At 70.4% G+C, this 221,754-nt stretch carries 201 protein-coding genes and 44 pseudogenes (2 of these 245 cut by a window edge); 120 read left to right on the top strand and 125 right to left on the bottom strand.

Annotation, left to right across the window (positions count from 1 at the left end; translation table 11 throughout):
• Window positions 1-413 carry the final stretch of an SDR family oxidoreductase gene (locus ACIOC0_RS16345; RefSeq protein WP_402155662.1) on the top strand. The gene continues 526 nt to the left of window position 1, outside the view, so 413 of the gene's 939 nt are visible here — the last part of the coding sequence; the start codon falls outside the window, past its left edge; the stop codon is at window positions 411-413.
• 51 nt (window positions 414-464) lie between these two features.
• Here the strand turns inward: ACIOC0_RS16345 and ACIOC0_RS16350 are convergent, their stop codons facing one another.
• Window positions 465-914: a hypothetical protein gene (locus ACIOC0_RS16350; protein ID WP_402155663.1), complete on the bottom strand. Its 450-nt coding sequence runs from the start codon at window positions 912-914 to the stop codon at window positions 465-467.
• A 233-nt stretch (window positions 915-1,147) separates the two neighbouring features.
• Here ACIOC0_RS16350 and ACIOC0_RS16355 point away from each other — a divergent pair, with 233 nt between their 5' ends.
• Together ACIOC0_RS16355 and ACIOC0_RS16360 are read left to right on the top strand one after the other, a co-directional pair.
• Window positions 1,148-1,906 (top strand): hypothetical protein, encoded by a 759-nt coding sequence (locus tag ACIOC0_RS16355; RefSeq protein WP_402155664.1) that lies wholly within the window; start codon window positions 1,148-1,150, stop codon window positions 1,904-1,906.
• Window positions 1,899-2,282: a GntR family transcriptional regulator gene (locus tag ACIOC0_RS16360; RefSeq protein ID WP_402155665.1), complete on the top strand. Its 384-nt coding sequence runs from the start codon at window positions 1,899-1,901 to the stop codon at window positions 2,280-2,282. Before ACIOC0_RS16355 ends, ACIOC0_RS16360 begins: the two co-directional genes overlap by 8 nt.
• 70 nt (window positions 2,283-2,352) lie before the next feature.
• Here the strand turns inward: ACIOC0_RS16360 and ACIOC0_RS16365 are convergent, their stop codons facing one another.
• Together ACIOC0_RS16365 and ACIOC0_RS16370 are read right to left on the bottom strand one after the other, a co-directional pair.
• Window positions 2,353-3,339 carry an aldo/keto reductase gene (locus tag ACIOC0_RS16365; protein WP_402155666.1) on the bottom strand — a complete coding sequence of 329 codons (987 nt, stop codon included), beginning with the start codon at window positions 3,337-3,339 and terminating at the stop codon, window positions 2,353-2,355.
• Between the two features lie 138 nt (window positions 3,340-3,477).
• The gene (locus tag ACIOC0_RS16370; RefSeq protein WP_402155667.1) at window positions 3,478-3,933 is read right to left on the bottom strand and encodes a MarR family winged helix-turn-helix transcriptional regulator; all 456 of its coding nucleotides are present in this window, start codon (window positions 3,931-3,933) and stop codon (window positions 3,478-3,480) included.
• 71 nt (window positions 3,934-4,004) lie between these two features.
• On the opposite strand from ACIOC0_RS16370, the gene ACIOC0_RS16375 reads away from it, so the two are divergent.
• Window positions 4,005-4,832 (top strand): alpha/beta fold hydrolase, encoded by an 828-nt coding sequence (locus ACIOC0_RS16375; RefSeq protein ID WP_402155668.1) that lies wholly within the window; start codon window positions 4,005-4,007, stop codon window positions 4,830-4,832.
• Window positions 4,833-4,856: 24 nt separating this feature from the next.
• On the opposite strand, the gene ACIOC0_RS16380 is transcribed toward ACIOC0_RS16375, so the two are convergent.
• The 3 genes from ACIOC0_RS16380 to ACIOC0_RS16390 form a co-directional block, all read right to left on the bottom strand.
• On the bottom strand, window positions 4,857-5,474 hold the full coding sequence (locus ACIOC0_RS16380) for a TOPRIM nucleotidyl transferase/hydrolase domain-containing protein (protein ID WP_402155669.1): 618 nt from the start codon (window positions 5,472-5,474) through the stop codon (window positions 4,857-4,859).
• 70 nt (window positions 5,475-5,544) lie between these two features.
• A complete protein-coding gene (locus tag ACIOC0_RS16385) occupies window positions 5,545-6,102 on the bottom strand; it encodes an HdeD family acid-resistance protein (RefSeq protein ID WP_402155670.1) in 558 nt (185 codons plus the stop codon).
• 207 nt (window positions 6,103-6,309) lie between these two features.
• Window positions 6,310-6,891, bottom strand: a complete 582-nt coding sequence (locus tag ACIOC0_RS16390) for a DUF3618 domain-containing protein (RefSeq protein WP_402155671.1) — start codon at window positions 6,889-6,891, stop codon at window positions 6,310-6,312.
• A gap of 212 nt (window positions 6,892-7,103) precedes the next feature.
• On the opposite strand from ACIOC0_RS16390, the pseudogene ACIOC0_RS16395 reads away from it, so the two are divergent.
• Window positions 7,104-7,691: pseudogene (locus ACIOC0_RS16395) on the top strand (CorA family divalent cation transporter); the annotation flags it as partial.
• Window positions 7,692-7,776: 85 nt separating this feature from the next.
• Window positions 7,777-8,094, top strand: a complete 318-nt coding sequence (locus ACIOC0_RS16400; RefSeq protein ID WP_402155672.1) for a CorA family divalent cation transporter — start codon at window positions 7,777-7,779, stop codon at window positions 8,092-8,094.
• Between the two features lie 24 nt (window positions 8,095-8,118).
• On the opposite strand, the pseudogene ACIOC0_RS16405 reads toward ACIOC0_RS16400, so the two are convergent.
• Both ACIOC0_RS16405 and ACIOC0_RS16410 read right to left on the bottom strand, forming a co-directional pair.
• Window positions 8,119-8,214, bottom strand: a pseudogene (locus tag ACIOC0_RS16405) (DNA-binding response regulator); the annotation flags it as partial.
• A gap of 64 nt (window positions 8,215-8,278) precedes the next feature.
• The gene (locus tag ACIOC0_RS16410) at window positions 8,279-8,608 is read right to left on the bottom strand and encodes a helix-turn-helix transcriptional regulator (protein ID WP_402155673.1); all 330 of its coding nucleotides are present in this window, start codon (window positions 8,606-8,608) and stop codon (window positions 8,279-8,281) included.
• Window positions 8,609-8,714: 106 nt separating this feature from the next.
• Here ACIOC0_RS16410 and ACIOC0_RS16415 point away from each other — a divergent pair, with 106 nt between their 5' ends.
• A complete protein-coding gene (locus ACIOC0_RS16415; RefSeq protein ID WP_402155674.1) occupies window positions 8,715-9,119 on the top strand; it encodes an STAS domain-containing protein in 405 nt (134 codons plus the stop codon).
• 15 nt (window positions 9,120-9,134) lie between these two features.
• On the opposite strand, the pseudogene ACIOC0_RS16420 reads toward ACIOC0_RS16415, so the two are convergent.
• Together ACIOC0_RS16420 and ACIOC0_RS16425 are read right to left on the bottom strand one after the other, a co-directional pair.
• Window positions 9,135-9,563 (bottom strand): annotated as a pseudogene (locus ACIOC0_RS16420) (nuclear transport factor 2 family protein); the annotation flags it as partial.
• A gap of 76 nt (window positions 9,564-9,639) precedes the next feature.
• Entirely contained in the window at window positions 9,640-10,020 is a 381-nt protein-coding gene (locus tag ACIOC0_RS16425; protein ID WP_351093907.1) for a hypothetical protein, read from the bottom strand.
• A gap of 217 nt (window positions 10,021-10,237) precedes the next feature.
• On the opposite strand from ACIOC0_RS16425, the gene ACIOC0_RS16430 reads away from it, so the two are divergent.
• On the top strand, window positions 10,238-11,128 hold the full coding sequence (locus ACIOC0_RS16430) for a N,N-dimethylformamidase beta subunit family domain-containing protein (protein ID WP_402155675.1): 891 nt from the start codon (window positions 10,238-10,240) through the stop codon (window positions 11,126-11,128).
• On the opposite strand, the gene ACIOC0_RS16435 is transcribed toward ACIOC0_RS16430, so the two are convergent.
• From ACIOC0_RS16435 to ACIOC0_RS16445, 3 genes are all read right to left on the bottom strand, one after another.
• Window positions 11,109-12,293 (bottom strand): hypothetical protein, encoded by a 1,185-nt coding sequence (locus tag ACIOC0_RS16435; RefSeq protein ID WP_402155676.1) that lies wholly within the window; start codon window positions 12,291-12,293, stop codon window positions 11,109-11,111. The genes ACIOC0_RS16430 and ACIOC0_RS16435 overlap by 20 nt on opposite strands.
• Before the next feature lie 135 nt (window positions 12,294-12,428).
• Window positions 12,429-14,738, bottom strand: a complete 2,310-nt coding sequence (locus ACIOC0_RS16440; RefSeq protein ID WP_402155677.1) for an FdhF/YdeP family oxidoreductase — start codon at window positions 14,736-14,738, stop codon at window positions 12,429-12,431.
• Window positions 14,739-14,782: 44 nt separating this feature from the next.
• The gene (locus ACIOC0_RS16445) at window positions 14,783-15,301 is read right to left on the bottom strand and encodes an SRPBCC family protein (protein ID WP_402155678.1); all 519 of its coding nucleotides are present in this window, start codon (window positions 15,299-15,301) and stop codon (window positions 14,783-14,785) included.
• 231 nt (window positions 15,302-15,532) lie between these two features.
• Between ACIOC0_RS16445 and ACIOC0_RS16450 the strand changes: the two genes are divergently transcribed.
• Together ACIOC0_RS16450 and ACIOC0_RS16455 are read left to right on the top strand one after the other, a co-directional pair.
• Window positions 15,533-15,718, top strand: coding sequence for a hypothetical protein (locus ACIOC0_RS16450; protein ID WP_402155679.1), 186 nt, complete (start codon window positions 15,533-15,535; stop codon window positions 15,716-15,718).
• Between the two features lie 601 nt (window positions 15,719-16,319).
• On the top strand, window positions 16,320-16,466 hold the full coding sequence (locus tag ACIOC0_RS16455; protein ID WP_402155680.1) for a hypothetical protein: 147 nt from the start codon (window positions 16,320-16,322) through the stop codon (window positions 16,464-16,466).
• Here ACIOC0_RS16455 and ACIOC0_RS16460 read toward each other — a convergent pair whose 3' ends face one another.
• The 3 genes from ACIOC0_RS16460 to ACIOC0_RS16470 are packed head-to-tail and all read right to left on the bottom strand — an operon-like array spanning window position 16,467 to window position 20,419.
• Window positions 16,467-16,814 (bottom strand): MerR family transcriptional regulator, encoded by a 348-nt coding sequence (locus ACIOC0_RS16460; RefSeq protein ID WP_402155681.1) that lies wholly within the window; start codon window positions 16,812-16,814, stop codon window positions 16,467-16,469. It abuts the gene before it with no gap.
• Window positions 16,815-16,833: 19 nt separating this feature from the next.
• Window positions 16,834-17,772: an aldo/keto reductase gene (locus tag ACIOC0_RS16465; RefSeq protein ID WP_402155682.1), complete on the bottom strand. Its 939-nt coding sequence runs from the start codon at window positions 17,770-17,772 to the stop codon at window positions 16,834-16,836.
• A 49-nt stretch (window positions 17,773-17,821) separates the two neighbouring features.
• Window positions 17,822-20,419, bottom strand: a complete 2,598-nt coding sequence (locus ACIOC0_RS16470) for a SpoIIE family protein phosphatase (protein ID WP_402155683.1) — start codon at window positions 20,417-20,419, stop codon at window positions 17,822-17,824.
• Between the two features lie 273 nt (window positions 20,420-20,692).
• Between ACIOC0_RS16470 and ppk2 the strand changes: the two genes are divergently transcribed.
• Complete coding sequence (ppk2, locus tag ACIOC0_RS16475; protein WP_402155684.1) at window positions 20,693-21,688, top strand: polyphosphate kinase 2; 996 nt, start codon at window positions 20,693-20,695, stop codon at window positions 21,686-21,688.
• Window positions 21,689-21,744: 56 nt separating this feature from the next.
• Here the strand turns inward: ppk2 and ACIOC0_RS16480 are convergent, their stop codons facing one another.
• Window positions 21,745-22,830 (bottom strand): right-handed parallel beta-helix repeat-containing protein, encoded by a 1,086-nt coding sequence (locus ACIOC0_RS16480; RefSeq protein WP_402155685.1) that lies wholly within the window; start codon window positions 22,828-22,830, stop codon window positions 21,745-21,747.
• A gap of 304 nt (window positions 22,831-23,134) precedes the next feature.
• Between ACIOC0_RS16480 and ACIOC0_RS16485 the strand changes: the two genes are divergently transcribed.
• A complete protein-coding gene (locus tag ACIOC0_RS16485) occupies window positions 23,135-24,562 on the top strand; it encodes a helix-turn-helix domain-containing protein (protein WP_402155686.1) in 1,428 nt (475 codons plus the stop codon).
• A 158-nt stretch (window positions 24,563-24,720) separates the two neighbouring features.
• Here ACIOC0_RS16485 and ACIOC0_RS16490 read toward each other — a convergent pair whose 3' ends face one another.
• Both ACIOC0_RS16490 and ACIOC0_RS16495 read right to left on the bottom strand, forming a co-directional pair.
• Window positions 24,721-25,197 (bottom strand): 4-oxalocrotonate tautomerase family protein, encoded by a 477-nt coding sequence (locus tag ACIOC0_RS16490; protein ID WP_402155687.1) that lies wholly within the window; start codon window positions 25,195-25,197, stop codon window positions 24,721-24,723.
• Between the two features lie 78 nt (window positions 25,198-25,275).
• The gene (locus ACIOC0_RS16495) at window positions 25,276-25,902 is read right to left on the bottom strand and encodes an NAD(P)-dependent oxidoreductase (RefSeq protein ID WP_402155688.1); all 627 of its coding nucleotides are present in this window, start codon (window positions 25,900-25,902) and stop codon (window positions 25,276-25,278) included.
• Window positions 25,903-26,164: 262 nt separating this feature from the next.
• On the opposite strand from ACIOC0_RS16495, the gene ACIOC0_RS16500 reads away from it, so the two are divergent.
• Both ACIOC0_RS16500 and ACIOC0_RS16505 read left to right on the top strand, forming a co-directional pair.
• Complete coding sequence (locus ACIOC0_RS16500; protein WP_402155689.1) at window positions 26,165-26,770, top strand: lytic transglycosylase domain-containing protein; 606 nt, start codon at window positions 26,165-26,167, stop codon at window positions 26,768-26,770.
• Window positions 26,771-27,003: 233 nt separating this feature from the next.
• A complete protein-coding gene (locus ACIOC0_RS16505; protein WP_402155690.1) occupies window positions 27,004-27,993 on the top strand; it encodes an aldo/keto reductase in 990 nt (329 codons plus the stop codon).
• Between the two features lie 29 nt (window positions 27,994-28,022).
• Here the strand turns inward: ACIOC0_RS16505 and ACIOC0_RS16510 are convergent, their stop codons facing one another.
• Window positions 28,023-28,685, bottom strand: coding sequence for a hypothetical protein (locus ACIOC0_RS16510; protein WP_402155691.1), 663 nt, complete (start codon window positions 28,683-28,685; stop codon window positions 28,023-28,025).
• Window positions 28,686-28,931: 246 nt separating this feature from the next.
• On the opposite strand from ACIOC0_RS16510, the gene ACIOC0_RS16515 reads away from it, so the two are divergent.
• The gene (locus ACIOC0_RS16515; RefSeq protein ID WP_402155692.1) at window positions 28,932-29,315 is read left to right on the top strand and encodes a hypothetical protein; all 384 of its coding nucleotides are present in this window, start codon (window positions 28,932-28,934) and stop codon (window positions 29,313-29,315) included.
• A gap of 67 nt (window positions 29,316-29,382) precedes the next feature.
• Here ACIOC0_RS16515 and ACIOC0_RS16520 read toward each other — a convergent pair whose 3' ends face one another.
• From ACIOC0_RS16520 to ACIOC0_RS16535, 4 genes are all read right to left on the bottom strand, one after another.
• Window positions 29,383-30,654, bottom strand: a complete 1,272-nt coding sequence (locus ACIOC0_RS16520) for a hypothetical protein (RefSeq protein WP_402155693.1) — start codon at window positions 30,652-30,654, stop codon at window positions 29,383-29,385.
• On the bottom strand, window positions 30,651-31,883 hold the full coding sequence (locus tag ACIOC0_RS16525; RefSeq protein ID WP_402155694.1) for a glycosyltransferase: 1,233 nt from the start codon (window positions 31,881-31,883) through the stop codon (window positions 30,651-30,653). The genes ACIOC0_RS16520 and ACIOC0_RS16525 overlap by 4 nt, the downstream gene beginning before the upstream one ends.
• A gap of 111 nt (window positions 31,884-31,994) precedes the next feature.
• Entirely contained in the window at window positions 31,995-32,507 is a 513-nt protein-coding gene (locus ACIOC0_RS16530; RefSeq protein WP_402155695.1) for a hypothetical protein, read from the bottom strand.
• Between the two features lie 10 nt (window positions 32,508-32,517).
• Window positions 32,518-33,024, bottom strand: a complete 507-nt coding sequence (locus tag ACIOC0_RS16535) for a SigE family RNA polymerase sigma factor (RefSeq protein WP_402155696.1) — start codon at window positions 33,022-33,024, stop codon at window positions 32,518-32,520.
• Window positions 33,025-33,279: 255 nt separating this feature from the next.
• Here ACIOC0_RS16535 and ACIOC0_RS16540 point away from each other — a divergent pair.
• Window positions 33,280-33,859: pseudogene (locus tag ACIOC0_RS16540) on the top strand (glycerophosphodiester phosphodiesterase).
• A gap of 17 nt (window positions 33,860-33,876) precedes the next feature.
• Here the strand turns inward: ACIOC0_RS16540 and ACIOC0_RS16545 are convergent.
• Window positions 33,877-34,404 (bottom strand): hypothetical protein, encoded by a 528-nt coding sequence (locus ACIOC0_RS16545; RefSeq protein ID WP_402155697.1) that lies wholly within the window; start codon window positions 34,402-34,404, stop codon window positions 33,877-33,879.
• Window positions 34,405-34,611: 207 nt separating this feature from the next.
• Entirely contained in the window at window positions 34,612-35,541 is a 930-nt protein-coding gene (locus ACIOC0_RS16550; protein ID WP_402155698.1) for a LysR family transcriptional regulator, read from the bottom strand.
• 95 nt (window positions 35,542-35,636) lie between these two features.
• Here ACIOC0_RS16550 and ACIOC0_RS16555 point away from each other — a divergent pair, with 95 nt between their 5' ends.
• Together ACIOC0_RS16555 and ACIOC0_RS16560 are read left to right on the top strand one after the other, a co-directional pair.
• Window positions 35,637-36,797 carry a nuclear transport factor 2 family protein gene (locus tag ACIOC0_RS16555; protein WP_402155699.1) on the top strand — a complete coding sequence of 387 codons (1,161 nt, stop codon included), beginning with the start codon at window positions 35,637-35,639 and terminating at the stop codon, window positions 36,795-36,797.
• Between the two features lie 128 nt (window positions 36,798-36,925).
• Window positions 36,926-37,096 (top strand): hydrophobic protein, encoded by a 171-nt coding sequence (locus ACIOC0_RS16560; RefSeq protein WP_402155700.1) that lies wholly within the window; start codon window positions 36,926-36,928, stop codon window positions 37,094-37,096.
• 221 nt (window positions 37,097-37,317) lie between these two features.
• On the opposite strand, the gene ACIOC0_RS16565 is transcribed toward ACIOC0_RS16560, so the two are convergent.
• Window positions 37,318-38,769, bottom strand: coding sequence for a hypothetical protein (locus ACIOC0_RS16565; protein ID WP_402155701.1), 1,452 nt, complete (start codon window positions 38,767-38,769; stop codon window positions 37,318-37,320).
• A gap of 850 nt (window positions 38,770-39,619) precedes the next feature.
• Between ACIOC0_RS16565 and ACIOC0_RS16570 the strand changes: the two genes are divergently transcribed.
• A complete protein-coding gene (locus tag ACIOC0_RS16570) occupies window positions 39,620-40,360 on the top strand; it encodes a VOC family protein (protein WP_402155702.1) in 741 nt (246 codons plus the stop codon).
• Window positions 40,361-40,487: 127 nt separating this feature from the next.
• Entirely contained in the window at window positions 40,488-40,853 is a 366-nt protein-coding gene (locus ACIOC0_RS16575) for a gas vesicle structural protein GvpA (protein WP_402155703.1), read from the top strand.
• Between the two features lie 183 nt (window positions 40,854-41,036).
• Here ACIOC0_RS16575 and ACIOC0_RS16580 read toward each other — a convergent pair.
• Window positions 41,037-41,684, bottom strand: a pseudogene (locus ACIOC0_RS16580) (hypothetical protein); the annotation flags it as partial.
• A 178-nt stretch (window positions 41,685-41,862) separates the two neighbouring features.
• Here ACIOC0_RS16580 and ACIOC0_RS16585 point away from each other — a divergent pair.
• Window positions 41,863-42,429 carry a dihydrofolate reductase family protein gene (locus ACIOC0_RS16585; protein ID WP_402155704.1) on the top strand — a complete coding sequence of 189 codons (567 nt, stop codon included), beginning with the start codon at window positions 41,863-41,865 and terminating at the stop codon, window positions 42,427-42,429.
• Between the two features lie 35 nt (window positions 42,430-42,464).
• On the opposite strand, the gene ACIOC0_RS16590 is transcribed toward ACIOC0_RS16585, so the two are convergent.
• From ACIOC0_RS16590 to ACIOC0_RS16620, 7 genes are all read right to left on the bottom strand, one after another.
• On the bottom strand, window positions 42,465-42,956 hold the full coding sequence (locus tag ACIOC0_RS16590) for a hemerythrin domain-containing protein (protein ID WP_402155705.1): 492 nt from the start codon (window positions 42,954-42,956) through the stop codon (window positions 42,465-42,467).
• Window positions 42,957-43,165: 209 nt separating this feature from the next.
• Window positions 43,166-43,888 carry a dienelactone hydrolase family protein gene (locus ACIOC0_RS16595; RefSeq protein ID WP_402155706.1) on the bottom strand — a complete coding sequence of 241 codons (723 nt, stop codon included), beginning with the start codon at window positions 43,886-43,888 and terminating at the stop codon, window positions 43,166-43,168.
• Between the two features lie 231 nt (window positions 43,889-44,119).
• The gene (locus ACIOC0_RS16600; RefSeq protein ID WP_402155707.1) at window positions 44,120-44,647 is read right to left on the bottom strand and encodes a hypothetical protein; all 528 of its coding nucleotides are present in this window, start codon (window positions 44,645-44,647) and stop codon (window positions 44,120-44,122) included.
• 564 nt (window positions 44,648-45,211) lie between these two features.
• The gene (locus ACIOC0_RS16605) at window positions 45,212-45,541 is read right to left on the bottom strand and encodes a hypothetical protein (protein WP_402155708.1); all 330 of its coding nucleotides are present in this window, start codon (window positions 45,539-45,541) and stop codon (window positions 45,212-45,214) included.
• Window positions 45,538-45,801 (bottom strand): hypothetical protein, encoded by a 264-nt coding sequence (locus ACIOC0_RS16610; protein WP_402155709.1) that lies wholly within the window; start codon window positions 45,799-45,801, stop codon window positions 45,538-45,540. The genes ACIOC0_RS16605 and ACIOC0_RS16610 overlap by 4 nt, the downstream gene beginning before the upstream one ends.
• Window positions 45,798-46,175: a PadR family transcriptional regulator gene (locus ACIOC0_RS16615; protein WP_402155710.1), complete on the bottom strand. Its 378-nt coding sequence runs from the start codon at window positions 46,173-46,175 to the stop codon at window positions 45,798-45,800. Before ACIOC0_RS16615 ends, ACIOC0_RS16610 begins: the two co-directional genes overlap by 4 nt.
• Before the next feature lie 77 nt (window positions 46,176-46,252).
• Window positions 46,253-46,528, bottom strand: a complete 276-nt coding sequence (locus tag ACIOC0_RS16620) for a hypothetical protein (RefSeq protein WP_402155711.1) — start codon at window positions 46,526-46,528, stop codon at window positions 46,253-46,255.
• 281 nt (window positions 46,529-46,809) lie between these two features.
• On the opposite strand from ACIOC0_RS16620, the gene ACIOC0_RS16625 reads away from it, so the two are divergent.
• Window positions 46,810-47,211 carry a hypothetical protein gene (locus ACIOC0_RS16625; protein ID WP_402155712.1) on the top strand — a complete coding sequence of 134 codons (402 nt, stop codon included), beginning with the start codon at window positions 46,810-46,812 and terminating at the stop codon, window positions 47,209-47,211.
• 159 nt (window positions 47,212-47,370) lie between these two features.
• On the opposite strand, the gene ACIOC0_RS16630 is transcribed toward ACIOC0_RS16625, so the two are convergent.
• Window positions 47,371-47,859: an Ig-like domain-containing protein gene (locus tag ACIOC0_RS16630; RefSeq protein WP_402155713.1), complete on the bottom strand. Its 489-nt coding sequence runs from the start codon at window positions 47,857-47,859 to the stop codon at window positions 47,371-47,373.
• A gap of 270 nt (window positions 47,860-48,129) precedes the next feature.
• Here ACIOC0_RS16630 and ACIOC0_RS16635 point away from each other — a divergent pair, with 270 nt between their 5' ends.
• The 4 genes from ACIOC0_RS16635 (at window position 48,130) to ACIOC0_RS16650 (ending at window position 52,829) form a co-directional block, all read left to right on the top strand.
• Entirely contained in the window at window positions 48,130-48,759 is a 630-nt protein-coding gene (locus tag ACIOC0_RS16635) for a GNAT family N-acetyltransferase (protein ID WP_402155714.1), read from the top strand.
• A 149-nt stretch (window positions 48,760-48,908) separates the two neighbouring features.
• Window positions 48,909-50,330 (top strand): serine/threonine-protein kinase, encoded by a 1,422-nt coding sequence (locus ACIOC0_RS16640; protein ID WP_402155715.1) that lies wholly within the window; start codon window positions 48,909-48,911, stop codon window positions 50,328-50,330.
• 101 nt (window positions 50,331-50,431) lie between these two features.
• Window positions 50,432-50,989: a PadR family transcriptional regulator gene (locus tag ACIOC0_RS16645; RefSeq protein ID WP_402155716.1), complete on the top strand. Its 558-nt coding sequence runs from the start codon at window positions 50,432-50,434 to the stop codon at window positions 50,987-50,989.
• Window positions 50,990-51,104: 115 nt separating this feature from the next.
• On the top strand, window positions 51,105-52,829 hold the full coding sequence (locus ACIOC0_RS16650) for an acyl-CoA dehydrogenase family protein (RefSeq protein ID WP_402155717.1): 1,725 nt from the start codon (window positions 51,105-51,107) through the stop codon (window positions 52,827-52,829).
• 34 nt (window positions 52,830-52,863) lie between these two features.
• Here ACIOC0_RS16650 and ACIOC0_RS16655 read toward each other — a convergent pair whose 3' ends face one another.
• A complete protein-coding gene (locus ACIOC0_RS16655; protein WP_402155718.1) occupies window positions 52,864-54,048 on the bottom strand; it encodes a serine hydrolase domain-containing protein in 1,185 nt (394 codons plus the stop codon).
• 244 nt (window positions 54,049-54,292) lie between these two features.
• Here ACIOC0_RS16655 and ACIOC0_RS16660 point away from each other — a divergent pair, with 244 nt between their 5' ends.
• Together ACIOC0_RS16660 and ACIOC0_RS16665 are read left to right on the top strand one after the other, a co-directional pair.
• The gene (locus ACIOC0_RS16660) at window positions 54,293-54,487 is read left to right on the top strand and encodes a hypothetical protein (RefSeq protein ID WP_402155719.1); all 195 of its coding nucleotides are present in this window, start codon (window positions 54,293-54,295) and stop codon (window positions 54,485-54,487) included.
• Between the two features lie 63 nt (window positions 54,488-54,550).
• Window positions 54,551-54,847 carry a hypothetical protein gene (locus ACIOC0_RS16665; protein ID WP_402155720.1) on the top strand — a complete coding sequence of 99 codons (297 nt, stop codon included), beginning with the start codon at window positions 54,551-54,553 and terminating at the stop codon, window positions 54,845-54,847.
• 101 nt (window positions 54,848-54,948) lie between these two features.
• On the opposite strand, the gene ACIOC0_RS16670 is transcribed toward ACIOC0_RS16665, so the two are convergent.
• The gene (locus ACIOC0_RS16670; RefSeq protein ID WP_402155721.1) at window positions 54,949-56,256 is read right to left on the bottom strand and encodes a hypothetical protein; all 1,308 of its coding nucleotides are present in this window, start codon (window positions 56,254-56,256) and stop codon (window positions 54,949-54,951) included.
• A 219-nt stretch (window positions 56,257-56,475) separates the two neighbouring features.
• On the opposite strand from ACIOC0_RS16670, the gene ACIOC0_RS16675 reads away from it, so the two are divergent.
• Window positions 56,476-56,796 (top strand): DMT family transporter, encoded by a 321-nt coding sequence (locus ACIOC0_RS16675; RefSeq protein ID WP_402155722.1) that lies wholly within the window; start codon window positions 56,476-56,478, stop codon window positions 56,794-56,796.
• On the top strand, window positions 56,796-57,365 hold the full coding sequence (locus ACIOC0_RS16680; protein WP_402155723.1) for a TetR/AcrR family transcriptional regulator: 570 nt from the start codon (window positions 56,796-56,798) through the stop codon (window positions 57,363-57,365). The genes ACIOC0_RS16675 and ACIOC0_RS16680 overlap by 1 nt, the downstream gene beginning before the upstream one ends.
• 338 nt (window positions 57,366-57,703) lie before the next feature.
• Here the strand turns inward: ACIOC0_RS16680 and ACIOC0_RS16685 are convergent, their stop codons facing one another.
• Window positions 57,704-58,669, bottom strand: coding sequence for a hypothetical protein (locus ACIOC0_RS16685; protein WP_402155724.1), 966 nt, complete (start codon window positions 58,667-58,669; stop codon window positions 57,704-57,706).
• A gap of 238 nt (window positions 58,670-58,907) precedes the next feature.
• Window positions 58,908-60,365: an amidase gene (locus ACIOC0_RS16690; RefSeq protein ID WP_402155725.1), complete on the bottom strand. Its 1,458-nt coding sequence runs from the start codon at window positions 60,363-60,365 to the stop codon at window positions 58,908-58,910.
• Window positions 60,366-60,438: 73 nt separating this feature from the next.
• On the opposite strand from ACIOC0_RS16690, the gene ACIOC0_RS16695 reads away from it, so the two are divergent.
• A complete protein-coding gene (locus ACIOC0_RS16695; protein ID WP_402155726.1) occupies window positions 60,439-61,101 on the top strand; it encodes a TetR/AcrR family transcriptional regulator in 663 nt (220 codons plus the stop codon).
• A 216-nt stretch (window positions 61,102-61,317) separates the two neighbouring features.
• Window positions 61,318-61,878, top strand: coding sequence for a DM13 domain-containing protein (locus tag ACIOC0_RS16700; protein ID WP_402155727.1), 561 nt, complete (start codon window positions 61,318-61,320; stop codon window positions 61,876-61,878).
• A gap of 70 nt (window positions 61,879-61,948) precedes the next feature.
• Here the strand turns inward: ACIOC0_RS16700 and ACIOC0_RS16705 are convergent.
• Window positions 61,949-62,185, bottom strand: a pseudogene (locus ACIOC0_RS16705) (helix-turn-helix domain-containing protein); the annotation flags it as partial.
• 29 nt (window positions 62,186-62,214) lie between these two features.
• Between ACIOC0_RS16705 and ACIOC0_RS16710 the strand changes: the two are divergent.
• The 6 genes and pseudogenes from ACIOC0_RS16710 (at window position 62,215) to ACIOC0_RS16735 (ending at window position 67,616) form a co-directional block, all read left to right on the top strand.
• Window positions 62,215-62,978, top strand: a pseudogene (locus tag ACIOC0_RS16710) (aldehyde dehydrogenase family protein).
• A 436-nt stretch (window positions 62,979-63,414) separates the two neighbouring features.
• Window positions 63,415-64,749: a serine hydrolase domain-containing protein gene (locus ACIOC0_RS16715; RefSeq protein WP_402155728.1), complete on the top strand. Its 1,335-nt coding sequence runs from the start codon at window positions 63,415-63,417 to the stop codon at window positions 64,747-64,749.
• Window positions 64,750-64,841: 92 nt separating this feature from the next.
• A complete protein-coding gene (locus ACIOC0_RS16720) occupies window positions 64,842-65,192 on the top strand; it encodes a nitrilase-related carbon-nitrogen hydrolase (RefSeq protein ID WP_402155729.1) in 351 nt (116 codons plus the stop codon).
• A gap of 61 nt (window positions 65,193-65,253) precedes the next feature.
• A complete protein-coding gene (locus ACIOC0_RS16725; RefSeq protein WP_402155730.1) occupies window positions 65,254-65,451 on the top strand; it encodes a hypothetical protein in 198 nt (65 codons plus the stop codon).
• 135 nt (window positions 65,452-65,586) lie between these two features.
• A pseudogene (locus tag ACIOC0_RS16730) lies at window positions 65,587-66,397 on the top strand (lyase family protein).
• A 103-nt stretch (window positions 66,398-66,500) separates the two neighbouring features.
• Window positions 66,501-67,616, top strand: a complete 1,116-nt coding sequence (locus ACIOC0_RS16735; RefSeq protein ID WP_402155731.1) for a hypothetical protein — start codon at window positions 66,501-66,503, stop codon at window positions 67,614-67,616.
• A 56-nt stretch (window positions 67,617-67,672) separates the two neighbouring features.
• Here ACIOC0_RS16735 and ACIOC0_RS16740 read toward each other — a convergent pair whose 3' ends face one another.
• Together ACIOC0_RS16740 and ACIOC0_RS16745 are read right to left on the bottom strand one after the other, a co-directional pair.
• The gene (locus ACIOC0_RS16740; protein WP_402155732.1) at window positions 67,673-68,284 is read right to left on the bottom strand and encodes a GNAT family N-acetyltransferase; all 612 of its coding nucleotides are present in this window, start codon (window positions 68,282-68,284) and stop codon (window positions 67,673-67,675) included.
• 206 nt (window positions 68,285-68,490) lie between these two features.
• A complete protein-coding gene (locus tag ACIOC0_RS16745; protein ID WP_402155733.1) occupies window positions 68,491-70,863 on the bottom strand; it encodes a SpoIIE family protein phosphatase in 2,373 nt (790 codons plus the stop codon).
• A 428-nt stretch (window positions 70,864-71,291) separates the two neighbouring features.
• Here ACIOC0_RS16745 and ACIOC0_RS16750 point away from each other — a divergent pair, with 428 nt between their 5' ends.
• Entirely contained in the window at window positions 71,292-71,486 is a 195-nt protein-coding gene (locus ACIOC0_RS16750) for an antitoxin (protein ID WP_402155734.1), read from the top strand.
• A 407-nt stretch (window positions 71,487-71,893) separates the two neighbouring features.
• On the opposite strand, the gene ACIOC0_RS16755 is transcribed toward ACIOC0_RS16750, so the two are convergent.
• The 3 genes from ACIOC0_RS16755 to ACIOC0_RS16765 form a co-directional block, all read right to left on the bottom strand.
• Window positions 71,894-72,892, bottom strand: coding sequence for an endonuclease/exonuclease/phosphatase family protein (locus ACIOC0_RS16755; protein ID WP_402155735.1), 999 nt, complete (start codon window positions 72,890-72,892; stop codon window positions 71,894-71,896).
• A gap of 114 nt (window positions 72,893-73,006) precedes the next feature.
• Complete coding sequence (locus ACIOC0_RS16760) at window positions 73,007-73,294, bottom strand: hypothetical protein (RefSeq protein WP_402155736.1); 288 nt, start codon at window positions 73,292-73,294, stop codon at window positions 73,007-73,009.
• Window positions 73,295-73,380: 86 nt separating this feature from the next.
• Entirely contained in the window at window positions 73,381-74,850 is a 1,470-nt protein-coding gene (locus tag ACIOC0_RS16765) for a S8 family serine peptidase (RefSeq protein ID WP_402155737.1), read from the bottom strand.
• 633 nt (window positions 74,851-75,483) lie between these two features.
• On the opposite strand from ACIOC0_RS16765, the pseudogene ACIOC0_RS16770 reads away from it, so the two are divergent.
• Window positions 75,484-75,673: pseudogene (locus ACIOC0_RS16770) on the top strand (IS630 family transposase); the annotation flags it as partial.
• A 164-nt stretch (window positions 75,674-75,837) separates the two neighbouring features.
• Window positions 75,838-76,809 (top strand): alpha/beta hydrolase, encoded by a 972-nt coding sequence (locus tag ACIOC0_RS16775; protein ID WP_402155738.1) that lies wholly within the window; start codon window positions 75,838-75,840, stop codon window positions 76,807-76,809.
• A gap of 249 nt (window positions 76,810-77,058) precedes the next feature.
• Here ACIOC0_RS16775 and ACIOC0_RS16780 read toward each other — a convergent pair.
• Window positions 77,059-77,169, bottom strand: a pseudogene (locus ACIOC0_RS16780) (transposase family protein); the annotation flags it as partial.
• 592 nt (window positions 77,170-77,761) lie between these two features.
• On the opposite strand from ACIOC0_RS16780, the gene ACIOC0_RS16785 reads away from it, so the two are divergent.
• The 3 genes from ACIOC0_RS16785 to ACIOC0_RS16795 all read left to right on the top strand — a co-directional run bounded on the left by ACIOC0_RS16785 (window position 77,762) and on the right by ACIOC0_RS16795 (window position 79,205).
• On the top strand, window positions 77,762-78,166 hold the full coding sequence (locus ACIOC0_RS16785) for a hypothetical protein (RefSeq protein WP_402155739.1): 405 nt from the start codon (window positions 77,762-77,764) through the stop codon (window positions 78,164-78,166).
• A gap of 301 nt (window positions 78,167-78,467) precedes the next feature.
• Window positions 78,468-78,776, top strand: a complete 309-nt coding sequence (locus ACIOC0_RS16790) for a hypothetical protein (RefSeq protein WP_402155740.1) — start codon at window positions 78,468-78,470, stop codon at window positions 78,774-78,776.
• Window positions 78,777-78,917: 141 nt separating this feature from the next.
• Window positions 78,918-79,205 carry a hypothetical protein gene (locus ACIOC0_RS16795; RefSeq protein ID WP_402155741.1) on the top strand — a complete coding sequence of 96 codons (288 nt, stop codon included), beginning with the start codon at window positions 78,918-78,920 and terminating at the stop codon, window positions 79,203-79,205.
• Window positions 79,206-79,232: 27 nt separating this feature from the next.
• Here the strand turns inward: ACIOC0_RS16795 and ACIOC0_RS16800 are convergent.
• The 3 genes and pseudogenes from ACIOC0_RS16800 to ACIOC0_RS16810 all read right to left on the bottom strand — a co-directional run.
• Window positions 79,233-80,428 (bottom strand): annotated as a pseudogene (locus ACIOC0_RS16800) (IS110 family transposase).
• A 630-nt stretch (window positions 80,429-81,058) separates the two neighbouring features.
• Window positions 81,059-81,409 (bottom strand): hypothetical protein, encoded by a 351-nt coding sequence (locus ACIOC0_RS16805; RefSeq protein WP_402155742.1) that lies wholly within the window; start codon window positions 81,407-81,409, stop codon window positions 81,059-81,061.
• 70 nt (window positions 81,410-81,479) lie between these two features.
• Window positions 81,480-81,693, bottom strand: a pseudogene (locus tag ACIOC0_RS16810) (ribonuclease BN); the annotation flags it as partial.
• Window positions 81,694-81,917: 224 nt separating this feature from the next.
• On the opposite strand from ACIOC0_RS16810, the gene mscL reads away from it, so the two are divergent.
• A complete protein-coding gene (gene mscL / locus ACIOC0_RS16815) occupies window positions 81,918-82,361 on the top strand; it encodes a large conductance mechanosensitive channel protein MscL (RefSeq protein WP_402155743.1) in 444 nt (147 codons plus the stop codon).
• Between the two features lie 217 nt (window positions 82,362-82,578).
• Window positions 82,579-83,196: an SMI1/KNR4 family protein gene (locus ACIOC0_RS16820; protein ID WP_402155961.1), complete on the top strand. Its 618-nt coding sequence runs from the start codon at window positions 82,579-82,581 to the stop codon at window positions 83,194-83,196.
• Window positions 83,197-83,263: 67 nt separating this feature from the next.
• Here ACIOC0_RS16820 and ACIOC0_RS16825 read toward each other — a convergent pair whose 3' ends face one another.
• The 4 genes and pseudogenes from ACIOC0_RS16825 to ACIOC0_RS16840 form a co-directional block, all read right to left on the bottom strand.
• Window positions 83,264-83,485, bottom strand: coding sequence for a hypothetical protein (locus ACIOC0_RS16825; protein WP_402155744.1), 222 nt, complete (start codon window positions 83,483-83,485; stop codon window positions 83,264-83,266).
• Between the two features lie 143 nt (window positions 83,486-83,628).
• Window positions 83,629-84,291: a hypothetical protein gene (locus ACIOC0_RS16830; RefSeq protein ID WP_402155745.1), complete on the bottom strand. Its 663-nt coding sequence runs from the start codon at window positions 84,289-84,291 to the stop codon at window positions 83,629-83,631.
• Window positions 84,292-84,422: 131 nt separating this feature from the next.
• Window positions 84,423-87,818, bottom strand: coding sequence for a hypothetical protein (locus ACIOC0_RS16835; protein ID WP_402155746.1), 3,396 nt, complete (start codon window positions 87,816-87,818; stop codon window positions 84,423-84,425).
• A 219-nt stretch (window positions 87,819-88,037) separates the two neighbouring features.
• Window positions 88,038-88,194 (bottom strand): annotated as a pseudogene (locus ACIOC0_RS16840) (MFS transporter); the annotation flags it as partial.
• A gap of 154 nt (window positions 88,195-88,348) precedes the next feature.
• On the opposite strand from ACIOC0_RS16840, the gene ACIOC0_RS16845 reads away from it, so the two are divergent.
• Window positions 88,349-88,720 carry a neutral zinc metallopeptidase gene (locus ACIOC0_RS16845; RefSeq protein ID WP_402155747.1) on the top strand — a complete coding sequence of 124 codons (372 nt, stop codon included), beginning with the start codon at window positions 88,349-88,351 and terminating at the stop codon, window positions 88,718-88,720.
• A gap of 439 nt (window positions 88,721-89,159) precedes the next feature.
• Here ACIOC0_RS16845 and ACIOC0_RS16850 read toward each other — a convergent pair whose 3' ends face one another.
• The gene (locus ACIOC0_RS16850) at window positions 89,160-90,470 is read right to left on the bottom strand and encodes a PP2C family protein-serine/threonine phosphatase (protein ID WP_402155748.1); all 1,311 of its coding nucleotides are present in this window, start codon (window positions 90,468-90,470) and stop codon (window positions 89,160-89,162) included.
• Between the two features lie 1,288 nt (window positions 90,471-91,758).
• Here ACIOC0_RS16850 and ACIOC0_RS16855 point away from each other — a divergent pair.
• The 4 genes and pseudogenes from ACIOC0_RS16855 (at window position 91,759) to ACIOC0_RS16870 (ending at window position 94,809) form a co-directional block, all read left to right on the top strand.
• Window positions 91,759-92,307, top strand: a complete 549-nt coding sequence (locus ACIOC0_RS16855; RefSeq protein WP_402155749.1) for a hypothetical protein — start codon at window positions 91,759-91,761, stop codon at window positions 92,305-92,307.
• 309 nt (window positions 92,308-92,616) lie between these two features.
• Window positions 92,617-93,056 (top strand): annotated as a pseudogene (locus ACIOC0_RS16860) (VOC family protein); the annotation flags it as partial.
• A 469-nt stretch (window positions 93,057-93,525) separates the two neighbouring features.
• Window positions 93,526-93,948 carry a hypothetical protein gene (locus ACIOC0_RS16865; protein ID WP_402155750.1) on the top strand — a complete coding sequence of 141 codons (423 nt, stop codon included), beginning with the start codon at window positions 93,526-93,528 and terminating at the stop codon, window positions 93,946-93,948.
• Window positions 93,949-94,209: 261 nt separating this feature from the next.
• Complete coding sequence (locus ACIOC0_RS16870; RefSeq protein ID WP_402155751.1) at window positions 94,210-94,809, top strand: GPP34 family phosphoprotein; 600 nt, start codon at window positions 94,210-94,212, stop codon at window positions 94,807-94,809.
• 153 nt (window positions 94,810-94,962) lie between these two features.
• Here the strand turns inward: ACIOC0_RS16870 and ACIOC0_RS16875 are convergent.
• A pseudogene (locus tag ACIOC0_RS16875) lies at window positions 94,963-95,272 on the bottom strand (transposase); the annotation flags it as partial.
• A 315-nt stretch (window positions 95,273-95,587) separates the two neighbouring features.
• A pseudogene (locus ACIOC0_RS16880) lies at window positions 95,588-95,794 on the bottom strand (hypothetical protein); the annotation flags it as partial.
• Window positions 95,795-95,955: 161 nt separating this feature from the next.
• Here ACIOC0_RS16880 and ACIOC0_RS16885 point away from each other — a divergent pair.
• The 4 genes from ACIOC0_RS16885 (at window position 95,956) to ACIOC0_RS16900 (ending at window position 98,145) form a co-directional block, all read left to right on the top strand.
• Window positions 95,956-96,195 (top strand): hypothetical protein, encoded by a 240-nt coding sequence (locus tag ACIOC0_RS16885; protein ID WP_402155752.1) that lies wholly within the window; start codon window positions 95,956-95,958, stop codon window positions 96,193-96,195.
• Entirely contained in the window at window positions 96,195-96,572 is a 378-nt protein-coding gene (locus tag ACIOC0_RS16890; RefSeq protein ID WP_402155962.1) for a fic family toxin-antitoxin system, toxin component, read from the top strand. The genes ACIOC0_RS16885 and ACIOC0_RS16890 overlap by 1 nt, the downstream gene beginning before the upstream one ends.
• A 1,012-nt stretch (window positions 96,573-97,584) precedes the next feature.
• Window positions 97,585-97,983, top strand: coding sequence for a hypothetical protein (locus tag ACIOC0_RS16895; protein WP_402155753.1), 399 nt, complete (start codon window positions 97,585-97,587; stop codon window positions 97,981-97,983).
• 27 nt (window positions 97,984-98,010) lie between these two features.
• Window positions 98,011-98,145, top strand: a complete 135-nt coding sequence (locus tag ACIOC0_RS16900; protein ID WP_402155754.1) for a hypothetical protein — start codon at window positions 98,011-98,013, stop codon at window positions 98,143-98,145.
• Window positions 98,146-98,250: 105 nt separating this feature from the next.
• Here ACIOC0_RS16900 and ACIOC0_RS16905 read toward each other — a convergent pair whose 3' ends face one another.
• A complete protein-coding gene (locus ACIOC0_RS16905; protein ID WP_402155755.1) occupies window positions 98,251-99,081 on the bottom strand; it encodes a hypothetical protein in 831 nt (276 codons plus the stop codon).
• On the opposite strand from ACIOC0_RS16905, the pseudogene ACIOC0_RS16910 reads away from it, so the two are divergent.
• A pseudogene (locus tag ACIOC0_RS16910) lies at window positions 99,043-99,414 on the top strand (IS701 family transposase); the annotation flags it as partial. The gene ACIOC0_RS16905 and the pseudogene ACIOC0_RS16910 overlap by 39 nt on opposite strands.
• Before the next feature lie 10 nt (window positions 99,415-99,424).
• On the opposite strand, the gene ACIOC0_RS16915 reads toward ACIOC0_RS16910, so the two are convergent.
• The 7 genes and pseudogenes from ACIOC0_RS16915 to ACIOC0_RS16945 form a co-directional block, all read right to left on the bottom strand.
• The gene (locus tag ACIOC0_RS16915; protein WP_402155756.1) at window positions 99,425-100,321 is read right to left on the bottom strand and encodes a ketopantoate reductase family protein; all 897 of its coding nucleotides are present in this window, start codon (window positions 100,319-100,321) and stop codon (window positions 99,425-99,427) included.
• A 354-nt stretch (window positions 100,322-100,675) separates the two neighbouring features.
• Window positions 100,676-102,760 carry a trypsin-like peptidase domain-containing protein gene (locus ACIOC0_RS16920; RefSeq protein ID WP_402155757.1) on the bottom strand — a complete coding sequence of 695 codons (2,085 nt, stop codon included), beginning with the start codon at window positions 102,758-102,760 and terminating at the stop codon, window positions 100,676-100,678.
• A 1-nt stretch (window position 102,761) separates the two neighbouring features.
• Window positions 102,762-104,615 carry a peroxidase family protein gene (locus tag ACIOC0_RS16925; protein ID WP_402155758.1) on the bottom strand — a complete coding sequence of 618 codons (1,854 nt, stop codon included), beginning with the start codon at window positions 104,613-104,615 and terminating at the stop codon, window positions 102,762-102,764.
• Complete coding sequence (locus ACIOC0_RS16930; protein WP_402155759.1) at window positions 104,612-106,531, bottom strand: GMC family oxidoreductase; 1,920 nt, start codon at window positions 106,529-106,531, stop codon at window positions 104,612-104,614. Before ACIOC0_RS16930 ends, ACIOC0_RS16925 begins: the two co-directional genes overlap by 4 nt.
• Window positions 106,528-106,935 carry a hypothetical protein gene (locus ACIOC0_RS16935; protein WP_402155760.1) on the bottom strand — a complete coding sequence of 136 codons (408 nt, stop codon included), beginning with the start codon at window positions 106,933-106,935 and terminating at the stop codon, window positions 106,528-106,530. The genes ACIOC0_RS16930 and ACIOC0_RS16935 overlap by 4 nt, the downstream gene beginning before the upstream one ends.
• Window positions 106,936-107,032: 97 nt before the next feature.
• On the bottom strand, window positions 107,033-107,356 hold the full coding sequence (locus tag ACIOC0_RS16940; RefSeq protein ID WP_402155761.1) for a DUF6420 family protein: 324 nt from the start codon (window positions 107,354-107,356) through the stop codon (window positions 107,033-107,035).
• Window positions 107,357-107,592: 236 nt separating this feature from the next.
• Window positions 107,593-107,733: pseudogene (locus ACIOC0_RS16945) on the bottom strand (BlaI/MecI/CopY family transcriptional regulator); the annotation flags it as partial.
• Window positions 107,734-108,151: 418 nt separating this feature from the next.
• Between ACIOC0_RS16945 and ACIOC0_RS16950 the strand changes: the two are divergent.
• From ACIOC0_RS16950 to ACIOC0_RS16975, 6 genes and pseudogenes are all read left to right on the top strand, one after another.
• Window positions 108,152-108,310, top strand: coding sequence for a hypothetical protein (locus ACIOC0_RS16950; RefSeq protein ID WP_402155762.1), 159 nt, complete (start codon window positions 108,152-108,154; stop codon window positions 108,308-108,310).
• A gap of 261 nt (window positions 108,311-108,571) precedes the next feature.
• Window positions 108,572-110,155, top strand: coding sequence for an alpha/beta hydrolase (locus tag ACIOC0_RS16955; RefSeq protein WP_402155763.1), 1,584 nt, complete (start codon window positions 108,572-108,574; stop codon window positions 110,153-110,155).
• 275 nt (window positions 110,156-110,430) lie between these two features.
• Window positions 110,431-111,039, top strand: a pseudogene (locus ACIOC0_RS16960) (SGNH/GDSL hydrolase family protein); the annotation flags it as partial.
• Window positions 111,040-111,519: 480 nt separating this feature from the next.
• Window positions 111,520-113,541, top strand: a complete 2,022-nt coding sequence (locus ACIOC0_RS16965) for a LodA/GoxA family CTQ-dependent oxidase (RefSeq protein ID WP_402155764.1) — start codon at window positions 111,520-111,522, stop codon at window positions 113,539-113,541.
• Window positions 113,538-114,734, top strand: coding sequence for an NAD(P)/FAD-dependent oxidoreductase (locus ACIOC0_RS16970; protein ID WP_402155765.1), 1,197 nt, complete (start codon window positions 113,538-113,540; stop codon window positions 114,732-114,734). Before ACIOC0_RS16965 ends, ACIOC0_RS16970 begins: the two co-directional genes overlap by 4 nt.
• A 448-nt stretch (window positions 114,735-115,182) precedes the next feature.
• Window positions 115,183-116,073, top strand: a complete 891-nt coding sequence (locus ACIOC0_RS16975) for an SDR family oxidoreductase (protein ID WP_356684580.1) — start codon at window positions 115,183-115,185, stop codon at window positions 116,071-116,073.
• On the opposite strand, the gene ACIOC0_RS16980 is transcribed toward ACIOC0_RS16975, so the two are convergent.
• Entirely contained in the window at window positions 116,042-116,674 is a 633-nt protein-coding gene (locus ACIOC0_RS16980; RefSeq protein WP_402155766.1) for a hypothetical protein, read from the bottom strand. The two genes, ACIOC0_RS16975 and ACIOC0_RS16980, sit on opposite strands and share 32 nt — an antisense overlap.
• Before the next feature lie 695 nt (window positions 116,675-117,369).
• Between ACIOC0_RS16980 and ACIOC0_RS16985 the strand changes: the two genes are divergently transcribed.
• Window positions 117,370-120,483, top strand: a complete 3,114-nt coding sequence (locus ACIOC0_RS16985; RefSeq protein WP_402155767.1) for a tetratricopeptide repeat protein — start codon at window positions 117,370-117,372, stop codon at window positions 120,481-120,483.
• 200 nt (window positions 120,484-120,683) lie between these two features.
• Window positions 120,684-120,941 (top strand): annotated as a pseudogene (locus ACIOC0_RS16990) (transposase); the annotation flags it as partial.
• Between the two features lie 154 nt (window positions 120,942-121,095).
• On the opposite strand, the pseudogene ACIOC0_RS16995 reads toward ACIOC0_RS16990, so the two are convergent.
• Both ACIOC0_RS16995 and ACIOC0_RS17000 read right to left on the bottom strand, forming a co-directional pair.
• Window positions 121,096-121,449: pseudogene (locus ACIOC0_RS16995) on the bottom strand (DUF6233 domain-containing protein); the annotation flags it as partial.
• 402 nt (window positions 121,450-121,851) lie between these two features.
• Complete coding sequence (locus tag ACIOC0_RS17000; protein ID WP_402155768.1) at window positions 121,852-123,207, bottom strand: hypothetical protein; 1,356 nt, start codon at window positions 123,205-123,207, stop codon at window positions 121,852-121,854.
• Window positions 123,208-123,541: 334 nt separating this feature from the next.
• Between ACIOC0_RS17000 and ACIOC0_RS17005 the strand changes: the two genes are divergently transcribed.
• Entirely contained in the window at window positions 123,542-123,721 is a 180-nt protein-coding gene (locus tag ACIOC0_RS17005) for a hypothetical protein (RefSeq protein WP_402155769.1), read from the top strand.
• Between the two features lie 164 nt (window positions 123,722-123,885).
• On the opposite strand, the pseudogene ACIOC0_RS17010 reads toward ACIOC0_RS17005, so the two are convergent.
• Window positions 123,886-124,377, bottom strand: a pseudogene (locus ACIOC0_RS17010) (IS6 family transposase); the annotation flags it as partial.
• A gap of 53 nt (window positions 124,378-124,430) precedes the next feature.
• Between ACIOC0_RS17010 and ACIOC0_RS17015 the strand changes: the two are divergent.
• Window positions 124,431-124,790, top strand: a complete 360-nt coding sequence (locus ACIOC0_RS17015) for a hypothetical protein (protein WP_402155770.1) — start codon at window positions 124,431-124,433, stop codon at window positions 124,788-124,790.
• 48 nt (window positions 124,791-124,838) lie between these two features.
• Here ACIOC0_RS17015 and ACIOC0_RS17020 read toward each other — a convergent pair whose 3' ends face one another.
• Both ACIOC0_RS17020 and ACIOC0_RS17025 read right to left on the bottom strand, forming a co-directional pair.
• Window positions 124,839-125,534, bottom strand: coding sequence for a siderophore-interacting protein (locus tag ACIOC0_RS17020; protein ID WP_402155771.1), 696 nt, complete (start codon window positions 125,532-125,534; stop codon window positions 124,839-124,841).
• A 31-nt stretch (window positions 125,535-125,565) separates the two neighbouring features.
• A complete protein-coding gene (locus ACIOC0_RS17025) occupies window positions 125,566-127,089 on the bottom strand; it encodes an MFS transporter (protein ID WP_402155772.1) in 1,524 nt (507 codons plus the stop codon).
• 255 nt (window positions 127,090-127,344) lie between these two features.
• Between ACIOC0_RS17025 and ACIOC0_RS17030 the strand changes: the two genes are divergently transcribed.
• Window positions 127,345-128,277 carry a LysR family transcriptional regulator gene (locus ACIOC0_RS17030; RefSeq protein WP_402155773.1) on the top strand — a complete coding sequence of 311 codons (933 nt, stop codon included), beginning with the start codon at window positions 127,345-127,347 and terminating at the stop codon, window positions 128,275-128,277.
• A 189-nt stretch (window positions 128,278-128,466) separates the two neighbouring features.
• Here ACIOC0_RS17030 and ACIOC0_RS17035 read toward each other — a convergent pair whose 3' ends face one another.
• A complete protein-coding gene (locus ACIOC0_RS17035) occupies window positions 128,467-129,132 on the bottom strand; it encodes an IS3 family transposase (protein ID WP_402155774.1) in 666 nt (221 codons plus the stop codon).
• Window positions 129,133-129,671: 539 nt separating this feature from the next.
• Between ACIOC0_RS17035 and ACIOC0_RS17040 the strand changes: the two genes are divergently transcribed.
• The gene (locus ACIOC0_RS17040; protein ID WP_402155775.1) at window positions 129,672-131,240 is read left to right on the top strand and encodes a hypothetical protein; all 1,569 of its coding nucleotides are present in this window, start codon (window positions 129,672-129,674) and stop codon (window positions 131,238-131,240) included.
• A gap of 273 nt (window positions 131,241-131,513) precedes the next feature.
• On the opposite strand, the gene ACIOC0_RS17045 is transcribed toward ACIOC0_RS17040, so the two are convergent.
• Window positions 131,514-132,635, bottom strand: a complete 1,122-nt coding sequence (locus ACIOC0_RS17045) for a PP2C family protein-serine/threonine phosphatase (protein ID WP_402155776.1) — start codon at window positions 132,633-132,635, stop codon at window positions 131,514-131,516.
• A 305-nt stretch (window positions 132,636-132,940) separates the two neighbouring features.
• Here ACIOC0_RS17045 and ACIOC0_RS17050 point away from each other — a divergent pair, with 305 nt between their 5' ends.
• Window positions 132,941-133,198 (top strand): luciferase family protein, encoded by a 258-nt coding sequence (locus ACIOC0_RS17050; RefSeq protein WP_402155777.1) that lies wholly within the window; start codon window positions 132,941-132,943, stop codon window positions 133,196-133,198.
• 149 nt (window positions 133,199-133,347) lie between these two features.
• A complete protein-coding gene (locus ACIOC0_RS17055) occupies window positions 133,348-133,545 on the top strand; it encodes a three-helix bundle dimerization domain-containing protein (protein WP_402155778.1) in 198 nt (65 codons plus the stop codon).
• A gap of 177 nt (window positions 133,546-133,722) precedes the next feature.
• Here the strand turns inward: ACIOC0_RS17055 and ACIOC0_RS17060 are convergent, their stop codons facing one another.
• Complete coding sequence (locus ACIOC0_RS17060) at window positions 133,723-133,962, bottom strand: YozE family protein (protein ID WP_402155779.1); 240 nt, start codon at window positions 133,960-133,962, stop codon at window positions 133,723-133,725.
• Between the two features lie 246 nt (window positions 133,963-134,208).
• On the opposite strand from ACIOC0_RS17060, the gene ACIOC0_RS17065 reads away from it, so the two are divergent.
• The gene (locus ACIOC0_RS17065; RefSeq protein WP_402155780.1) at window positions 134,209-134,595 is read left to right on the top strand and encodes an STAS domain-containing protein; all 387 of its coding nucleotides are present in this window, start codon (window positions 134,209-134,211) and stop codon (window positions 134,593-134,595) included.
• Window positions 134,596-134,912: 317 nt separating this feature from the next.
• Here ACIOC0_RS17065 and ACIOC0_RS17070 read toward each other — a convergent pair whose 3' ends face one another.
• On the bottom strand, window positions 134,913-135,308 hold the full coding sequence (locus ACIOC0_RS17070) for a helicase associated domain-containing protein (protein ID WP_402155781.1): 396 nt from the start codon (window positions 135,306-135,308) through the stop codon (window positions 134,913-134,915).
• Window positions 135,309-135,551: 243 nt separating this feature from the next.
• Here ACIOC0_RS17070 and ACIOC0_RS17075 point away from each other — a divergent pair.
• From ACIOC0_RS17075 to ACIOC0_RS17085, 3 genes and pseudogenes are all read left to right on the top strand, one after another.
• A pseudogene (locus ACIOC0_RS17075) lies at window positions 135,552-135,605 on the top strand (hypothetical protein); the annotation flags it as partial.
• 25 nt (window positions 135,606-135,630) lie between these two features.
• A pseudogene (locus ACIOC0_RS17080) lies at window positions 135,631-135,885 on the top strand (helicase associated domain-containing protein); the annotation flags it as partial.
• A gap of 31 nt (window positions 135,886-135,916) precedes the next feature.
• Entirely contained in the window at window positions 135,917-136,213 is a 297-nt protein-coding gene (locus ACIOC0_RS17085) for a hypothetical protein (protein ID WP_402155782.1), read from the top strand.
• Between the two features lie 11 nt (window positions 136,214-136,224).
• Here the strand turns inward: ACIOC0_RS17085 and ACIOC0_RS17090 are convergent.
• From ACIOC0_RS17090 to ACIOC0_RS17105, 4 genes and pseudogenes are all read right to left on the bottom strand, one after another.
• Window positions 136,225-136,601: pseudogene (locus tag ACIOC0_RS17090) on the bottom strand (ISAzo13 family transposase); the annotation flags it as partial.
• A 349-nt stretch (window positions 136,602-136,950) separates the two neighbouring features.
• Window positions 136,951-138,942 (bottom strand): hypothetical protein, encoded by a 1,992-nt coding sequence (locus ACIOC0_RS17095; protein WP_402155783.1) that lies wholly within the window; start codon window positions 138,940-138,942, stop codon window positions 136,951-136,953.
• An 801-nt stretch (window positions 138,943-139,743) separates the two neighbouring features.
• A complete protein-coding gene (locus ACIOC0_RS17100) occupies window positions 139,744-139,977 on the bottom strand; it encodes a hypothetical protein (protein WP_402155784.1) in 234 nt (77 codons plus the stop codon).
• Between the two features lie 254 nt (window positions 139,978-140,231).
• Window positions 140,232-141,035, bottom strand: a pseudogene (locus tag ACIOC0_RS17105) (MFS transporter); the annotation flags it as partial.
• A 114-nt stretch (window positions 141,036-141,149) separates the two neighbouring features.
• Between ACIOC0_RS17105 and ACIOC0_RS17110 the strand changes: the two are divergent.
• The 4 genes and pseudogenes from ACIOC0_RS17110 to ACIOC0_RS17125 form a co-directional block, all read left to right on the top strand.
• Complete coding sequence (locus ACIOC0_RS17110; RefSeq protein WP_402155785.1) at window positions 141,150-142,013, top strand: NAD(P)-dependent oxidoreductase; 864 nt, start codon at window positions 141,150-141,152, stop codon at window positions 142,011-142,013.
• A gap of 190 nt (window positions 142,014-142,203) precedes the next feature.
• Window positions 142,204-143,069: pseudogene (locus ACIOC0_RS17115) on the top strand (NAD(P)-dependent oxidoreductase).
• A gap of 260 nt (window positions 143,070-143,329) precedes the next feature.
• Window positions 143,330-143,554, top strand: a pseudogene (locus tag ACIOC0_RS17120) (IS5/IS1182 family transposase); the annotation flags it as partial.
• Window positions 143,555-143,811: 257 nt separating this feature from the next.
• A pseudogene (locus tag ACIOC0_RS17125) lies at window positions 143,812-143,991 on the top strand (IS256 family transposase); the annotation flags it as partial.
• Here ACIOC0_RS17125 and ACIOC0_RS17130 read toward each other — a convergent pair.
• A pseudogene (locus ACIOC0_RS17130) lies at window positions 143,986-144,617 on the bottom strand (IS5 family transposase); the annotation flags it as partial. The pseudogenes ACIOC0_RS17125 and ACIOC0_RS17130 sit on opposite strands and share 6 nt — an antisense overlap.
• Before the next feature lie 31 nt (window positions 144,618-144,648).
• Between ACIOC0_RS17130 and ACIOC0_RS17135 the strand changes: the two are divergent.
• From ACIOC0_RS17135 to ACIOC0_RS17145, 3 genes and pseudogenes are all read left to right on the top strand, one after another.
• Window positions 144,649-144,795, top strand: a pseudogene (locus ACIOC0_RS17135) (VOC family protein); the annotation flags it as partial.
• A 759-nt stretch (window positions 144,796-145,554) separates the two neighbouring features.
• Window positions 145,555-146,718, top strand: coding sequence for a beta-propeller fold lactonase family protein (locus ACIOC0_RS17140; protein ID WP_402155786.1), 1,164 nt, complete (start codon window positions 145,555-145,557; stop codon window positions 146,716-146,718).
• A 1,006-nt stretch (window positions 146,719-147,724) separates the two neighbouring features.
• Window positions 147,725-147,898 (top strand): hypothetical protein, encoded by a 174-nt coding sequence (locus tag ACIOC0_RS17145; RefSeq protein ID WP_402155787.1) that lies wholly within the window; start codon window positions 147,725-147,727, stop codon window positions 147,896-147,898.
• On the opposite strand, the pseudogene ACIOC0_RS17150 reads toward ACIOC0_RS17145, so the two are convergent.
• From ACIOC0_RS17150 to ACIOC0_RS17160, 3 genes and pseudogenes are all read right to left on the bottom strand, one after another.
• Window positions 147,874-148,035, bottom strand: a pseudogene (locus ACIOC0_RS17150) (transposase); the annotation flags it as partial. The gene ACIOC0_RS17145 and the pseudogene ACIOC0_RS17150 sit on opposite strands and share 25 nt — an antisense overlap.
• 343 nt (window positions 148,036-148,378) lie before the next feature.
• Window positions 148,379-150,769, bottom strand: coding sequence for an Orn/Lys/Arg decarboxylase N-terminal domain-containing protein (locus ACIOC0_RS17155; RefSeq protein ID WP_402155788.1), 2,391 nt, complete (start codon window positions 150,767-150,769; stop codon window positions 148,379-148,381).
• A 95-nt stretch (window positions 150,770-150,864) separates the two neighbouring features.
• Entirely contained in the window at window positions 150,865-151,512 is a 648-nt protein-coding gene (locus ACIOC0_RS17160) for an IS3 family transposase (protein WP_402155789.1), read from the bottom strand.
• Between the two features lie 944 nt (window positions 151,513-152,456).
• Between ACIOC0_RS17160 and ACIOC0_RS17165 the strand changes: the two genes are divergently transcribed.
• From ACIOC0_RS17165 to ACIOC0_RS17175, 3 genes and pseudogenes are all read left to right on the top strand, one after another.
• Complete coding sequence (locus tag ACIOC0_RS17165) at window positions 152,457-152,603, top strand: MbtH family NRPS accessory protein (RefSeq protein WP_402155790.1); 147 nt, start codon at window positions 152,457-152,459, stop codon at window positions 152,601-152,603.
• A gap of 366 nt (window positions 152,604-152,969) precedes the next feature.
• Window positions 152,970-153,149 (top strand): annotated as a pseudogene (locus tag ACIOC0_RS17170) (GHMP kinase); the annotation flags it as partial.
• A 175-nt stretch (window positions 153,150-153,324) separates the two neighbouring features.
• Entirely contained in the window at window positions 153,325-153,597 is a 273-nt protein-coding gene (locus ACIOC0_RS17175) for a hypothetical protein (protein ID WP_402155977.1), read from the top strand.
• Between the two features lie 790 nt (window positions 153,598-154,387).
• On the opposite strand, the gene ACIOC0_RS17180 is transcribed toward ACIOC0_RS17175, so the two are convergent.
• Complete coding sequence (locus ACIOC0_RS17180) at window positions 154,388-154,516, bottom strand: hypothetical protein (protein WP_402155791.1); 129 nt, start codon at window positions 154,514-154,516, stop codon at window positions 154,388-154,390.
• 747 nt (window positions 154,517-155,263) lie between these two features.
• Here ACIOC0_RS17180 and ACIOC0_RS17185 point away from each other — a divergent pair.
• From ACIOC0_RS17185 to ACIOC0_RS17200, 4 genes are all read left to right on the top strand, one after another.
• Window positions 155,264-155,407 carry a hypothetical protein gene (locus tag ACIOC0_RS17185; RefSeq protein WP_402155792.1) on the top strand — a complete coding sequence of 48 codons (144 nt, stop codon included), beginning with the start codon at window positions 155,264-155,266 and terminating at the stop codon, window positions 155,405-155,407.
• A gap of 121 nt (window positions 155,408-155,528) precedes the next feature.
• Window positions 155,529-155,648 (top strand): 3-oxoacyl-[acyl-carrier-protein] synthase III C-terminal domain-containing protein, encoded by a 120-nt coding sequence (locus ACIOC0_RS17190; protein WP_402155793.1) that lies wholly within the window; start codon window positions 155,529-155,531, stop codon window positions 155,646-155,648.
• Between the two features lie 54 nt (window positions 155,649-155,702).
• Window positions 155,703-156,461 carry an IclR family transcriptional regulator gene (locus tag ACIOC0_RS17195; protein WP_402155794.1) on the top strand — a complete coding sequence of 253 codons (759 nt, stop codon included), beginning with the start codon at window positions 155,703-155,705 and terminating at the stop codon, window positions 156,459-156,461.
• An 11-nt stretch (window positions 156,462-156,472) separates the two neighbouring features.
• Window positions 156,473-156,925, top strand: coding sequence for a nucleoside-diphosphate kinase (locus tag ACIOC0_RS17200; protein ID WP_402155795.1), 453 nt, complete (start codon window positions 156,473-156,475; stop codon window positions 156,923-156,925).
• Window positions 156,926-156,988: 63 nt separating this feature from the next.
• On the opposite strand, the gene ACIOC0_RS17205 is transcribed toward ACIOC0_RS17200, so the two are convergent.
• From ACIOC0_RS17205 to ACIOC0_RS17225, 5 genes are read right to left on the bottom strand one after another with little or no spacing between them, the layout of a single operon-like run.
• Entirely contained in the window at window positions 156,989-157,615 is a 627-nt protein-coding gene (locus ACIOC0_RS17205; RefSeq protein ID WP_402155796.1) for a 2OG-Fe(II) oxygenase, read from the bottom strand.
• Window positions 157,612-158,103, bottom strand: coding sequence for a hypothetical protein (locus ACIOC0_RS17210; protein WP_402155797.1), 492 nt, complete (start codon window positions 158,101-158,103; stop codon window positions 157,612-157,614). The genes ACIOC0_RS17205 and ACIOC0_RS17210 overlap by 4 nt, the downstream gene beginning before the upstream one ends.
• Window positions 158,100-159,152: a GNAT family N-acetyltransferase gene (locus tag ACIOC0_RS17215; RefSeq protein ID WP_402155798.1), complete on the bottom strand. Its 1,053-nt coding sequence runs from the start codon at window positions 159,150-159,152 to the stop codon at window positions 158,100-158,102. The genes ACIOC0_RS17210 and ACIOC0_RS17215 overlap by 4 nt, the downstream gene beginning before the upstream one ends.
• Window positions 159,149-159,925 carry a tyrosine-protein phosphatase gene (locus ACIOC0_RS17220; protein ID WP_402155799.1) on the bottom strand — a complete coding sequence of 259 codons (777 nt, stop codon included), beginning with the start codon at window positions 159,923-159,925 and terminating at the stop codon, window positions 159,149-159,151. The genes ACIOC0_RS17215 and ACIOC0_RS17220 overlap by 4 nt, the downstream gene beginning before the upstream one ends.
• Before the next feature lie 8 nt (window positions 159,926-159,933).
• The gene (locus tag ACIOC0_RS17225) at window positions 159,934-161,124 is read right to left on the bottom strand and encodes a hypothetical protein (RefSeq protein WP_402155800.1); all 1,191 of its coding nucleotides are present in this window, start codon (window positions 161,122-161,124) and stop codon (window positions 159,934-159,936) included.
• A gap of 196 nt (window positions 161,125-161,320) precedes the next feature.
• Between ACIOC0_RS17225 and ACIOC0_RS17230 the strand changes: the two genes are divergently transcribed.
• Complete coding sequence (locus ACIOC0_RS17230; RefSeq protein WP_402155801.1) at window positions 161,321-161,851, top strand: GrpB family protein; 531 nt, start codon at window positions 161,321-161,323, stop codon at window positions 161,849-161,851.
• 10 nt (window positions 161,852-161,861) lie between these two features.
• Here ACIOC0_RS17230 and ACIOC0_RS17235 read toward each other — a convergent pair whose 3' ends face one another.
• Genes ACIOC0_RS17235 through truD form a run of 9 tightly spaced genes read right to left on the bottom strand, consistent with a single transcriptional unit; the run spans window position 161,862 to window position 171,263 of the window.
• Window positions 161,862-162,575 carry a hypothetical protein gene (locus tag ACIOC0_RS17235; RefSeq protein WP_402155802.1) on the bottom strand — a complete coding sequence of 238 codons (714 nt, stop codon included), beginning with the start codon at window positions 162,573-162,575 and terminating at the stop codon, window positions 161,862-161,864.
• A complete protein-coding gene (locus ACIOC0_RS17240) occupies window positions 162,572-163,822 on the bottom strand; it encodes a hypothetical protein (RefSeq protein WP_402155803.1) in 1,251 nt (416 codons plus the stop codon). Before ACIOC0_RS17240 ends, ACIOC0_RS17235 begins: the two co-directional genes overlap by 4 nt.
• Window positions 163,819-164,952 carry a hypothetical protein gene (locus ACIOC0_RS17245; RefSeq protein WP_402155804.1) on the bottom strand — a complete coding sequence of 378 codons (1,134 nt, stop codon included), beginning with the start codon at window positions 164,950-164,952 and terminating at the stop codon, window positions 163,819-163,821. Before ACIOC0_RS17245 ends, ACIOC0_RS17240 begins: the two co-directional genes overlap by 4 nt.
• A gap of 1 nt (window position 164,953) precedes the next feature.
• Entirely contained in the window at window positions 164,954-165,859 is a 906-nt protein-coding gene (locus ACIOC0_RS17250; protein WP_402155805.1) for a class I SAM-dependent methyltransferase, read from the bottom strand.
• The gene (locus ACIOC0_RS17255; protein WP_402155806.1) at window positions 165,853-166,518 is read right to left on the bottom strand and encodes a 2OG-Fe(II) oxygenase; all 666 of its coding nucleotides are present in this window, start codon (window positions 166,516-166,518) and stop codon (window positions 165,853-165,855) included. The genes ACIOC0_RS17250 and ACIOC0_RS17255 overlap by 7 nt, the downstream gene beginning before the upstream one ends.
• On the bottom strand, window positions 166,515-167,933 hold the full coding sequence (locus ACIOC0_RS17260; RefSeq protein ID WP_402155807.1) for a hypothetical protein: 1,419 nt from the start codon (window positions 167,931-167,933) through the stop codon (window positions 166,515-166,517). The genes ACIOC0_RS17255 and ACIOC0_RS17260 overlap by 4 nt, the downstream gene beginning before the upstream one ends.
• A gap of 36 nt (window positions 167,934-167,969) precedes the next feature.
• Complete coding sequence (locus ACIOC0_RS17265; RefSeq protein WP_402155808.1) at window positions 167,970-168,716, bottom strand: class I SAM-dependent methyltransferase; 747 nt, start codon at window positions 168,714-168,716, stop codon at window positions 167,970-167,972.
• A gap of 13 nt (window positions 168,717-168,729) precedes the next feature.
• A complete protein-coding gene (locus tag ACIOC0_RS17270) occupies window positions 168,730-170,160 on the bottom strand; it encodes an aspartate aminotransferase family protein (RefSeq protein ID WP_402155809.1) in 1,431 nt (476 codons plus the stop codon).
• Entirely contained in the window at window positions 170,157-171,263 is a 1,107-nt protein-coding gene (truD, locus tag ACIOC0_RS17275) for a tRNA pseudouridine(13) synthase TruD (RefSeq protein ID WP_402155810.1), read from the bottom strand. Before truD ends, ACIOC0_RS17270 begins: the two co-directional genes overlap by 4 nt.
• A 619-nt stretch (window positions 171,264-171,882) precedes the next feature.
• Here truD and ACIOC0_RS17280 point away from each other — a divergent pair.
• The 11 genes from ACIOC0_RS17280 to ACIOC0_RS17330 all read left to right on the top strand — a co-directional run bounded on the left by ACIOC0_RS17280 (window position 171,883) and on the right by ACIOC0_RS17330 (window position 181,785).
• Window positions 171,883-172,884, top strand: a complete 1,002-nt coding sequence (locus tag ACIOC0_RS17280) for a hypothetical protein (RefSeq protein WP_402155811.1) — start codon at window positions 171,883-171,885, stop codon at window positions 172,882-172,884.
• The gene (locus ACIOC0_RS17285) at window positions 172,881-173,420 is read left to right on the top strand and encodes a hypothetical protein (RefSeq protein ID WP_402155812.1); all 540 of its coding nucleotides are present in this window, start codon (window positions 172,881-172,883) and stop codon (window positions 173,418-173,420) included. Before ACIOC0_RS17280 ends, ACIOC0_RS17285 begins: the two co-directional genes overlap by 4 nt.
• On the top strand, window positions 173,410-174,396 hold the full coding sequence (locus ACIOC0_RS17290; RefSeq protein WP_402155813.1) for an ATP-binding cassette domain-containing protein: 987 nt from the start codon (window positions 173,410-173,412) through the stop codon (window positions 174,394-174,396). Before ACIOC0_RS17285 ends, ACIOC0_RS17290 begins: the two co-directional genes overlap by 11 nt.
• Complete coding sequence (locus tag ACIOC0_RS17295; RefSeq protein ID WP_402155814.1) at window positions 174,386-175,171, top strand: ABC transporter permease; 786 nt, start codon at window positions 174,386-174,388, stop codon at window positions 175,169-175,171. The genes ACIOC0_RS17290 and ACIOC0_RS17295 overlap by 11 nt, the downstream gene beginning before the upstream one ends.
• Entirely contained in the window at window positions 175,168-175,866 is a 699-nt protein-coding gene (locus tag ACIOC0_RS17300) for an HAD family hydrolase (protein ID WP_402155815.1), read from the top strand. Before ACIOC0_RS17295 ends, ACIOC0_RS17300 begins: the two co-directional genes overlap by 4 nt.
• Window positions 175,867-176,002: 136 nt before the next feature.
• Entirely contained in the window at window positions 176,003-177,328 is a 1,326-nt protein-coding gene (locus tag ACIOC0_RS17305; protein ID WP_402155816.1) for a B12-binding domain-containing radical SAM protein, read from the top strand.
• Window positions 177,325-178,443 (top strand): aminotransferase class I/II-fold pyridoxal phosphate-dependent enzyme, encoded by a 1,119-nt coding sequence (locus ACIOC0_RS17310; RefSeq protein WP_402155817.1) that lies wholly within the window; start codon window positions 177,325-177,327, stop codon window positions 178,441-178,443. Before ACIOC0_RS17305 ends, ACIOC0_RS17310 begins: the two co-directional genes overlap by 4 nt.
• Entirely contained in the window at window positions 178,440-179,129 is a 690-nt protein-coding gene (locus ACIOC0_RS17315; RefSeq protein ID WP_402155818.1) for a hypothetical protein, read from the top strand. The genes ACIOC0_RS17310 and ACIOC0_RS17315 overlap by 4 nt, the downstream gene beginning before the upstream one ends.
• A gap of 4 nt (window positions 179,130-179,133) precedes the next feature.
• A complete protein-coding gene (locus ACIOC0_RS17320; protein WP_402155819.1) occupies window positions 179,134-180,282 on the top strand; it encodes an acyl-CoA dehydrogenase family protein in 1,149 nt (382 codons plus the stop codon).
• A 49-nt stretch (window positions 180,283-180,331) separates the two neighbouring features.
• Window positions 180,332-180,772 carry a type II toxin-antitoxin system RatA family toxin gene (locus ACIOC0_RS17325; RefSeq protein WP_402155820.1) on the top strand — a complete coding sequence of 147 codons (441 nt, stop codon included), beginning with the start codon at window positions 180,332-180,334 and terminating at the stop codon, window positions 180,770-180,772.
• Window positions 180,769-181,785, top strand: coding sequence for an NAD-dependent epimerase/dehydratase family protein (locus ACIOC0_RS17330; protein WP_402155821.1), 1,017 nt, complete (start codon window positions 180,769-180,771; stop codon window positions 181,783-181,785). The genes ACIOC0_RS17325 and ACIOC0_RS17330 overlap by 4 nt, the downstream gene beginning before the upstream one ends.
• A gap of 810 nt (window positions 181,786-182,595) precedes the next feature.
• On the opposite strand, the gene ACIOC0_RS17335 is transcribed toward ACIOC0_RS17330, so the two are convergent.
• From ACIOC0_RS17335 to ACIOC0_RS17350, 4 genes are all read right to left on the bottom strand, one after another.
• The gene (locus ACIOC0_RS17335) at window positions 182,596-184,278 is read right to left on the bottom strand and encodes a DUF6895 family protein (RefSeq protein ID WP_402155822.1); all 1,683 of its coding nucleotides are present in this window, start codon (window positions 184,276-184,278) and stop codon (window positions 182,596-182,598) included.
• Between the two features lie 13 nt (window positions 184,279-184,291).
• Entirely contained in the window at window positions 184,292-184,498 is a 207-nt protein-coding gene (locus ACIOC0_RS17340; RefSeq protein WP_340375380.1) for a hypothetical protein, read from the bottom strand.
• A 390-nt stretch (window positions 184,499-184,888) separates the two neighbouring features.
• Window positions 184,889-185,287: a transposase gene (locus ACIOC0_RS17345; RefSeq protein ID WP_402155823.1), complete on the bottom strand. Its 399-nt coding sequence runs from the start codon at window positions 185,285-185,287 to the stop codon at window positions 184,889-184,891.
• Between the two features lie 51 nt (window positions 185,288-185,338).
• Window positions 185,339-185,752, bottom strand: coding sequence for a hypothetical protein (locus ACIOC0_RS17350; protein ID WP_402155824.1), 414 nt, complete (start codon window positions 185,750-185,752; stop codon window positions 185,339-185,341).
• A gap of 214 nt (window positions 185,753-185,966) precedes the next feature.
• Between ACIOC0_RS17350 and ACIOC0_RS17355 the strand changes: the two genes are divergently transcribed.
• The 9 genes and pseudogenes from ACIOC0_RS17355 to ACIOC0_RS17395 all read left to right on the top strand — a co-directional run bounded on the left by ACIOC0_RS17355 (window position 185,967) and on the right by ACIOC0_RS17395 (window position 195,516).
• Window positions 185,967-186,650, top strand: coding sequence for a hemerythrin domain-containing protein (locus ACIOC0_RS17355; RefSeq protein ID WP_402155825.1), 684 nt, complete (start codon window positions 185,967-185,969; stop codon window positions 186,648-186,650).
• A gap of 434 nt (window positions 186,651-187,084) precedes the next feature.
• The gene (locus ACIOC0_RS17360) at window positions 187,085-187,660 is read left to right on the top strand and encodes a hypothetical protein (protein WP_402155826.1); all 576 of its coding nucleotides are present in this window, start codon (window positions 187,085-187,087) and stop codon (window positions 187,658-187,660) included.
• A 188-nt stretch (window positions 187,661-187,848) separates the two neighbouring features.
• Window positions 187,849-188,313 (top strand): annotated as a pseudogene (locus ACIOC0_RS17365) (transposase family protein); the annotation flags it as partial.
• A pseudogene (locus ACIOC0_RS17370) lies at window positions 188,280-189,707 on the top strand (RHS repeat-associated core domain-containing protein); the annotation flags it as partial. The pseudogenes ACIOC0_RS17365 and ACIOC0_RS17370, both read left to right, overlap by 34 nt.
• A gap of 38 nt (window positions 189,708-189,745) precedes the next feature.
• Window positions 189,746-189,877 (top strand): hypothetical protein, encoded by a 132-nt coding sequence (locus ACIOC0_RS17375; protein WP_402155827.1) that lies wholly within the window; start codon window positions 189,746-189,748, stop codon window positions 189,875-189,877.
• A gap of 190 nt (window positions 189,878-190,067) precedes the next feature.
• Window positions 190,068-190,445: pseudogene (locus ACIOC0_RS17380) on the top strand (transposase); the annotation flags it as partial.
• A gap of 319 nt (window positions 190,446-190,764) precedes the next feature.
• On the top strand, window positions 190,765-191,151 hold the full coding sequence (locus ACIOC0_RS17385) for a transposase (RefSeq protein WP_402155828.1): 387 nt from the start codon (window positions 190,765-190,767) through the stop codon (window positions 191,149-191,151).
• A 181-nt stretch (window positions 191,152-191,332) separates the two neighbouring features.
• Window positions 191,333-194,194: a CHAT domain-containing protein gene (locus ACIOC0_RS17390; RefSeq protein ID WP_402155829.1), complete on the top strand. Its 2,862-nt coding sequence runs from the start codon at window positions 191,333-191,335 to the stop codon at window positions 194,192-194,194.
• A gap of 62 nt (window positions 194,195-194,256) precedes the next feature.
• Window positions 194,257-195,516, top strand: coding sequence for a tetratricopeptide repeat protein (locus tag ACIOC0_RS17395; protein WP_402155830.1), 1,260 nt, complete (start codon window positions 194,257-194,259; stop codon window positions 195,514-195,516).
• Window positions 195,517-195,617: 101 nt separating this feature from the next.
• Here the strand turns inward: ACIOC0_RS17395 and ACIOC0_RS17400 are convergent.
• Window positions 195,618-196,701, bottom strand: a pseudogene (locus tag ACIOC0_RS17400) (transposase); the annotation flags it as partial.
• A 5-nt stretch (window positions 196,702-196,706) separates the two neighbouring features.
• Here ACIOC0_RS17400 and ACIOC0_RS17405 point away from each other — a divergent pair.
• Window positions 196,707-196,958: pseudogene (locus ACIOC0_RS17405) on the top strand (transposase); the annotation flags it as partial.
• Window positions 196,959-197,403: 445 nt separating this feature from the next.
• Here the strand turns inward: ACIOC0_RS17405 and ACIOC0_RS17410 are convergent.
• The 3 genes from ACIOC0_RS17410 to ACIOC0_RS17420 form a co-directional block, all read right to left on the bottom strand.
• Window positions 197,404-197,544 carry a hypothetical protein gene (locus ACIOC0_RS17410; protein WP_402155831.1) on the bottom strand — a complete coding sequence of 47 codons (141 nt, stop codon included), beginning with the start codon at window positions 197,542-197,544 and terminating at the stop codon, window positions 197,404-197,406.
• A gap of 126 nt (window positions 197,545-197,670) precedes the next feature.
• On the bottom strand, window positions 197,671-197,970 hold the full coding sequence (locus ACIOC0_RS17415; protein WP_402155832.1) for an AzlD domain-containing protein: 300 nt from the start codon (window positions 197,968-197,970) through the stop codon (window positions 197,671-197,673).
• Between the two features lie 57 nt (window positions 197,971-198,027).
• A complete protein-coding gene (locus tag ACIOC0_RS17420; RefSeq protein ID WP_402155833.1) occupies window positions 198,028-198,798 on the bottom strand; it encodes an AzlC family ABC transporter permease in 771 nt (256 codons plus the stop codon).
• Between the two features lie 61 nt (window positions 198,799-198,859).
• On the opposite strand from ACIOC0_RS17420, the gene ACIOC0_RS17425 reads away from it, so the two are divergent.
• Window positions 198,860-199,513, top strand: a complete 654-nt coding sequence (locus ACIOC0_RS17425; protein ID WP_402155834.1) for a CGNR zinc finger domain-containing protein — start codon at window positions 198,860-198,862, stop codon at window positions 199,511-199,513.
• 37 nt (window positions 199,514-199,550) lie between these two features.
• On the opposite strand, the gene ACIOC0_RS17430 is transcribed toward ACIOC0_RS17425, so the two are convergent.
• Window positions 199,551-200,027 (bottom strand): hypothetical protein, encoded by a 477-nt coding sequence (locus ACIOC0_RS17430; RefSeq protein ID WP_402155835.1) that lies wholly within the window; start codon window positions 200,025-200,027, stop codon window positions 199,551-199,553.
• 57 nt (window positions 200,028-200,084) lie between these two features.
• Between ACIOC0_RS17430 and ACIOC0_RS17435 the strand changes: the two genes are divergently transcribed.
• Complete coding sequence (locus ACIOC0_RS17435) at window positions 200,085-200,267, top strand: hypothetical protein (protein WP_402155836.1); 183 nt, start codon at window positions 200,085-200,087, stop codon at window positions 200,265-200,267.
• A gap of 22 nt (window positions 200,268-200,289) precedes the next feature.
• On the opposite strand, the gene ACIOC0_RS17440 is transcribed toward ACIOC0_RS17435, so the two are convergent.
• The 4 genes and pseudogenes from ACIOC0_RS17440 to ACIOC0_RS17455 all read right to left on the bottom strand — a co-directional run bounded on the left by ACIOC0_RS17440 (window position 200,290) and on the right by ACIOC0_RS17455 (window position 202,788).
• Window positions 200,290-200,613, bottom strand: coding sequence for a hypothetical protein (locus tag ACIOC0_RS17440; RefSeq protein ID WP_402155837.1), 324 nt, complete (start codon window positions 200,611-200,613; stop codon window positions 200,290-200,292).
• 34 nt (window positions 200,614-200,647) lie between these two features.
• A pseudogene (locus tag ACIOC0_RS17445) lies at window positions 200,648-201,011 on the bottom strand (DUF6924 domain-containing protein).
• A 47-nt stretch (window positions 201,012-201,058) separates the two neighbouring features.
• The gene (locus tag ACIOC0_RS17450; protein ID WP_402155838.1) at window positions 201,059-201,799 is read right to left on the bottom strand and encodes an NAD(P)-dependent oxidoreductase; all 741 of its coding nucleotides are present in this window, start codon (window positions 201,797-201,799) and stop codon (window positions 201,059-201,061) included.
• Entirely contained in the window at window positions 201,796-202,788 is a 993-nt protein-coding gene (locus ACIOC0_RS17455; protein WP_402155839.1) for an EamA family transporter, read from the bottom strand. Before ACIOC0_RS17455 ends, ACIOC0_RS17450 begins: the two co-directional genes overlap by 4 nt.
• A gap of 80 nt (window positions 202,789-202,868) precedes the next feature.
• Here ACIOC0_RS17455 and ACIOC0_RS17460 point away from each other — a divergent pair, with 80 nt between their 5' ends.
• The gene (locus tag ACIOC0_RS17460; RefSeq protein WP_402155963.1) at window positions 202,869-203,768 is read left to right on the top strand and encodes a LysR family transcriptional regulator; all 900 of its coding nucleotides are present in this window, start codon (window positions 202,869-202,871) and stop codon (window positions 203,766-203,768) included.
• Window positions 203,769-203,829: 61 nt separating this feature from the next.
• Here the strand turns inward: ACIOC0_RS17460 and ACIOC0_RS17465 are convergent.
• A pseudogene (locus tag ACIOC0_RS17465) lies at window positions 203,830-204,710 on the bottom strand (SDR family oxidoreductase).
• 30 nt (window positions 204,711-204,740) lie between these two features.
• On the opposite strand from ACIOC0_RS17465, the pseudogene ACIOC0_RS17470 reads away from it, so the two are divergent.
• The 3 genes and pseudogenes from ACIOC0_RS17470 to ACIOC0_RS17480 all read left to right on the top strand — a co-directional run.
• Window positions 204,741-205,109 (top strand): annotated as a pseudogene (locus tag ACIOC0_RS17470) (TetR/AcrR family transcriptional regulator); the annotation flags it as partial.
• Between the two features lie 130 nt (window positions 205,110-205,239).
• Window positions 205,240-205,455, top strand: a complete 216-nt coding sequence (locus ACIOC0_RS17475; protein WP_402155840.1) for a replication-relaxation family protein — start codon at window positions 205,240-205,242, stop codon at window positions 205,453-205,455.
• A pseudogene (locus ACIOC0_RS17480) lies at window positions 205,442-205,816 on the top strand (transposase); the annotation flags it as partial. The gene ACIOC0_RS17475 and the pseudogene ACIOC0_RS17480, both read left to right, overlap by 14 nt.
• A gap of 316 nt (window positions 205,817-206,132) precedes the next feature.
• Here ACIOC0_RS17480 and ACIOC0_RS17485 read toward each other — a convergent pair.
• The 4 genes from ACIOC0_RS17485 to ACIOC0_RS17500 form a co-directional block, all read right to left on the bottom strand.
• The gene (locus ACIOC0_RS17485) at window positions 206,133-208,451 is read right to left on the bottom strand and encodes a xanthine dehydrogenase family protein molybdopterin-binding subunit (RefSeq protein ID WP_402155841.1); all 2,319 of its coding nucleotides are present in this window, start codon (window positions 208,449-208,451) and stop codon (window positions 206,133-206,135) included.
• A gap of 34 nt (window positions 208,452-208,485) precedes the next feature.
• A complete protein-coding gene (locus ACIOC0_RS17490; RefSeq protein WP_402155842.1) occupies window positions 208,486-209,481 on the bottom strand; it encodes an FAD binding domain-containing protein in 996 nt (331 codons plus the stop codon).
• On the bottom strand, window positions 209,478-210,014 hold the full coding sequence (locus ACIOC0_RS17495) for a (2Fe-2S)-binding protein (protein ID WP_402155843.1): 537 nt from the start codon (window positions 210,012-210,014) through the stop codon (window positions 209,478-209,480). Before ACIOC0_RS17495 ends, ACIOC0_RS17490 begins: the two co-directional genes overlap by 4 nt.
• 195 nt (window positions 210,015-210,209) lie before the next feature.
• Window positions 210,210-211,655: an NF041680 family putative transposase gene (locus tag ACIOC0_RS17500; protein WP_402155964.1), complete on the bottom strand. Its 1,446-nt coding sequence runs from the start codon at window positions 211,653-211,655 to the stop codon at window positions 210,210-210,212.
• A 330-nt stretch (window positions 211,656-211,985) separates the two neighbouring features.
• On the opposite strand from ACIOC0_RS17500, the gene ACIOC0_RS17505 reads away from it, so the two are divergent.
• Window positions 211,986-212,525, top strand: a complete 540-nt coding sequence (locus ACIOC0_RS17505; RefSeq protein WP_402155844.1) for a GNAT family N-acetyltransferase — start codon at window positions 211,986-211,988, stop codon at window positions 212,523-212,525.
• A gap of 666 nt (window positions 212,526-213,191) precedes the next feature.
• On the opposite strand, the gene ACIOC0_RS17510 is transcribed toward ACIOC0_RS17505, so the two are convergent.
• The gene (locus tag ACIOC0_RS17510; protein ID WP_402155845.1) at window positions 213,192-213,818 is read right to left on the bottom strand and encodes a TetR/AcrR family transcriptional regulator; all 627 of its coding nucleotides are present in this window, start codon (window positions 213,816-213,818) and stop codon (window positions 213,192-213,194) included.
• Window positions 213,819-213,960: 142 nt separating this feature from the next.
• On the opposite strand from ACIOC0_RS17510, the gene ACIOC0_RS17515 reads away from it, so the two are divergent.
• Entirely contained in the window at window positions 213,961-214,911 is a 951-nt protein-coding gene (locus tag ACIOC0_RS17515; RefSeq protein WP_402155846.1) for an alpha/beta fold hydrolase, read from the top strand.
• 15 nt (window positions 214,912-214,926) lie between these two features.
• On the opposite strand, the gene ACIOC0_RS17520 is transcribed toward ACIOC0_RS17515, so the two are convergent.
• From ACIOC0_RS17520 to ACIOC0_RS17530, 3 genes and pseudogenes are all read right to left on the bottom strand, one after another.
• Window positions 214,927-215,103 carry a hypothetical protein gene (locus tag ACIOC0_RS17520; protein WP_402155847.1) on the bottom strand — a complete coding sequence of 59 codons (177 nt, stop codon included), beginning with the start codon at window positions 215,101-215,103 and terminating at the stop codon, window positions 214,927-214,929.
• Between the two features lie 120 nt (window positions 215,104-215,223).
• Window positions 215,224-215,355: pseudogene (locus tag ACIOC0_RS17525) on the bottom strand (IS630 family transposase); the annotation flags it as partial.
• Window positions 215,352-215,891: a transposase gene (locus ACIOC0_RS17530; RefSeq protein ID WP_402155848.1), complete on the bottom strand. Its 540-nt coding sequence runs from the start codon at window positions 215,889-215,891 to the stop codon at window positions 215,352-215,354. The gene ACIOC0_RS17530 and the pseudogene ACIOC0_RS17525, both read right to left, overlap by 4 nt.
• Window positions 215,892-216,326: 435 nt before the next feature.
• On the opposite strand from ACIOC0_RS17530, the gene ACIOC0_RS17535 reads away from it, so the two are divergent.
• Window positions 216,327-216,413: a hypothetical protein gene (locus tag ACIOC0_RS17535; protein ID WP_402155965.1), complete on the top strand. Its 87-nt coding sequence runs from the start codon at window positions 216,327-216,329 to the stop codon at window positions 216,411-216,413.
• Window positions 216,414-216,536: 123 nt separating this feature from the next.
• Window positions 216,537-216,842 (top strand): annotated as a pseudogene (locus tag ACIOC0_RS17540) (transposase); the annotation flags it as partial.
• 60 nt (window positions 216,843-216,902) lie between these two features.
• Here ACIOC0_RS17540 and ACIOC0_RS17545 read toward each other — a convergent pair.
• The 5 genes from ACIOC0_RS17545 to ACIOC0_RS17565 form a co-directional block, all read right to left on the bottom strand.
• On the bottom strand, window positions 216,903-217,919 hold the full coding sequence (locus ACIOC0_RS17545; protein WP_402155849.1) for a LacI family DNA-binding transcriptional regulator: 1,017 nt from the start codon (window positions 217,917-217,919) through the stop codon (window positions 216,903-216,905).
• Between the two features lie 460 nt (window positions 217,920-218,379).
• Window positions 218,380-219,774 carry an MFS transporter gene (locus tag ACIOC0_RS17550; protein WP_402155850.1) on the bottom strand — a complete coding sequence of 465 codons (1,395 nt, stop codon included), beginning with the start codon at window positions 219,772-219,774 and terminating at the stop codon, window positions 218,380-218,382.
• On the bottom strand, window positions 219,771-220,328 hold the full coding sequence (locus ACIOC0_RS17555) for a phosphoribosyltransferase family protein (protein WP_402155851.1): 558 nt from the start codon (window positions 220,326-220,328) through the stop codon (window positions 219,771-219,773). The genes ACIOC0_RS17550 and ACIOC0_RS17555 overlap by 4 nt, the downstream gene beginning before the upstream one ends.
• Window positions 220,264-221,094 carry a hypothetical protein gene (locus ACIOC0_RS17560; RefSeq protein WP_402155852.1) on the bottom strand — a complete coding sequence of 277 codons (831 nt, stop codon included), beginning with the start codon at window positions 221,092-221,094 and terminating at the stop codon, window positions 220,264-220,266. Before ACIOC0_RS17560 ends, ACIOC0_RS17555 begins: the two co-directional genes overlap by 65 nt.
• Window positions 221,058-221,754: the 3' portion of a ribose-phosphate pyrophosphokinase-like domain-containing protein gene (locus tag ACIOC0_RS17565; RefSeq protein ID WP_402155853.1), read on the bottom strand. 326 nt of this gene lie beyond the right edge of the window; the window shows 697 of its 1,023 coding nt (coding positions 327-1,023); its start codon lies beyond the right edge, outside the window; the stop codon is at window positions 221,058-221,060. Before ACIOC0_RS17565 ends, ACIOC0_RS17560 begins: the two co-directional genes overlap by 37 nt.

Here is a 221,754-nt window from a genome sequence, read left to right on the forward strand (position 1 = left end):
ACCGCAACTCCTACTTCTACGACCTGGTCAAGAACTCGGTGCTGCGCATGGCGTTCGTGCTCGCCCACGAGGTCGAGCCGCACGGCGGGACGGCGGTGGCGCTCACCCCGGGCTGGCTGCGCTCGGAGATGATGCTCGAGGCGTTCGGCGTCACCGAGGAGAACTGGCGCGACGCGCTGACGACGGTGCCGCACTTCTGTATCTCGGAGAGCCCGGCGTACGTCGGACGCGCGGTCGCGGCACTCGCCGGCGACGCCGACGTCGCCCGCTGGAACGGGCGTTCCCTCGACAGCGGACGACTCGCCCGCGAATACGGCTTCACGGACCTCGACGGCTCACGCCCGGACTGCTGGCGCTACCTGGTCGAGGTCACCGATGCCGGCAAACCGGCGGACGCGACCGGATACCGGTGACGAACGGCGACGCGAGCGCGCCGTGCCGCCCTCGGCCCGGGGCGCTCACCGTCACCCCTTCCCGGCCCGCCGCAGGATCCCGTGCACGTCCTCCTCGAACCGCAGCCGTCGCACGAGTATGCGCCGGTAGCGGGTGGAGAACGAGAACGTGGAACGGAACCCCGTGCGGTGTTCGACATCGACCCTCACCGCCGTGTCCAGTCTGGGCAGTTGTCCGAACAGGAGCGGAAGGACCCATCCCCACGAGCGGGTGTCGATCGCGTCTCCGTAGACGAGGGCGGCGCACCGGTTCGTCCCCAGCCGGGCGTGCAGGGCGCCGCCGAAAGAACGCGCGGACCGCGGACCGTCCCAGTCGACATGCTGACTCAGTTCGCCGGCGTCCGCCCGCACCTCGACGCGGTCGTCGCCGTCGCCGAGCGTGAGCCACTGCACCTGGACACCCCTGCGGCGGGTCCACGCCCTGGGAGCGCCCCGCACGGCCGTCTCGAGGAGACGGATCACGTCGGCCCGCACATCAGGAGCAAGTGAGCCGAGCCGATCCAGAATCGCCTCCCCCTGCCCCGTCATACACGCCCCCCGCGGTGTGATCCGACCGGCGGCAGAGTAACGCAACCGACTGTGCGCCGCCTTGCCGCCGCTCTCCTGGGATTCTTGTGCCAAGCATTTGACACAACGATCGCTCATCGGCATCTTGTACTCACCGCTTGATACAAGCAACTCGACCCGGGGGAGCCATGCTTGACACCGTCCCGCCCGAAAGACTCCTGGCCCGTGCCGACTTCTGCGCCCGCTGGGCCGGACTGGCGCTGGGGGTCGTGGTCGCCCAAGCGCTGGCCACCATGGGCGGTGAAGACATGTCGATGCCCTTCGCCTCCGCCGTCACCGCTTTCGGGCTGTGTGCGGTGGGCGGGGTCCTGCTCGGTGACTCGCTCACGCCCGCCCCGCAGGAAGCGGTCCGCACCGCCCACCTCGCCCCGCGCCGGGTGCGCGACCATGTGCCGCCCCGGATGGGCCCGCTGCTCGTCTTCCAGGCCCCTTGCCTGACCGTCCTGCTGGCCGTCGGCGTCGGCGTGGCCGATCCCGACGGCGCGGGCCGGGCCGGCCGGGCCCTGGCCGTCACCTGTGCCCTCGGCGGCACCAGGCGTCTCGGCCCCTGGCCGGGCCTCTACTACGCCGTGCCCCTCCTGCTCTCCCTCGCCCTCGGCACCGCCGCGTGCTTCTGGGCCCTGCGCCGCATCGCCTACCGCCCTGGCGGCAACCAGCAGCGTCACGACCGCAGTTGGGCGGTCACGGCGGCCTGGGGAGTGCTGGTATCCAGCCAGTCGCTGCTCGTCCTGGGCATGATCGGCAGGGTGCTGTTCTACTCGAAGTGCGCGGGAATGCTGGGCAACGTCGCCGCCCTGGTGATCTACCCGCTGGGTCTGCTGAGCCTGTTCACGGTGGGCTGGTGCCTGTTCACCATCGTCATCCCCCGGGCCGTGGACCATGAATGATCCGGCCGTCCGCGTCGACACCACCAGTCAGGTACCGCCGTACGAGCAGATCCGCGCCCAGCTCGGCGCGCTGATCCTCACCGGCCGGCTGGCCGAGGGCGAACGCCTGCCGACCGTACGGCAGCTCGCCGCCGATCTCGGATTGGCACCCGGCACCGTGGCCCGCGCCTACCGCGAGCTGGAGGCCGCCGAACTGATCCGCACCCGCCGCGGCGCGGGTACCCGGGTCGCCGCCCTCCCCGCGGAGCCCGCCCGCTTCAACCCCGAGCAACTGGCCACGCTGGCACGTGACTTCGCGTCGGCCGCCCGTGCCCTGGGCGTCGGCACCGAGGCGATTCTGAGCGCCGTGCGGGACGCGCTGGAGCGGCAGGCGTAGCGGCACGGGGCCGAAGACCGACTGGCGGCGACGGGTCACCGCACCGCGCCCCCACCGCCGGCCGGTGGGCTCAGCGGCCGACGAAGGTCAGGCTTGTCGCGTCGTAACGGGTGCCCGCTACTTGGTCGTTCGGGGCGGCGGCCTCGATGGCGGTGATGTCCTCGGCGGACAGCTCGACCGTCAGCGCGGTGAGGTTCTCCTCCAGGTACCGCTGCCGCCGGGTGCCGGGGATCGGCACCACGTCGTCGCCCCGGTGCTGCACCCAGGCCAGGGCCAGTTGGCCGGCGGTCACACCCTTGGCCTCGGCCAGCTCGGTCAGCCGGGCCACGATCGCCAGGTTGCGCTGGAGGTTGCCGTCGGCGAAGCGCGGCTGGCTTCGCCGCATGTCGTTCTCGGCCATGCCCTCGAGCGAACGGTAGCGGCCGGTGAGGAAGCCGCGCCCGAGCGGGGAGAACGGGACGACGCCGATGCCGAGTTCGCGGCAGACGGGGACGACTTCCGCCTCCAGATCGCGAGTCCACAGCGACCACTCGCTCTGCAGCGCGGCGATCGGATGCACGGCGTGCGCCCGGCGGATCGTGGCCGCGCCGGCCTCGGAGAGACCCAGGTGGCGGACCTTGCCGGCCTGCACCAACTCGGCCATGGCGCCCACGGTTTCCTCGATCGGCACCTGCGGGTCGACCCTGTGCTGGTAGTAGAGGTCGATGTGGTCGACGCCGAGACGGCGAAGCGACGCCTCGCACGCCTGTCGCACGTACTCGGCGTCCCCGCGGATGGCGGTCGGCTCGCCCAGCCGGTTGGCGAAGCCGAACTTCGTGGCCAGCACCACTTCGTGCCGCCGTCCGGCGATGGCCCGTCCGATCAACTCCTCGTTGTGACCATGGCCGTAGAAGTCGGAGGTGTCCAGGAGGCTGACCCCCAGGTCGAGGGCGTGGCGCAGCGTCGCGATCGACTCGGCCTCGTCCGCGTCGCCGTAGGCGTGGCTCATGCCCATGCAGCCCAGGCCCTGGGCGGAGACGGTCAGTTCGCCGAGGCGCCGGGTGGGAAGTGCGGTCATGCTGCTGTCTCCAGAGCTCGTCGTCGGAAGGTCTGCCCAAGACGCTAGGTATTGGAGTGCACTCCATGTCAACAGCGCCGGGCCGACGGCGCGACCGCACCCGCGAGTGCGCGTGGTCACCGCCGCCCAAGGCCCCTGTCACCCGGAACGCGCCCGCCCGGCTGATTCCAGCGTCGCGGCCAGGAAACGACGAACCGTCTCCAACTCGCCCGCGTCGAAACCCTCCGCGACCTCGATCACCCCGCCGATCACCGGCCCGAAGAAGGCCCACCCGAGTTCCTTGGCCCTGTCCTCCACCTCCAGCAGTACGCGTCGCCGGTCGACTGTGTCCCTGCTGCGGCGGACCAGGCCGAGCCGCTCCAGCCGGTCCACCAGGGCGGTCGTCCCGGCCGAGTTCAGACGCAGTTGCTCGCCCAGCCACCCGGGCGTGGCCCTCGTGCCGTCCCGCGCGGCGTCCAGGAGATGGATCAGCGCCCGCACATCCGTGGGATGCAGGCCGTGCCGCCCGGCGAACTCGGCGCCCAGGAGGTCGAACTCCACGGTGATCGCTCGCAGCAGGTGGACCAGCCCCATCGCCGGGCTCTGTTCGTCCATGCGTACTCCCTGTCGGCTCAGGCATATCATCTCGCTGAACGAGAGTATCGCTGAGCGAGAGGAATACGCCCGTGTCCCTGCCCGCCTTCGACCGCGCCTACGACGAACTGCTCGCGCGCTGGCCCGAGTCCAGCGAGGAGCGCGACGTCGTCACGCCGTTCGGGCGTACCCGGGTCCATGTGTACGGCCCTCCGGACGGCAGCCCCTTGGTGCTGCTGCCCGGCGGTTCCGCCACCGGCCTCGTCTGGTTCGCCAACGCGCCGGCCCTGGGCGAGCGGCACCGGGTGTACGCGGTCGATCTGGCGGGCGACGCGGGCCGCACCGAACGCCGGGGTGCGGCGCTGAGGAACGCGGACGACATGACGGCCTGGCTGGACGCGCTGCTGGACGGGCTCGGGCTCGCCCGCACCCACCTGTGCGGCCACTCGTACGGCGCCTGGCTCGCCGTCAGCTATGCCCTGCGCGCGCCGCAGCGGGTCGACCGCCTCGCCCTCGTCGACCCCACCCGGGTCTTCGCCGGATTCCGCCTCGGCTACCTGCTCCGCGCGCTGCCCACCCTGCTCCGCCCGACCGAGGCACGCGCCCGCGCCTTCCTGGCCTGGGAGACGGCCGGCACCCATCCCGACGAGACATGGCAGCGTCTCTACGCGCTGGCCGCCACCGTCCCCGACCGCAAGTTCGTCACCGGCGGCCGTCCCAGGGTCGCGGACCTGCGCATGCCGGTGCTGGTCCTGCTCGGCGAGCGCAGCCGCGCCCACGACGTCGCGAAGGTCGCCGACCGGGCCCGCCGGGCCCTCCGGCAGGGCGAGGTGACGCTGCTTGCCGGAGCGACCCACCACTCCCTGCCGCTCACCGACCCGCAACGGCTGAATGACCTGCTGACGGGCTTCCTGAGCTGACCCCCTCGCACCGGCGTCTGCGTGTCACAGGCCGGCGAGCAAGCCGTCGAGAGGGACCGGAACGCGGTCCGGTTCGAGCGCCTCGACGAGGACGCGGCCGTAATGGATCTTGCGCCCCTTCTTCGTGCCGAAGAAGCGCCTGAACTGCCGCTGCGGGGAACGGCCTTGCTGAGCGGGCTGGCGCAGAAAGGTCCGCAGGGGACGCATGTCCCCTTCCTGCTCGACGACTTCCGCCACCCTCGCCACGCCCAACGCGCGGATGAGCTCGTCCTCCAGGTCCGCCGCACAGACGAAGAAGCCCTCCCGCGGCGCGCCGGACTGCTGGAAACCCCGGGCGTAGTATGGGCGTTCGGCCTCGTCGCACAGTCCGGTGAGACGGAGCCCCAGGCCGGGCGCGCCGAGAAGCCGGGCGTAGCGTCCCACGCTCATGGCGCCGCCGATCGACAGGACGCAGACGCCTTCGGCCGCCAGGTCCCTGCCGCGTCTTCCCGCCAGTGCTTCGACCGCGGCGACATCGCTGAGCCCTTCGAGCAGCACCACCGTCCGGACGGGCAGGCGAGCGGCCAGTTCTTCCGCGGGACCGCCGGGACCGCCCGCCGCCCACGCCGTGACCGCGTCCCGGAACGCCCCCATGTCTTCCATGGGGCGAGTCTCGGACAGTCGCGGCCGGAGCGCGAGGCATTTTCCCCCGATGCCTGACTCCCCAGGGTCCTCAGGCGTGCCGGGCGTGCCGGGCGTGCCTGGCGTGGCGGGCCGGTGAGCCCGCGCCGGCGTCGTTGTGCAGCCGCCAGGCCGCTGCGAGCACCAGCGCGCCGGAGATCAGCGCGCAGACGCCGGTGACCTGCGCGAGGGCGACGGCTCCCGCGTCGGGCCGGGCCCAGACCAGGATCCCGGCGATCACCGATGCGGCGCCGGCCAGGAACAGGACGCCCTCATGGTGCAGTTCACGGCGGAAGCGCACCGCCGCCCAGATCTCCGCGACGCCGGTGACGACGGCCCACGTGCCGACCAGGCCGGCCAGTGCGAGTGCGGTCACCCCCGGCCAGGCCAGGCTGATCAGCCCGGCCGTGACGCCCAGCAGCCCCCCGACCGCGTGTATCAGGCGGTGCCTCCTGTCGCCGTCCCTGCGGAAGGCGCTGGCCAGCCACGTCACGCCGTCGACAAGCGCGTAGGCGCCGAACAGCAGGGCCAGCGCCATCGCCGTCACCTCCGGCCACACCAGCGCCACCACCGCGAACGACAGGGCCGCCGCCCCTCGCAGGGTCAGCATCCACGTCAGCTGACGTCGCACTCCTTCATCCGTTCTCCGGTCGGACAGGTTCCTCTCGCGCCCTGCGAGTGCACTCCCGTGACCGGCCGAAACACGACGCAGTGTCGTACGGGAAATGGACGGGAGGGGTGCCGGCATCCGTGTGCCGGCACCCCTCCGCCGTCGTGTCGGCCGATCCGGGCCAGGGTCTTCGAGTCCTGCGTCGGCTCACCCCTGGCGGCGGTGCCGGACGATCCACGTCACGACGGCGACCCCGGCGGCGGTCAGCAGCAGGCCCCGCTTGTCCCGGGCCACTCGCGCCCCCTGAGCCGTCCGGTCCCGCAGCGGCTCGGGCGCCTTGTCCTCCCACAGCCGGCCGGCCCGGGCCGCCGCGACCCTGGCCTGTCCGGCGGCCCCGACGGCCTTGTCCCGCACCGGGTCGGGCAGCTTCCCCTCGATCCGGCCGACGGCCTGAGCCGCCTTGGCCTTCAACTCGCCGGCCTTGAGGACGGTCTGCTCCTTCAGCTCCCAGGCCTTCAGGGCGGTCTGTTCCTTCAGCTCCTCGGCCTTGAGCACGGTCTGTTCCTTCAGCTCCTCCGCCTTGGCCGCGGTCTCCTCCATCAGAACGCCTGCCCGGACGGTGACCTCGTCCTTCTTCTCGACCGCGCTCTCCTTCGCGCGGGCCTTCACGTCGGTCTCGGTCGCGAGCGCCTCGACCGTCCGGCCGAGCTCCTCGCGGGTGTGCTCGACCTGCTCGCGCAGCTCCTCGGGGCCGGCGGCGGTGGGCTCGTCGTGGGGCGGCTGGGTCATCGCTGTGTGCTCTCCTCGATCTCGGCCACTCGGCCTTCCCGTTTCTCGACCGGGCCGCTCCGACGTGTGCGGTGCGGCCCGGGTCGACCTGCTCTCCCGCTCATAGCCGTCACCGCGGCGATCACATCAGGACCGCTGTGAAGATCCGGTGACCGCCGGGTCGTGTGCGGACACCAGGCATGGATCGCGGAGACGGAAGCATCCGAGAAGGCATGGAGTGTGCGATCTACCGAGAGCGGACGGGCGAGCGCGAGAACGTCGACGCCCGGCAGGAGGGCGGGGGATGCGAAGGCGTCCTGGACCGCTTGGCGGCGCTGAAACCCGACGAGTTCGCCTGGATCAGGCTGGACGACCCCCGCGAGGACGAGTTGCAGCGGCTGGGGAAGCACCTGAAGCTGCACCCTCTGGCGATCGAGGACGCCGTCCAGGCGCACCAGCGACCCAAGCAGGAACGCTACGGCGACGTCCTGGCCGTCGCGGTGAAGACGCTGTGGTTCGTCGAGCGGACCGCCGAGGTGGAGACCGGCGAGGTGATGCTCTTCCTCGGCCGGTCCTTCGCGCTGACCGTACGGCACGGCGCGCTCGACCCGACGGTGGAGGCGGCACGCCGGCTGGAAGAAGCCCCGCAGATGGCAGGCCTCGGACCTGTGAGCGTCCTGCACGCGGTCACCGACGTGATCGTCGACGCCTACGCGGAGGCCGCGGCGCAGGTCCGCACCGATCTCACCGAGCTGGAACGGTGCGTGTTCTCACCGGCCCGCGACGACCTCACGGAACAGATCTACTCGCTCAAGCGGGAAGTGGTCGAGTTCCGCGACGCCGTTCAGCCCCTGGTGCCCGTCGTCCAGCACCTCACCGCGCCCCCCCGACGACTGGCCGCAGCAGATGGCGCCGTACTTCCGCGACGTCCTCGACCACCTCACCCGCACCGACACCGAGGTCCGCGCCCTGGACGACCTGCTCGGCTCCGTCCTCGACGCCCATCTGGCGAAGGTGGGCACCTGGCAGAACGACGACATGCGCCGCATCAGCGCGTGGGCCGCCATCCTGGCCGTCCCCACCCTCGTCGCCGGCGTCTACGGCATGAACTTCGCCCACATGCCCGAACTGGACTGGCGCTACGGCTACCCGTGCGCGCTGGCCGTGATGGCCCTCGGCGCGGGACTGCTCTACCGGGCCTTCCGACGCAACGGCTGGCTGTGACTCCGGCTCCTCGGCGGACGGGTGAGCGGTCTCCCCGTCGCCAGCGCTGACCGGCCCCGTCTCGTAGGCGACGATGGCCGCCTGGACACGGTCCCGCAGACCGAGCTCGGCGAGGATGCGCCGCCGCATGGACCTTGAGTCACCGCCCTGCTCGGCTTCTGGCGTCGGTGATCACCGGGTGCCGCTACGGGGCGACCGGCGTCCCGATGCGCTCGGTCTCGGCCCGTGCGAGGAGGGAGAGCAGGGAGGCCACCGACAGCCCGGCCTCGGCCGGGTGGCGCAGCACCTTGTCCGGCTCTATGCGGTAGCTGTTCGTGCGCCCGTCCCGGGTGCGGGAGAGGTAACCGCCCTGTTCGAGGTCGGAGATGATCCGCGCGACGGCGCGCTCCGTGAGCCGGCAGCGCGCGGCGATGTCACGGATGCGGACGTTCGGGTTGTCGGCGATGACCGCCAGTACGCGCGCGTGGTTGGTGATGAACGTCCATCCGGCATGGGATTCGGGCACGGCAACCATGCCCGGCATTTTAGGGGGTGCCGTTGCGGAACTCGGATACATGACATACTTTTCATGCAACCAACGACATGATCCCGCAAGGGAGAGCCACCGAAGGAGTGCGAAGGTGCCCTGCGACGAGGCCGTCACGCCGACGCTCATGAGCCGCACCGGCGGGAAGCCGTCGCCCGACCAGGGCGCCGGGGACGCCGCGCGGGCCCCTTCGGTGGTTCAGCACGAGACGGGCGGGGCCTGGGTCGTCGCCGCGCGGGGCGCCTACGACCTGGACTCGATCACGCCGCTGGCGGACGCCCTGGAAGCCGCGGCCGGGAAGCATCCCAAGGTGGTCCTGGACGCCTCCGGCGTCACCTTCGCGGACTCGGCCTTCCTCAACGTGCTGATCCGTGCCCACCAGGCTGGCCCCCTGCGCGTGGTCGCGCCGTCACCTCAGCTTCAGCGACTGTTCGAGGTCACCGGAGTCGACGCCGTCCTCGAGGTCCGCGGCACGGTCGCCGAAGCCGCCCTCTCCTGACCGGCCCTCGCTCACGTCGAACGCCCGGGCGACGGCGAGACTGTCCTCGTAGACATGGTGCCGCGTCACCAGGCCGTCCCGGAACGTCAGGTGCAGGGCGAACCGGGCGCGGTAGGCGCGCCCGGTGGAGCGCGCCGTCTGGCGGATCTCGCCGAACACGACCGCGTCGTCGCCGTCGACGAGAACGCGCTCGATCTCGGTGGCGGCCTGCCCGGGCAGGTGGTGCTCGGCGAGCTCGCGGAAGTGGGCGGCCGCGTCCGCGCGGGTCGCCCGGTGCCGGATCCACGGCGTGGCGGCCCGGCCGTGTTCGCCCTCCGGCCAGTCCAGCTTCCAGTCGACCTTCTCGGCGTACATCGCCGCGATGCCCGAGGGATCCCCCTCGCCGATGCGGCGCAGCAGTTCTCCGACGGCAGCCCGGGTGGCTGCGGATGTACCTGTGGACACGACTCGCTCCGATCCGACATCAGGTGTGCTCGGCGCGGCGTACGCCCCGGCGAGCGGGCTCAGGGCGTGCGGGGCCTCAGCAGTCCGGGTTCGACGAGATGCGGACGCCGTCCACGAGGCGCTGCGGCTCGTCGTTGATGAAGGACTTGTGGCCGCCGTTCTCGACGCAGTACACCTTGCCGTCGGTCATGTGTAGGTAGACCACGTCGTCATGGCGCGTGTTGCGGACGAAGTCGCTCCCTCGGGACCCGGTCAGCCACTGCCAGCCGCTCGTGACGTCCCGGAAGCGGCCGCTGATGGTGGCGGCCGGATAGTCGGCGGGGTCCCTCTGGTAGAAGCACACGTACGGGTAGGGGCAGGTCTCCTCGGCGGAGGCCGGCGGTGCCAGCACGACCGTGCCCGCCGCCATGAGAAGTGCTCCACCCAGCGCCGCGGTGACCCTGCTGCGAAGTCCCATCGCTCACTCCTTCGTATGCCTGTCCGAGAACGACAAGGCGACGATGACACCACATGATCGCGTTCACGGCCAACCGCCCGGTTCAGGCAACTTCACTGCATCGTAAGCCATGTGATGGATCATCATGAAGTGGGCGCGGAACTGTGCAAAGGCGGAGCTGCGCACCGGACCGCCGTACGATGATCGCTCCATGACAACCGGGCCCGGAGGTCGACCCATGGGGGAGCTGTCCCGACGTACGGTGCTGAGCGCCGCCGGAGCGGGAGCCGTCGCCGTCGGAGGAAGCCGCCCGGCGGCGGCCGCCGAGCGGGCCCGTCCGTCCGCCGCCCCGCGGACCGGTGACAACCCCGTCGTGCGGGAGAACCGGGCCCCCGGCTCCCACGGCTGGACCCCCGGCCACGGAGAGACCTGCGGCGTCGACCCGGGACGCCCCGAGATCCGGGGGCAGGTTACGACGGTCTCCGTCGCCCCCGGCGAGACCCTGGGCCTGCGCCTGGCCTCCCGCACGGCCCGCGCCTGCCTGGTGGAGGTCTACCGGCTCGGCCACTACGGCGGTGTGCGCGCCCGCCATCTCCTCACCGCCGACGGCGTCCCCGTCGACCGGCCCTGGAGGGTGACCGTCCCCGGCGCCTGGATGTCCGGCGTCTTCCTCACCGTCCTCACCACCGCCGAAGGCCGGCGCGCCTACGCCCCCTTCGTCGTGCGGGAGCCCGCCCGCCCGTCCGACGTCCTGCTGGTCGTGCCGCTGGACGCGGCCCACCGCCCGTACGCCGGGCTCGGCCTGCCCGAGGACTTCGGCACGGACACGAGCGCGTCGAGGTGGCTGGAGGAAGCGGGCTACGACGTCACGTACGCGACCGAGGGGGACCTGCGCGAAGGCCGCGTCGACCCCGCCCGGTACCGGGCCGTCGTCCTTCCCGGCGGTGCCGGCGACGTCCGCTGGTCCCGGCAGGCACGTGCCGTGCTGGACCGTACGCCCCGACGCCTGTTCCTGCCCAAGACGTCGAGGCTGAGCGAGCCCGGCCACGCCGACGAGGAGGCTCGGCGGACGGCGGCCGAGCTGCTCGACCGCCTCCTGACGGCCCCGGTCAGCACACCCACAGGCTGACGTCCCCGCCTATCCACCCCTTCAGGCTGCGCTCGTCCCACACGCTGACCTTGCCGTCGGCCGCGACCTCCAGCCGCACCGCCATCGTGTCCGTCGTGACGGCCTGCCCGCTCACCACGCCGAGCAGCCGCTGCGTCCGGTCGGGCCGGGCCCGCAGCGGCAGCTGGAACAGCGTCTCGCCCTGCGCCCAGGCCGTGCCGTCCACCTTGGCCAGCGAGAAGTGCACGAAGACCTGGTCGCCGGCGAGCCGGTACTGGGGGACGTAGTTGTCGCTGTTCGGCTTGTACAGCGCGGTGTTGTAGGGGATCGGCACCCACGGGTCGGTGCCCGGGTGCGGGAACCGCGCGAGGTTGAGGTTGCGCACCCCGGCGTCGGTGCGGGCGCCGATGCCGAAGGCCACGGTCGCGGCCGGGTCGCCGGGGCTGTTGCCGAAGACGCACATGCCCTCGGGCTCCCGGAAGGGCAGGCCGGGGAAGGCGGTGACGTCCTGCGACTGGAGTACCGTCCCGGAGGCCCAGTCCGTGCACGTCACCGTCACGTTGTCCTGCGCCTGGTCGCCGTACAGGTGGTACACGTGGTCGCCCAGACTCGTGTACCCCTGGAGCGTCTTGCCCGACGCGCCGTAGGACAGCTTCTGCAGCGGAGTGAACGTTCCGGCAGCGGCGGCGGCCAGGTCGTAGCGGTCGATGCCGCCGGTCGCCTGAGGGGAGGCGACGTTGTTCGACTGCCAGCGGTAGACCAGTTGCCGCCGGGTCGGGTCGATCGTCGCCGACACCCTGTACACCCCCGTGCGGGGGGTGCGCACCACGGACGGGTCGGAGGCGTCGGCGGTCCCGTTCGGCGCGTACGGGATCCGGGCGACGGCCGTGGCCCAGCCGCCGCTGGGGACGGCGTCGGTCCACAGGCGGATCCCGGCGGCGTCGCGTTCGACGCCCAGGTTCGCCCCGTGCCCCGCCCGGCTGATGGACATCTTGTCCAGCAGCGTCCCGTCGGCGGTGAGCCGCGAGACGGTGACACGGTCCAGGTCACCCGGCGTGCCGTCGGGCTGGCACACGTACCAGAGCTGGTCCACGGACTCCCAGTACACCGACTGCGCGAGGCTGGCGGCGGAGGCGAGGGTGGCGCCCGCGAGGAGCGGGGGAGTGACGGCGGCGAGCTTGATCAAGGGAGGGCCTTCTGTGTGAGACGGCGACGGCGCCGGGTGCCACAGCTGGTGCGACCGCCGCCGACGAGGTCGCCGAGGGGGACGAGAACGCCGGTCGGGCGCACCCGACTCCACCCCCCGGAAGCCAAGTTGATCTCACATCATAGGCTCGGGCGGGACAGCGCGCGGCTCCAGACGGACCACGATCGCCTTGTACGCCGGCTGGTTGCTCTTCTCGGCCACGCTGTCCAGGGGCGCCAGCACATTGGTCTCCGGATAGTACGCGGCGGCGCAGCCGCGAGCCGTCGGGTACGGGACCACCCGGAAGTCCGCGGCCCGGCGCTCCACCTCGTCGTTCCAGACGCCGACCAGGTCGACGTTCTGCCCCGCCGCCAAGCCGAGTGCGGCCACGTCGTCAGGATGGACGAGGACCACCCGCCGGCTTCCGCTGATACCCCGGTAGCGGTCCTCCGACGTGTACGGGACGGTGTTCCACTGGTCGTGGGAGCGCAGGGTCTGCAGCAGCAGATGCCCCTCGGGCGCTCGCAGCACCTCGCACACGTTGCGGGTGAACAGCGCTCGGCCGACGGCGTTGGAGTACACGCCCTCGTTGACCGGGTTGGTCAGCTGGATGCCACCGGGACGGATCACCCGCCGGTTGTAGTCGTGCAGCCCTGGGACGATGCGCGCGATGCGGTCGCGGATCGCGCCGTAGTCGGCCTCGAACTCCTCCCAGGGGATGCCGGATTCACCGCCGAGGGTGCGGCGGGCCAGCCGGCTGAGGATCGCGACCTCGCTGAGCAGCAGAGGAGAGGCCGGCCGCAGCCGCCCGCGGGAGGTGTGCACCTCGCTCATCGAGTTCTCCACGGTGACGAACTGCTCCCCGCTCGTCTGCACGTCCCGCTCGGTGCGGCCCAGCGTGGGCAGGATCAGCGCGCTCTCGCCGCACACCGTGTGGGACCGGTTGAGCTTGGTGGAGATGTGGGCGGTCAGCCGGCACCTGCGCACCGCCTGCTCGGTGACCGCGCTGTCCGGGGCGGCGCGGACGAAATTGCCGGCCAGGCCGAGGAAGAACCTGATGCGTCCCTCGCGCATCGCCTTGATCGCGTTCACCGAGTCCAGTCCGTGAGCCCGCGGGGGGTCGAAGCCGAACTCCCGCTGCAGCGCGTCGAGGAACGAGTCCGGCATCCGCTCCCAGATGCCCATCGTGCGGTCGCCCTGCACATTGCTGTGCCCGCGCACCGGACAGGCGCCGGTGCCGGCCCTGCCGACGTTCCCGCGCAGCAGCAGGAAGTTGACGATCTCCCGGACGGTGGGCACGGCGTGCTTGTGCTGGGTGATCCCCATGGCCCAGCACACGACGACGCGTTCGCTGCGCAGCACCTCGTCACGGGTCTGCTCGATCTCCCCGCGGGTCAGGCCGGTCGAGGCGAGGATGTCTCCCCAGTCGACCCCGCGGACGTGCGCGGCGAACTCCTCGAAGCCGGCGGTGTCGGTGCGGATGAAGTCATGGTCCAGGACCTCGCCCGGCCGGGCGTCCTCCGCCTCCAGCAGCAGCCGGTTGATCCCCTGGAACAGGGCAAGGTCGCCGCCGCTGCGGATGTGCAGGAACCGGTCGGCGATCTGCACGCCGTGCCCGATCACCCCTCGGGGCGTCTGCGGGTTCCTGAACCGCCGCAGCCCGGCCTCCGGCAGCGGATTGACGGCGATGACGCGCGCGCCGTTCCGCTTGGCCTCCTCCAGCGCCGACAACTGCCGGGGATGGTTCGACCCGGGGTTCTGCCCCACCAGGAAGATCAGGTCGGCGTGGTGCAGGTCGTGGAGGCTGACCGTGCCCTTGCCCGTGCCCAGTGTCTCGTGCAGGGCGTAGCCGCTGGACTCGTGGCACATGTTGCTGCAGTCCGGCAGGTTGTTCGTGCCCAGCGCACGGGCGAACAACTGCAGCGTGAACGCGGCTTCGTTGCCGGCCCGGCCCGAGGTGTAGAACACGGCCTCGTCGGGGGAGTCCAGCGCGGTCAGCTCCTCGGCCATCAGCCCGAAGGCGTCGTTCCAGCTGATCGGCTCGTAGAAGTCCGAGCCCGGCCGCTTGACCATCGGCTCGGTCAGCCGGCCCTGCTGGTTCAGCCAGCCGTCGGACCGCCCGGCCAGCTCGGAGACCGGGTGTTCGCGGAAGAAATCGGAGGTGACGCGTCTCGTCGTCGCCTCGTCGTTGATGTGCTTGGCGCCGTTCTCGCAGTACTCGTTGCGGTGCCGGCGGCCGGGGGCGGGATCCGCCCAGGCGCAGCCGGGGCAGTCGATGCCGTCCACCTGGTTCATGGTCAGCAGCGTCTCTCCCGCGCGCCGCGCCGACGTCTGCCGCAGGGAGTACTCCAGCGCGTGAGCCACCGCGGGCACGCCCGCGGCCCAGGCCTTCGGCTCCGTCACCGTCAGCGCTTCTTCCGGCTCCTCGTCGGGCCTCTTCTTCATGAGAACGCCTCTCGTTCACGCTGCCCGGGGGGCGGGGGAGGGGATCAGCCGACGGGCCAGCAGGGCACTCGGCTCACCTTCCGGTCCGTCTCCGCGCGCCGCGGACGGCCGCCCCGGATGGCCCCCCTCCAGGCCCCGGTCTCCTGCCCCAGCCCTTCGATGTACTCCTTGAAACGCCCCAGCTCCCCGCGCACGACCCGGCCGGCGAGCCCCGGAACCACGGCGAGCACACCGGCGGCCCCGCGCGCCGCGACGTCCATCCGTACGGTGACCCTCGCCCCGCCTCCCGCCGTGGGCCGGAACGACACCTCGCCCCGGTGGACGGGGTGCCGGTCGAGACCGCGCCAGACCAGGTGGGAATCGGGCTCCTGCTCCACGATCTCGGCCGTGAACACACCGTGCAGCGGTCCTGCGGCGATCGTCCATGACGTGAGGGCCGGCTTGATCTGCTCGACCTTCCTCACGCTGCGCATGAACCGGGGGAAGCTCTCGAACTGCGTCCACTGGTTGTACGCGGTACGCACCGGGACCGCGATCTCGACCGTTTCCTCAACGCTGCTCATGGCCCACCCGTCGTCAGCAGCCGTGCGTCCGGCGTCCGGTCGCACGGCGTATGCCGCACGGCCCGCCCACGGCAGTGCCACCGACTACCCCGCCCACCGGCCCCCTAACCCCGATTCTGTGACGAAAGCGGGCAGGAACTGTTCGCCCGCGGGACGGATGAGTTGGGCCTCCACGTGCGGCTGTACCCTCCACTAGGCAGCCCGCCGCCCAGACAGAGAGCAGATTGCGCCTTGTACCAGGAGACCCCCATTTTCAGCCGTCTGGTCGCCGAGCGCGGCGACGTGCCCGCCGAGGTGCGCGGTGAAGCCGAACGCATACACCGCGACCTGGCCCACGTCATGCGCCAGTCGCCCACATCCCACCTGGGCGCACCGCAGCACACCTCGGGACCTGGGGCTCCGCGCGCGATGCTGTAAGGCCTGTTTCGCCGCCCCCGTCAGCCCCCTGGCGTGGGCAGCACGGCCCCGCGAGGCGCATCGCCGACCCCGCCCGGCCGCAGGCGCGTACGGCGGGCAGCCGGGCCAAGGCGTACGGGAAGGCGCCCCGGGGGGCGCCAGCGGGTGCCAGGGGCGCGGCGGGGGACAGTCGTCGCGCAGGACGCCCTCCCGGACGACCCCGGTCGCGGGCATCGGCGAGGTCTCGCCCGGGTGGGCGAGGTACGCCCGGACCCCGCTGTCCAGCGGCACCACCGGCCTCTCGTCGCCCGGCGGACGCCAGGGCGCATCCGTGCAGGGGGTGACGGTGGACCAGCAGAACATCGGGACGGGGCCGTGACACGCGGATCCCCGGACCGGCCAAGGCCAGAGCCCGGGCCTCGGGCCCGGCGGGCAGACACCTCGCGACGGCATGGCCGAGCAACTCGGCGACGGGGCGGCGGGGAGCCTCACCGGGCGGCCCTCGGTGACGGTCACGAGACGGGCCAGTGCGACTCCGACGGCCGCCTCCCAGCGGCGGCTCCACGACCCGTCGGGCTCGGTCGGGGGCACGCGGTGGTCGGGGCGGGGAGTCGCCGGGGCGATGACGATCTTGTTCCGCGCGCCGCAGGAGACGCTGCCCACCGGCGCGAGCACACCCTGCCGGGCGGCCGCCTCCGCTCCGACCAGTCAGAGCGAGCTCTTGGACACGAACCAGTTCACGGAGACGGCCGCCGCGGAGACGCACTGATCAGCTGTAGTAGTCGATCTTCTCTTCGAGGACCTCCATCGCCCGGCGAAGTGCCGACGCCCGCTGCTCAAGCGCGGCATGACGGTCCTGGAGGAAGGCCACCCGGTCCTTGGGGGAGTGCTCGGAGCGCAGGATGGCGACGAACCCCCTGAGATCGGCGATGCCGAGGCCTGCCTCGCGTAAGCACGTGACCAGGCCGATCCGGAACACGTCGTCCTCGGTGTACTGCCTGTGCCCGCCGGCCGAACGCGGGATCGGGCCGATGAGACCTTCGCGCTCGTAGTAGCGCAGTGTGTCGAGGGAGACGCCGGTACGTTCGGCGGCCGCTGCCGGGGTGAGGGTGGCCATGGAACTCCTTGTGTGACCGCTACCGCGCTTCGGCGAAGCGCGCCAGGTGTGCGTCGCCGAGCCGCAGCCGGCGTGCGGCGAGCGCCTGCTCGATCTGCTCAGGCCGGCTGGCGCCGACGATGGGATCGATCCCCTGGCCCATCAGCCACGCGAGGACGACCTGGTTCCTCGTCGCCGAGAGCTCACCGGCGACATCGCCCAGGACCGGGAGCACCCGGGTCGTTCCGGGATGATCATAGGTTTCCGGAAGGGGTTTGTCCGCGCGTTCGAACGATCCCCACATCAGCGAGCTGTACGACCACACGGCGAGCCCCTCCGACCGCGCGTAGTCCAGGTCCTCGTCGGCGAGCATGCGGTGACCGGCCTCCGCGAGCGGGGTGAGCGGGCGCGGCCGCACGAGCGAGTGGCGCAGTTGCAGTGCCGTCCACGGCTCCACGTCCCGCTGCCGCGCCAGTGACCGGGCGCGCTCGACGCGCCAGGCGGCATGGTTCGCCGCCCCGACCCGCAGGGCCACCCCCTTGGCGACCAGCTCACCGAAGGCGCCGACCGTCTCCTCCAGCGGCACGTCACGGTCCTCGGCGTGGGCCCACAGCAGGTCGACGTGATCGACTCCGAGGCGCTCCAGGCTCCCCTCTACACCGGCGTGAACCGCGTGGGCGGAGAGGCCTTCTGCGCTCTGCGGCCACGAGTGGGGGGTGAGCGGGTTCTGCCGGACCTTCGTCGCGATCCGCACCGACTCGCGCACTCCCGGACGGGCCCGCAGCCACGCGCCGATGACGCGCTCGCTGGCGCCGCCGACGCCACTGGGATCGGCCCAGAAGGAGTAGCAGTTCGCGGTGTCCAGCCAGACACCGCCGCCGGCGACGAAGGAGTCGAGGACCGCGAAAGCCCGCTCGGGGGCGACACGAGTACCGAAGTCCATTGTCCCCAGGACGACTTGGGGGTCGTTGGTGTTCATGCCGCCATGCTCGGATCTGGAGCGCGCTCCAGGTCAAGAGAGCTGTTCCTCAGTCGTCCGGCAGCGCCGTCTCGGCCCAGATCACCTTGCCCTGCGGGGTGTACCGGGTTCCCCAGCGTTCGGTCAGCTGGGACACCAGGAACAGGCCCCGGCCGCCCTCGTCGGTCGTCGCGGCGTACCGCAGATGCGGCGAGGTGCTGCTCCCGTCGGACACCTCGCAGATCAGCGTGCGGTCGAGGACGAGCCTGACGTGGATCGGCTCGCAGCCGTAGCGGACGGCGTTGGTGACGAGCTCGCTCAGCACCAGTTCCATGCCGAAGCCCAGCTCGGACAGTCCCCACGCGTCGAGCTGCTCGGTGGCCGCAGCGCGCACCCCGGCCACGGCGGCCGGATCGGGCCGCACGTCCCACTCGGCGATCCGGTCCGGAGGCAGCGCGTGGGTGCGGGCGATGAGCAGCGCCACGTCGTCCGTGGGACGTCCGGGCAGCAGCGAGTCCAGCACGGCCTTGCAGCTCTCCTCCGGCGGGCGCTCGGGGTGGCCGGCCAGCGCTTTGCGCAACAGCTCCATTCCCTCGTCGAGGTCGCGGGTGCGGTCCTCGATCAGACCGTCGGTGTACAGGACGAGCTGCGAGCCTTCGGCGATGTCCAGCTCGGCCGCCTGGAAGGGCATCCCGCCCAGCCCCAGCGGCGGCCCGGACGGCAGGTCGGGGAAAGTGACACTGCCGTCGGGACACACCAGCGCGGGGGCCAGGTGCCCCGCGCGCGCCATGGTGCAGCGGCACGTCGCGGGGTCGTAGATCGCGTACAGGCAGGTGGCGCCGACGACGGCGGCCGGACTCTCCGTGCACGCCTCGTCCTGGTCGATGCGTCCGACCAGGTCGTCCAGGTGGCTCAGCAGCTCGTCGGGCGGCAGATCGAGCGTGGAGAAGTTGTGCACCGCGGTCCGCAGCCGCCCCATCGTCGCGGCGGCGTGCAACCCGTGGCCGACCACGTCGCCGACGACCAGCGCCACCCGGCCGCCCGGCAGCGGGATCACGTCGAACCAGTCCCCGCTCACGCCCGACTGAGCCGGAAGGTAGCGGTAGCCGACGTCGAGGGCGTTCTGCTCGGGCAGGCCGCGCGGCAGCAGACTGCGCTGGAGGGTGACGGCGAGGGCGTGCTCGCGCGTGTACCGGCGGGCGTTGTCGATGCTGACCGCGGCGCGCACCACCAGTTCCTCGGCGAGCGACAGCTCCTCCTGGTCGAAGGCGGCGTGCCCCTCGGAGCGCCAGAAGTTCACCATGCCCAGCACGACACCGCGGGCCCGGATCGGAGCCGAGATGAGCGAATGGATGCCGTACTCCAGGATCTGTTCCGTGCGCTCCGGGTCCTGCCGGTGCCAGCCCGTCGCCGTGGACAGGTCGGTCACCAGTTCCGAGCGGCCGGTGCCGTAGCCGCGCGCCTGAGGCGTGGACGGTATGAAGTCGATCAACCGGTCCTTCTCGTAGAGGGGATGATCGTCGCGGATGCCGCACACGGCGACGCGGCGCATGTTCTTGGCGGTGGCCGCCGGTTCCTCGCCGTGCAGCACGGCGTCGGCCAGGTCCACGGTGACGAAGTCGGCGAAACGGGGAACGGCGATCCCGGCGAGTTCGTCGGCCGTGCGCACCACGTCCAGGGTGGTGCCGATGCCCAGCCCGGCGTCGTAGAGCAGTTTCAGCCGCTCACCCGTGATCTGGGCCCTGCCGGAAACGGCCCGCAGCTCCGTGGAGTCGCGCAGCGTCACCACGGTGCCCTTCGGGCCTCCGTCGCGGTCCGTGGGCCTCTGGTTGACCACCAGCAGCCGCGGCCCGGCGAGGTGCACCTCGTCCGTGGCCTCGCGTCCGGAGGCGAGCAGCGACGCCATCTCCGGCTCGAGACCCGGCATCTGGGACACATGCCGGCCCTCGGCGTCCGGGGGCAGCTCCAGCAGCCGCCTGGCCTCGTCGTTCGCCAGCAGCAGCCGCCCCTCGCCGGTGACGATGAGCACCCCTTCGCGCACCGAATGCAGCACGGCGTCGTGGTGCTCGTACATGCGGGTCATCTCGTTCGGCGCGAGACTGTGGGTCTGCCGTCGCAGCCGCCGGCTCACCAGCACCGTCGCCGCTGTGGCCGCCCCGAGGGCGACCGCCCCGGCGGTGAGGATGATCGGTATCTGCCGGTCCACCAGACCGGTCACGTTCTTGACCTTCAGCCCGGCGGAGACGAGGGCCACCACCTGGCCCCGGGCGTCCCGCACGGGCACCGTCGCCTGGACTTCCTTCCCGAGGGGGCCGCGCACGCTCTCGGTGTAGACCTTCCCGGCGAGCGACGGCTCGATCTCCCCCACGAACCGTTTCCCGATCCGGTCCGGCATGGGATGCGTGTAGCGGATCCCGTTCGTGTCCATGACCACGACGAAGTCGACGCCGGCGGACTTGCGGCCGGCCTCGGTCAGCGGCTGCAGGACTTTCGCGGGATCAGGGCTGCGCAGGGCGGGCAGCAGGCCCGGCGAGTGCGCGAAGGTCTGCGCGACGGCCACGGAACGCCGTTCCGCCTCGGCGCTCGTGCCCCGCCGTGACTGCAGGACGAGAGCGAGGACGGCGAACGCCACGAGCAGCACGACCAGGGCCACTTGCAGGAGGAACATCTGCCCAGCGACGCTGAGCGCGTTCTTCCGCAGCCGCGACCAAGGCGATACCGGTCTCACTCGGGCAAAACGGTCGTCCATCGGCCCTTTCTAGCACTGCTCCCCCCTTACAGTCACGGGCCGCCTGGTCAAGAGGCCCGGCCCACCGGACGCGCACCGCCTCTGTCGCCGCACCAGCCACAGCGGTCACGGCACTCGCTGCGGCCACGGGAGCCGGCGCGAGGCCATAGACATGAGCGGTACGGGTAGTCGGGCGGCGTGGACGATCGTGAGTTGCAGCGGCCCGAGGCCGAGGACCTGCTGTCGGGGCTGAGCGTGGACGACCGTCGGCCGGAGCAGCCCGTGCTCCTGGACTCCTCCGGCGCGCCGATCCGTACCTGGCAGGAGAACTATCCCTATGACCACAAGATCGAACGGGCCGAGTACGAGAGGACCAAGCGGTTCCTCCAGATCGAGCTGCTCAAGCTGCAGAGCTGGGTGAAGGACACCGGCGCCCGCCTGGTGGTGATCTGCGAGGGCCGGGACGCGGCCGGAAAGGGCGGCACCATCCAGCGGTTCACCGAGCGGCTCAACCCCCGTGGGGCGCGGATCGTCGCCCTGGACAAGCCGACCGAGCGGGAGTCGGGACAGTGGTACTTCCAGCGGTACGTCGCCCATCTGCCGGCGCCCGGTGAGATCGTCTTCTTCGACCGGTCCTGGTACAACCGCGCCGGCGTCGAGAAGGTGATGGGCTTCTGCACCGACGAGCAGTACGACCTGTTCCTGCGGCAGTGCCCGTCCTTCGAGGCGATGCTCGTGGAGGACGGGATCCTGCTGGTGAAGTTCTGGTTCTCCGTCTCCCGGGCCGAACAGCGCACCCGCTTCGCCATCCGCCAGGTCGACCCCGTACGTCAGTGGAAGCTCTCGCCCACCGACCTCGCCTCCCTGGACCTGTGGGACGCGTACACCAACGCCAAGGTCGCGATGTTCCGCGCGACCGACACCGAACGCGCGCCGTGGACGGTGGTCAAGAGCAACGACAAGCGCCGGGGCCGCCTGGAGGCCATGCGCAGCCTCCTGTGGCGCATCGACTACGACGGCAAGGACGAAGACGCCGTCGGCCGCCCCGACCCCCTCATCGTCGGCAACGCCGACACCCTCCTGGAGGCGGGTGAGGAACCCACCGACCTCTCACCCACCCCTCTGGCCGGCCTGCCCCTCGGCCCCGGCCTGCATCCCCGCACACGGGCCCACACATCGGAGCCGCATCCTGACGAGGAGACCGGCTGACGACGCGGGTGACACGGCGGAGGGGCCCGGCCGGCCTCCTCCGCCGGTCCGCTGTCTCACCCGACGCAGCCGCCTACGGCGCCGGCCGGGGCGCAGTTGTCGGGGATGTTGGCGTTGACGCGCGTGGCCGGCAGGGTGACCGTGCCGCCGGCCCGGAAGACGCCGCCGCCCTGGCCGTCCGCTCGGTTGCCGGTGACCCGCCCGGCGATGAGCTGGGAAGTGCCGGCCTGGTTGTAGAGGCCGCCGCCGTCGACGTGGGCGGTGTTGCCGGTCAGCGACGTGGCGAGCAGGCGCACGGCGCTGCCGAAGTTGGCGACGCCCCCTCCGTACGAGGCGGCCGTGTTGCCGCTGATCACACCGCCGTTGACGGTCAGCGGCCCGATGGCGGTGAAGACGCCGCCGCCCTCGAAGGCGCCGGCCGTGTTGCCGCGGACGAGGACCGAGTTGAGCACCGTCGTCCCGTTGGAGGCCACCCCTCCGCCGGTGGCGGTCGCGGTGTTGGCGTCGACGGCGCCGCCGTTGACGGTCAGCCTGCCGGAGGTGCCGACGTGGACGCCGCCGCCGTCGGAGGCGGCGTTCTGGGTGACGGTGCTGCCGGAGAGGTACGCGGCGCCGCCGGACGCCACCTCGATGCCGCCCCCCGCCGATGACGCCGTGTTACCGGTGACACGGCCGGCGTTCAGCCGGAGGACTCCCTGAGTGAGGACGCCGCCGCCGTCGACGGCGGGGGAGGAGGTGGCGCTGCCGTTGGACAAGGTGATCCCGTTGAGCGTGAGGGTTCCCTGCGGGGCGACCTCGGCTATCCGGAACGCGGTCGCCGAGGCCCGCGTGATGGTCGCGGCGCCGACCGCGGTGAGGGTCACCTTCCCGGTGATCACGGGGAGACCGTCGGCTCCGTTGGGACCGGCGGCGACGGCGGGAGCGAGGAGCCGGTACTCGCAGCCCGACGCGAGGACGACTGCCCCGGAGCCACGGGAGTTGGCGTCGTCGATCTGCCTGATCAGCTCGCCGACGTCACCGCACGGCACCACCGCGGCGTGGGTCCCCGGGCTCGCGGCGGCGGCCGCTGGGGCGATGCCCGCGACGGACGAGCTCAGCAGTGCGGCCAGGAGCAGGACAGGCGTCTTCTTCACGGTCAGCACCGGTTCTCCCTCGGTTCGGCTGTGGGACGGCAATCTCCTGAGCCGGATGAGTGGCGGGAACTGCCGCCCCGACAGTCCAACCTGACGCTGAACGCTCCGCCATCCGGTGAAACCCAGACGGGTGAGGGCCTGCGCCCGTCCGGTGCCGGCGGACACCCGAGCCCGGGGCACGGCGCCGGCCGGACACCCGGGCCCGGCGCGACACCGGCTCTCCCCTGCCCGCCGCGGGAACCATCCCCGCCCGTCCGACGTGCAGGGACATGAGGGCCTGTGACGCGGGATCACGGGCGGACGAGGGAGAACGGTGCCGACTCACCACGACGTCGAGGAGTTCGCGGCGCTGCTGCGCCGGCTGAAGGGCCGCACGGACCGGAGCTACGGCTCCCTGGCCCGCCGCCTCAACATGAACACCTCCACCCTGCACCGGTACTGCGCGGGCGAGGCGGTGCCGCAGGACTTCGCGCCCGTGGAACGGCTCGCCGCCTTCTGCGAAGCGACACCGCAGGAGCGGCTCGAACTGCACCGCCTGTGGCTGTCCGCGGCGGCGGCCCGCCAGCGGGCCCGTACGGCCGACGCACCGGAGCCGGAGCCTGCGCCCAAGCCCGAAGCGAGCGCGCCCGACCGAGCCCCCGTCGGGAAGACCGGCCCTGAGAAGACCGGCCCTGAGAAGACCGGCCCTGGGAAGACCGGCCCTGAGAAGACCGGCCCTGAGAAGACCGGCCCTGAGAAGACCGGCTCCGAGGAGCAGCCCAAGAGCACTCCCGCCCCGCACGAGAACGCCCCCACCCTCGCCCCCCGCCCCTGGTACCGCAGCCGGCGCGCCCTGGCGTCCACCGCCGTCACCTGTGCGCTGCTCGCCGCTGCCGGCGGCATCTCCGCACTGGCGGACCACGGCTCCTCCGCGGCGGACGTCTCCCCCTCGGCGGGCCCGAGGACGACCACCGCCGGCGCATCCCACCGCGCGACGCACCCGTCCGCCGCCTCGCCCTCACCGTCCGGCAGCCCCGTGTCGCGGGGCGCCCGCCACCAGGCCCCCACCGCGTCCGCCTCCGGCGGCGCCCCCTCGTCGGCCGGGGAACCGGCCGGGCAGCCGGCCACCGCCCTGCCCCTCACCTGGAGCGTCGACTCGCTGGTCTGGGACAAGGGCTGCGACCACGACTACGTCATCGGCAAGCCGCCCGCGCAGGTGCCTCCGCCGCCGGTGCAGCAGGACGCCGGGGTGTGGGCGGCGACGCAGAGCGCGGTGCACGGACGGCAGACGAAGGTGCAGATCTCGGTGCAGGGACGGTCGTCGGCGGCCGTGGTCCTGCACGCGCTCCGCGTCCGCGTCGTCAGCCGAGGCACCCCGGTCACCGGGAACGCGTACTCCATGAGCCAGGGCTGCGGCAGCGACATCACGCCACGCCGCTTCGCCGTGAACCTCGACGCAGATCGCCCCCTGGCCCGTCCCGAGGACGGCGCCGACAGGGGCGTGACCGTCCCGGCCGTACGCTTCCCGTACCGTGTCTCCGCCGAGGACCCGGAGGTCCTGCTCGTCGACGGGACGACACAGGCCTATGACGCCCGCTGGTACCTCGAACTCGACTGGTCCTCCCAGGGCCGCACGGGCACGATCCGCATCGACGACCACGGCCGCCCGTTCCACACGACCAGCATCAAGGGAATGCCGCACTACTGGTACGGCACGAACACCGCCGACGAGCGAGCCTGGGTCCCGACCGACAGCCGGTGACCCCCGGTTCGAAGGAGCACCGGCTCACACCGCCACTGGTCGCGGTACCCCGCTGCCGAGCGTGGGCACGGCAACCGCCGGCCTGCGGCAACGGCACGTCAATTCCGTTGTGGAGTCGACCGGTTGGCGGGGCCGGGTCACCGCCCCGCAGACCGGCGTCACGCTCCGAGCGCCGCGCGGATGGCCGCGGCCTTCTCCTCGGTGAACACGCCCGTGTCCAGGAGGGTGAGGACGGACAGCACCCCGCCGCGCGAGCCCCAGCTGCCTTCGTCGATGACGCGGAAGTTGACCCACCAGCCGGGCGGCGGCTCCGCGAGGCCGCAGGCGTCGGCCGTCGCGGTGAGCACCCGCTCGATGACGGCCGCCCTGACCTCCTGCCGCCAGTCGCCGTCCATGACCGCCACGTCGATCACCATGACGTCGGCGTCCGGTCCCGCATCCGCGAGGAGCCGTCCGCCGATGGCCATCATGTCGGCCGTGCGCTCGACGAAGTGCACCTGGAAGCCGGCCCGCGCCGGCTGAGCGAACCGCCCGACCTCGGGCACGAGGACCGCGTCCGTCAACGTCTCGGCCAGCGTGCGGCGTTGCTCCAGGCTCAGGCGGCCCTCGAGGCTGTTCACGGTGATAATCGTCATGGCGTTCTCCTATGACAGTCGTTATATACGGGCCTCAGGCTACCTCGTTCTATGACGACCGTCATAGTCATGGAGGGCTCAGTCGGTGATGACGGCGTCCCGGCGGATCCACTCGGAGCCGTGAACCGCCTTGTACAGGAAGTCGGCGACGTCCGCCCGGCTGATCCTCGGCATGCCCTTCATCGAGAGACGCTCGCCGGCCCGGTACGCGCCCCTGGCCGGCCCCTTGGTCAGCATGGTCGGGTATACGAGCGTCCAGTCCAGGCCGCTGGAGCGGATCGTCTCCTCGGCGAGCACCTTGTTCGCGTAGATGTTGCGCAGGAGGGTGCTGTACATGACCTTCTGCACGGGGCCGGCCGAGCGGTAGGTGTCCCCGACGCCGAACGAGGACAGCCACACAAGGCGCGACACGCCCTCCGCCTCGGCCGCACGGACCACGGCCGCCGCGGCCCGGGTGAACAGGTCGTCGGCGCGCAGGGACGTGCCCCTGCCGAGGGCCGAGACGACGGCGTCCTGCCCGGCCGTCGCCGCCGCGACGTCGGCGTACGAGGTGGCGTCCCCGGCGACCACCCGGACCCGGTCCGCGACGTCGTCCAGCGCCTGCGGCCGGCGGGCCAGGACGGTGACCGCGTCACCGCCCGCGACGGCCAGGTTCACGACATGACGGCCGGTGGGGCCGGTCGCCCCGAGGATCAAGAGCTTCATGGAATGTGCGTCCTTCGTCCGGGAGACAGGGAGCGAGCGGGCGTTCACCCGAGGCCGACCAGAGCCCCGGCAGGGGTCTGACGCCGACGGCGGCCGGATTCTCCTCCACCTGCGGCGGGGGAGCCCGCGCCCAGGATGGCCGGGGCGCAGGGGAGAAGCCAGGCGTCCGGCGGAATGAGGACCGGCCCGCAGGGGCACGCGGACCTCGGAATGCCGGGCGTCCCCGCCGTTTCTGGCGGCGGCGGAGGAGAGGGGAGTGCGGATGGAGCAGTGGTCGTCCACGACGACGTCGAAGCAACGGTCGCGACCGGAGGACCACGGCGGTGCCCCCACACCGCCGTTGCGGCCGGGCGGCTACGACCCGGCTGACTACGCCGCCTGCGTGGTGCGCAGCGCCGAGGAAGCCGGAGTGACGCCCCTGCTCGTGATGACCGTGCTCCACAACGAGGCGTACAAGCCCCACCACCCGCTGCTGGAGCGGCTGTGGCAGTGGTGGAAGCCCGAGGCGTCCTTCGGGGTGGCGAACATGCACCGGACGACGTTCGAGCAGGTCCGGCGGACCCACGGCCTGTCGGAGCGGTGGCAGGACCTTCGCGACGATCCCGCTCTCGCCGTCCGCGCGGCGGCCCTGCACCTGGGGGACCTGGACCGGAGCCTGCCGGAGCGGCACGTACGCCGCTACACCCGCGACGAGCTCCTCGCCCTGGGCTACAACACCGGCGAGCGCAACATGCGGGCCTTCGCCCGGGGCGTCCCGCCGGGCCCCATGGCGCAGGCGTACCTGCGTCGCTTCCGCGCGAACCGGAGCCGGTCCGCCGAGGCCCTCGCACATCCCGGCACACCCGGTGACACCGCGGCCGCCGGCTGAGCCGCGCGGCGGCGGACGGCTCGGCTCTCCCGGAGCGTCACCGGCCTCTCCCGGCGCATCACCGGCCGCAGTGGCTTGCGTTGGAGCGCGCTCCAACACGTAGCGTCGCGGACATCACGGCGCGCTGTCTCTCACAGGATGCCGGACGGTGGGATCCGTCGCTGAATGGATGAGGGGCTTCGCGGCGTCCACACGATGTACGAGTACGAGCATGCAGGGAAAGGCTGGGACACATGCAGAAGCGCAGTCTGCGGGAGCTCCGGGTATCGGCCATCGGCCTGGGGTGCATGGGCATGTCCGCCTTCTACGGATCCGCCGACGAGAAGGAGGGGATCGCGACCATCCGCCATGCCCTCGACCTCGGGGTGAACTTCCTCGACACCGCGCAGATGTACGGGCCGCTCACCAACGAGTCCCTCGTCGGCGAGGCGATCCGGGGGCACCGCGACGAGTTCGTGATCGCGACGAAGTTCAACTACCGGATGGACGACGCCGTCCCCGGCGACATCAGCACGGTCGGCCCGCAGGACGGCTCGGCCGAGCACGTCCGCAGCTCGGTCCACGGCTCCCTCGAACGGCTGGGCACCGACCACATCGACCTGTACTACCAGCACCGGGTCGACCCGAACGTGCCCATCGAGGAGACCGTCGGCGCGATGGCCGAGCTGGTCGCCGAGGGCAAGGTGGGTCACATCGGCCTGAGCGAGGCGAGCGCGCAGACCATCCGACGCGCCCACGCCGTGCACCCGATCACCGCGGTGCAGAGCGAGTACTCGCTCTGGTCGCGGGACGTGGAGGCCGAAGTGCTCCCGGTCTGCCGCGAGTTGGGCATCGGCTTCGTGCCGTACTCGCCGCTCGGCCGCGGCTTCCTCGCGGGTCGCTTCACCTCTCCGGACGAGCTGGACGCGAACGACTGGCGCCGCGAGAACCCGCGCTTCAAGGAGGCCAACCTGGAGGCGAACCAGCGGCTGGCGGCCAAGGTGAAGGAGATCGCCGCCGAGAAGGACGTGACGCCGGCCCAGTTGGCCATCGCCTGGGTCCTCGCCCAGGGCGAGAACCTGGTGCCCATCCCGGGCACCAAGCGTCGCACCTACCTGGAGCAGAACGCCGCCGCCGTCGACATCACGCTCACCAAGGACGACCTGGCCCGCATCGACGCGGAACTGCCGGAGGCCGCGGGGGAGCGGTACGACGAGGCCGGGATGCGGTCCCTGAACCGGTAGTGCCGCAGTACCCCGGGGGCGACGGCGGCCTACTTCCTCCGCTCGCCGCGGGGTGCGCCGTACCAGCGCCACTTGCTCAGACGCGGCCGGCCGGGGAGCTCGGCGCGACCGGTGGCCCACAGGAGGGTGGGCCACCGGTCGGTGTCGGTCGGGGCGTCGGGGAAGAGCCTCGCCAGCACGCGGTCGCACAGGTCGGCGGGCGGCGTCCACCGCAGGTTCAGGCCCTCGGCCACGTCGTGGACGTGCACCAGCGTCTCGACGACGCCCATCGCGGCGAAACCCTCGGGGTCCGCCGCACCGAAGACATGGTGCGCCCGGACCGTGGGCGCGGTGGTCCGGACGATCGCGGTCAGCAACGCACCACTGGCGTCCAGGACTTGGAGCAGACCGGCCGGCCCTGCCTCCCGGTCGGCGAAGACCGCGTTCGCCGGCCCGCCGGGCCTCTTCCGGCTCCACGCGAAGGGGACATGGGTGTCCGACGGCGGCCTGGCCGGGCCCAGTTGCACAGCGTAGGAGAACAGATCGTCGGCGAGGTGCTCGACCGTCTCCCAGCAGTCCCACTCCAGGGAACCCGCCTTGGCGCTCCAGTCCAGAGCGTCGGCCCCGCGCAGAGCGGCGATCGCCAGGCGTACGGCGTGCTCGACGTCGTCCGCGGTGACGGGGCCGCTCGGTGATTCCTGTGCTGCAACCATGGCGGGACCGTATCAATGACCCTCCGGTGGCTGGGGAGTTGGGTCTTTCGAGCTGACGAGGCCCCTCGCGGGAGCACGCCGAGCGCTCGGGGCGTCCCCGAACCCGAGCGTGCGCGCCCTCTGTGCCCCGCGTTCGCCCCATCGTGGCGTTTGGGCCGATTTATAGCCCGGTGCCCGATCGGCGTCACCACGATGGTCCTCGAGAGCTCCGCTTCCCCGGAGCCCACGGCAGGAGAGGACATTCCTATGCGAGGCAAGCAGGCGATCGGTGCGGGCGTTCTGGCCCTGGCTCTGGTGTCGGGAGCGGGCTGGGCCGCTCAGGCCACCGCCGGCCAGGCCGGCGGCACCAACCGGGCGGCGGCAGCCGAAGCGCCGGTGCGGGCCGCCTCCGTGGCCGGCTACCAGATCGTCAAGCTCCCCAACGCCAACGTCCCCAACTTCCAGCGTCGGACCGTGTACTGCCCGGCGGGCAAGGTGGTCGTCGGCGGCGGAGCCGAAGCCCAGGGCAACGGCGCGATCCTGGTCGGCAGCTTCCCCACCGACGACGGACGCGGCTGGATCGGGCTGGGCCGGCAGGACGGCTACTCCACCGTCGGCATCAGCGTGTACGCGATCTGCGCCAGTGTCTGACCACTGAATCCTGACGCAGGGGTGGCTTCCGCCGGCGGAAGCCACCCCTGCCGCGTCGGTCCCGGGCTTACGGGACTCCCAGCTCGAAGAGCGCGTATCCCGCATACGAGCCGGACGCCACCGCCGTGATGCCGAGCAGTGTCATCAGGATGGGCAGCCCGAGGCGGCGCAACGTGAGCGCCGGCGGGATGAAGAGGGGGAAGGCGGGGAGCAGGTAGCGCGAGACGTTGCCGAAAATCTGCCGGCTGCCGAGAGCGAGGACGAAGGTGAGGAGCGTGTAGACGACCAGGACGGCTGGAGGCCGCAGACGGATGAAGAGCGGGAGGAGAAGCACGGCCAGCAGTACGACCAGCACCCCGATGACGTCCTCGAAGGGGGCCGCGAAGACATAGTCGTGGCGACCCACCGCGACGGAGGTCAGTACGTCGAGGGTGTGCGCTCCGTAGTCGAAGGTGTGCCCCCACGCCCCGGTCTGGAGGACGAAGTAGCCGCGGAGGTCGCCCATGCGGTTGCCGACCCACAGCAGGTAGCCGACGAGGCCGAGCGGTGCGGTCAGTATCGCGGTCCACAGGCGGGCGAAGTCCTCGCGGCGGCGGTGCAACGCCATCAGCCCGGCGACCGTGAGAGCGGCGATGAGCGCGACAGCGGTGGGGCGGTTGAGGCCGGCACTGAACGCGAGGACGCCCGCCGTCAGCCAGCGGTCGCTCATCACGGCGTGGCAGGTCCACACGGCGAGGGCGACGTAGAGGGACTCCGAGTACGCCGACCACTCCGTGCCCGAGCCGGGCCACACCGCCCACAGTCCGGCGGCGGCCAGCCCGGCCCGTTCGCCGCCGAACCGCGCGGTGACCGTGTGGATCCCGACGGCGGCGACGAAGGAGGCGACGACCGAGACCAGCATGCCGGAGCCGTACAGGCCGAGGCCCGTGCACTCGGAGACCACCCGCATCACCGCCGGGTACAGCGGGAAGAACGCCGCCGAGTTGCCTTCGAGGGTGATCAGTCCCTCGGCGTCGGGCACCGGCACGAGGGCGGGATCGTACCCGTGGGTGGCGATCTGCTGGTACCACCAGCCGTCCCAGCTCGCCAGCACGTCCCAGGCGTGGGCCCCGCCGCCGAAGCGCGGGTGTTTCTCCCGGAAGTCCCCGGCTTGGTCCAGCAGGTGCATGAACACCGAGAAGCCGATGAGTTTGAGCACGCCGTACACGGCGAGCACGGGACCGTAGCGCACGACCGCACGGCGCAGTCCCGGAAGCCGGCCCTCATCCGGAGTATCGCCGGGGGCCGGCGAGTCGCCGGGGACCCCGGCGCCGACTCCCTGCGTCAGGGTGTCGCTCATGCGGCAGCGGCCCCCCGCCCACGACGGCGGACAGGGAACACCCAGGCCCGGAAGAGCAGGAAACGCAGCAGCGTCGCGGCCAGACCGGCGGCGACGAGCACCGCGATCTCCGTGACCCGCCCGGGACCCGGCGCCACACGGTGCAGTACGGCGAGGCATCCGCTGGTCAGGGCCAGACCCACGACGAAGATCAGCAACCCCCTGGCCTGGTGGCCGACCGCGCCGCCGCGGCCGCGCAGAGCGAACGTGAACCGCCGGTTCGCGGCCGTGTTGGCGACCGCGCACGCCAGCAGCGCCAGCGCGTTGGCGGCCTGCGGCGTCGCCGTCGCGCACAACGCCGCGTACAGCGAGACGTATCCGACGGTGCTCACCGCGCCGACCACGCCGAAACGCAGCAGCTGTCCCCTCAGACCGCCGTGCGCCCCGTCGGGGTCGTCCCGGCGCACCCCGGCCGTGGGGAGCGAGCCACGGGCCAGTTCCCGGCCGATCCGGGCGATGCCGCGCAGATCGGCCAGGGCCGTGGCGAAGACGTCGACCCTGCTGTCGGGGTCGTCCACCCAGTCCACCGGCACCTCGTGGATACGCAGCCCCGCCCGCTCCGCTATCACCAGCAGTTCGGTGTCGAAGAACCACTGCGAGTCCTTCACCAGGGGCAGCAGCCGCTCGGCGACGTCACGCCGGACGGCTTTGAAACCGCACTGCGCGTCCGAGAAACCCACGCCCAGCGTCGACCGCAGCAGGACGTTGTAGCAACGGGAGATGACCTCCCTCTTGGTACCGCGGACCACCCGTGAGCCAGGGACGAGGCGGGTGCCGACCGCGATGTCGGAGTGGCCGGAGATCAGCGGGGCGACCAGCGGGAGCAGCGCCGTCAGCTCGGTCGACAGATCCACGTCGACGTAGGCGAGCACCGGCGCCCCCGAGCCCGACCACGCCGCGTGCAACGCCCCGCCCCGCCCCTTCTCCGCCAGCCGCAGCCACTGCGCCTCGGGCAGTTCGGCGGTGAGCCGGGCCGCGATGCGGGGAGTGTCGTCGGTGCTGGCGTTGTCCGCGACGGTGATGCGGAACGGGTACGGGAACGTCTCACGAAGGTGGCTGTGGAGCCGCCGCACGCTCCGCTCCAGGCACGCCTGCTCGTTGTACACCGGGACGACCACGTCGAGGACGGGCTGCCCGTGGTGTGCCGGCACAGGTGTGCGGAGCGGGAGCTGATTCGCGAGGGTTGTCATGGAACATCCGTTTCAGTGATCTGTCTCAGGGCATGCCGGGGTCGCCCACGGCGGTGCCGGGCCGGACAAGGGTCCGGGTGCGGTCGGCGGGCCGGAGTCAGGAGGCGCCGGTCAGCGGTCGCCGGAACCCGGAGAGGCGAGCGCCGACGTGGGCGGGGGGCTCGTCGACGCGTCCGTGTGCGACGGCGGCGTGGTCGCGAGCGACGCCGTGTCCGGGACGTGCGTGACCGGGCCGCCACCCGGTGGGGACGTGCGGGACGCGTCAGCGGATTCCCCGGCGGTGTCGGTGGCGGTGGCGAGACCGTCGGGAAGGGAGGACGCGGGCGCGCTCGGGGACGCGTCCGGTGTCCGTGTCGGAGTCGCGCTCGGTGAGGCCGGGCTCGACACGGGCCGTGGCCGCGGAGCCTGCGGCCGGTTCTCGGCCGGGTCGTCTCGAGGCAGCAGCAGGAAGCCGAGACCGAGGCCGGCGACGACGAGCGCGCAGCCGACGGTCCGCCGCGCCACGCGTGTCCGGCGCCGGGCCCGGACGCCGGACCGGAGGCGATCACGGTGCCGGGGCTCGAACGGGACGTACTCCTGGGAATCGCGCATGAGTTGCGCCAACTCCCGTTCGAAGTGCTCCATGACCTCCCTCTCACTCCACCGACTCGACAGCCTCGGCCAGGATCCGACGCAGTCGCGCCACGCCGCGTGACGCATGGGACCGAGCCGTGCCGACGGGGCACCCCAGCACCTGTGCGACCTGCTTCTCGGACAGGTCCTGGTAGTAGCGCAGGACCACCACGGCCCTCTGTTTGGGCGGCAGTTGGGCCAAGGCGTCCTCCAGTCGCGAGCGCTCCGCGACGGCGGCGGACGCGTCGCCCGCCTCGGCCCGGTCGGGCAGATGCTCGACCGGTTGCTCACCCCACCACCGCCGGCGCGCCGAACGGGCCGCCGCTCGCGCCAGAATCTTGCGCACGTACGCCTCCGGCGCCTCCTCGGCGACCCGGGGCCACACGAACCAGAGCTTGACCAAGGCCTCCTGGAGGAGGTCCTCGGCACGGTGCCGGTCGCCTCCCACGAAGAGCAGGGCGAGGTGGAACAGCGCCGACCAGCGGGCAGCCACGAACCCGTCGAACGCCTCCGCCCGGCTCTGCCCCATTCGCACCGTCCCCGTTCCAACGAGCTCTTCACACTTGAAAGAAGATGGTGGCCCCCTCGCCGCGATGCACCTCGCCTTGGTGATCTGGATCACCTGGCACGCGATGCGGGTTTCACGCACCGCGGCGGCACGCGCTCGACGCAACGCCGCCCTCCCACCGGCTCTCGCGCGGTGGAAGGGCGGCGGGGCGGGTCAGCGGACGGAGGTGGTCCGGTGCTCCTTCAGCGAACCGCAGTTGGACTGGGTCACCTTCACATGGGTGTTGGCGATGGCGCCGCCCTCACGCTGTCCTTTCCCGCCTTCGACGCCCAGGCGGCCACCCGGGGCGTGCCCACACCCGCACGCACCCTGCCCGCGATCACCGCCCACCGAGGCGCCTCCACCCAGGCCCCGGAGAACACCCTCGCCGCCATCGACAAGGCGGCCTCACCGGGCGTCAAGTGGGTGGAGAACGACGTCCAGCGCACGAAGGACGGCGCCCTCGTGGTGATCCACGACGGCACCCTGAGCCGTACGACCGACGTCGAGCAGGTCTTCCCCAAGCGGGCCCCGTGGAACGTGAAGGACTTCACCGCCGCGGAGATCGCCCGCCTCGACGCGGGCAGTTGGTTCGGCCGCGCCTACACGGGCGCACGCGTGCCGACGCTGAAGCAGTACCTCGACCGTGTCGAGCACAACCACCAGAAGCTGCTCCTTACCGCACGGCAGGCCGATGGAGGTCTACGTCTGGACCGTCGACGACGCGGCCGTCGCGCGGACGATGCGCGCGTACGGGGTCAACGGCATCATCACCAATCAGCCCGAGGTGGTGCGACGGGCGCTCTACTGGTACTGAGCCCGCGGCCCGTGGGGTCAGGCGGTGCGGCAGAGCACCGCCGGGCCCGTCGGCGCCGCGTCCCGGACCGCCACCGTGTGGACGGCGGGGAAGACACGGGAGGGCGCTGCTGCCGACTGTGGCCGACGGCGCGCGAAGACGACGAGGCGCAGAACGACGAACCGAGCGCCGCCGGCGAGCGCGGAGGCGGAGAGGTAGACGACCTGATCCAGCACCGCATCGGGCGTCTCGACCACCTGCCGCACGACCAGCATCGCCAGGCAGGTCACCGCGTACGCGGCCACAGCGGACCCGGCCGACTGCGCGTGCTGTCGCAAGGTCGCGCGCCCGCCCCCGCCGAAGGTGAAGCGGGCGTGCAACTCGGTCGCCAGGAGCGTGGAGGCCACGGTCACCAGTGCGTTGGCCAAAATCCAGGAGAGCCGCGCGGAGAGGGCCGCCACGGCGAAGCTGGAAGCGAGCCCCACGCCGCCCCCGCACAGCACGAACCGGACGAAGGCGCCGGACGCCGTGGGTTGCGCCCGCCGCCGGTTTGACGCTGTCCCCATGTTCCCCGACCCCCTCGACCCATCACGCTTTCCGTCGATGGAAACGCTACGTTGCGTTCATCGAAGTGGCAACGCGATTATTGCGATGGTTCGAAGTTTCCGCAGCTAGAGACGATCAAATCGTTGCAATGGACGTAGATGTAACGCAACAAGCGCGTTCTCCTTGTTGCACCATTCACCGGCCGAGTTCCGGCAGCGGAGGACGGCTCAGACGCCTTGCTCGTCCGGCCGGTGAGCAGCCGGAACCGGACGGGCCGGCGCGAAGGCCGCGGCGAGCCGGTCGATCAGAGTCGCCGCAGAGGGGTGCGGGTCGCGGCGTGGTGTGATCGTGTAGATGCCCCGGGTCGGGGGATCGACCAGGGCCGCAGTGGTGACGTCCGGGCGCAGCGCGGGCGTCAGCACCCCGGGGATCAGTGCGATGGCGTGCCCCGTCGCGACCAGCGCCAGTTTGCCGAGCAGATCGGCCGCGGTGAGGTCGATGCGGGCACTGACCCCCGCGCGGGCCGCGTGCTGGCGCAGCAGCGCTGCCGAGCCGTCGTTGTCCTCGGCCCAGGTCTGGTCGGCCAGCGTCCGCATGTGCACCGGGCCTCGCCCGGCCTGCGGATGGCCGACCGGCAGTACGACGACCATCTCGTCCAGCCCGAGGTGGCGTCGATCGACGCGCGGGTCGTCAGGCATGCCCGGCGGTGCGTCGGTGACGACGGCGATGTCGAGATCGCCGGCGACCACGCGATGGTGCAGCTCCCCGCTCAGGCCGGGCAGCAGGGTCCACCGCATCGAACCCGCACCCTCCAGAAGGCCCCGGATGGCTTCGGGGACGATGCCCGCGGCCAGGGAAGGTGTCGCCCCGACCGCCAGCGGCAGGTCGAACGCCCCGTCACGGGCGTCCCGCGCGGCGCGAACGGCGCGATCTGCCTCGTTCAGCGTGGCCACGGCGTGGCGCCGGAACACCTCACCGGCCGGCGTCGGACGGACACCGCGCGCATGACGCTCCATCAAAGGCACCCCGAGCTGCCGCTCCAGCCCCGCGATCTGCCGGGAGACCGCCGACTGCGTGTGATGGAGCTCGGCGGCGGCCGCGGACAACGACCCCAGCCGACACACCGTCACGAACGTGCGCCACACGGTCAGTTCCACCGGCCCATTATGTCCTGCCGGTATGCGAGCACCGCAGGGCTGCCCTGCGAAGCTTGCGCTTGTCGCAACCGCCGCCGTGCACCACCGTGAGGCGCATGACCACACCACCGCACACCGTCGCCGTCCTCGGCTTGGGGCGCATGGGCGCCGCGATCGCCGGACGGCTCATGGCCCAGGACCGGGACGTAGTCGGCTGGACGCGCTCAGGGCGCACGCCCGGCGACGTCAGGACGGCCGACGCTCCCGACGAGGCCGTGGCGAAGGCCGATCTCGTCATCCTGGCACTGTTCGACGGCCCGGCCTGCCGACAGGTCCTCGACGACGTCCGTGCCTCGCTGCGCGCCGACACCGTCGTGCTGAACACCGGCACCGTCGCCCCCGCCGAGGCGGCGGAGCTCGCGCGAACGGTCGGCGCCTCCTACGTCCACGCGCCCGTGCTCGGATCGGTGCCCGCTGCCGCCGCCGGAACCCTGCGGATACTCGCCGCCGCGGACCGAGAGGCGTTCGACCGCGCCCGGCCGGTGCTGGAAATGCTGGGCACGGTGCGGCGGGTCGACGACGCCTTCACGGCCGCCGCGCTCAAGCTGATCGCCAACAACAGCCTCGCCGGCGCCGTCCTCGCCCTGCGGGACTCACTGCGGCAGGCCGACGCCCTCGGCCTGCCCCGCGCCGAGGTACTGGACGTCCTCGAACTCGGTCAGCTCGGCGGGCTCGTCGCACGGAAACGCCCCTTCCTCACCGGTCAAGTGGCCCCCGGAACGGCCGACTTCACCGTCGGAGCGCTGACCAAGGACATGGCGCTGCTGGCCGCCGCATCCCACACCCCTCTGCGCAGCGCGGCCGGCCTGGCCGACTCGCATGCCGACCCCGAAGCCGACATCGCCGTCGCCGCCACGGTCCCCGCCGTCGAAGACGCCGTGCTGAAACCCCTGCGCGCCTACATCCGCGGACACGCCACCGGCGACCCCGTCCACTTCCGAGACGCCTTCCTGCCCACCGCCCACATCGAGGGAATCCGGAACGGCGCCTTCGTCTCATGGCGTCTGGACGACTACTGCGCCCTCTTCGAGGGGCGGCCCGCCCCGGACGAACCGGCTCGCCGGCGCCGTATCGACGCCGTCGACGTCCACGGCACCGTCGCGACCGCCACCATGACGCTCACGCACGGACCGGACACGTTCACCGATGTGTTCCTGCTGACCCGCGCTGACGACGGCTGGCGCATCGCCAACAAGGCCTACCACCGACACTCTTGATATCGCCTCAGATGAGCATTGGGTGGAGAAACGGAAACCGCTTCCCGGAACAGCGGTGAAGAAACCCGCGAATTGCTCTGTGTGTTCCTGCATTCGCCGGGCATCCGGAGCAACGGAGGTTGATAACTATGGTTCCCCTGCTTCTCGTTCTTCTGCTGGCCCTGGTCCTCTTCGGCGCGGGATTCGCGCTGAAGGCACTGTGGTGGGTCGCCGTCATCGTGCTCGCTGTCTGGCTGCTCGGCTTCGTCATGCGCAGCGCGGACTCCGGTGGCCGCCGGGGCCGCTGGTACCGCTGGTGACCCACCGAACGACAACAGGCCTGTGGGCCCCGGAGAACACCCGGGGCCCACAGGCCTGTCCCGCATCGGGACAAGCCACCGGACAAACGGTGTAATCACCACCCTCCCGGGCACCAGACCATGTAGCTGGGGCCCGGTGCAGCAGCGGAACCTGCGCCTCCAACCACCGGACCCCAGCCCACCCGCCGGAGCCGAGGTCTCACGGACCCGGGGGAGCGGGGTCACGACGTGAGGCGGTGCACGGTGGTGGGGACCGAGGTGCGGTTCCCGGTGGCGTCGATGCCGAAGCGCCCGGTGGCTGCGGGGACGGCGCCGCCGGTGAGGGCGTAGAGGTGGTTGCGGACGTCGTAGCGGTTGGGGTGGGGAGTGGTGGCGTCGGTGGCGTTGCGGACCGCCGTGACGGCGGTGAGGACGGCGTCGTGGGCGAGGACGGGCCAGTAGCCGCGAGTGGCGTGATCGGCGGGGAACCGCTGCCCGTGGTGGTCGCCGGCGAAAGCCTGGAGGAACTTGTCGTACAGGTCGTGGTCGCTGTTGCCGGAGCCGCGCAGCGCCGCGGTGGAGGGCAGTGAGGCGTACAGGACGGTGATCGGCGATTCGCCCTGCTGGTTCATGCTGGTGAGGGTCCTGGGGTCCAGGGCGGCGGTGTCGGACCCCGCCACGACGGTGATCGGCAGGCGGTGGCAGCTGCGCCGGCTGAGGGCCTTCAGGAAGTCGGGCAGGTACTTCTCGCGGGCCGCGAAGTAGACGGTGTCGACGGGACGTTGGGTGTTGCAGATGTTCTGGCCGATGGCGTCCAGGATCGAATCGGCTCCGCCACGGGGGTCGAAGAAGAAGTCCGCGGCGGGGTCGAGGTGCTTCTTCAGCCCGCTGACGGTCCGGAAGTCCCGGTAGAGGGATTCCGTGTAGAAGTCGGTGGTGCCGTTCGGGGTGACGTTGGTGCGCACCAGTGCCGCGGTGCGGGTGTCGCCGTCCAGTTCCTTGCCGAGCGTCTTGAGCTGGGCCGCATTGGTCAGGGTGACGCGGACCAGCCCGTTGATCGGCTTCGGCGCGGCCGTGCCGGCGTCGATGGCGCCGGTGGTGTCGAACCCGTCGGCGGTGATCAGGTCGGCGACCATGGGGATGTCCTTCGCGCTCAGCGCGCGGGCGGCGTCGACGGACTCCTGCTGGCTCAAGCCCATGCCGGCGACGCCGACCAGGTTCTTCACCCCGCTCAGCGCGTCGACGGTGCTCTTCCAGCGCAGCTCGCCACTGCCCATGTTGGCCAGGACCAGGCGGATCTTCAACGGGCTGTCGCCCGCGTTGGCCTGTTCGACGGCCGTGTACGCTCCCTCGACCTCGCCGACGAACTGGTCGAGCGTGAGGTCCTTGGCCTTGCCCGTGGAGGTCAGCGGCGCCAGGAAGGCGAGGGTGACGTATCGGCCGCCGCGCGTCGCCTCGGCGTTCTCCGCTGCGATGGCCGTCAGCACCGGCTGCAGAGCGGAGCCGAACACGCCGGGGCCGTCGCCGCCGTCGGTCACCCCCGTGCACTCCCCGCCAGTCCCCGTCACCAGCGCCCGGTTCGTCGTCCCGCAGTGCGCCGCCCGGAACTCCTCTCCTTCCCCCTGCGGCACGCCGCGCTGGTGCAGCCAGTACCAGACGCCCCCGCCGGCGCCCGCCGCGAGCGCGAGAGCCACGCAGACCGCCACGGCGCCCCGATGCCGCGCCGGCCCGGCCCGGCGCGCTTTCCACCACCCGCCGTCGTCCTTCGCCGGGGCAGATGCAGGCGCAGGCGCGGGTGCCGGCGGGGCGTCCGGAACGGTGGGCGAGTGCGCCGCCGACGCGTCAGGGCTGGTCCGTGCCTGTGCCGGCACGGTGTCGGCGGCGGCGAGGTGAGCTGCCGACGGAGTGCCCACGACAGGAGGCGACGGAGGCCGGCCGGGAGCCTCGACCGGGGGAGCCGTATCACTGCCGCCGGGACCCGGGGCCGCCACGACGGGTTCCCGCCGGCTCTTCCGCAGCCCGTCGGGCGTCTGATCGTCCGCCATCACACACCTCCCGTGGCGTACAGGGACTGTGCCGGAGACTCCGGCAGCCCTCGCCTGACACGAGCGCTGTACAGGTTCAGCATGAACGAATTCCTGTCTTTCTGGGCGCGGCGCTGAAAAGACCGCACGAGAGCCTCATGGGCGGTCGCCGTCCGAAGGACGAATCGGAAGGGAAGGCTCAACCGAATCAGGATTCCGCCTCACGCTCACCGGCTGACAGGTAGTGCGATTTATTTCCGAATTCTCCGAACCATGCCGCATCGTGATCGCCGCCGTATCCGCAAGATGCAAGGACGGAGCCACCGACGGACATGACCGAGCCGGGACCACGCGACACGAGCCTCCGCCCCCGCAGCCGTACAAGAGCAAGAAGTCACGGCCCGCACGGTCATGCCCGCCCGAAACTCGGATGCCGCGCCCGCACACCCGCCCATAGGCTGCGCCCACGACAAGGGTGAGACGCCATACGACCCGTCAGCGAATCGGAGATGCACGGAGTATGACCAGTCAGCTGTTCGCGATCTGCTTCAACGCCACCCGGCCCTCGGCCCTGGCGCGGTTCTGGTCCGGAGTCCTGGGTTGGGAGTCGGCCGACGGACCGGACGACGACATCGCGATCCTGCCCCCTGACCCCGCCGGATTCCGTGTCCTCTTCCTGCCGAGCCAGGAACCGAAGACCGGCCCGAACCGGGCGCACTTCGACCTCACCAGCACCTCCCCGGAGGATCAGCGGCGGACGGTGGCCAGGGCCCTGGAACTGGGCGGGAAGCACATCGACGTGGGCCAACTCCCGGAAGAGGGGCACGTGGTGCTCGCCGACCCGGACGGCAACGAGTTCTGCGTCATCGAGGCGGGCAACAACTTCCTCGCCGACACCGGCACCATCGGAGCGCTGGCCTGTGACGGTACGCAGGAGGTCGGATACTTCTGGAGCGAGACGCTGCGGTGGCCGCTGGTGTGGGACCAGGACCAGGAGACGGCGATCCAGTCGCCGAACGGCGGCACGAAGATCACCTGGGGTGGTCCCCCCGTAGCGCCCAAGTGGGGCCCGAACAGGCTGTACTTGGAGCTGGCGCTCCCCACCGACGCCGACTGGGAGGCTGAGATCGACCGCCTGATCTCGCTCGGAGCGAAGCGCGCCGACACCGCCGGCACCGTCGGCACCGGCGAGGCCGGCGACGGCCGCCTGCGGCTCCTGGACCCGGACGGCAACGAGTTCTCCGTACGCGTCCCCCGATAGCGGCCCCCGTCAGATTCGCGCATCCGTTTGACCGCAGGTGCCGGGGTAACTAGCACCTGCAAGCCCGCGTCGCAGCGAGGAACTGCGCCCGAGCGGGCGAGCGGACGGGATGACAAGGGGGCGGGCGATGACCATGGCGGGACAGCAGGGCGGCGGGGGCGGTTCCAGTGGCCTCTACGACGTACTGGAACTCATACTCGACCGTGGGCTGGTGATCGACGCGTACGTGCGGGTCTCCCTCATCGGCATCGAGATACTCAAGATCGATGTACGGGTCGTGGTCGCCAGCGTCGACACCTACCTCCGCTTCGCCGAAGCGTGCAACCGCCTCGACCTGGAGGCAGGACCGCGCAAGCCCGCCGGGCTCACGGACCTCACTGGCCGGCTCACCGAGTCCGGCGCCCACGGCAAGGCCAAGGGAGTGCTGTCCGGCGCCGCAGAGGCCATCTCCGACGCCTTCCACCAAGCCCGCGACGAGAGCCGGAACCGCTAGGGCCTGTCTGACAAACCCCCGCCTGCTCTGCGACGCCTGGCACACACGCTCGCCGCGTTGCCGAACCGCCCACGTGACTCCGCCACGCGGGCGCTCCGGCGCCTTGCGATCGCACGCACCGGACGCCGCAGAGCCCGCCCTTCGGGTGGACGGCGGGGATTTGTCAGACCGGCCCCAGGACGGCGGTGCGCTGACCCACTGCCACGCGGTGAGACGAGGATGCTCCGGCAGTTCGGCGCGGCCGGTGGCCCACAACAGAGTGAGCCAGGGATCCGCGCCGCCCGGAGCGTCCGGAAACAGTCGGGCGAGCACCCGTGAGCAGAGAGCGGAGGGCGGGGTCCACGCGAGCCCGAAGCCTTCCGCCACGTCGTGCGTGTGCACCAGCGTTTCCACCACCCCCATCGCCGCGAAGCCTTCAGGATCCGAGACCCCGGCGGCGTGGTGGGCGCGGACCCCGGGTGGCGTGGTACGCACCATGGCGACCAGCAGCGCGCCGCAAGCCTCCAACACCTGCACCAGGCCGGCCGAACCCGCATCGGGCTCCGCGAAGACGAAGTACGCGGGTCCGCTCGCCCTCTTGCGGCGCAGCGCGAAAGGCACATGGGTGTCCAGCGGCGGGCTTTGCGGCCCCAGTTGCACGGCGTAGTACAACAGATCGTTGGCGAGGTGCTCGACGGTCTCCCAGCAGTCCCACTCCAGCGAACCGGCCTTTCCGCCCCACCCCTGCGGGGGTGCATCCCGAACGATGCCGACGGCGAGCCGCACGGCAAGGGCGACGTCGTCCGCGGTGACGGGAGACACGAATGATCCCGCTTCGGCTGATCGAGACATGACAGCACCGTATCGCGGGCGGGCTGCCTCGACCTCTGTACCTGGGGGAGTCGCGCCGCTCGTGACGTGCCGATCTTGGGCATCCTTGGGACCACCGGCGAGTCGCGATCGACCACCGATGAGTTTTCCGCGTCGCGCCGGTCTACATGCCGGACACCCACGGACGGAAGGCTGGGCCATGCGGAAACTGATCTACGGTATGAACCTGACCCTGGACGGCTACATCGCCGCCGCCGGCGACGACATCGGGTGGAGCGGACCGCCGAGCGACGAGCTGTTCCAGTGGTGGCTCGACCACGAGAAGGCGAGCGGCCTGTCGCTGTACGGGCGCAAGCTGTGGGAGACGATGAGCTCGTACTGGCCGACCGGCGACCAGCAGCCCGACGCCACCCCGGCGGAGATGGAGTTCGCGCGGAACTGGCGGGACATGCCGAAGGTGGTGTTCTCCTCGACGATCGACAGGGTCGACTGGAACACCCGCTTGGTCACCGGCGACGCGATCGCCGAGATCAGCCGGCTCAAGGCCGAGGACGGCGACCCGATGAGCATCGGCGGCGCGACGCTCGCCGGTGCGGCCATGCGCGCCGGGCTGATCGACGAGTACGTGATCGCCGCCCATCCGGTCCTGGTGGGCGGCGGCACGCCGTTCTTCACCGCGCTGGACAGCTGGGTGAACGTGAACCTGGTGGAGACGCGGACGTTTCCCGGCGGTGTGGTCCTGACCAGATACGAGGCGAGGCGCTGAGCGGCAGCACGCGACTCGCCTCTCGCCGCACCCCGTCAGGAGTTGACGATCCGACGCACGTTGTCGATCGAGCCGCAGCCGGACTTCAGCTGACGCTCGCGCTCCTCCAGGAACGCCGCTCCCAACTCCTCCCTCCGTACCATCGCCACGTTCTCCCGCGCGCCGTTGAGGATGGTGCGCTCTTCTTCGTCGGCGTGATGGGTGACGGCCTCCACCAGTTCCTCCAGCTTGGAGTCCCACTCCTCGGAGCCGACCTCCTCCACCTCCAAAAGCTCCAGGAGGGCCTTGTTCCCCTCGTCGTGTTCGTGCTCGCCGTGCTCGACCTCTTCGTCGTCGATGTTCTTGTACCGCTTGAGGGCCGGATAGACCTCGGCCTCTTCCGCCACCGCGTGGGCGACCAGCAGGTCCGCGAACTCCTGAAGGGCCGAGGCCCGGTCGGCTTCGACACTGCGCATCAGGCGGAACAGGTCCTCCATGCGCCGGTGGTCCTGAAGGATGAGTTCGATGACGTCCTGAGTCTCGGCCATGGCAGAGCACCACTTTCTTACGAACGGTAGAAGTCACTACCGCATACCCTGACCTCCGGGTTTGATGACTTCCCGGACCTCCGGTCAAGAAGTCCCTACGGCCTCGCCGCACCCTCCACACGAGCGCCGCCCCGACCGGCCGGCGCCGCCGATGGCCGGTGCCGCCGCGATCGGGGCGGATGTGTGTCCGCCGGCCTGTCAGCCCGACCTCACTTCAGGTGCCGGTCCAAGAACCGGCACCCGTCCTCCAGCTCGAACCACGGGGTGCCCGTGTGCCCGCCCGGATTGGCATGCAACGTCTTCTCCTTGCTGCCGAAGGAGTCGAACAGCTCCAGCGCCCGCTGCCGGGGGTTGCCCTCGTCGTCCCACTGCAGCAGGAACAGCAGCGGAATGGTGACGTGCCGGGCCTCCTCACGCTGGGCACGTGGCACGTACCCCCCGGCGAAGAAGCCCGCGGCAGCGATGCGCGGCTCGACCACCGCCAGCCGGATGCCGAGGGCGGCCCACCCTCCGGAGTACCCCACCGGGCCGCCGATCTCGGGCAGTTCGAGAAGGGCGTCCAGAGCGGTCTGCCACTCCGGGACCGCGTTCTCGACGAGCGGGCCGATGAAGGACTCGAAGATCTCGTCGACCGGCTCACCGGCCCGCATGGCCCGCCGCAGGTCGGCGCGGGCCCGCTCGTCGGCGGCGGAACGGGGACGGTCACCGCACCCGGCGGCGTCGATGCTTGCCACCGCGTAGCCGCGCGCCGCGGTGTACCGCGCCCGGGCCACCAGCCGCGGATCCGCCTTCGGCAGACCGTTGTTGTGGGCCATCAGGACCAACGGGGCCGGTACGGGCCCGGGCGTCCACAGGGTGCCGGGAATCGCGCCGAGGGTGAACTCGCGCTCGAGGACGCCGTCGTCGAGACGCTGCTCGGAAGTGAATCGCATGGTCGTGCCTTTCGGGAGTGCTCTTGAACGGCGCTCCCGGACGACCTATCGCCCGACCGTGGCCCCGGAGGGAAGCACCCATGTCGATACTGCGTTCACGGGTACCACCTCCTCGTTCTCTCGCACGGCCTACGGAAAGCTAGCAGCCGCCACCGCGGTCCGCCAACAGCTTTTTCACGTCCGTCCCCGACCGGACGAACACGGCATCTCGCACCCCGGCAACGACGCGTGTCAGTGGCTGCTCGTGGTGGTGATGTCGGCGATGTGGTCGTACCGCTCCAGCAGGACGAACAGCTTGGTCTTCTGCGTCGTCGCCCCGCTGCCGTAGGTCAGGGTGACGACGACTTCGTGGGCGTGACCCACGGCGCCGTTGTCGGTCACCGTCCACCGGGCCGGGACGTTCTGGGCGCGCAGCACGCCGTCCAGCCCGTTCTTCGCCTCCCAGGCGGCCAGCCGCTTGGCGAAGTCGGGCGTCAGGTAGTGCTTGCGGAGCGCCGTGGCCAGTGTGGGGTCGGGGTCGGTGTAGTCGCCCTTCGCGTCGATGTACGCGCCGTAGAAGTCGGCGACCCGGGTCACCGCCTGGCCGGTGGTGCCGCTGACCGACTGGGGCGCGGCGGTGGACGCCTTCACGCCGGCAGGGGCGGTCGCGTGCGCCGACACCTGCGTCGACGACACACCGAGCGCGACGGCCAGGACCAGCCCGGCGGCGACGGCCGCGCGGCGACCCGGACGGCGGCGAACGGGGGACGTGGGATTCATGTGCGTCTTCCTTCTCTGATCGTCTGCTGTGTGTGCTCTGGGCCCACTCGGGCACAGGGGTGCTTCGCTGCACAGGCACAGAGTGGGTGTCGTCGGCCTGCTGCCGGGGCGGTCGTTCTCGCCTCGTTCGGTCCGACACCCAGAGCTTCAAGGACGACAGAGGCCCCGCACAACACCCGCCGTCACAGATCCCACGCTGGAACCGTCCCACCCCACTCGACCTGCGGAAACAGGGAAGCATGGGATGCCCTGGAACACGTTGCGGGGACGCGGAGGCGATGTCACGGCATCGGTGGCACCCTGTAGCGTCACGGCGTGGCGCGCTACGCAGCTCCCGGGACGGTCGAGTGGATCGAGTCCGGCGGTGGACCGCTGCGCTGGTACTCGGCTCCGATTACGCCTCTACGACGTTACTGCCGGAGCCGAATGCCTACGTGCGCCGGGTCGCCGCGCACTCGGAGAAGGAGGTCCGGAAGCCGTCGATGCGGCGCTCGCGTCCGTGGGCTGGGAAGAGGAGGTGATCTGGGAGGTGCCGGAGCCTCTGGTGTGTCGGGTTACTGATCGTCATTCATCGGCAACCGGCGCGGTGTTCCTCCTGGCCCGCATGTCGGTGACGGCGTAGGGCAGTCCGGGAAGGAGGAGCACCGGGGCCGCCCACAGCGGCACGGTGAACAACGTGCGGTCACCGCCCAGCCATTGGGCAAGCAGTACCGCCGGCAAGCCGACGACGAGCGCGACCGCGAGGCCGCGGCCGATCCCCAGGCTGCCGCGCCTCAGTTCCCAGGCGACCGTGACCGCTGCGACGACGGTCCAAAAGGCGATGTCGTTGACGCTCACCGCCCGTTGGGTGGTCCACCGGAGCAGACATGTGGCCAGTATCAGCCAGCCGATCATGTAGCAGAGCATCGGGCCGCCGAACGCAGCAGCCGACGTGTGAACGGGGCGCGGGCCCGCGCCCAGGAGGCGGCGAATCGGGTGACGTCGTTGCCCACGACGTCTCGGGGTGTGCGGCCCGCGGCGACCGCGTCCTCCAGATGAGCGGAGAGTTCATCGAGCATCTCCCGGAGAGACGGGTCGTCGATGCCCCGGTACTCCCAGTTGCTGCGGCAGACGGCGAGTACCTGCTGGTTCGTCATGGTGCGCTGGTCGGTCATGGTGTGCCTTCCCCCGTGTTCCCGGTCGCGGTCAGGATCCGCCCGACATGCCGGCTGAAGGAATGCCAAACGGCCCGGCCACTCGCCAGTTCGACACGTCCCGTGTCCGTCAGGCGGTAGTACTTGCGCGGGGCGCCACCGCTGGCTGACGGGGCGCGGTACGAGGAGACGAGCCCCTCACGCTCCAGCCGCGCGAGCAACGGATAGATACTTCCTTCGCTCACGAGATCCAGCCCGCTGTCGGCGAGTGCGGCCACGAACTCGAAGCCGTATCGCGGTCGTTCGGCGATCAGCGACAGCAGGCACAGATCGAGCACGCCGCGCAGCAGCTGACTGCGACGCTGGTCACCGGCGGGGGGCAGCCCCTTTGTCATGCGGTGCAAGGTAATCGGCAACTGCCTTGCGGGGCAAAGTAATTGTCAGCCACGGGCGAACGATCCGGATCAACCGGTCACGCGTCTCGCCGGGTGGCCCGATCCAGATCGGTGCGGTCGTCCGCGTCATCCCCGTGCCGGCCGCCGTCCGGCGTGTCCTCGTCCCCGGTGCCGGGGAAGATCAGCTTGACGATCAGATGGGCCCCTGCCAGGGACGCCACCATCAGGGCCCGGTAGAGCCATTTCTTGCCGTCCTCCCAGTCGTGGGGAGGGCCGTAGACCAGATACACCATGAAACCGATGTCGGCCGGCAGGGCGATCCAGCCGAGCACACGACGTAAGCCATAACTCATACGTTCATGATCACCTGAGCTCCGAAGCCCTCGCAACCTGCTGCCGATCTCACCGACGCCGTCCGCCACTTCGCTCGGCAGCTCCCCGCCCTCGACTGATCCCGCCGACGCGGGGACCGCGCGGTTGCCCTCACGTCGTCCGGCGTCCGCCCCTGTCCGGACCACCGGTGAGCTCATGCGTGACGCCAATGCACCCAACCCGCAAGTTTACTGACGTTGCATCAGGCTACTTGACCGAGCGTCGGCCGGGACGGTCCCGGCCGGGAAGAGGAGTTCTGATCATGAACCGGACACGTCGCCGGTCGGCCACAGTCCTGGCGTGCGCGACGGCGATGGCCGTCCTGCCCGCGGTCAGCGCCGCGGCAGCGCCCGCACAGGCCCGGCCCTGCGTGCAGAAGGTGGCCGTCGTCAACAACGCGGGCTTCGTCCTGTCCTGGGCCCCCGCCACCCGCGATGGCGAGCATCTGGCCCCGACCGACGACTACCCGATCAACCAGACGCGGACCGTCGACCTGTCCGCCACATCGTTACCGCAGGGGACCGATGTCCGTCCGTACGTCGAGGCGGTCGGCGGCGTCAGTGAGTTCGGCACGTCCTATGTGTCCTACTGCGACAACGGCCAGACGGCCACGTACACCGTCACGGGCACCACGCTCGACTATTCCGTCACCCTGCTGACCTGACCGCCGCCGGCGGAGACCGGCCGCACCTACGCGCAGGGAGGTTCCGTCCGTCTCGGGCCGTCGGCCGAGACGGACGGAACCGCCCTGCGCAGCGGCGGTTGCCGGTGCCGTCCGGTGTGCTCGCCGGGAGGCCCCAGCCGGTTACGGCCCTGGCGTGGCTCAGTGGATGATCACGTTGTTGGTGATGGCCCCGGTGGTGAAATTGAACAGACCGCCGCAGGTGAGCAGACAGATACCGGGGAACCAGGGGGTTGAAGGGGTTGAAGGAGTGGGGGAGGCCGACACCTGGACGGTGGTCGTGCTGCTCGACGCGTCGCAGGGCCCGTTGCCGTTGTACGCGGCGGTGATGGTGTGCGTGCCGGCCCAACTGAACGACGCGCTGAAGGTGGCTTGCCCGTCAACCCCCACGGGGACGGTGTCCAGCAGGTCACCGCCGTCGAAGAAGGACATGCCCAGACCGCCACTCGGGTCGGATGCGCAGGTCACGGTGGCGGTCAGTTGGACCGGACTGCCGACGGTGGTGGCAGCCGGCGCGGCGATGACGCCGGTCGAGGAGGGGGCGGCGGCGGCCGAAGGCGCCGTGGCCAGAACGATCGCGAGCGCCGCCGAGGTGACGGCCCATCCGCCGGAAGTACGCCTACGCCTCACGAAGTGCTCCTATGGGTTCGGTTGATGTGCCGTGTCGATGCCGCCCACGCTAATCACGGTCGACGAATCCGCGGTGAAGACGTTCGCCGGGTGAGCCACTCGGGCTAGCCGGAAGAAACGATCGTGTGAAGGGCGGGGGACGCGACTGCGCATCACGGGGGAGGGGCGACGGCGCTCCCTCGGGCGCTAGCGTCAGACGGCTTCGCACGGCTTGCGGGCGGCTCACTTGAGGCATACCGCGGTGAGCGGGCCCTGGGGCACGATGCCGTCATGACGACGCCAGGAATTCGCTCCTACCGCCCGGAGGACCGGCCGGCCATCGACGACATCTGCATCCGTACGGCCCACGGCGGCCAGGACAGCCGCCCTCATTACGCGGACCCCGGCATCTTCCCGGCCACGTTCGCCGCTCCCTACGTCCACCTGGAGCCGGAGTCGGCCTTCGTGCTGGACGACGGACACGGCCAGGCGGTCGGCTACATCCTCGGCACCGCCGACACGCGGCGCTTCGCCGAAGCCTTCCGCACCACATGGCTGCCCCTGGTAGCCGCCCGGTACCCGGCACCGCCGACACCGACCCGCACCCCCGACGAGGCGATCGCCCACCTGCTGCACAACCCCGAACGGATGCTTGTCCCCGAGGCCGCCGGCCACCCCGCGCATCTGCACATCGACCTGTTGCCGGAATGGCAAGGCCTCGGACACGGACGCCGACTGATGAGGTCGTTCCTCCAGGCCCTCCAGGACAGGGGGGTGCCGGCCGTTCATCTCTGCATGGCGACCGCCAACACCGGCGCGAGGGTCTTCTACGACCGCATGGGCTTCCTTGAGCTCGATGTGCCCGACGACGGATCGGTCACCTACCTCGGGCGCACCACGAGGGAACTCGACCGGCTGTGACGGACGAGCGCGGAACGGGTGTGCTGCCCGCCGTACGATCGCCGAGACGGTTGCGTGGCGTAGTCCGGCACTTCACGGGTACTTGCGTCCGGCGTGCCGCGACAAACGGGCACCCGCGACGATGGTGCTTCGAAGCATGAGGAGATGGAATGCGGCTCCGCGAGTCCGCGAGGGCGTTGGCCTCCCGGTGTTCGGCCGACATACTGGCCGGCCGCTACCGGCTGGACGCCCGCATCGGTTCGGGTGGCGCGGCGGATGTGTACCGCGGCTTCGACCTGCGCCTCAGGCGTGCCGTGGCGGTGAAGGTCTTCCGGCCCGGCACCGGCGTCGAACCGGAGGAAGGCTTCTCGAGCGAGGCCGTCATCCTCGCCCGGTTGCAGCACCCGGGCCTGGTCACCGCCTACGACGCCGGACGGCAGGACGACCGCGCCTACCTGGTCATGCAACTGGTCGAAGGCTCCACGCTGAAAGCCCGTATCGCCGAAGGCGCTCTGTCGCCTCGGGAAACCGCGGAACTCGGCGCCGGCCTGGCCCGGGCCCTGGCCCACGCCCATGCGGAGGGGGTGGTCCACCGTGACGTCAAACCGTCCAACATCCTTCTCGGCGCATCGAACCGCCCCTACTTGACCGACTTCGGTATCTCCCGGCTGGTCGACGCGACCACCCGCACGGTCACCGGCACGATCGTCGGCACCGCCGCCTACCTCTCTCCGGAACAGGTGCTCGGCGAGCCCGTCGGTCGGCCCGCCGACATCTACGCCCTCGGACTCGTGCTCCTCGAATGTCTGACGGGCAGGCTCGAGTACGACGGCGGCCCTCTGGAAGCGGCCATCGCGCGGCTTCACCGCCCACCCGTACTGCCCGGCGCCCTGCCGAACGAACTCGCCGCGCTGCTGGGGGACATGACAGCCAAGGAAGAGTGGACCCGTCCCTCGGCGCTCGAATGCGCTCGCACACTGGCCTCCGTGGCGGACAGGACGGCTCCTTCCGCCCCCGCAGCGTCCACCACGCGCCCCACACCCACGGCCGATGTCGCAGCCGCCGCACGCGGTCGAGAAACGAAGAACGACGACGCGACCCACCCGTCCGCACATCCCGCTCCCATACGTGCCGCCCCCCGACCCGCTCCTGCACGGAGCCGGGTTCTCGCAGCCGGTGGAACCGTCGCCCTCGTCACCGCCGTGGCCGCCGCTCTCGCAGTCACCGACGTCTTCCCCAACCAGCGAAGCGACGAGCACCCGTCACGGGCCGTCAGCAGCCCCGCCGAGAAGGCCGCCCCCGACGGCAGCGCCGTGACGACAAAGGACGACGCCGCAGCAGCGCAGGCCCCGACGGTCTCGCCCCCGCTGCGAGAGGCCTCCGACCAGCCCCTTCATGAGGTCACCCCCGTACGCGACATCCGTCCCACGTCCGACGGCGCGGGCCGCACCCCGGCATCCCACGGCGGAGCCCAGAACAAGACGAAACCCGCGTCGCCCGGCAAAGGCTCCGGGAAGTCACAGAAGGCTGAAAAGGCTCAGAAGGCGGAACTGAAGTCAGGCGGCAGGAGGCGGAACAAGTCGGCTGAGTGAACACGCCGCCGGCGGCAGTGACCCGCACGACGCGCGCCGGGTGAGTCGTGTCTCACCGTGACAGCATTGCTATGCAACTCGGTGCATAGCAGGATGGGCGCATGGCACTTGAGCACGCGATCCTCGTCTCCCTCCTGGAGAAGGCGGGCTCCGGCTACGAGCTGGCCCGGCGGTTCGAGCGGTCCATCGGATACTTCTGGACCGCCACGCACCAGCAGATCTACCGCGTGCTCAAACGCATGGAGAACGACGGCTGGGTCGACGTCCGGGAGGTCCCGCAGTACGGGCGTCCGGACAAGAAGGAGTACTCCGTCGCCGAGCCCGGCCGTGCCGCGCTCTCCGCGTGGCTCCATGAACCGACCGAACCCGAGAGCGTCCGGCACGACCTGGCCGTGAAGGTCCGCGGCGCGGCCTTCGACGATCCCGCCACCCTGATCAACGAAGTCGAACGGCACCGGAAGGCGCACACGGACCGCCTCGCCCACTACCTGACGGGCGAGGCCCGCGACTTCGGGGAGTCCCCGGTGCACGGCCCGCCCGACGCCGAACGGGAGCTCCAGCACGTCGTGTTGCGGGGCGGCATCGCCTACGAACGGATGATGATCGCCTGGCTCGACGACGTCCTCGCCACACTGACCGGCCTGGCCACCGGCTGCTGACCGGCCGAGCAGACCTCTGCGGCACCCGCCCCCGGCACACCCTGACCAGCCCCTCGGGACCCGACCCCGGGGACACGAACCCACCCGCACCCCTCCCAGCCGAAAGGCGGCACCCATGGCCGACGCCCTGCTCTTCAACCCGCGGACGTACGACCCCGCGCACTTCGACCCGGAGACCCGCAGGCTGCTGCGTGCCACCGTCGACTGGTTCGAGGAGCGCGGCAAGCGACAGCTGATCGAGGACTACCGGACCCGCGCCTGGCTCGGCGACTTCCTCGCCTTCGCCGCGAAGGAGGGCCTCTTCGCGACCTTCCTCACCCCGGCCTCCGCCGCCCAGGAAGGCGAGGGCGACAAGCGCTGGGACACCGCCCGCATCGCGGCCCTCAACGAGATACTCGGCTTCTACGGCCTCGACTACTGGTACGCCTGGCAGGTCACCATCCTCGGCCTCGGCCCCGTCTGGCAGAGCGACAACGCCGCCGCGCGAGCCCGCGCCGCGGAACTCCTCACCCAGGGCGAGGTGTTCGCCTTCGGCCTGTCCGAGAAGGCCCACGGAGCCGACATCTACTCCACGGACATGCTGCTGGAGCCCGACGGCACGGGCGGCTTCCGGGCCACCGGCTCCAAGTACTACATCGGCAACGGCAACGCCGCCGGGCTCGTCTCCGTCTTCGGCCGCCGCACCGACGTCGAAGGCCCCGACGGCTACGTCTTCTTCGCCGCCGACAGCCGCCACCCGGCGTACCACCTTGTCAAGAACGTCGTCGACTCCTCGAAGTACGTCAGCGAGTTCCGCCTCGAGGACTACCCCGTCACCCCCCAGGACGTCCTGCACACCGGCCGCGCCGCCTTCGACGCCGCCCTCAACACCGTCAACGTCGGCAAGTTCAACCTGTGCACCGCCTCCATCGGCATCTGCGAGCACGCGATGTACGAGGCGGTCACCCACGCGCAGAACCGCATCCTCTACGGCCGTCCCGTCACCGCCTTCCCGCACGTGCGACGGGAGTTGACCGACGCGTACGTCCGGCTCGTCGGCATGAAGCTGTTCAGCGACCGTGCCGTCGACTACTTCCGCACCGCGGGCCCCGACGACCGCCGCTACCTCCTCTTCAACCCGATGACGAAGATGAAGGTGACCACCGAGGGCGAGAAGGTCATCGACCTGATGTGGGACGTCATCGCCGCCAAGGGCTTCGAGAAGGACAACTACTTCGCCCAGGCCGCCGTCGAGATCCGCGGCCTGCCGAAGCTCGAGGGCACTGTGCACGTCAACCTGGCGCTGATCCTCAAGTTCATGCGCAACCACCTCCTCGACCCGGTCGCCTACGAGCCCGTCCCCACCCGTCTCGACGCGGCCGACGACGACTTCCTCTTCCGGCAGGGACCGGCCCGCGGTCTCGGCTCGGTACGCTTCCACGACTGGCGGCCGGCCTTCGACGCGTACGCCCACCTGTCCAACGTGGCGCGTTTCCGCGAACAGGCCGACGCACTCTGCGAGTTCGTCCGTACGGCCGCTCCCGACGAGGAGCAGAGCCGGGACCTCGACCTGCTCCTCGCCGTCGGGCAGCTCTTCGCGCTCGTCGTCCACGGGCAGCTGGTCCTGGAGCAGGCAGCCCTCGCGGGCCTCGACGAGGACGTCCTCGACGAACTGTTCGCTGTCCTCGTGCGGGACTTCTCCGCGCACGCCGTCGAACTGCACGGCAAGGACTCCGCGACCGAGGCCCAGCAGCTCTGGGCGCTCGGCGCGGTCCGGCGCCCGGTCGTCGACGGCGCCCGCTCGGAGCGCGTCTGGCAGCGCGTCGAGGCTCTGTCGGGGGCGTACGAGCTGAAGCCCTGAGGTTTCCACACGCCCTCGAAAGACGGCCGGCCGCTCACTGTGTGCCGGGACCCCCGGCACACAGTGCGTGCTCGATCAGGGCGCCGGCCGCGTTCTCCTGCTCCATGATGTGCCCCGGAGTGTCGCCGCGGGCCTCCGACATCGAGACCACGGCGCTTCGCCTGCCGTCGTCGGTGACGCCGTTGAGGGTGATGTAACCGCCGTCCCCGCCCTCGTGGCTCCAGTACGTCCCTCCGCAGTCCAAGGGACGTTCGACCAGGCCCAACCCGTATCGGCCGCCGGGCCACAGCTTTTCGACTTCGGCGCTCACGGCGACGGTCCGCTTCATCTCGGCCAGCTGCCGTGCGGGTAGCAGGCGACCGCCCAGCAGCGCGCGGAAGAAGCGGTTCTCGTCCCGGGTTGTGGTGACCCACGACAGGTTCTCGTGGTCCACCGGTATCTGGTCGGTGACGTCCACCCGGGAACCGGGGCCGAAGAACTCGTAGGCCTGGGCGTGGGGCCGGGGCAGGGTGGGGGAGGCGCCCATCCACCGGGTCTGGTCGAGGCCCAGCGGGCGCAGGATGCGGTCTTCGATCTCCCGGTGGGCGGGTCGACCGGTGGCCTTCTTGATGATCATGTCGAGCAGGACGTAGCCGGTGTTGGAGTATGCCCAGCCCCCACCGGGCTCGAAGGGGTGCGGCGCGTGCGCCATGGCCCGGGCGACGAGCTCCTCGGAATCGTGGACGTCGTGGCGCTGCTCGTAGTACTCATCAGGCGTGGTGTATCCGGGCAGGTCGTCGCGGATTCCACTGGTGTGCTGGAGCAGTTCGCGGACGGCGATCCGGCTGCCGTCGTTGCCGTTGCCCTGCACCACTCCTGGCAGCCAGCGGTCGACCGTGTCGTGCAGGGACAGCCGGCCCTCGGCCTCCAGTTGGAGGACCACGGTGGCGACCAGCGTCTTCGACGTGCTGGCCATGCGGAACCAGCCGCGGGGGGAGACCGGGCGGCCGGTGTTCAGATCGGCGGTACCGCTGGTCGCGACCGCCTGCCCGCCGTCGGCCGCGACCGCGCGAGCCTGCACACCGCTGACGCCGAGCGCGTGGATCGCCTCGGTGTCCCGGCGTAACTGCTCCGCGAGGGAGCGGCCGGCGGGCTGTGCGACGGCGGGGGCCACCTCGGCGGCGAGGAGCGTGGCGACACCGAGCGCCATGGCCAGGTGCTTCCGCAGAGTCCAAGTCATGGCTCGACGCTAGTTTCGCTGCCGGGCGGGTGCGATCCGGCGCACCCCAAGATCGGAAGGGGGGATACCCCCCCCGTGCGGGCCGTGGCCGTCCGGCGTCGACCGCGTGAAGTCATCCGGGCGGTGAGGGCCCAACGGCCGGCGACGGCATGAACCGGGAGGCACAGCCGGGACCCGGCGGGGAATCAACCGCGACATCACGGGCACTCCACAGCCGTCACCATCCATCGCGTTGAGGAGAGCCATGGCACCCAAGACCGGAAACGACCAGGCCAACCGGTTCTGCAAGGCGTGCGGCACGCCGGCCGAGGACGGCAAGCTGTGCAGCCACTGCGGCACGGTTCTGGACTTCCCCGACGATGCCGGCCTGATCGAAGACCAAGGTGCGGCAGTGCGACGTGAGTTCGAGGGAGACATCGGACAGCGACGGCAAGGGTGATCGGCGGCGCAACGAAATGAACTCGATCCGCTTAACCGCGCACACCGGGGTACACGGGCCGACATGGCATCCAAGACTGATCGCGTCAAGTCCCTGCGGGCCGTGCGACAACTGCGCCAGGTTCGCGTCTTCTATGTGGTGGGCGTCCTTGTGTGGGCGGCATCGACAGCTTGGACGGGCTGGCAGTCTCCCGGCAGCCGGCAGATGTGGGTGTCCGCCCTCCTCCTGGCCATCTTCACCGGTCTCCTGCTCACGGCGTCCCTGTGGCTGCAGCGTCTCCGGGCCGCAGGCTCAGCCGACCGCCCCGTCCACCACGCCGCAGCACGAAGGACGACCGCACCCCGCCACGTGCACGCCTGAAGCACGGCGGGTTCACGGTCCTGCCAACCGACGCCCCCACGCCCTGATCGTCGGCCCTGCAGGCTGGACCACCTGCACAGCCTGTGCCTCGCGGCCGGCGATCAGACCTCGCCCGTGGACCTGCGACGGCGGCGCGCGCCGACGACCGATCCGGCACCGAGTACGACGGTGGCGGCGCTGGTCAGGGCGATCGGCGTCATCGCGGAGGAGGAACCCGTTGCGGCGAGGCTGCCGTGGGTGCCGGACCCCGTGGCCGTCGTCGTGGTCACCTGCTGGGACGTGCCCCCCTGCGCCGAGAGGCCGGAACCCTTGCCGGGCTTCGCCGCGCCGGGCCGCTCGTCGTCGTTCTGGCCGGGATCGCCGGGCTTGGCGTCGTCGACCGGGTCGGTCTTGTCGCCCGCGGGCGTGAGCTTGAAGTCGTAGCGCTTCATCGGGCCCAGCACGCACGGGTTGTACGCATCGGAGGCGTCGCCGGCGAGGAGGGCGAAGGCGTCGGCGTCCTTGACGCCGGGATCGACCGTCATGCGCAGCTTCACGTCGCTGTGCTCGCCCGGCTTCATGGCCTCGATGCGGGCGAGGTGCTCCGGCCCCTCACCGTTCAGGGTCTGCCAGATGGGGCCATTGGACCATTCGACCTCGAGAGGGTCCTTCACACCGCGGCTCTTCCCGGCCTCGTGGAAGAAGACCAAAGGATCCACGGCCAGTGTGCGCTGGGTGCCGTTGGTCACGCGCATGATGAAGTCGACGGTGCTTCCGGCGGCGACCTTGGTCGGCAGCCCCACCGCGAGCGAGGTCAGCCCGTCCTCCCGCACGCACTGCTTGGCGGTGGCGAGCGCCTTGTCGGCGGCCTCCTTGGCCGCCCGGGCCTTCTCCAAGGCCTGCTGGATCTGGTGGTACTTGCGGACGGCCGCCGCCCGGGCGTCGCCGAGTGCGGTGCTGGCCTGCTCGGCCGCCGCATCGGCCACCTGCTCGGCCGCGATCGCCTTCGCCAGGTCTCCTTCCGCCGCCTCGAGGGCCTGCTGTGCCTCGGCCTTCTCGGTGTCGCTCTGTGCCGCTTCGAGCTTGGCCTCGGCGTCCGTGACGGCCTTCTCGGCCGCGTCCTTCGCAGCGGCCGCTTCCTTGGCCGTCCTGGCCGCGGCGATGACGGCCGCCTTGAGCGGGTGCGTGTCGGAGTCCAGGGCCTTGAGGGTGGCGTCGAGCTCCTTGCGCCCTTCCGTGGCCGCCGTGACGGCCGCGGCGTAGGCCTTCTGGGCGTCGGTGGCCGCCTGCGCCAACTCCGCGTACGTCGGCTGGTTCTGCGTCGGCCCCGCGGGCGACCCGGCGGCGAAGGCCGGAGCGGCGGTGATCAGCGCGACGTGGGTGGCCACGGTGACGGTGGCGGCCACGGCAAGGCGACGGCAGAACTTCACAGGGGTCCTTTCACGACCGGGGCGGCAGTCACCGGGCGACACACGGGAGCCGAGAACCCGTTGATCTTATAGTCCCGGCAAAGAAGATGATGATCTATTTTTCGGACGTTGCCGCTCCAACCCGCTTTCCCTAGAGGCAAGTTGCGGCGGAGAAGCGATCCCGGGCCGTCGCAGCAAGACTGTGTACGCCCGTACACAACGATATGTACACTCGTGCACATGGGATACGGACTGCTGGCCGCGGCCATCGCGGCGGAGGTGGCCGGGACGACGGCCATGAAGTTCAGCGAGGGGTTCAGCAAGCTGTGGCCGTCGCTCGGCACGGTGGTCGGATATCTGATCGCCTTCGCACTGCTCGCGCAGACCTTGAAGGTGATGCAGGTCGGAACCGCATACGCGATCTGGGCCGGGGCGGGCACCGCGGCGGTCGCCGCGATCGGGATCCTCTTCCTCGGCGAGACGGCCGGGCCCGCCAAACTCGCCGGGATCCTCTGCGTGATCCTCGGCGTCGTGCTGCTCAATCTCGGAGGAGCGCACTGATGGCCGGGCCGCGAAGGTACGACCCCGAGCGGCGCCAGCGCATCGTCGACGCCGCGATCCGGGTGGTGGGGCGCTCCGGCATCTCCGGCCTCAGCCATCGCACCGCCGCGGCCGAGGCCGACGTGCCGCTCGGCTCCACCACGTACCACTTCAAGAGCCTGGACGACCTGCTCGTGGCCGCCCTCCGCCAGGCCGGCGAGGGCTTCGCCAAGGTGGTGCGCGAACACGGCGGTGCCCTGGCCGATCCCGACAGCGACCTCGCCGCCGAGCTGGCCCGGCTGACCGGCCAGTGGCTGGGCGGCGACCGTGCCGGCGTGGAGCTGGAGTACGAGCTCTATCTCGCCGCGCTGCGCCGCCCCGCGCTGCGCGCCGTCGCCGCCGAATGGTGCGAGGAGGTCGCCGAGTTGCTCTCCCACCGCACCGACCCACGCACCGGGCGTGCCCTGGTGGCTCTGCTCGACGGCATCTGTCTGCAAGTGCTGCTGACCGGTGGGGAGTACGACGAGGAGTACGCGAGAGACGCACTCGCGCGGGTCATCGGGGGGAGCGGCCAGGCACAGCATCCCTGAGTGCCTGTTTCCGGTCCCAGATTCTGAGTAGCTTCAGGGCCTTGGCTGGGCAGGGCGGAAAAGGGTGTGCGGGTGCTGCGGCCGGACGCTCCGCCCAATGCCGTGTACTGCTCGCCATCATGTCGTTCCAGGCAGTGGCACCGGGACCAATGTCAAGTGTCCTGAGTGCGGGGCCACTTGGGTGGCCGGAGCGGATCGGCGTTCGAACGCCGTTCACTGCTCGCGGCGGTGCGTCACGCCACGGCAAGCGCGACCACGCCTTCCCGGACACCGCCACAGCGACAGCCGTCTGCGCCCGTCTGCGCCCGGCTGCGAACGTACCTCGCCCGGGACCGGCCCTAGACCCGGCCCCGGGCCGGCTCCGGCCTCTGGGCGGGGATGTCGGTCGAGGCCGGGCCGTCCTCCCTGGTCTCCCCGGCCCTCCCGGTGTCCTCCGCTGCGCCGAACCAGGCCACCGCGACCGCGCCCGAGACCGCCAGGACGAAGCCGGTCACCGCCAGCCAGGCGAAACCGGGGCGGGAGGCGTCCCCCAGCCACCAGACGCCGATCATGCCGGGCAGCACGGTCTCACCGACCACCAGCGCCGCCGTAGCTCCGTTCACCGAGCCGATCTGCAGCGCAACGGTGTGCAGGTACATGCCTCCGATTCCGGCGACGAGAACGGCGTACAGGGCCGGGTCGGCGAGCAGCGCGCCCATGTCGAACGGATCGACACCGTTCAGCACCCGCACACCCACGCCGAGCGCCCCGAAGCCGAGTCCGGAGAGCAGACCGGCCACGATCGTGGCCCGGGCGCCGAGCAGCCGGACCAGAACCGTGCCGCCCGCCATCAGCAGCACGGAAACCGTGAAGAGCCACCAGTGGGTGGTGATCGGCGTGTGCCCGCTGCCCTCAGGACCCGCCGCGCTCGCGAGCAGCACCAGCGCCGAGCAGACGACTGCGATCGAGGTCCACTCCGCCCGGGTCAGCCGGATGCCCAGCAGCTTGACGCTCAGGACGGCCGTGATGATGAGGTTGGCGCTGATGACCGTCTGGGAGAGGAACAGCGGCAGCAGACGGGCGGCGAGCGCGCCGAGCCCGAAGCCGACGAAGTCCAGGACCGTGCCGACGACGAACTCCCAGGTCATCGCGGCCTGGGCGGTGGAGGAGAGACTGGGGCCGCCATGCGCGGTGACCTGTCCGCTGGTGTGCCCGGCGGCGGCCGCCCCGCGGCGGGCCGACTTGCGGGAGCCGACGGCTTGGAGGACGGAGCCCGTGCCGTAACAAATCGAGGCCGCGACGGCGGTCAGCAGTCCTATGAGCACCGAGCACTCCGTTCAGGGGGTGGTTCCTGGCTGTTCTCCCTGCCAGACGCGGGATCGGCCGCCCTCGTTGCACGGACCGGGCCTTCGCCGAGATGGACGTGAAGAAGGCTGCCCGGAGTCCCGCAGTGGTTCGTGACGGGGCCAGGAGGCCCGGACCCCGTCCGCTGGGAGGGAGCAGGGAGGCAGGGCTGCGGCTCCGCGCTGTCGATCACGTTCCCGTCGCTCGGCGCCGCGCCGCCTACCGCCCGGCCGTCGGGACGTCCGGGCGAGGATCGATCGGCGTGAGCACTCCGAGGCGGTCCTCGACCTCCTGGGCAGCGTCCAGGCACAGGTCCTCCCGGAACGCGCGCCCGACGATCTGCACGCCGGACGGCAGGCCGTCGGCCACTCCGGTCGGCACGGCGACCCCGGGCACACCCGCGAAGCTGGTCACCGTGCACAGGCGCATGCCGGAGCCGACGCGTTCCCGTCCTGCCCGGTCGCGTGACTCCAGCCCCGGCTCGACGGCGGGCTCCGTGAACACCGGCCCGAGCAGCAGCGGGTATTCGTCGAGGAACTCCGCCCAGGAGCGGCGGATGCCCAGCCAGACGCCCATCAGCTGCATGAACTCCGCCGCGGTGGCGGGCGGCGTCTTTTCCATCGTCATCCCGATGTAGCGATCTCCGCCCTCGCCGAGCAGTGTCCGCACCGCCGGCCAGGTCGGGGCGAACTCGGTCACGACGATCCGGTGGTACGCCTCCAGCGCCTCGTCCAACCGCGGAACGTCCTCGATCTCCCGGACGTCGTACCCGGCGTCCCGCAGTGCGTCGGCAGCAGCCGCGACAGCACCGCGGACCGTCGGATGGACGCCGTGGCCGCCGGGATCGGTGACCACCGCGACCTTCACCGGTCCCGGCAGCGGCTCACCGCGCACGGGCACCGGTACGGCCCGCGGGTCCCTCGGGTCGGCCCCGGCCAGCGCCTCGTATGCCAGCCGCAGGTCGGCGATCCTGCGGGCCAGGGGTCCGTCGGTGACCAGCATCTGTGAGGCCGGTCCCGGGTCGCCCGAGCCGAGAAGGCGGTGGTCCGCGGGGAACCGCCCGGCGGAGGGCTTCAGTCCCGCCACGCCGCAGAACGAGGCCGGGATCCGTACCGATCCACCGGAGTCGTTGCCGAGCCCGAGCGCGGCCATGCCGGTGGCGACGGCCACTCCGTCGCCGCCGCTGGAGCCGCCGGGAGTCCGGCTGCGGTCCCACGGGTTGACGGTGTCGCCGAACAGTTCGCTCCTGGTGTGCATACCCGCCAGGACCAGGGTGGGTATGTTGCTGTGCCCGATCGGTACGGCTCCGGCGGCACGCAGCCGGGCCACCGGCGGCGCGTCGGCCGCCGCCACCAGATCGCGGAAGCGTGCTGCTCCCATCGTGGTCGGCACACCTTCGACGGCGGTGGTCTCCTTCACCGTGAACGGCACCCCCGCCAGAGGTCCCAGCTCTTCGCCTGCGGCCCTGCGTGCGTCCGTCTGCGCCGCTGCTTCCCGGGCGTGCTCAGCCATCAGCTGAGTGACCGCGTTGACTCGCGGGTTGACGTCGGCGATGCGGTCCAGGTGGCTGTCGACCAGTTCGACGGCCGATACGTCTCCGTTCCGGACTGCCTCTGCCTGGGCTGCGGCAGACATCTTCCAAAGAGCGTCCCGCACGATTCTCGTCTCCCCGTCCATGTGCCGAAGTGCTCGCGTCGGAACTCTAACTCAGAAGCGATACGATCGTATCGGAAAAGGGAGGCGGCCGATCATGCCCAAGCAGGTGGACTACGAGAGCCGACGCCGACGGATCGCCGAGGCCGTCTGCCTCCTCGTCGACGAGCACGGACCGGAGGGGGCGACCATGCGCGACGTCGCCGCCTGTGCGGAGGTCTCCCTCGGTGCCGTTCAGCGTTGCTTCCGCAGCAAGGAGGAGATGCTCCTGTTCGCCGTGGACCACGTCGGCGAGCGCATCATCGAACGCGTACGGGCCCGCCTGTCCGGCAGCCCGGCCCAGTCAGCGTCTACCGCCCTGGGCCACGCGGCCACCGAGATCGCCTTGCTCCGCAGACAACACCGTGCCGAGGCGCGGGTGTGGCTCGCGTTCGTCGCCCAGGCTGCCGTCAGCGAGCCGCTCGCCGCCAAACTCAGAACCAGTTACGAGGCTCTCCACGACCTCCTCTGCCGCCTCCTCACGGAGGCCCTCAGTGCGGAGGCCGGCGGGAGCGGCTCGGCCGGCGGCGACGCTGGCACACTCGATCCCCAGCGCGAGGCGAGGGCCCTGCTCGCCCTCGTGGATGGCCTGACCAGCCATGTGCTCATAGGGCACTTGACCGCCGAGGAGGCCGAGGACGCCCTGCACATGCATCTGACCCGCCTCTGGGAAGGCCTCGAAACCGGCGGTCCCGTGCCGTCCATCGCACAGGCGACGTGACGAGGCACCTCGCGTGGCTTTCCGTTGTCCAGCCCGGGGGAGCGGCAAGACCCGACAGCATGGCGGACCTGTCAGGTGCCGCTCACGGTTAGCCCAGAGGACCGGGGCGCCGAAATGTGCGGACGTAAGACTTCCGTCATCCGTTGCCCGATGACACGCCGCCCGCCCGGCCCGTTGAATGCAAGTGGCAGGGAACATTCAGGGATCGAGGCGGGCATGGGGCGTGGACGGAAGACGCTGGGGAGGCCGTGGGCCCTGGGGGCGCTGGTGGCGTTGGCCGCCGGTGTGGGCTTGGGGTTGTACTGGTTCCAGCCGTGGAAGCTGTGGCAGGACCGAACCGTGCAGGAGGCCCTGCCCGGCGCTGCGGCCCCCGCGGCGCCTCCGGCCGGAGCGCCCTCCGCGTCGCCCGCCCCGGCTCCTCAGCCCCGGACGGTGGCGGCCGGCGCGTTGATCAGCCACGAGCACGCCACCACCGGCAGCGTGAAACTCGTACGGCTCCCCGACGGCTCCCATGTCGTACGGCTGGAGGACCTCGACACCAGCAACGGCCCGGATCTGCGCGTGTGGCTGACCGACGCGCCGGTGAAGGAGGGGCGGGCCGGCTGGCGCGTCTTCGACGACGGCGCGTATGTCAGCCTCGGCAAGCTCAAGGGCAACAAGGGGAGCCAGAACTACGCCGTCCCCGCTGACGTCGACCCGTCCCGGTACACCAGCGTGAGCATCTGGTGCGACCGCTTCGACGTGTCCTTCGGCGCGGCCCGACTCACGCGCTCCTGAGTCCCGCCGGGGCGCGTCGAAGCTCCTCTGCCGTCTCCGTGCCTGGGCCGTGCGCCCGGCCGGAAAGAGCTCAGCGGGCGCGCAGGACATCGAGGGCGGTGAGAGCCACCTGCAGGTCGGTCCGCTGCTCGCCGGATTCGAGGTCGCGATCGAGGAGGCGCTCGATGGCGCGCAGACGCCGGTACGTGGTCTCGCGGGAGAGGGAGCCCCGGCGCGCGGCGACGGTCTTGTTGCCGGCCGCGTCGAGGTAGTGGCGCGGGGTCGCCAGCAGGTCGGTGCCGTGCCGGGCGTCGTGGTCGATGAGCCGCGCTCCTGCGCGGCGGGGGGATCCGCAAGCTGTCGTTCACCGACTCCACCGCCGTCGGCCGGCTGCTGCTCGCCCAGAGCGCGGACGCGGTCGTACGGACCTCGGTGGAGCTGGGCGGCAACGCGCCGTTCGTCGTCTTCGAGGACGCCGACCTCGACAAGGCCGTGGACGGCGCGATGGTCGCCAAGATGCGCAACATGGATGAGGCGTGCACCGCCGCCAACCGCTTCTTCGTGCACAGCTCCGTGGCGGAGGAGTTCGGGCGCCGGCTGGCCGAGCGGATGGGTGTGCTGGTCGTCGGCGCCGGCACCCGGGACGGCGTCGACGTGGGACCGCTGATCGACAGGACCGGACGGTCCAAGGTCGAGGAACTCGTGGCCGACGCGGTGGAGCGCGGCGCCCGGGTGCTGGTCGGCGGTCGTACGCCCGAAGGCCCCGGCTGCTTCTACCCGCCGACCGTGCTCACGGAGGTGTCCCCCGAGAGCCGTCTGATGGGCACGGAGATCTTCGGCCCGGTCGCCGCGATTCTCACCTTCGAGGAAGAGGACGTGATCCGCCGGGCCAACGACACCCCTTGGGGCCTGGTCGGTTCGTCTTCACCGAGGGCCTCGACCGTGCCCTGCGGGTGAGCGAGCGGCTGGAGGCGGGCATGGTGGGGCCGAGCACGGGGCTCGTGTCCAACCCGGCCGCACCCTTCGGCGGCGTCAAGCAGTCGGGGCTGGGCCGCGAGGGCGGCCGGGTCGGGATCGCCGAGTTCCTGGAGTACCAGTACCTCGCGATGCCGGCGAACTGACGGACCACGGCCGCCACCGAGACCGCCGGGGAGGACCTCGCGCCACCGGTCGCTGCGTGACCGAACCCGCCCTGCGGCAAGGCCTGTTGGTCGACGAGGACCTCACGGCCCGCTCCGACCGGAGGCCGTGGCCGGAAGCGGCCGGGTCCCGGCCCGACGGCCACGCGCCGAGCGGAGGACCACCTGGGCGACGCAGGAGTGGTCGTCCACCAAGGCCGCCGACCCAGCGCCCCCCTGCATCTCGCCAGCCCGGCGCTGGGCATCCTCGCCCCCAGGGCGTACGGCGAGGACGGCGACAGCGCTCAGGGAATGACGGAACCTGACAAATGTCATCTCTTCCTGTGATCAAGTTCCTTCTGCAGGTGGACGGTTGGCGGATACGACGCGTCGAGGATGGAGACATCCGTCATGTCCACCTGATGAAACGGGATCGCCGATGCTCGACGCCCACCCCAGCTCCTTCACCGACCGCCGGAGAGTGCGCCTGGCCGCCGTGGCCTCGGCGGTCCTGCTGTCGCTCGCCGTCGGTGCGTTTCCGGCCGCGGCCGCCGCTCCGCCGTCGGCCTCCGTCTCCACCAGCGCATCGGCCGCCTCCATGACGTTCGACCTCGACCGGAAGGCGTTGCGCGCCTCGCTCGAGGCGTTACACCAGGCGGGGATGTACGGGGCCTTCTCATCGGTGAGGGACGGGTCCGAGCGGTGGCGGGGGGCGGCAGGCGTCGCCGACATCGACACCGGACGGCCGATGCGCCCCGACTACGAGCACCGGATCGGCAGCATCACCAAGACCTTCACCTCGGTGGCCGTCCTCCAGCAGGTCGCCGCGGGCCGGATCGACCTGGACGCCCCCATCGGCGACTACCTCCCGGAGCTGGTGCCGGGCGAGCGCGGCCGGAACGTGACGGTACGCATGCTGCTCAACCACACGAGCGGCATCGGCGACTACATACTGCCCGTCTTCCCCAAGCTGATCGAGGACCCGGGACAGGCCTTGGACGAAGGCAGGTTCCGCAAGCTGGCTCCCGAGGAGCTGGTACGCCTCGGCCTGGCGGCCGCACCGCCGGCGGCACGCGGCACGCACTCCTACTCGAACACCAACTACATCATCGCCGGGCTGCTGTTGAAGAAGGTCACGGGCCAGGACCCGGAGTCGTACATCACCAGGAACGTCATCCGCAAAGCCGGACTACGGCACACGTACTTCCCACGCTCCCCCCACATCTCGGGGCCTCACGCCAAGATGTACGAGTCGTTCTACGGCGCCATCGAACCGGCGCGTGACTACAGCGTCTACGACATGTCCTGGGCCGGTACAGCCGGTGCGATGGTCTCCACGACGAACGACCTCAACGACTTCTACCGCCGGCTCCTGAGCGGGAAGCTGCTCGGCGAGGCGGAGCTGCGGGAGATGAAGACGACGGTTCCCGCGTACGAGCCGGATGAGGGACAGGAGGTGAGGATGCGGTACGGCCTCGGTCTGTACACCCTCAAGATGCCAAGCGGCGGCTGGTACTGGGGCCACGACGGCGGCGTGTTCGGAGCGGGGACCTGGGCGATGTCCACGGAGGACGGACGCCGGCAGGTCGCGATCGGCTACAACCTGATGAAGTACCAACGGTTCGGTGACGACGGTCAACCGCTGCCGGACCCGATCGGTTCCGCGCTGTTCCGCTACATGGACGGAGCACTGAGCGGCGCCCCGGCCCAGCGGGCCCCTGGCGCGACGCCGGTACCCCAGCGTCTGCTCGCCATGGAGCAGCCGCGCAGGTAGGGCGCGACATCGACCGGTGAACACGGGCTGCTCGCTCCCCGGGACGATGGTGCGATTCGACGAGGGGAGCTCGGGGTGGAGCAGCCGTTGGCGTGCCCGGGGAACCCGTGGTGATCGAAGTGGACGGGTGGCGTTTGGGGCTGGCCGTCTGCCGCGACACAGGAGTGTCCGAGCATGCCGCGAGGACCGCTGCGCTCGGCATCGACGGGTATGTGGCCGGGGTCGTCCACGCCGACCATGAGGCCGAGGTCCACGGCGAGCGCGCCCGCCGGGTCGCAGCGGACCACGGGGTGTGGGTCGCCACGGCGGCCTTCGCCGGTCCGGCCGGTGGCGGCTTCGACCGCACGTCCGGCCGTTCGGGCATCTGGTCCGCCGACGGGGAAGTGATCGCGGAGGCGGGGGCGGCCCCCGATGAGATCGCGCGAGCGGTGTTCATCAAGTGACTTCCTGACCACCCCAGCCCTGTCGCCTCCGGCCCGCTGAGGTCGGCGAGAGCAAGGGGCGGTGCCCAGCAGGAGGCAACAGGTTTCAGGTTGGAAGGGCCGCGCGGTCGCCGAGATGATGGACGGCGACCCCGAGGCCAACCCGTTGCGCGGCCTCGGCTTCCCGAAGGTCCCCGTCCCCTTCTGCAACGGCACCGCCTGGTTCCTGCCGTTCGGCGGCGCCTGCTACTGCTACAAGGCCAAGGACCGCCTGCTCTGAAGCCGCGACGACTGCGGGGGTCCGCCGGGATGGCGGTGGCGCGAGCCCCGCAGCGCGACGAGAGCAGCATGCGTACAACCCCGACCGATCTCCCGCACCCCCGTTTCACATCGACCGAGAGTAGGCCGCACCACCATGATCGCCGCAGCCACACGCAGCGAGCACGACCTGCTCGGCGGCCGTGACGTCCCCGCCGACGCGCACCGGGGTGTGCACACCCTGCGCGCCGTCGAGAATTTCCCGATCACCGGTACGGCCATCCCCGCCTGTCCGCACCTCATCGATGCCCTCGCCGCGGTGAAGGAGGCCGCCGCCCTCGCCAACGAGGAACTCGGGCTGCTGGCGCCGGAGAAGGCCGCCGCCATCGTCGCCGCCTGCCGCGAGATACGGGCCGGCCGTCTGCACGAGCAGTTCGTGGTGGACGTCGTGCAGGGCGGCGCCGGCACCTCGACCAACATGAACGCCAACGAGGTCGTCGCCAACCGGGCCGTGGAACTGCTGGGCCACTCCAAGGGCCAGTACCAGTACCTGCACCCCGACGAGGACGTCAACCTCGGCCAGTCCACCAACGACGTCCACCCGACCGCCGTGAAGATCGCCACGATCTTCGCGGCGCGCACCCTGCTCAAGGCGATGTCGGTGCTGCAGGACGCGTTCGCCGCCAAGGCCGCGCAACGCGTGCATGACGCTGGCCGAGCGCTGCGTCAACGGCATCACAGCCGACGAAGAGCAGCTGAGCTCGGCCGTGGAACGCTCCATCGGTCTGGTCACCGCCCTCAACCCGCACATCGGCTCCACCACCGCCACCGACATAGCCAATGAAGCACTGGCCACCGGAAAGGGAGTCGGGGAACTCGTCCTGGAAGAAAACCTGCTGTCCGCAGACGCGCTGACGGACCTGCTGCAGCCCGAAACCGTCGCCCGCAAAGCCCACGTACTGACCTGAACGGCCGGCGACAACAGGGCCCGGCCCGATTTCCTCGAGGAGGCAGGCTGGATCACAGGCGGGACAGTTGCAACCCTACGGCGACGCTATAGGCTGCGGGCCTGTGACCGGAATCGATCTTGTCAATGGGACGGTCGGGGCCGTCCTCGGCATCGTCTTCGCCATACTCTTCCAACAGCCGCTCCAGGACGCCTGGTTCAGGATCCGACGCCGCTCCGCCACCTTCGTGCGCAGTCTGACGTACCGTTCGGACGGCGCCCCGCTCTCCACGTGGTCCACTTTCTCGATCGGGCCGCTGCACACGTCGGCGCTCGTCGTCGAGGGGGACGGCGAGCAGGCCATCGCGCCGGAGTCGGTCCGGGTCCAGGTGCTGGACGGTGAGGCAGTACTCCCGGAGGACATGGCGCCGTGGCGTGCGGAAATCGAGGCGGCGGAGGAGCTGGCGGAGACATCCGGCACCCGGGTACGCATCTGGAACGGTCCCCGATACGCCGTGGAGGGCCTGGAGATCTCCCGCACCGCGCTCGAGGAGCACGCGGACGTCCGACTGCGGCTGCGCCCCACCGACTACTTCACCTTCCTCGCAGCGCAGCAGCTCGACCGCAGGCTTCCCGACGGAACCACCCCGCGCGAGCGCTACCTCGACCCCGACCGCCCCCTGGACGCCCCTGCCTTCCTGCAGTGCAGCTTCGGCGTGAACGTGGCCGTGGTCACCGCCGACCACCTGCTCGTCGTGAGCCGGCGAGCCGACAACGTGCGCTCGGGGGCAAACCTTTGGGGCTCCTCGGTGAACGAGGGGCTCTCCCGGCACATCGACTCGGCCGGCCGCAACACGCCTGACCTGTACGACGTCGCACGGCGCGGCATGCGCGAGGAACTCTCCCTCGAGCCGCACGAGTACACGCTCACGATGCTCGCCTTCGTCCTGGACGTCGAACGGCGGCAGTGGAGCACCCACTTCACCGCACACCTCACCGAACTGACCGGCGACGCCCTGCAGTCCCGCATCTCACGCGGGGTCGCCGACCGGTGGGAGCACCAGAGCATCGAGTACGTCCCGTTCCGTCCGGCGGACGTGGTTCGCTACCTCCTGCGCCCGGACCGCATCCGTCGCTGGGCCCCGGTCACCCCGGCCCTGTTCCACCTGGCCCTGGTGCACACCCATGGCCGCAGCGCGGTGGAACGTGCTGAGGTTCAGGCCGTCCGTCGGCTGCGCTGAAGTCCGTCTTCCAGCATTATCGGATGGTGGATCACGCTACGCCCGGCCGGTGACCGTCAGCGAGACGGTGGCGGTCCATCCGACGCGAGTCCGGGCCCGAGGGAGGCCCCGCCTGCGCTGTCGGCAGTCGGACAGGTCGGGGCGTACTGCTCCGACGACAACTCGAACACCCGGACTCGGCGACCACCGGTGGGATGGACGGTTTCACGGACCACACGCATGCCCAGCTTGGTCATGATCCGTTCGGAGGCGTCGTTGCCCACTTGAGCGATGCTGACGATCCGCCGCAGTCCTCGCTCTTCGAACCCGAACCGTACGGCGGCCGCAGCGGCCTCGGTGGCCAAGCCCTGCCTCCAGTGGGAACGTCCCAGCCGCCAGCCGACCTCAACGGCCGGCAGTACCTCCGGCAGGAAGTCGGGCACCGAAAGGCCGGTGAACCCGGCCAGCTCGCCAGTGGACCGGATCTCCACGGCGAAAAGGCCGAATCCCCGTGACTCCCATTCGCTCTCCCATGCCCGGATCCCGCTGCGAGTCTGCTGTTCGTCACGGACGCTGCCGTCACGGATCCACCGCATGACCTCGGGGTCGGCATTGATGGCAGCCATAGGCGCAACGTCTTCCTCGCGCCAGCGGCGCAGGATCAAACGGGGAGTCTCCAGCGTGACCATCCGATCACCCTAGTGTCTGGGCCGGGCAGCCGAACCCTCGGTCGACCTGGTTGATCCACGAGGAGTCGGCCGGCGTGAAGTGGGTCTCCCGCCGCGGGTGTCGGCCGGCCAATCCTTGATCGTGGGCGCCTTGTGGGTGCCCTGGTTGTCCACGATCAGGTTGGCCTGGGCACTCCCTTGACCAGAACGACCCGGCGCGCGGCGCGTCAGGAGACGGCCAGTTCGGCCCAGATGGTCTTCCCGGAGGCGGTGTACCGCGTGCCCCAGCGCTGGGACACCTGGGCGACGAGGAACAGACCGCGGCCCCCCTCGTCGTCCCGGCGCGCTCGACGCAGGTGGGGTGCCGTGTGTGCCCTGTCGGAGACCTCGCACAGCAGGCAGCGATCCCTGATCAGCCGCAGCATGACGGGGCCGGTGGCATATCGCAGGCCGTTGGTGACCAGCTCACTCACCACGAGGGCGGCGGTGAAGGACAGCTCGGACAGGTCCCAGTCCGCCAGCTGCCGCTCGGTGTGCGCGCGGGCCTCAGCCACCATCGCCGGATCGGGCGGCAGCTCCAGATCCGCCACATGGTCGGCGTCCAGACGCCGGGTGCGGACGAGCAGCAGCGTGGCATCGTCCGCCTGCGGGCCGGGCGTCAGCGTCGACAGGGCCCGGTCGCACAGCTCCTCCACCGGGCATCGCTGCCAGGTCAGCACCTCGGCGAGGCGGTCGATCCCGCTGTCGATGTCGGTGCGCCGGTCCTCCACGAGCCCGTCGGTGAAGAACGCCGCCACGCTGCCGCTGGACAGGTTCAGCTCGACGTTCTCGTAGGGCAGGCCGGACAGCCCCAGGGGCGGCCCGGGCGGCAGCGCGGACCAGGCCACCGAGCCGCTCGCGTCCGCCACGATCGGCGGAGGGTGGCCCGCGCTCGCCCAGGTGCACCGGCCGCCGACCGGGTCGTAGATCGCGTAGAGGCAGGTCACCCCGAGCCCCTCGTCGCTCGGCCCGTCGTCCCCGGAGGATTCCGAGTCCTGTGCGACCAGGTCGTCGAGCCGGGTGAGCAGCTCGGCCGGATCAAGGTCCAGCAGGGCCAGAGTCCGCACGGTGGCGCGCAGCCGGCCCATGGTCGCGGCAGCGTGCACGCCGTGGCCCACCACGTCGCCGACGGTCAGGCCCACTCTGGCACCGGAAAGCGGGATCACGTCGAACCAGTCCCCGCCCACGCCCACACGACTGTCGGCGGGCAGGTAGCGGTAGGCCACGTCGACCCCGCTCAGCTCGGGAAGGCGCTGCGGCAGCAGGCTCCGCTGCAACACCAGAGCCGCCTCGTGCTGGCTGGTGTAACGACGGGCGTTGTCGATGCCGACGGCGGCCCGCTCGGCCAGTTCCACGGCGAGCGTCTGCTCCTCGGCTCCGAAAGGGTCGGGATTGCTGCTGCGCCGGAAAGTGGCGAGCCCCAGAACCGCGTCGCGGGTGAGCAGCGGCACGAAGAGACAGGAATGCCGACCGCCCGCTCCCGCCTCGACCGGCGACTCGGGCGGGGAGGCGTCGACGACGGGGCGGCTGGTGCTCAGACTCGTGGCCTGCGGTGACGACGGCGGGTAGGAGACGGGAGTGGTCCCGAACTCCTCCGGGGTCCGACCGTGCAACCGCAGCAGACTGTGCCCAGGCGCCGAGCCCGTCGGCGCCCGCCGCCCCTCGATGACCGCCGGCGGCAGATCCACCAGCACCTCGTCGGCCAGTTGCGGCACCGCCACGTCGGCGAGCTCCGCGGCCGTGCGACGCACGTCCAGCGAGGCTCCGATGCGCTTGCCCGCCCGCACCAGCAGCGACAGCCGCTCCTGGGCGCGGTAGCGCTCGGTGATGTCCAGGGACTCCTCGAACAGACCGAGCGGGTCTCCCCGGGCGTCCAGCAGCCGGTGATAGGAGCAGGACCAGACATGCTCACGCACCGGGTCGACGGGAGCCCGCCCGCGATAGTGCAAGCCGAGGATCGGTTCCCCCGTCGACAGCACGTGCTCCATCACCTGCTCTTCGTCCGGAGGATGGTGACGGGAGACGAACTCTCCTTCGGGGAACAGGTCCGCGGCCGGTCGTCCCACATAGTGCGCGACCCCTGCGAGCTCCAGATCGGTCGACACGTTGCCCCAGACGACACGCAGGTCCGTGCCGAAGATGGTCAGGCCGACGGGAGACTCGGTCGCCAGCCCCTGGAGCATCGCCAGTTGCGCCTCCCAGGCACGCTGCGCCTCCAGGTCGGCCGCGACCACGACGGTCGCGGCAACGCCGTCGTGCGTGAGCGGGCTGAACGCCACGGCCGCGCGCACGGTACGCCCGTCGCGGCGGCAGAGGTCCAGGACCGCGCTACGGGGCTTGTGAGCCTTGCACAGACCGGACAGCCGCTGCTCCGGGTTCGCCGCGAGCAACCTGGCGGCCGGCTGACCCAGCACGTCCTGCGGGGAGTGCCCGAGAAGGCGCTGGGCCGAGGCACCCCACCCACGCACACGGCCTTCCTCGTCCAGCACAGCGGCAGCGGCCTTGGAGAGGTCCAGGGGACTGTGGAAGTCGACGTCGGCCCCCTTCGGAAAACGATCCATGACCACCGCTTCCCTTCGTCCCCCCTCAGCATCCCGTGCCACACGCCCGACGACAACCGCACCCGGGCCGGGCCCTCGCTCGGCCGGAAGACAGCGAGCGGCGGGCATGAAGGGGTATACATCAGCGGGCATAGGGCTACGGAGCGGGTGATGAGTGACGTGATTGTCTCCGCCGAGCCGAGGGGCGAGGTCCGGCCGGCGGAGTTGTCGGCGAACGGGCCGGATCAACAGGTGACCGGGCCCGCGCGAGCGGCCTGCAACGCCGAGTCTGTCGCATGGCTGCGTGGTGTGGGCAGGGCCCGTCCGGCAGCCCGTGCGGGCCTTGTGCCGTGCAGAGTTCGAACTGTATTGGCTCATGGGTGTGATGGACGGAGCCCGGAGGGTACCTGCGGCTGAGTACAACGCACGCGCGATCGTGGGAGGTACCCATGGGCAAGCTGGGAGATATGGCGAACAAGGCCAAGGAGATGGCGAAGGGCCATCCGGACCAGGCCGACAAGGGTGTCGCGGGCGCCGAGCGGCTGGTCGACGAGAAGACGGGCGACAAGTACGACGCCCAGACCGACAAGGGCGCCGACGCTGTGCGCCGTACCTACGGAAGCGCCGGTACGACAGAGCGCTGACTCTCGGAGTCAGCCCCTGGCCCCTCGGCGCGACCCGCCGGGGGGCCGGTGCGTCGAAGCCGGGTTCCCGCCGCTGCGCGAGCTTCGCCGGCCAGACGGACTCGCGCATGCCAGGGCGGCAGTGTCCGCGGGATACGGTCCGGTCGACGCCTTCACCCGCGTTGCCCACCGGCCGCGCCACGCCCGCCGTCCAAGCCCTGGTGACCGTCCTGTGCGAGACGGTTGCGGCTGGGCGTTCGCCGGGCACCACCATGATCGGCCAGGTGCGTCCCGGCATATGAATCACGCGAAGCCGCCTGGGCCTTGTCCGGCGACCGGCAGTCCATGCGAGCCGGCGAGGGCGATCGGCCCGGCCGGGGGAGGGGTGCTCAGCGCTCCGCCCCGCAAGTCCCCGCCGCCATGTGGCCTCAGTCGAAGTCGAAGGTGGCCACGACGGGGGCGTGGTCGGACTCGGGATACTTGATGTCGGTGGCGAAGGCGATGGAGTCGTCGTGGAGGATCTCGTTGTGGATCTCCGAGCCGCGGTAGTGGGCGAGAAGGTTGCGGGTGACGAGCATGTGGTCGATCATCTGGCCCCGGCCGTGGTGGAAGAGGGTGTAGCGGGCCTCGTTGGGGATCGTGTGCTCGATGGGGACCAGGACCCGGCCGGCGAGGTCGCCGTTGTTGGTGTCCTCGACGTTGCCGCAGATGGCCAGGACCGGTACCTCTTCGGGCTCGGCGTTGAAGTCACCGGCGACGATGACGCGCGCCTCCGGGTCGTCGTCGAGGATCTGGTCGACGAGCCGTCTGACTTCCAGGGCCTGACTCATGCGCTTCATGGACGACAGGAAACTGCCCTCCGCCCAGCTGTCGGCGCTGCTCCAGACATCCCTGTGGGGGCCGGTGAGTTGCCCGGGGATGTCGCTCGGGAGCTTGGACTTGAGATGCACGTTGATGATGTGCAGCAGACGGCCTGGAGCCGCATGGTCGATGTCGATCTGCGCGTGCAGGATCGGGCGCTCGATGCCGATCGCGACCGGTCCGGTGTCAGGAGGCTTCGCGGTGAGCCGTTGGTAGCGCGGCTCATTGACCAGGTCGTTCTTCAGCTGCTGGTGCTTGACGACCGGCAGGTGGGTGGCGATGACCAGGTTGCGCAGGTCGAAGACCGCGTCGTTCGCGGGCTTGGTGCTGGTCAGCGACGCGCCTTCGAGGTTGGTTCCGGCCAGCAGCTCTTTCAGTGCGAGCAGGTCACGCGGCTGGCCGGGACGTTCCTGACCGTGCACTTCCTGGAAACAGGCGATGTCCGCCCGCAGCCGCGTGATCTGAGGCCTCATCAGCGCGATCCGGTCGGCCAGCGACGGGAGCACGTCCGGGGCCGGCTCGTCGAAGTTCTCCAGGTTGAACGTCGCTATCCGTATCTGTGCCACAGGTTCCTCCCGTTGTAGTGCCGTGGTCGAGACACACGGCGCGGTGCGGCACCCACTGGTCCACAGCAGCGGAGGTGGGGATCGGTGATGTGGGCTGCGGGCGTTTCGGAGTTCTCATGGATGGGCCGGACCGAAATCCGGGGGCGCGGCGAAGGTGATCTCGCTGATGTGCCGGGCCACGTCCCCGGGCAGGGCGTCGGTGTTGAGCGCCTCCGGTCGAGGGACGTCCTCCGGGAGACCGAAGGTCTCGTGGAACAGGGAACGCGGTCCGGTGAGTGCGAAAGAGATGCCTACCGCGTCACCGACCTCGAAGCCCCGTGCTGCGAACCAGCGACCGACTGTCCGGACGACGTCCGGGGAGGGGACGAGCCCGTGGACGCGGTCGGCGGTCAGCTCGCCCACGGTGGGCTTCTCTTCCCCATCCGGACGAAGGATGACCAGCGCGGACAAGAGGTCCTGCGGGCGGCCCTCGGACACGGCGGAGGCCGCTACTGCTGGCGGGCGGCGGTGACGGCAGCCTGTGCGTCGACAAGGCCCGTTCCGGTCGCCAGGTCGGGGCCCGGGACGGCGAAGTGCCCCATGCCCTCACGGAGGAAGCAGCGGCCTGCGGCGACATCACGGGCCGTGCTGCGCAGGACGTCCCGGACCTGAGCCGGGCTCAGTTGGGGGGCGACCTGCTTCACCAGCGCGCAGACACCCGCGAGCTGGGGAGCGGCGGCGGAGGTCCCGCTGATGGCCGCCCAGCCGTCGTCGGCCAGCGTCTCGTCGCCGTCGGGATGGTTGTTCCCGGCGAGGTCGCGGTCGATGTCGTCGTTCGGCTGGACCGGAAGCATGATGTAGGCGGCCTTGGGCCGCATGCCGACGAGACCGCACAGGTCGGGCGAATTGCGGCCGAGGAAGATCTCACTGGCGAAGCCGCTGGAGTAGTCCGATGCGCTCAGGGCTCCCTCGGGCGACATGAAGACCCCACCCGCGGAGATGACGTCGGGGTGCTGGCCGGGAAAGCCGAAATGGCCGTTGCCCGCGGAGAAGACCACGGTGATGCCGCCGGCGACGGCCACGGCGATTGCGGCGGCCAGCGCCTGGTCCGCAGCGCTGACTTCACTGAGGCGCCGCCTGCTCGAGCCCCAACTGTTGCTGATCACGTGCGGGTTCAGCGCCACGGCCCTGTTGAACGCCCCGATGGAGTTGAAGAAGCTCATCTTGACCATCGTGAAGTCCACGTCCGGCGCGACGGCGAAGATGTTGGCGGATTCGGCGGTGCCGTGCCCGCTCTCGTCGTCGGCCGGCGCGGTGGCGCCCGGCCCCAACTCCACGGGCCTCACCCGGTAGCCGCGTGCCGAGAAGAACGGGTGCGCGAAGTGGCCCGAGTCGGTCATGACCACCTTGACGTTCTTGCCGGTGACGCCGCCGCGATGGGCCTGGTCGGCATTGCAGCCCAGCGATACGTCGCCCGGGACGTCCAGGTGCCAGTAGTCCGCGGTCGGTGCCAGCGCGGTGGCGAAGAAGAATCGGGGCTCTTCGAGGGCGACCCCCTCCAGGACGTTGGCGAAGTCGGTGTCCGCCGTGTCGATGAACCCCGGCATGTCGGTCTGGGGGCATTCCACGAACGTGGCGAGATCTTCCCTCTGGTGCTCCTTGAGCACCGGTCGCTCCTCGGGCTGCAGCGAGCAGTGAAAGGCACGCTCGTAAAGGTCGGGAGGCCCGGATATGTTGAGTGTCGCCTCCGGCGCGAGTTCGGCCGGGCCGCCTCGGCCGCGCCCGGCCTCACGGAACACCGTGAAGCCGGCCGCACGCAGTTGCTGCGCTGCCTGCTCCACCACGCGGACCTCAGACTGGACCGACTGCGCTGTACGCGCGGTGGCGGCTCCGGCTTCGAAGAGCGAGGTCCCTCCGATCGAGCGGGGTGAGGCCTGCGCATAGACGATGCTGGGCAGGCCGTTTTCCAGCTTCGGCATCTTCGGCTTGCTGAGGAATCTCGGGCTTCCGTTCGGATATGACGCGTTCACATCGGTCACCTCGTTCCACCTGGGGATATGTGCTGCACAGCAGTCGGCGTCGTGCGCGTACCGTGTTCCGCAGCCCTCGATCGGGACGGCGTTCAGCAGCCCTCGTTCGGGACGGCACGCCGGACGCCACACGTCGCGAATCCGATTGCCCCCACAAAACATCAATGTCGCACAAAAGAAGGTGATTCACCTTTTAAGCTCTTCAGGGAGGCGGACGGCGGCTCCCTGCCCGACAATGCGATCCGACAACGCGCGGCTCGCGAAGACGAAGTGCGCCGGGCGGGTTGGGTGTGGAGGCCCTGACCACATGGGTGTGCGGCACGTCGGTGCCGCGAGGTGGTGTGCCGCGAAACTGAAGAGCGCTTCTCTGACCCGGTGCCTCCGTCAACAGGACGGCGCGGCCTCGCATGTGATCGAGGCGGTGCGGCCGAGTACGTCCGCTGGTCCGGAGCGGCGTACCGGGATGCTCGTGCGGACCCTGGTGCTGCGGCCCGTGGACCGCAAGTAGCCAGTGCCGCATCAAGCCACGTTCGCCCTGTGGCGATGTGTCGGCTGCTGTGCGGGCGGCAGCGGGCGGTCAGCGAAGTCCTGTTCTGTAGCACGAGTTCGGGCCGCTCAACCTCCAGCCCCACCCGGGGGCAGTCAGTGGACCGAGCGCGGCGGCAGGCACAGGAACCAGCTGCGCGAGCCCAGGCCGAGACGGCGGGCGACCTACACCCGCCCCCACGGGGTGAGGCACCTGTTCGCCGCCTACGACCCGGGCGAAGACCAGTCCGGGCCCCGGCCGTGGATCCGCGTCATGGTGCAACCCCGACGACCCAACGTGACCTGGGCTTCACGCCCTGTCCCGCGGTTGCACCGATGCGCTGCCGGGAGACGATGGGAGCTGGGTGGGCCAGCCACACGTACCGCTACATCTGAGGCAGGAGGCGCACCATGCCCGCTTCTCGATCCGTTGCACCCCCAGTCCTGGAGCCCTCTGCCCGGGAGCTGACGGAGGCCACGTCGCCACACCCGCGCATCTACGAGGTCCCGCCGGAGAACGGCCGCGAGATCCTCGATGGTCTCCAGGAAGGGAAAGGGGTGGCCAAGCCGGCGGTGGACGAGGACTGGGTGACCATCGACGCCGGACAGTACGGCAACGTCCGCACGCGTATCATCCGCCCCCGGGGAACGATGAAAACCCTCCCGGTGGTCCTGTACATCCACGGCGCCGGATGGGTGTTCGGCGACGAGAAGACGCACGACCGGCTGATCCGCGAACTGGCGGTCGGAGCGAACGCCGCGGTTGTCTTCCCCGTCTACGACAGGGCCCCCGAGGCGAAGTACCCGACTCAGATCGAGCAGAACTACGCGGTCGGGAAGTGGATCCTCCAAAACGGCGGGGAACAGAACCTCGATGCCTCACGGATGGCGGTCTGCGGCGATTCGGTGGGCGGCAACATGTCGACGGTCTTCGCGCTGATGGCCAAGGAACGCGGAGACGTGCAGCTGGCTGCCCAGGTGCTGCTGTACCCCGTCACCGACGCGAACTTCGACACTCCGTCCTACCAGCAGTTCGCCGACGGCTACTACCTCACTCGCGACGGGATGAAGTGGTTCTGGGACGCCTACACCTCGGACCCCAAGCAGCGCACCGAAATCTATGCCTCGCCGCTGCAGGCCGACACCGAGCAGCTCCGTGGCCTTCCCACCACACTGGTCATCACCGACGAAGCCGACGTACTGCGTGACGAAGGCGAGGCCTACGCCGCCAAGCTCCGCGAGGCAGGAGTGGACGTCACCGCGGTCCGAGTGCTGGGAATGGTCCACGACTTCCTGATGCTCGACAGCCTCCGCGACTCCAAGGCAACCACGGTCGCGCGCACACTCGCCATCGAGGCGCTGCAACGAGCACTGCACCCCTGAAGCGTGTCGCAGTACGCCGTGAGGCGGATGAGAGCCTCCTGCGGCCGACCGTAGAGGTCGGGCTTGGGCCTTGACCCCGAGTCCTGGACACGGGGTCAAGGCCCTCAGGCCGCCCGCCCCGGACCTCCAGCCAGGCCGGAACCGGCAGCACCGCCCGGATGACCTGCCACTCGGCCTCCGTCATGTCGGAGACGTAGCACGCAGTGCGCCCCCGGCCGGTCCGCCGCATGGCCGAACGGCGCTTGGTTTGAGGGCTTCGTGCAGGCCGGGCGCCCAGGAGGCCAGTACGTCCAAGGCCTCGTCGACGTATCGCCAGGCGGTGGCCTGGGATATCCCGAAACCGGCTCCGAGCTGAGAGAATCGCCGGTGTGCCGAGTGGAATCACTACGCCAACGACGAGGGGCCCTGTCTCGTCACCGCACTCTCTGACCAGCCTCTTTCACCCGCCAGTACTGGATGAAAGAGGCTCAGTGACAGCATGTCAGGTCGGGGTGTTTTCGTTGGTGGGGTGCTGAGTAAGGGCGGGGCCACTGCAACGGGGCGGTGCATGCGACGGCCGCAGCTGCCATGCGGCGGTACACCCCGCTCCGCTCCGCTGTATCGGGAACGGCAGGTCACCGCCGCGTCCAGTCTCTGAGCTCACGACGATGCCGTTGACGCGCTCGACGAATTCGCCCGCGCGGAACGGGTGGCGCAGCACCGGCCACTACCCGGAGGGCGGCAGCCGGCTGAGGGTTCGACCGACCGGACGGGCGGCGCGGCCGTGGCTATAGGCCTGATCCAGGGTCTGGCCCGCTCCTGACTCGAACCTGCGCACCCGGCTCCTTGGGGAATGCTCAGTTGGCCGAAACTATCCTCTCATCCGGAGTAACTGCTGTATCACTTGCAGGGGTGCTCGGTGATCTTGTAACGTTCGAGCTTCTGTAATTCGTCATCCTCCACAGGGGAAATCATGCTCAAGAGGATAATCGGGCGACTGAGCTGCGCGGCCGCTGCGACAATCGTGGTCTCAGCAATTGCAATCCCGGCCAACGCCGAGGCCGCGTCCGGGATTGTGAGCAAGAATGTCTATCGCAACGGCCATTACTTCGGCACAGTCGAGTGGAGTGCCGACCCGAATGGCTCGAACCCCGGTGATGCCCTGAGGGTCTGCGACTACAACGCGGACGGGGCAGGACTCTCAGCCCAGCTCAACCAGGCTGACAAGCACTCCGTCGACACGTTCGGCCACAGCTCACCGTACTGCTCGGGTTGGGGCACTGGAAACCTGCCCGAAGGTGCATCTGTCATCGCAAGTGTCTTTACTGGGAACAGTGAGATCTCCATCTGGGCTGGCGACTTCACATTCACAGCCTGAGACGCCATCCGCTTATCGATCACGGGGTTGGCCTGTTCGAACAGGGTTCCTGATCGGGTGATCGCGCGAGAGTCTGCGCATGACAGCAGGGCCTCTTGGTAGCCCGGGGGTGCGAACCAAACCAAGCGCCAGGAGGCCCTGTTGCCGCAGTCTTTCGCGCTCGCGTGCGTGGAGTCCAACCCGTCGTCCCCATCGTGTGACTGTCTCGCGCACAGGTTCGGCAATACGGCAGACCGGCCGGAGCGCACTGAGCCTCCGCCGAAATCGCTGGTCAGCAGGGCTGGTGTGACCGTGTTCCTGGGTGCTCGTGCTCGTGCTCGTGCTGGTCGGCGGCGGGAGTCAGCACTCTAGATCGTCCGTCAGCGGGCGGCTTGCCGGTTCCTGCTCGCGGCGGGCGGACGGCCTTCTGCGATCCGATCCCGCACCGCACGTCCGGCGCGAGGAGACGATGCTCCCGCCGGACTACCAGCGCGTCCTGGCCGTCGTGCGGGAGGCTGCCGGGCCGGTCATGGCTCGGCAGGTCGGCGAGGTGCTGGGGGGTGCCTCTATGTTCTTCGTCAAGCGTGTGGTCAGGTTTGGCTCGAGGTTCGATCTTCTTCGTGGGGCATGAGACTGTCTGGTCGTGCCAGAGATGATGGGGGGGTTGGAGTCGGCCTTGGCTGAGGCGTCGTCTCCTTCGTGGACGCAACGTGCTCGCGCTGGGCGTGACCTTGCTTCCTTCGCTGGTGTTCCTGCGGCTGCGGAAGTGCTGGTGGGGCTGCTGCTGGATGCCGGGGACACTGCGGTGACGCGGCAGACGGCAGAGGCCCTGGCCCGAATGGGGACGGCGGCCGCGGTGAGGCTCATCGCTCTCGCGGTTGTCGAGGCTGACGGCAACCAGGCTGACTGGCTGCAGACCGGGGTGCACGATGCCCTCGTGGGACCGGACGGTGTGCCGGATGTCGCTGCGGCCTGCGGGAAGCTCGCCCGGGACCAGGAAGAAGCTGTCCGGCGGGGTGCCGCAGAGATCTCGGCGTGGACAGACGGCACCGGCTGTTGACCTCAACCGACCTGCCCGTGGGCTGGTTCATGCAGCCGCAGCTTGGGGGACGCGGGGCTGGTAGAAGGTGCCGTCGCGGAGCATGGCGAACAGCACGCTGATGCGTTGGCGGGCGAGGCGGAGAAGCGCCTGGGTGTGGGTTTTGCCACGGGCTCTTTGCCGGTCGTAGTAGGTGCGGGAGGCCGGGTCGGCGTTCATGCAGGCGAAGGCGGAGAGGAACATGGCGCGTTTGGGCTGGCGGTTGCCGCCTCGGGGTGCGTGTTCGCCGTGGATCGAGGTCCCGGACGACTTCGTGGTGGGGGCGAGGCCGGCGTAGGAGGCGAGGTGAGCAGCGGTGGGGAAGCCGGTGCCGTCGCCGACGGTGACCAGCAGGACGGCGGCGGTCCTGACGCCGACGCCGGGCATCGACGTCAGGACCGGGGAAAGAGGGTGGGCCTCCAGCAGGGCGTTGATCTGGGCTTCCAGGGCCCGGCGCTGTTCCTGCACGGCCGCGAGCGAGCGGGCCAGGGAGGGCACCACGATGTCGAGGGTGCCGGTCCCGGGCACGACGACGGTCTGCTCGTCGAGCGCGTCGAAGATGTCGTCGATCAGCCGCTGGGCCATGCGCGGGGCCTTGGGCCGGATGAGTTCGACGAGTCTGCGGCGGCCGGCCTTTCGCAGCGCGGCCGGGGAGCCGTAGCGTTCAAGAAGCCAGGTGACGGCCTGGTGGTCGAGGCGGGGGCCCAGGACACGCTCCAGGCTGGGGTGGAACTGGGAGAGCAGGCCGCGTATCCGGTTGGACGTGCGGGTGGCCTCGGCGGCGAGGTCCTGGTCGAAGCCGACGAGCACGGTCAGTTCGGCGGTGATCTCGTCGGTCAGTTCCAGCGAGCGCAGGGTGCGGGCCGCGTCCGCGATGACCGCAGCGTCCTTCGCGTCGGTCTTGGCCTCGCCCGGCCTGGCGATCCGGCGCATCGCCAGGCCGGGCAGGTAGGCGACCTTGCAGCCCGCGTCCCGGGCCACGGCCAGCGGGAGAGCGCCGATCGAGGCGGGCTGGTCGACGATCACAAGGACGGTGCCGAACTTCGCGGTCAGCTTGTCGAACACGGCCCGCAGTCTCGGCTCGCTGTTGGGTAGCTGCTTGTCGAGGACCTTCTTCCCGGCCGAGGTGTGAGTCCGTGGCCGTGATGGGCTGTCTTGCCGACGTCCAGGCCGAGGAACACGCCCACGTCTTCGGTGTCGAACATCGCGCCCCTCCAGGCGAGTTGAACGTGCCGGCCTCGGCATGGGTGTCGTGCGCGCGCATCCACGTTATGCAGACCTGCCGCCCGCGAGCTGTCCGGCATTGCGCCGGACCGGGCAGTGGCCGGACCTCTCATCAGCGTCTCCGACGGCACCTCCCGGGCCCGGTGACACGACCCCCCCCCCAGGTCATCCGTTCGACAGGGGGCAACAGTCATGCCGGGCCCGGAGGCCAGCGGCCCTCTTGCAGGACCGCGGAAAACATAACGGGGTGGACGTCAGCGTGCGGGCCAGACTGGAGCCGTTGCGCGGGAAGCTGGTCAGGCTGGCCGACCGCGGCCGGCTTCGGAAACTGCCCGACGGCCGGTTCACCACTCGCCTGTGACCAGGGATGCCGCCGCCCTCATGGCACTCATTGACTGAATTCCCCACCCCTGTTCTGTTCCCAAGTCAGCTCATCCGGGACGTTTTCTCTGCCCGTGCAGCGATCCGTACGCCCCTTGATGGTGCGGGAGCGCGGGGCGAGCCTGCGGCCGTGGGGTTTGCATGTGCCGTAGCGGCACGTGGTCCAGTAGGCGGCAAGTACGACATTGAGAGGTTCCCCCGCATGCACTTTCCTGCGATTCCCCGCCGGGTCAAGATCGGCGATGCCGCCGCGTTCGCCGGGACGCCGGCGCGACGAGGCGATCGGACTGCTCGCCACACAGGCCCCGCGCCTGGACCATGTCCTCAAGAAGATCGTCAAGCAGGGCGGGGAGGTGGTCCTGATTGACGGCACCCTCATCCCCACCCAGCGCTGCACCGGGAAGGCCGACCGCAAGAACTACTCCGGCAAACATCGCCACCACGGCCTGCACTTCCTCGCCCTCACCGACGAGAGCGGCCGCCTGAATGAAGACCTTCTGCCCCTTCTTCAGGCCGCCGATTTCGATCAACGCCTGCCAGGCGGTCAGGCCGACCATCGGGACGGAGGCCGCTTCCGTCATGGTGAGGTGCTTCGGCCTCGCAGCCAGGTCGTCCTCGTGGATGGCGACGACCTACACCCACGGCGGCGGTTCACACGTCGTCCAGGCGGCGTCGGCCCTCCCCATCCCGCTTCCGGGTGTCGCGGGGCTGGGTGGGGGGCTCGGCTTCCGGCGGATGCCCGTCGGCGATGGCCCGCTGCCGTACGGTCTCCGCGTCGAACTCCAGGCCCACCAGGATGGCCAGGTCGGTGATCGCCGGCCAGACCAGGAAGACGATTGACGCCGGCCATTGTGCCGCAGGTCTCTCCTGCGCCGGATGCGCATTCCCACAACCACTGCCGCCGCCCCCTGCCCCCACGCTCACCAGACACTCTCTGCCCCGGCCGGCCCGATGCTCGCCGGCCGCTGACCCCCGCGCGGCGGAGACGGCATGGGGGGCGGGGTGGCAGGGCATCCGAGGCGAAAGGGATGGGCTGACCGCGCTTTCGGTGCCGCCCGTCGACGTCAACAGCCTCTTAGGGGTGAGAAGGTGAAGGGCTTCCGCAGCTTCATCCTGCGCGGCAACGTGGTCGACCTGGCCGTCGGCATCGTCATCGGGGCAGCGTTCACCGCCGTGGTGAACGGCTTTGTCAGGGCCTTCCTGACACCGATCGTCGGGCTGGCCACCGGCGCCACCGGCGACATGAGCCGCAAGACCTTCACCCTGGGCGCCACCGAGTTCCCCTACGGTGCCTTCATCAACGCGGCGATCAGCTTCCTTCTCCTCGCCGGCGCCCTGTACTTTCTGGTCGTGCTCCCGATCAACAAGCTCCACGAACGCCTCGCCCCGCACCACGACGTCCAGGCCCCCAAACGGGACTGCCCCGAATGCCTCAGCCCCGTACCCGCCCAGGCCCGACGCTGCGCCTCCTGCACCGTCTCCCTGCCCGCCGTACCCGCTCAGGCCGGGGAGACAACCCAGCGCGCCGGGTGACCCGACCTCCATGGGCCGGCCTGGGGTGCCGGGCCCGACGCGGGCACGTCCGTGGTGACCGTGGCTACCGACGGCGTCCGAGACCGAACCGACTGAGTGGCTTCACGGCCGGCGCTACGGCGGCAGCGCTCGCCGACGAGACCTGACGTCGCTGACATTGAGCAGCAGGACTCACTTGCCCGGCCCCGGCGGCTGGGCCGTTTCTTTCGGATCTTGCATGATGACCGGCATGAACACGGAAACATGCGACCCGGCCGAGTTGGCCGTCCTCCGCGAGATCTTCGCGTCCCGTCCCGAGGCGGCGCCGCCAGCCGGTTGGGAGGCGGTGCGGTCCTTCGAGGCGGAGCACGGCATCGTGCTCCCGGAGCCGTACCGCACGTTCGTGGCGGAGATATGCGATGGGCTGCGCGCCGGACCGCCCTACTACGGTCTGCTGCCCCTCGCGCAAACACCCCCGGACTGGGGTTCGGATCGCCCCGAGCGCCTGCTTGCCGAGCCCTTTCCGCTCACGACGGCGTGGCTGTGGGAGGAGGAGGGTGACGAGGAGGCACTGTCGGAGCAGGAGTTCGAGGCTCGTACGGACGCCGTGTTCGATCACGGCTCACTGCTGCTGGGCACCGACGGCTGCGGCATGTATTGGCACTTGATCGTCACCGGTTCGCAGCGCGGTCACGTCTGGCAGATCGCCGACGAGGGCGCGATGCCCTTCGGCTCCCAGTCGTCCGACGCCCTGATGCCCGGCATTCCTGGCTTCACGGGCTGGGTGACTCACTGGGCCCAGGGCCGCTCGTGGTTCCCGGATGCCGAGGGAGGCGATCCAACGCCGGTCGGCTGAGCGAGGCCGCTGCTTCCTGGCCGGGGGAGCGGGAAGCAGCGGCCTGTGAGGGTCGACGCCGGGTGAGTCAGCCCAGTTGCTTCGTGGTTTCGAAGCCGTCGGCGCGTAGTGTCGTGGCAGTGCCGATGGTTGTGGCACCGCCGTGGTTGAGCGGGACCATCGCCTTCCGGGCGAGGACCCATGCGTGCAGCTGGCCGTCGCCGGATTCGGCGACGGCCCTGGCTGCGGTGAAGTACCAGGCGCGGGACTCCCGGCGGCCAGCCAGGTCGTGCAAGACGATCGCGGTCATCCCGGCCATCTGCCCGGGCGGCGAACGCCGGAGCGGTGAGGCCGGCGGCGAGCCCGCCACGCAGCAGGTTGCGGCGCTTCATCGGATCGTCTCCATGGTCGGACTCGCTGATCAGGGTGAGCCGCGCTCCCGGCGGCCGCCGGTCACCAGTCCTTCTCGGCGGTGGTCTTCGCCGGGCCCAGCACCTCCACGTGACCATGATCGCCGTAGAGGGAACGCCGCCAGCGCGCGAAGACCTCGGCGGTACGGTCTGCCTGCTTCTGTTCTCCCACTCCGTAGTCGACGCGGACCACGGCCACGCTGCGGGCGTTGCCCGCGGGCACGCGAACGTGCACGCTCGTCACGTGGGCGGCGACGGCGGCGTCCGCCTTCGTGGCGCCCGATGTGAGGTACGCGCGGAACTCGCGCAGCATCGGGTACCAGCGGTGGGGACCACTCGTAGGCACTCCTTCGCCGTCGTCCGTGGTGTCGCCCTCGGGAGGATCGTCGGCATCCCGATCGCTGGTGGTGTCGGGGAGGGTGCTCTGGTCGTCGCTGGTGGTGTCGGGGAGGGTGCCCTGGTCGTCGCTCGTGGTGTCGGGGAGGGTGCCCTGGTCGTCGCTCGTGGTGTCGGGCAGCTCTTCCTGACCGTCGTCGCTCGTCCCGTCCGCCGCCGACGCTCCGGATCCCCCTGTGGCCGCCGCGGCTCCCGAGCCGGCCGTGGCCGCCGTGTGCGTCCCCGGGCGTTCCGTCCCGCAGGCTGTCAGCGGCAGACAGCAGCAGGCGAGCAGCGCCGCCACGGGCGCGTACCGAGTCATGATCGTCATGTGACGTCCCCCTTTCAGCCTGTCAGAGAGGCACGCGCGCCCCCGGGTTCCCCCGGCCTGTCAGGCGGGCAGCCGCCGTCCAGGACGCCCGCGCGGCGAAGGGCCATGACTGCCGGGGAGAGCGGCAGCGGTCACTCGTTCTCCGTCATGGTCGTGTACGCCTCGTGGCGCACGTCGGCGTCGGTGTGGCCGCGCAGCAGACGCAGCAGCGCACGCCACTGTTCGGGCCAGCCGAGCGCGGGGCCCGTGCCCTGCACGACGCCGACCGCCAGCAGGCCCTTCGCGGCGCTCCCGTCGCGGGCGAACAGATCGGCCGCGGCCAGCAGGGCCTCGGTGTGACGAGGCAGCGCGCGATGCGCCGCCGACGTCCGCAACCGGCCGGTCGTGTGCGTTGCGACGGTCACCCCCGCGCCCTCGAGCGCGTCCGCGAGGTCCCGCAGCCGTGCGAGCAGTTCGTCGGGGTCCACGACATGATCGGCCAACTGGCCCAGAAGATAGGCTCTTTCCATAGCCAGGAGGGGCTCCGGCGCCAGCTGTCGCGCGACCGCTTCGAGCAACTCGGTCCGCACTCCGGCCACATAGCCGAACGACGTCAGGGTCCGCAGCCGCTGCAGCGCCGGCAGGTCCCGGCCCTCCAGTGCGTCGCAGCCGCCCTGAGCCGTGTGCATCGCGGCCATCAGCTCGGCCACCGCCGCGTGGTACACGCTGCCCGGCGCGGCGCCTCCCACGGGGTGCGCGAGATCGGACGCGGCCAGATCGCGCAGCACCCACCCCGCGCACTGCCAGTGGGTACGCTCGCCGAGGTCGCAGACCGTACGGGAGATCCGAACGGCCAGGTCGGACGAGTAGCGGCACCACACGCCCATCGCGCGCAGCAGGGCGTAGCCGCCCCCGAAGCCCTCCGTGAGCGCGAGGCACGGGTCGTACGCCGCGACGATCACGTCGGCATAGGCGCGGCGGTGCGTCTGCGCCAACTCCCAGGGGGTGACGCCCAGAAGAGCCATGTGCACGGGGAGGGCGTCGTCACGTGCGACATCGTCGAGCAGCCGCCAGGCGTCCGGCTCGCCGAGCAGCGGCGGCAGTGCGCGAACGACGGCAGCCCGCACGTCCGGGTGGCGGTCCGGGGCGCGGAAGGCGTCCAACAGCAGGGACACGGCCCGCCGGGGCGGCAGGAAGCGCGCGGCCAGCCGTACGGCCTCCTTGCGGGAGGTCACCTTCGCGGGTCGCTCTCCGGTGAGCAACGCACCCAGCGCGACGCCGAGTTCGGACGGGGCGGTGAAACGGGCGGCGCGGGATGCCGCGTACACGGCGACTCGGGCGCGGTCGCCGCCGGCGTGCTCCAGCAGCACCGGCAGGGCGTCGTGCGGCCGGTCGGTCAGGGGCAGCGCGGCGAGCGCCGCCTCGGCGACGACCACTTCCGGGTCGTCGGTGTGCGCGAGCGCCAGCGCCTGCCCGAAGTTGGGCACCGGGGCGGCCGCCCGGATCAGGGCGGCCCGCTCGTCGAGAGAGAGGGAACCGTCCGCGACCGCCTCCGCGGCCAGCCGGACCGCCGCCCCCTGCTGGCGGGGCAGCCAGCGGTCGCCGTCGGCGAGGTCCGGCAGCGGGCGCCGGGCCCCCTTCACCAGGAAGCGGCCGTGGGGCGGTGACGCGTCGAGCAACGCGTCCAGCAGGTCCGTCCGCCGCCGGCTCAGCACCCGCAGCACCGGGGGGAGGACGACCGACGACGGCTCGAGCGCGACGATTTCGGCGGCCCGCTCGTCTCGGGTGGCCGGCGCCGCCAGCCACAGCCGGGCCGCCTCCCGGAACGTCTCGTCGTCACCGCGTTCGAGGGCCGCGGCCAGCCGCTCCTGCAGTTCGGGCAGCCCTCGGGCGCGTGGTCCCAGCGCTGCGGCCAGGCCCAGCAGCAGCCGGAAGTCGGCGCGGGCGGCCCCGGCGTCGAGCCGGGGACGCAGGGCCCGGAGGATCTGGTGTTCCTGGCCCCGCCGCAGGTCGCGGTGGAGCGGGCCGAAGTCGGGCACGCCGACCCGGCTCACGATGCGCTCCAGGGTGCGCAGCGCCCACTCCCGCAGGGGCGGCGCCTCGTCCGCGGCGTGTTCGACGAGCACCCGCACGGCGAGGGTGCGCAGCGCCGTCAGGGTGTCGGCCGAAGCGTCCCGTGCCTCCAGCGCGTCCGCCGCGATCGCGTCCAGCGACGGGGCGTCGTCGGGGCCGAGGAGCCGCGGGTGCGTCTCGGCCAGTGCGCGGAGCGCCTCGGCGCGTACCGGATCGCGCTCGTTGCGCAGACGGCGGCTCGCCGCGGTGAGCAGCTCGGTCATCGCCGCCCGGCCGCCGTCCCGTGCGGCGCACGCGACGAACAACGGCCAGGCGATGGCCCGGTCGTCGGCGTGGGACCGTCCGATCCCGGCGAGGAGCGCGGGACGCGCCTCGTCGAGCGGGCCGTGGGCGAGGGTGTCCAGGTCGCCCCACCAGTAGTCGCTGCCGTCGAACTCGGCCGCCGCCCGGCGCACTTCCGCCCAGCGGCGCTCGCGCGGCAGGAGGTCAAGGACGCTCAATGCCGGGTTCCCGCGGGTTCCCTGGGCGGTGACCGCGTCCACGAGCGCGGGGCGCAGACCGGGCGCGACGGCCTTCACCAGCGCGGTGAAGTGGCCGCCGCGGTGAGCCCAGTGGCGGGCCAGGGCGGTCAGCGACGCGAGGTCGGCCCGCGCGAGCCTGTGCAGCACCGCGGACGGCGGTATCGGTTCGTGGCGCTGTTCCTGGCGGTCGGGTGACGTGATCCAACGGATCAGGCGTGCGGGGTCGGCGGCGGCCAGGGGGCCGAGTCCGTTGTTCAGCGCCGACGGCGGACTGCCGGGGCCGTGCCGCTCCATCAGGGTCAGCACCCGCTCGGGACGCAGCGGCGCCAGTGCCGCGACCGTGGTGGCGTTCAGGCGCCACCAGTCGTCGCGCTGTTGTGCGCCGGCCCGGTCGGCCAGGGTCTGCTCGGCGTGGTCCAGAACCGGGTCGGGATGGCGGCGCGCGAGCCGCGTCCAGCCCTCGACGGCGTGTGCCAGACCCGGCAACTCCCGTGTGATGAAGGGGGCTGAGCAGGCGGGGAGCAGCCGTGCGGCCTCGGCGTCGCCCCACTGTGCGCGCAGTCGCGCCACCATCCGCTCGGCGAGCGCGCTGCGGCCTCCCACGGCGAGCAGACGAGCCAGTCGCTGCCTCAGCACAGCCGGTGCGTCGTCGTACGCCGCCTCCAGCGCACCGTCCGGCACGGGCAGGTCCCGTGCGGCGCGGCGTGCGTACCCGGCGACGACGGGGTCCGCGTCGGCCAGCCGCTCCGCGAGGTACCGCGCGTCCCGTCCGACGAGCGCCGCCAACGCCGCGAGCCGCCGCTCGTACGGTCCCCGCCCGTCCAGCTCGGCCAGCAGCGGGGCGAGCGTCCCGTCGTCCGCGAGTTCGCGCGCTGTGCGCGCCGTCAGGGACAGCCGCGCGGGGAACGGCAGCGGCTCGAGAGCGGAGAGCAGTCGGTCCGCGGTGGTCGGCATGCGCCGATTCTGCCGGGCGGGATTCCTCCACGCGATCGAATAAGCGCTGACGAATGCCGATTGCACGGGAGTTGGACGGGCTCCGCCCGCTGCGGCACCCGTCCGCAAGGGGGTGGATTCCGCGTCGGGCGGGCAGGGCGGGCAGGACGGGCAGGGGGGCCGTCGGTCAGCGGGTCAGCAGGTCGATCACGCCCGTGAGGTCCTCCTCGCCGTCGGCCGGCTCAGCACCGGCATCGCCACGAGAGGCGCGAGGGCGGTCTGCAGGGATGTGGCGTCGACGAGGCCGCCGACCCTGACCGTCAGCCCCAGGGTGATCCCGCCGGCGGTGCCGACCCGGGAGGGCAGGGTAGTCCTGGCCGAGCGTGACCTGCAGCGAGAGCTGGTCGCGTCCGTGCTCTTGGGTGTCGACCCCGGCATGTTCGGCTCGGGCAGCAGCGACACGTCCTCGTCCGGCAGTCTGCCGCGACTTCGCGGCGGACTGCCGGACCGAGGCCGACGCCAACCGCAAGGAGGAGTGCCGGATCGTCGCCGTGGTCGACAGCGTGCAGGCATTCTGGAAGCAGACGGAGACAGCCGCCGGCAAGCCCTACCAGCAGGCCCCCACGTTCCTGTTCACCGGCAGTGTGAACACCGGCTGCGGGAACGCGACTTCCGACGTCGGCCCCTTCTACTGCTCAGCCGACGTTGGTGAGGCGAACGATGCGGCTGACGGGCTGCGCACAGAGGAGAACGAGCGCGGCGGCGACCCTGGCCCGCAGGGGCAAGGAGGCGTCATTGAGGACGCGGCGGAGCATCGCGAGCCGGCGGTGCTGGTGCAGCGGTTCCGGGTCCTGGGTGATGACGGCGGGCGGCAGCGTGAGGCGGGGCATCCGGCCGGTCCTCATGCACCACCGCAGGAATGACCGGGACGGACGGCGGGTGGCCAGGCTCTCAGTGTGCCGGGCGTCGATGTCGGCCTGCTGGCACTGCCCGAGGTACGTCCTTGGCTGGCGAGCCATGCCAGGAAGGCACCTGCCTGGGCGACTTCCTGCTTGGTGTGGTTGGTCTGGGAGCGTCCCAGCGGTGCCTTCTCTGCCTTTGCCCGCAGGCGCCGCATCTGGTGCCAGGTGGCGAAGTGCCGGAGAAGCTGACGGTGGTTCGGGCTCCTCGATGGTGGCGAACCGTTCGGTCAGCCACCGCTGGTAGAGGATGAGCTGTCGGTCGAGGCGTGGCAGGACTCCGCTGTCCAACAGCAGGTCACGCAGGTGATCGATTCGGGCCTGCGCCCCCTGCTCGGGCTCGCCCTCCCGTCGACCGCGCCCGGCCAGCGGCCGGGCGCCGGTCCCTGCCTGCCTGTCGGGGTCATGCGGGGCGCTGTGGTTTGGTGGGGGTTCGTGCGACAAGGAGCGCGATGTCGTCGGCGTGGTCGGTGGCCATGCCTGCGATGAGTTCGTCGCAGAAGGTGTCGAGGTCTTCGCGGGCAAGGGCGGCGGCGTGTTGTCGTAGGCGGGTCATGCCGTGGGTGAGGTCTTCGCCACGGCGTTCGATGAGGCCATCCGTGTACATGAGCAGGGTGGAACGGGCGGGCAGCGTTTCGGTGGCGTGGTGGCGCGGGAGGCTGGGGTCGACCCCGAGCAGGAGACCGCGGCCGCCTTGGAGGTAGTGGGTGTCGCCTTCGTGGGTGACCAGCAGGGGTGGTGGGTGGCCGGCGCTGGAGTAGGTGAGCGTCCAGCCTCCGTCGTCGTCCTGGTCGAGGAGGGCGTACAGGCACGTCGCTGTGGCCTGCGGATAGAGAACGCCGTGTGCGAGGTCGAGCCGGCGCAGGATGTGCCCTGGGGGTTCTTGGCGGTCGCAGCCGATGCCGCGCAGCATGTTGCGCAGCTGGCTCATGGTGATGGCGGCGCGTAGATCGTGGCCGGTGACGTCGCCCATGATCATGGTGGTGCTTCCGTTGGGCAGGGGGAAGCTGTCGTACCAGTCGCCGCCGACTTCGGCGGTGGCGGCGGCGGGTGCGTAGCGCACGGCCATCTGCAATGGACCTGTTTTGGGGAGGGCGGGCAAAAGGGAGCGCTGGAGGCGTTCGGCGATGTGCTGGGTCTCGCGGTGCAGCCGCGCGTTGTCCACGCCCAGAGCGATGCGGTGGGTCAGGTCCTCCACCATGGCGAGGTCGTCGTCTGTGAGGGGGGCGCGGTCGGCGGAGCGGGCGATGGTCAAGGCCCCGAGGACTTGCCGGCGGGCGCGTACGGGGGCGACCACAGCGGTGTGGGTGCCGAGCTGGTCGAACAGCTCGAGCTGGCGGGCGTGTAGCGGGTCGGCGGCCTCGTCGGGTCTGGGGATGTCTCCTGGGGTCAGCAGCAGGGGTCCGGCACCGATGAGTGCGCGTGAGAGCGGCCCGACGGGATCTTCCGGGATGTCGGGCAGCAGCCCTGTCAGGCCGCCGACCGGCAGTATGTCGGGATTGCGGTGCACGACGCTGACCCTGCGGGGCCGGCCCTCGTCATCGAGTAGGTCGACCGCGCACCAGTCGGCCAGCTGTGGCACCAGGATCCGGCACACCCGTTGCACCGCGGCACGGGAATCGAGCGTGCTCGTCATGGCCGTGGTGGTCTCCGCCAAAAGGGTCAACCGGTCCAGCGCCCGCTGGACCACCTGGTCCACCTCGAAATCGTCCATACCCCCTCCTTCCCGCCAAGCCCACGAACGAGCCCGCCAAGCCCAGGAACGAGCACCGGATAGGGCATGCCCGCCCCTCAAAGCGCCTAACAGCTCACACGCGGATCCGGTCCCGACTCCGAGTCGGGAAAAGAATCCAGCGTGGCCAGTTCAGCCGGTGGCCCGGGGCGGACAGCTGCTGGGAGTGTGGTCCGGGATCCGCAGTAGGGGAGGAGCTGACCTGCTGAGTGCAGCGATGGTTCGGTGCACAGCCGCTCGTGTCGTCTGCTTTGTCCGGCACGATACGACGGTCAGTCTCCTCAGCAGGAGACCAGGGACACGGGCACGCCACTCCTTCCCTCATGCGGGGCACAGCCCGCGGCCGGCACTCGGCGCTCGGCACGTATTCATGTCCGTTCGCCGATCATGCCGTGCTGTCGTCGGGTGGGGCAGGCACGGGGCGAGGATGGCGTCGTTTGGCGATGCGGGCGTGGGGCCGTCGGTGGTGGCGTCGCGCTGCCTGCTCCGGGGGGCACCGGGCGGAGCGGGCCGAACCGTTCGCAGGTCGAATAGCGCACACCGCGGACCACGGTCACGCCGTCCTCGACGCGCACGGCGGCAGCCCCAAGGCGACCTGTTACCCGGGTTGGGTCAGCCTGGCCGCCTTCCGGCCGTCCGCGGCGCCTGTCCCGTGACCACGAGGGTGCATCGGGACGCCGCGTTCGACCGCTTCGTCACTCGCCGGCGACGGAGTGACCACCGACAACGATGTGACTTGACCGGGTGTTACGCGTCGTTCGCAGGGAGACGCGGCGAAACGGACCGCCGACTCAACGAGCGGTGCCACCCCTCGACGTCTTTCGAGTTCGCAAGGTCGCCTCCGGGAGTCATTCCGGTTCACCAGCGGCGGCCGGTTCCAGGTCTGGGCGGGGCTGCCCTTGCTTCGACGGGCGTGGCTCGGGTGTGGGCGACTCGTCGGGGTTCCTGTCCATGGCGAAGCGCTCCTGTACGCCGGGGCTGTCGAGGAGCCGGGCCGGGTAGCCGGGTCCGGTCCGCACCGCGACGTCTTGGTGATGAAGGGTTTCACCGCAGGGTGCGCTGGGTGTGCGGTTTCGGTAGATGGGCAACCCGGTGCCGTGAGGGCTGCCGCAGTAGCGCTCAGCACACCCGCGGCAGGTTTCCTCCCCCCCTGCACTCGCGGACGTTCGTCGGCCGCCGGATACTCGATGCGGGCTGCATGCCCCTGCGCCGCCGCCCGGGTGTGGAAGGGCTTCATCCTTTCGGCCCTGACCGATATGGAGATTGCGTCATGCGCTCCCGAAGGAACCCGCTGACTCCACTCGAGGCGGTGACGGCCGGCCTGCTGGCCGGGGTAGTGGGAACGGTGTGTCTGGATGCCGTCCACTACCTGAAGTACCGTCGCGCAGGCGGAAGGGACAGCCCGCTCGCCTGGGAATTCGCGCCGGTCGAAGGCTGGGAGAAGGCCCCCGACCCGGGGCAGGTGGCGAAGCGGGTGATCGAGGGTTTCACCCAGCGCCGGCTTTCTGATGGGTCCGCCTGGCTCACGAGCACTGTCGCTCACTGGGCCTATGGTTCTGCGGCGGGCGCCGCCTACGGCATCGTGGCCGGATCACTGCCCAGACCCTCCCCTGTCCTCGGCGTGCCGTTCGGTGCCGCAGTGTTCGCTGGTGACTACGTCACCTTGCCGATCGCAGGGCTCTACAAGCCGATCTGGCAGTACGACAGAAAGGTCCTGGCCCTGGATCTCGGCGCGCACATCGCCTACGGCACCGGCACCGCAATCACCTTCTGGCTCCTCACCCGACTCGGCACCGGCACGGTCAGGCAGAGACCGTAAGCCGCCCCGCCCGCCAGCCACGGCCATGCCCGCCACGGGACTCAGCTGATGGGCATCGGGTTCGCGTCGGGCCCGTTGCCCGACCATCAGCAGCCCATGATCACGTCCGGTGGCGCTGAGGCAGGCGTCGAAAGGCCGGATGGCCGAGCGCGTGGCACAAATCATCGCCCCGCTATCCCGGCCGCCGACCTTCTCCGACGCCGACCGTGCCTGGTCCTTGCCGCCGGCCGGACCCCCGGCGTCGTCCGTGGTCCGGTCGCAAGAGTCCTGTCGTGGCGGCATCCTGCACGAACCCAGGAGGTATCAGCCATGGACATGAAACTTGAAGTGGTGGTGGTGCCGGTATCCGACGTCGACCGGGCCAAGAGCTTCTACACGGGATCGGGCTGGAGACTGGACGCGGACGTCGCCCCGGACGAGACCTTGCGTGTATTACAGGCGACGCCGCCGGGCTCGCCGGCATCGGTCATCTTCGGCACCTCCGTCACGTCCCAGACGCCGGGCTCGGCTCAGGGCCTGCACCTGATCGTGGACGACATCGATGCTGCCCACCATGAGCTGAAAGGCTCGGCGCCGCGTCGAGCGCGGTGTTCCACCACGCCGGCGGCATCTTCCACCACGCCGGGACGGAGGCTCGAGTGCCAGGGCCGGATCCACAGCGCACGAGCCACAGCTCGTTCCTGTCCTTCAGCGACCCGGACGGCAATGGACGGCTCCTGCAGGAGGTCACCACACGGCTCCCGGGACGCCTCGACCCCGCGAACACGACGTTTGCCTCCCCGGACGTACGTAGTGGGAGTGTGAAGCGAGTCGCCGCTGCGGTGGGCGAGAGGTCCGCAGCAGTGCGGCTCATCCTCGATCGACGAAGAGCCGACGGGGGCCGAAGTCGTGTGATGGTCGGCGCGGGGCTGGCTCGTTGGCCGTCCAGGATGATGCCACTCCTGCGATCCAGACCGGGCTCCGTGGCCGGTTGCGGTGATCAGCCTGCCTGCGGTGGTGCACACCTTGCTCACGCCGCGAGACCCACTCCGGTCACGGACGCGAGCACACAAGTGCGTGCCAGGAACCTGCTGGTGCACAGTGCTGGGCAGGGGTGCATTCTGGAAATCGGCAGTTCCGGTCATTGCGGACCGGCGGCGGCGATGCGAGCCAGGCACACGAGAGATGAACGCCGAAGGCGCCGGCAGCTGATGGCCATCTCGATCCAGGGAGCAGATCATGCCATCCCTACACTTCCACGTGAACTCCTCGATGAGCCCGGAGGAGGTGATGGGCGTGCTGACGAACTTCAGCCCATCCCGTGTCGAGGAGTGGCCGACCATCGACGCTGAGCACTTCCAGGTTCACGAGCGGGGTGACACCTGGGCGGAGGTGACCGAGGGGAACGACAAGTCGTGGGAGCGTGCACGCTACGAATGGGACCCCTCAACGAACAGGGTCACCGTCACCACTCGTGACTCGGTGCCTTTCGGCTCAGGGGGCTGGCGGTTCCAGATGACTCCCACGGACAACGGCACCCGCGTCGACGTCAGACTCGAACGGCACCCCACCTCGTTCAAGTCAAAGGTGATGTCCTCGATCATTCCCTTCGCCGGGCCAGTGTTCCGCAAGTCCTTCCGGGAACCTCTGCACACCACGTAGTCGCGCCACTCCTGCCCAGGGTCGCGTCAGCACTGCCCAGCATGCGGGTGACCAGCTCGGCGCCGTGAGGGGCATGCACCACGGCCGCTGATGGTGACCCGCCGAAGCGGACTCCATCGAGGACGAGCTGGGTGATATAGCACTTCATTGGGCCGAGCGTCATCACGACGTCGCTTCGGGCGACGCTGCCTTCGATGCGGGCGGCGGGCGGGGCGCGGTCGCTGGAGACGCACTTGTCGATGTCTCCGAGGGGAGCCGTTCATGACCACGGCGAAAGACCTGTTCCTCCTCGCCATAGACCGGAATCAACCCGTGGGTCAGGGCGACCTGTCCCTCACACTCGCGGGAGCAGAGCTGATCGATCTCATCAATGCGGATGCGGCCGCCGTGGACGGCGACCGCATCGTGCCAGGTGGACCGTCGGCGCTTGATGATCGGTTTATGCGCGAGGCTGCGTCAGGGCTCACTCGTCAGGCGCCCTACGAACGGATCGAGGACTGGCTGTGGCGCCGGGGCAGGGATCTCTCGGCCGCGTACCAGGCCGCCCTCGAGGAGAGCGGTGAGCTGACGCCGCAGAGAGGCCGCCGGTTGTCCTTCCTCTCGGAAAGCCTGAAACCGGTGGACACGCCCGCACACCGCCATGCAGCCGACCGCTGGAGAGAGAGGGAACCTGTCCTGACCGCCCTCGCCGCGATCGTGGGCATTGACGACGAACGATCCGACGATGAGGCTGGCCTCGATGACGAGGCGGTGACGAGTGTGCTGGCCACCGTCCACGACGCGGTGATGGAACTCGAGGCCGTACGCCAGAGGCGGACCATTGAGAACGCCGCCTTCACCAACCTCTGGCGCGGGCCATGAGCTGAGCCTGCCGTCAGCAGCGTGTCCGACGGCGAGCGATCGCATAGCGCCGAGCGTGGCCATGCATGCCCTTTGACTTCCGCCGACGCCACCTCGCGGGGCCACGCCAACACAGGCTCGGGCAGTGGTACGCGTTCGGCTCCATCCCGCACACTTCGTGACGGCGTTGCGGTTGCCGCCGGTCAGCGACACCGCGAGCGGGATGCCCTGGCCGTCGGTGAGGATGTGGTGCTTGCTGCCCGGTCGTGCGCGGTCGACCGGGCTGGGTCCGCTTCTGGGCCCCTGCGTGCGGCCCTGACGAGGGAGGAGTCGATCACCGCCCGGGACCAGTCCGGCTGCTCCTTCGCCCGCAGCCTTGTTCAGCAGCACCTGGCGGAGCTCCGTCCCACACACCGGCCTCGTTCCAGGCCGCCGGGCGGCCCCAGCACGTCATGCCCGACCCGAAGCCGAGCTCCTGGGGCAGTGGATGCGGCACTTCAAGCCGCGGAAGCGGACGTGAGCCCCGACCCTGAGCGCCGGTCGGGCCCCGCGACGTCCCTTCTTCGACGACATGGTCCGTCAGACCGCCGCCGGCACCATCGTGCCCATCCAGCTGCGCCCCGGGACTACGGTGCACTGTTACTGGGTGACCAGCGCCGACCGTGACCGACTGGACGACCTCCACAGCGACGACACGCGTCTGCCGCCCGAACGAGAAGCGGCTCCCGCGAAGGACGCCAGCCGCAACGCGTCGGTGGCGGTCACCACTTCGGGGAAGACGACCGCGTCTCCGTCCCACGATCCGCCACCGCTCCACATCACCTCCGGCATCCCCGCCCGCGACCTGGTGCAGGCAACGCGGCCGCTTCTGGGTGGCGTTGCCCTGGAACCAGTCGGCCTCGGCGTGCACCGCCCCGTTGACGGTCACGGCGTCGGGCGACAGGCCGAGCCCCAGCACCTGCGTGTAGAAGCCGACGTTGATGTCCGCGCTGTGGGCCCCGGGCTTGGGCTGCGGGCTTCCGCAGGGAAGGGCTGAAGCCCATGATCGAGGGTCACCGAACGAGACCCGACCCCGACGCGGCCGCCGCTTCAAGCCCCAGCGCCGCCACGCGGACAACCGTTACGGAGGCGGCTCCCTATTTCGGTAACAACTGTTACCATGCTGGCATGGCGAAGACACAGCTGGGCGCCCGCGTGGATGAGGACGTCGCGGAACTCGCGAAGAAGCGCGCCGCCGACCTTGGACTGAGTATCGGGGACTACCTCGCGCGGCTGGTGCAGGACGACGCCAGTGGGCTGCGCGCCCGAGCGGTGGGGGCGGCCGCCCGCTTCCTGGCCGACCACCAAGCGGTCTTCGACGAGGCCGAACAGGCCCAGCAGGCGCCCCGGGGAGCGCGCGCGGCTTGATGGACCTGCATATCGACGTTCCCTGGATCCTGCAGGTTGCCGAGGCCGCCGGCGCGGACGACCCGGCCCCCGACGACTACGGTGTCCCGGTCTCGGCGGTCGCCCGCCACCGGGCCGAGCTGTTCGAGCACTCCGTCTACGACGGCCCCTATGCCAAGGCCGCCGCCCTGGTGCACACCTTGGGCCGGTGCCGCTGGCTGGAGCGCTCCAACATGGCCGTCGCCGCCGCTTCTGGCGTCATGTACCTGGAAGCCGCCGGGATCTCCGTCAAGCCCGGCCGCGAGGACGCCATCGCCCTGAAGGACCTGCTCCTCGATCCCGCCTGCACCGCGGGGAGGATCGCCGCTCTGCTGCGGACCTGGCCGACCACCACCTGACGTCCCAAGGCACGCCACCGAGTCCCAGGACCCGGGGGCGGGCGCAGGCCGCTCGCGCAGGCCGGTGACACAGACGCGGCCGCAGGGGGACCGGCGGGGGAGGGGGGACATGGCTCATGGTGCGCAGGACTCCGTCCTGGCGGGGGCCGCCGGCGAAGTTGTCGGTACCCGGACTCTGGTCGCAAAGTGACGCGGCCCGCAAGGCAGTTCGCCCTGCCGTGCAGCGGGCTGGGCGGCACACAGCCTTCCACGCTCCCGGCTCCCGCCGTCCGGTTCCGGTGACCTATTGGTCGTTATGCGGCTTCCTGGCCCGCAGATGTTCCCGTCCCGCCACGAGATTCGGCATTCCGCCGGCCCGCGCACCGGTCACACCCGCCCGGCCCATGGAAGCCGCGGCGGTGGATGCCTGTCCTCTGCCGCGCAGCTGGGGCACTGCGGTCCCGCGCAACGTGCGAAGGAAGTGCGGGACCGCAGGCCGCGGCCGTCCTGTCGAGCCGAGAAGGGGACCGTACGTCACCCGCCGCCGGTACCCCGCGCGGCACTCCGCCGCACCGCCGGATCCCGGCCAGGATCCGCGCGCTGCCGACCGGCGTCGCGCCCTGCGGCGGAGCCGGCCACCGGTTCCACACCGGGTGGCCGCAGCCCGGCCAGGCCGCCCGGCAGGGCGCCGCGGGTCACACCAGCGGGTCCGCCCAGCCCACGCGAGAGCGCCGGGTGCACGCATCAGCGGATGTCAGTGCCGTTTGGCACGATGACGATCATGAGTCACAACATCGCGTACTCCACCGCGGACAAGGCCGACGTCCTGGCCTATCTGGGCAGCAACGGCAATCTGAGCGCAGACCGACTACGCCGTCTCGAGTCGATGCGGTAGGCGGCGCAGGCCGCCCAGGACGACCTTGACCGCCAGGGCGTCGACTGGGGCCTGTCCGTCCCCGACGCCCTTGACCACCTCATCGCCGGGCGCGCCGACTCGGACGCACCGTGCGCGGGCAACGCCTACCACCGCGCTGTGCAGCACATCATCGACCACAACGCGTCCGACCCGATGCACCTGGGCACCTACTCCAAGCCCTCGACGTTCTTCGGCCTGGTCGACGACGAGATGCGACGCCTCGGAGTCCCCGCCGACCTGCTGCCCCACGGCTACCTCTACGGCGGGCTGCCCGACGGCTTCCCGTTCATACCGCACCCGGTGGACGGTTACCCCGCCATCGGCCATCTGCCGCTCGCCAGGACCAAGCCCGCCGCCGAGGCCTACCGCGCCGTCCTGGACCGGATGGCCGCGGACTTCCAGTACGACGTGCAGGAGCTGATCGAAAAGCTCGAGGCCGAGCACAACGAGTGGGAGTACGCCACGAAGAACATCGGCTGGTACACCCAGGACACCCTCTTCTTCAAGCTCACCTGATCGACCATCCTGGGGAGCGTCGGCGCCGTGCGGGCATCCAGCCCGGCACGTCAGGGCGACGGCTCACCCGCGGCTGCCGGCGACGACCGCGGCGAGACCACGGCCACGCTCCCGGGCAGGACCAGCCTGCGCACGGACGCCGCGAACATCGAGGGGAGGTGACCACCGTGCGTGCCTGCTTTGGCTTCGTCGAGCCTGACAAGGACGCCTTCACCGCGCGGGGGTGGGCCCCGACAGTCTGAGCGAGGACAGCCGGGGCCCGGCGGTCTACAGCGGCTGCCGGGTTTCCGAGCGGATCTGCAGGGCGGTCTCGGCGGCCGTCTCCAGGTCGATGTCGGAGGCGGGCTGCCCGACGTTCTCCGCGGTGATCTCGGCGACGACGGCCGCCGTGTTGCCGTCCGCCCAGGCGCAGACCGGGTACACCAGGGTGGCGCCGGCCTGTGACTGGGAGACCACCTCGCAGGTGACCGTGGTGTCCGCGCCGCTGGGACGGAAGTCCTTCGGTTGCACGGCAACTTTCAGGCCGTCGGCCTCGCCGACGCCCTTCAGCATGGCGTCGCGGCCGTCGTCCGTGTTCTGGAACCGGCCGTACATGCCCGAGACCACCAGCATGCCCTCGGTGTCGTCGCCGTTGAGGCTGTACTGCCCCACCGTGGAGTCGGTGACCTTGGCGTCCCAGGCGCCCTCCATCTCCTTCTCGATCGACTCGCCCTCGGTGTCGGAGAGGTCTTGGCCGAGCTTGTAGCGCCCGTCGAGGAGGGTCTTGGGCAGGGTGAGCCGGTACTCGGCGTCGGGGAAGTCGTTCTCGATCTTCATTCCGATCAGGACGAGCGCCACCACGCCGGCCACGCCCAGCCCGACGACTCCGCCCACGATCCCGAGCACCAGCCCGACCCGGCTCTTCTTCGGCGGCTGGGCCCAGCCGTGGGGCGGCGGGGGGTACGGGGCGCCGTACGGCTGCGGCGCGGGCGGCTGCCCGTAGGGGCCGGGGGGCGGCGGGCCGGGCAGCGGGCCCTGGGGGCCGTAGGGGTGGGGCGCGTGGGGGCCCTGCGAGGGCTGCGGGCCGTACGGGTTCTGCGGCGGCGGAGGCGTGGACACGTCAGCACGTTACTCCACGGGTGTGAGGCGCCGGGCCACCGGTTCCCGATCCGCCGCAACCGCACCACCGGCGAACTCGCCTGCTATCGCTGCTTCTCACCCGGCCGGTGCCGCTGACCGAGCCGGTGCGTGTCGCCGGATGCAGATGGAGTGTGGAAGAAACCTTCCAGACCGAGAAGGGGCGTGGCGGGATTCGATGAGCACCAAGTTCGCCGCTACCCCTCCTGGACCCGCTGGGTCACCCTCGCGATGCTCGCCTACGCCTTCCTGGCAGTCGTCCGCGCCGACGAACATGCCCGCAACCCCGCCCCGGACGGGCTGGTCCCACTGTCAGACCACTCCGTCAGGCCACCCGCCGTTCAGCCCCGGCCACTTCGGCGAGCAGCCGGGCCGTGGCCGGGGTCGCGATGTCGTGGGCGACTCCGGCGCGGAGGACGGCTCCACCGATGGCGTCGAGTTCGAGCGGGCGGCCGGCCTCGGCGTCGCGCTGCATCGAGGACTTCATCGTCCCGGGGACCCGGTCGAAGAAGGAGAGCAATCCCTCGGCGCTCACCGACGTGCCGGCGGCGCGGGCCACGGCCGCGACCTCGTCGAGGACGGTGAGCAGTTCGGCACGGTGCCGATCACGGACGACGCCGACGTCGGCCTGGTGGCGGGTGGTCAGCAAGGCGAACGGAGCGAGGAAGGCCAGCTTGTCCCAGAGCATCGCGCCCTCGTCCTCGCGCAGGATCACTCCCAGGCCGGTCTGCCGCAGGAGCTCCGCGAAGTCCTCTGCGGGGGCGGCGAGTTCGAGATTGGCGAACGGACTGGTGTGGGTGACGCGGCCGGGTGCGACGCGGGTGGCCTCGACCCGGATGGTGCCCGCGACGACCCGGGCCGAGGGGAAGCGCCCGCGCAGCACCGCGATGTGGTCGAGGCCGTTGAGCAGCGGGACCACGACCGTGCCCGCGCCGACCATGTCGACCGGGATGCGGTCGAGGGCCTCGGCGAGCATGGTCTGCTTGACCGTCACGAAGACCGCGTCCACCGGCTCGCGCAGTTCGGTGTCGGCTTCCACCGCCGCGGTGAACTCCCCGAACTGGTCGCTGTCGACGCGCAGTCCGTCCTGGCGCAGCACGGCGACGGTCTGCTCTCCGGCCAGGCAGACGACGCGGTGTCCGGCACGGGCGAGCAACGCGCCGATCAGGCCGCCGACTCCACCCGGGCCGAGAACGGCCACACTCAGTTTGCCGGTGCTCATATGTGCTCCTGTCCAGGGAGGTTGCGGAATCGCACGGCCGGAGTCGGGAACGGCCAGGCCCGTGACGGGTCGACAGCCGCCCCGTCAGGACCGCTTGGGACCGCGGCGGAGACGGCGGGCGGGAGGCCGACCTGGGCCCGGAACGATCATCAAAGCTGCCGAGACTCAAGTCAACCCACGGATCTACTGAAGTAGACCCAGGCTGAAACTTGGGTCTCGGCGCTGAGACGCCTCGAGTCCCCATGTAGTCCCAGGCAGGAGCGGCGTACGGGGCGAGGCGGAGCGCCGCGCGCCCGGCGTCCTCCGTATCGCCTACGTCGCCCGGCCCCTCGCCCACGCTGGGGAGCTGTCGGGTCAGACCCGGGGGGTGAGGCGGCTGCCGATCAAGCGGGCGGCCTCGGGGTGGGCGAGGTACTCGGCGATGCTGTGCGCGCGGTCGCGGGCGTTGACCACCGCGAGGTCGGACAGACCGTCCGCCCAGTCGTCGGCCAGCGGGCAGCCGATCGCCACCGCGTCGGTCGGGCACCAGACGTTGAGCCAGTCCGTGACGATGTCCGGACGCTTCGCCCCGCCGACGAGCAGCCTGCTGTACACGCTGTCCAGGCCCAGGGGGCTGCCGGCCGTGGTCAGGTGGACGACGTTCACGCCGGGGGAGAGCCGGGTGGTGAGGTCCAGCCCGACGACCGTGCCGAGGCTGTGGCTGACCAGCACCACTTCGCCCGCGTCCGGCATCGTCTCCTGCACGCAGTCCAGCACCGCGTCCCGGATGCGCCGGTCGTCGAGGTACGCGGCCACGTCGCGGAAGACCAGGGCGATGGCCCAGGCGTCGAGGTCGCTCCTGGCGGCCAGCCAGCCCAGCCGTTTGTGCAGGCCGCCGACCACGTCGTCCATGCCGATGCGTTCGGTGGCCAGCCGGCTCTCGTGCGGCATGTCCCACTTCGCGGCGGCCTCGCCGATGATCTCCTCGTACACCGCGCGCGCGGTGTACGAGGAGGGCGCGACCGCCTCCGCCGCCGTGGCGGTCGGGGCCTCGGCGAGGCGGGGGACGGCCTCGTGCGCGGTCAGGGCCTCCACCAGCCGGTCGCCGTAGTAGGGGAACCAGACGTCCGCCGGGTCGACCGGCGGGAGCCCGGCGCGGACGAGCCCCTGGTTGAGTCCTCCCGCCCATTCGCGGCGCAGGCGCTCCGGGTCCTTGCCCTCCTGGGAGCGGCCGTGCAGGAACACCAGGTGCCGGCCGCCGCCGAACGCCCCGTCCCGGGCGCGCAGACCGGTCCCCGCGGCGGCCTTCTCGACGGCCGGCCGGGACGCCGCTGCTCCGGCTCCCGCCGCCGCGGCGTCCCGGCCGACAGGGGGAGCCACCGTGCCGACGGGGGGAGCCGCCGTGCCGCTCAGCCCCGACTCCGGGCCCATGTCGGCCAGCAGCTCCCGTTGCTGTGGGGTGAGGGGCAGGGCGGCGAGGTGCTTCAGGATGGAGCTGATTCGCACGCCCTCGTTGGACACCCAGTCGATGGCGTCGTCGCCGTCGCCGGGCTGCCAGACCTGTCCGTCATGGCGCAGGACGCGGCCCTGGCCGTCGGTCCTGGGCACCCCGCTGTGGTGGAGTGCGACGACCTCCCACTGGTCGTTGAAGACGGGCGAGCCCGAGTTCCCCGGCTCGGTGTCCGTCATGTAGTGGATGAAGTCGTCGAGACGCGTCTGGAGCATGTTGTCGCGTACGGCGATCTCCTTCAGGCGGCCCATCGGATGGCCGATGACGTTGACCGGCTCGCCGATCACCAGCTTCCCCGGCTGGGCGCTGAGCCGGTTCCAGCCGAACGCGTCGCCCGCGGGCCGCTGGTCAGGGCCGGGGGCGACCCGCACCAGGGCGTAGTCCAGGCGCGGGTCCGCCGTGAAGAACTCGTCCGGGGCGAACTCCAGTCGCGTCGGCGGCTGGGGGACGTTGTCGACGGTGACCTGGGCGTCGAACTCCACGAAGCTCTGCCGGGCGGCCTCGGCGTCCGGGAGCACGTGATGGTTGGTCATCAGCAGGGTCGGCGACACCAGGAAGCCGGTGCCGACGGGCAGCTCACGGCCGTTCTCCCGCACGGAGATGCGGGCGACCGTGCGCGCCGCCCGGGCGCCGCGCGGCAGGAAGCTCCAGGCCTGCAGTTCCTTGGACACCCCGAGGATGCGCTCGTACGCGGCGGCCGGGTCCAGCGGCTCCGCCCGCACCGCCTCCACGAGCAGGGCGGCGGGCACCGCCTGCCGGTCGAGCAGCCGGGCCGCGCGCGCCGCGAGCGCGTCCTCCGCGTCCGGGAAGGCGACCCCCGCCTGCTGTTGCCGCTCGACCGCCCGCCGCTCATCGCCGGTCTCTGCGTACCGTGCGGCCGCCGCCGCGACCTGCCGCTTCCGCTCCCGGCGAGACCTGTCCGCCGTCACCGCCGTCGTCGTCGCCGTCATGTCAGGTCACCGCCGTTCCGGCGGTGTGCCACGGCACGAAGGCGTTGGTCAGGCCCGTGAGAGACGTGCGCAGCTCCGGGTGGTGGCGCAGCAGCACCGTGATCATGGAGTTGTCGTCGATCCAGGCCATGCCGGCCTTGGAGTACACCTCGGGGGTGTAGTACTCGGTGAAGAAGCGGTCGCTGTTCAGTCGGCGGGACGCCATCAGGATGAAGATGCGGAACGCCGTGTCGCTGAAGGCGAACCCGGCCGGCAGCTTCTCCGCGTACAGCCCGACCATCAGGTCGACCTTCTCGATGTCGCCGTCGTAGAGCGACTGGATCTGCTCGGCCCAGGCCCGGTTCTCCGTCAGCTCCAGGAAGTTCGCCGCGGGCTTCAGCCGCAGCAGCCGCCGGAACTCGTTGTAGCGGGGGACGCCCAGCTCCCGGGAGCGCAGGATGTCGGTGGCGGCGAGGTCCTGCAACTGCCCGTCGGGCCGCTCGAACTCCTGGAGGAACCTCGGGAAGTTGTGCAGGGTGACCAGCCCGGGGTGCTGTGTGCCGAAGCTGTAGAGCAGGTCGGCCATCGCGGTGGTCTCCAGGACCTTCAGCGCCCCGGGGCCCGCGATGTCGCGGAGGGTGCAGTGGCGCAGGCTCGCGTCGTCGGCGGCGGAGCGCAGGTGCCAATCGTCGCGGACGAGCGGGTGCATGCGGTAGACGGCGACGAACTCCTCGGTGAGGGAGTACGGGACGCCGTAGTGGTCCGTCTCGCCGCCGGGGATGCCGCTGACGACCTCGCTGTCGCTGATCCGGCCGAACAGGTTGTGGACGCGCTCGCCCGCGACGCCCCACCAGTTGGCGCGCAGCGCCTTGACGGTGGTGGGGTGGCTGATCACGGCCGGGGTCCACTCCACGGTGTGGATCTTGGCGAGGAGCGCGGCGTTGACCAGCCGGGCGCGCTGGAAGAGCTCCTCGTCGTTCCAGGACGGGTAGGCGCCGTGCAGGTGACCGCAGATCGCGTTGTGCTCGCGGGCGAACAGGTCCTGCATCATGGCGAGGCCCAGCCAGAAGCCGGGGACGTGCGAGGGGTCCCGGGAGGGGTCCGAGGGGATCGGGGACTGCTCGTCGTCCCACAGGTGCAGCTTGCCCAGCTCGCCGGCGCGCATCAGGCGCTGCTCGGTCTCGTTCGTCCCGTAGATCTGCGAGGCGTCCCACCAGTGGGAGGACACGTTGACGCGGGTGTCGGGTGTCCCGGCGGGCGCCTGCGGGTCGCGGGTCGGGTCGTCCGGGGTCCGCATGATCCGCATGGGGTGTTCCGGCCACGGGTCGTCGTCCATGAGGGGCACTTCCCAGGGACGTTCCGTAGGGCTGGTCCCGTGGCTGAACCAGTCGCGGACCATGAACTGCAGCCAGGCGGCGACCAGCGAGTTGACCGACTCGGCGGGTATGAGCTCGTCGCGGGTGAGGAGGGTGCGGCTGACCTCCCGCGGGGTCGGCGCGGACAGCACGTCCCCGGGGGCGGCCGGTGCGATCCGGTCCAGCGGGATGTTCCGGCCGAAGCGGGTGCCCGCCATGCCCATGCGGGGCTCGGCGAGGTCGTTGTGGCTGCCGTCGGCGGTCCGGTTGACCTTGTGGGTCTCCGAGGGGGGAGCGGGGTCGGGCAGGTTGACCGAGGGCAGCCGACCGGTGTCGTGGAGGTTCTTCTGCCGGAGCTTGACCCGCAGCCCGAGGAGCGTCAGCAGGCCCGCGATCACTGGCAGTCGGTCCCAACCGAAGCGCCGGTCCACGCCCTCGGCGACGGCGGTGACGATCCGCCAGGGCAGTGACGTGCGATATCCGGCTGGGGAGCGTCGTGCGGCGCGTCGTCGCTCGGTCATGGCGGTGCTCCTTGGGCGGTTGCGAGGATCACGTCGCTCGCCTTCTCGCTGATCATGTAGATGGGGGCGGCGACGAAGAATCCGGGGATGCGGGGGAAGACCGAGGCGTCGACGATCCGCAGGCGCTCCACTCCGCGCACCCGGAAGTCGCTGTCGACGACGGCCGAGGGGTCGTTCGTCCGGCCCATCCGGCAGGTGCAGGACGCGTGGTGGCCCCACGCCTCGTCCTGCACGAAACGGCGGACGTCGTCGCGGCCGTCGACCTGCGCGCCGGGCCACAGCTCCTCGGCGATCACGGCGCCGGCCCTGCGGTTCATGCCGCGCACGAACTCCACGGCGCCGGCCATCGCGTCGAGGTCCACGGCGTCCTTGTCCGTGCCCTCGTCGAAGTAGTGGAAGTTCACCAGTGGGGTGTCACGGGGGTCGGTGGAGCGCAGCCGCACCCGGCCCCCGGTGTTGTGGGTGCGGCTCTTGAGGATCGCCCAGGTGAAGCGGTCCTTGCTGCGGGTCAGGTCGAGCGAGTAACCGGGCCGGTAGCCCCGGAAGTCGAAGGGGCCGCCGAAGATGAACAGGTCGGGCGCGTCCAGCTCCGGACGGGACTTGCGGGTGACGCCGACGACGGCCCCGTTGGTCGTGTACAGGCCCTGGCCGCGCTGCCAGGCCCGGTAGCAGCGGTCCGGTTCGCTCCCCGGCCGCGGCGGGTGGAAGTTGCAGTCCTTGAGTACCGGGAACTCGCGGTCCATCCGGCTGACCACGCCGACCTCGTACCGGTCCTGCAGATGGGCGCCCACGCCCTGGAGGTCGACCCGCACGGGGATGCCGTGCCGCTGCAGCTCCTCACGCGGCCCGACACCCGACAGCATCAGCAGCTGGGGCGTGTTGAACGCGCCCGCGGCCAGGATCACCTCGCGGGAGGCGAAGACCCTGCGCAGGACCGGCGACGCCGCGTCCGGTCGGCTCGCGGGGTCGGCCCGGTAGGAGTGCGCCCCGTCCAGGTAGTCGACGCCGATCGCGGCGCCGTTCCCGTCCAGCACGACCCGGGCCGCCAGCGCGTCGGTACGGACCACCAGCTCGTCCGGGCGCCGGCGCTGGACGTCCTGCACCCGCTCGCGCACGGCGCTGCGCCGTCCGTTCGCCGTGGAGAGGGGGATCTGCCACAGCCCCTGCAGGGCATGCGTCTGCGCCCGCCAGTCGTTGGGGTCGACGAAGGACCCGTACCCCTCCAGCGGGGACAGCGGCCGGTCGAGGAAGTCGGCCAGCGTGTCCTCCGCGGCCGACAGGATGACCTTCAGCAACTGCTCGTCCTGGACGGCCAGCCGGGGGTCGGCGAGGGCGGTCGGCAGCCAGCCGTCGAACCCGTGGCGGGCGTCGTTGCGGTACCGGCCGCCCGTGAAGGGCAGCGCCTTCAACAGCGCCGCCAGCAGCGGGTTCGCGGGCGGCTCCTTGGGCCGCGGCCGGTAGGTGCAGCGCTCCAGCCGCTCGAAGTAGCGGCGCATGGCGGTGCTGCGCCAGGTCGCGTCGCCGGTCTCCTCCGCGATGGCGTCCCAGTCGCGGTTGTAGGGGTAGACGGTGATCAGCGCGTGGTGCGCCGTGCAGCCGCCGACCGTCCCGGCACGCGGGTAGAGGACGCCTCCCTGCTCCCGGACGAACTTGCCGTCGCGCTGCTGCTGCCTCTCGTCGGCGTAGTGCCGTACGAAGTAGTTCCAGCACTGGCCCGGGTCCTCGGAGGCGTCCGCGTGGAACGCGGGCACCCGGTACGCGTCGTTCTCCGGGGCGCCGCCCGCGTCGAGGAGGAGGGTGCGCAGGCCGGCGGCGGCGAGGTTGGCCGCCAGCGGTCCGCCTCCCGCCCCGGCGCCGACGACGACGTAGTCGAAACCCGTCTCGGCCGGGGGCGCGGTGCCCAGATCGTCCGTCACTTCCGCTTCCTCTTCACCGAGTTGACGAGCGAGGCCACGGACAGGACTGTGTTGACGGCCGAGATGAGTGTGGTCAGCACCGCGGTGCGCGGGGGGAGCCGGCCGTTCAGGCCCAGTGTGGCCGCCGTCGCGGTGTCGCTGCCGTGGATCAGGACGGCGTCGCGCAGGTCCTCCCGCAATCGCTCGTCGCGGTGGGTGAGCAGATCCAGGCCGATCAGGATCGTACGGATCCCGAAGAGCCGGAAGGCGTACACCGCCGCCGGACTGGGTGGCTCGCGATCGGGGTCGAGGCGCCGGATGAGCAGCTCGGGCGAGAGGAGTCCGGCTGCCCCGTTGACGATCCGGATTCCAGCGAGTGCGTAGACCGAGACAGCGTGAGGCCCGGCCATCTGCGTGGCCATCATGTCTCCTGACGGTGCGGTGATTCTTGCGGTGACGGGAACGACCGCCGAACCCCCCGGCGAGGGATGAGAACACCTCGGAAACACTCCAATCACCACATTATGGCAACCACGTCCCCCCTGCACCTCGAGTCGCGGCGGGCCGTCCCGTCCACCCGGCGCCGGCGGATCGCCGAACACCCGGGAGAAACAACTTGGTTGAATCGTTGACGAGAGTCCCGGGGTACGGACCGGAGCACGGTCCAGTCCTCCGGGTACGGGGTGCCGCGCCAGGGGGCCGCTCGATGTGCAAGTGACGTGCTCGCCGCTTCCTGACGGTCAGTCGCCCTCCTCCGGGCGTGACGTGGCGGTCGCCGACCGCCACGGCGCCGCACGGGTGCAGCAGAAGCAGGTCCGCCGCTGGCCCGCGGCGTCGGCCGCGCATTGTGCGACGTTCGTTGCGGGGCTTCTTCTTGAGCGCCGCCCCTACCTGTTTCTTGAGGGCGATGAACTGCGGGCCGTCTCCCGGGCGATCGACGCCCGGGCCGGGCGCACCGCACTGCTCGGCGTGCCGGATCAGGTGTCGGTGATGCGCCGGTCCCCGCGCGGAGGCTGCCGCCCCGGGCCTGTTCGACCGCGGCGTACAGGTCAGCCAGCCGCGGCACCCGAGCCCGCCCGCTACCGCGCCACGGCACCCCTCGTATTCAGGCGGGTCAGGATGGTGAGGACGGTGGTGTACGCGAAGTCGCCGCCGAGCCTGTTCCTGTACCCGGCCGTGACCGGCCCGGCCGCCCGCAGTGCGGCCAGCGCCAGCGTCTCCAACTCGCCCTGCCCACGCTGTCGCGCGGAACACCCGCCATCCTGCCGACCTTCGCCTCACCGCGCCCTCGTACGGACGCGACACCCGGCGTCCCACCGGCGTTGACCGGGAGGGCGTCTGCCGGACCCGGGCGGCGCGCCTCCTGTCCTCAGCCGCTGGAACCAGTACGACTCACGCGGGCGGGGGCGGATCCAGGCCCTGGCGCGTCCGTACACCGGGTCGTGCTCAGCCTGGATGCGGTGTCTCTCGGAGATGGAGAGCAACCGTCGGGCCGGCTGCTGCGGGCGGCCGAGGTCGACGCGCTCGGTGGAGCTCATCACCGGGCGCTGCTCGCCGTCGGCGGACAGCATGAACAGCCGACGCACGTGGCAGAGCGCCCACGGCCACTGTGGCGGGCCTCGAAGGGGCGACGGCTTCGACATGGAGCTGCTGCAGCACTACGAGGGACTGTTCCTGGAGCGGGCGGGGATCGACGGGCCTTCGTCCTTCTGCTACGGCCTTGGGACTGGTGAGCTCGCATCCGCGATTGACGAAGACGTCCGGGAATGCGCGACACCTCAACTCCTGACCGTCACCTGAACAGGCGCACAGACAGGTCGATGGAGCACGGCTTGTGGTGACCTGATCACAGGGCGGAGGACAGCGGATGGCGGGCCCCACCCCGGCAAGCCGCCGGGCCACCACTGCGGCAGGCCGCCATCCCGACGGGGCGTCGCCGCGGCGCGGCGGCGGGACCGTCTCCTGACCGCCCGGGCACCGGACACCGGGTGGCCTCGGGCCCGTCGTGGCGCCTCGCCCGGCGGTCCCGGATCTCGATGGGCGTACGAGGAAGGCATGGCGATGATCCCTGCGCGAGACGCTGGTCGCACCCCCGACGTGGGCCGAATACGCGGGCGGAGACTGCGCGGCAGGGTGGGGGTGCTGGGCGCCTGCGGGCTGCTGCTGACCGCTCCGTGCGTTGCCTGGCCGGGAGCGGCATCGACCGTGGCGCCGTCGGCCAGGGTGGACGGCGGCACTGCCGATGGGGGCGTCCCGCAAGGGCTGCGGCGCTACTACCAGCAGGGACTCGTGTGGGAGCCGTGCCTTGACGTCCCTTCGTTCCAGTGCACCGAGGTGAAGGTGCCGTTGGACTACGCCGATCCGGATGCGGGCGACGTTCTCCTGGCGGTCACCCGGAAGAGGGCCACGGGCGGCGGCGCGCGGATCGGCTCGCTGCTGGTCAATCCCGGCGGGCCCGGAGATTCCGCCGTCGACTATCTGGCGGACGGCGCCGACGACTTCTCCCCGTCCGTACGAGCCGCTTACGACCTGGTCGCGGTGGACCCGCGCGGCGTGCAGTACAGCACCCCGGTGACGTGCGAGAGCGACACCGTCACGACCGCCGCGGGGGCCGGCCGGCGCCTGTCGGACGAGGCGGTGGAGATCGCCTCCGACGAGACGGGATACGCGCAGTTGGGTAACGCGTGCGCGAAGCACGCCGGGCGGTTGCTTCCCCACGTCGGCACGGTGGATGCGGCCCGGGACATGGACGTGCTGCGTGCGCTCCTGGGCGATGACCGGCTGCACTACGTCGGCTTCTCCTACGGCACCTACCTGGGCGCGACCTACGCGGACCTCTTCCCGTCCCGAGTGGGCCGGATGGTGCTCGACGGCGCCGTCGACCCCGCCATGGACGGATACCAGAATTTCCTGCAGACCGCGGGCGGCTTCCAGGTGGCCTGGGAGTCCTTCGCAGCCGACTGCGCCGCCCGCCCCGACTGCCCGCTGGGCCACTCGGTCAAGGAGATCAGCCGCACCCTGGACACACTGCGGCGCTCCCTGGGCCGCGTACCCCTCCAGCAGGGCAAGGACATCTCCATCACAGGGGACGATCTTCTCGTCGCGGTCACGACGGCGCTGAAGGCGCCCGCCTGGGATCTGTTGCGCGAGGCGCTGAGGGGAGTGCTGGCAGGTGACACCACTGTGTTGCAGCAGCTCCTCGGCTCCTCGGAGGACACCTCCGGCAATGCCGGCGACGCGTTCTTCGCCATCAGCTGCCTGAGCGCCCCCCTCGCCCCACGGTTCACCGCCGCGCAGGTGCGGGCGGCGCTGCCGCAGTTCCGCCACACCTCGCCCCAGTTCGGCGAGTTCTACGCGCCTTCGCTTCTGCAGTGCGCCTACTGGCCCGTCCCGCCGGCCCAGCCTGCGAAGCCCGTCTCCGCGCCCGGGGCCGCTCCCGTTCTGGTCGTCGGCACCACTCGCGATCCCGCCACCCCGTACTCCTGGGCCAAGGCGCTCACCCGCCAGCTCTCCTCCGGCCGCCTGCTCACCTACGACGGCGACGGGCATCTCGCTTACCTCCGTGGCAGCGCCTGCGTCGACACCGCCGTGGACCGCTACGTGACGCTAGGTCAGCTCCCACCGGTCGGCGCCACCTGCACCTGACAGAGCCTCACTGAAACGGATGTGGAGGAGGCGGAAGGGGGGCGAACGGTGGATCAGGCCTGCCCGGGTAGGTCAGCGGAGGAAAGCGCGGGGGCGTGGTCCATGCACAGGGTGCTCGACCAGGTGGGGCGGGGTGCGGGACGGCCATCGCCGCCAGCAGCAGGGCCGTGTCGACGGCCTTGGGAGGGTGGTGATGAGCCGGTACAGCGTGGCCTGGAACGGCGCGGCACCGTGCAGGGGCCGTTCCGGTCTTCAAGGATCTGGTCGATCAGCCAGATGTGATCACCCTGGTCGGCGGCCTCGACGACACCGTCCGGTCCATGTGCGCCAGGGACCGGGTGCGGGGCCTGCTGGAGGAGGCTGTGGAGCGCCCGCGCCCTTCTGCAAGCAGCTCGTCCTGCTGCGTAGCCCCGGCCGCCAGGGCCCCCTGCAGCGTTCCGGTCGCGCTTGGAGGAACTGTTCGTGTGCGTCGACGAGTTGGCCGCCGGGCACGGCGCCCCTCGTCGTCGACCTGTACGGCGCGCCGTCGCTCTCCGACCCCCGCATGTGGGATGTGGACCGGCGGGACCTGACCGCGAACGGGCACCGCCGCGTCGCCGAGGCGGTCTGGCAGACCCCCGGCTACGAGGCCGAGGACCCGCGGTGGGGGACGCCGATCCCCCTGGCCTTGCCGCCCGGCGGGACCGCCCGCCAAGTGGCCCACGCCCGGTTCAGCCGGCAGTGCCTGCTGTCGAGGGTCGTCCGCCGCCTCACCGGCCGCTCCTGGGGGGACGGCCGGTCAGGCACCCTGGTTCAGCGCTGAGCTGGGCCAAGCCTTCTGGGCCACCCCTGCGGACCACACCGACCCCGGACCGGTGACGGACTGGCGCCGAGTGGAACCCTGACCCGGAGCCTTCCCGCGCCTCGCCCGCGGTTGTTGTTGCGGGACGTCACGGGTGAGCTCAGACTTGTCGCGGAGGAAGAGCCTCCGGTACGCGCGCGCCGCCGTACCGGCGCCGGCTCTCGTCGTGACGGGCGAGGGCCTTCCCCGCGACCAGGTGCACCTCCATGGCCGGGGTCGCGGCGGCCGGAAGCCCGAGGGTGGGTCTTGGCGAGGAGGCCGTCGATGAGGCGGTGCGGCACGGCAGTGCGTGCCGGGTCCCCACCGGCGCGGTGAGCTGATCGAGACCGCGTCCGGTGAGCTCCGCCGGCGATCTCCCCACGCACCTCCGACCGGGGCGACCTCGCTTATTTGCGGCAGCAGTTGATAGAGGGTCAGCGATGGCCGGACGTCGATCAGCTCCTGCACGGTGTGACCCCCGGGCCCAATTGCACGTCTTACGTTCGAGACCGCATCCCGACAGCCCCCAGCAGAAGGTGTTTTGATGGATAGTCAGATCGTGAAGGTCAAGATTCACCCCGCCATCGGTGTCGCCAGGGTCGGCAACAGTGTCGAAGCACCCTTCATCGGCCCGGAATCACCGGACCAGAAACCAGCGGACCCCGGCTCCTACAAGGACGGTTCCGGGGCGCTCCGCAGGCAGGCCGCACGGTTCCGTGTGTACGGATACAACGCCGCGGGGGAGGTGGTGAGGGAGCTGAAGCCGGGCGCCGAGGGTGTCTCCGAGATCCAGTGGACGGTGCATCTGGCCAACAAGAAGGCCGCCTGGTACCAGTTCCATCTGGCGCTGGACATACCCGAGGGCAAGACGCTCGCGGCGGAGCAATACGCTCTGCGCAACGCCGACGTCGTGGGCGCCGAGAGGAAGAAGCTGGTCAACGACCCCGGAAGCCGCACCGTGCGCGGCTCGAAGACCGAGACGCAGAAGTTCGACACCGGCAAGATCATGGGCAAGGCGGTGTACCTCGGCGAGATCTCCACCCGTTCCGACGGCCGCCTGCTGGTGCTCGGTGGCCGGGGAAACTCCGCCTCCTACAAGAACCAGCCGATCACCGGGGTCGCCAACAACAACACCTGGTACGACGACGTGTCCGACGGCCCGGTGACGGCTACGGTCCGTATCGACGGCAAGGATCTGACCGCCGCCCCGGCCTGGGTCGTGGTGGGGCCTCCGCACTACGCCCCCGGCGTGAAGTCCGTACGTACCCTCCACGACCTGCTCTTCGACGTCTTCGTCCAGGCCGGTTCGCTGACCCGCCCGCAGCAGATCTCGTTCACCGATCACATCGAGCCGATCCTCCGCCGGTTCTGCGATCTGCAGTGGGTCAACCAGGGATTCGCGGCACAGTTCGGCTGGAACGGCCCCCACTTCTTCCTCTCGCCCGCCATGCGCAAGAGGCTCGCCGATCCGTCCGACCGGAACCGGGAACTCCGCCGCCAGACGTACGCCGCCCTGCGCGACTACGACCGGGACGCAATGTCCCCGCTGCCGTGGCCGTGGATCTACGGCGACGCCATGGCCAGCAAGCCCAAGTCCGTGCGTCAGCACCTGGTGCTGACGCCGACCCAGGACTGGATGCTGCAGCGATGGGCGGACGGGGCTTTCCGGGCCGCAACCCTGCGGCAGCCGCGCCCCACGGTCGACGACGCCCCTGTCGGCGAGCAGCCGGGGCTGCTGGACCGGGCGGCCCTGGAGAACTGTGCCGCCGACGCGTTCCACCCGGGGTGCGAGGTCACCTGGCCGATCAGGCACGCGACCATGTTCAGTGAACCCTTCCGCATCCGGCACCGCGCCGCCGGCACCGCGGAACCCGACTACGGGCCCACCCTCACCCCGCAGGAGGCGCTCGCCGCCAATGGCCCCCTGTACGCACAGGGGCCCGGAGACCTCACTCGCTGGATGGCCGCCCCCTGGCAGGCGGACACCGCGAGCTGCCGCTCCGGCTATGAGGTGCTGGCCAACCTGGGGCCCCGGTACAGCCCTTACCTGCCGACCTTCTGGCCTGCCCAGGTACCCAACCATGTCCTCAAGCTGGAGGACTTCGAGAAGATCAACACGCCGTCGACCGGGAGCGACGACAGCGCCCGTGAAGAGGCGTTCGAGCGGCGGGCGACCTGGCTGCGCGGCCTCAACGGCACCATGAACCAGCAGCGCACACAAATGATCAAGGACTGGGCCAAGCTCGGCATCGTCGAGGTGCGCCACTACACAGTGGGCGACGGGAAGTTCCCGGAACGGATCCTGGTGGAGTCGCGCCCGGGACAACCGCTCGATCAGGCACCGGACACGGCGAACCTCGTCAACCTGCACGTGCCCGAGGCGGGTCCGCACGTGTTGTCCGCTGCGGCGGACATCCGGCCCGAGGGAAGGCTCGCCCCCGAATCCGCGGAGGCCGAGTCCGCGGCACGGGTGATCGGCGAGGCCGCCCGGGCGACCGGCTACCGCGAGGAGGAGATCACCGCAGGATATCTCGAGATACTCGACCCCTTCCGTGACGCGCGGTGAGCGCCGCACTCGCTCCCGGCACGGACACCTATGACGTCGTGGTGGCAGGCGGCGGCCCGGCCGGCTGCGCCGCCGCGCTCGTGCTCGCGCGTGCCGGCCGTACGGTTCTGCTGGCGGACGCCGACACCGGGCCGCCCAAGATCGGCGAGACGCTCGTGCCCGCCGGGCGGGTTCTGCTCGGCGACCTCGGCGTCGCCGACCGTGTTCTCGGCTCCGGGCATCTGCCCTGCTACGGCAGCCTCTCGGCGTGGGGTTCGGCCGACCTGCACGCCGTGGACTTCATCAACGATCCGCACGGCCATGGCTGGCACCTCGACCGGCGGTTGTTCGACCGGCGTCTGCGCGACGCCTCGCGCGCGGCGGGGGCCGAGGTCGCCGAGGGCTCGGCCGTACGCGACACCGCGCGCACGCCGGACGGCGGCTGGACCCTGCTCCTGCGCGGCGCCATCGGCGCTGCCGGTACCCGGTCCGGTGGCGAGCGTCTGGTGCGTTGCCGCTGGGTGATCGACGCCACCGGCCGCGCCGCCGCGGTCGCCGTCCGGTGCGGGGCCCGGCGGCGGGTCGGGGACCGGCTCACCGCTCTGTACATGCCCCTGGAGGCGGACCCGCTGGACACCGACCGCCGTTTCCTCGTCGAGTCCGACGAGGACGGCTGGTGGTACACCGCCCCGCAGCCCTCCGGCGGGCGACTGGTCGCCTACTTCACCGACGCCGACCTGCCCGCCGCCTCCCACACCGCACGCCACTTCCGCCGACGGATGACGGCCACCCGCCACGTGTCCCGACATGCCCACCGGGACGAACCCCCGCCCACGTCACCTGCCGCGCCCCGCCGGGCCGCCGCGCACACAGCGCACCTGGACACGGTGTACGGAGACGGCTGGACCGCCGCCGGGGACGCGGCGGTCGCGTTCGACCCGCTCTCCTCCCAGGGCGTACTGACCGCTCTCTACACCGGGCTGGGCGCGGGCCTGGCCGTCGACACCCGCCTGGGTGGAGCCCCCTACGGCGCGGACTCGGCCCTCGCCGCATACGCGGACAAGGTCGCGGCCGCACGGAGCGCGTATCTGCGCGGCCACCGTGTCATCCACGCCCAGGAGGCCCGCTGGACCGACCGTCCCTTCTGGTCGCGGCGCCTGGCCGACCTGCCCGACCCGTCCTGGCGACCACAGGAGGGGTCCAGCACGTCATGAACACGGAACGGCCCCGAGTCGTCGCCGAGATCGGCTGGACCGTGCCGCAGCGAAGGCACTCGGCTGGACGGCGCCTTCCGGCCGACACCGACCGAGCGCGGCACCCCGGGTGTCGTCGGGTGCCGCGCTCGGTCGCCGCATGCCGCTCAGGGGGCGGTCGGCCCACCAGGGGCCCACAGCCACGGCGGTGAGGGCCTCGCCCAGCGGGAGCGCGACCTGGGTGACGGCGTGCTGGTCGCCGCGGGTCGGACCCAGGTTCATGATCAGCACCCGGTTTCCGATGCGCATGCCGCCAGGGCACGCAAGACGGAGACCCCCGGGCTCCCGCCGTAACTCACCCCCCACCTGCACGGCATCCCACCCGGCTGTTCGGTGGGAGGTGGCTTCCGCCCGGTGAATGTGGGAACCCGGTGATCCAGAACACCGCCCGACCACAAGGGAGGCCTACGTGGGCGACGAGCAGCACGATCAGCAGGATCCGACGACGCAGCACCCCAGGCCCGGCTTCCCCTCGCAGGACCAGCCGCATCCGGGGTGGACCGGCCCGATGGACCCGCCGCCGGACCACGGCGAGGACTCCTACCGGGGCTCCGGCCGGCTGGACGGCCGTAAGACGGTCATCACAGGCGGCGACTCCGGCATCGGCCGGGCCGTGGCCCTGGCGTTCGCCCGCGAGGGCGCCGACGTGCTGTTCACCCACCTGGAGCAGGAGGCGGACGACGCGGCGGAGACGACCCGGCTGGTGAACGACGCAGGACGCAAGGCGATCGCCGTCCCCTGCGACATCCGCGAGGAGGACGAGTGCCGGGCGCTCGTCGACAGGGCGGTCGAGGAGTTCGGCCGCATCGACGTCCTGGTGAACAACGCGGCGTACCAGATGTCACAGCCGGACGGAATCGAGGCGATCTCGACCGAGCAGTTCGACCGGGTGATGCGAACGAACCTCTACGGCATGTTCTGGCTGACCAAGCATGCCCTGCCGCACATCCCGGAGGGCGGCAGCGTCATCAACTCCACCTCGGTGCAGGCGTACAAGCCGAGCCCGCACCTGCTGGACTACGCGATGACCAAGGGCGCAATCGTCACCTTCACGCAGGGACTGGCGCAGATGCTGGCGGAGCGCGGCATCCGCGTCAACGCTGTGGCACCCGGCCCGGTGTGGACGCCGTTGATCCCGGCGACAATGCCCGACACGGCGGAGTTCGGGAAGCAGAGCCCGCTGGGCCGACCGGCGCAGCCGGCCGAACTGGCCCCCGCGTACGTCTACCTCGCCTCACAGGAAGCGAGCTTCATCACCGCCGAAATCCTCAACGCGACCGGCGGCACCCCCCTGCCGTGACCCCACCGCGACCCCGCGCCCCAGACCTCCGCCGCGGGTGGTCCCTGACGGCGAGGGGCTGTGGCAGGGGGCCGTGGGCGACGGCGCGCTCCCGTTTGGCGTCCTGGAGCTTGGCGGCCGACTTCGCGGTGGCTTCGAAGGTCCGCTGGGTCTGCTCCACCGTGTCGACGCCGGTCTCCGGCTCCAGGAGGTGGCCGTCCTTCGGGCCGGAGCGGAACGGCCGCGGGTGCGACCTCGAGGCGGCGGGCACGGCGACGGCGGGCAGCCGGGTGCGGGAGCCCAGGCGCTCCGCACGACGGGCGGCGTGGATCCGGGCGGCCAGGGCGCCGGCGGCGAGGCGGGCCCGCTCGTACGGGGGCGCGGACCGCTTCCGGGTCAGTGGGCGCAGCACGGCCTGGTCCTCGGTGTCGCGCGGGTACAGGGCGTGCAGGCCGGCGGTCACCATCCGTCGGCTGGCCGGGCGGCTGCAGTCGTCGATGACCGTCTGCACGATCTGTTCGTCCAGGCCCGCCTGGTGGGGCCGGCCGCGCAGGACGTAGGAGAGGTAGCGGCGGGCTTGCAGGCGCCCGACGACACGACCAAGCCACCTGACCCGAGGCACCAAGTCCCGCGACCCGCTTTCGATACACGCCCTAGCCAGCCCCCGACTGTGGGTACTCGGTCGAGCGAACTCCGGCGGGCAGAAAGCAACTTCAAAGAGCACGTCATAGTCGTGCCGGGCATGAAACCGATCCACAAAGCACGCGTTGCGAAGCCGGGCCTGACCGTCGCCGAGGTTTCGGCGAGGATGACCAGACCGCATTCGCCATCCAGCGCGCGATGCTTGTGGCGGGAACCGGGGTGCCCGTCCGAGGTGTTCTCCAGTTCAAGCGCTGCGCCGGGACACTACGAAGCGGTGAGCTGTCAGCCGTTCGACGGCGCACATGTCGGGGCGAGGGGGGATCGCTGTGTCGCGCGGAGTGAAAGTCACTGTCATTGTGCTGGCAGTGGTGGGCGTGGTGTCCACGCCGTTGGTCTGGCTTTTGGACAGTCCCGGTGCGGGTCAGTTGGTGGGGGCTACCGTCCAGGCCGCTGTTGGCGTTGCCGCCCTGGTCTGGGCTCTGTTCGAGCGTTCGTCCTCCGCTGGTCCCGTCGATAGGGCCGTCCGCACCGGGAGCAGTAGCCACGGTGGCGTCACCGGCATCCGGCGGCCCGGCGGCCGCGGCTGCGGCTCGGCCACGGCCGAGCGGACCGGTGATGCCAGCGGTGAGCGCTCCGTCTCCGGCATCGACTACTCGGACTAGAGGTTCGGCAACCATGGCGAAGGCATCAGAAGAGGCTCGGGGTGAGTCCGAGCCGTCCGTGACCGTGGGAAACACCGGCAATGGCGAGGCCGCCGGTGGTGCGATGGCCGTGACCGGCTATCGCGGCCCGGCTCCGGGAACCACCCCGCAGTCCCCCGTCTCTGTCCGCGTGTCCAATACCGGCCCGGCTGTGGCCGCCGAGCACGGGATCGCGATCAGTGGCGTCGTCCAGTCGCTGACCGTGCAGCGTGCGCCTCGAGAACCGGCCTCCTGGCCGCACGCAGTCGGAGTGATCCCGTCCCCGGCCCGGTCGTTCCAGCGCCGCGGGGAGGCGGATAGGCTGCGTGCGGCGGTAGAGGGCGGGGGCACCGCCGTGCTGTCCCAAGTGCTGACCGGGATGGGTGGGGTCGGCAAGACCCAACTCGCCGCCGACTACGCCCGCGCAGTCTGGGATGAGGGCGCTCTGGACGTCCTGGTCTGGGTCACTGCGAGTGGCCAGCCGGCGGTGGTGAGCGCCTACGCGCAGGCCGGCGTCGAGCTGTGCCGGGCCGACCCCGAGGATCCCGAGCAGGCCGCAAGGCAGTTCCTGGCCTGGCTGGCCCCCCGGCCCGGACAGCGGCCGTGCCGGTGGCTGGTCGTCCTCGACGACGTCGCCGACCCCAGTGACCTCATCGCCCGCGCCGACGATCCCGGCAGCCGCTTCAGCCTATGGCCGCCGGCCAGCCCGCACGGTCGGACTCTGCTCACTACCCGCCGTCGCGACGCCGCCCTGTTCGGAGACGGCCGCAGGCGCATCGAGGTCGGCCTGTTCACCCCTGACGAGTCGCTCGCGTACCTCACCGCCGCCCTGCACGCCCAGGGCCGCAGTGAGCCCGCCGACCAGCTCACCGCCCTCGCCGCCGATCTCGGGCACCTGCCCCTAGCCCTGGCGCAGGCCGCCGCCTACCTCATTGACTCCAGTGAGACCGCCGTCGGCTACCGCACCCTGCTGGCCGACCGCGCCACGAAACTCACCCACCTGGCCCCTGACTCCCTGCCCGACGAGCAGGCCACCGCCCTCGCCGCCGCATGGTCTCTGTCCATCGAACGCGCCGATACCCTGCGCCCTGCCGGCCTGGCCCGGCCCATGCTTCACCTGGCCGCCCTGCTCGACGCCAACGGCATTCCTCAGTCCGTCCTGACCAGTGAGTCGGCCCGTGCCCACCTCACCGCACACCGCACCACAACCAGCCCCACCCCGGAGCCGAATTCTGTCTCCCCCAGGGACGCGGTAGGCGCCCTGCGGGCACTGCACCGGCTCAGCCTCATCGACCACCAACCCGACACCCCCCTGCAGGCCGTCCGCATCCACCAGCTCATCCAGCGCGCCACCCGCGAGACCCATATCCCCGACCAGCACGACCAGGCCGCGCGCACTGCCGCCGATGCCCTGCTCGCCGCCTGGCCCGACAACGAACGCGAAACCGACCTCGCTCTGTCGCTGCGCGCCAACGTCGATGCCCTTGTCCGGCATGCCTGGGATGCTCTGTGCCGGCCCGGCGACGGTGCCCATGTCGTGTTGTTCCGCGCCGGAACCAGTTTGGGAGCCACCGGCCAGACCTCCGCTGCCGTCGACTACTACGACCGGCTTGTCGACATCATCCGGCGCCGTCTGGGCGCCGATCACCCGGACACCCTGATCGCGCGCCAGAACCTTGCCCAGTGGCGAGGCCAAGGGGGGAACGTCACCGATGCCATCACCGAACTGGAGGCGGTGCGCAAGGACATGGCCTCTGCTTCGGGTGAAGCCAGCATCACCACGCTCACGGCCCGCGCCAACCATGCCTACTGGCGGGGACAGAGCGGGGACGCAGCAGGCGCCGTCGCCGATCTTCAAGTGCTGGTGGAGGAGCTGGGCCGGTCACTAGGTCCCAGTCATTCCCACACACTGACCGTCCGCTACAACCTGGCCCTTTGGACGATGAGCACGGGGGATGTCGCCGGGGCCGTCACCGCGCTGGCTCGACTTGTTCAGGAGATGACCGAGGCGCTGGGGCCCGACGATTTCCGTACGCTCCTCGGCCGAGGCACCCTCGCCCGGTGGCAGGGAGAGCAAGGGGAAGCGGCGGAGGCCACTGTCGTACTGGAGCAGGTGGCGGAGAGAATGGGACAGGTCCTCGGACCGGACCACCCCCACACCCTCACCACCCGTCAATACCTTGCGATCAACCGAGGGCTGGCGGGAGACGCGGCCGGGGCCCTCGTGACCTTTCAGCACCTGCTCACTGATCTTGAACGCCTGCACGACCCCGAGAACCCCCTGCTTCTTACCGTCCAGCGTCAGATGGCCGACTGCCAGGGCGAGGCGGGAGACGCAGCAGGCGCCGTGGACGCGTTCCGCAAGATACTCCGGACGACGACACGGCTTCTCGATCCAGCCCATCCGGACGTTGTCCCACTCCGCTACCGCCTCGCTCACTGGCGGGGCATGGCGGGAGACGCGACCGGAGCCGCCGACTCGTACAAGGAACTCCTCGCAGACCTGCTGCGCATGCCCGAGCCCGACCATCCGCACGTCCTCGAGGTCCGCACTCAAATCGCTATTTGGCAAGATCAGGCGGGCGACTCGGCCGGAGCCGTCACCGCCCTACGGGAGGCATTGAGGGACATGGTCCAGGTATATGGCCCCGAGCACCCCGAGACCCTCGCAACGCGCGAAAGACTCGCCAACGCACGGGCTACGGCGGGAGACGCAGCCGGAGCGGTGCACGACCTCGGGGAAGTCCTTGCGGTTCGCACGCGCCTGTCCGGCCATGACGCCCCTGATACCCTCGTCACCCGCCGCAACCTGGCCACCTGGCGGGGCAAGGCAGGTGACGTGGCCACCGCTACCGCCGCTCTGCGGGCCGTACTGGCGGACTTCATCCGGGTGCTCGGCCCCGACCACCCCGAGACGCTTGTCACTCAGCACAACTTCGCTACTTCGCGAGGTCGCTCAGGGGATCCTGTCGGTGCCGCAGCAGCCCTGGAAGAGCTGCTGGAGTCCATGACCGCAGTTCACGGCCCCGAGCATCTTCATGTCCTCGCCACACGACGCAGCCTCGCCGAATGGCAGGAAACAGCAGACCGGGCGAACGGGGCGTGCTGACCCGCTGCCCGAGCGCCCTCCGGCGGTACCCGATATCGCCTTGCCTGCAAGGGCATCGAGCCGTCCCGTCGCCTGGGCCAGCACCGCTGGGCCGTAAAACGGACCGTGTCCCGGCTATCCGGTTGGGCACCCCGGTGCGGAACTTGAACACGATGCCTTCGAGGACCTGGCGGTGATCCCGCCACCGTCCTTCCCGGCTCTTCCAGGTCAACGCGGCCTGGCTGGAGCTGTCCCTGACCGCGATCGACCTGCTCGCCTGGACCCGCACCCTGCTTCTGCACGGCGAACTCGCCGATGCCGAGCCCAAGAAGCTCCGCTACCGGCTGCTGCACGCAGCCGCCCGCCTCACCCCCGGAGGCCGCCGCCTCCACCTGAAGATCGCCGCCACCTGGCCTTGGCGGCACGAGCTGGCGAACGCTTTCTCCTGCCTCGCGGCCCTACCAAGACCGGCCACCTGACCATTGACTTCGTCCCTTACCGACCACTACCCGAGGAACCCCGGAGCACCCGACCGAGCGTCGGCCCCCAGCCAAGCCCACCGGGCGAGACATAGCTGACAGCCCCCGCCACTGCGACAAGCCCGGCTCAGCCGAGCCAACTGAAACGGGGAGGCTAATCGCCGTCGTCGAAACCGTGGTCGAAGCCCTTGAGTACAGGGCCCAGTTCGGTCGCCGCGCTGCACAGGGAACACGACCGGGTGCCGGGATGCTCGGCAGCGTCCAGTGCCTAGCCCAGGGTCAGCAACGGCGCCCCGGCGGGTGCTTCCTCGCAGTCGACGGCGTGGATGACGCCCCGGCCGGGGCCGCCGCCGTCCATCTTCTGCAGGACCCAGCCCGACGGCCGGCGCTCTCCTAGGATCTGCTGCTCCGTCGACGGCGGCTGCAGTCGGGTCGTGGGGACGTGGTCGTAGGAGACGCCGGGCACCGGCTTCGCACGGTCCGGGGCTTGCACCCACACCACGTACCAGCGGGCTCCACACTGCCGGACAACTGGTGGAGGGGCAGTATTCCAAGGGTGCGCCTATTCCGCCCGGTCCAGCAGGGTTTGGTCGTCGGCACCGGGGCCGCATCGTCTCGGATCGGCGGCGGGGATGCCGTCCACGATGTTCTAGGGGGCCGCGCGCAGGCCTGCCGCTATGTCATCGGTCAGCGGCTGCGGCTCAGGCTGCTCGACGGCTGAGCAGAGTTCACCGACGCCGGACATTCCTGGCTGCTGCGGGTGCGGGGAGGGAAGTACGGCAGATCGTTCCATCGGCCGATCTGCCGTTCGGTGTCCTTCCCCCGCATGCCTATCGGGTGCAGTCGCAGGATCCGGCCGTGGCCCGGCACTCGCCCGGGGCAGCCTTCGCCGGATCGTCCTGGGCTCAGGTCAGGATGTGGCCGTCGCTGTGGCCCATGCGCGTTGTTCTTCGGCGAGGCGTGCTTCGTCTTCGGCGGTGTCGGTGCCGGCGGCGCGGTTGCCGTAGCCGCGGTGGACGACGAGGAGCTGGTTTTTGTCCCCGTACTTGTCGCGGTAGGCGATCACCGCGGGACCGGCTCCGCTGGAGTGGGCGGGGAAGTCCTTGTCGGTGCTCCAGCCGCCGTTGGTGGTGTAGGTGGCCCACCACAGTTTCTGGTCGTTGCCGCCGTGGCCGCGGTGGATGCAGTACAGCTTGCTGTCGAACACGGCCAGGCCCGGTCCTTCCAAACTGTGATGGGCGTTCAGCTGGCGCTCGGTACCCCATCCGGCGCTGGCGCTGTAGCTGATGTGCTGCAGGGCGGTGGTGTTGTTGCCGCGGTAGACGCAGTGGAGCCTGCCGTCGTAGACCGCCAGGGCCGGGTTCGCCGAGGTACCGACGTTCAGCCTGACGTCGCGGGTCCATCCCGTGGATGGGGTCCAGGTGGTGTGCCACAGGTGTGCCGAGTCGCTGCCCCGGTGGACGCAGTGAAGCTCGTTGCCGAACACCGCCAGGGCTGGTCCCACGGAGCTGGAGTGGGCGCCGAGAGGGGTGTCGGCGCTCCACCTTCCCGTGGCCGGGTCAAAGGTGGTGTGCCACAGGTTCTTGTCGTTGCCGCTGCCCCGGTGCACGCAGTGGAGCCTCCCCTCGAAGGAGGCCAGTGCCGGTCCGCCTTCGCTCGAATGGGCCCCGAACAACGAGTCCTCGCTCCATCCCTTGTCCGGGTCGTAGACCGTCCACCAGAGCCTGGAGTCGGACGGTGAGCCACGGTGGGCGCAGTACAGCTTGCCCTGGTGTTCAGCCAGCGCCGGATTCGAGGCACTGTGGTGGGCGGTGAACTTCTCGTCCTTGCTCCATTCCTCCCGGGTCTCGTAGACCGTCCACCACAGGTTGGTGTCTTCCTTGGGCTTCAGACTGATCGGGATGAGCATGCCCGGAGCGATCCAGGGGGAGACCAGCTTGCAGCCGTAGGTCTGGCCGACCTCCTTGATCCACACTGCCTTGATCTTGCAGTACGCCTCAACGATCTTGTTCATCGGCGACGGCAACGCCTCACCCGCCACGTCACCGATCAGTTCCGCGATGTCGCCCGCCAACGCGGCCGCCTCAGCGTTGAGGTGGATCTCAAAACCCCACCAGAACGTCTTGACCGAGACGTCGTAGCCCCGCGCGCCGAGCTCCTTGCGGGCCACCTCCGCCTTGGTGACTTCCTCCTGCGACGCGGGTGTCGCCCGGCTGCCGTCCTCAAGGACGCCGCTCTCCCGCGCTGCTTTTTCTTCTGTCGCCACCCTGCACTCCTGTCTGCCGTGACAGCAGAGTCACAGCCTGAACCTGCCCCGGCCCGTCACAGACGGTCCAAGCCCTGCCCACTGCTCGCCTGTATCGGTTCGCACGGATCGGCACTATGCGTGTTGGCTTGCATGCAAACAGTAGCGATGTCCAGCTCAAGGCAAAGCCGAATCCCCCATGAATGCCTCAAAGTGCTCTGCGTGGTCTGCCGCAGATGCGCACTCCTCGCGACAGGCGCAGAGCAGCCACCGGTCCAGCTTCGATTGATCGATGAACTCTGGACACCATCCGCGGGCGCGTGGAGTTGAGTGTGCCGGTCGGCAACACGTATTCGTGGCAGTGGGATTCGACCAGCACCTGGACGAGCGGTACGCGATCCTCGGGGCGGCCGGCAGCGACTTCCTGCTGGTGAACCTGTTCCGCGAGCCGCTTGGGGCGCCGATGCCGCCGGAGGCGATGGGCGAGCGGCTGGGGCGGCGGGCGAAGCTGTCGCGGAAGGTGCCCCGCACATGACCCGGCGCGCGTTCGGCAGCAACGTCGCAGACGCGGGCGGGTCGAGGGACGAGGTGCAGATGCTTGGGCCAGGCCCAACCGTCATCCGCCGTGCCGTATCTGATCCCGAACCGCGATCGGCTACGCGAAGCGAATTAGTACTCCAGTCCGACTTTGCGATCTTCGTTGTTCAGGCCTTTGTGTGAGCGGTGCTCGACGGAGGGCATGACCTCGCGGTGGGCCGCGCCGTAGGAGCGGAGCTTGTCGGTGACGATCACCCGCGGCACTGCCCCCGTCCTCTTCATCAGGCGGCGGAAGAAGCGCTTGGCCGCGGCCTTGTCCCGGCGGTTCTGCACCAGGATGTCCAGGACGTTGCCGTCCTGGTCGACGGCCCGCCACAGGTATTGCAACCGCCCGTTGATCTTGATGAAGGCCTCGTCCAGGTGCCACTTGTCCCCGGGCCGAGGCTGCCGGCGGCGCAGCGCGTTGGCGTAAGCCTGCCCGAACTTGGCGCACCAGCGGCGGACCGTCTCTCAGGAGACGACGATCCCGCGCTCGAACATCAACTCCTCGACCTCGCGCAATGACAGCGGGAAGCGGAAGTACAGCCACACACAGTGGGAGATGACCTCGACCGGGTACCGGTGCCCTTTGTGCGACAGCGACACGGACCCCACAGACAGCCCCCTCCAGCACGATCAACCAGAAGATCATCCCACCGGTCAGCAACGTGACAGTGCCCGCCGTCGGCACCGAGTTCGGCCGCCGCTGGGAGCTGTACGAGATGACCTACGCCGACAACCACGAGCAGATCCGTATCGACGCGCTCACCGCTCAGCGCAAGAACGGCCGGTTCGACCGCCACGAGGAGCTGGTCGAGCAGTGCCTGTCGGAGTACGACGAGTCCGGTTGGACCGTGCCCGACCTGATGAACCCCCACCTACACCACCGTCATCGGCCGGCCGGCCGACCGACAGACACGGCGGCGCGGCTCGCCGTCCCGGCCGAGGGGCAGCCCGCACGAGCCGAAAAGGGGAAGGCCGGCTCGTGCGGCGGTGGCGGTCCCGGACGAGGCACCGGACGGGGGTAAACGGCGCCCTCACCTCTCGGTCGTCCGGGACCGCGTCTGCGAGCGGGGTCAGCCGCGGCCGGGGCGGTTCCAGTAGCCCTTGGCGAAGAGGTTGTCGGCCGGGACGCCGAGCGACGGCAGCAGGGCACGCAGCTGGTTGACGACGCGGCTCTCGCCGAGGAGGTAGGCCCGGCCCGTGCCGGGCGGCAGGGCGAGGGCCCTCACCGCAGGCTCGACCAGAGCGGAGGTGCCCGCCGGCTCGTCGCCCCGGTGCAGCCAGCACACGCTGGTGGCGGTGAGGGGCAGTTCGTCGGAGGCGTCGGTGACCTCGGCGACGACCAGGGTCGTGGTCCGCTCGCCGAGGGCCTCGGTGAGCGCGGCCATGGCCGGCACGGACGCCTCGTCCCCCACGAACAGGTGCCAGTCGGCGGGCCGCAGTTCGAGTTTGCCACGCGGTCCGACGAACTCCATCGTGTCACCCGGCCGTGCGGTGGAGGCCCAGCGGCTGCCGGGGCCGTGCCCGTGCAGGAAGACGTCGACGTCCATCTCGCCGGTATCGGGGCGGGAGGCGCGGATGGTGTAGCGCCGCTTGACGCCCCGGCCGGCGGCGTAGGGGAGGAAGAGCTCGATGTCCTGGGCGGGACGGACCTCGACGCCCTTGAGGGACTCGGCGACGGCGGTGACGCGCACCATCCGCGAGGTGAGGGGCCGTACGGCGGACACGGTGGCGGTGTGCACGGCGCGCCGGGAGCGCAGGGACAGCATGGTTCTCCAGTCGGACGAGGTGAGGGGTGGATCAGGCGGACGGGTCGGTGTCCCGCTTGCGGATCCAGGTGAGGACGAGGACGCTGACGACGATCATCACGCCGGCGACCATCCGGTAGCCGTTGTCCATGGCCTGCGCGAACGAGTCGACGACGCGCAGATGTTCGGCGGTGCCGAGGGAGGTGGACTCGCCCAACGCCTGGGCGGTGGAGTGCACCCGCTCCCGCAGCGCGTCGGGCAGGGCGTCGGTGAACTGGGTGTTGAGCACGGTGCCGACGACGGCCACCCCGAGGGCGCTGCCCAGCTCGCGGGTGGAGCTGTTGATGCCCGAGCCCAGACCAGCCTGGTGGGGCGGCAGCGAGCTCATGATGCCGAAGGACAGGGACGGGGCGGACAGGCCCGCACCGACCGCCATGACGACCAGGAACAGCGCGTACAGCGGGTAGGGGGTGTGCCGGTCGGCGAGCGAGAGCAGCAGCAGTCCGGCCACGATGCACAGCATGCCGACCGCCACGAGGCCGCTCGCCCCGAACCGCTTGGCCAGCGGGACACTGCGGCGGGACACCAGCAGCATGCCGACGGCGAGCGGCAGGATCCCCAGCCCGGTCATCAGCGCGGAGAAGCCCTTCACGTACTGCAGGTACTGGGCGTTGACGTAGAAGAGCGCGAACATTCCGAAGAAGGTGGCCCCGATGCCCAGCGCGCCGGCTCGGATCTTCGGCAGGCGGAACAGCCGCGGGTCCAGCAGCGGGTGCGTGCGGCGCAGCTCGTAGGCGGTGAAGGCGGCGAGCAGCAGTGCCGCGGCGGCGAAACCGGACAGGACGGGCACGGAGGACCAGCCCTTCTCCGGGCCCTCGATGATGCTGTAGAGCAGGGCGAGGAACCCGGCGACGAGCAGCACGGAGCCGACCGTGTCCGGGGTGACGTCGCGCTTGGGTGTGGACGGCACCGCCACGGCGACCAGGACGAGCAGCGCGAGCGCGACTGGCGCCGCCGCGAAGAACAGCGCCCGCCAGGACAGGAACTGCAGCAGTACGCCACCGCCCAGGTTGCCGATGACACCGCCGAGGCCGGTCATGGCCGTCCAGGTCGCGATGACGTGGGGGCGTTGCGCGGGAGCGAAGACGTGGACGACGACGGACAGGCTGGGGGGCAGCACGAGGGCCGCTCCCACGCCGGTGACGGCCCGGCCGGTGATGAGCACGGCCGTGCCCGGCGCCAGCGCGGAGACGACCGAGCCCGCGCAGAACGTGGTCAGACCGGCGACCAGGGCCTTCTTGTGGCCGTAGTGGTCGCCGAGCACTCCGGCGGGGATGAGCAGCCCGGCGAAGACGATGACGTAGGAGTCGACGATCCACAGCATCTGCGACGACGACGGATGCAGGCCGCTGCCGCCGATCTTGGGGATGGCCAGGTTGATGGCCGCCACCATGCCGACCACCAAGACGACGCACCCGCACAGCAGAGCCAGGATTCCCTTCTGCTGCCGTTGGCTGTCGCCTGACGCCTGCGGGACGGCGGTCGCCGACTGGGACCTTGCGGATGTTTCGGGCACGACGGCTCAAGCTCCTTGAGGGAAGGACGAACGGGAAAGGGGCGCGGGGAAGGGGCGACGACGCCCCGTCGGACAGCGGACATCGGGCTGTCCCGGTACTCGTCGCAGCGTCCGCGTTCGCCCTCCAAGCTAGGGAAGGGCACCCTGACACTCAAGTGCATGCTTGACAAGGAATGATTTACCCAGACGCAAAGACGCAGGCAGGAGAGGTGACGTTGAGTGGAGTGACCTGTCCGCACTGATACTTTGCGCGGCATGCAATCGGTGAACCTCGACTTGAATCTGCTGGTCGCCCTGGACGCACTGCTGGAGGAGGGCAGCGTGACCGGTGCAGCGAGCCGGCTGCACGTGTCCGCGCCTGCGATGAGCCGCACGCTCGGCCGGATCCGGCGCGCGCTGGGCGATCCGATCCTGGTGCGCGCCGGACGCGACATGGTGCCCACACCCCGCGCCCAGACGCTGCGACCCCGCGTGCACGCCCTGGTGGAAGAGGCGCAGTCCTTGCTCACGGCGAGCGAACCGCCGGAACTTGCCACCCTGGTGCGCGCGTTCACCCTCGTCGCGCACGACGAGATCGTGCACGCGGTGGGGGCCAGACTGCTCGCCAAGGTGCACCGCGAGGCGCCGGGGGTCGCCCTGCGCCTGTTCGCCGAGGCGCCCACCGAGTCGGCCGGGCTGCGCCAGGGCGACGTTGCGCTGGAGATCGGGGTTATCGGGGAGGCACCGCCGGAGACCCGCATCGAACAGCTGCTGGACGACCGCCTGGTGGGCGTGGTCCGGCCCGGCCACCCGCTGGCGTCGGGCCGGGTGACACTGCGTCGGTTCGCCGCGGCCCGGCACCTCGTGGTGTCCCGGCGCGGCCGGCTGGAGGGGCCGGTGGACAAGCTGCTCGCCGAGGCGGGGCTGACCCGCACGGTGTCTGCGTCGGCGCCGACGTTCGCGGCCGCGCTGCTGGTCGCGCGGGACGCGGACGTGGTGGTGATGGTGCCCGAGAAGCTGTGCCGTCCCGCGGTGGAAGCGCTCAGGCTGGTGGCATTCGCCATCCCGGCCGCCCTGCCGGACATCCGCATCTCGCAGGCCTGGCATCCCCGCTTCGACGCCGACAGCGCGCACGCCTGGCTGCGCGGCTGTGTGCGTCAGGTCGTCAGGGAGCAGCACGACGAACCGGAGGCGCACGAACGGGACTGACACGGCCGGGATTTGGCCGCCGAGCCGCACGCCCGTTCGCCGGCCGCCCGGCCGGTAATCCATTGCTTACCGGCCATAACAAAGCCTCTGGACGTGTCGGTGGGTGATCAGGCAGACAGCGAGGCCGAGGAAGGCCTCATGGATGTCGGCCCGTCGTTCCCCTGAACCGTTCCGGGTTCGACAGAGATTTCAGATGTTGACTGTGACCTGGGGATTCGTGGTTGCTCGGTAGAAGTTGGCTTCGTATTCGACGGGTGGAATGTGCCCGATCTCACCGTGGAGCCGGCGGTGGTTGTACCAGTCGACCCATTCGGCAGTGGCGAGTTCGACGTGCGACAGCGTTTTCCATGGCCGCTGCGGCTTGATGACCTCGGTCTTGAACAGGCCAATCGTTGACTCCATGAGCGCGTTGTCGTAGGCGTCGCCGACCGACCCGATCGAGGCCGCGATCCGGGCCGAGTCCAGGTGTTCGGCGAGGCGAAATGATGTGTATTGCGAGCCGGCATCGGAGTGGTGCACCAACTCGCCGGGAATGGGTGGACGGCCGTCTCGGTCGCGCTGCCACAGGTCCATGTCCAGGGCATCCAGGACGAGTTGGGTCTGTTTCGACAGCGACGCGGACCGGCCGACGATGCGGCGGGAGAACGTGTCCACGATGAAGGCGACATAGACGACGCCCGCCCAGGCGGCGACGTGCGTGAAGTCGGCGACCCAGGTGCGGTTCGGTGCCGGTGCAACGAACTCGCGGTCGAGCAGGTCCGGGGCCCTGGCCGCCGCCGGGTCCGGCATGGTTGTGCTGGGGGAGTGCGAGGTGACGGAGCGCGGGCTGTCGACGCCGGCGGTCCAGCGGGTCATCCAGGCCCGCAGCGCCGCGGCGCCCGTTTTTCGCGATTTCTAACGTCAAGGGAAGGGAAGGTCATCGCCTGACAGAGGGTGACATCCCTGTCCGGACACCGGACACCGGACACCGGTCTCCACGTAGGCCGATCGTGGGCGCTCATTCGGTGTCGGTGTAGTCCAGGAAGTCGGCTACGCCGGGGATGCCGCGGCGGTGGGCGGGCTTCTTGTGCAGGTCTTCCAGCGTGCTGGTGCCGAGCGCGGAAGTGACGCCGCCCATCCGGCCGACGAGTCATGGTGCCGCGACCGCGACCGTGACCCCGCCACATCGACGCCCGCCGCTGACACCACCACCCACCGGGAGTGGTCGGTTGACCCTGCCACCCGCCCGCGCACGTGACACGACGGTGCGTCAGGCCCGCAACGGCCTGGTGCGCGCGCCGCCGGCCTTTGGCGTGTCCCGCAGCGTGCGTGGGGAATTTCTCCGCCGTACCCCTCCTGTTGGCCAGGTCTGGCTACCTTCGCCTCGCCCGGTCCGGTACAGGAGAGGTACATCCATGAGCACGCCGATCCACCGCACCTCGGCACGGCAGTCCGCAGCCGTCCTGACGTCAGCCCGGCACCGTGAGGGAGGGAGCCGGACCGGGAGTACGTCGGCACGCTCGCCGGAGCGCGCCCTCCTGGAGATGCAGTCCCGCGCCGGCAACCGAGCCACGACCGCGGCGGTGCAGCGCGTCCGGGACACCGAGAGAGGGAATACGGCGGCGAACGGCGACGCGTCTCCCGCGGCGAAGAAGAACTATCGCGACCGGATCGCCGCGCTCCTCGACAGGTTCAAGAAGAATCTCGAACCCATCGACACCTTCGTCAAGGGCTTCCAGACCCCCACCAACGCGGCCTTGACCCAGCAGGCCGCCGCCGCGGCCAACGAGGGCCTCAAGCACTCCGCCGCCGCCTCGGGGACCTCTGCAGCGTCGGGCAACCTCCTCACGGAGGCCGCCGGCACCGTGGTCAGTGGCATGGACGCGTACAAGAACATGAAGGGCGCCAAGAAGCACGAGACCGGGGCCAACCACCACACGGCGACGAAGAAGGCCAAGACCAAGGGGGCCGACACGGTCGTCGGCGCCGCCAGTTCGGGAAGCTACAGCGCCGCCATCGCCAAGGAGGTGACCAAGATCCAGAAGGCGGCGGACGCCGCGGTGGCATCCGAGGCGAGCGGTATCGCCAGCGCTTCCATCGGCGCGATCAAGGCGATGCGGTCCGCCTTTCGCATCGGGGGAGCAGCCAGCAAGTACAAGCAGGTCAAAAAGCTGGGAGATCCGCACCTCGTCCAGGCGGGGTCACTGGCACGGCTGAACGAGTCGCAGGAGCAGGCGGGCTGGGCCGCAGCAGAGGCTTACGTCGCGCTCGACGCCTACTGGAAGCATGAGGGCCCGGGACGGCTGGAGCTCGTTTCCGAGGCCATCGACGCCGCCTGGGAGGCGATGGGTGAGGCCCGTGACGCTGCCGAGAACCTCCAGCGCGCCGAAATCGACGTGGAAAAGCTGAGCAAGGTGCAGCAGTACGCGAAGAAGAAGCAGCTCACCAAGATGGGCAAGGAGACGGCCGGCGGCGGGGGCGAGTCCGTCAAGGCCGCAGCCGGCGTCGTGACGGCGGTCGCGGCGGGAACAGTCGGGCTGGCGAGCAACCCGGTCGGATGGGGCCTCGCCGGGGCCGGGGCCGGTCTCGTCCTCGGCGTCACCATGTACAAGGCGCTCCGCGCCGCCACGAAGCGCTACGAAGAGGTCCACCACCCCGAGCGCTGGGCGCCGCAGGGCGAGACCCCGGCGGAGGCCGCCTCCCGCACGGAGTCGTTGCAGCACGCGATGAAGTTCTGGAAGAAGGTGTCGAAGGGCGAACGCCAGGCCATGGCGCGCGAGATCTACGCCTTGGCGGCGGGCCCCGACATCTCCGGGAACACCACGGCCGAAATGCGGGAGTCCGCCAGGTCCCTGCTCATCGCTCTCAAATGCGGCCCCGCCAAGCACAAGCTGGAGCCGGACGCGTGGGCCGAAACCCTCAACGACCCTGCAAAGAAGTCCGGTTGGATCGCGGAGATAGCGGAGCAGCTGGCCTCGGGGTGACCTGGAGCGGGCTGGCTACCGCGCCGTCGACAGAGCGGATACGAACGGCACCCAGACCGCACGGCTCAGCGCCAGCCGGGACCTTCGGCGTTCTTGGAGTCGCGGACGTGAAGGGCGGCGAGGGCTGTGGCTTCTCGACGCAGTCGCCCACATCAGGGCTGCTGCTGCAACCAGTCACGGAACGTCACACGATCACCGGTTCTGACACAGCCTCAGGACGTTGGAGACCACCAGGCGGGAGCTCCAGCGGCTGGTGTCGCCGTTGCAGGTGTATCAGACAGCCAGGCGGCGGATCGCGACGACGGCCGCATCGTCGTCGAGGCGTCCGTGCACGTGGGCCAGCAGGTCGTCCTGGAGATGGTGCAGGAGCTCGTCGGGGTCGTCCTCGGTCCACTTGGGCGCTCGTTCGGCGAGGGGGTAGAAGAGCCCGTCGGAGTTGCGGGCTTCGGTGACGCCGTCGGTGTAGAGGAGCAGCAAGTCGCCAGCCTGGAAGGAGAACGTCTGGACGTCGTAGGCGGTGATGCCGAAGGGGCCGCCGAACCCGATCGGGAGATGGCTGGCCTCGGGCGCGAGCGGGGTGAGGTGTTTTCCGCGCAGGAGGAGCGGTGGTGGGTGGCCGCAGCTGACGAGGTGGACGACCGGATCGCGGTCGGGGATGTCGAGCAGTACGGCGGTGGCGAAGTCCTCGGTGGTGTCCTGCTCTGCCTGTGATCGCCACTGGCTGGTGTCCCAGCGGAACGCGCCGTCCAGGTGGACGGCGAGGCGGGGCAGCGTGGCCTGCCGGTGAGCGGCTGCGCGGAAGGCACCGAGCAGCAGGGCGGAGTTGTTGATCGCGCCCAGGCCGTTGCCGCGTACGTCGCCGATGAGGAGGCGGGTGCTGTGGTGGTCGGTCCGGGCGGCCGCGTACAGGTCTCCGCCCAGGTCGGCTTCCTCCTCGGCGGGTAGGTACAGGCCGGCGATCTGCAGCGGGCCAGCGCGAGCGGGCAGGGGTTGGAGCAGGACACTTTGCGCTGCCACGGCCACCGACCGCATCTGGTGCAACTGCTGCTCACGTCGGTCCCGCACCACGCGGACGGCGACACAGGCGGTGGAGACGACGACCAGGGCGATGATCTGGGCTTGGATGTTGGCGGTGGGCAGGACTCCTCTGAGTACGCCGATCAGGACTTGGGCCGCTACCGCAAGAGCTCCCATCAGCGCGGTCACACGGGCGCCGGCGAACGCCACGGTGATCGCGGGTGCGGCCACCAGAAGCGGACCGAGGTGGATGTGCGGTGGAGCCAGCACATCCACTACACAGACAGTGACGATCAGCCCCAACGGGATCACGATCAGCGCGGGAGCATGACCCGGCCGCCAGAGACGCCGGACATCCAGCCATGGTCGAACAGCCATGCCCCAAGCCTTCCACCTGGCTCCGCGTACGGGGACGCGCCGCTCCGCGGGTCGGGTCTGCATGAGTCGCAAGTGTTCATCAGTCGCCCAGGACAGCAGGTCGCCGACGGCGTAAACGGCCTGCTCGCTCGGCGACGCCTGAGGTCGGTGCGGCCTGCATCGGGGACCGAGTCGGTCCGCCCGCTTGGTAGTAGGGCGGACGGCGTGGCGTGGTTGCGGCCGTGGAAGTGGCCGCTTGCGTCTCCTTCAAGCCTTGAGCGACAGCCGTTGAGCGTTGCAAGATGAAGTCATGACCACGGCCTCGCGTGCCCTTGGCGCAATTCGCGGTTCGGCCGGACCCCACGGATGCCCAGCCCAGCTGCGGTACTGGCCGTGCGTTGCGCTCAGCCACAGTCGAGATCGCGCACTTCCACTCCGGCCGACATGCCGACCTCCACCTCTTCGCCAGGTTGATCCAGCATTTCGGGTGTTACCTGAGCCGCTCGAGCGCCATCCGGCTCGTGCCGGGCTCGCACTGGGCGACCATCAGCCTGGAGTGCGACTGGGACATCGATCGCTCATGACCTTGGTCAGCGTCGTCCTCCACGCCCTCCAGAGACGACCGGATCTCGACGACGCACCGCCCCAGCCATGTAAGGGTCATTTCGGCGTGATGCTCGCGCCCGAGCATGCCGGTGACGGCTGAGCGGACCCTCCCGGTCAGGAGAGCACAGTGGCGACCGACCAACGCGAGGAAGAGGCCATCCAGGCACTCACCCAGCGCCTCACCGCCGCATACAGCACGACCCGATCCCCCGCCGAGGTCGAGGCTGCTGTCGCCGCGGCCCACGCATCTTTCGAGGACCGGCCCGTACGTGACTTTGTGCCCGTCCTCGTCGAACGCAAGGTCCGCGCCATTCTCGGCAGCTGACGGCAGGCCTCAGGCGTCCGGCCAACCCAGCTCCATTCCGGGGTACACCCTGTACGTGACGGGGCGACGGAACGGACGCGATGCAGGTTCAGGTGAAGGCCCGGTGTGCCGCTGATGGGCGCGACGCGCTGCCCGTCGAGGCCGTCCCCGTGAACATCCGTGCCGGGCCGGAGTCAGTCAGCGGCGGGGTGGGTGTGCTGTGGCTGTCTGGTCGTGCGAGGCGTACTGGACCCAGGCGTCGACGAGGGCCTGCAGCGCTGCCGCGGAGGCGCCGGCCCGTTCCATGTAGTCGGAGTAGGTGGGCAGCCGGTCCGGGCCGTCGGGCCAGGCCGGGTCAGTGGCGGCCAGGCGGGCGAGGTCTCCCAGCGGTGTGCGGGCTTGCTGGAACTGGGTGAGCCATCTTTGGAAACCCTGCATCGCCCGTGGGCTCCTCTTCACGCGACCGTGGACCTTGCCGTGCCGTGCAGAGCGCCCGTGGTGAGTGGCGCTCGACCATGATCGGTATACACCCGCTCGTGCGCTGTCATCCGTGCCTTTGCCGTTTTCCTCCGCCCGAGCCCTGATGGTGAAGGCCTGCTTCAGCCGCCGGCAGCTGGCCAGTGCCTTTCCCTGCAGATGCAGACTGGACTGGAAGGACGCACTCGAACCGTGTGGGAGGCAGCCGTGGCAGCAGAACCACAGTCCGTGCCGCCGGGTGCGGTGATCACTGCGATCGATGGCCAGCATGCCGAAGTGACTCTGTCCGGAGATGTCAGCGCCGTCCTGCTTCGCGACCTGGAAGCGCAGCTCGCTGATCCGCACCTGCGAAAGGCCGATCATTGGGTGCTGAACCTGAGTGGTGCTACCCGAATTGATCTGGCGTGCGCCTATGCGTTGCTGCGAGCTGTGACTGAACACTCCGGTGCAACTGCCGTACGCGGGGGACGGCGCGCAGTGCTGCGCACCCTGCGGCATGCCGGCTTGGACAAGGCAACTGTGATCGAGGTTGGGGGAACGCGGCAGGGCTCGGTCATCCACTCCCTGCGGATCGGTAGGCACTCGACTCGCTAACCACGCGCCTCGCCAACACCATCAGCGGTCGCATCGAGCGGACCCAGTGCATCAGGGCTTGACTCGAGCGAGTCATCGAGTGCGCGGACAGATACATCAACACCGCTCTGTCCGAGCCGCCGGCGACTGCTCGAGTGAACTACCCTGAGGCCCGGGTGCTGCCGGCCCAAGCCGTGAGGCAGGAAGCCGCCCGGGTCGTGCTGGAGCGTGCCATCAACGCAGCCGGCCAGAAAAGACCGCCACGCTGCGGCGTATCTGACGGACGCAGGCACAGGCGACGGCCGCACGGATCATCCGTGCGGCCCGCCGCTCGCCTCCTATGTCCAGCGCATGCCGATGGAGGAGAGCTGCTCCACGCGCTCCGGAGAGAGTGTCGCGGCTCGGCTGCGCTGGTTCCCGATCCATGCTCCGAGTCGGAGCTGTCGCTCCTCCTGGTCCTTGCCGCTGCCACCCTTCCCGTCGCCGACAACGATCCGTTCGATGTGCTTGCGCGGTACGCGAAGGTGTCCTTCGCGTTCGTAGTACTGCCGGGCGGCCGCGTAGTTCATGGCCCACTTGTCGGCCTGGGTGCGGCGCGGCTGGGGCTTTTCGTTCTCGGCTGCGGGCTCGATCCCGAGGACCTGTTCACACATCCACTGCTGCACGCCCGTGAGCTTGTCCCAGCCGAGCCGGACCGAGCGCACCCACCGCCCCAGATCCTCGCCCCGGTGCATGGGTGCCAGGTTCCGTCGGCAGCGCGCCGCCGGCCTCCAGGTGCTGCCGGGCCAGATGGAAGGCGCGCTGCCACTCGATAGGCCAGGCCGGGCACCACGACGGGACCAGCAACCGGTGCACTGGCGGCGCGGCATCGAGGCGGCTGTCATCTACGCCCGTGAGCACGACGACCTGAAGTGCCGTTCACGTTCCGCGTTCCCGGCCGCGACGACCAGGAGGCCAAGGCCGAGGGGTGGCCGGCAGTGCTCGCCGGTTTTCCACTGGGGCAATGGATCGCCGACGCCAGGAGGTTCTACGCCCGCGGGCACATGGACGAGGACCGTGTCGAGCAGCTGGAGAAGCTCGGCATGGTCTGGTCGCACTTCGACGTCGCGTGGGAGGAGGGCCCGGCCGGCCGAGGCGGGCCACCTCCTGGCACCACTGGACGCCACCTACCAGGGATACCGGGTGGGCATCTGGCTGAAGAACACGCGGGCCGCCGCCCGCAAGGCGCAGGAGATCGAGCAGCGGCGTGCCGAGGGCCTGCCGGTTCAGTCGGCGGCCGGTGCCTTGTCGGAGGAGCGGCGCGAGCAGCTGGAGGACATCGACCCCAGTTCGGTGACCCGGGGTGCTGCTCACCTACGAGCGGGTGCGCGCATACGGGCTGCACGCAACCGAGGACAAGCAGGGCGATCCCCGGTGGCCGGCCTTCGCCGCCCTCTACGGCTTCGAACCACGCCGATCCGTGCAGTGGGAGGTCGAAGCCCTCGAGCCGGACGAACTCCAGCGCCCGGTGCTCGCCGCCGTCGCCCCGTACGTCGACCGCGACGTCCTGACCGAACAGATTGCACGCGAGGAACAGCAACGCCGCGCCCTGTCCGACTTCCTGGAAGCATGGGACGCGGCGGGCGGAGCGTCGTCCTAAGGGCTTGCAGATCAGTAACACGTTGTCTTGATCATGTTGCTGGGGTCGCTGGTCAGGGCTTGAACCCGAGCCTGGAGGGCGGAGGGCGGAGGGCGGGGTGGCCGCGGGCGGGATGACGATGCCGTGCGCCTTGAGCAGTGTCCTGATTTTCAGCAGGGTGCGGTGCATGGCGGTCCGACTGCTGTTTGAACAGCACCGCGAGGGGTTCCGCGGCCGGGGCGACCCGCAGGTGAAGGGCGGCTGCCAGGACTTGGTCAGGGAAGGCGAGCCGGGGCGGGCGGCCGCGCTTGACGTCGTCGTCGACGGCCAAAGTGTCGATGAGATCGCTCAGTTGCTGCCGGGACATGCCGGTCAGGAGGGGGTCGGACAGGAGAGCGTGGTCCCACTCCCTGCCGCACGGCCGAGGCGGCCTGCACACCTTGTCACCGCTGACGTGACCGAGCCGGGTGCGGAACTGCTCGCTCTACGGCGAATACTGCAACCCTCGAATACCGCCTCTTCACCAGTGCCTGTACCCGGGCGACGACCCGGCGGTCCTCAGCCCCCGCATCCCGCGCGCGGTCCTGACGTGGGGTGTGTTCTTACGGCACCCGCACCCGGACCACGCCTGCGGCTGCGAGTGGGACGACACCTGGCGCATGGTCTGGGCACGGTCTGCTCCGGGACGGCGGCATCGGGAAAGCCCGATGCCGCCGCACTTACGAAGGGTCTGGGCGTCCCTTGGTGCGTGAGGGGTATCAGCGGCGGTACATCATATGGAGTTTGCCGTTGTGGGAGGCGAGGGCCGTTTCACCTTCCATGGCGCCGACGGTGACGGAGGATGCGCTCTGCCAGGTGTCACCGGTGGTGTGCAGGAGCCACAGATTGCTATCTGTCCCGCGGACGGCCAGCCACAGTTTGCCGTCGTGGACGGCGATCGTCGGCGAGTCACGGGTAACCCAGTTCGAAGGCAGGGCAAGTTCACCGTAGTGGGCACCCTGGGAGATGCCCCAGCCGGCGTGGTTGTGGTTGTCGGCTGTGCGGCTGGCGTACCAGATCGCGTCCTTGTAGCCGGCGATCGAGAACGGACCATGCGCCGGTGACCATCGGCCGCGCCAGTCACCCAGTGTCGACCAGTCCCCCTCGCCGTAGCGGGAGGAGTGGGTCATGGCTTCGCCGTTGCCGGTGCGGTGGATGACCACCAGCCGCTCGCGGACGACGGGGACGTTCGGGCCGTCGACGGTCAGGCCCGGGGCGCGTTCTGTGTGCACGTGGGGCACTTGGGTAACCGCGCCCCATCCTCCACTGCCCGAATAGCTGCACACGTACAGCGCCCCGTCGGTCCCGGTGTGCGCCATGTACAGCTTGTCCTTGAACACGGCCAGGGCCGGGGCGTAGTCGCTGGCGTAGTAGACGATCTGCGCGGGTTCGGACCAGGTGCCGTTGTCCAGCGCGCTCCACATCACGGCGCGGTCGCCGGGACGGACGTACGAGGCGTAGAGCTTGCCGGCGTAGGAGGCGAGTGCCGGGGGTGAGGCGCTGGTCCAGCCCAGGGCGACGGGTGCGCTCGATGTGGTGGAGTTGCCGGAGCCGGAAAGAGTGACGTACTCCAGGGCCCCCGCGGGGAAGACCGGCCGTTCGCCGGTGTAGCGGATGCGCAGGGAGTGGTGGCCTTCGCCGTTGAATTCCCAGGTGTCCCGGCCGCGGTTGTACAGGGTGACCAGGGTGTGGCGGTCGAAGAAGAACAGCCGTTCACAGGACAAGTCGTCCTTGTTGCGCAGATACTCCTTGAGGAAGATGAACAGCTTCGTGATCTCCAGCGCATAGCCCAGGAGTTCACCTGCGAAGGTGGGGTTGAAGTTGTTGAGGAGGTCGGTGATGTGCAGTCCGTCGACCACCTCTTGCAGGACCTCGAAAAGCTTGTTGTACCACTCGGAGCTGCTCTGGTCGGCCTCCCATGCGGCGACGTGCAGGCCCAAGTGCGTGCCGGCCTGCCCGTCGAAGACCACCCGGTCGGCTCCGCTGAACGAGCGAGTGTCGCCCTTCCTGATCGAGCCGAACTCCCCGGACTTGTAGGTGCGAGCCTTGTGCTTGTCGGAGGCAGCCGCGACGGTCCAGTAGATCTCGTCCTTACCGCCCCACTGATCGCCCACCGCCCGCCGGACGTAGAAGCTGTCGAACTCGACCTTGGCCCGGTAGCCGGGCACGGGCTTGCCCCGCTCCTCCGAGGGCACCGGCGGACGATTGAACACGGTCGCCCCGTAACCAAACTCGGTAAGGGCCGCCGTGAACTGCGCGCTGTCGATCGCCCGACCGTCTGCCAGCGCGGCGGGGTCCACGATCGCCGCGTTGGGCAGCGTGACCGCCTCCCGTCCGATGGCCGGCAGGCGCGCTTTGAAATTGGCGAGTGTGTACCCCGACGTCAGCGGCCGGGAGGTGACGGAGGCGGGCACGATGTCCAGCACCCCCAGATCCGCCACCGCGGACCGGTACTCCTGCCCGCACGCATGCACATCCGCCTGCGGCATCAGATCACTCAAGGCTTTGAGCAGCACCCGCTCCAAATCAGTCGGGGCCTTCCCCTGCCGGGACCGTTCGGCGGCGTGCAGCGCCGCTCCGACCAGTTCGCCCTGTTCCCGCCCCTGCCGCAGGCCCCGCATGAACCGGCTCTCGCTCGCGGCCACTGGGCCGCGCAGCATCTCCCTCAACCGCACAGCACCTTCCGCCGGCGTGACTTCCTCAACCGTCATACCCACTCCTCACCCACAGCCATGGGTAACGACCAGTTGCGGCCGTCAGCCCTTCCCGGAGATCAATACACAGCGTGTGGGGATATATGCGTCATGTAACTGGATTGGCCAGTTGTCGCGCCGCTTACGCGAAGTCTGAGGTGAGTGGGAAGACTGCTTTCCCACCGGCCGGCATCACGGATACGGCGAGCATGCACCACCTCCGCCAGGCCTCCGACAATGCTCTGCCACGGCGTTTCACTCTCGTGTTCCGGGTTGGCGCGAGAGTCGGCGACGGATCGGTACCGACGCCCGCGGCATGCTGATGCGAACGCACGATGGTGGAGTCCACCGAGATGACCAAGTCGAACTATGACGCACGAATAGCGCAGGCTCGGAATACCGCCTCTTCACCAGTCCCTGTACCCGGGCGACGACCCGGCGGTCCTCATCACCCGCATCCCGCGCGCGGTCCTGACGTGGGGTGTGTTCTTAGGGCACCCGCACCCGCAGCGGGACCACGCCTGCGGCTGCGAGTGGGACGACACCTGGCGCATGGTCTGGGCACCGGCCGCCGAACCCGGAGCCGTCCCGATCACAGCGATGCGTCACCCGGCCGCTCCGGTGACCGCAGCCGGCATCCCCAACCCCGACGAAGACGTGCCCGCCACTTGGGCGGCCTGACACCCGCACCCTGAAGCCCTGCCTCCCGGCCTCTCACCGGGAGGCAGGGCTTTTTGCGTTTCAGCTGAGTTCCCGGAGGAGTGAGCTGCGCTCGATGCTCGCTCCCGCGCGCAAGGGGCGCTGAGACAACTCAGGTGCTTACCCGGTAAGCACCGAGCTCATCGGAGGGGCTGCAGCGGAGACCGGATCCGAGAGCCGCCAGTGGGCGCGGATGGCATCGGAGTCGCGGTGGAGCTGGAAGCTGTGCGCCAGCATCCGCTCCTCGTCGATGAAGACCGCGACCATGAGCTGAGGGCCGTGCTCTTGAGCGAATGCCACCGCCTGCGCGATGGCGCGCCGGAAACCGTCGAGGTGACCGTCCGTGATGCGCATGGTATTGCGGAAGAGAACGGTGCTGCTCTTTGTGATCTCCGTGCGCCGAGTGTTGCGCCTCAACCGAGGTTGAGGTCAAGGGTGCAGCCCAGCCGGGGAACCGGCGACAACACTGAGGCTGCTGATGAAGCCCTGGTGGGCCGCCTCGCACTCTTCTCCGGCACGGAGGACCGAACAGCACCTCCCACCCGAGCCCAGTGATGAACCGAACATTAAGTTACAAACTGGTCTCTTATGGCCGTCCTGCGCGACGCTGCAGCGGCCCAGACGGCGTCCGATGGCGGGGCGAACCTGAGCAGCAGCGCCGCTGCGGCGAGCCCGACAACGACACCGACCAGGCCGAGCACCGTCAGCAGCCTGCCCATCCGCTCCACAAGCCGTCCGGCTACGACGGCCGCTCCCGCGGAGCCCACCGTGAACGGTGTCACGGCCAGTCCGGACTGCAGCGGCGAATAGCCCAGGCCGTTTTGGAAGAACAGGGCGAACACGATCCACACACCCCTGAATCCCATGAAGTAGAGCGTCGCCAGGCCGGCATCGGTCGCATAGCCACGGGTTTCCGTAATCAACCTTGCATGCAGCAGCGGTTCGCCGCCTTGGGCTGCGACTCTGCGCTCCCATCGCCCGAAGCCGACCAGCAGCAGTGCCCCTACCGGGAAGAGCCACCACAGACGGCGCACGCCGCCGGAGTCGGCTTTGACCAACGGCAGCAGGGCTGCCAGGACACCGCAACCGATCAGGGCGACGCCCGACAGATCGAGGTGTCCCCTCTTGCCCGGGGCGACGCGGGGCAGCAGTTGGTAGCCGAGTACGAGTGCCACGGCACCCACGGGAACGTTGACGAAGAAGATCCAGCGCCGGCCCTGGGGTCCGGTGGCCAAGGCGAGGATGACGCCTCCGGTGATCGGACCGACCGCACTGGAGATGCCGACAGTGGCGCCGAACAACCCGAAGGCACGAGCACGCTCGGCTCCAGTGAACATCTGTTGGATCAGCGCAGGATTCTGCGGAGCAAGGCAGCCGGCGGCGATTCCTTGCGCCATGCGGGCGATGACGAGCTGCCCGACTCGCCGATGTTCGGCTCACTGCCCATGGAGGGCGCTGCGTTTCCTTGCCAGGGAAGACCCGGGTGCCAGCGGAAGATGAGCAAGGGAAACAGAAAGGGATCTTCCATGTCTCACGCTTCCACCGTCGCTGTTCTCGGAGCAGGCGCGCTGGGCGCCGCGATGGCGATGCGGCTCGGAGAGAGTGGCCACGAGGTTCGGCTGTGGAACCGTACGGAGGAGAGGGCCCGTGCGGTGGCGGAGCAGGCTACCGGGGTCACGGCAGTGAGCGCGGTGGGCGATGCGGTCTCCGGGGCGTCCGTCGTCCTCACGGTGCTCCGTGACGGCGATGCGGTCGCGGAGGTCATGTCAGAGGCCATCGGCCGGCTCGACAACGTCGCCGTCTGGGTACAGGCGAGCACGGTAGGCCCACGGAAAGCCGACGCGTTGGCCGGCCTGGCGCGTGATCACAGTGTCGCGTACCTCGACGCACCGGTCTCGGGAAGCACCGCTCCCGCCCGCCAGGGCAAGCTTGTCTGGCTGGTTGCCGGCCCCGAGGACGTCCTTGCACGGGCACGCCCCCTGCTCGACGATCTCGGCTCGTCCGTGCTCCACGTCGGGACGGGGGTCGAGGGAAACGCCGTCAAGCTTGCCGTGAACGCCTGGATGGCTGCCTCCACGGTCGCCATGAGCGACGTCCTCGCGCTGTGTGACACGCTCGGTGTCGACCACGCGACGTTCGTCCGGGTGCTTGAGGCGGGCCCGCTCGCCATGCCGTACGAGTTGCAGAAGGTGCGCGCCATGGACGACGCCTCATACGCCCCCGGATTCGCGGTGCAACTCGCCTTGAAGGACATCGAACTGGCCGCGACAGCCGCCGCCCCCAGCGCTCTGCTTCAGGTCGTCCGAGACCGCCTGGAAGCAACCGTCGCAGCCGGCCACGACCACGACGACCTCGCCGCCGTCGATTACCTCAGGAAGCCGCCGTCGTAGTCCGCCTACGGGTCGTTGCTCATCGGCGCTTGCAGGTCGTATACCGCGTCCGGCCGGTCAGCTGCGGGGGCGCATCGGTCGAGCCGTCTTCCAGGATTGAGGTAAAGAAATGACGATCGCCGCCCAGAATCGCCCGCGTATCGGCTGGATCGGTGTGGGCCGCATGGGCTTCCAGCTGGCTGCCCGGCTGCTGGATGCGGGGCACGACATCGCCGTCTACAACAGGGCTCGCGCCAAGGCGAACCACTGGCTGAGCAGGGAGCGACGATCGTCGACCGGCCGGTAGATCTGGCCGACCGGGACGTCGTCTTCACCATGGTGACCGCCTCGGCTGCCCTGGAAGCGGTCACCACGGGCCCCGGCGGTGTGCTGACCTCGCCGGATGCCGCGCCGGGGGTGCTGATCGACTGCTCCACGGTGTCCACCCAGGTGTCCGCGCTGATCCGGGACGAAGCCGCCAAGCGTGGGACCGACTTCCTGGCCGCCACGGTGAGCGGGAACCCGAAGGTGATCACCGCAGGCAAGCTGACGATCGCGGTCTCTGGCTCGCCCCAGGTGTTCGGTCAGGCTGAGCCGTTGCTGGCGCTGCTGGGGCGCGGGGTGACCTACGTCGGCGAGGGCGAAGTCGCCCGTCTCGTCAAGATCGCGCACAACGTCTTTCTCGGCGTCGTCACCCAGTCGCTCGCCGAGATCACCATCCTGGCGGAGAAGGGCGGTGTCAGCCGTGCCGCCTTCCTGCAATTCCTCAACGACTCCGTGATGGGCTCGGTCTTCACTCGCTACAAGTCGCCCGCGCTGGTCAACCTGGACTTCACGCCGACGTTCACCATGCCGCTGCTGCGCAAAGACTTCGACCTGGGGCTCTCCGCCGCCCGCGAGCTGGAGGTCCCGATGCCACTCGCCGCCGCCACCGCCCAGCTCGTCGCGGCTGCCATCGGCGCGGGGTATCTCGAAGAGGACTTCGCCTCCTTGATCCTCGAGCAGGCCAGGAACTCCGGTATCACGCCGGAAGCCGAGAACGTGCCAGTGGACGACGGTCTGTCACCACAGACCTGATGATGACGGTGTCGCCGCGGTCGGCGAGTCGCTGTGCCAGAACGCGTCCCAGGGAGCCGCTTGCTCCGACGATGATCGAGGTGGATACGAGACAGGGGCTCCCTTCGACTCACATGCAACCAGTCACCTTCAGCTCACCGCGTCTCCTCCCCAAGGCACCCAAGGCACAAGTCGCCGCCGATGCCGAGGCAACCATGAGAAGTTGACGCGCGGCCGTCCAGCAGTTCGGTTGCGGTATGCGTGTCAGGGCTGGGTGACCCCAACGCAACCCGCAGGTCAAGGGGTTCGTGCCCCAGCCGAAGCGGTGGAGGGTCGAGCAGACCTACGGGATCCTGATACTGCACCGGCGTCTGGTCCGCGACTACGAGCACCGCCCCTCCTCCTCCGCCTCACGTGTCTACTGGGCGATGACCCACGTCATGGTCCGCCGCCTCACCGGCGCGAACGCCCCCACCTGGCGCGGGGCGCAGGCGGTGGCAGCGTGAACATCGAGCCCTGCTCGACGCCCTGGACCTCCAGGAAGACGCCGCCCGGGCCCTGGCCGACGGCCTCCGCGCACAGATTGACGACCTGCAGACCCGACTGCGTGAGGCAGAGACGCACCTGGAGCACCTCGCGATTACCCGCAAGACCGTCACCGACACGGTGAGCGGGGTAACTCCCGAGCTGGAAGCGACAGTTGATGACTGGCGCGACGAGTGACACCGTGGCCGGGGAGGCCGCTGTGGGTGCGGCGAGCGCCATGGATGACGGGCTGGTCGCCGAGCTGGTTGCCCGGGCCCAGGCCGGCGGGGTGAAGCTCACCGGGGAGGGCGGCCTGCTGCAGCGGCTGACCAAACGGGTACTGGAGTCCGCTCCGGAGGGCGAGCTCACGGATCATCTGGGGCACGAGTCCGGTGAGCGGGCCGAGGGTGGTAGGGAGAACTACCGCAACGGGCACCGCTCCAAGGTGCTCGCGGATCGCGCGGGAGGAGTACGCCTTGTCGGCCAGGACCAGGTCCGGCCTGGTGCGAGGTCGTCCTCGTCGGCGGGGAATGCGTAGGGGGGCCATGACGTCGGTGAACGCAGGTGCATCACCAGCCTGTCCGGCGGTGAGAACGAACGCGAGTGGCAGGCAGCGGGCATCCGCAGCGAGGTGGATCTTTGTGGTCAGTCCGCCGCGGGACCGACCGATGGCGTGGTCGTCCGGTTCGCCGGCCGGGGCCCCTTTTTGCGTGCCCCGGCCGCGTGCTGGTGGGCTCGCACGATCGTGGAGTCGACCGAGACGGCCCAGTTGAGATCCTCGTCCGCGTCGGCCTGTGCCACCAGAGCGATGAACACCCGCTCCCAGGTGCCGTCGACGGCCCACATCCATAGCCGGTTGTAGACACCTCGCCAGTTGCCGTACTTCTCCGGCAGGTGGACCCACTGCGTACCGGTCTGGAACTTAAAGGCGATCGCATCGATCACCTCACGATGGTCTCGCCAGCGGCCACCCCGCTTCGGTGTCCGGTCCGGGGATAACGGCTCGATCCGCGCCCACTGCGCGTCGGTCAACGACACAACCAGACCAACGACCGACTGATCCAAACGAAACTGCCTAGACCTGGGTGTCAAGGACATGGACCGAGCCCAGGAAGACGTCCTCAACCTGGGCGCCTCACTGCTCGATGAGGGGGACGGGAAGCGGAGTTGGCGCATCTTCGCGGATCCGGCAGGTCATCCGTTCTGTCTCGTCCGGGACTGAACGGAGACACCGCAGAGGTGCGGCCACCGTTGATCATCATGAGTTGTGTGGACTAGTACTGCAACGGTGTTTGCCGTGACTGATGGCCAGGTCGGTCGTTGGTGTGGTTGTGGTGGGGACCTTGCTGATGTCAGGTTGTGGTCGGATGAGCTCGAGGCGGCGCATGAGCGGTTCGTGCACCGGTGCAACCGGGAGGACGCCCGCCTCCACGTGTTGCGCCTTCTCGCCTGACATCCTGACGGAACGCAACCTATGTCTCGCCCCGTCCATCCCAGCCAGCCGGTAAACGGACAAACAAGGCGAGTGGAAAGCAGGTCACCGTGCTGAGCATCAGCAGCGTGGAATCCGATCAGATCACGTAGCCCCGCGCCGCGGCACCGTGGTGCAGCGGCGAGCAGGTGCCGGCGCCAGCGCGGACGGCGACACCACTTCGGCGCCCGTGAGCTCGCCTCTGCGTGCCTCCTGTGCGAGCCCGATCCGCCGAATGGTCGTGCGCGCCGGTGTCGTTGTCGCTCGTTCAGGTCCATCGGGCATGTCAGATGCTTTCGCCCGCCCTTCCCGCTGCTTAGCGTCGCAGACGGCGGGCTGGTGGGCCAGGACCCGATCGGGTTCCGCGAGACGCCGGGATTCTCAACACCTGAGCACACCCCGGTGTGCAGGCGGGAGGTCTTCATGTCGGATATCGCAGTGCTGCGGGTGCCTCCACGGGCAACCGCCCGGAGAAGGGAAAAACGCCGGAGGCGTTCGTGGTGGCTGCACGTGAGGTCCTGGGTGGCGGGGGCGGCCGTGGTGGCGGGGCTGGCCGCTCCGCTTTCCATGGCCGCTCCGGCGGCGGCGCAGTCGGGAACCTTCGTCTTCGTGGCCAACCAGGGTTCCGACACCGTGTCGGTGATCGACACCAGTACCAACACGGTCGTCGGCACCATCAACGTAGGCGACGGGCCGAACGGTGTGGCGATCTCCCCGGACCGCACCCGTGCCTACGTCAGCAACCTGCTGGCCGGCACGGTGTCGGTGATCAACACCTTCACCCGCGCGGTCGTCGCCACCATCGACGTCGACGACGCGCCCAACGGGTTGGCGGTCACCCCGGACGGCTCCCGCGTCTACGTCGCCAACGAGAGCTCGGGCACCGTGTCGGTGATCGACACCACCACCAACACCGTCACCGCCACCATCACGGTCGGGGGCAGCCCCGTCGACGTGGCGTTCAGCCTGAACGGGAACTCCGCGTACGTGAGCAATGCCGGTTCAGGCAATGTCGCGGTGATCAACACCGCCTCCAACACGGTCACCACCACCATCCCGGTCGGCACCACCCCGATCGGTCTGGCGGTGTCACCGGACGGCACCAAGCTCTACGTCGCCGTGCAGGACTCGGACCTGGTGGCGGTGATCGACACCGGTACCAACACGGTGACCAACAACATCCCCATTCCCACGGTCGACCCCCGCGACGTGGCGTTCACCCCGAACGGCGCCAAGGCCTACGTTCCCGACCTGGGGAACCCGGGCAACGTGTCGGTGATCAACACCGCCACCGAAACCGTCACCACCACCATTTCCGTCAACAACAACCCCGTCGGTGTGGCGGTCACCCCGGACGGCGCGTTCGCCTACGTCACCAACTTCCTGTCGGGCAACGTGTCGGTGATCAACACCACGAGCGACACCGTGACCACCACGGTCGGCGTGGGCGGCAACCCGTTCGGTGTCGCAGCCGCTGAGGTTCCCGCCTCGTCGACGGCCCAGTGCCCGCCGGGCAGCGTTCTCACCGGCGGCGGTCACGAGATCAGCGGCCCCCCGCCGAGCGACTTCACGAGCAAGCCGGTCGGCGACTCGTGGCAGGTGTCCCTCGTGAACGAGAGCGATGAGGACATCACCTTCACCCCGTACGCGGTGTGCGCGGACAACACACCGTAGGCCGCGGGCCGTGCCACGGCGGGAGACCGCATGCTCGATGGCATCCGAGCCCGAACGATCAGGAGAGAAAGAACGTGACTTCTGAGAGCACATCAACGTCGCGGTCTCCGCTGGGACCGCGACCCCGGCGGGGGGGTGGGTGGCAGGTCGGCAGCGCCGTCGCGGCGCTGGCCCTCGCCCTCGTCGGCTTCACCGCTGCGCAGGCCGACGCCGTGCCGGGCGGTGAGGATGGCCGCGCTGCCACGACGGCGCCCCCCAAGGGCACCGGGGGCCCGTGCAAGCCCCGGCCTGGTGACCCCGGCAGGTGCAAGCCGGGTCACGGGAAGCCATGCCCTCCCGGACCTCCTGGACCGCCCGGACCTCCTGGACCGCCCGGACCTCCCGGCCCCTCCGGACCGCCCGGATCTCCCGGCTCCTCCGGACCTCCCGGACCTGCTGGCCCCTCCGGACCTCCCGGACCTCCTGGTCCCTCCGGACCCTCCGGACCTCCCGGACCCTCCGGATCTCCCGGACCCTCCGGACCTCCTGGTCCCTCCGGACCTCCTGGTCCCTCCGGACCCTCCGGACCCTCCGGACCCCCTGGTCCGCCCGGACCCTCAGGACCCCCTGGTCCGACGGACACGCTCATTGTCAGGGGGCCCACGGTGACGGTCCCCCCGGCCGGGGGGCCAGTTTCCTGACCCACCGTGACATGTGACGGGGCTCCCGCACCGGCCCACAGGCGCACCTGCGTACCTGGCCCGGAGCGGGAGCCCCTTCGCCTACGGGACCCGCCCCAGTTCGCCGCGGTCATCGCTCCCATGAGCAGGACCGCGCGGCGTCGGCTCAGCCCGCGGCCCAGGCCCGCCATCACGCGGTTGAGCCGGCCGGAGACGACGCTGGATAGAGCCAGGGGTCTGCCGCGGCCGTCGCAAGCGAGGTGGAGCTCGGTGGTCAGGCCTCCGCGGGATCGACCGAGGGCCTGATCGTCCGGTGCGTGCCTCCCCCTTCGGCCGGTAGCGGCGGCATGCTGGTGAGCTCTCAGGATGGTGGAGTCGATCTGGACGAGCCAGTCGATGTCGCCGGCCTCATCGGCTTGAGCCTGGATCTGCTGAAGGGCCTGGGCGAAGAAACCGCTCAGCGCGTAGCGGCGGAAGCGGGCGTACACCGTTTGGACCGCCAGCCCTTGCTGAAGCCATGAGCGGCGTCCGCCGTCACCCACCCGAACGGAATCTGGTCGGCGATTGCCCGGGGGACCACCGTCTTGGCCGTGGGCGCCTTCGTCTTGAAGGCGACGCTGTCGTCGATGCCGGCCCGGCGGCAGCGTTCCCGGTCGTCCGCTCATGCACTGCCTCGAGTTCATCGGACCACAACCTGACATCAGCAAGGTCCCCACCCATGACCACATCAACGACCGAGCTGGTCAGCAGTCACGGCAAGCACCGTTGCAGTACTAGGGTCTGCTGCGAAAAGTGGATCTTGGTCGTCGATGATCAGGCTCCATGGGGCGTGGTGATCTGACGAATGGCCAGTGGGCCCAGCCGGAGCTGTTGTTGCCACGGGGCATCAAGCCGGGCCGTCCGTCAGTATTGACTCGACGGCAGCTGATGGACGGCATACAGTGGCGGACCCGGGCCGGTGCAAGGAGGAGTGGCTGTGACCAGCACTTTCCCAAGAGGCCCTAACCGGCACGCCCGGGCGAGTGCCCCGGCATCTGCCCCGCGCCCTGGGTCAGGCATTCGATCAGGTAGTCGCCCGTGTCCTCATCGTTGGTCACGCCGTGTGTCTCGCTGCGGAAGCCGGGGAAGCGGCGGTCGAAGGACTCCAGGGCAGTGAGATAGCGCAGCAGCGGGCCGTCGGGGGCGCCGATGGACTCGCCCGGCATCAGGACCGGGATTCCAGGCGGGGTGACCGTCACCATGGCGGCCGCCACCCGGCCCGCCGCCTCCGAGATCCGGACCCGCTCGGTGTCACCCCGCACCAGCCGCTGGTAACAGTGCTGAGGTGGCGCCACGGGCTGCGGGAGCTGCTGGAAAGCCGTGTCCAAAAGTTCCACCAAGCGCACCGAGCGCAGTTGCTCGTGCATCTCCTGGCACAGCCCGCGCAGGGTCAGGCCCGCGTACCGGCGGGGGTGCGCGGCGACGGCCTCCGGCAGGACCCGCTCCAGTGGGGCGTCGGCGTCGTAGAGGGCCTTGAAATCCGTCAGGGCGTCCAGCAGGGTGCCCCACTTGCCCTTGGTGATGCCCATGGAGAACAGGATCAGCGTGGTGTAACTGTCGGTCTTCTCCACCACAATCTTTCGGGTGGCCAGATAGGCGGTCAGCACCCGGGCCGGGATGCCCTCATCGGCCATCTCGCCGGTGGCGCTGATCCCCGGACAGGTCAGCGTGACCTTGACGGGGTCCAACATGCAGTGGCCCTCGGTCAGCCCGGGGAAACCGTGCCAGTCGGCGCCGGGCTCCAGCAGCCAGCAGGACTGCTCGGTGCGCAGCAGCTCCGGCGGGGCTTCCTCGAACGGCAGCCGGTCGCCGGTCGCCGGGTCGGTGACCGTGTCCGGCTGCCACACCCCGAAGAACCACGGCGGCCGGTCCCCGGCGCTCTCGATTCGCCGTCGCAGGCCCACCATCTCCTGACGGAAGCGGATCGCCTCGGTCACCGCCTCGTCGATCAGCCACTCGCCCTGCGGGCCGTCCATCATCGCCGTCGCCACGTCGAGCGAGGCAATCATCGGGTAGAGGGGCGAGGTGGTGCCGTGCATCATCAGCGCCTCGTTGAACCGGTCATGCTCCACCGGTGCCCGCGGTGCGGGTCGCACGTGGACCATCGCACTCTGCGACAGCGCCGCCAGCAGCTTGTGCGTGGACTGGGTGGCGAACACGGTCGGGCGGTCCGGGCCGGGGAAAACCTCCTCGTCCACCGACATGCCGTAACGGCCGGCGTAGAGCGGATGGAAACGGGCGTACGCGAACCACGCCTCGTCGAAGTGCACCCGGGGCGTACTGGCGGCGAACGCGCGAGCTGTGGCTACGGCGTCGTAACTCAGGCCGTCATAAGTGGAGTTGGTGAACACCGCGTACTGCGGGTGCGGAGACACCGCGCTCTCGGTGAGCGGATGCGCAGCGATCCGGGCCGCCACCGCGGCCGCGGCGATCTCGGCCGGGGGCAGCGGCCCCGCCAGGCCGTAGCCGTTGCGGGTGGGGACCAGGTAGACCGGCCGGGCGCCCGAGACGACCAGGCCGTGCAGCACGGACTTGTGGCAGTTGCGGTCCACCAGCGCGATCTCGTCGCGGGTGACGCTGAAATGGCCGACCAGGCGGTTGCATGTGGAGTCGCCGTGCAGCACGAAGTAGGTGAGGTCGGAGCCGAACACACGGGCGGCGTTGCGCTCCGCCTCGCCGATCGGGCCGGTGTGCTCGAACAGCGAGCCCAGTTCCTCGACCGAGATCGACAGGTCGCTGCGCAGCAGCCGCTCTCCGAAGTAGTCGTGGAAGGCGCGTCCCGCCGGCGACTTGAGGAAGGCGACACCGCCGGAGTGGGCCGGGGTGTGCCAGGAGTATTCGTGGGCGTCGTCGAAGCGGCGCAGTGCCCGGAAGAACGGCGGCAGCACGGATTCCCGGTAGGCACGGGCGGCGGTTGTGATGCGGCCCGCGATGAAGCCCGGGGTGTCCTCCAGCGGCCAGATGTAGCCCACGACAGACTCGGACACCCACAGCGGCAGGTCCCCCAGGCCCTCGTCGGCCATCACCAAGAAGACCGGCAGGTCCCGGAATCGGCGGCCGATCCGGCGCAGCACGGCGCCGCCGCCCGGGCTCCCGTCGAGTGTGCCTCCTGGCGCGGCGAGCGCGGCGCCGGGCCCGTCACCGGCGGCCCTGGGAAGGTCCCAGGCCACCAGCGCCGCCGCCAGACCAGCCTCGGTACGCAGTACCGCGTCCGCGTCCTCCGCCGTTACCGCCCACCGGACTTCGAAGCCGCCCGCCTCGATCGCGTCCTGGATCTTCCGTAACTGCTGGGGCCCGGCGCCCTCGCCCCGAGGGTGTTCCGGTACCGCCACCAGGATCCTGCTGTCGGCCATGCGCTCTCCCGCCCTCCACGGCGGCGCCTTGGCCGCCCCGGCCAGTGTCCTGGCGGCGCACCGGGCAGAACGGCGGCCGGGACGGCAAACCACCGCTATGGCGGAAACCCGCCGTCCTGACGTTGACTTTCGCTCATCAGGAACGGGTGGCGCCGACGCAGCTCCGCCAGATTGCGGTGCAGGGCGCGTGCCGCCTGGCTGCTGCCGCGATCGCTGTGGATCACACATCCCGGCTCCAGGTTCCCCCGTCCATGGGCCATGTCCAGGGCGTCGACGACGAGGTCGGCTCGGTGGTGATCGGCCATGGCATAGCCGACGACCTCGCGGGTGGCCAGGTCCAGCCGGCAGGCGAGGTAGAGCCAGCCCTCGGCGTTGGGCAGGCAGGTGATGTCGCCGACCAGCTTGATCCCGGGGCGCTCGGCGTGGAAGTCACGGCCGATCAGGTCCGGGGCCGGCTTCGCCTTCGCATCCGGCCGGGTCAGCGAGCAGCGCTTGCGCCGTGTGACGCCGCGGATGCCGCGCTCGCGCATCACGCGGGCGACGCGCTTGCGGTTCACCCGCTGCCCCAGGCGTCGCAGTTCGGCGTGGATGCGCGGGACACCGTAAGTGTGGCGGGAGGCGATGCCAGCCAGCACCGTGATCGCATGCGCGAGCGCGTCGTCCGCGGCTTCCCGGGCGCGGCGGGCGGCCTCGCCGTCACACCACGCGTAGTAGGACGAGCGGCGACCTTCAGCACCCGGCACAGCAGAACTGGTGCTACTTCCTCCGGAACCTCAGGTCCCAGTCTCCAGGTGTCCGCGATCAAGGGGAAGCTTCACTCCCGCCATGACCCCGCTCTCCGTGCATCCGCGCTATGAAGCCAGAGCGGAGACGGGCATGGCGATCGAAGGTCCGCCCATCGACTCCACCCGGACAGGAGAGGTGTGGGACGCGTCGTCTGCGGTGGACGAGGAGGCGCTCGTGCCGTCAGTGTGCCCTCACCCACTGACAATGCCCGCGCCGCTCAATGGCGCCCAGCACAGGGAACAGCCCGGCACCTACCGCAACCAGCGGTCACGGGGCAGCCTTCAGTAACAACACACCAGTTCAGCCGCCTCCCCGAAACCCTCCTCCGAGCGTCACGTACAGGTGGGGCGCCGGGAAGCATGCACAGCGGCGAAATGGGCGGGAAGAAAATTTGACGTGCGTTCTGGTGTCGCACCCGCCGTATGCCGTGACCCTTTCATCGGCTGAGCGCGCAGAGCCGGCACGAGACGCTCTGCCGAGCGCTCGTGCTGTGCGCGATAACCCCCCCGCGACCCCGTTCACCGCCGATCCTATGTAATCGAACTGAAAGATGGTTTCGAAACTAGCAGCACTCTCTCGGCGGTCACGGGTGAAAGTCTTGAGCCAGCCACATGTTACGCGCCGGTACGACCTCAGGTGATCCACTCTGCGGTGTTCGACGGCCTCGCTGAAGGTGGCTGAAGTGGACATATGGCTCGGAGTGTGATCACGAGGAGTATGGAAGCGGGATGGCGGAAGGTGGCTGGAAATTCAACCGTGGACACAACGAGCTGCGACCTGATAGGAATCAAACGCGGCACGAACATTCCGTATTTCTCGCGCTGATGCCGGTCGGCAGACCCGGTGGTATTCGAGGCGGAATGCCAGCATCCAGGCCCATGCGCAGGACGGGGGATGAGAAGTGAGCGACCCTTTCCAGTTCGATGACGCCCAGTATCTGGACGTAGTCAACAATGAGAAGCAGTACCCTCTGCGGCCGGTATTCGCAGATGCGCCGGCGGGCTGGAACGTCGTTTTTCGGTCCTTCGGATCGGCAGAGCTGTCTTGACCACATCACCGCCACCTGGACCGACATGAGGCCGGCGAGTCTGGTGTCGGCCATGGGCGGGCCCGACGCCTGACAGTGGCCGCCGCGTAACGGCAACAACGGGGGATTCAGTTGAGTCAGGGCGCAGAACACGCAGTACCCGCACGTCCGCCGGGGGGCGGGCGGCGGGGCACGGGGTTGCCTCCGGGGCATCACGGCGAACTCCTCCAGGGCGTCTTCACCATGTCCGGCGGCAGGCTCTGCCGATGGCTGACCACGCTCCCGTACCGGCTGTTCACCTCGGAGGCGACAGTCGGACTCGACGAGCGCGCGGCCGATCCGACGGTCACCTCGGACGGGAAGACCAAGGCACACCGCGCTGCGCTGATGACCGCCTCCGACCTGGGGATTCCTCCGCTCCGAGGGGTACTCCCCGTGGAGAGCAACATCAAGGTGAGCCTCGGCTTCGGGTCCTCGACCAGCGATGTCGCGACGTCCGTCCGGGCCGCGCGCTACGCCTTCGGCGGGGAACCTGGCCACGCGAGGGTGGCCCGGCTGGCGGTTCAGGCCAAGTCCGAGGCGATCCCCTCATGTACGACGAGATGGTGCTCTTCGTTCCATCGCGAGGGCCGGCTCATCGAGTCCTTGCGTGCCGCGCTTCCGCCCGCCGCCGTGACGGGCTTCCCGCTCGGCCTCGGCCCGGTTGGCTCGCTCTCCTTGCTACCCGACCGCCACAACCCCGATGAGCTGTGCCGTTTCGACGACCTGCGGCGTCCAGCCGGGTCTGGCGGCGCTGACCAGCGACCTGGCAGCCGTCGGCGGTGTTGCCACCGAAAGCGCCCGCATCAATCAGCGATTGCTCCCGGTGCCGCGCTTCGACGACTTCGTGGGCGTGGTCCAGAGCGCGGGCACCGCCGGACTGCAGATCGCGCACAACGGCCGTATCGGAACTGCCCTCTTCGACGCTGCCGCTCCGGACCACTCACAAGCCGTCGCCCGTGCCGAGAGGAGCTGAGCGCGAGCCGCATCGATGACTGCCGGCATTGCGCGGAACAACCAGAATCGGTTCGCCCGCTCATCGGCAGGACCGACTGACGGAGAGCTCGCTCTCATCCCGCGCCGACCGGCGCGTCCCACCGTCTTGGAGAAACTCCATGGTCGAGCGTGATTCAGCCGTGCCCGGAATATTACTGATCGGCCCCTTGCCCACTGCTTTCCGGCTCGAGGAGTCGGTCAGGATCAAGTGGGCAACGGCGCCGAACGGAACCGGAATGTGGGCTGTGAACGACTACCGGCTCGGACGCGAAGTGCCTGCCGACACGAGGTTCAGCAGCGTGGGATTCCAGCCGTGCATGCGGACAACGGCGGCTGAATGTCTGGAAAGGCTCTCGGAACAGGGATCGCCGGTCGACTTCGTCGCCACGGTGGCCCAGCCGCTCCCGCTCGAAGTGCTGTGCCACATCCTGGGAGTGCCGACCGCGGCCCGCGAACTGTTCGGCTCCTGGGCGGCCGTCCTCTTCGACCTCACCGGGGACGAGGAGGCGAACCGAGCACAGACCTTCGGCCTGCCCCGGTACATGAGCGGACCGGTCGCACTGAAGCGGAAGAACCCCGGGGAGGACCTGCTCAGTTCACCGGTGCAGGTGAAGGACCACGGAGAGGGCCTGACCAACCGCGAACTCATCACGCCCTGCCTGTCCCTGCCCATGGCCGCCTGCAGACGACCATCGGCCGGCTCACCACCTGCGCGCTCAGCCTGCTCCACGACCTGTCCCTCGCAGCCGTTCTGCGGACAGATTCGGACCTCACCCCTCGTTGGTCGCGGAGCTCATCCGCATCAGTCCTTCGGTGTTCGCCGACTTCGCCCGCGTGACGACCGAACCCGTCGAGATCGACGGGCCGACCATCGAGCCCGGCCAGTCGGTCGTCGTCATCTTCGGTGCCCACCGCACCTCGGCACCGGCCGACGAGGGCCAGGGCCGTCGTACCGGTCATATCACCTTCGGACACGGAGTGCACCGCTGCCTCAGGGCTCCCCTGGCACGCCTTCAGAAGGTCACGGTGATCCAGTCGCTCGTGGAACGGGTCCCGCGCCTCGGCCTCGTCGAAGCCCCGACAGCTTCAACTGGAAGACCGACATGGCGACTCGGGGTCTCACCGAGCTGCTCGTCCGCTGATGACGGTCCACCCTTCCTCGTCGAGGAGATCACACGTGTCCGTGTCCACGCCCGCCGGACGGAAGCCGTATCTCGGTCGGCGCCGGATGCCGCCCGTCGTCCCGCCTCGTCGGCAACGAAGCGACTCGGTGCCAGCGGCCCCTGGCCAGAACGCCCTGCGGGCGTCCGCAGTCGCCGGTACGCCAGTCCGACGAGTCCGTGGTGGACATGGCCGCGTCGGCCGCCGGCAAAGCGCCGGCCGTCGCCCGGCACGACCTCCTCGTGCTCGTCACCTGCTCGCTGCCCTCTCCCATGCCGAACGGTGCGGCCGGCGTCGCACCCAGGTTGGGGCATCCGGCCATGACGGGCTCGTCGTGAACTTTGCTTGCGCCGGCTTCTGTTACGCCCTCGGCGTTACCAGCGGTCTCATACGGGCCAGGACGAGCCGCCACGGCGCGGAGAAGATGACCGACGGCGAGGGGGGCGGCGGTCGTCGTCGCGGCCGACCTTGTGGAGCTCCACCCCGTGGTGTGGGGAAGCGACGGCGACCGGACCGGCCTCGTCACCGATCCCGACCGGCAGACCAGCGTCACCATGCAGGGGCAGGCCGTCCACCGCTCGGTGACGATCAGCTTGTCGCCCGTCACGCCGGCGTCTCGCCGGACCTGAAGGGCTTCACCACCCACCAGGCGAACCTGCGCATGATCGAGCACCCCGCCGCCGCCCTCGTGGCCCCGGCGCGGCCGTCGGCCGGGACATCGCCGAGCGCGGCAACACCTCCGCCGCCTCCGTGCCGCTGGCGCTTTCCCGGCTCATCGGCACCGGCCGGATCCGGACCGGGGGCCCGGTTCCGCTGCAGGGCTTCGGCGCCGGCCTCGGCTACGCCGCTCAGGTCGTCAAAAGCCGCTGACCGAAGACGCAACCATCCCGCCACCACCCTCTCATCGACCAGGAGGACACTCACTTGACCGGACAGACACGCGCAGCGCGGTCCATGCTCTCGCGGGGGCTCGCCATCCTGAACTGTTTCCGTCCCGGGGAGTCGGAGCTGGCCCTGTCCGAACTCGCGCGCCGTGCCGACCTGCCCAAGCCGACCGCCCACCGCCTGATCGCCGAACTCGTCGACGCGGGCATGCTGGAACGCGGGGACAGGGGCCTGCGCCTCGGGCTCAGTCTGTTCACGCTGGGCACGCGCGTGCCCCGTCAACGCATGCTGAGCGAACTGGCGCATCCGCACCTGAAGAGGATGCACGACCGCACCCGGCAGAGCGTGTTCCTGTTCCTCCCGAACGGCCTCGACCCGGTCCTGGCGGACGGGGTGCGCGGCGGCCGGGGGGCCGACCCAGCCGTCGGCTCCCCGGCGGAGAGCGAGGCGGCGGCGTGCGCAGCGGCGAAGGTCCTGCGAGTCCACCACCCCCGGCTCGCGCCCGCCGGGACGGGCCCGGCCGAGCGGCGCGGACCTCGCCGAGCCGCTCGCGAACCGTCGCCCGAAGAACTGGCCAGGGTTGCGGAGCAGGGCTTCGCGATCGGCCAGTGCGGATCGGAGGCCGGGGCGATCGCCGTGCCTGTGCTGGACGCCTCGGGTGCCCTGATCGCCGTGCTCGCCACCGCGGGGGTGCCCGTGCGGACGCACCCGGTCCGCACGGCCGCGCACCTGCGGGCCGCCGGGGCGGGGCTCTCACGGGCCGTTCACAGCGCCTCCGGTCTGGTTCCCGTGGCGTGAGGAGCCGGTCCATGCAGCGCTTCCTCGCGTCCGTCATCGGGCACCGGACGCACCGCGGGCGGCCGGCACCCTGCGACATCGCCCGGGACACCCATGTGCTGGTCAAGCCGGACGGCGTCAGCCGCGGCCTGGCCCCGGAGGTGGTCCGGGCGCTGCGGCAAGCGGGACTGACCGTCGAACCTGTCGGCCACCTCCGGCTGACCCCGGCCCAGGCGACGCGCTGGTACCCGGAGAAGCTGAACGAGCCGGACGGCCCGCTCACGCTCGCCTACCTCTGTGAGGGGCCCATGCTGCTGCTGGCCGTCGTGGGGGACGACGCGCTGCGCCGAACTCGCCGCGTCAAGCAGGACGTACGCCGCCGGTTCGGCACAGACGATCGGCGCAATGTCGCCCATTGTCCGGAGACACGCGGCGAACGGAACCACGAGCGGTCTGTGTTCGGTCCCCTCGTACGACCCTGCTGACAGTGTGGGGCGGCCCTCCCGGCCGCCCCCGCCCCACCCGCAGGCCCGCAGCGGCGTCGACCTTCACGCACGGTGGAAGATCACCTGAGCGGACAGCCGTTCGGGACCGTCCGCCCCGCCACTCACCCGCTCCACGGCGTGCCAACTGTTCTCTCCGCGTACGAGGAGGACACCGGTGTTGGCCACCGGAGTGACCCGCCGGACCACGTCGTCACCGGACGAGGAACCCAGCAGCAGCAGATCGCCGCCCCGGCCCGCGGGCCACGCACGGTTGAAGTACAGGACGTGCGTGGCCAGTTTCTCCGGCTTGTCGACATGTGGGTCCAGCCAGCAACTCGCGCCGTAGCGCCAGACGTTCACCTCGACGGATGCGTCTTCGACCGGCAGGCCCGTCAGTTCGGCGACGGCCGCCCGGTAGGCCGGTCCCGTGACCTCGGCGACGAAGCGCCGCCAAGGCTCGGCGAGCCCGACGAGGTCCGCCTCCCCGTCGCCCACGGAATGCAACGAGCGGTGGTACATCGCGTACGACTTGTCCATACCAGTGCGCGCGACCATCCGGAACCCGTCCCGGGGAAACGTCTCACGCAGCGCCTCCGCCTCGGCGGGAGCGAAGGTGTCCCGGACGTGGTACCAGCGGAACGGGGCGTCCTCGGTCGTCGTGCTGCCGAAGGAGACCAGGGATGTGCTCAACGGACCTCCCCGGCACGCAGCGACCCGTGGGCCCGGGGCCCCAGTTCCTTCTCGACGTCGAAGAGGAAGCTCTGGAGATCGGGCGACCCCACGGCGTAACGGCAGTACTCGCGTCGGATCCTCTCCAGGGCGGCCTCTGCCGTCGCCCCGCCCAGGACCATGTCCAGGCAGGACAGCACGGTGCCCGTGCGTCCGTGTCCGCCGAAGCAGGCCACCTCCACCGTGGCTCCTCCCTCCAACGCGACGGCGGCCTCCTTGATCCGCCTCACCAGCAGCGACCTCTCCACCGGCGCCTCCAGCGTGGGCCAGTACACGAAGTACGGAGTACGGGCGTCCGTCTCGCCGCGCCAGCGCTCGTCGAGATAGAGGCCGATGTCGGCCGGCTGGGCGGACGGCGCGCGCCGGCGGCGTTCCTCACTGTCCAGCGAGGTGCCCCACACCTCGTACGCGCCGACGCGGTAACGGGTCCTCCAGTGACGGTCCTTCATGAGCTCTTCATGCCTTCCCTCTCGTGCTGTACCGGCGCTCGTCCGCCGGCGGCAGCCCCGGGTATCCAGTAGCCGGCCGTGTGGTACTCGTCCGGGCCGAAGGCCGTCTTGAAACGGGTGACCGACGTGCCGGGGTATGTGTCACCCATGTGGAGCGCCCGGGCACCCTGTGCGCAGGCGTCCTCGATGACCAGGTGCAGCAGGTACGGCGCCGCATAGGTGGGCGCCGCCCGCGCCTTGTCCATGGCCCCCTGCCAGTAGACGACGTACGGCCCCTGGTAGAGCGCCACCACCGCCGCAGCCGCCCGGCCGTCGTGGCGGGCCAGCCAGACACGGCAGTTCTCGCCCAAGTGGGCGGCGACGGCGGTGAACTTCGTCGGTGGGTTCTTCGCCCGCACCCGCCGGCGCACTTCTCCCGCCGGCTCGTCCGACTGGCGGTCCCACCGGTCGAGCGACAGCTCGAAGAGCCGGTCGAACTCAGGGAGGAGCCGGCCCGTGCCGTCGTGTTCGACCGTCAGGCCCGCCCGTTCGGCCCGCCGCACGGCGGAGCGCAGCTTGCCCTTGAAACGGTGCCGCCACACGTGGTCGAAGCCGCCCTCCAAGTCGAGGATCTGCGTCATCCGCGGGTTGCGCCGGGTGCCCGGCGGAACGAGCGCGTCCCACATCGCCGTCGACGTCGGATGCGGGCGCAGGTAGACCCGCTCCGCGGGCAGGGCCGCCAGGTCGCGCAGCACGGCCCGTGCGCGGTCGGGAGTGACCGCGTCGTGAGCCCCGAGCACCCCGCCCACGCCCCATCCCACCGGCCACGACGCGTACTCCGCACGGGCTTCGGCGGTCGACCGCACCATAGGCACCAGCAATCTGGTGCCGTCGGGCCAGGTGTAGAGGCGCGTCGCGTCCCGCCAGCCGTGCGCGCACACGGCCGCTCGCCATTCCGGGGTCTGGCTCGGCAGCACGTCATGGTCGGACTCGGCGAGCATCTCGTGCCACAGTTCGTCCGGCACCGGCGTCCGCACCCGGACGCCGTCCCCCGGTGCGTACACGCTCATCGAAGGCCCTCCGGTACGTCGCCGGCACCGGCCGGTTGCCCGGGATACACGACCGCGGGTGCCTCAGCGGCCAGCAGCCGGCGCACCCGCGACACGTCGTCAGCAGCAACGCCCAGCGTCTCCATCGCTCCCTCCACACCCCCGTGACGAGCGGTCACCTCCGCCAGCCAGCGCTCCATCGTCACCGGCGAGGTGTGCAGCCGGGAGAGGTAGTCCTCGCGGGTGTGGCCGCGCCGCAGCCACTTGTCCCGGAAGCGGTCGGCCTTGGCGATCAGGTCGGCCATGCCGGCGGCGTAGTCGGCGGCGATCTCGTGCGGGGGCGCGTCGACCAGCGCCAGCAGGGTGGCCACCACCACACCGGTGCGGTCCTTGCCGAAGTGGCAGCTCAGCAGGAACGGGCGGTCCGCCGCCCCGGCGAGCGTCCGGAACAGGCGCGGCCAAGTGCCGGGTGCCGCTTCGGTCAGGATGCCGTGCAGGTAACGCGTGCGGTCGCCCACACCGGGCCGCCGCGCGGCGATGGTGTCACGCGGGTACCCGGTGAGCGGTGCGCGCAGCCAGCGCACGCCGTGGGCGAGCAGTCCGCTCGGCGGTCCGTAACGTTCCACCTCGGCGTCCGAGCGCAGGTCCAGTACCGAGGCCAGGCCGTGCCGTGCCACGAGGACGCCGGCCTCCTCCGCCGTGATCGCTGTCAGGTCACCGGACCGGTGCAGAATGCCATGCCGCAGGCCGGACGCCCGCGGCATGCGGTAGTTGACACCCGGTGCGGAGGACACGGCGCCGCTCACCGGGCCCGCCCCGGCAGGGCGAGCGCGGCGGTGACCTCGTCCCAGAACCGGGGGAAGTCGGCGTTGACGTCCGGACCGTAGCGGACCGTGACGCAGGGCAGGCCACCGATGGCCGCGAGGACGTCCGCGCGGACGAGCGGCTCGGGGCGCGGACGGGGGAGCAGGCCGAGGTAGTCGGTGAAGTGCCGCAGGTCCGGCCCTGACAGCAGGGCGCCGTCCAGCATCTCGCTCCGGTCGGTGACGGGTTCGACGGCCCAGCCCTTGCGGTCCCGCTCAGCCCGCGGCAGCACGACCCCCGCCGGGCGCGTGCCCGTGGCCACGCCGGCCCCGGTCAGCGCCGTGAACTCGTCGAGATCCGTGAAGAGCCGCTTCCGGCCGTCGGGGGCGGTGCTCCACTCGGCGTCGGCAGGCACCCGTGGCGTGCCGGAACCGTGGCGGCGCAGCGACGCGCGCTCGAAGGCGCCTCGGGCGGGATGACCGGCGAGCAGGGCCGTGGCGATGCCTACGCGTTTGGGCCAGCCGCGCAGCACCGGCGGGGAGCCGGCGCGAGGCGCCCAGGCGACGAGGGTGTCGTCGGACACGAAGTCCGCGCCGCACAGCGTGACGGCGAGGAAGGCCAGCGACGACTTGCCGCGGTGCCTGGGCCCCAGCATCATCACCGAGGAGCCGTCGACGGCCACGGCCGATCCGTGCAGGAACACCGCCCCACGACCGGTGAGCTGTGTGCCGATGAGCGTGCCGAGCAAGCGGACGACGGCCCGTACGGAGGCGGGCCCGGCATCGGACGTCTCGGCCGCCACCTCTGCCGTGCCGGGCGTGGCGGTGACGACGAGCGGCGCACTGTCGGCCTCGCCGTCGCGCAGGAGGACGATCCGGTCGGCGGTGCGCTCCAGGATGACGAAGCGGGGCCCATCAGGGTGCACCAACAGCTGTGGGGCGGTGCCCGGCTCCGGTGGGCCGGGCGGGGTGCCCTCCCCGGTGCGGGCCGTGACGGTCAGGCGGGGCGCGGCCGGCGACACGGTGTCGCTCACCTCGAACAGGGGGTGCACCAGCGAGCTGATCGCCGCCCGGAGTCCGGGCAGCGTATTGTGCACGGTCAGTTCGGCCGGTGGAAGAGCAAGCCGGAACGTCTCGACGGCGGCCGGATGCGGACGGGGGCCGGTCTCGGGTGATGCGGCGACGGCCATGGGCCTCCTTCGTCGGGGGGCGTGGTGCACGGAGGCTCCGCAAGTCCTGACGGTGTGATGGTGTCCGACCGGAGGGAGCCGGAGAAGGCGGTGTTCCCCCACGTGGAACAGGGATCCGCGCGATCCGCCGTTTCGTTCCGCCTCACGGAACGGCGGGGCGGGTGAAGCGTCCGGCGGCACGGATAGGGTGCGGTGCGTGATCGAGATCGTGGAGTACCGCGACGCCTGGCCGACTCTCTTCGCGGAGCTCGGCTTCCGCTTGCGTGCCGCCCTCGGGGACGTCGCGCTGCGCATCGACCACATCGGCTCCACCGCGGTGCCGGGTCTGAGGGCGAAGCCCGTGATCGACGTGCAGGTCTCCGTCGAGGCGTTCGAACCCGCTGCCTTCCGCGGGCCGCTGGAGGCGCTGGGCTTCGAGTTCCGCGCGGCCAACCCGGACCTGACCAAGCGGTACTTCCGCGAGACGTCCGGCCCCCGCACCCATGTGCACGTCCGGCGGGCGGGCAGCTTCGCGGAGCAGTTCTGCCTGCTGCTGCGCGACTACCTCCGGGACCGCCCCGCGGAAGCGGAGTTGTACGGAGAGCGGAAATCCCTGCTGGCGGAGCGGTACGGCACGGACCGGCGTGCCTACACCGCGGAGAAGTCCGCGGTGGTGTGGGAGCTGATGCGCCGGGCCGACGGGTGGGCGCAGGCACGCGGATGGCAGCCCGGTCCGAGTGACGCCTGACGGGTCGCCGTCAGCCGCCCGGACGTCCGCTCTCGTCGTCACTGCTCAGCGGCGTCGTGATCACCGTGACGAACACGGTGAGCGCCGTGACGGCTTCACCGTGGCCGGCCTGCGCGGGACCGGCCAGGGTGAGCACCGTGGCCGAGAGCACGAGGGCGTACAGCACGGGCAGGCGGGCGCGCACCCCGTCGGCGGCGGCGCGGCGCGAGGCCCGGGCCGTGGCCGTCGCCACGCGGGCGGAGAACTCCGCGTGGCGCCGCAGCAGCAGCGGGACGAGCACAGCCCCGGACGGGCCGGCCCAGGCGTCCTCCGTGGCGGTGCGGACGACACGGCGCACCGCGCGGGCCGCGTCGGCGTCCGGCCCGCTCAGCGCCGGCGCCGCGGGGGCCGGCACTGAGGGACACAGCGGCAGCAGCGCCAGCGGCAGAGCCGGGTGCACCACGAACGCCACCCCCAACCGTACGGCCCGGTCCACCACATGACGGACCGACGGCGTTCGGCGCCCGAGGGCGCGCCCCGGCGCCCGTACGGCGGTGGCGCGGACGCCCGGCGGGCGGCCCGCGGCGCGGGCGCAGAAGAATGCGACGGCGAACACGCACAGCGGCGGCCCCAGGGCGCCACCGGAGCCCGCCGCGTGGGCCACCAGGCCCGCGGCAGCGCCGAGCAGGGCCGCCGCCGCGCTCAGCAGCCCGGCGACCACCGTCGTCAGCCACGTGCCCTTCACGATGCGACCCCGTCGGGTACGGCCCTGTCCGGGGTGGCCCCGCCGGGTACTGATTCCTCGGGCGCGGCCAGGTCCGGCGCGGCCCTCCGGGGCGTGGCCGACGACCGCACCCGCGTATCCGTGCGGGAACTCCAGTCGGCCAGCACCGCGGCCAGGAGGGGGTCGGGCTCCCCGGGCAGCAGCACCTCCGTCGCACCCAGTTCCAGCAGGGCGCTCACCCGGGCGGCCATGATCCGCCGCCACGCCTCCTCGTCCAGGTCGACACCCCCCGAGAACTCGCCGGACAGCACGGTGTGCCATCCGTGCGGCAGGGAGCGCGCGAGTTCCTCCAGGCGGCACAGCCGTACGGTGCGGGGAAGCCTTTCCGGCAGCGAGTCGTCCGGGCCCAGAGCGCCCAGGTGCACGTTCTCGGCGAGGTCGGCGAAGCCCAGGCGACTGGGCCGCACCGGGACCACGACGACCCCGGTCGGCGTGGCCGGCTGCTCTCCGCCGCCCGGTACCGCTGCCCGTTGGGCCTCCCGCAGATGACGCCACGTCACCCGCCGGTGTCGCACGGCGGTCATGTCCACCGCCGCCAGGCCGTACACGAAGCGGGCGAGGAGGACCGCGGCCGGCACCAGGCCCGCTGCCGCGTCCGGCCGGCGCACGGCCCCGAGCACCGGGACGAGCGCGGCACAGCCGGCCAGCACACCGGCGAGCACGACGACGGTCCGCGCCTCGCGGCGGCGGGCGGTCCAGCCGGCTCGCCCACAACTCCGCGCGCCCAGCCTCCTGGGCCGCACCACCAGGCCGAGCGCGAGAGCGGCGCACAGGACCGGACCGGCTGCCAGGGCGGGGTCGACGACGGCGATTGCAGCGCACACTCCCGCGAGCGTCAGCAGCGAGCCGGTCAGCTCCGCGAGGACGGCGACGGCCGCACCCGGTTTCGGCTCCCAGCGGATCGCGACGCCCGCCGCTGCGTACAAGTGATCCCGCACCGGCAGGGGGTCCCGGCGGCCGGCGTCCGCGCTGAGCCGCTGCACGGCGCGCAGCAGCCGGTCGCGGGCGGCCCGGTCCAGGGCGCGGGCGGTAGGGGCCAGCGCGGCGGTGCCCAGGGCGGCCCCGGCCCGGTACAGCAGCCAGCAGCCGGTCAGCCACCAGAGCACGGCACCCGGCGGGTGCGCGAGCAGCAGGACGCCCGTCGCGCATGCCGCGCCCCGCAGGACGGCGGCGCCGACCACCGCCGGTGCCCCCCACGCGCCCGTCACGGCGCGGTGATTCGGCGGGCGGACGGTGCGGCTCCGGGCGCGTCCGCCAGGACGTGGCTCAGGGCGTCCTCGCCCCGGTGGCGGACAGGATCCCATTCCAGTCCCCACCCGGCCACCCCCTCGGCAGGGCCGGAGAGGTCTCCGGCCCCGGCGGGACGGCCGGGGCACGGTCCGGCCAGACAGCCGGCGTCGGAGGGCAGCAGGTGCGCCCAGGCGGCCGCGGCCGTCACCTCGGGGGTGAGCCCACGCGCTACAGGCGTGTCGCCCCCGGCCGGTGACAGCACGACCAGCCTGCCGAGCGGGGCGCAGTCGGCGGTGCGGGCGCCCAGGACGTGCTCCGACTCGGTCGGCGTGAAGATCACCTTGGCCGGTGTCCAAGGCAGGTCGGCCACCCGGCAACGGCCGTCGCCGTGGCGCAGCAGGGTGGCGTCACGCACCCGCTCCGCCAGGCCGAGCCCCTCCAGCGTGCCCCAGCGGTAGCGGGGCAACAGCCCGGCCCCGACAGCCCACCAGCCACCCGGTCCCGGCACCAGCAGGGTCCGGTCGCCGCTGAGGAAACGGCCTCCCGCTCGGGCGAGGTGGAGGGCCAGCGTGCTCTTGCCGGTACCGGAGTCGCCGAGGAACACGACGGCCCGCCCGTCCCGGCCGGTCGCGGCGGACGCGTGCACAGTCAGGCTCCCGAGCGCCGCGACAGCGGCCGCCACCAGGGCGCGCAGCACGATCTCCCCGACCCGGGCGCGCTGTTCGGGGCCGCTGTCGTCGTCATGCAAGATCGTCCACCGCCCGTCGCGGTGGCCGACGGCGTGCCGGGGGAGTCCCGGCTCCTCCGCGTCCGCCGGACGGTCGCCGCAGCGCACCCACGTCCCGTCCGGGGCACGCCGGTAGTTCTCCTCGCGCAGCCCCCGGGCCGGGCCCGACGCCACCCGCTCCAGCCGGTCCAGAGCCGCCGGGTCCCGCGTCGAGCGGACACGGAGCCCGACGCGGTCGTGCGAGGGCCACGGGGAGGGCGGGGACGTCACGAGGTGCGCCGCGACCCGTGCGGTCTCGGCCTCGTCGTCGGCCGTGTACGACCAGGCCACCGGCCCCCACCGGGCGGTCGCCGTCCGGCGGCCGGGCGGTTCGGACGTCACGTCAGGCGTCCTTCGCCCGGCGTGCGGTGAGCAGCGACGGCAGCAGCCGCCCGGCCAGGTATTCCTCCCGGGCGGTGGTGAGCGTGCGCCGGATGAGCTCCACCGGTGCCTTGCCGTAGATGTTGGCGACGCTCCCGTGGAACAGCCGCACCACCTTCAGCCGGTCCGCCAGCAGCGCGACGGCCCACCCCCGCAGGTCCCTGCGCTCCACGTCGGCGAACCCGGCCTCGCGCAGCTGCCGCAGCCGGTCCGGCAACGGCGTCACGTGGAAGACGTCCGGCGGATGCACCTCGCGGAAGGCGGCGGACGGCTCCCGGCCCGGCGGCGCGAGGCTCACCTCCTCGGTGGCCACGAGCAGTCCGCCCGGGCGCAGCAGGCGGGCCGCCTCCCGCAACACCGCGCCGGGGTGCGGGAAGTGGGGCATCGAACCGGTCACGACGACTACGTCGAGCGCCCCGTCGGGCAGCGGCACGTCGGTCGCGTCGGCGCAGATCTCGGTCACGTCCAAGCGCCCCTGGGCGGCGCTGATGCGCCGGCTCACCGCACAGTGCTCGGGGACGAGGTCGATGCCGTACATCCGCGCCACGCCGGCGTCGCCGGCGGTGAGCGCGTCCGCCAGGTACCGCAGCGCGCCGCCGAACCCGCTGCCCAGTTCGCCCACTGTCAGGACGGCGTCCGGGAACGCCTCCCGCACGAGACCGCTGACGAGATCGCAGCCCTGGGGGCCGAAGTGACCCATCTGGTCCAGGCCCAACAGCCCCTTGGGTCCGCTCTCCCCGGTGAACTCGACGATGGAGGCCTCGGTCCTCTCCCAGTCGTGCAGGGCGGGGAAGAGCTCTCGGTGATAGCGGTGCTGCACCCGGGTCTGCTCGGTGTCGCCCTGGCGGCCCGGCACCGGGGTCACCATGTGGTGCGCTCCTCGGACACGAAGTGCACGAGCAGGACGCGCCGGTCCTGCCCCGCGCCGTCGGCGACCGGCATCACGGTGTGCCACGAGTCGGGCGAGGGAACGAGCAGGACCGAGTCGGTCAGCCCCGGCATGACCTCGGCGGCGACGTCGTGCACGGCGGGGGAGCGCAGGATGCGCAGCGCTCCGCTCCACTCCGGGCGCCAGCCCTCGTTGAAGTACCAGGTCTGCGTGACGATTTTGTCGGCGCGGTCGGTGTGCGGGTCGATCCACGACCCGGAGCCGTACCGTACGGCGCGCACCTCCAGGGCACATCCGTCGAGGTCCCGGCCGGTGGCCTCGGCGACCGCCGTGCGGTAGCCGTCGTCCAGCAAGGACGCGACGAAACTCTGCCACAGCCCGGTCAGCCGGCGCATGCCCTCGGGTACGGCGACGCCGCCTTGCACCAACGGCAGGTTCCACGTGCGGTAGCCCTTGCCCGCCGCGGTGCCGCCGGCGCGCTCGGTGAGCACGAAGCCTTCGGCGGGGAACTCCTCGGCGAGACGACGACGAGTCGGCGCGCCGGGTACGGAGTCCGCCACCAGTCCCCAGACGAAGGGATCGCGGGCCAGGGCCGTGCGGGCGATGGCGTCCCGGTCGAGCACTGCGGTGGCTGTCATGCGGATTCTCCCGTCTCCTTGGGCACGTCGATGTGCGCTCCCAGCGCGGTGAGTTTCGCGGGCAGGTCCTCGTAGCCCCGGGCGAGATGGCCGACGCCGTGCAGCCGGTGCCGGGCGCCGGTGCCCAGCGCGGCGAGGAGCAGGGTGGCGGCCGCCCTCAGGTCACCGGCCACCAGGGGCTCCGGGGACACTTTCAGAGGGCCGGGGGTGATGCGCAGCTCGTTTCCGACCCGGTCGAGCACGGCGCCCATGTTCCGCAGGCCCTCCGCATAGCCGAAACGGTTCTCCCATACGCCGTCCGTCAGCCGTGACGATCCGTCGGCTCCCAGCAGCATCAGCGCGAACAGCGGGCCCGCGTCGCTGTACACATGGTGGGAGGCGGCCAGGACGTCGGTGCCCCGCAGGCGCTCCGGCGGCCTGATCCGCAGCAGCGGCCCCTCCCAGGCCAGCGGCACGCCCATCGCGGCGAGGCACTCCAGCTCCGGGGCGAGCCCCGACCGGACCACGTCGGACCGCTCCAGCCGCAGGTCCAGCTCCCGGCGCAGATGGACCGCCCATGCGATGAACGTGACGACCTCCATCAGGTCGGACGGCAGCGTGACGTCCGCGCCACCAAGCGGGCCGCCCAGGCCCTCCACGGTGATCCGCCCGCGGGACACCTCGATCCGTGCCCCGGCCTCGCCCAGCACCCGCGCCAGCTCCATCGCGTCCGGCTTCGGGTAGGGGTTGTCCAGCACTGTCGTTCCCCGTGCGGTGACCGCGGCGAGCAGCGCCGTCTTGGTCGCACCTGAGTAGTGCGGACCGGTGGGCGTCCCGGCGCGGGGCTCGCGCTCCGCGAAGTCCGCGAGGTCGATCCGAGCGCCCCGCAGCCCGCCCCGGGGCGCCGTGGCGCGGAACTCTTCGGCGCCCACCTCGCACACGGCACCGAACCGCTCCAGTACCGCGGCGATGTGGGACAGCGGACGGGAGCCCTGCGTCCCGCCCCCGATCGCGCAACCGCCGTGCCGGCCCGAGGCCACCTCGCCCCGCGTCGCGAGCACCGTCGGCAGCAGGTACACGCCCCCGTGGACGCCCGCGCTCCAGTGCGCCGGAATGCGGGCTCCGCCGAGGCCGGAGGCGTCGACGGTGACACGGGGCCCGTCGTCGTCCACCGTCGCCCCGAGATGCCGGAGCATCGCGGACAGAAGCCTACGGTCCTCGATTCGCGGGGCGTTGGCGATGCGCCACGGACGATCGGCGAGGCAGGCGGCGGCCAGCACCGGCACGAGCAGGTGCTTGAAGCCGCCCATCATGAGGGTCGGGCGCGGGACGGCCGGCCCCCCGAGGACGGTCCAGTACGCCGCCGCGTCGGGCGTGCGCCGGTCGTCGGGCCGGCCGCCGTCCACGACGGCCACGGCGGATGGGGTGTTCAGCACGCGGCTGCTCCTTGGGGTGTGGTCGGCCGGGCGACGTCACCCGGCGGTGTGTGCCGTCCCGTCCTCCGCCGGGTCGCCCGGATGACCGAGCACCAGGACGAGGAACCACGGCTTGCGTGACAACTTGTCGAACCTCTTGCCGAACTCCTCCCGGCGTGCCGGGTCGGCCCGCGGTTCTGACAGCTCCCGCAGGACGAGTCCGGCACCGTGCACATCGGCGATCATGCGGCCGAGGGGACGCCGGAAGAACCGGACGACCGGGGTGGGCGGTCCGAAGCTGGGCCACTCGTCCCGGAGTTCCTCCACGCGGAAGTAGTCGCCGCTGGGGGACATCTCGAAGTCGTTCAGCGGGTGGTGCGTGGAGATCACGACAGTGCCACCAGGTGCCAGGACGCGGCGGAACTCGGACAGCACAGGAACCCAGTTCTCCACGTAGTGCAGCGTGAGGGAAGACACCACGACGTCCACGGACGCGTCCGGCAGGAAGTCCAGCGGCTCGCGCAGGTCGTGCACCCGTACGCCGGCGCGGTCACCCAGCCGTTCACGGGCCAGCTTCACCAGGGTGGGGCTCGCGTCCAGCGCGACGACCTCGGCCGCCCCCTGGTCCACCAGCCACTCGGTCAGCCGGCCGCCCGCGCATCCGGCCTCGAGCACGCACCGCCCCGCGAGTGGCGGGCACTTGCTCTGAACCGCGGGGCGGTCCAGCAGCGTGTTGTAAATGTTGTCGGCGCTGCCCTGGTCGTACTGGACGGCGAATTCCTCGTAGCTCCTGTCGCGAGCCATGGTGTTCCACTCCTCATCGCACACGGAAACGGCCGGGCACCGACGCCCCGCCCCCCGCGTGCCGTGCCGAAGCGGCCCCCTCGGCGCCGGTCCCCGGACCGGCGGCCGGGACCGCGGGGGCGCCGTCCTCCGGCAACCTACCGCGGGGCTCCGGGCCGGCGCCGGACGCGTTTCGTGCGGCGGAACGGAATTCGTCGGGGACCGCCGCGCAGGTCGCGTCCAGGAGGTCAAGCGCCTCCTCGACCTCCTCGTCGGTGGCCACCATCGGCGGCAGCAGGCGGATCACCTCCGGCCGCCCCAGGCACGGGGACACCACCAGCCCGCGCCGGCTCAGCTCCAGCAGGACGTCCCCGGCCGCACCGCCCGGGCCGAACTCGACGCCCCACAGCAGGCCCCGGCCGCGTACCTCCGTGATCAGCCCGGCATGACGGTGCGCGATCCGGCGGAGCCCCTCCGCCATGAGAGCCGTCAGCCGCTCGCCCCGGGGCGCGAGTGCCTCCACCGCACGCAACGCGGCGCTGCCGGCCGCGGCAGCGAGGGGGTGGCCCGAGAACGTCGAGGTGTGCACGAACGGGTCGGTGGCCAGCGGCCTGTACAGCTCCTCCGTCGCCACGAGCGCGGACAGCGGCTGGACACCTCCGCCCAGTGCCTTGCCGAACAGCACCGCGTCGGGCCGCAGACCGGCGGTGACGCTCAACGCCCGCTCCCCGCACCGGCGCAGCCCCGTCTGGATCTCATCGGCGATCACGAACGCCCCGTGCTGCCGGGCGGCGGCGGCCAGGACGCCCAGGAACGCCGGCGACAGTGCTCTCACCCCGCCCTCGCCCTGCACCGGTTCCACGATCACGGCGGCGACGTCCCCGTCCGCGAAGGCACCGGGCACCGCCTCCGGGTCGGCGGGGATGTGCGTCACCCCGCCCAGGAGGGGTTCCAGGGACCGCCGGTAGCGCCGGTTCCAGGTGGCGGCGAGCGCCCCCAGTGACTTCCCGTGGTAGGCGCCCTCGACGGCGACGACCCGGGTACGACCGGTGGCAAGCCGGGCCAGCTTGAGGGCGGCTTCCACGGCGTCGGACCCGTTGAGGCCCAGCCACACCCTGGTCAGCCGATCGGGCTCGGTGTACTCGACCAGCTCGGCCGCGAACCCGGCCGTCGTACCGTTCGCCAGGACGCGGGTGGAGACCGGCATCGCCTCCAGTTCCCCGCGGACCGCACCCAGGACGTCCGGATGCCCGCGCCCGAGCAGCGTGACCGCGTAACTGCCGAAGTCCAGTGCGGACCGCCCGTCGGACAGGACGATCCTGGCCCCGCCCCCACGCGACTCGACCGCGCCGGCCCCGTTCATGCCGTACACGAGGGCCAGCCCCGGCGAAAGGTGCGCCCGCACCCGGCCCAGCACGGTTCGCGCGTCCGGGCCCGCGCCCGTGCTCCTCGCTGCCGCGCTCACGCGCGCCGCCCGCTTCCCGCAGGCACGGCCGCGGCCACCCCGGCGTCCGGCACGCCGTCCGTCGGCGCGCCGAGGGCCTGCACGAACCACTGGTGAACCGCAGCCGTCGCGTAGCCACCGGACGGCAGGAAGAACGAGAGGGCGCAGGCGAACCGCCCCGGGTGCAGCGGGTCCGGCTCGACGCGGTGCACCGAGATGTGCGTCTGCAGCACGGTCGGGCGGGCGGCTGTGCTGCGTAAGCACTTCCCGTCCGTCCAGCGGTAGCGCACGTAGTCCAGCTCCGGACAGCGGGCCGCCAGGGCGAGCACCGCCTCGCGCGTGGTGGCGAAGGCGTAGGGCAGGCCCTCCCGCTCGACGAGGGTCACGTCGCGGCCCGCGGCCTCCTGGAGCAGGGATCGCACCTGCGCGTTCCACTCGTACGAGGCGTGCGCGCATCGGTAGAACACCGGGACACGGGGGTCCAGCAGCTTGAAGAACTCCTCGGCAGGCCCCTGGTGTTCCAGCGCCCGTGCACCCTCGGCGGACCCGGAACGGCGCAGCAGGTCCAGCGCGGAGTCCTCGCTGCCGGCGAGCAGGGCGCCGCCGATCAAATGCGTCTGCTTGGGCCCGCCCGGTACGCCGAAGCGCTGCGTGTCGTAGTAGTTGACGAAGTAGTGGGTGTGCCGTTGAGGCCCTTCGGCCAGTGCCTCGGCCGCGGTCGCGTCCAGGCCCCGTGCGACCAGCCGGAAGCAGTTGCCGTCCAGCACTCCGGTCCGCAGCGCCGTGGCGCCGGTCCCGTGCGTCGTCACGTGCCAGGCGCGGTCGCCGCTGCCGGAGCGGCCGCGCGTGTTGGCGCGGTCCACGTCACCGGGCGACAGCACGGCGCGCACCGAGACGAACTGCTCCGTGATGCCGTCCTCGTCCTTGAGCCCGGCCGCCGCCACGTCCTGCACGTCGACACCGAACGCCTCGGCGAGTCCACCGAGCGCCTCATGGGTGGTCAGGCCCCGTTTCCACAGCAACAGGTAGGTGTGCGTGGAGGCGTCCGGCGGTGCCGTGTCGAGGGCGAGGGCCTCGGTGACGCGGAAGTCCTCCGGCAGGGCTTTGAGCAGGGGCAGGTGCATCAGGTCTCTCCGGACTCTGGACAGCCGACGGGCAGCCGGCCGGACGACATGCGGTGTGGGTACGCCCGACGGGCTCGGGGAGCGCGTGCCGGGGCGGATGAGCCCGGCCATGTCCGCGGGAAACCCCTTGGACGAGCCGCTCCCCGCGCGCCAGCCACCGTGATGACCGGTGGTTGCGCCCTGCTCGCGCGGAGGAGCTTCTACTGGTGACTGCCGCCCGCTGCCTTCGGCGTTCCCGTACCCGAGCGGGGAGCCCGACCGTCCGGCGCACGGGCCGGAAGGGCGCCTCCGCCGCGTACGACCGACACGACGACCACTGAAGTGGATCACATGGATTCATGAGGTGATAGGTGATGACTCAATGGCGTCGAGCCGTGGCGGCAGTTCTGCCTCTGCAAGTTCTACCGGCCGTCCCCTTTCCGGATAAGGCCTGTTCCGCGCACCGGAACACTTCCTGGTGCGCCTTGCCGCGCCGTCGGCATTCTGCCTACCGTGACCGGGCTGTCGGGCCCGTGGGAGTCCGCTCCCCAGCTCTCTCGCTCTTCGCCAAGCTGCCGCCGGGAGGCCCCAGACCGTTATGGAACACACCTCTGCACCGGCCGCCTTTCCGGAGCGGCACGTGCTTGAAAAGCGCTTCCAGGAGTTCCTGGAGGAACGCCGTCTCGACATCGCAGACGTGGTCGGCGAGACCGATCAGGGCCTCGGCCGGCCGGCACTCGCCGTGGCCGCCGGGTCCGTGCTGGCCGGGTTCGGCAACCGCCGCAGCGACCTCGACCTGCTGGTGCTCGTCGAGAACGACCAGCTCACCAGATTCCCCATCCAGTCACACGAGCACGGCACCCTGATCGACGTCAACATCCGTCAGGCCAGCGCCGTCCGGGACCGTACCGCCCGGCTCCGCGACAGCTCCTGGCCGCGCTTCGCGTCGGTCACCCAGGAGGCCTGGAATCATCGGCGTCGCACCATCAAGACCGCCAGCAGACTGGCCCTCGGCCTGAAGCTCGTCGTCACCGAGCCGTGGGAGAGCTGGCACGCCGGGCTGCGGGAGCCATGGCTCGCACGGGTGGTGGAGCAGTGGTGGACGGTGGAGGCGCACCGGCTGGCCCGCGCCGCCGGGCTGCTTGCCGACGACCGGCCCATGGCCGCCGCGGCACGGGGCCGAGAGGCCGTCGTGGCCGCCCTGAACGCCCGGGCCGCCGCGGCCGGCCAGATCTACTTCACCGAGAAATGGGTCGGTGAGAAGCTCAAGGCCGCGGGCGACCCGGAGTCGCTCGCTCTCCTCCGTGAGGTCCTCATGCCCCCGCTCACCCCCCTCGACCGGGTGGCGCGCTGCCTCGATCTCGTCGGTGAACTGACCCGCCCGGAGGCGCCCTTGCACACCGTGCTGCGCTGGGCGACCGGTATCGGCACGGCCCGGCTGGACGACCGCACGGTCGTCGACCGCTGGCAACTGCGCGCGCTGGAGATCCCTCGCACCGACCTGCCGCCCGAAGATACCGACGACATCCTGTGGTCCGGGCCGCCCGCCTCCGATCCGCCCGCGGACATCAAGCGACTGTTCGTACACGACATGCTGTGGCTCGGCGTGGCGACACCGGAGGAGGAGGTGTCCGGACGATGACAGCACCGCACACCCAGATCCACGAGCCGCTGCCGGATCTGCGCCGGCTCATGGCGTTCCGAGCGCACGGCGCGGTCCGCCTGTTGCTGAAGTGCCGTGCCGCGCTGGAGGACGTCGAGGGCGCGGTATCGGCGGGGCAGCCTGAGGTCGCGGTACTCATGGCCTACGACCTGGTGCAGCTGTCCTTATCCGTACGAGGTCTGCGCACCCACGGCGAACTCGCCTACACCGGGGAGCAGCCCGGCTTCGACCCGTTCGTCGGAATTCCGGAACAGGACGTCGAGGACGGGCTGCGGCTCGCCGCCGCCGGGCTGGAGACCATCCCTCAGGGCCGGGGCGAGGAGTGGCTGGACCGGCTGCGCTCCCATCTCGACCTCACCGAAGGGCAGCTGGGTTACGCACAGAAGCTCCCGGACGTCCGCGCCGGCAGCGGCCTGATGAAGGGTTTCAAACTGGCCCGCACCTGGTCGCCCCATCTGCAGCGGCTCGGGCTGCCGGACGTCATGCCGAGCAACTGGACCCGGCGTGCCGACTGACCCCCTCACCGTGCCCGGCCCCCGCCGGGACGGCGACGGCCCCGCCCTGACGCTGTGCGGCATCACCAAGCGGTACGGCACCATCACGGCGCTGAGCGAGGTGGACCTGGACGTCTTACCGGGTGAGATCGTGGGCCTGCTCGGCCACAACGGCGCCGGCAAGACGACCCTGATGTCCATCGTGGCGGGGCTGCTGCGTCCGGACACCGGGTACGTCCGGGTGCTCGGCAAGGACCCGATCCGGGAGCCGCACGCGGCCCGGCGCCGGCTGGGGCTCGCCCCTCAGGAGCTGGGCGTCTACGCGCCTTTGACAGTACGTCAGAACCTGTTGTTCTTCGCGGAGCTCGCGGGGCTGCGCGGCCGCGCAGCCGACCGCCGCATCGAAGAGGTCGCCGAGCCCCTGGGCCTCAGCGGACTGCTCGGCCGCCGGGCCGCCCGGCTGTCCGGCGGTGAGCAGCGACGGGTGCACACCGCCATGGCCCTGATGCACCGGCCCTCGCTGCTGCTGCTCGACGAGCCCACGGCCGGCGTGGACGTACAGACCCGTGAACAGCTCCTGCAGCTCGTCCGCACCATGGCCGCCGAGGGCACCGCCATCTGCTACTCCACGCACTACCTGCCCGAAGTGGAGACCCTCGACGGATCCGTCGCCGTGCTGAACGGCGGTCGCATGGTCGCCCGGGGCACGCTGAAGGAGCTGGTACGGCAGTACGGGGACAGCGGTGTCGAGCTCACCTTCTCCGGTGGTCCGCCCGACCTGTCCCTGCCCTGGCCCGTGGTGCGGGACGGCCGGGTCCTGCGGATGACCGTGGAGCAACCGCATCTGGCCGTTCCGCGGGTGATGGAGGCCCTGGGCGCGGCCGCCGGCGAGCTGGTCAACCTCAGGATCGTCCAGCCCAGTCTGGACAGCGTGTTCCTGCGGGTCACGGGACGCCGGTACGACGCGGCCGCCGAGGAGGAATCACATGCGCAGTGAGGAATCGCTGGGACGGATCGCCTCTCTGGTCCGGCACGACATCCGGCTCCAACTGCGCGACCCGGCCCCCCTGCTCGTCCGAACCGTGATGCCGCTGCTCCTCATGGGATTCATGCAGCCGCTGTTCCGTACGGCGCTGCGGGCCGAGCAGGTCGAGGGCGCCACGGGCGCGGAGCAGGCAGTACCCGGCATGGCCGTCATGTTCACGTTCTTCCTGGTGAACCTGGTGGGCTTCGCGGTCTTCCGGGAGCACGGATGGAAGACCTGGGACCGGCTCCGGGCGGGCCTCGCGAGGCCCGGCGAGGTCGTCGCCGGCCGTGTCGTCGTCCCGCTGGGCGTCGCCATGCTGCAACTCACGGTGGTGTTCCTGGTCGGTGGGTTCCTGTACGACCTGCGGGTCAGCGGTTCCTGGGCGGCGCTCGCGGCGGTCGGCGCGGCACTGGCGCTCTGCGTGGTCATGTTCGGCATGGCACTCGTGTCGCTGTGCCGGACGGTCTCCCAGCTGGCCGTGTTCGCCAACCTCGCGGCACTGTTGTTCGCCGGGCTCGGCGGTGCGCTGACACCGCTGTCCGCCCTGCCGGACTGGGCGCGTCCGCTCGCGCCGGGAGTGCCCAGCTACTGGGCGATGCGCGGCTTCTCGACCGTCGTCCTCGACGGTGGCGGTGCCGGTGCGGTGGTGCTGCCGGTGGTGGTGCTGCTCGGCTTCTCCGCCGTGTTCGCCGCAGTGACGCTCACCTTCTTCCGCTTCGAACACCAGAAGGTCTCGTGGTCATGACGGCCCAGGAGACGGACACGGGGGACGACATGGCACGCCGTACGACGGTGGTGGTCTTCGACTGCTTCGGCACGATCGTCACCGAGCACCGCCCCATGCCGGGACCCGACGAATTCACCCGGGCGGTCGCCGAGGTGCTCGCCCTGGACCGGCGGTCGGCCGGCGAGGTGGTGCAGGAGGTGTTCACCACCGTGTACACCGCGCTCGCCGACAAGTCGGTCCTCCAGCCGGCCACCCGCGACGTCCTGGCGACGGCTCTGCGCGACCGGGGCGTGGTCCGCCCGGCGGACGACCTCGACCGGGCGCTGTGGCGGGCTCTCGGATGCGAGGACGACGACCGCTACGAGCTGTGTGAGCCGGCCGCCGATGCCATGCGCCGGACGGCCGAGGCGGGGCACACGGTCCGGCTGCTGTCGAACTGCTATCTCCCCGGCAGTCTGATGCGTCGCCTCCTGACCGGGCTCAAGGCGCCCGAGGTGTACGACCGGGCCCTGTTCACCGCCGACGGAGGACCGAAGAAGCCGGATGCGCGGGCCTTCGAGCTGATCACGTCCGGCTCCTTCGGGCGCAGGATCATGGTCGGCGACTCCGACGACAACGACATCGCCCCGGCCCGCAGACTCGGCTGGGACGTCGTGCCGGTGGATCCCGGCCGTCCCGACTTCTCCGGGCTCGACGCACTGCTGCGTCCGTGACGCCGGAAATCCGTTCCGCCCAGAGAAACACCCGCTGGTCGACCGGCCGGCCGCGGCTAGCTTTGACGACACGTCGGCACATCGCACCGCATGGCCCCTCCCGCTCTTCCTCTGCGCCATGCCGAAGGAGTTCCCTGTGAGAGTCCTGGTCATCTGGCCGCCCCACGTCCCCAGCTACTTCAACGCAGGTCACCACACCCCGCTGTACATGACGGCCGGGCATCTGCGCCGACTGCCCTCGGTGGAGCGCGTCGACGTACGGGACGCCGGTGTGCTGAACACCCACTGGAAGGCGATCGGCGATCTCCTCTACCAGGGCCGGTACGACGTCATCGCCATGATGAACGACTTCGACGCCGTCGACGGCTTCGAACGGTTCACGGCCTACGCCCGCGAACTCTCCCCCGCCAGCCGGCTGATCACCTTCGGCCGCCTGAGCAGCATGAACCCCGGCTTCTTCCAGCGGTACGGGCTGGACGCCATCGTGCAGTCCGGCGACTACGAGGCGGGCGTCGCGCACTACGTCGAGTCCCTCGCCGCCGGCACACCCCACGCCGCGCTGCCCGGCGTCGCCGTACGCGACGGGGACCGGTGGGAACCGCCGTCGCGCGACGGGGACAGCCTGGCCCCCGAGGAGTGGACGCTGCCCGATGTGCGGGAGATCCCGTACGAGCACTACGACCGGCTCTACGCGCGCGACGAGGACAAGTTCTGCGGCATCCCGTTCCGCCGGGAACTGGTGGTCCCGGCGGCCCGCGGCTGCCCCATCGGCTGCGAGTTCTGCGAGGTGCACGAGATCTTCGGGCTCCGCGAGCGGCGGCTGTCCGTCGACGCCACCGTCGCGTACATCGAGGAGAGCCGGCGGGCCCTGCCGTTCGAGTATGTCTCGTTCTACGCGCCCACTTTCACGCTGGACAAGCGGTGGGTGCGCGAGCTGTGCGAACGCTTCCTGGCCGGCCGCCTGTCGCTGCAGTGGAAGTGCGCCACGACGGTCCACCACCTCGACGCCGCCCTGGTGGAGCTGATGGGCCGGGCGGGCTGCGTACGCATCTCCGTGGGCCTGGAGACCCTCGAACCCGACGGCCATGGCTCCCTGCCCCGGGCCAAGCAGATTCAGGAGAAGCGGTTCCGGGAGCTCGCGGAGCAATGCGCCCGGGCCGGAATCGAGCTCAACGCCTTCGTGATCATCGGCCTGCCCGGTACCGGAGCCGAGGGAGCCACGCGGACGCGGGAACTGGTGGAGCAGGTCGGCGCGCGCTTCCGCCCAACGATGTACACGCGGCTGCACGACATGACCCCCTCGATGACCCCCATGGAGATCAGCAGGTACAACCGTCACCTGATCGCCGACCCGCAACACGAGCCGGACGGCGGCCTCTACGACTTTCTGTTCGGCCGCGAGACCCGGGTGACGTCCGTGTACGAGCGGATACCCGTGGCCGCCGCCCGGAGCGGCGCATGAACGCGCCGACGGCCGTACCGCTCGCGGACGCCGTGCCGTTCCCCACGCGCTCGGACGTATGGGACCTGCCGTGGCAGCCGCGGCGGCAACGGGCCGGTGTGCTGAACCTCAAGAGCTGCGAACTGCGCCACCCGGCGGCGGCCGAACTCGTCTCGACGGCGGCGCACCGGCTCACCGCCGCCGACCTCATGTACTACCCCTACCAGCAGGACCTGTTGGCCGCGCTCGGCGACCACCACGGCCACGAGTCGTCCGGCATCCTGCTCACTGCCGGCTCCGACTCCGCCGTGGGCCTCGTCGTGGACGCCCTGGCGACCGGCGGCGGGGGCCTGATCCTGCACGAGCCGGCGTTCGAGAGCTGGCGGTACTACGCCGCCCTGCGCGCCGTGCCCGTAGTGGGCTGCGCCGCACTGGAGGCCGCGGCCCTCCGACTGGACCTGGCCGAGCTGCACAGCACGATGGCGAACCACCCCCCGGCGGTCGTGGTGGTCACCAACCCGGCGAGCCCGTCCGGCCTTGCCCTGTCACCGGCGGAGATCAGGGAGACGGCCGACCATGCACGGCGTTCCGGCCACCTGCTCGTCGTCGACGAGTGCTACGGCGCCTTCACCGGCATCACCCACGTCCCGCTCGTCGCCTCGTCGCCGCACCTGCTCGTCGTGCGCTCGTACTCCAAGACTTTCGGACTCGCCGGGGCGCGCATCGCCTCGGTCTTCGGCTCACCGGCGCTCGTCTCCTACCTGTCCCGGTTCCGGCCCGACAGCACTGTCTCGGCCACGGCGCTGGCACTGCTGCACGCCGTCCTGGAGGACCGGGACAGGTTCGCCGAGGTGTGGCGCGACGTGCGGGCCATCCGCTCGGACTTCGTCCGGGAGGTCCTCGCCGGGCACCCGGGGTGGAGCGCTCTCCACCCGGGCGGCAACTTCGTGACGTTCCGGACCGGTGACCGCGCCGTGCCCGCGCGGATGGCACGCCACCTGGACAGCCACGATGTCCGCATCCGCCCGCTCGACGACGTGCCTGGACTGGAGGGGTGCCTGCGTGTGTCCCTCGCCGACGCGCCGACGATGCGGAAGGTGGCCGCACTGATGAACGACCCGGTGGTCGTGCGATGACCCCCACGGTTCCGCTCCGGATCGTCGTGCTGGGCAGTCCGGGCAGTGGCAAGTCGACCTTCAGCCACGCCCTCGCCGCCGGCACCGGTCTGCCCTTGATCCACCTCGACGACCTGTACTGGCGGCCGGGCTGGCGCAGACCCACGGCACCGGAGTGGGAGCGGACGCTGGAACAGCTCACCGCCGGACCGTACTGGATCATCGACGGCAACTTCGCCGACACCGTACGGCAGCGCGTCGAGCGGGCCGACACCGTGATCCTGCTCGACCGGCACCCGTGGCTGTGCGCGGCCGCTCTGGTACGCCGCTCCCTGCGACTGCGCCGGGACGCGCTGCTGGGACGACGGCCGCGGGACTACCTGCCCGTCGGCCTGGCGGCGGACGATCCTCCGGTGCGCAGCCTCACCGCCCTCGTACGCAAGGCCGCCGGATTCCGCGGCCGCGAACTGCACAGGATGCGCCCCGCGCTGGCGGCCTGCTCCGCCCCGGTCCTGCGCTGCCGCAGCCGCCGGTCTGCGGCGCGGCTGCTGCGGCACCTGTCGGAGCAGGCCCGCCCGCTCTCGACCGGTACGGCCGTCACGGACCGGGCGCTCGTGTGCACCTGTGCGCAGCGGCACCGTCGCGGCGGCCCGGCGCCTGACCCGTCGTCACGCCATACCCGTCCCGTCCAGGAGAGGAGCACCTGAACACATGGGCAACCGCGCAGAACAGGAGCGAGCGCCCCACAGGGAGCTGCTCGACGCCGGCTGGCACACCGAGTGGGCGCCGAACGGCGCGCCGGACGATGCCTCGGGCCCGGACCGGATCCGGCAGGTGGCCGCCAGCGGCTTCGCCGCACTGGCGATCCCTCGGGAGTTCGGCGGGGGCGGTGCCGGCCTGGTGCACGTGGCCTCCGCACAGCGGGCCCTGGGCGCCCTCGACCCGTCCACCGCCATCGCCCTGAACATGCACTCGTTCACCGTGGGACTGATGGCCGACTACTGGCAGCGCCACCGGGACACCAGTTGGATGCTGCTGGAGGGCATCGCCGGGACGGGCGCCCTTGTCGCGTCGGCCTTCGCGGAGCCGGGCGGCAGCCCCAACTTCATGAGCAGCCGGTCCGTGGCGGTCGAGACGGACAAGGGCTACCGCGTGTCCGGGGTCAAGTACCCCTGCTCACTTGCCTCCACCGCCACGCTGGTGTGCCTGACCGCCCGCGTCGAGGGGACCGACGAGACCATCCTGGCCCTGTGCCCAGCCGCCTCCCCGGGACTGACCGTGGAGGGCGACTGGCCCTCCCTGGGCATGACCGGATCCGACACGGCCAAGCTGGTGTTCCAGGACGTGAAGCTGGACGACCGGCTCGTCTTCCACCGCGGGCCGGCCGACGTCATCGACGACACGGTGATCTCCGGCATGGTGTGGTTCTCCGTGCTGCTGGGCGCCACCTACCACGGAGTTCTCAGCGCCCTGCTCGACCTGGCCTACCGGCAAGTGTCCGCTTCCGGCCAGTACGGCCCGCGCGTGGCCCTGCTGGGCCGCGCGACCAGGGAGTTGCTGACGCTCGGTGGTGCCTGTCGCCAACTCGGCCGCGACTTCGAGGACGGCGCGCTCGCCGGCCGCGCCGCCCTAGCCGCGGCCATCGCGCTGCGCGCCACGCTCAGCGACGTACGGGACCGCGCCATGTCGGCCCTCACCCCCGTGATCGGAAGCCGTCTGTACACCAGCGGCCTGCCCGCCGCGCGCCTGCTGGTCGACTCCTTGGCCGCGCACCACCATCCACCGAGCCTGCTCGTCTGCGACCAGGTCGTCGGAGACCACTGCACCGGGCGGGAGATCAGCTTCGATCCGGCCGGCTGAACCGGCCCGTGCGCCCGGAGAACCGTTCTGCGAGGAAAGAGAGTCAGCAATGCCCCATGTCGAAGTGAACCTGCAGATCAAGGCGCCCGTAGAGGAGACGTGGCGAGCCGTCACACGACTGGAGGACTACGCCGCGTACATGGAGAACGTCGAGTCGGTGACCGTGAGGGGCGAAGCGCACGGCAAGCGCATGAGCGAATGGTCGGTGCTCCTCAAGGGCTCGGTGCTGGAGTGGGTCGAGGAGGACCAGCTCGACGAGGCCACACGCACCATGACGTTCCATCAGATCTCCGGGGATCTGGACCGGTTCTCCGGCTACTGGCGGGTGGACCCGCAGGGCAGCGACGCCTCCCTCGTGACGTTCTCCGTGGACTTCGAGATCGGCATCCCGCTGCTGGCCGACATGCTCAACCCGGTGGCGGCCAAGGCCCTGCGGGAGAACTCCGATCAGATGCTCCGGGCGATCGAAAGGCGGCTCGTCGTCTCGTGACCTCCCCCGCACGCATACTCGTCACGGGTGCCACGGGAGCGGTTGGCGGCGCCGTCCTGCGCCGACTGACCGCGGCGGGCCACGACGTGTACGGGGTCAGCAGCCACGGTGGCCGCTCCCCGCGCCAGCTTGCCTGGCGGGTCGGCGCCGAAGAGGCCCCCGATGCGCTGCGAGGCCCCTGGCACGTGGTGGTCCACTGCGCCGCCGACACCCGCTGGAACCTCACTGAAGAGGAGTCGGAGCAGGCGAACGTGGCTCCGCTGCGGGCCCTGCTCAAATGGCTGGACGAGGACACCCACCTCGTCCACCTGTCCTCCTCCTATGCGATCGGACTGACAGGCAGCGTGGAGCCCACGTCACCCAGGGCGTACCGCAACACGTACGAGTGGTCCAAGGCCGCCGCCGAACGGCTGATCGCCGCCGAGTACGCGGGGGCGGACATCGTCCGCTTCCCCATCGTGATGGGTGCGCGGGAGGACGGCTTCCTGGACCGGTACAGCGGCTTCTTCTGGCTGCCGTCTTCGTTGTGCACCGGAGCCGTCCCCGCGCTGGTCGGCGACAAGGACGCGTACCTGGACATCGTCAGCACCGACGACATCGCCGGGCACATCGCGGCCCTGGTCGAGGGAGGCCGGCCCCCCAGCGCCAGGCTCTCCGTACTGGGCCGCAACGCTGGCGCGCCGCGCGTCGCGGAGGCCTTCGACACCATCCTGGACGCCCTGAACGGTTGGCGCGCGGAGAACGGAGTGGCGTTGCTGGAGCAGCTGCCCTACGTGTCGGGGGACCAGTGGAATCGCTTCTATCTGCCCTTCGCGCGGGAGTACCTGGACCGGGCACAGTTGCTGCGCGTCACGGCATTCCAGGCGTACCAGGGCTACCTGTCGGTCACCGAGCCCTTCGAGGTGACGCACAGAGTGGAGCCTGTCACTTCCACGTTGTACCGCTCCATCCGACGCTGGGCGGACACTCATGCCGCAGCCGCTCGCCGCATTCCGCGGGCGTGGCGCCCGTGAACTGACCGACAGCGCTCAACCCGAGGTGCCGGCGGCCTCCGGCCCAGCCGCAGCGGCCGGGCCGGAGGGAGCCGTGCACTCCGCCCGGCCGTCGCGGAGTCAGGGTTGGCCCTCTGCCGACGGCGTCCGAACCAGGCGGCGGTTCTTCTTCGCCCCCGCTTCGGCCGCCTCGCGCGCGGCTGTCTCCGCCGCCTGCGGTGCTACTGGGTCTGCATGGCGCCGCTGTCGATGAGGACCTGGATGTAGGCCGGCCAGCCACGCTCCAGGCTCGTGATGATCGCAGCGTGGACGTCGACGCGGACCTGCGGGGTGACATGGCCTCACTGACATGGCTGCGGGGGATCATCTGCGGGGCGACGGCCAGGGCGCACTCGCCCAAGCGCCCTGGCTCTGCTCCGGCCAGGACAGCCCCGAACGCGCCGTGCCGGTGTGGCGCAAGGCAGTGTGGGGTAGCCCGCTGCAGCTCAGCGACGGCGCTGTGGACGGTATACGGCCCAACAGGTGCGCTGCCATCGCCCGGTGGGGTGGCGGCACCTTCGCTCATCGCACAAGGTCTCCCACAACCCGTTCTGGAGTCGTAACCGCTCCCGCGTGGTTCTCTCGACGTCGGTCAGCCCGCCGCCCTGCGCGTACCTCACACTCCCAGGGCTACCGGTGCCGACACCAAGCTGTCAGGCGAACGGCACCGACATCACTCACTCAAGTTCACTGGCGGCTCTGCCTGGTGGGTGCCCCGGCCGGGACAGGGCACTGCGGTGGGAAGTCGACGAATGCCTTCCGGGGGGCCTCGTTTCACCGCTGCGTCGGGAGTCAGGGCCTGCCGCCGACGATGGCGGCGAGGGCTGTTACTGCGCTTCGGGTCCAGGCGTACTGGGCTTGGGCGCGTGTTGTCCGGTCGTCGCAGGCCGGGTACCCGAAGGCTCCCGTTGTGTTCTGCTGTGCGATGAGGAAGGAGATGGCGTCCTGGGTGATGCGGTGATGGCCCCACCCGTCCTGGGCAAGGGTGCGGATGGCGGCTGCGATCTGGCCGAGGTGGTACGTCTCTCTGGCTTCGCGCAGGGAGACGGCGGCCTGAAGCGGGTAGAGACGCTGTTCGTGTGGCACAGCCTGACGGGGGACGGCGGCGGTTGACGGGCCGAGGAGACCGAGGCCGACAAGCCGGTGCACATTGTCGTAGATGTCGGCAGGGACCCTGTCGAGCGAGCTGACCACATCGGCTGTGGCTTTGAGGAAGTGTTCCAGGGACGGACAGCCGACTCCCGCTGCGCGGAGGGCCAGGGCGAACTCTCCCGCGACTTCCATGCCCTGTTCCTGCCAGAGGGCCGGGGCCGAGTCGGCCAGGCGCGCCGCGTAGTGCTCGAGCGCCGGCCGGGCGAGGTGGTGTTCCCGGATTGCTGCGGCCCCGACAGCAGCGGCCGCGACACCGGGAAGCCCCACGCGCGGGTCTTTCATCATGCTTTCGTCGCACAGCCACAGGACAGCGCGCCTGAGGGGCGCTTCCAGAGGGATATCCGCAGGCGGCAGATCCGGGCGTGGCTTGGCAGACCGTCGGGGGCTTCGCTCGAGAAGGCCGGCCAGGGCGGCGACGATGGTGGTGTGGTACCCCTCCGCCCAGTGGCGGAACTCGTCATCACCACTGTCCAGTCCGGGGTGGATGATGCCTTCGGGCCCGTTCACCCGCCCGTTGTCCTCCTGGACGGATTCCAGGAACCGCCATGCCCGATCTGCCGCTGGGGAGTCGGTGATGCCGAGGCAGTACAGGCAGCACAACAACTCCCCGGCCAGGTCGGCGTTCGCACGGGCCTCGGCCAGGACGAGGAGCGCTTCGAGGAGTTCGACGGCCTCGCCCGGGCTGTAGCCGCGGGGCCATACAGGCTCGCGCAGACCGAAGTCCGTGACGTAGAACAGCGTGTGTGTGATGGCGTAGACGTCGCGGTCGCCCAGCTTGAGGACGTTCGGGCGTCGACACAGAAGCGTGAAGGGCAGAACCTCGTCCATGGAGGACAGGTCGTTTTCGATCCCGCACAGGTACAGGGTGTGGAGCAGATCCAGCTGCCGATAGGGCACTCGCTCGAACGCGGCCGCGTATCCGCCGTCCGAGGCCTGCTGGACAATCCGCCGGAATTCCTGGTCTTCACGACCGCAGAGCCGCAGTGCCGCGTATGTCCCTGCGTACAGCAGGAGGGCTGCTTCGTCTCGCGCAATCATTTCCCGGTAAGAGGGCTGCCGGGCGACGTCCTCGACCTGTTCGAGAACGGCCGCATAGCCACCGGTCAGAGGTGCACCATCAAGGCGTGCACGCAATCCCACCAGAAAGGCCGTCTCGATCAGAGCTTTGCGGGTGAACAGCACTTGGTCCGGCTGGGATCTGCGCGGGTCCAACATGGCCCGGCGCGCAGCGAGCCAGGCAACGGCCCGGTCCTCCACCGCGCGCCTTCGAGATGACCGGACGCCGGGTTCTTCTGTTTCCACCGTGTTCCTCCCGGCAGTCACCTTGTCCAGCAGATCAGCCTTCTGCAGGCACCGAGACGTCGGCTACTTCGTTGGCGACGACCAGGACGTAGCGTTCCCAGGCGAGCACATAGCCTGCGACATCGTCCAGCTGGCTGACCTGACCGACCACGCGCTCCAGGGGAACACTGAGGTCGACCAGCCCACTGGTCCTGAGGAAATCCAGCGCTTTACGCGCATCAACCGACGGTGGACAGGACATGACGAACCTCCTGCTCGAAGTCCAGCATTTCCCCTCTACTGTCGTCCAATTCACCATGGCAGCGGAATATGTGAGCGGAAACTCATACATTCACACTTTCCTTGCGTGACTGCCGTTCGGTCTCCCAGCAGGGTTTTCAGTCAGACTCCCAGCCGAGGCAACTCCATGTGGTGGGGCATGTTTCCGTCCGAATCCGGCGAGGCCGATCGTGTCGGCGTGGCCGTCGATCTGGATGATCGCACCGAATCTCTGACGCCCGATGACGCACCCGGTGACGTCAGATGGCTTCCAGGACCGCTTCGAAATGCGGGGAGTCGCCCCGCTGCCCGGCCGTGATCACGACGGACAAGGGCTTTTGCCCCTGCTCGACCACGAGGTGGATCTTGCAGCTCAGTCCGCCTCGGGGCACCGCGGCGGCAGTCGGCACTGACCCCGGCGCAGCCGGCCCGACACCGGAAGAGCGGCGCACCGTCCCGCCAGGCCGGTGCGCCGCTTCGTGATGCCGACCAGCGACAGGTCCACCTCACCCCGCTTCGCGGCTTCCGCGATCGGGCCCTCCAGCAGGGCCTCGAAGACACCGCCGCCACGCCACTGCCGGAAGCGGTTGCGGACCGTCGACCAGGCATCGAACTCCTGCGGCATCTCCCGCCACTGTCCGCCAGTCCTGAACCGCCGGATCACACCCTCGAACTGCTGCCGCAGCCGCTCAGGATACGGGCCGTACTCGCCGATCGGCAGGTACGGCTCGATGAACTCCCATTCCTCATCCGTCAGTTGCACTCGAGTCACGCAAGAAGGCCTACGCTCCAGGACCAGCCCCCGAGGAATCCCACAGATTGATCAGGACCCAATACGTGCACCAGGACTCAGGGGCCGTCTCGCGGAGGCGATCGCGGCGCACGCGGTGGCGGTCACGGCGAAGCTCCCCATCATGACCATCCCCACGCCGACCATGAACTGGCCGGTGGAATCGTCCGACCAGTCGAGATAGGCAGCAATGGTGAGGCCGGCCGTGGTGCCGAGCACAGCTCCGGCGACGTAGCGACGCGATGCCGCCCAGTACACCGGTACCAGCAGGGTCAGCACCAGCCCGATCACCTGCCAGGCCTCGTACGGACCGGTCGAAGTGCCATCGGGTTGCACGTCATAGTGCTGGTCCCAGCCCAGCCAGGCAGCCCACGCCGCCATCGACACCCCAGCCAGCACCAGGCTCGCCAACAGTTGGGGAACAGGTCTCAGTGGTCGTTTACGCATGACCCGAGTGTTTCCGCTCGCCCCATCGCCGACCAGCGCGCTAGTACTCAGCTCCGCCTGAGTACATCGTCGGACCCTCTGGCGCGGCTGGAGGGTGGGCTTCGGTGCCCCGGCCGAGACGGTGAAACCCGCTGATTGATCACGACTCGATACGCACCCTAGGCTGCGGGTTCTCCGGAATGATCACCGTTCCCTCACAGAAGTGGACCCCCCGATGCCTACCACCGCCGGTCTGTTCACCGCCAACGAGCGCCTGGACCCGCAGGAGATGGTCGTCCTGCACCGCGTCTTCCGCCGCGAGATCCCGCTCCTGGCCGACCTGATCGAAGCCGCCGCCCCGGGCGACCGGCGACGCACCGCCGTACTCGCCGACCACCTCGACCTGGTCCTCGGCGCCCTGGGCGAGCACCACGAGGGCGAGGACGATTTGCTGTGGCCCAAGCTGCGCGAGCGCGCCGCCCCCGGCGACAGCGTCGTCTCACGGATGGCCGGCCAGCACGAGGCCATCGCCGACGCGCTCGCGGCGGCCACCGAACTGTCGCACCGCTGGCGCGCCCAGGCCGACCGCGACACCGCCCTGCTCCTTGCCGAAGCGCTGCGCACACTCGACCGGCACGCCGCGGCCCACATGGACGACGAAGAAGAGCACCTCCTGCCCCTGATGACCGACCACATCACGCCCCGTGAGTGGACCGAGGTCGGTGAACGCGGACGCCGCAGCGTCCCCAAGGCCAAGCTCCTGATCTTCCTGGGCGCGATCCTCGAAGACGCGACCGCACAGGAACGCCAGCTGTTCCTCTCTCAGATGCCCGTCCCCGCCCGCCTCCTGTGGCGCACCCTCGGCGCTCGCCTCTACAAGCGCACCACCGCCCGAGTTCGCCGAAGCGAAAGGCGGTGACGTACGAGCGTTCCCGACCTTGGCCAGCGGTGCTGTCGCGCCGTACCTACGGTGATGCGGTCGGCCAACTGCTCGGCTCGATGACCCCAGCGTCGCCAGCAGCTGCCGGGCACAGATGTCGGGGTTCCCCCACAACACATACCGGCCTCCGACCTCGATCGCCTCGGACAGGAAACTGGCCAGGAACACAGCCACCTGGAGTCGGGCACCTACGTGTTCCACGGCTCCTGGGGGTGTTCCGAACGGGAGAGGAAGACAGGAATCGGACCGGGGGAAGTACAGGGCCATGGGCATGACCTTCTTCTTCGACTGGACGGACAACGTTGAATTCAGCGGGAAGTTCACCGTCATGAACATCTGCGTCAGGAACCCGACTTTGAACGTCTAGGTCTCTTCACCTGAGACCCTTCGGGTTGATCACCGCCGGGGGAGAAGTGGGCAGCCACTTCTCCTCCCGTTTTCATTGCCAATGGAAGGCAGCGATGATGTCGAAGTTCTCGGACTGGCAGGACCGGATGCTGCGAGCGGTCTGGCTGCACGGGGAGCAACTCCCCGAGGAGGTGCTGACGTGGATGGCCGAACTGTACGGCGAGCGTGGAGAAATTCCGGAATCGGAGTTCTGTGAATCCTGGACCGCGCGAACCTTCTCCATGGCGAGATCGGCCTTCGAGACGGTCACCAAGTCGGCGGAGCAGGACACCGGGAAAGCGGCCACCGGCGACTTCTGCTACATCGACTACGTTCGCGACCCGGACCTGGGACCGGTCGGCGTGGTCCACATCAAGTCGGCGGAGGTCTCCACACCCGATTCGACAGAGGTTCTGGGTGCTGTGGCAGAAGGGGTGCAGGAATTCGTCATGAGCCACCATCGCGTGACCTGGCCCGTCCGTAGCGAGCACGACCGCGGTCTGCATGTGGGTTACTTCCATGAGACCGCGGTCTGGAAATGCACGGGCGGGACCACGGATGGTCACGTGGTGAGAGCGATTGATCCCGCCGTTCAGCTGTAGATCACCGCGGGCCCTTTCTCTGGGTCAGCCACCATCTCACCATGATTCCCACTGTTCTCCGCGTGATCCGGTGCGGTTGTGGTGCGCCCGACCATGACCGGAGGTCATCCCTGAGCCCTTTCCGAGCCGGTGGTGTTGACCGCGAGCTGGACACGCATGCGTAACCATGAAGCTCCTGTTAGACGACCCTGCGGTTCCTGACCGGGCGGCAGGAGATCGGGACACGTTGGCGGCGTCTTCCCGCCGCACCTCACGTCCTGCTCGCCATGGCCCACCTGCGGTGCGGTGACACCTATGCCCCAGCTCGCCGCCGGGTTCGGCATCGGGATCGCGACCGTCTACCGCTCCATACGTCAAGCCGTCGAGGTCCTGCTCCCCTCGCCCCCTCTCTGGCCGAGGTAATGCGGACGATCCAGGAGGAGGCGTTCGTCATCCTCGACGGCACACTGCTGCCGATTGACCGCATCGCCACCGACACCCCCTATTGCTCCGGGAAGCACGAGCGCCACGGCATGAACGTGTAGGTCCTCACCGATCCGCTCCGGCGGCGCTGCGGGCCTCGCCGGCTCTGCCTGGGTCGGCTCACGACTCGACCGCCGCGACAGCACGGGATCATCCCGACTTCCACTACGACGGCAAGGGCAACCTGGAGTGGGTCAACTCCCCGGCGCCGCTGGAGAAAACGACGTTCACCTACGACGACCTGGGACGCACCAAGACCGTCACCGACGCCCGCGGCATCACCAAGACGTACACCTACGACAACCTCGACCGCATCCGCACCGTCACCTCGCCGAACACGGTGAAGGTCGAGTACTGGTACGACGGCGACGGCAACCTCGTCCAGCGCTCGGACGGCACCGGCACCACCAAGTACGAGGTCGACCCGCTCCAGCGCGAGACGGTCCGCCACCTCCAGGACGGCTCCCAGCCCCTGCTCGCCTACACCCCGGCCGGCAACGTCGACTACTACCAGGACCCGGCCGGCAAGGTGGACCACACCTGGAACGAGGTCAACAAGCTCAGCGAGCTGAAGGACCCTCAGGGCCGCGTGACGACGTACAAGTACAACAACAACGACGTCCGCACCACGACCACCTACCCCGGCGGCACTGTGCACAAGGTCGACGTCGACAACTCCAGCCGCCCCAGAACCATCAGGGCGACCTCCCCGCAAGGCACCCTGGTCGACCTGGCCTACACCTACGGCTACGGCACCAACGCAGCCACCGGCGGCTCCAAGATCCGCGCCCTGACGGACAACGTCCGCACCACGAAGCGCACGTACACCTACGACGGGGCGGGCCGCTTCTCCTACGCCAAGGAGGAGAAGGCCGGAGCAGTCACGGACTCCTGGCAGTACTGCTACGACCTGGCCGGCGACCTCACCTCCCAGGGCATCGAGCAGGGCTGCCCGCGCGGTGCGGACATGGGCTTCAACCGCGAACCCGGGGGCACCTTGAACTCCATGACGACCGGGGGCAAGACGTACTACTACCTCACGGACGCCATCGGCAGCGTGATCGCCTTGGCGGACGCGGACGGCAACAAGGTCAACACCTACGCCTACAGCCCCCGCGGCGTGCGCGTCCTGCCGCAGTCGTCCGAACCGGTCGCCCAGCCCTACCGCTTCGCCGGCGGCTACCAGGACCCCACCGGGCTGTATCACTTCCAAGCCCGCTATTACGACGCCAACATCGGCCGCTTCACCCAGCCCGACCCCTCCGGCCAGGAGAAGAACCCCTACCTCTACGCCGAAGGCGACCCCGTCAACCGCATCGACCCGACCGGCACCATCAGCCTCAACGGGGTTATGGACACCGTCGGCAAGGCCGGAGACGCCATTGCCATCGGCGAATTCGGAGGCCAATTGCTGACGGGAGACTACAAAGCAGCTGCCGGAACGGCCATCAGCTTCGCTGCGGACAAGGCTTTCACGGCTGGCTGTACGTACCTGACCGGCGGAGCAGGAGCGATTCCGTGCGCGGTCGGCGGAATGGCAGTCGGTGAGGCTACGGAGGCTGTTTACGAAGACGCAACGAGCTAGAAGCCCACACGGTCAGCGCATCACATTGAGGAGATCTCGTGCAGTCACACATCGCTTCGACGTCACTAGCCTACAAAGGGCTTGATGGCATTCCTCTCTGGCTGCTGTTTGGAATCGTCATCGTGGCTTTCATCATTTTCGGCGTGACACAGGCCCGTAAACGCAAGTAACACCCAAAGCAGCGCTGAGGGAAGGCCGGGCGAGTACGGACTCGCCCGGCCTTCCGGGAGTGTCTAATCAACGGCGGATCTGATGATCAAGGAGACGCGTCTGATGACGGAGACCGCCGTGGAGAACGAGCAGGCCGAGCAGGTGGTTCAGGCACCGTCGAGTGCGGTGTCGGATGAGCAGCTCGTTGCGATGCTGGTTGACCGGGCCCGGAACGACGGGCTGCAGCTGACCGGCGAGGGCGGGCTGTTGCAGCTGCTGACCAAGCGGGTGCTCGAGTCTGCCCTGGAAGGCGAGATCACCGACCACGTCGGCTATGAGAAGCACGACCCGGCCGAGAAGAACAACGGAAACAGCCACAACGGCACCCGGGCGAAGACCGTGCTGACCGACGTCGGCTCGGTGGAGGTGAGGGTGCCCCGCGACACCGCCGGCACGTTCGAGCCGCAGATCGTCAGGAAGCGGCAGCGCCGCCTGACCGGCGTCGACGAGATGGTGGTGTCCTTGTCCGCGAAGGGCCTCACCCACGGGGAGATCTCCGCTCATCTCGCCGACGTCTACTCACGCAGCCGCCGAACGTACCGACCGTGCACCCGGGCCGAGCTCTGGCCGCACCGACAGGAGCCAGTCGTCGCCCGCACCCGCGTTCTCAGCACTACCTGGTCCGGCCGCCGCTCGACCTCCTCGATCAGCAGAGCGGACAGGTACGGAGAACCCTGCTTGCACGGCGGTGACGTTCGCCGAGCAGGTGTTGGGACTGACCACCCCGCACAGTCGGCATACCCCGCTGCTGCGCGAGGTGTTGACGAAGATCGGGCTGGCCCTGGCCGGCCGGGCAGGAGCCCGGCTGGCGTCCGCGGTCGGCCTCACCATAGGTAGGGACACGCTGTTGCGGCTGGTCAGGTCCCTGCCCGAGCCGGAGGTCGGCAACGTGGAGGTCTTCGGTGTCGACGACTTCGCCTTCCGCAAGGGTCGCCACTACGGCACGGTATTGATCGACGTGGCCACCCACCGGCCGCTGCACCTCTACGACGGCCGCGACGGGGAGGACCTCGCTGCCTGGCTCCGCGATCACCCCGAGGTGAAGGTCATCTGCCGGGACCGTTCCAGCGGTTACGGGGAGGGCGCTCGGGTCGGGGCGCCGCCGGTCCGGGCGGCCGCCAGGCCGGTGCCGGCGGCTTCGGTTCGAACGTCCGACCGGACCGGATATGGGCTGCCTCGCGGGAATCCAGCCGCCGCAGTTCGAGATCGCGCCGCAGCACACCGCCGGCGATGACCGATCCCGCTTCCGGAAACGCCGAAGCATGCATCCTCTTCGGTGACGGATGCGGGCTCCAGCGGTGCGGGTCCACAGCACCAGGAAGACTTTCATGGGAGTTCCCTCCGCGGCGTCGGCCGAACACATAAAGTAATACCCAGTTCACTACGCGTACGTGCGGGGGCGAGGGGGCGGCCGGGTGCTGGAGTTGCAGCTCCGCGTGGAAGACTTCGACGGGCCGAGGTCCTGGAGGTGGGTGCTCAGCCGGGGAGGTGAATTCCTGGCCGATCATCAGGTGGTCATACCTGAACCCTGCTGGGAGGCCGACGCCTTGCAGGACTTGCACGGCCATTTGCAGTGGTCGGGCGTGCCGGAGATCTCAGCCGACGGTGAGAGCGAGATCCTGACCCAGATCGGGCGTTGGGCGTACACGTACGGCCTGGGGGCCGTGGGGCAGGCGCTCATCGCCGAGTCCGTCCCGGTCACCGTACGGCTCATCACCTCGGAGCAGAAACGTCACCTTGCCCTCTGGCCGTGGGAGTTGGCCGTCGCTGACAGCCGCACCCTTGCCTCGCGAGACATCCGCTTCGTCGTCGATCTCGACCTCCAGACACCGGCGCGGCCGCGGGCGGAAGCCGGAAAGGCACTGCGGGTACTCGGCCTGTTCAGCCTTCCCGACGACACGAGCCCGCTCAACCTCCGCCGGGAGAGGGTCGCGCTGACGAACCTCTTCCAAGAGGTGAGTGCCGTGCACAGGAAGGCGATCGACCTGCGGATCCTTCAGTACGGCGTGACACGGAAGCGGTTGCGCGACGTCGTCAACGACGGACAGGGCTGGGACATCCTCCATGTCTCCGCTCATGGATCGGCGACTGGCCTCCTGCTGGAACGGGAGGACGGCTCACCAGACTTGGTCACCAACGAGGACCTGCGGATTCTCCTCGGCCCCCTGGCCACGCGGGTGAAGTTCGCCATGGTCTCCTCGTGCTCGTCGGGCGCCTCGGAAGCCGACGCTTTCGCCGCGCACGTGGACGAACTCCGACCGATCAACAGGAATACCGGGTCCCGGTCGGACCGGACATCACCGTCGCCTTCGCTGGCAGCGGCACTGGCCGCACAACTGGACTGCTGGGTGCTCGGCATGCGATACCCGGTCGACGACCGGTTCGCGATCGAACTGTCCCACCGCGTCTACAACCGCCTCATCGGCGATGCCACTCAATCACCGCCGCAGGCACTGGCCTTCGCCCTGTCGGAATGGCATGAGCAATTCGGACGGCCGACACTGGCGGAGATGACGCCCATCCTCTTCGGGTGTCAAGGCGCGGACCGGAGGCTGACCGCCCCCGCCCTCACCGGTCCGCCACTCGGCGCGGACCACTCCAGACAGCAGGCCTTCCTGCCCTCTCCGCCGGTGGAGTTCGTGGGCCGTGCCGGACTGCTGACCGCCGCGAGCAAGGCACTCGCGCCCCGCAGCGGTGCGTCAGGAGTGATGCTCCACGGCATGCCGCGGGTGGGCAAAAGCGCTTGCGCACTCGAGCTCGCGCACACCCACGCCGACAGGTTCGCGGCCGTCGTATGGCACGAGGTGCGTGACGACGAGCACGTGGGCACCGCCCTGCAACGCTTCACCCGCGAGTTCCGCAAACAGCTCGAGGATGCGGGCCTGCCACCGATCGCCAACTTCGACGACCCGGGCACCCTGGACGACCCGGACCTGCTCGCCAGGTCCTTGCGGCTGCTGTCGATTTTCCTGACCAACAACCGCGTCCTCGTCGTCCTGGACAATGCGACCCCTCTCCTCACCGAACAGGGGCGGTGGCGGGACCATCGATGGGGCAGACTCGTCAACGCGATGACCGGCCACTACGGTCTGTCCAGACTGGTCATGACGACTTCGTGTGCCGTCCCCGAGCTGGACGACCGGGTGACGCGTCTGCCAGTCGCGCCGCTTTCGACTCGCGAAGCCGCGCTCCTGGCCAGGTCGCTGCCGGACATGTCGGCGCTCTTCCGCGCGGGATCGAGGTCCCGAGAGACCATTCGCAGCGTCCTTCGAGCGTGTGGGGGCCACCCAGGACTGCTGCTGGACGCTTCACGCGACGTTGTCCTCGACGTCGGCAGGCCCGGCGGCTTCCGTCTCGCCGAACTGAATGACGACCAGCTCGCCATTACCCACTGGACCCGCACAGTGACCAGGCAGTTGCCGGAGCCCGAGCGGCTGCTGGGGGCTCTGCTGTGCGAGCTGGAGGAGAACGATCGCATCCCTTGGGTTCTCCGCGATGCCTGGCCGAGGCTGTGGCAGCACCTCGACCGGCCGGGCACCGCACCACCCTGGCAGAGCCTGGTGCGCAGTCTTGAGGCACGGGCCCTGCTGACCGTCGAACGCGCGACGGAACAGAACACTTTCGAGGTCGAGGTTCCGCCCGTTCCGGGATCCGCCGACAGCCTCGGAACCGCTTTCACGATGACGGGTCAGGTCGCGGTGGAGATCTACCCCGGTCTCGTCATCGGTGTCCATGAGGAGGACGAGGGCGTTCTCTGTATCCGCAGTCATCCCACCGTGGCAGAGGCCGTGCGCGCCCTGGCCGAACCGGAGTTTTCACGGAGTGTTTCCGGATGCCTCGCCGAACTCTGGGTGCGCATGATGAGCGCGGAGGCCCTGAACCACCCGGGCCGCGAACTGACGATCATGGAGGCTGCGGCTGCTCGCCACGCCGTTCCGTACGCAGCGCGACAAGGCACCTGGAGCGAGGTCCGCCATCTCCTCGAAGTGCTCTTCTCCCGGGACGCGTCGCCAGAGACGGTACGCAGCGTGCTGCCTTGGCTGCGCCAGGCGGCCGACGAAGCGGACGCCGCTTCTGTCCGTTCCTTCTGCCGGCAGTGGATCGCCCAGGTGTCAGGGGCCTTGCCCACCCCGGCAGAAAACGATCACAACCCGTCCGGCACCCCGGGAGAACCGGCCCCGAGCACTCCGCAGCCGCAGACGGCGTCCGACACCTGGCTGGATGAGCTGCAGGAAGCCTACGAGCAGGGCGACTTCCACCAAGTCTGGGCGATCTGACGCGCTTGCGCGGCCAGTCGGTCCTGACACCCACGGCTGGCAGCTCCCCCCGTGAGCGGGAGATGCGGCGATTGATCGAGTGCGCCCTCGAGACCGGCTTCCATGCCGCATTGGCCCTGCGTGAATGGCAGAGGGCGCTCGATCTCAACAACGAACTCCTCGACCTGCTGCGCCAGAGGATGGCGGTCAGAGCCGAATCCGTCCGCGTCGAATTCCACAGCCACGCCCCACTGATGGCGCTGGGCCGCTTCGACGACGCCCGAGAGCTGCTTCTGCGCGTGCGCCGGGCAGCCGAACAGGGAGAGGATCCGAAGCTTCTGGGGATGGTCATGGGGTCGCAGGCTGGTCTCGAGCACCTGCAGGGCCACGTCGAGATGGCTGTCCGCCTGCAGCGAGAAGCCCTCCGCCACTCCACCGAAGCGGGTGACCTCCATGATCTCGCCATCGGTCACCTCAACCTGGGGAACTTCCACATCGCCGCCGAAGAACCCCTGCAAGCGTTGTGCAATCACCTGATCGGAGCCGTCACCGAGTGCGTGCACGGTGGTGTTTCCGCCTCCGATTCCGTGGCGGACCAACTGGCCGAGAATCTGTACAGGGGACACGTCCTGGCCTGCCCCCTCGACTGGCCGGACGTGCAACGGGCCGCGTACGAGCACATCGGCATCCCCCTCGAACAGAGCCTTCCCGGCCTCTTCACCACCAAGGATCCCCTCTTGCCGCAGCGAACGCTGGACGACCTCCTGCCGCGTGCCTGGCGTCGGCTCAATCTCCGCTTCGCCCCTCATCTCGCCGCATGGGACCCAGTGCTGTCAGCCGTCGATGCCGCGATCGCCGGCGACGACACCGCCCGCCAGCAGGCCCACCTCGCTCTGGACGACCTCCAAGAATTTCCGGAGTGGAGCCCGCTGGTCCGCATCATGCGTGGCGCGCTCGAGAACAGGGCCGATGTGCCCGACGACAACCTCGAACTCCTCCATCATGTGATCGTCTTCCGGTTGCTCGACATGCCGACGACCGACGTCGGCATCCCGCCCGGGTTGTGGGTTCTCCAGCCGATACGGCACCTCCTCTCCAAGGTGGTGGCCGCCGCGAACGGCGACGCGGAGACGGCGGCCGAACTTCCCCAGGTCCTGGATGCGTTGGCTGCCCGCGGTGGCGGTGAGCTAGACACACTCGCCGGGGTCCTGCGTCGCATCGCCTCTGGAGACAAGGCCGCGCAGGTGACGCCCGGGCTCGACTCCTTCATGGAGAGCGTCGTCCGCTGGATCGACACCCACATCGACCCGACGGGCCCGCTCCCCAGGACCAGTCCGAACTGATGAGTTGCCTTCATCCTGACTGCCCTGGAGGTCGCTGACCGAGTACCAGCTGCAATCCTGGCCCGCGACGCGGGCGTCACACGCTGACCTCAGCTTGGCGTTCAACCTCGCTGGGCTTGGTATTCCTTGATCGATTCGGCGCGTTTGACGGTCTTGCCGACGTCGTGGCGCCTGGCCCGTTGTTTGTTTTTCGAGCCGGGAGGCCGTCCGGGGCCTGGTCGGGACGGTTTCGGCGCGCTCGCCGGGCGGACTGCTGTCGCGCGGACGTTGCGAAACCCCCGGCGGACCCGGGCGGGGGTGAGGCGGCGGGGTTCTGCGGGCCGTTCCCAGGGACGGCGGAGGTCCTCGGCGAGGGGCCGGGCGAGGCAGAGCTGGGTGTGAGCGGCGATGATCAGCCAGGTCCACAGGTCGGCCGCGTCGGGGTTCCTGACCTTCGGGGCGGTCCAGCCCAGGGTCTGTTTCATCAGCCGGAAGGTGTGCTCCAGGTCGAAGCGGCGTAGGAAGGAGTGCCACCAGCGGTCCACGTCCGCCGGTGCGGCGGCGGTGGCCGAGCACCACAGCCAGACCGGTTTCGGGTCACGGTCACCGGGCAGGCGCTCGACCTTCAGGCGGATCAACGTGCCGTGCAGGATGGGGAGTTCTTCCTTGGCGTGGTTCAGCCAGGGGCCGCGGTGAGTGAGCCGGGGTGCATCCGGTCCCAGGCCGTCGCGGTGGCCGTGCCGTAGCGGGTGGTGTCCGTGGCGGTCGTGACGTCGGGCTCGTGCCAGCTGTCGGGCTTCTTGAGCGTGAGGACGCCCCATGCCGGCGGGGGCTCCCACCCTGGGGACCCGACCGGGCGGGGCCGGGGTCGCGGAGCATGACCCGGTCCGAGCGCAGGCGCCCGACCAGTACGACGGGCAGGTTGGCGAGAGCGTGGGTCAGGTAGGCGACGTCGTAGCCGGAGTCCATCACGATCAGGATGTCCGGATCGCCCGGTCTCCAGTGGCCTGCACTCGTCAACCGCTCGACCACATCATGGAGTTGGTCGGCAGTGACGGTCGCCGCGTCGTCGGCCGGGCCCAGGCGGACCGCGTCCAGGAGAGCGACCCAGGAGGTGCGGCCGGACTCCAGGGCCGCGACGAAGGAGTAGGGCCAGCCGGGCACCAACTGGTCCGAGCTGCGGTCGCCGCGTCCGTAGACATGACAGTGAGTGTCTCTGCAAGCGGGCGGACGCGCTCTTCGAGCTCACCGACGCGGTGCTGTGCGCGGACGGGCCGGTGAAAACCCTGGTCGAGCTCTCCTTGGCGGTCGAGCACAGGCGCGGGCACGGTGCACTGTACGCGGCTCTGGACCGTGGATGGCTGGAGCCGACACGGTTGCGCCGCACACTGGCGGGCCTGCCGCTGCCGAAGGCGGCCGATGGGCGGATCGTGCTCGCCGTGGACGTGTCGCACTGGCTGCGACATAGAACTCGACCCGAAAGCGGGACAACAGACCCAACGCCTCGATTCCAGGCACACCGACAGGCAGACTCATGGGCAGCGGCCGTTCTCTTGTGCTTTGTGACTCGACATCTCGAAGCGTGGAGAACGGCCGTCTCCGCTGTCCCGTGAAGAACCGCAGGTCAGCAGGACGAGTGACCCGCGAGGTTAAACGCCGAGATGAGTGGAGCTAGGGTCCGTCTTCAAAGATCATCCTGAGGTGGACTGACCACCAAAATCCACCTCGCCTGCGACGGCAAGGGCGCCCCCTCGCGATCCCGCTGACACCCGGTCAACGGCACAACATCATCTGCGCACGCCCCCTCCCGGAACGAATCCGGGTCCCGCGCACCGGCCAGGGCCGGCCCCGCCGCACACCCGATCAGGTCGTCGCCGACAAGGCCTACAGCTCCCGCGGCTCCCGCGCCTACCTGCGCAGACGCGGCATCGCGTGCACCATCCCGCAGAAGACGACCAGCAGCGACACCGCCACAACCGGGGCCGCCACGGAGGCCGGCCGCCGGCATTCGACCGGCAGATCTACCGCCGCCGCAACGTCGTCGAACACTGCTTCAACCTGCTCAAGGGCTTCCCTGGCATCGCCACCGGATACGACAAGACCGCCACGTCCTACGAGGCAGCGGTCAGTCTCGCGTCACTCCTGCTGTGGGCAAGATCCGTTTGGAGACGGACCCTAGATGCGCAGGAGTGCCGTGACGGCGACGGCGGCCGCCAGGGCCACCGGGAGCGAGGCCCGACGCCAGAGGAGCAGCGGGACGACCGCGAGTCCCGCAATCACCGTGAGGTCCACTGCGCTCCAGCGGGAACCCAGTACGTCCACGACGATGAAGCCGGCCAGCAGGGCGGGGGCGGTGAGGGCGATCACCGACCGTGTTCGTGGGGACAGGGTGCGCCCGCCGAAGAGGGCGGGGCCGAAGGCCTTGCAGGAGAAGCTCAGGGCGGCGACGACGCCGATGGTGAGCCAGAGAGTCATGGTGCGACCTGTTCGTCGGAGTGGACGGGGTGCACGGCCTCGTCGGCCACTTCTGCTCTATCTGACCTTTCCGCCGTCCGTGTCTTCGACCCCTTCGACCCCTTCGACTCCTTCGGGCCTCGCGGGTGGCGGGGCGGGTGCCCTGAAGAGGGCGACGAGGGCCGCGATGGCCGCGCCCACCAGGGCGGGACCGGCCGGCAGGAAGACGATGAGGCCGGCCGCGAGCACGGCGCCGAGCAGGGCCGGCAGTCGGTTGATCCGCTCCCGGCGGACCTCCTCGAAGAGCAGCGCGACGAACAGCGCCGGCGTGAGGACGTCAAGACCGAGCCGGTGCAGGAGGGCGGGGTCGGGGGACACCACGACCCCCAGGGCGGTGCCCGCGACCCAGGCGGGCCACTGGATCGCGGTGGCGCCGAAGAGCAGGTGCCTGTCGAACCGTCCGCCCCCGAGATGGGCGGCGGCCCATGATCCGTCGACCACCGTCTGGCCCTCGAGCGCACGGCGGAACCGGCCGCCGCGCAGATCACCGGCGACGGCGATGCCCATGGGGATGAAACGGCTGTTGATCAGTGCCGCGGACGTCACGGCGCCGGCGATCCCGCCGCCGGAGCCCAGGGTCGCCAGCAGGGCGAACTGGGCGGACCCGGAGAAGACGGCCATCGAGCAGATCACGGGCGCGAGATGTCCCCAGCCCTGCGAGGCGCTGATCGCACCGAAGCTGACGGCGAGGAGAAAAGAAGCGGCCGCCAGCCCGGACCCGGTCTTGAGCCCGGAGAGGAAGCTCGCCCGTGGCGAGACGGCGGCTTTCGCTGATCGGAGACGGTCCATGGCTTCGAGTCTAACAAGCAAAGACGCTTACGCCTGTTAGAAAAGCGGGTAGACTGAGAACGTGACGAGCAAGCAGACGGTTCACCGCGCCCCGGCCGCGTCGGGAAGCCCTCACGACTCCGGCGTGGCGCTCGTGGGCGGCCATCCGGTACTCGACTTCGTCAACACCGTCGCCTGGCGCCTGGACTCCGTCCGCACGGCCGACCGCGTCCAGGGCGCCGAGGCGTGGGCGCGCTGGGCCGTCGCCGGCGGACTGCTCACCGCCGACCGTGCCGAGGCGCTGCTCCAGGAGGCGCCCGCGGACTCCGCGTCCGCAAAAGACGCGACCGCGGCGCTCGTGGACCTGCGCGCCACTCTCTGTCCGATCCTGGACGCCCTCGTCGACGACGAGGCGCCCCCTGCCGAGGAGTGGGAGGCACTGCGCCGGAGCCTGATGCAGGCCCGCGAGGACGCCACGCTGCCCCCGACCTTCCCTCTGAGGTGGCAGTCCGGCGCGGACCGCCTCGGCGACCTCCGTCACGCACTGGCACTGCTGACCGAGGACCTGCTGGGCGGGGACGACCTGGGCCGCATCCGGCGCTGTGCGGGCCCCGGGTGCGGCTGGTTCTTCCTCGACCGCTCCCGGAGCGGGACCCGCCGCTGGTGCAGCTCGGATGACTGCGGCAACCGGGACCGCGCAAGGCGCCACTACTCCCGTACCCGCCAGCGCGGGTGACCTCACGGACGCCCGCCGCCCCGCCGGCGCTGTCGGATTACTCGCACCCCCCCGACGGCGCGCTGGCGGACGCTCCCCATGCGGACCTGCTCCAGTGCCTGTTCGACGTCCGCGGCCGGAACGCCTGCACCTGCGGGCGGATGTCATGGCGGGCGGCGAAGTCGATCGTCTGCCGGGTCTGTCCCGCTGAACCCACGATGCCAGTCGAACGTGTCGGCAACCTGTACAGGGCGCCTGCCTCGCCGGCGGCGATGAAGTCGGTGTGGCCGAAGCGTTCGGCGTCGGCCCGCTTGGCGGATGTCGTGGAGATGGCGGTGACCCTGCTGCCCCACCTGGTGAGGAACTGAATGGCCAGGTGGCCCGGACCGCCGACGCCGACCACGGCGAAGCGGTGCGTCGGCAGGACCTGGTTGTCCAGGAGTGGGGGAGGACACTGTCGCCCCCCGACCCGCTGCCCGACGGACAGGACGCCCTGATCCGCCGCGTCGCCGACCGCCTCATGCCCCGCATGCACCTCCACGGTGACCGAACCGACGAAGGGATGTCAGTGCCTCCTGGCACGATCACGCGCATGACATCGATCCACGAGCAACTCGTGTACGACACGGGCCAGAAGCACGGCGTTCCGAACGTCGTCGCAGCCGAGCTGCTCGCCCACTCACGCCCGTGCATCTACCTGCTCACGCTCGACGAACTGTCCCCGGCCCGGCGGGTCCTTCGACGTACGACCTCGACGGTGAAACCGCGCATGTGAGGGTCTATGAACCGCAGACCCTCTACCCCGTCGCCGGACTGACCCTGCACAGCGTGGCAGTACGCCACCGCGCGCCTTCCTGGACGGCGGCGACGGCAACGATATGAGCGAACAGCCGGCCTCCGCCGACCACGCCCGTCAGCCGCTGGAGCCGGCGGCCGCCGACGCGGTCCGCGCGTACGCGGCCAGGACCCGCGAGAACGCCGACCACATATGGGTGCCGTTCCGTCCGGGCGTCGACGACGAGCCGCAGGGGGACATCCCGGCGGACATGGGCGAACCGTTCCGGGACTTCCGGCCCGACATCGTCGTCGGGCACGATGCCCTGGGCCAGCTGACCGGCCACCCCGACCACGTGCAGCCTGAGACTGGCCGTGGCATCAAAAACCTCGGAACACGCCGTCGCCATCGACGGCGCCGACGAACTCCTCGAAGTCCATGTTCGCGCCCGAGACGTTGTTCTCGATGCCCCACAACTCGGCTGCCACAACGCGGACGCAACGCCCACGCTCGCCCCGCCTGTCCACCACGAGGAGCGGCAGTTCAGCGGAGGTGACAGCTATAAAGTCCGCCAGGACAAGAAGTGGATGCTGGTACTCCGCGGGGATCAGGTCGAGAGCCTGATAACTCGTACTGCCGATCATTGACAAGGGTGACGTTGGCCAAGAATCCGTCCTTGCTGGGCGAGAACAGCGCCGCCCGCAGAGCGTCCCAAGCACCGTCTGCCGAAAAGTCGGTGCGCACGACGAGGGCTTCCAACGGCAAGGTTAACCAGGACGGCGGGGAGCTGGTCAGCTCCGTGCCCGGACAGGGTGCGATCGTCGGCCTGCCCCTTGCCCGGCTGACGCCGACGGGGGTTCGCCTTGGTGGACGACCGTGATGTGGTGGTCGGGGCCAGGGGTCTCGAGTTCGTCGACCACGGCAACGGCCAGGTCCTCGGCGCTGATCCAGGACCGGCCGTCGGCGCTGACGAGCAAGGTGTCGGTGCCACGCCGATAACGGCCGGTTCGTACGCCGGGTTCGAGCAGGGCCGGTGGACTCAGGTAAACGCAATCGGCATCGGCATGGGACTGGCAGGCGCGCAGTTGAGCGACTCCGGCGACGGCGACGGCCCTGATGTCGGCAGGCACGTACGCCGGGTTGTCGGCGACCAGCAGATCACGGTCGTCGGGGCTGCGTAATGCGCCGGCGCCGCCGATGACGAGGACGGGGATCCCGAGCCGTGCGGCGATGCCCAGCACCGTGCGGGTAGTACCGACCAGGAACTCCTGGTCGACCGGCATGGTCCGCACGGTCAGTACGACGGCGTCTGCGGCGCAAGGGGAGGCGGAGCCTGCGAGCGCCTCACGTACGGCGTGCGAGTCGTTCGCGTCGACCGCGACCGGCGTCACGTTCGGGTTCCCCGGGTCCTCACCCGCGGGTTTCCGGGACAGGGCGATCACCTGGTGTCCGCGTGCGCCGGCCTCGTTGATCACCCGGCTGCCGACCATCCCGGTGGCGCCCAGCACGGCGATCGTCATGCCTGTCTTCATCGGATCCGTCCTTCTCGTACACGGTCGTCGCGCGGTCCGGTTTTCTCGGATCGGGCTTCTGTCGGCCTGCCGCGCGCCATGCGGCCTGACAGGTTTGGTGAATTGAGCTGCGCCGCGAGCAACGCGGCCAGGGCGAGGACGAAGCCGAAGGTCTGCAGCGGGCTCAGTGACTCGCTCAGCGCGACGCCGATGACGGCCGCAACCAGCGGGGACAGCAGCACCAGCGGTGCGGACGCGCCGACCGGCAGCTTTCCGATACCGCGGAACCACAGCGTGGACGCGACCAGCCCACCCACGCCGCCGAGCCACAGGTATCCGCCAGCGGCTCCGGCGTCGATGCTCGGCGGCGCACCCTCGATCGCGAAGGTGAGAGGAAGCAACAGCAGGCCGCCTGCCGTCAGTTGCCAACCGGTCAGGGTCAGTGGACCGACCCCCGCGGGGAGGCCCCAACGCTTGGTGAGGACGATCCCGGCGGCCATGGTGGCCGTACCGCCGAGACCGGCGAGGACGCCGACGGCGTTCAGCCGGGCCTGCGGCCCCAGTACGACGAGTCCGACGCCGACCACGCCGAGCACACCCCAGGTCAGTCGCCAGGCCGTCGGCCGGACGTGGAGCAGCGCGACGGCCAACCCGGCGACCATCAGCGGCTGGGTGGCGCTGAGGGTGGCGGCGACACCGCCGGGGAGTCGTTCGGCCGCGACGAACAAGAGCGGGTACAAGGCGCCGATGTTGAGCGCGCCGAGGACGATGGCCTTCCACCACCAGTCCCCGCGCGGGAGTACTCGGGTGATCGCCAGCGCGAGCAGCCCGCCGGGCAGGGCGCGGAGCATCCCGGCGAACAGCGGGTGCCCGGGCGGGAGCAGTTCCGTGGTGACGACGTACGTAGTGCCCCAGGACGCCGGAGCGAGTGCGGTCAGTGCGACGGTGGCCCACTGCCGCGCGTGCGGGATCCGCGGCGGGCCGGACGCCCGCTCGGTCGAGGTATGCATGTGATGAAGTCTCAGAACTCAGCCGGTCATGAGTCCAACACATGCTTGTCATCGCAGCCATGAACCAGAACGATGGCCGCGTGGATCTCCAGCAGATGCGCTACGTCGTCGCCGTCGCCGAAACCCGCAACTTCACCCGCGCTGCGGCGCGCTGCTTCGTGGTGCAGTCGTCACTGAGTCACCGGATCGCCGGCCTGGAACGGGAGCTGGGGGTCAAGCTGTTCGCCCGGTCCAGCCGGCGCGTCGAACTGACGCCGGCCGGGAAGGCGTTCGTCGCGGGCGCACGCGAATGCCTGGCCGCCGCCGACCGGGCGGCCGCCGACGCCGCCGCCGCGACCGGCGTGGTACGCGGCCGGCTCGCTGTGGGCGTGATCGTGACCACGGCTGCTGTCGACTTACCCGAGCTGCTGCAGCGGTACCGAACCCGGCATCCGGACGTCCGCATCGCCCTCCGTTCCGGACGCAGCGATGAACTGGCTGCGGCCGTCCGGAACGGCGACCTGGACATCGCGTTTCTCGGCGTGCCGGAGAGCGAACCGCCTTTCGGGGTGGAGGCCGTTGTCCTCGGTCACGACGAGCACGTGCTGGTCGTGCCGGCCGGCCACCGGCTGGCGGACGTTCCCCAGGTCACGCTGCAGGAGATCGCCGAAGAGACGTTCGTCGACTTCGTGGGCGGGACGCCCGCCCGGGCCCAGTCCGATCAGGCGTTCGCCGCCGCGGGCCTGACGCGCGACGTCGCGTACGAAGCCGGCGTCGTGGAGCTCATCACCCGGCTGACAGCGCGCGGGCTCGGCATCGCCCTGCTGCCGTCGGCGTTCATCCGACCGCGGGCTGCTGACGACCCCGAACTGGCGCTGGTCCCGGTGGTGGACGGACCGCGTCGGACCGAGTACCTGGTGTGGAACCGCTTCAACCCCAGCCCGGCCACCCGAGCGATGCTCGACGTCCTCGGGGTGGGAGCGCCGTCGACAGTGACCTGAACCACGACGGGGGGCGACGGGGCACCTGGCAGGGGGCCTGCCCGAACGTCCCGGTCGGCGGTCAGGGCTGGATGTTCTCCAGGTCCTCCAGAAGGCTGGGGTGCTTGGGCTTCCATCCGAGCGTCAGCCGGGTGTACGCGCTGAACGAGGGCTGGTCGCTCGCGAAGATCTGGCCGAGGGGACCGAAGGTCTGTGCCGACACCGGCTCGACCGGCAGGCCCAGCCGCCGGCCGATGACCGTGGCGATATCGCGAACCTTGTCCCCCTCGCCGGCCACGGCGTGCCAGGAGGTACCCGCTTCCGCATGTTCCAGGCGAGCCGGAAGAGGACTGCCGCGTCGAGCGCGTGCACGGCCGGCCAGCGCTGTGCGCCGTCGCCCGGGTAACCAGACACTCCGGTCCGGCGTGCGATGTCGGTCAATATGCCGGCGAATCCGCCGGAACCCTGGTTGTGAACCGTGCGCGGCAGGCGTACGGCGTTGCTGCGGACCCCGCGCGAGGACAGGCCCGGGACCGACGTGACCGCACGACCCCGACCGCCGACCGGCCCCTCGGTCATCAGCGAGTCGGCGTCGGTGGAGGCGCGGCCGGGTACGCGGGGCGTACCCGAGCAGGCGACGAGGGGGCGGTCGCTGCCGACGAGTTCCTCGCCGAGGGCCGCGAGGGCGGCGCCCTCCTCCGAGACCGACGTCGCGAGGGTGTCGGAGCTGCTGAAGTCGTGGTCGAACGCGAGGTGGATCACCCCGTTGGCCCGGGCGGCCCCGGCGCGAAGGGTGTTCAGGTCGGCGAGGGCTCCCGGGAAGGGCTCGGCGCCGGCCGACTCCATGGCCTGCGCGGATGCGTCGGAGCGAGCGAGTGCGAGGACGGTGTGGCCGTTGTCGAGCAGTTCGGCGACGACAGCGGAACCGATCAGACCGGTGCCGCCCGTGACGAAAACGCGCATGGGAAGCTCCCCCAGGAGTGGATGGTGACCATGGGTAGATGGGAACCAGGCGCACGCGAACGCCTCGTCGTGGCTGCCGTCGACCTGTTCACCGAGCAGGGGTACGACGCCACGACGGTCGCGCAGATCGCCGAACGCGCAGGAGTCACCAAGAGCACCTTCTCCCGGCACTTCCCCGACAAGCGCGAACTGCTGGTGGCCGGACAGGAGACGCTGAGCCGACTGCTGGCCGAGGGGATCGCCGGCGCGCCCGCTGACGCCAGCCCGCTGGAGGCGGTCGCCGCCGGTCTGGAGCGCGCGTCGAGCGCCATGGGCCCCATGAACCGCGAGCTCGCACCTCGCCTGAAGGCGGCCGTCGCTGCCAGCGCCGAACTTCAAGAGCGTGACGCCCTCAAGAGCTCGCCCTGCTGCGCCCGAAGCCGGACCTCGCCCAGCTCGCAGGCGAGCCGGCCGACGTCCTCGCCGCTGCGCGCAGGCCGCCGTCGACGCACCGGACGGGCTGGGCACCACCGCCTCCTACGCGACCGAGGTGGCGCTGCCCGCAACGGGCACGTGGTCCACCCCCGGCAGGGGCGGCGCCCAGGCGGACATCGTCATCACCGCCCCCGAGGACGAGGTGCCGCTAATGTTCGTGGAGATCGACAACTGCTTTGAGTCCGCGCAGGTCCTCGCCGCGAAGATCGACAAGTACATGCGGTTCTGCAGACGGATGGTGAAAGACGTCGCCGTGGATCGTGTCGGATGAACTGTGGTCGTTCATCGAGCCGTTGCTGCCCGTGCCGGGTCCGAAGCTGGTCGAGGGCAGACCGCGGGTCCCGGACCGGCAAGCGTTGTGCGGCATCCTGTCCGTCCTGCACACGGGTATCCAGGGGGAGTACCTGCCGCAGGAGCTGGGTTTCGGCTCGGGCATGACCTGCTGGCGGCGGCTGGCCGCGTGGAACGAGCCGGGGTGTGGGACCAGCTGCACCGGTGCTGCTGAAGAAGCTCCGCGCGGCGAAGAAGCCGGACTGGTCGCGGGCGGTGATCGACTCTTCCCGCGTGTGGGCGGCCCGCAGGGGCCCACAAGCGGCCCCAGCCCGGTCGACCGCGCACGTCCGGGCAGCAAGCCGGCACGACGGGATGCGCTCCGGTCTCGTGACGGGACGGGGCCTCGATCCGGCCATCAAGGAACCCCTGAGGGGCCCACGGCCTCGCCCCGCCCTCCGAGCACCACTGACGTGCCTCAGCGGCTCGGCCACATCTCCACTGACGCGTTCGTTTGAGGCAAGGTGCCCACACGTATCGGCAGGGCCGCCGCTGAGCCGTCGTCCCGCACACCAGGGCAGCGGCTCAGCGGCGCTGCGTGGCGGCGGCGACGTGACCGCTCCTGTCGTGACCTGACGTCAGGGGCGAGCGGTGCCGAAGTGGCCCTCGTCGCGGTCGTCACCGTTCGGCCAGCAGGCCGGTGAGGACGCGGTCCGGGGTGAGGGGGAGTTCGCGGAACCGGATGCCGGTGGCGTGGTGGACGGCGTTGCCTAGGGCGGCGGCGGTCCCGACGATGCCGATCTCGCCGATGCCCTTGCTGCCCATGGGGTTGAGGTGCGGGTCGTCCTCCTCGATCCAGTCGGTCTCGATGTCGGGGAGGTCGGCGTGGGCGGGCACGTGGTAGGAGGCGAGGTCGGACTCGGTGAAGTCGCCGAACGGGGCGTCCATGGTGCTTCCCTCGGTCAGGGCCATGCCCAGGCCCATGGTCATGCCGCCGACGAACTGGGAGCGCGCGGTGCGGGCGTTGAGGATCCGCCCGGCGGCGAAGACGCCGAGCATCCTGCGGGCCCGGACCTCGCCGGTGACGGTGTCGACGGCGACCTCGGCGAAGTGGGCGCCGAAGGCGTGCCGGGCGTACGGGGAGTCGGCGTCCGCCCGGCCGGCGGTGTCGGAACGGACCAGGAGACCCTCGGCGGGCAGCGGACCCGGGTGCTCGGCGAGCCGGGCCGCCAGGGCGGCGCACGCCTCGTGCACGGCCCAGCCCCATGAGGCGGTGCCGGAGGAGTCGCCGGCCAGCGACGCCGGGGGCAGGTCGCTGCGGCCCACCTCGGTGCGCACCCGGTCCAGGGGCGCGCCGAGGGCGTCGGCGGCGACCTGGGCGAGGACGGTGCGCGCGCCGGTGCCGATGTCGGCCGCGTTCACCCTGATGAGGAAGGTGCCGTCGGGCAGGGCCTGGGCGGTCGCGGTCGACGGCCGGATCAGGACCGGGTAGGTCGCCGCGGCCACTCCGGTGCCGATGAGCAGTGGGCCCTCGGTCCGGGAGCGCGGGCGCGGGTCGCGCCGGTCCCAGCCGAAGCGGCGGGCGCCCTCGCGCAGGCACTCGGCGAGGTGCCGGCTGCTGAACGGCTTGCCGCTGCCGGGTTCCCTCTCGGGCTCGTTGCGGATCCGCAGCTCGACGGGGTCCACGCCGAGAGCAGCGGCGAGTTCGTCGACCGCCGACTCCAGGGCGTACATGCCGGGGGCCTCGCCGGGGGCGCGCATCCAGGACGGGCTGGGGACGTCCAGCGGCACCACCCGGTGGGAGCTGAGCAGGTGCTGGGCGGTGTACATGACGCGGGACGGCACCGCGGCCCGCTCCACGTACTCCCTGACGTGCGAGGTGTGCGTGGTGACCTCGTGCAGCACCGCGGTGAGGTGTCCGTCGGCGGTGGCGCCGAGGCGCAGCCGGTGCAGGGTGGGGGCCCGGTGGCCGACGACAGTGGGCATGTACCGGCGGGGGTAGGCCACCGTGACCGGCCGGCCGGTGTGCCGTGCGGCCATGGCGGCGAGGACGACGTCGGGGCGCGGGGTGCCCTTGGAGCCGAAGCCGCCGCCGACGTGCTCGGCCACCACGGTGACGTGCTCCTCGGGCAGGTCGAAGAGACCGGCGAGCACGGACTGGACGGTCGTGCTGCCCTGGCTGGAGGTGTACACGGTCAGCCGGTCGCCGTCCCAGTGCGCGGTGCTCGCGTGCGGTTCCATGGGGTGGTTGTGCAGGGGCGGCACCCGGTACTCGGTGTCCAGGCGGACGTCGGCGGTGGCGAAGGCGCCGTACGGGTCGCCGTGTTCTAGGCGGCCCGGCTGAGCGCCCCCGTCGAGCTCGTAGGCGTCCGGGTGGTCGGGGCGGAGTACGACGTCGTGGTGCTCGGTGGCGTAGCCGACGCGGACGGCCCGGGCGGCGGCGCGGGCCGTCTCCAGGGTCTCGGCGACAGCCAGGGCGACGCACCAGCCCCGGTGCGGCACGTGGCGGTTCTGCAGGACGGCGAGGGTGGCGTCGTCCGTCTCGCCGAGGCGCGGGGCGTCGCCGGGGGTCAGCACGGCGAGGACGCCGGGCAGCGCGAGCGCGGCCGAGGTGTCCACGCCGGTGACCCGGCCCCGGGCCACGGCCGCCGGCACGGGCCAGGCGTGGACGCGGCCGGGCACCGGGTACTCGGCGGCGTAACGGGCGTTACCCGTGACCTTCTCCCGCCCTTCTCTCCGCCCGGCGGGCGCCCCGAGGGCGGTGCCGGTGCGCGGGGTGGGGTGGGGGTCCTGCTCCAGGGCGCCGGTACGGGGCTGCCGGCCCTCGCCGGACTCACCCGAGGCGGCGGAGGCGGCGCGGGTGACGAGGTCGTCGTGCGGCAGAGCGGCGCCGGCCCGCGGATCGTCCCGGGCCGGTCCGGTGGCGGCCATCGGATCGTCGTGCGGCAGATCGGTCCCGGGCAGCGGGCCGCCGTGCTCCAGTGGGTCGTTCGCCATCGGTTCTCCTGGGGTCGGCCGGGTCCGGAAGAGGTCAGGCCGTCGCGGGTGCGAGGGCGAGGCGGTTCAGGACGTCCAGGGCGAGGTTGCGGGCGAGGGGCACCTTGTAGGCGTTGTCGCACAACGGCTCGGCGCGGTCCAGTTCCAGGGCCACGGCGCCCTCGAAGACCTCGGGGGTCGCCGCCGCGCCCAGCAGCGCCGTCTCCGTGTGGTGGGCTCGCCAGGGCCGGTGGGCGAGGCCGCCGAAGGCGAGCCCCACCTGGTCCACGACGCCGTCCGCGACCCGCAGGACGACCGCCACGGAGGCCAGGGCGAAGACGTACGAGGCACGGTCGCGGACCTTGCGGTAGGCGGAGGGCACACCGGCCCGGGCGGCCGGCAGCAGGACGCCGGTGATCAGCTCACCGGGGCGGATCTCGGTGTCCCGCTCCGGACGGACCCCGGGCAGCCGGTGGAAGTCGGCCACAGGGATGCTGCGCCCGCCCTCGGCGCCGTACAGCTCGACCCGGGCGTCGAGGGCCGCCAGGGCGACGGCCATGTCGGAGGGGTGGGTGGCGATGCAGTGCGGGGAGTGGCCCAGCACGGCGTGGTCGCGGTGCACGCCGTCGCGGGCACCACAGCCGCTGCCCGGCTGCCGCTTGTTGCAGGGTTTGTCGAGGTCCTGGAAGTAGGGGCAGCGGGTGCGCTGGAGCAGGTTGCCGCCGGTCGTGGCGGCGTTGCGGAGCTGTCCGGAGGCGCCCGCGAGGAGCGCCTGGGACAGCACCGGGTAGCGGTCGCGGACCAGCGGGTGGGCGGCGAGATCGCTGTTGCGGACGGTGGCGCCTACGCGCAGCGCGCCGTCCGGCAGTTCCTCGACCGAGTCCAGCGGCAGCCGGCCGACGTCGATGAGGACGCCAGGGGTCTCCACGCCGAGTTTCATGAGGTCGACGAGGTTGGTGCCGCCGGCGAGGTAGTGGGCGCCAGGGTGGGCCGCATAGGCCTCGACGGCCTCCTCGACGCCGGTGGGCCTGAGGTATCCGAAGCCTTTCACCCGATCACGTCCTCCACCGCCTCGACGTGCGGATAGGCGCCGCACCGGCACAGGTTGCCGCTGAGCCGCTCGCGGATCTCGACCCCGTCCAGCGGCACAGGCCGGCCGGAGGGCTCCGCCGGGTCGGTGACGTGGGACGGGTGACCGGCAGCGGCTTCGGCGATCATGCCCACGGCGGAGCAGATCTGCCCGGGTGTGCAGTAGCCGCACTGGAAGGCGTCCCGTTCCAGGAAGGCCCGCTGGAGGGGGTGCGGTTCCTCGCCGTCGCCGCCGAGGCCCTCGACGGTGGTGACCTCGCTGCCGTCGAGGGTGACGGCGAGCAGCAGACAGCCGTTGACGCGGCGCCCGTCCACCAGGACGGTGCAGGCGCCGCACTGGCCGTGGTCGCAGCCCTTCTTGGACCCGGTGAGGCCCAGGTCCTCGCGGAGCAGGTCCAGCAGAACCCGCCGGTGGTCGACGACCAGGCTATGGGGCTTGCCGTTGACCCGGAGGGTGATCTCCGAGTGCGGGTCGAGCGGTTTGTCGCTGGGCATGGCAGAGAGGGTCTTCCGGACGGGTCGTGGTGTCCGTGCACACCGCGTATCCAGGCTGCGACGCCTCACACGTCCCGGCCACTCCAGGGCACCCCGCGGCCCCCGTCGCCGGGCCGGTCGGCCGGTCCGGCGACGGGGGCGGGAAGGGCTCGGTCATCGTCCAGCAGCGACGCGGCGGACCGCCTTGTTCTTTGTCTACCAAGATCTTCCGGGCTTGCCGATGGCCTTGAGGGTCTCGGGGCGTTTGAGGGTCTTGCCGACGTCGTAGCGGGGTGCCCGGTGTTTGTTCTTGACGCCGGGTGGCCGTCCGGGGCCGGCGTCTCGAGGTTTGGGAACACGGGTGGGGCAGGCCAGGTGAGCGCGGATGTTCCTGAACCCTCGGCGGACCCGGGCGGGGGTGAGCCGGCCGGAGGCAGCTGGTTTCTCCCAGGGTCGGCGGAGGCCCTTGGCGAGGGGCCGGGCAAGCCGGAGCTGGGTGTGGGCGACGATCAGGATCCAGGTCCAGCGGTCCGCCGCCTCGGGACTACGGAGTTTCGGGGTGGTCCAGCCGAGCGTCTGCTTCGCGAAGCGGAAGGTGTGCTCCAGGTCGAAGCGGCGGAGAAACACCTGCCAGAATCGGTCCACGTCGTCCGGAGCGGCGCCGGTCTTGGAGGACCATAACCACACCGGTGGGGCATCACGGTCCTTCGACAGATGCTCGACCTTCAACCGGATCAACGTGCCTTCAACCAGGGGGAGTTCACCGTCATGGTCGAGCCATGAGGAGCAGTGGGTGAGCCTTGGGTGGACCCGGTCCCATGCCTGCGTCTCGGCCTTGCCGTAGTTGGTGGTGTCGGTGACTGTGGTGATCGCGGGCTCGGGCCAGGTCTCCGGCTTGGCGAAGCGGAATTCCGGGCCGTGCTTGGGCGGCCGACCGCCCTTCGGGTCGTAGACACGAGGCGGCTTCGGCAGTCGCATGACGCGGTCGGAGCGGACCCGGCCGACCAGCTCGACCGGCAGATCGCGCAGGACCCAGGCCAGGCGGGTGACGTCGTAGCCAGCATCGCTGACGATCACGATGTCCGGATCCCCGGCTCGCCACTGACCGGCGGCCATGAGCCGTTCAACGACTCCCCGCAGCTGGGCGGCGGTGACCGCGGTGGCGTCGTCCACCGGTCCGAGCCGGACCGCGTCCAGGATCGCGGTCCAAGAGGTGGCGCCCGGCTCCAGGACGGCGACGAAGGAGTAGGGCCAGCCCGGGATGAACTGCGATGCCGTCTTCGCCCGGCCATAGACATGGCAGAACAGCCGCTCGGCCGAGCACGGCGCGTCCGAACGAAGCCATGGCGACACATCGACGGCCAGGACCAGACGCCCGCCGTCGAACCGCGGCAGCGACAGCCCGGCCAGCACCGTCCGCACCCGCTCGACATCGATCCGGCCGTGGTTCAGGCCTCCGTACATCGCTCCGTGCCCACGCCGATGCTCGGGCAGCAGCGTCAGGTCCACCGGGGACTTCACCGCACCGTCCGCACACAGCACCGCATCCGTCAGCTCGAACAACTCGTCGCGTCGAGCAGTCAGACACTCGTAGAACTCGCCCCGGAAGCGTGACGCTTCCGCGAACGCATCCCTCCGCACAACATCAGGCAGCAGACTCACCCTCACGGCCTTCGTCTCGGTCACGTGCACCTTGGTCGGAGCACAGGATCAGACGAAGGCCGCCCCCATGTCCGGCGAACCCCCAGGTGAGCGACTCAGTACGAGACACCGTTCGAGGCCGGAAGATAAAGAACAAGCTAAGTGCCTGTTCCATATCTCCGGTTCTGGGTGACGCTGGTCCCAGCCCGGGCCAGCGGTCGACGGTGCCGGGCGGCCCGGAGGGCGGGTGTGTGGGGGCTGTGCTGAACGGCTGAGGCCGGGAGCGAGTCCGCCACTATCTACCTCACCGGACTCCACATCGCCGCCATCTCATGGCTCTACCATCTTCGAATGAGCGAATGGAGCCTGGCAGGCGAAGAGCTGTCGACTGCCCGACTATCACTGCGGCGTCCGACCGAAGCCGACATCGGTGCAATCTTCGCGATCCACAGTGACCCCGCAACCTGCCTGCACAATCCCTCCGACGCCCTTGCTCGGCCCGAAGAGGCCGAGGAGCTCTATCAGCGCTGGAACAACCAATGGCAGAGCTGCGGATACGGGTACTGGGTTGTCCGACGCCACAACTATGCCCGGCAATTGGGGTTCTGCGGGGTCAAGCCCATGGACCTGAACGGCATGAACGTTCTCAACCTCTTCTACCGTTTCGCCGCCTCGGCATGGGGTCAGGGCTTCGCCAGCGAGGCGGCGACCGCAGTGACCGACTGGGTATCGCGCCACGTTACCGACCTCCCGCTGATCGCCCGAGTCCGACCGGCTAACGCTGCCTCGCAGCGCGTGGCGGTACGTGCCGGCCTGATGCGGGCAGAACATCTCGACGGCCCCGGATACGACGGCTTCGACTGGATCTACGCAGCAAAACTGCCTGGCTGAGCGCACTCCGAGTGTGTGGTCCCTCGCCGAAGACCGTCCAATGTTCCGAGCTGAGCCACTAGGTAGGCCGTCATCCGTTCTGCCGCGAGCGGTATCCGGCTAGGGCGGGAAGCGTTCGCTGGCCGCTGCCTGCCGACCGGCTCGCGAAGGCATGCGCCGACGATTCAGTCCGTGAACGTTGCCGCGTCCGGGCCGCCTTCGACGACTGACCTGCGACAGGCTGAAGATCGCCTTGTCTGTCGTTGCGCGCCTGGCGCACGTGCACCGCAACTGACCTACCGGCACGGCGATCTCCACGCCGCCGTACTGGCCCGCGCTGTGCAACCGTCGGCAGGTCCCTCGGGGCCCGAGGTTAGTCGCCGCTTCCTCCAGTCCGACCGGGCTAACCTCGCCGACGCACCCGCCCGGCCCAGCGGTTCGTCGAGCTCGAACAACGGCTGTCCATGTCCTCGGTCAGGAGGCCTGGCAGGCTGCTGGGCTCGGAGCTTTCACGACGCCGACGCCCTCGAGGATAAGCTGACCCACCTCGAGCCGCAGGTTGCGGAGCTCAACTCGCGGCTTGGTGAACGCGACGAGAATCTGGCAGCCACTTGGGCCACCAACCGCGAGCTGATGTCTCAGCTCAACAGCACCTCAGGCCGATGCCGGTGAAGCCAAGAACGGAAGTCACCGGGTCGTAGGCGAGGTCTGGCTGCGATTGAAGATCCTGTCGAGGTGGTACTGGAGTGCCGCGATGGCAGACTCCGGCGTGCGCTGTCCGACGAGGATGCTGGTGCCCATGGTTGCCGTCATGGCAAGCAGGCTGATCGCCTCAGTGCGAGCGTCGGTTCCAGCATCGGCTTGGCCCGTCTCCTGTGCCTGTCGGATCAGTTGGGTGAGGGCATTCTCGGCGGCGTCAGGGTTGTCGATGAACGGCTGGGCGGCGAGGGCCTCGTCGGTCACGGACAGGATCGAGTAGGAGCTGTAGAGAAGGTGGAAGATTCGGCTCTCCTCGTCGGTCGGCAGCGAGGCAAGCAGCAGAGCCTCGATGGTCGCGCGGGGGCCCGGGTCTTGGCCGGCAGCGGCGAGGCAGGCGCCAACGCGGGCGGTGAAGCGGTCCGTCAGGTGTTGGAGGCCGTGGAAAAGCAGCTTTTCCTTGGTCTGGAAGTAGTACTGCACCAGGCGCAGTGAGACGCCCGCTTCGGCGGCGACGTCGCGCATGCCGACCGCGTGCAGGCCCTGCCGCCCTGCGACCCGGATGAGTGCTTCAGCGATCTGGGTGCGGCGTTCATCGTGGTCCACGCGCTTGGGCATCCGTGGTGTCTCCGGCCGTGGTGGGGGTGGGTGGGATCCCTGTCGCCGTCTGGGTCAGCTCGAGGGCTGCTTTTCATGGTACCGCCGTATCACCAATGTGGTACGGTCGTATCACAAAAAGCGGATCTCACGGAGGTAGCCCGTGCCCGAGAACACGCCCGGAACGCGCCGCGACATAGGGCGCTACGTCAACGACCAGTTGCGCGACCGTTACTTCGCCGCCTGCGACGTGCTCTACGCGAAGGGCGCACAGATCCGCTCCGAGACCGACGTGGAGACGAGCTTCGGAACGACTCACGTCTACCGGTACGGCCCCGCGGACCCGGCGGCCGAGTCCCGCACGCCGGTCGTCCTGATCCACGGCTCGGGCGGCTGCTCCGCGATGTGGTACCCCAACACGGCCGCGCTCAGCGCCGAGCGCCCCGTCTACGCCCTTGACACCCCCGGCGACCCAGGCCGCAGCATCCACCGCGAGCCGATGTGGCAACCCGAGCGGGCCGCCCAGTGGATGGACGAGGCCCTCGACGCCCTCGGCCTCGACAAGGTCCACCTCGTCGGCTCCTCCTACGGCGGCTGGCTCGTCATCAACCAGGTCCACCGCCGGCCCGAACGGATCGCCTCCGTCACCGCCCTCGACCCGGGCGGGCTGGAGAAGGTGGGGCTCCGCTTCTTCGTCTGGATCTTCGCCAGCCTCTTCGCCACCTTCGCTCCCAAGCGGCTGCGCCCGGCTCTGGCCAAGTGGCTGGAACAGCCGGTCATATCCGATCCGGATCTGCGCGCCTGGATCCAGGCCGGCGTGAAGGCCTTCCGGATACGCCGTCCCGCTCCACTGCCGCTGTCCGACGCCGAGCTGGGCACCATCCGGAAGCCGTTCTACCTGATCATGGGTAAGCGCAGCCTTCTGGTGCACCCGAAGCGTCAGCTCGAACGCGTTCCTCGGGTGATTGCCGGCGCCCGCGCCGAGATCGTCGCCGCGACCGGACATGGGCCGCAGATCGACCACCCCGACCTCGTCAACGCCCGGATGTTGAGTTTCATGGAGGACATCGACTCCCTCCACCCGGCGACGCCCCGGGACGTCACCGATGCGTAGCCGTCGCTGGGTTGTTCAGGCGGGTTTGATGGTGAGGCCGGTCTCGGTGAGGCAGCCGTCTATGAGGTGGCTGCGCCCGGTCAGCTGCAGCCCGTCGTTCCGGGCCCGGTCAATCAGCATCGCAACGAGCTGCTCATCCGACACCGCACTCGACGGTGCCTGAACCACCTCACGGCCGGCCTGACGGTGCATGATGAGCTGCCCCTGAGGCCCATCTGCTCTCTGTCTGGGGCGAAAGGCCGCCGACCTGAGGGAATGGGCCGCGGCCCGGGACTGCTCGGGGCGTCAAAGGGGGACAGCGAAAGTCTGGAGCAGCCGGGAGCGGTGGCCGGGTTTGTAGCAGGTCAGCGCGGCGATGGAGATGCGTCTGCGGGAGCGGCCGCGGACCCGCACGACTGGGGTCCGGCCGCGTTGCGACCAGGTCCTGGCCTGCGGCGGCGTCATGGAGAAGCCGGCTTCGTCTTCGAAGACGAGCCAGGCTCCACGGGCCGCCGCGAGTCTTCCGCGCAGGGCCACACCTCCTTGACCCACCCGGCTACTGCCTCGTCGTCCCGTTCCATGGCCCGTCGGGCCGGGACCTGGCAGGACCAGCCGTTGCGCACCAGGAGCTTGCGCACGCCCTGGACGGTGTAGGTCAGGTGGAAGCGCCGGCCGATCACCGTCTTCACGCGGCTCAGGGTCCAGCGTTGGTCTTCCCAGCCATGCGCGGCCGGCCCTTTGGCCAGCTCCGCTTTCAGCTGGGCGAACTGCTTATCGCTCAGCTTCGGCAGTGACGCCGGCCCCTGTGACCGCAGAGCCCGCGGTCCGTCTTCGTCCCACAGCTGCCGCCATCGCTGCACGGAGCGGACGCTGACTCGCAGGTCCTTGGCGATCACCGAGCTCGCCTCGCCCTGGGCGAACCTCTCGGTCGCCTTGAGCCGTAACTCCTCGCGGAACTGCTGCCGTTCGGCAGTCAGCCCGCCCCCTTGTGGATACCGCATGCCCCGGTGATACCGCACAGGCGACGAGCCGTCAGCCCCAACGACTCCACGAGTTCAACCTCAGTAACTGGCTGTTCTCTATCCGCTCGGGTGGTTGGCGGGGTTCGGACAGGGGCCTGGTTCGGGTGAGTCGGCCGGTGCGGACATATGGATGAAGGGCCTCTTGGTAGCTCGCGTATGTCGAGTCCAGCGAGGAGCAAGAGGCCCTGTTGTCGAAGTGGTGCGTGGTCATGGTTGCCAGGTCCAGTCCGTCCACTCCTGGGTGTGACTGTCTCGCTCACAGGGTCGGGAACGCGGTCCACCGGCCGGGGCGCCGGCCCCGGTACGGCTCGGACATGAGCGATGCCGAGTGGGCTGTGGTGAAAGTTCCGCTTGCCGGTTCCGGGCTGGTTGGCGGGCCGAGGCGGCCGGCCGGAGGGGTTCTGTCACCGGCAGATGATCGAAGCGGTGCGCTATCTCGTCGACAACGGCATCAAGTGGCGGGCGGTACCGTCCGACTGTCAGCCCTGGCGGCGGGTCTAGGCATTCTTCGCCCGATGGCGCACAGGGCTGGTGGGCGAACTGCATGATCGCCTGCACCAGGCCGTTCGCCAGGCCGAAGGCCGTGGCCCGGAGCCGGGTGCGGCGGTGGTGGACTCGCAGTCGGTGAAGGCGAACGCCACCGTCGCCCACACCTCACGCGGGTTCGACGCCGGCAAGAAGATCAACGGGCGCAAGCGGCAGCTGCTCACCGAAACGCTCGGGCTCCTCCCGGCCGTGCTGGTCACGCCGACGTCCGTGATCCACCGGGACGGCGCCCGGGCCCTTCTGCCGACGGCAACCGGCCGCTTCAGGCGGCTGGCACGGGTTTCGGCCGACGGCGGCTACACCGGCCACCTCACCGACTGGGCCAGCCAGCACCTGGGGATCGTCCTCGACGTCGTCCGCCGAGGCGAGGACGTCCGAGGCTTTCAGTCACTGCCCCGCCGCTGGGTCGTCGAGCGGTCCTTCGCCGTGTTTGCGCAGGGTTTCTCAACCGACATCGGTGGACAGCGGTGCAGGTCCTGTGGATTGCCGTATGACGAGTTCCGTCCCGAGCATGACGTCGTCGACCGTTTCTCCGTTGTGGATCTCCATGAACATCTGCATGCCGCGGAAGCCCAGGTGGTTGAGGGGCAAGCGCACTGTGGTCAGGGAGGGTGAGATCAAGGAAGCCATCGGCAGATCGTTGAAGCCGACCACGGAAAGAGCCTCGCCAACGGTGAGGTCAAGCGTGTTCGCTGCGTAGTAGACACCCATGGCGATGTTGTCGTCGTCGCAGACGAAGGCCGTTGGGCGGGCGGGGGAGGACAGTACCGAGACCAGACGGTCTCGGACATCGCGCGGGTTGAGGTTGCACGCCATATGGCTTGCAGTTATGTCGGGATGACTGAGGACGCACTGGTCGAAGGCATGCGCACGCTCGGTGAAGGTCGAGGTGGGGCGATCCGCGCGCACATGCATGATGCGCCGATGACCAAGCGAGATGAGGTGGGCCAGGATATGCGCCATGCTACCGCCGAGATCCATGCTGACGGTCGGCGTGTGACGGGTCGGGGCATCGTCGAGGATCACGAGAGGGAGCCCGATGCGCAACTCGGCGACGTCGTCGGCCGACATTGAGCAGGCCAGAACCCCGTCGATTGCCTGTTTCGGTACGGGAAACGGCCCCCATCCGTCTTCTGCGGTCAGCGGGAACACCACAACGCCGATGCCATTCGTCGCGCCTGCCCGAGCGGCTCCGGCATGCACGGCGGAGAAGGCGGGGTTCTCCAGTGTCGGTACGACCAGAAGGACGGTTCCTGAGCTGCCCAGACGTAGGCTGCGGGCAGCCTGGTTGACCTGGTAGCCCAATTCGCTCGCCGTCGCCATCACGCGGCGGGCGGTCCCCTCACGGATCCTGCCCTTCCACTTGCCGTTCAAGACGAGCGAGACGGTCGACTGCGAAACCTGCGCCATGCGTGCCACGTCGGTGGCCGTGACGGCGCGTGGGGTTTCCGGTCCTGTCATCCGCATACCTGTCCATTGTTTTCGCTATGAATTTATTTTTGTAAAGGAGCGAATCGTTGCGGTCGCAAATCGATCGAGATATTCTAGGTCGATCTGTTGCGGCCAGGGGGCATTGTTGTCAATGGCGTCGATAATCCCGAAGAGGCGATGGCAAGTCAAGCGCAAACGGGCGCACCGACGAGCCTCGAGGCGGTTCGACCCGCCGGCAGGACGTCTCTTCGGTGTCAAATTGGCAGAAGTGATGAAATTAGCGAACTGTCTACCTGCCGAGCGCGGAGCAGGCGCCCTCTGATGCAGGGATATTGGGGTATCGCATCGAAGCCAGCGGCTGGAAAGACTCCTACCGCCAGCAGAGGGGCAGTGCTTCCGCTACGCCGGCGACGGCTTATGTCGTGGAGCGGTGCTGCGCCTGGACTGCCCTTCAAGAGCAGCAAGCATGACGGCCGGGCGCACGTCACGTTCACCGGGCTGGGGAGTCCTGAGGGTGCTGTTTCGCGGTGGACCTTCCCATCGCTGCGACAACAGCACATCCGGCAACCGCGAGCGCGCCCCCGGCTAGCAGGCAGGCCCGTATCCCGGTCTTGGACAGCGGGGCCCCGGTGGTGAACTCGCCTACGACCAGCAGGAGTGCCAGCCCGCCGGCGACGCCGAGCTGTTGGGTTGTGACGAGCAGACCGCCCGACACGCCGTGTTCGTCGGGATCGAGGCGGGCCGCTGCGGCGACTGCGGTGATCACGGCGACCAGGACCAGTCCATACCCGGTCAGGCAGGTTCCCACCAGGATGCACACGACCGCCGGCACGCCGCCCATGGGCGTGCCGGTGAGCACCACCATTCCTGCGGCGATCCCGGCGAGTCCGACGCAGCAGGATCGCACCGTGCCCAGACGGCCGTACAGGGGCCGTGCGGTCCGGGCGCCGAACGCGGCGGCGGCCGCGTCCGGCAGGAGCATCAGACCGGCCGTCAGCTCCGGCCAACCGAGCACGGTCTGCATGAAGGTGGTCACGAAATACACCATGGATCCGCCGGCCGCCGCGGCCCACGCACCGGCGATGTTGGCGTGCAGGATCGGTCGTCGGGTCAGGAAGCCACGCGGGAGCACCGGCATCTCCTGACTCTTCTGGCGCATGCGCAGGGCAATGGCCGAACTGGCGGAGAGCAGGAGACACGCTGCGAGTGTTCCTGGCCTTGAGAGGGCCGCGGGCACCAGGGAGAGCGCCATGATGCCTGCGGCGGCGCAGGCTGCCAGGAGGACCGCACCCATGGCATCCGGGCGGGCCGACACCCGGGGCCGGTGCTCCGGCACCCACCACAGGGCCATCAGAGCGGATGCCGCCGACAGGACGGCACACGTCCAGAAGACGGCCCGCCAGCCGGCGACATCGGTGATCACACCACCAAGGGCCGCTCCCAGGGCGAACCCCAGCGATCCCCCCGCACCCCACCAGCTCAACGCCACCAAACGCCGGTGCCCTGAAGTGAGGGAGGTGATCAGGGCCAGGGCGGCGGGGGTGGCGAAGGCGGCGGCTGCGCCCTGGGCGACCCGTAGTGCGACCAGGAGTCCGAATGTGGGCGTGGCTGCGGCCGTCATCGACGCAACGGTGAATGCAGCCAATCCACAAAGCAGCAGCCGCCGAGGTCCGTAGGCGTCGGCGAAGCGGCCCCCGCACAGCAGAACGGCCCCGTACGCCAGGGCGTATCCGGACAGCACCCATTGCAGGCTCTGCGCACCGACGTGGAAGTCCTGACTGATGTCGGGCAGCGCGACATTCGCAATGGAGAACTCCAGTGCCACCAGCAGCTGTACCGAGCAGAGCGCGACGATGCCTCGTCTCAGGCGGTCATCACGGCTCATCCGGCCGCCCCGTCCCCTGGTTCGCGAGTGAAGACGGGGAGATGAACCAGCGAAGTCACCGAGGGGCGGCGCTCCCCTTCCGTGGCGACGGCCAGGGTCTGCACGACCTCTCCGCCCGCTGCGCCGACCAGCGTCAGGAGAGCTTGGAGTGTGCCACCGCTGCTGACCACCTCGTCGATCAGGGCGACCCGTCGGCCGTCGATCACGGCGGCATCGTCTTCCCCCAGCACCAGTTCCTGCTCGCCCGCGGTCCCTATGGTGCGCACTGGTACCCGAAGCGGTGCCGTCATGTTCGGACGGACCTTCTTACGGGCGATGACACAGGGCCTCTTCGTCCGCTGGGCGAGCAGATGCGCCAGCAGGATGCCGCCGGACTCCGGACCCACGATGACGTCGGCGTCGTCGGTGAGCTGATCGGCCAGAGCTGCAGTTGCCACCTCCAACAGCTCGGTGTCGCCGTACAGCTTCAGGAACGCGATGGAGACATCGTCACTGACGGGTACGACCGGAAGATGACGCTGCAGGTCGCCGATGCGGATCGTGTGAACAGCCATGGTTCTCCTTGTCAGAGTGGGAAGTGGCAGACCCGGCCAGCGCGCGGTGCAGCTCGGGCAGACGGTTGAGATGGGGAGAGCGGAGCGGGAACACTGTGCTGCCCAGGACGAGCAGGTCGGCGCCGGCCACGGCCATACGGGGTGCGGTCGCCGGGCCCACCGCGCCGTCGACTTCGACCTCTTCGACCAGACCGGCCGCACGTAGCCGGGACGCCTCACAGACCGTCTCAAGCGCTTCGGGCCTGAACGGGCGGCCGGCTCCGCCAGGGACCACGCTCATGATCGTGAGGCGGCGCGGGCGGATACTGCGCACGGCCGGTACGGATATCGGCTCGCCGGGGTCGACGGCCAGCGCGACCGACGTGCCGTCGTCGCCGACGTCCCGCAGTGCGGCGCCGACCTCGGCCGTCAGCGAGCGCTGGTGCACACAAACGCTCGTCGCGCCGCGAGCCGCAGCCTCTCGTACAGCCGGTTCGGGACGGGTGAGCATGATGTGCACGTCGATCGGCAGGTCACAGGAGTCGCGTAGATCGCTGATGGCCTCCAGAGGGAGTCCGAGCCCCCCGCCGAACGCCGGGTCCACCAGATCGACGTGCAGGCGCGCCACGCCCAGGCCGTGCAGGGTTTCGATGTGCTGTCCCAGCCGCGTCTGGTCCAAGCAGACCACGGAGACGGCGAGTTCGGGATACCGCATCCCGGCGTCGCCGCCGGGATGGTCAGTGACGAGGGTCATGAGGTGGTCCTTCGTTCCTGTCGTGCGGGGCATGCCTGACTGTGGAGCCTTGCGGCCAGAGCGGGTGCCATCCAAGGGATCGCGGCGGTGAACGAGAGCCCCTTCATACGGGGCCGCTGGCCGACCGCGTCGGTGGTGTGCACGCTGCTGATCGCACCGCTCTCGAGCAGCCTGCCGAGCCGCCGTGAACCCGACGGGGTCAGCCTGAGATGGGTGGCGATCACGTCGATCCGGACGGCGGGGCTGCGTTCGCGGATCGCGGACGTGACCGTCTCCACGGTCGCTGCGCTGGTGATCAAGTCGTCGACGACGACCGCATGCGGCACGTCACCGATGTCGTACGGCGCGCGTAGCGTAACGTCCACCTGCTCCGGGCCGACGCGCCGCTTGTCGGCCACCAGCAGAGGCCGCTTCAGCGTCGCCGCGAGCATGGCGACCTGGTCGGCTGCACCTCGGTCGGGGGCGACGAGTACCGTCTCCCGGCCGATGAGGGGGTGCAGCAGTTCCAGGTGCAGCTCGTGCACGGGCAGGAAGGTCAGCTGGGCGCCGCTCCGGATGAACAGGGGCCTCAGCAGATCTTGTGCGCCCGAGGCGATGGTCACGATGTCGTTCAGGCCGGCGGTCCTCGCCAGATCGGCCAGCAGGCCGGCCATCAACGGCCTGCGCTGGCCGGGCACATGCCGGTCGTGCCGG

The organism is Streptomyces sp. NPDC088254, assembly GCF_044740925.1.
Taxonomy (GTDB): domain Bacteria; phylum Actinomycetota; class Actinomycetes; order Streptomycetales; family Streptomycetaceae; genus Streptomyces.

Bases quoted from the DNA above. Each gene is read 5' to 3' on its own strand.
- ACIOC0_RS16575 (WP_402155703.1), top strand. From the start codon at position 40,488: ATGACCATGGCGGGACAGCAGGGCGGCGGGGGCGGTTCCAGTGGCCTC.
- ACIOC0_RS16805 (WP_402155742.1), bottom strand. From the start codon at position 81,409: ATGACGGAAGCGGCCTCCGTCCCGATGGTCGGCCTGACCGCCTGGCAG.
- ACIOC0_RS17545 (WP_402155849.1), bottom strand. From the start codon at position 217,919: ATGACAGGACCGGAAACCCCACGCGCCGTCACGGCCACCGACGTGGCA.
- ACIOC0_RS17100 (WP_402155784.1), bottom strand. From the start codon at position 139,977: ATGCGCATCACGGACGGTCACCTCGACGGTTTCCGGCGCGCCATCGCG.
- ACIOC0_RS16385 (WP_402155670.1), bottom strand. From the start codon at position 6,102: ATGCTGACCCTGCGAGGGGCGGCGGCCCTGTCGTTCGCGGTGGTGGCG.
- ACIOC0_RS17060 (WP_402155779.1), bottom strand. From the start codon at position 133,962: ATGCAGGGTTTCCAAAGATGGCTCACCCAGTTCCAGCAAGCCCGCACA.
- ACIOC0_RS16680 (WP_402155723.1), top strand. From the start codon at position 56,796: ATGGCCGGGCCGCGAAGGTACGACCCCGAGCGGCGCCAGCGCATCGTC.
- ACIOC0_RS17035 (WP_402155774.1), bottom strand. From the start codon at position 129,132: ATGACCCGCTGGACCGCCGGCGTCGACAGCCCGCGCTCCGTCACCTCG.
- ACIOC0_RS16850 (WP_402155748.1), bottom strand. From the start codon at position 90,470: ATGGACGATTTCGAGGTGGACCAGGTGGTCCAGCGGGCGCTGGACCGG.
- ACIOC0_RS17200 (WP_402155795.1), top strand. From the start codon at position 156,473: ATGCAGCGCTTCCTCGCGTCCGTCATCGGGCACCGGACGCACCGCGGG.
- ACIOC0_RS17340 (WP_340375380.1), bottom strand. From the start codon at position 184,498: ATGTCCTGTCCACCGTCGGTTGATGCGCGTAAAGCGCTGGATTTCCTC.
- ACIOC0_RS17250 (WP_402155805.1), bottom strand. From the start codon at position 165,859: ATGGTGACCCCGGTGCCGGGCCGCCAGGGCGACACCGAGCAGACCCGG.
- ACIOC0_RS16455 (WP_402155680.1), top strand. From the start codon at position 16,320: ATGACGATCTTGTTCCGCGCGCCGCAGGAGACGCTGCCCACCGGCGCG.
- ACIOC0_RS16665 (WP_402155720.1), top strand. From the start codon at position 54,551: ATGGCATCCAAGACTGATCGCGTCAAGTCCCTGCGGGCCGTGCGACAA.
- ACIOC0_RS16660 (WP_402155719.1), top strand. From the start codon at position 54,293: ATGGCACCCAAGACCGGAAACGACCAGGCCAACCGGTTCTGCAAGGCG.
- ACIOC0_RS17020 (WP_402155771.1), bottom strand. From the start codon at position 125,534: ATGCTGTCCCTGCGCTCCCGGCGCGCCGTGCACACCGCCACCGTGTCC.
- ACIOC0_RS16870 (WP_402155751.1), top strand. From the start codon at position 94,210: ATGACCACGGCGAAAGACCTGTTCCTCCTCGCCATAGACCGGAATCAA.
- ACIOC0_RS16920 (WP_402155757.1), bottom strand. From the start codon at position 102,760: ATGACGGCGACGACGACGGCGGTGACGGCGGACAGGTCTCGCCGGGAG.
- ACIOC0_RS16955 (WP_402155763.1), top strand. From the start codon at position 108,572: ATGATCCCTGCGCGAGACGCTGGTCGCACCCCCGACGTGGGCCGAATA.
- truD (WP_402155810.1), bottom strand. From the start codon at position 171,263: ATGCACCTGCCCCTGCTCAAAGCCCTGCCGGAGGACTTCCGCGTCACC.
- ACIOC0_RS17255 (WP_402155806.1), bottom strand. From the start codon at position 166,518: ATGACAGCCACCGCAGTGCTCGACCGGGACGCCATCGCCCGCACGGCC.
- ACIOC0_RS17395 (WP_402155830.1), top strand. From the start codon at position 194,257: ATGCGGCGATTGATCGAGTGCGCCCTCGAGACCGGCTTCCATGCCGCA.
- ACIOC0_RS16615 (WP_402155710.1), bottom strand. From the start codon at position 46,175: ATGACAAAGGGGCTGCCCCCCGCCGGTGACCAGCGTCGCAGTCAGCTG.
- ACIOC0_RS17455 (WP_402155839.1), bottom strand. From the start codon at position 202,788: ATGCATACCTCGACCGAGCGGGCGTCCGGCCCGCCGCGGATCCCGCAC.
- ACIOC0_RS16650 (WP_402155717.1), top strand. From the start codon at position 51,105: ATGGCCGACGCCCTGCTCTTCAACCCGCGGACGTACGACCCCGCGCAC.
- ACIOC0_RS17415 (WP_402155832.1), bottom strand. From the start codon at position 197,970: ATGACTCTCTGGCTCACCATCGGCGTCGTCGCCGCCCTGAGCTTCTCC.
- ACIOC0_RS17045 (WP_402155776.1), bottom strand. From the start codon at position 132,635: ATGGCTGTTCGACCATGGCTGGATGTCCGGCGTCTCTGGCGGCCGGGT.
- ACIOC0_RS16460 (WP_402155681.1), bottom strand. From the start codon at position 16,814: ATGGCCACCCTCACCCCGGCAGCGGCCGCCGAACGTACCGGCGTCTCC.
- ACIOC0_RS16380 (WP_402155669.1), bottom strand. From the start codon at position 5,474: ATGGAAGACATGGGGGCGTTCCGGGACGCGGTCACGGCGTGGGCGGCG.
- ACIOC0_RS16965 (WP_402155764.1), top strand. From the start codon at position 111,520: ATGGATAGTCAGATCGTGAAGGTCAAGATTCACCCCGCCATCGGTGTC.
- ACIOC0_RS16775 (WP_402155738.1), top strand. From the start codon at position 75,838: ATGCCCGCTTCTCGATCCGTTGCACCCCCAGTCCTGGAGCCCTCTGCC.
- ACIOC0_RS17295 (WP_402155814.1), top strand. From the start codon at position 174,386: ATGCGCAGTGAGGAATCGCTGGGACGGATCGCCTCTCTGGTCCGGCAC.
- ACIOC0_RS17555 (WP_402155851.1), bottom strand. From the start codon at position 220,328: ATGGCTGTTCACACGATCCGCATCGGCGACCTGCAGCGTCATCTTCCG.
- ACIOC0_RS17070 (WP_402155781.1), bottom strand. From the start codon at position 135,308: ATGCACCGGGGCGAGGATCTGGGGCGGTGGGTGCGCTCGGTCCGGCTC.
- ACIOC0_RS16585 (WP_402155704.1), top strand. From the start codon at position 41,863: ATGCGGAAACTGATCTACGGTATGAACCTGACCCTGGACGGCTACATC.
- ACIOC0_RS17030 (WP_402155773.1), top strand. From the start codon at position 127,345: ATGCAATCGGTGAACCTCGACTTGAATCTGCTGGTCGCCCTGGACGCA.
- ACIOC0_RS16560 (WP_402155700.1), top strand. From the start codon at position 36,926: ATGGTTCCCCTGCTTCTCGTTCTTCTGCTGGCCCTGGTCCTCTTCGGC.
- ACIOC0_RS16410 (WP_402155673.1), bottom strand. From the start codon at position 8,608: ATGGTTGCCGTGCCCGAATCCCATGCCGGATGGACGTTCATCACCAAC.
- ACIOC0_RS16490 (WP_402155687.1), bottom strand. From the start codon at position 25,197: ATGACGATTATCACCGTGAACAGCCTCGAGGGCCGCCTGAGCCTGGAG.
- ACIOC0_RS16640 (WP_402155715.1), top strand. From the start codon at position 48,909: ATGCGGCTCCGCGAGTCCGCGAGGGCGTTGGCCTCCCGGTGTTCGGCC.
- ACIOC0_RS16715 (WP_402155728.1), top strand. From the start codon at position 63,415: ATGCTCGACGCCCACCCCAGCTCCTTCACCGACCGCCGGAGAGTGCGC.
- ACIOC0_RS16510 (WP_402155691.1), bottom strand. From the start codon at position 28,685: ATGGTTGCAGCACAGGAATCACCGAGCGGCCCCGTCACCGCGGACGAC.
- ACIOC0_RS17435 (WP_402155836.1), top strand. From the start codon at position 200,085: ATGACATCGATCCACGAGCAACTCGTGTACGACACGGGCCAGAAGCAC.
- ACIOC0_RS16740 (WP_402155732.1), bottom strand. From the start codon at position 68,284: ATGGTCACGCTGGAGACTCCCCGTTTGATCCTGCGCCGCTGGCGCGAG.
- ACIOC0_RS16655 (WP_402155718.1), bottom strand. From the start codon at position 54,048: ATGACTTGGACTCTGCGGAAGCACCTGGCCATGGCGCTCGGTGTCGCC.
- ACIOC0_RS17215 (WP_402155798.1), bottom strand. From the start codon at position 159,152: ATGAGCGTGTACGCACCGGGGGACGGCGTCCGGGTGCGGACGCCGGTG.
- ACIOC0_RS16625 (WP_402155712.1), top strand. From the start codon at position 46,810: ATGAACCGGACACGTCGCCGGTCGGCCACAGTCCTGGCGTGCGCGACG.
- ACIOC0_RS16600 (WP_402155707.1), bottom strand. From the start codon at position 44,647: ATGAATCCCACGTCCCCCGTTCGCCGCCGTCCGGGTCGCCGCGCGGCC.
- ACIOC0_RS16925 (WP_402155758.1), bottom strand. From the start codon at position 104,615: ATGACCGAGCGACGACGCGCCGCACGACGCTCCCCAGCCGGATATCGC.
- ACIOC0_RS17265 (WP_402155808.1), bottom strand. From the start codon at position 168,716: ATGGCTCGCGACAGGAGCTACGAGGAATTCGCCGTCCAGTACGACCAG.
- ACIOC0_RS17560 (WP_402155852.1), bottom strand. From the start codon at position 221,094: ATGCCCCGCACGACAGGAACGAAGGACCACCTCATGACCCTCGTCACT.
- ACIOC0_RS16750 (WP_402155734.1), top strand. From the start codon at position 71,292: ATGGGCAAGCTGGGAGATATGGCGAACAAGGCCAAGGAGATGGCGAAG.
- ACIOC0_RS16555 (WP_402155699.1), top strand. From the start codon at position 35,637: ATGACCACACCACCGCACACCGTCGCCGTCCTCGGCTTGGGGCGCATG.
- ACIOC0_RS17175 (WP_402155977.1), top strand. From the start codon at position 153,325: ATGAGCTGTGCCGTTTCGACGACCTGCGGCGTCCAGCCGGGTCTGGCG.
- ACIOC0_RS17420 (WP_402155833.1), bottom strand. From the start codon at position 198,798: ATGGACCGTCTCCGATCAGCGAAAGCCGCCGTCTCGCCACGGGCGAGC.
- ACIOC0_RS16610 (WP_402155709.1), bottom strand. From the start codon at position 45,801: ATGACCGACCAGCGCACCATGACGAACCAGCAGGTACTCGCCGTCTGC.
- ACIOC0_RS16675 (WP_402155722.1), top strand. From the start codon at position 56,476: ATGGGATACGGACTGCTGGCCGCGGCCATCGCGGCGGAGGTGGCCGGG.
- ACIOC0_RS16505 (WP_402155690.1), top strand. From the start codon at position 27,004: ATGCAGAAGCGCAGTCTGCGGGAGCTCCGGGTATCGGCCATCGGCCTG.
- ACIOC0_RS16605 (WP_402155708.1), bottom strand. From the start codon at position 45,541: ATGATCGGCTGGCTGATACTGGCCACATGTCTGCTCCGGTGGACCACC.
- ACIOC0_RS16765 (WP_402155737.1), bottom strand. From the start codon at position 74,850: ATGCCGAAGCTGGAAAACGGCCTGCCCAGCATCGTCTATGCGCAGGCC.
- ACIOC0_RS16985 (WP_402155767.1), top strand. From the start codon at position 117,370: ATGGCGAAGGCATCAGAAGAGGCTCGGGGTGAGTCCGAGCCGTCCGTG.
- ACIOC0_RS16940 (WP_402155761.1), bottom strand. From the start codon at position 107,356: ATGCGCGGCCGACGCCGCGGGCCAGCGGCGGACCTGCTTCTGCTGCAC.
- ACIOC0_RS16370 (WP_402155667.1), bottom strand. From the start codon at position 3,933: ATGGACGAACAGAGCCCGGCGATGGGGCTGGTCCACCTGCTGCGAGCG.
- ACIOC0_RS17520 (WP_402155847.1), bottom strand. From the start codon at position 215,103: ATGCACCGTCAGGCCGGCCGTGAGGTGGTTCAGGCACCGTCGAGTGCG.
- ACIOC0_RS16820 (WP_402155961.1), top strand. From the start codon at position 82,579: ATGATGACCGGCATGAACACGGAAACATGCGACCCGGCCGAGTTGGCC.
- ACIOC0_RS16360 (WP_402155665.1), top strand. From the start codon at position 1,899: ATGAATGATCCGGCCGTCCGCGTCGACACCACCAGTCAGGTACCGCCG.
- ACIOC0_RS16935 (WP_402155760.1), bottom strand. From the start codon at position 106,935: ATGATGGCCACGCAGATGGCCGGGCCTCACGCTGTCTCGGTCTACGCA.
- ACIOC0_RS16500 (WP_402155689.1), top strand. From the start codon at position 26,165: ATGGAGCAGTGGTCGTCCACGACGACGTCGAAGCAACGGTCGCGACCG.
- ACIOC0_RS16440 (WP_402155677.1), bottom strand. From the start codon at position 14,738: ATGAAGAAGAGGCCCGACGAGGAGCCGGAAGAAGCGCTGACGGTGACG.
- ACIOC0_RS17040 (WP_402155775.1), top strand. From the start codon at position 129,672: ATGAGCACGCCGATCCACCGCACCTCGGCACGGCAGTCCGCAGCCGTC.
- ACIOC0_RS16620 (WP_402155711.1), bottom strand. From the start codon at position 46,528: ATGAGTTATGGCTTACGTCGTGTGCTCGGCTGGATCGCCCTGCCGGCC.
- ACIOC0_RS16690 (WP_402155725.1), bottom strand. From the start codon at position 60,365: ATGGACGGGGAGACGAGAATCGTGCGGGACGCTCTTTGGAAGATGTCT.
- ACIOC0_RS17285 (WP_402155812.1), top strand. From the start codon at position 172,881: ATGACAGCACCGCACACCCAGATCCACGAGCCGCTGCCGGATCTGCGC.
- ACIOC0_RS17505 (WP_402155844.1), top strand. From the start codon at position 211,986: ATGAGCGAATGGAGCCTGGCAGGCGAAGAGCTGTCGACTGCCCGACTA.
- ACIOC0_RS17510 (WP_402155845.1), bottom strand. From the start codon at position 213,818: ATGCCCAAGCGCGTGGACCACGATGAACGCCGCACCCAGATCGCTGAA.
- ACIOC0_RS16785 (WP_402155739.1), top strand. From the start codon at position 77,762: ATGCTCAAGAGGATAATCGGGCGACTGAGCTGCGCGGCCGCTGCGACA.
- ACIOC0_RS16590 (WP_402155705.1), bottom strand. From the start codon at position 42,956: ATGGCCGAGACTCAGGACGTCATCGAACTCATCCTTCAGGACCACCGG.
- ACIOC0_RS17310 (WP_402155817.1), top strand. From the start codon at position 177,325: ATGAACGCGCCGACGGCCGTACCGCTCGCGGACGCCGTGCCGTTCCCC.
- ACIOC0_RS16830 (WP_402155745.1), bottom strand. From the start codon at position 84,291: ATGACGATCATGACTCGGTACGCGCCCGTGGCGGCGCTGCTCGCCTGC.
- ACIOC0_RS17450 (WP_402155838.1), bottom strand. From the start codon at position 201,799: ATGAAGACAGGCATGACGATCGCCGTGCTGGGCGCCACCGGGATGGTC.
- ACIOC0_RS17095 (WP_402155783.1), bottom strand. From the start codon at position 138,942: ATGACGGTTGAGGAAGTCACGCCGGCGGAAGGTGCTGTGCGGTTGAGG.
- ACIOC0_RS17110 (WP_402155785.1), top strand. From the start codon at position 141,150: ATGTCTCACGCTTCCACCGTCGCTGTTCTCGGAGCAGGCGCGCTGGGC.
- ACIOC0_RS16445 (WP_402155678.1), bottom strand. From the start codon at position 15,301: ATGAGCAGCGTTGAGGAAACGGTCGAGATCGCGGTCCCGGTGCGTACC.
- ACIOC0_RS16695 (WP_402155726.1), top strand. From the start codon at position 60,439: ATGCCCAAGCAGGTGGACTACGAGAGCCGACGCCGACGGATCGCCGAG.
- ACIOC0_RS16530 (WP_402155695.1), bottom strand. From the start codon at position 32,507: ATGGAGCACTTCGAACGGGAGTTGGCGCAACTCATGCGCGATTCCCAG.
- ACIOC0_RS16890 (WP_402155962.1), top strand. From the start codon at position 96,195: ATGGACCTGCATATCGACGTTCCCTGGATCCTGCAGGTTGCCGAGGCC.
- ACIOC0_RS16400 (WP_402155672.1), top strand. From the start codon at position 7,777: ATGGCGCCGTACTTCCGCGACGTCCTCGACCACCTCACCCGCACCGAC.
- ACIOC0_RS16865 (WP_402155750.1), top strand. From the start codon at position 93,526: ATGCCATCCCTACACTTCCACGTGAACTCCTCGATGAGCCCGGAGGAG.
- ACIOC0_RS17355 (WP_402155825.1), top strand. From the start codon at position 185,967: ATGCCTACCACCGCCGGTCTGTTCACCGCCAACGAGCGCCTGGACCCG.
- ACIOC0_RS16835 (WP_402155746.1), bottom strand. From the start codon at position 87,818: ATGCCGACCACCGCGGACCGACTGCTCTCCGCTCTCGAGCCGCTGCCG.
- ACIOC0_RS16465 (WP_402155682.1), bottom strand. From the start codon at position 17,772: ATGAACACCAACGACCCCCAAGTCGTCCTGGGGACAATGGACTTCGGT.
- ACIOC0_RS17530 (WP_402155848.1), bottom strand. From the start codon at position 215,891: ATGCGGTATCCACAAGGGGGCGGGCTGACTGCCGAACGGCAGCAGTTC.
- ACIOC0_RS17210 (WP_402155797.1), bottom strand. From the start codon at position 158,103: ATGAAGGACCGTCACTGGAGGACCCGTTACCGCGTCGGCGCGTACGAG.
- ACIOC0_RS16495 (WP_402155688.1), bottom strand. From the start codon at position 25,902: ATGAAGCTCTTGATCCTCGGGGCGACCGGCCCCACCGGCCGTCATGTC.
- ACIOC0_RS17485 (WP_402155841.1), bottom strand. From the start codon at position 208,451: ATGGCGAACGACCCACTGGAGCACGGCGGCCCGCTGCCCGGGACCGAT.
- ACIOC0_RS16645 (WP_402155716.1), top strand. From the start codon at position 50,432: ATGGCACTTGAGCACGCGATCCTCGTCTCCCTCCTGGAGAAGGCGGGC.
- ACIOC0_RS16425 (WP_351093907.1), bottom strand. From the start codon at position 10,020: ATGGGACTTCGCAGCAGGGTCACCGCGGCGCTGGGTGGAGCACTTCTC.
- ACIOC0_RS16855 (WP_402155749.1), top strand. From the start codon at position 91,759: ATGCGCTCCCGAAGGAACCCGCTGACTCCACTCGAGGCGGTGACGGCC.
- ACIOC0_RS16430 (WP_402155675.1), top strand. From the start codon at position 10,238: ATGGGGGAGCTGTCCCGACGTACGGTGCTGAGCGCCGCCGGAGCGGGA.
- ACIOC0_RS17315 (WP_402155818.1), top strand. From the start codon at position 178,440: ATGACCCCCACGGTTCCGCTCCGGATCGTCGTGCTGGGCAGTCCGGGC.
- ACIOC0_RS16355 (WP_402155664.1), top strand. From the start codon at position 1,148: ATGCTTGACACCGTCCCGCCCGAAAGACTCCTGGCCCGTGCCGACTTC.
- ACIOC0_RS16570 (WP_402155702.1), top strand. From the start codon at position 39,620: ATGACCAGTCAGCTGTTCGCGATCTGCTTCAACGCCACCCGGCCCTCG.
- ACIOC0_RS17145 (WP_402155787.1), top strand. From the start codon at position 147,725: ATGCTGGTGAGCTCTCAGGATGGTGGAGTCGATCTGGACGAGCCAGTC.
- ACIOC0_RS16950 (WP_402155762.1), top strand. From the start codon at position 108,152: ATGGAGCTGCTGCAGCACTACGAGGGACTGTTCCTGGAGCGGGCGGGG.
- ACIOC0_RS17155 (WP_402155788.1), bottom strand. From the start codon at position 150,769: ATGGCCGACAGCAGGATCCTGGTGGCGGTACCGGAACACCCTCGGGGC.
- ACIOC0_RS17350 (WP_402155824.1), bottom strand. From the start codon at position 185,752: ATGCGTAAACGACCACTGAGACCTGTTCCCCAACTGTTGGCGAGCCTG.
- ACIOC0_RS16525 (WP_402155694.1), bottom strand. From the start codon at position 31,883: ATGACAACCCTCGCGAATCAGCTCCCGCTCCGCACACCTGTGCCGGCA.
- ACIOC0_RS16390 (WP_402155671.1), bottom strand. From the start codon at position 6,891: ATGACCCAGCCGCCCCACGACGAGCCCACCGCCGCCGGCCCCGAGGAG.
- ACIOC0_RS16700 (WP_402155727.1), top strand. From the start codon at position 61,318: ATGGGGCGTGGACGGAAGACGCTGGGGAGGCCGTGGGCCCTGGGGGCG.
- ACIOC0_RS16915 (WP_402155756.1), bottom strand. From the start codon at position 100,321: ATGAGCACCGGCAAACTGAGTGTGGCCGTTCTCGGCCCGGGTGGAGTC.
- ACIOC0_RS16635 (WP_402155714.1), top strand. From the start codon at position 48,130: ATGACGACGCCAGGAATTCGCTCCTACCGCCCGGAGGACCGGCCGGCC.
- ACIOC0_RS17535 (WP_402155965.1), top strand. From the start codon at position 216,327: ATGATCGAAGCGGTGCGCTATCTCGTCGACAACGGCATCAAGTGGCGG.
- ACIOC0_RS16515 (WP_402155692.1), top strand. From the start codon at position 28,932: ATGCGAGGCAAGCAGGCGATCGGTGCGGGCGTTCTGGCCCTGGCTCTG.
- ACIOC0_RS16535 (WP_402155696.1), bottom strand. From the start codon at position 33,024: ATGGGGCAGAGCCGGGCGGAGGCGTTCGACGGGTTCGTGGCTGCCCGC.
- ACIOC0_RS17300 (WP_402155815.1), top strand. From the start codon at position 175,168: ATGACGGCCCAGGAGACGGACACGGGGGACGACATGGCACGCCGTACG.
- ACIOC0_RS16885 (WP_402155752.1), top strand. From the start codon at position 95,956: ATGGCGAAGACACAGCTGGGCGCCCGCGTGGATGAGGACGTCGCGGAA.
- ACIOC0_RS16595 (WP_402155706.1), bottom strand. From the start codon at position 43,888: ATGCGATTCACTTCCGAGCAGCGTCTCGACGACGGCGTCCTCGAGCGC.
- ACIOC0_RS16520 (WP_402155693.1), bottom strand. From the start codon at position 30,654: ATGAGCGACACCCTGACGCAGGGAGTCGGCGCCGGGGTCCCCGGCGAC.
- ACIOC0_RS16825 (WP_402155744.1), bottom strand. From the start codon at position 83,485: ATGACCGCGATCGTCTTGCACGACCTGGCTGGCCGCCGGGAGTCCCGC.
- ACIOC0_RS17180 (WP_402155791.1), bottom strand. From the start codon at position 154,516: ATGACGACGACCGACTGGCCGGGCTCGATGGTCGGCCCGTCGATCTCG.
- ACIOC0_RS17320 (WP_402155819.1), top strand. From the start codon at position 179,134: ATGGGCAACCGCGCAGAACAGGAGCGAGCGCCCCACAGGGAGCTGCTC.
- ACIOC0_RS17225 (WP_402155800.1), bottom strand. From the start codon at position 161,124: ATGGCCGTCGCCGCATCACCCGAGACCGGCCCCCGTCCGCATCCGGCC.
- ACIOC0_RS17325 (WP_402155820.1), top strand. From the start codon at position 180,332: ATGCCCCATGTCGAAGTGAACCTGCAGATCAAGGCGCCCGTAGAGGAG.
- ACIOC0_RS16470 (WP_402155683.1), bottom strand. From the start codon at position 20,419: ATGTTCCTCCTGCAAGTGGCCCTGGTCGTGCTGCTCGTGGCGTTCGCC.
- ACIOC0_RS16745 (WP_402155733.1), bottom strand. From the start codon at position 70,863: ATGGATCGTTTTCCGAAGGGGGCCGACGTCGACTTCCACAGTCCCCTG.
- ACIOC0_RS16365 (WP_402155666.1), bottom strand. From the start codon at position 3,339: ATGACCGCACTTCCCACCCGGCGCCTCGGCGAACTGACCGTCTCCGCC.
- ACIOC0_RS17495 (WP_402155843.1), bottom strand. From the start codon at position 210,014: ATGCCCAGCGACAAACCGCTCGACCCGCACTCGGAGATCACCCTCCGG.
- ACIOC0_RS16545 (WP_402155697.1), bottom strand. From the start codon at position 34,404: ATGGGGACAGCGTCAAACCGGCGGCGGGCGCAACCCACGGCGTCCGGC.
- ACIOC0_RS17550 (WP_402155850.1), bottom strand. From the start codon at position 219,774: ATGAGCCGTGATGACCGCCTGAGACGAGGCATCGTCGCGCTCTGCTCG.